The organism is Klebsiella sp. JN_Kp122 (genome assembly GCF_040062085.1).
GTDB classification, from domain to species: Bacteria; Pseudomonadota; Gammaproteobacteria; order Enterobacterales; family Enterobacteriaceae; genus Klebsiella; species Klebsiella aerogenes.
In genome coordinates, this window is record NZ_JBEAHW010000048.1 from 1 (window position 1) to 230,686 (window position 230,686).

The following is a 230,686-nucleotide window of genomic DNA, read 5'->3' on the forward strand; positions in this document are numbered from 1 at the left end:
GGCTGATTGCCCTGGCGGCGCTGCGCAACACCGAAACCCCGCGCCATATGCAGAATCTCACCACCCGCGAGAAGTTCTCCGAACTGGGGCGCGCGGTGACCCTTATCTACACCAACCGCAGCATTATGCTCTCCAGCATCGTGCGTATTATCAACACCCTGTCGCTGTTCGGCTTCGCGGTGGTCATGCCAATGATGTTCGTCGATGAGCTTGGCTTCACCACTTCCGAATGGCTGCAGGTGTGGGCGGCGTTCTTCTTCACCACCATCTTCTCCAACGTCTTCTGGGGGATTGTGGCGGAGAAACTGGGCTGGATGAAAGTGGTGCGCTGGTTCGGCTGCATCGGCATGGCGCTGTCGAGCCTGGCGTTTTACTACCTGCCGCAGCACTTCGGCCATAACTTCGCCATGGCGCTGGTGCCGGCGATTGCGCTGGGGATTTTCGTCGCGGCGTTCGTGCCGATGGCGGCGGTGTTCCCGGCGCTGGAGCCAGAGCATAAAGGGGCGGCGATTTCGGTCTACAACCTGTCGGCCGGGCTGTCGAACTTCCTCGCGCCGGCAATTGCGGTGGTGCTGCTGCCGCACTTCAGCACCATCGGCGTGGTGGTGGCCTATACCGCGCTCTATCTGCTGGCGTTTTGTCTGTGCCCGTTTATTCGCGTCGATCAGCCGGGCTTTGCCCGTAAGGCAAGCGGCGTCAGGGAAGGGGTAGAATATTCATAACGTTATCAGGGCGGGTATATCCCGCCCTGATGTTTTAACGCAGTAACATACAGTCCGGCGGCAGACGGCAGCGTAGCGCCTCGCCGAGGATTTCCATCCGGAAGGATTTGCCGCTCAGCGGTTCGCCATCCAGGTTGAAGGTCATTTCATGGGCGGCGGTGACTTCAAACCACGGCGATACGCCGTCGATCAGATTTGGCGAATTATCGGGATTAGCGAGGGTGCTAAACAGCGCAGGCAGCAACTCTTCGCCGGTAAAAATACGCAGATGCAGTAGCCCGTCGTTAATTAATGCTTCAGGACACAGCTGCTGACCGCCACCGGCCTGGCGGCCATTGCCGATGCCGATAACCAGCGCGTCGCCCTGCCAGTGAAAGTTCTCGCCGCGAATTTCGCAGCGGTCCGGCTTTAGGGTATCCATGCGGGTCAGACCGTGAATCAGATAGGAGACGCCGCCGAGCGCGGCTTTTAGTTTTTCCGGCGTTTCGGTGGTGATACGGGTACCAAAGCCGCCGGTGGCCATATTGATAAATCCGGCCTCGTTATTCACGCGAACCACATCAATAGGGACGTCGCGCCCGGCTATCGCCAGCTTCAGCGCGCTGGCTAAATCCTGCGGGATGCCGACGCTGGTGGCGAAATCATTGGCTGTGCCGAGGGGGAGTATTCCCAGCGCCATGTTGCTGCCGCGCTGGACCAGCGCGGTGGCGACTTCATTAATCGTGCCATCGCCGCCGCCGGCAATCACCGTCGCCACCCTGAGCGTTTCGGCTTCCTCGACAAAACGAATCGCATCGCCTTTCTCCCAGGTCACGCGGACGTGTATCTCGATACCTTCTTCGCGCAGGAGATTAACGGCTTCGCGCAGTTGGGGCTCATTCGCGCCTTTACCGTTGAGAATTAATAAGCTGGCTGGAAATTGGGTCATCCTTTATCGCCTCATTCTTAGTCGTCATCCTCAGTGTATCGCATGAATGGCGTCATGGAATAAGAAAGTCGGGAAAATGGGATGCATAAAAAATAAGCCCGCGTAAGGGAGATTACGCAGGCTAAGGAGGTGGTTCCTGGTACAGCTAGCATTTATGGGTTATGTTTTTCAGCGAAATGGATGATACCTGCTTCGAACGAAACGGTATGTGATCCGATTCTAATATCCATACATAATGAAAAAATAACGCCAATAAACTAATTTTTATGCGGATTGCGCGTCGACTCGCCGTTAAAATTACGCATCAGCAACCCATACTCCAGCGCCATATCCTCCGGCAGCGGCAGCCAGACGATATAACCGTCTCCCGGCGCGACAGGCATTGCTTCGCCTTTGGCGTTCTCCATATGTTCGAGCGTAAAGTTGACGTTACCTTGCGGAGTCATGACCTCCAGGCTGTCGCCGACCGAGAACTTATTTTTCACCGCCACTTCGGCCAGATGACCATGACGCTTGCCGGTGAATTCGCCGACAAACTGCTGGCGTTCGGAAACCGAATAGCCGTATTCATAATTCTGATAGTCGTCGTGGGTATGGCGGCGCAGGAAGCCTTCGGTATAGCCGCGGTGGGCCAGACCTTCCAGCGTCTCCAGCAGACTGGTGTCGAACGGTTTACCGGCGGCGGCGTCGTCGATCGCTTTACGGTACACCTGGGCGGTGCGCGCGCAGTAGTAGAAGGATTTGGTGCGGCCTTCAATCTTCAGCGAATGAACGCCCATCTGGGTTAGACGCTCAACGTGGGCAATAGCGCGCAGATCTTTGGAGTTCATGATGTAAGTGCCATGCTCATCCTCAAAGGCGGTCATATACTCGCCCGGACGTTTGGCTTCCTCAATCATAAATACCTGGTCGGTTGGCGCGCCGATACCGAGAGTCGGTTCAACGTTCTGCACCGGGATAGGTTCATGCTTGTGGACGATATTACCCACGTCATCTTCTTTGCCTTCCTGGACGTTGTACTCCCAGCGGCAGGCGTTGGTACAGGTGCCCTGGTTAGGGTCACGTTTATTGATATAGCCGGAGAGCAGGCAGCGGCCGGAGTAGGCCATGCACAGCGCGCCGTGGACGAAAATCTCGATTTCCATCTCCGGCACCTGGCTGCGAATTTCGGCGATCTCGTCCAGCGACAGTTCGCGGGAGAGGATCACGCGGGTCAACCCCATTTGCTGCCAGAATTTCACCGTCGCCCAGTTGACGGCGTTGGCCTGTACCGACAGGTGGATCGGCATATCAGGGAAGTTTTCCCGCACCAGCATGATTAAACCAGGATCGGACATAATCAGCGCGTCCGGGCCCATTTCCACTACCGGTTTGAGATCGCGAATGAACGTTTTCAGCTTGGCGTTATGCGGCGCGATGTTAACCACCACATAGAATTTTTTCCCCAGCTCATGGGCCTCATTGATGCCGAGCTGCAGGTTTTCGTGGTTGAATTCGTTGTTGCGTACGCGCAGTGAGTAACGCGGCTGGCCGGCGTAGACCGCATCGGCGCCATAAGCGAAAGCGTAACGCATATTTTTCAGCGTTCCCGCCGGGGAAAGAAGTTCCGGTTTAAACATGATTTTCTCGTTCTGATGACAGGTCAGACTCGCCGCACCAGGTACGGCGATTCGGGGGAGTGTCCCCACATTAAGGGCGGGCATTGTAGCGCTGTGGAAAGAGGGAGTAAACCTTCGCGCCTCTCTGCGCTAAGAGGCGCGATGTTCAAGCCATTCTACAGGCGTCGGCTTCCCAGCGATAGCCAACGCCGTAGACGGCGCGAATAAACGACTGCTCCGCGTCCAGCGATTCCAGCTTACGGCGCAGGTTTTTAATATGGCTGTCGATGGTACGGTCGGTAACTACGCGATAATCGTCGTACAGATGATTGAGCAGTTGTTCGCGGGAGAAGACTTTACCCGGCTCCTGCGACAGCGTTTTTAATAGCCGAAACTCGGCGGGAGTCAGGTCCAGCATTTTTTCGCGCCACGAGGCCTGGAAGCGGCTTTCGTCAACAATTAGCGGACTTTGCGCATCCAGAGCCTGCAGGTCGCGCTGTGGTTTACAGCGACGCAGGATCGTCTTCACACGGGCCACGACTTCACGCGGGCTGTACGGTTTGCAGATATAGTCATCGGCGCCGATTTCCAGCCCCAGCAGGCGATCGATCTCCTCGATTTTGGCAGTGACCATCACAATCGGTATCTCGGAAAATCGGCGGATTTCGCGGCACAGGGTCAGGCCGTCGGTGCCCGGCAGCATTAAATCGAGCAGGATCAAATGCGGGGGCGTCTGGCGGACGTAGGGCAGTACCTGATCGCCATGCGCAATGAGCGTTGGCGCATAGCTCGCAGCTTGCAAATAGTCGATCAACAACTGACCGAGTTTGGGCTCGTCTTCCACGATTAAAATGCGCGGCGTGTTTTCATCAATAGGTAATTCGCTCATACATCCCTCGATAAATCCTGTTCCAGAGGTAACTCTACTTTAATGCTAACCCCGCCAAAAGGCGAATGACCGGCGTTCAGGCTGCCGCCGTGGGCGGCGACGATATTCATACAGATTGCCAGCCCAAGACCGGATCCACCGCTGGCCCGGTTGCGTGAGCCCTCGGTGCGATAAAAACGCTCGCAGAGCCGCGCCAGCTGCTCGTCGCTAACGCCGGGGCCGCTATCGGCGAAATCGAGCGTCAACATGCGACCATTTTGTTTGGCGTCAATCTGCAGGCGGCCGCCGCTGTCGGTATAGCGTAGGCTGTTTTCCAGCAGGTTATTGAACAGCTGCATCAGACGATCGCGATCGCCGAAAACAATAGCGTTATCCGGCAGCGAGACGCCGATGGTCAAGCCGCGGCTGGCGAAACGTTCGCGGAACGCCCCTGCGGCGACCTCCAGCAGCGCAATTAAGTCCACCGACTCTTTCTGGTAGGCTAACGCGCCTTCATCGGACATCGACAACTGATGCAGATCGTCCACCAGCTTGGTAAGCGTGCCGACTTCCGCCTGCAGCGAAGAGATCGAATCCGGGGTGAATTTACGCACTCCGTCCTGAATAGCCTCCAGCTCGCCGCGCAGGACCGCTAGCGGCGTGCGGAGTTCATGCGAAATATCGGCCATTAAATCGCGGCGCATCTGTTGGTTACGCTCAAGCGTACTGGCAAGCTGGTTAAAATCCTGCGCCAGACGGCCCAGTTCATCCCCGCCGGTGACCGTGACGCGGGTGGAGAAATCGCCCGCCGCCAGCTTATGGGTGCCTTCCACCAGCCGTTTGACCGGCGCCAGCAGCCCGCGGGCCAGCGGGAAGGTGGCCAGCGCGGCGAGGAGGGTGGCAAGGGCGACAATCAGCCAACTGGTGCGTTTTTGCTGGCGGTCGAAATTAATATCCGTGTTGCGCGTGAGCCGCTCAACCGGCGAGGCGATCACCGCCCCGACGGTCACGCCGTCGACGACAATGTTACGGCGGGTACCGTCCTGCGGGACCGGCGCCCGCGGGCCTACCAGCACGCGCCCTTGTTGATCGACAACCCAAAATTGCGTGCGCCAGCCGTGCGGCGGCATATCGGGCCGCGGGCCAGGGCCGGGCATTGGCCCTGGCTCGCCATGCGGGCCCGGCCCACCCGGTGGACGTTCGTCGTTATCGCGCTCGAAGGTGCGCAGTAACTGGAAGATAAAACGATCGTTGTTGCGCAAAAATTTCCAGTCGCCGTGCTGCTCGTACTGTTCACTCAGCGCGTCGCCGAGCATCGTTAGTCGTTGTTCATTACCGCGTTTAATATAGTCGATAAAGCCGCGCTCAAAGCTGATGCGCACCGCCCAGTGCATGCTAATCAGCAGCACGATACAGGTGGCGAAAATAGCCAGGAACAGCTTACCGGTGATACCCGGGCGCCAAAGTTTCACGATTCACTCCTTTTGCGTCGGCGGATGACGGTGTTGCTGCCGACATCGTTCGGTACACGGGAAAAGATGAGCGCCGGGAGAGCGATAATCACCGCCATGCTCAGATAGGTGTAGAGGAAAATCTGCTGGACAGCTGGCGCATCGGCGCTGATATGCTGCTGGCCGTACATGCCGAGCAGTAGCCCGGCGATGGTCACGCCGATGCTCATCGAGAGTTGCATGACCATTGAGAGCAGGCTGTTACCGCTGCTGGCCAACTCATCAGGCAGGTCTTTTAGCGTCAGAGTGTTCATCGACGAGAAACGGCTGGAGTTAATCATGCCCTGCAGGAACAGCACCAGCGGCAGCAGCCAGTACCAGCCGGCCAGTGCGACGGCCATGAACAGTAAACTCACCAGCGCCAGGCCGAGCGTCGCGAAAACCAGCACGCGGCGATAGCCAAAGCGATTCACTACCTGCACCACGATGCGTTTCATCCCCATGCTGCCCAGCACCATGGGGATCATCATCAGCCCGGCGTGGAACGGCGAGAAGCCGAGGCCAATTTGCAGGAATACCGGGGTCATAAACGGTAACATCCCGCTGCCGATACGCCCGGCGAAGCTGCCGCCAAGACCGAGCGAGAAGGTTTTATTGCGAAACAGTTTGAGGCTGAACAATGCGTTAACGTTGTCACGGGCGTGCCACAAATAAAAAACTATCGCCATCAGGCCGCCGACGACCAGCACGGCGAGCAGCAGCGGCGAGATACCCAGCCCTTTTTTGCCGTCAAGCGCCAGCGTCAGGGCGGCCATTCCTGTCGCCAGCAGAATAAAACCAAGGATATCAAAGCGCCGGGTCTGCAGGGTGTAGTTCGGCATCAGGCATAATGTGGCGATAGCGCCGATGATGCCAACCGGGATGTTAATCAAGAAAATCCAGTGCCAGGAGGCATATTCGACCAGTACCCCGCCAAGCGCCGGGCCGAGCAGCGGTCCAACCTGGCCGGGCAGGGTGACGAAGGTCATCGCCGCCATATACTGATCGCGTGGAACGATTTTCATCACCGTTAGCCGCCCGACCGGCACCATCATCGCGCCGCCGACACCCTGCAGCACCCGGGACATCACTAACTGATCGAGAGTGCTGGCCTGGGCGCAGAACAGCGAACCGGCGGTAAACAACACAATGGCGCTGAAAAAGATATTGCGCACGCCAACCCGGTCCGCCAGCCAGCCGCTGGCCGGCAGCATGACCGCCACCGTAAGCACATACGAGACCACTACCATATGCATGTGCAGCGGGCTTTCCCCAAGGCTTTTGGCCATCGAGGGCAGAGCGGTGTTGACGATGGTGGTATCCAGCGACTGCATAAAGAAGCCGAAGGCCACAATCCATAACTGCCAGCGTACGCTGGCGGGCAGATCTGTCATCTTATTCGCTTACCGGTTGAGCAGGCTTGCGCGTAAAACGCAGCCGCAGACGATCAAAGAACAAATAGACCACCGGGGTGGTGTACAGCGTCAGCAACTGGCTCATGACCAGACCACCGACAATGGTGATCCCCAACGGCTGCCGCAGTTCGGACCCGTCGCCGCCCGATAGCACCAGCGGCAGCGCGCCGAATAGCGCCGCCAGGGTGGTCATCATGATCGGGCGAAAACGCAGCAAACAGGCCTGGAATATCGCTTCTTCCGGCGGAAGATTGCCGGTACGCTGCGCTTCAAGGGCGAAATCGACCATCATGATGGCGTTTTTCTTTACGATGCCAATTAATAGCATGATCCCTATCAGGGCGATTAGGCTGAATGGGGCGCCAAATAATTCCAGCGCCAGCAGCGCGCCAACCCCCGCTGACGGCAGGGTTGAGAGAATGGTTAACGGATGCACGTAGCTTTCGTAGAGGATCCCCAGCACGATATACACCGTGGCGATGGCGGCGATAATCAGGATCACCTGTGAGTTCATCGTCTGCTGGAATACCTGTGCGGTGCCGGCAAACGATCCTCGCACGCTCGACGGCACGCCAAGCTGGGTCATCGCCCGGTCAATGGCGTCGCTGGCTTCCGACAGCGATTTGCCGGTCGGCAGGTTGAAGGAGATGGTCGAGGCGGCCGATAGCCCCTGGTGGTTGACCGAAAGCGGTGCGTTCGCCGGTTGCCATTTGGCGAAGTATGACAGCGGGATGGGTTTACCGTCGTTACTAATGACAAACATTTGCTCCAGCGCGCTAACGTCCTGGGTATAAAGCGGATCGACTTCCATCACCACTTTGTACTGGTTCAAAGGTTGATAGATGGTCGAGATCTGCCGCTGGCCGAAAGCGTTGTTTAACAGGCTGTTGGCATCCTGCACGCTGACGCCCAGGCGTGACATGGTGTCGCGGTCGTAGACCAGATCCATCTCCGCTCCGTTATCTTGCTGATCCGAGTTAACGTCAGCCAGTTCCGGCAGTGCCGCTAGCGCCTTGCGGATTTTTGGCTCCCATTCACGCAGCGCCGACAGATCGTCCGATAACAGGGTGTACTGATAGCTGGCGTTCGACTGACGTCCGCCAACGCGGATATCCTGCACCGCCATCAGGAACAGATTAGCGCCGGGCTCTTTCGCCAGTTTTTTCCGCAGCCGGTCGATGATTTGCTGCGCCGTTTCGTGGCGTTGGTCGCGCGGTTTCAGGGTGATAAACATCATACCGCTATTCACCCGCGAGCCGCCGGTAAAACCGGTCACGTTATCGACCGCCGGATCCTCGCGGATGATCTTCATAAAGTCCTGCAGTTTGCCGCGCATCGCCTGGAACGAAATACTCTGATCCGCCTGAATGCCGCCCATCAGCACCCCGGTGTCCTGCTCCGGGAAGAAGGTTTTCGGAATGGCGATATACAGCCACACGCTGAGCGCCATCGTACCGAGCAGCACCAGGCCAGTCAGGCGACTATGCTTCAGCACCCATTTTAACGATTTGCCGTAGCCGCCCTGAATAGTGACCAGCAGGCGGCCAAAGCCACGCTTGCGCGTTGGTTCATGAGGTTTGCCGCTTTTCAGCAGCCAGCCGCACATCATTGGCGTCAGCGTGAGCGACACGGCGAGCGAAATACCGATCGCTACCGATAGCGTGACGGCGAACTCGCGCAGCAGACGACCCGGCAGGCCGCCCATCAGCAGCAGCGGTAAGAACACCGCCACCAGCGACAGGCTCATCGACAGCACGGTAAAGCCGACTTCACGGCTGCCCTGTAACGCGGCCTGCAGCGGTTTCATTCCCGCCTCAAGATGGCGGGAAATATTCTCCAGCACCACGATGGCGTCATCGACAACGAAACCGGTGGCGATGGTCAGCGCCATTAACGACAGATTATTGAGGCTGAAGCCGCACAAATACATCGCGGCAAAGGTACCGATTAACGATACCGGTACGGCGACGGCCGGGATAAGCGTTGCGCGCCCGGAGCGCAAAAACAGAAAGACCACCAGAATCACCAGTGCGACCGAAATCACCAGCGTTTGTTCGACCTCTTCCAGCGAAGCGCGGATGGTGGGCGAACGATCCTGCGCAATCTGTAAATCAATGGCGGCGGGGATGGTACGCTGTAGTTCCGGCAGGCGGGCGCGAATGCTATCAACCGTCTGAATGATGTTGGCTTCCGGCAGCTTGCGGATCATCAATAGGATCGCCGGTTTGGCGTTGGTCATCCCGGCGTTACGCACATCCTGCACTGAATCCGTCACTTTTGCCACGTCGCCAAGGCGTACCGCCGCGCCGTTATTGTAGTGGACGATCACCGGCAAATATTCCGCCGCGGTTTTCAATTCATCGTTGGTCTGCACCTGCCAGCGGTGGGTCTTATCTTCCAGCGCGCCCTGCGGGCGACGCACGTTGGCGTTATCAATGGCGCTGCGCACGGCGTCCAGTGAGACGCCCTGGTTAAATAGCGCCTGCGGGTTAAGGTCGACGCGCACCGCCGGCAGTGAGCTGCCGCCGACGTCGACATCGCCGACGCCGTCAATCTGCGCGATGGTTTGCGCCAGCTGGGTTGACGCGAAATCGTACAACTCGCCTTGCGAATAGGTATCCGAGGTGAGCGTCAGGATCATGATCGGCGCATCGGACGGGTTAGCTTTGCGATACGTGGGGCGGCTGGGCATCCCGCTCGGCAGCAGGCTTTGCGCGGCATTAATCGCCGCCTGCACGTCGCGGGCGGCGCCATTAATATCGCGATCGAAATTAAACTCCATGATGATGCGGGTACTGCCAAGCGAGCTCGACGAGGTCATTTCATTGACCCCGGCAATGCGCCCCAACGAGCGTTCCAGCGGTGTTGCCACCGACGAGGCCATGGTTTCGGGCGAGGCGCCGGGCAGCGAGGCGCTAATCATGATCACCGGGAAATCCACCTGCGGCAGCGGTGCGACCGGCAGCAGGCGGAATCCGAGGATCCCGCATAGGGTAATCGCCAGCGAGATAAGAATCGTCGCCACCGGCCGATAAATGAAGAGAGCGAAGAACTTCACTTACGCCTCCTCTTCACGACGCGGGAAGCGGCTCTTCATATACAGCGATAGCCGGTCGAACAGCAGATAAATCACCGGCGTGGTGAATAACGTCAGTACCTGGCTGAGCATCAGACCGCCAACCATACCAATCCCCAATGGGCGGCGTAACTCGGCGCCGACGCCGGTGCTGAGCATCAAGGGCAGCGCGCCGAGCAGGGCGGCGAGGGTGGTCATCAGAATCGGACGGAAGCGCAGCAGGCAGGCCTGATAAATGGCTTCGCGCGGCGGCATTCCCTGCTCGCGCTCGGCGGCGAGGGCAAAGTCAATCATCATGATGGCGTTTTTCTTCACGATACCAATCAGCAGAATGATGCCGATGATGGCAATCACATCCAGCTCGCTACCGGCCAGCCATAGCGCCAGCAGCGCCCCGACGCCAGCGGTCGGCAGGGTAGAAAGAATGGTGATGGGATGAATGAAGCTTTCGTACAGCACGCCGAGGACGATATACATGGCGACGACCGCCGCGACGACCAGCCAGACGGTGCTACCGAGCGCCGACTGGAACGCGAGCGAACTGCCCTGGAACTGGGTGCGGATGTCGCTTGGGAAATCCAGCGACTGCTCGGCTGACAAAATAGCCTCTACCGCTTCGCCGAGGGAGTAGTTATCCGGCACGTTGAATGAAATGGTGGTCACCGGGAACTGATCGAGATGGTTCACCGACAGCGGGGTAAAACGCTGCTCGATGCTGGCGATGGATTTCAGCGGCACGATACCGCCATCGCTGCTGGTGAGGCGGATATTATCCAGAGCCGCCAGCCCCGGCGTCGCCTGGGTGTCGTGCTCCAGTACCACGCGATATTGGTTGGCCTGGGTATAAATTGTCGAGATCAGCCTTTGGCCAAAGGCGTTATACAGCGCGTTATCGACATCCGCCATGGAAATACCCAGCCGGCTGGCGCTATCGCGATCGACTTTAATATAAGCCGCGAGCCCTTTATCCTGCCAGTCGCTGCTGACGTCGGCAAGCTGAGGTAAGGATTGCAGGCGCGACAGCAATTGCGGCACCCAGTTGCTCAGCGCATCAAGCGAGTTAGCCTGCAGGGTAAACTGATACTGAGTGCGACTGACGGTGGTATCGATAGTCAGATCCTGCGTTGGCTGGAGATAAAGCTCAATACCCGGTACGCTAGCCACCGATTGCTGCAGACGGCTGATGACCGTTTGCACGCGATCGTCGCGTTCATCCAGTGGTTTGAGGTTAATCTGCAGACGCGCGCTGTTCAGCGCCGGATTGGTGCCATCAACGCCGACGAACGACGTCAGGCTTTCAACCGCCGGATCTTTCAGAATCAGATCGGATATCTGCTGCTGGCGTTGCGCCATACTGGCGAACGACACCGACTGCGGGGCCTGTAACGTGCCCTGAATAATGCCGTTATCCTGGATTGGGAAGAAGCCTTTCGGGATAAAGACCCACAGCAGAATCGATAACGCCAGGGTGCTTAACGCCACGCTCAACGTTAGCCATGGGTGGTTTAGTACCCGGCTTAGCCAGCGGCCATAGACGGCAATCACCCGCTCGAAGAAACGCTCGCTGGCCCGCGAAAAGCGGTTTTGTTTGCGCAGCGATTCGTGGCTTAACATCCGCGCGCACATCATCGGCGTCAGGGTCAGCGAGACCACCGCCGAAATCAGAATCGCCACCGCCAGGGTAATGGCGAATTCACGGAACAATCGCCCAACGATATCACCCATAAACAGCAGCGGAATCAGTACGGCAATCAGCGAGAAGGTTAATGAAATAATCGTGAAGCCGATTTCCCCCGCGCCTTTCAGCGCGGCGGCAAGCGGTTTCTCACCTTTTTCAATGTAGCGGGAGATATTTTCAATAACCACGATGGCGTCATCGACCACGAAACCGGTGGCGATGGTCAATGCCATTAGCGTCAGGTTGTTAATCGAAAAATCGAGGAACACCATAACCGCGAAGGTGCCGACCAGCGACAGCGGCACGGCGACGCCGGGGATGATAGTCGCCGGGACATTGCGTAAGAAGAGATAAATGATCATCACCACCAGCGCGATGGCCAGCAGCAATTCGAACTGGGTATCGCTGACCGACGCGCGAATATTGGTGGTGCGGTCAGAAAGCACCTGTACCTTAACGGATTTAGGCAAGCTCTCGGTCAGTTGCGGTAGCATCTGGCGGATGCTGTCGGCAGTGGCGATGATGTTCGCTCCCGGCTGGCGTTGGACGTTCATCACGATCGCCCGCTGCTTATTGGCCCACGCCCCCAGCCAGGCGTTCTCGGCGCCCTGTTCGATGGTCGCGATATCGCCAAGACGGATCGGCGCGCCGTTCTGATAGGCGACAATCAGCCGACGGTAATCTTCCGCCGACTGCATCTGATCGTTGGCGGAAAGGGTGACCGCGCGGGCCGGGCCGTCAAGGCTACCTTTTGCTGAATTCACGTTGGCGCTGGTAATGGCGGTACGCACGGTTTCGCTGGTCAAACCTAACGCGGCGATCGCCTGGGCATTGAGCTTAACGCGCACCGCAGGACGTTGGCCGCCGGCCAGCGTCACCAGGCCGACCCCGGAAACCTGAGATATCTTCTGCGCTACCCGAGTTTCCACCATATCTTCAACCTGCGTCATCGGCATCGCGCTGGAGGTCACGGCCAGGGTCATGATCGGCGGATCCGCCGGGTTCACTTTGCTGTAAACCGGCGGGTTGGGTAAATCAGACGGCAGCAGGTTGGTCGCGGCGTTGATGGCCGCCTGCACTTCCTGTTCGGCGACATCCAGCGCCAGGGTCAGTTGGAACTGCAGAGTAATGACCGACGCGCCGCCCGAGCTTTGTGAGGACATCTGCTTAAGGCCGGACATCTGACCAAACTGGCGTTCCAGCGGTGCGGTAATCGATGACGTCACCACATCCGGGCTGGCGCCGGGGTAGAGCGTTACTACCTGAATGGTCGGGTAGTCAACTTCCGGCAGCGCGGAGACCGGCAGGAAGCGATAGCCGATGATACCGGCCAGCAGAATGGCGACCATCAATAGCGTTGTCGCCACCGGACGCATAATAAACAGTCGGGAAGGGCCGCCCGTACTGCTTGGGGGTAATACTTGCATCAGGCGCCCGCTCCGTTTTTACCACTCGGGCGGGTGGTAGGTTGTTCCTGCACGGCGCTGTGAGCTTCGACGACTTCGACCTTAGCGCCTTCCGTCAGGCGATCGATACCATCGGTCACCACCCGGTCGCCCGCTGACAGCCCGGCGTTAATCACCACTTTTTGGCTATCCTGAATACCCGGCGTGACCGTATGTTTACTGACTTTATTCTCATTGTTCAGCACCCACACGAAGTGCCCCTCGTTGCCCATTTGTAGCGCGGCGGTGGGGATCACTACTGCATCCTGCTCGGTATCCACCAGCATTCTGGCATTGACGAACTGATTCGGGAACAGCGCGTCATCGAGGTTATTAAAGCGCGCTTTAAGCTTAATGGTGCCGGTGGTGGCATCGATTTGGTTATCGAGGCTCAGCAGGCTGCCTGTACTGATCTTCTGTTTATTGGTTCGGTCCCAGGCCTCGACGCTCAGCGTTTTACCGGCTTTCTGCGCCTGTACCACGGTGGCGATATCGCTTTCCGGCAGGGTAAAGACCAAATCGATAGGGTGGGTTTGCGTGAGAACGACAATGCCGGTGGTGTCGCCACTGGAGATTTGGTTGCCGATGTCGACCTGTTTCAGGCCCACGCGGCCGTCAATCGGCGCGGTGATGCGGGTCCAGTCCAGCTGCAGTTGCGCACTGGCGACGGCGGCCTGATCGGCTTTAACCGTACCGGCGGATTCAACCACCAGCGACTGCTGGGTATCCAGCTCCTGACGGGAGATAAGATTGGTTTTCACCAGTTGTTGATAGCGAGCGAGATCGCGGCGCGCGTTAGCGAGGGTGGCGTTATCTTTGGCAAGCTGCCCCTGCGCCTGGGCCAGCGCGACCTTGAACTGGCTGGGATCGATTTGCGCCAGCAGATCGCCGGCTTTTACCTGCTGACCTTCCTGGAAATGGATACTCAGTAACTGGCCGTCAACCCGACTGCGCACGGTCACGGTGTTCGCCGCGGCGATAGTCCCCAGGCCAGTAAGGTAGCGGGGGACGGATTCGCTGGTGGCGGTTGCCGCCTGCACCGGGGCCAGCGTGGCCCCAAAACGCCCATGACGCGCCCCGGCAGGCGCCTTTGCTCCTTGCTGACTCGCGCCAGCAGCGCCTGCGGTTGTCTCTTCGGCGCGATCGTACCAGAACCAATAGGCGGCTCCCGCCGCCAAAATTACCGTCAGGACTATTCCCCAACGAAGTGTGTTACTGCTTTTCATTATTTTGCTATCTCATTCTGAAGCTTTCGCTGAATGATACTAGTTTAGTAACGGAACGCCCCGCAAAAATGGAGGAATTATGAAAAGCGCGTATGGAAAGGTCTGAATTGGCGGGCTTTCACGAGGAGGCTCGCAAAGCCGAACGCTGAAAAGAAATGTGTCAGAGGCGGCATGGTAACGTCAGCTTGATTTAGCGGAGGCTAAATACAGGAAAGCCCCTCCTGAGGAAGGGGCCTTAAATAAGGAAAGGGTTATGATGAATCTACTCATCATACTGATAGTGCTGTTACTGATAAGTTTCCCGACTTACTAACAGTGTATCAGGGGGAGGAGAAATCCTCCCTTACCCTTCATCCTGCAAGTTAGGACGAAAAAGCGGCAAAGTCAACTCAGGTTACCGGATGGCGCTCGCGTTTCAGGCGAAAACCACCTGCGCCCAGCGGGCAAGCCCGGCGGTAACGGAACCAAAATCATCGCCGCCGGCGATCGGTATCCCCGGCAGCTGTGCGGCCAGCGCCTTTTTAATTAACGGCGATCGCGCGCTACCGCCGGTAAGATAGATAACGTCCGGGGTTTCTTGACTGCTTTCCAGCGCTAACTTTACCTGCTCCATAATGCGAGCCAGCGGTTGATTGAGCGCCTCTTCCAGCCCCTGCTGGCTGATAGCGGTAGCCAGCTCATCGCTAATAAACGGCAGTTCGGCGTTGAAATCCGGCTGAGCGGAAAGGGCGATTTTGCTCTCTTCCGCGCTGCGTACCAGGCGATAGCTCAGACGCTGACGCCAGACTTTAAGCAGCAGTGCGACCTTGTCGGCATCGCGAGCGTCGCGCAGCAGGTCATTGAGCATACGTCCGTTGGCGGCGCTGTAAAAATCGCTCTGCGCCGGGACGTCGTTAATCGCCACCGCATTCCACCAGGGCAGTACCGGCAGCGCAATGCCTTTTTCCGTTTCACCGCCCATGCCGAGTAACGGCATCAGGCATTTGAAGGCCAGGGCGATATCCAAATCGTTACCGCCGATACGGCAGCCGCTGTGGCCCAGCAGGCTATCCTGACGGTTGGCTTTCTGCCGCCATTGCGGCCCCATCAACAGCAGTGAGCAGTCGGTGGTGCCGCCGCCAATATCGACGACCAGCACGCGTTTTTCATCATTGAGCGTGGCTTCAAAATCTAACCCCGCCGCAACGGGTTCAAACTGAAACACGACATCGTTGAATCCTGCTCGCGTCGCCGCGCGTTCGAGAATACCCTGTGCCTGAGCGTTAGCGTCATCGCCGCCAAGACCCTGGAAGTTAATTGGTCGACCAATAACAGCCTGGGTAATCTGTTCACTAAGCTGAGACTGCGCCTGCTGTTTAATATGTAGCATCATCGCGCAGACCAGATCTTCAAATAACGCGACCTGCTGGGGTTTAAGGCCATTGGCGCCAAGAAACGATTTTGGCGACTTAACGAAGTAGACCTCTTCCGGATCGTCAACGTATTGATGCAGTGAGGCGAGGCCGAACTGGACGCTGTTGCCCAGGACTTCGATATCTTCATCACGGTTATAATTAATGGCGCGTCGTAGTAGCGCCTGATTTTCTGCGCCGTCGGCCGGGACATTATGATGGCGGTATAGCCATTCGCTGACCGCTTCGCGCGTCGGGGCGCAAAGCATTGATGGCAGCAGCGGGCTACCGTTTTCCAGCGTTAAAAGCCGTGGCGCATTATCCTGCATGACGGCGACCGAACAGTTGGCGGTACCATAGTCAAAACCAATAAACATGACCTGAAAAATCCCCATGCCAGTGAAGAAGGGGGGCGACTTTAGCGGATTGCCGCCATGCCGACAACTGGAATTTAAAAGCAAGGCGCAGCAGGCTTAGAGCATCTATGCTTGTTGCGATTAATAAGGAGAGTGCATGACATTATTATCCTGGCGAGCGCCCTATGACTGGCAATGGATGTTCGCGTTTCTCAACGCGCGTGCGGTGGCGGGAATTGAAACCTTCCATGAAGATCAATATACCCGCAGCTTCAGTTTAGATGGGCATCGTGGGTTGATTACCGTTAAACCGGATGAACGCAGCCAGGGGTTCCAGGTTACGCTTTCTCATGGGCTGTTACCGGTAGCAGATCAGTGCCTGGCGCGTGTAGCGCAACTGTTTGATTTAGCATGCGATCCATTTGAGGTCACGCAAACCTTAGGCAAACTGGCGCAGCCGCGACCAGGACTTCGCTTGCCGGGGGCGCTGGATGCGTTTGAACAGGCGGTGCGTGCGATATTGGGGCAACTGGTGAGCGTAGCGATGGCGGCGAAGCTGACGGCGAAAGTGGCCGCGGTCTATGGGGAAGCGTTAAGCGAAGCGCCTGGTTATGTTATCTTTCCCGAACCGCAGAAACTGGCGCAAGCCGACCCTTTGGCGCTTAAGGCGTTAGGGATGCCGCTTCGCCGCGCGGAAGCGTTAATTCACCTTGGCAAAGCGGCATTGAGCGGAGAATTGCCGTTGACGGCGCCTGCTGATATGGCAACCGGCATGAAACAATTGCAGAGTCTGCCGGGCATCGGTCGCTGGACGGCGAATTACTATGCGCTGCGCGGTTGGCAGGCAAAAGATATTTTTCTGCCCGATGACTATCTGATTAAACAGCGTTTTCCCGGAATGACGCCTGCGCGCATCGCGCGCTATGCCAGCCGCTGGCAACCCTGGCGCTCCTATGCTTTGTTGCATATCTGGTACACCGAAGGCTGGGTGCCGGACGAGGAATAGGCGTACAGGGCGCATATCACTGGTATCGCCGCCCTGAAATCCCTATAATTGCCGCGTTTGACGGTCAACCGTCACCCTCCATCTACATCCAGGTTAATCAGGTCGCAAAAATTTATGACTGATACGTCTCATCAGTGCGTCATTGTAGGCATCGCCGGCGCATCGGCTTCGGGCAAAAGCCTTATCGCCAGCACACTTTATCGTGAATTACGTGAACAAGTTGGCGATGAGCATATTGGCGTTATTCCGGAAGACAGCTATTACAAAGATCAAAGCCATCTGTCGATGGAAGAGCGTGTAAAAACCAACTATGACCATCCAAGCTCAATGGATCATAGCTTGCTGTTCCAGCATTTACAGACGCTGAAAAGCGGCCAGCCAATTGAATTGCCCGTGTATAGCTACGTTGAACATACGCGTATGCCGGAAACTATTCATATTCAACCGAAGAAAGTGATCATTCTCGAAGGGATCCTGCTGTTGACGGATGCCAGACTGCGCAATGAATTAAACTTCTCTATTTTCGTCGATACCCCGCTGGATATCTGTCTGATGCGCCGCATCAAGCGTGATGTTAACGAGCGTGGCCGTTCCATGGACTCGGTGATGGCGCAGTATCAGAAGACGGTGCGGCCAATGTTCCTGCAATTTATTGAACCTTCCAAGCAATATGCTGACATCATTGTCCCGCGCGGCGGTAAAAACCGTATTGCCATCGATATTCTGAAGGCCAAAATCAGTCAGTTCTTTGAATAACACGTACTAATTGTGTAACGTGCAAAGAGAATCCCAATTGCCCTTATTCCCGGAAAGCGTAAGGGCTAGATGCCTTAAAGGAGAAAGCTCATGCGTCTGTGTGACCGAGATATAGAAGCCTGGTTGGATGAAGGGCGCCTGGCAATCAGCCCGCGCCCGCCGGTGGATCGAATTAACGGCGCCACCGTTGACGTTCGCTTAGGCAATAAATTCCGTACCTTCCGCGGTCATACGGCGCCGTTTATTGACCTGAGCGGCCCGAAGGCGGAAGTGAGCGCGGCGCTGGACCGGGTAATGAGCGAAGAGATCGTACTGCCGGAAGGCGAGGCTTTCTATCTTCATCCAGGAGAATTAGCGCTGGCTGTGACTTATGAGTCAGTAACGCTTCCGGCTGACCTCGTCGGCTGGCTTGATGGCCGTTCGTCACTGGCGCGCCTTGGGCTGATGGTACATGTCACTGCGCACCGTATTGATCCGGGTTGGTCTGGCTGCATCGTGCTGGAATTCTATAATTCCGGCAAGCTGCCGTTGGCGTTGCGCCCGGGAATGCCCATTGGCGCGCTGAGCTTTGAGCCGCTTTCGGGCCCGGCGGCGCGGCCATATAACCGCCGTGAAGATGCCAAATATCGCGACCAGCAGGGCGCGGTAGCGAGTCGAATCGACAAGGATTGATAAAGTTAGCGGCTTATCGAGGATGCCATGAGACGAATTCTGACCACGCTGATGATCTTGTTGACCGTCATTGTTGCGGGGCTCGCTGCGTTGGTGCTGCTGGTCAACCCTAATGACTTCCGCAACTATATGGTGCAGGAAGTGGCGGAGCGTAGCGGCTATCAACTGAAGCTTGACGGGCCGCTGCGTTGGCATGTTTGGCCGCAGCTGAGTATTCTCTCCGGTCGTATGGCGCTGACGGCGCCAGGCGCTTCCGAACCGGTGGTGCGTGCCGATAACATGCGGCTGGATGTTGCGCTGATGCCGCTACTTTCTCACCAACTGCAGGTGAAGCAGGTGATGTTGAAAGGCGCGGTCATTCAGCTTACCGCGAAAACGGAAGCGGTGCGTAACCAGAACGCGCCGGTGGTGCCACATGACAATACGTTGCCGCAGGCGCCGCAAGATCGCGGATGGTCCTACGATGTCCGTAAACTGCAGGTGGCCGATAGCGTCCTGTTCTTCCAGCATGAAAATGGCGAACAGGTCACCGTGCGCGATATACGCTTACAGATGGAGCAGGATGACAACCATCTGGCGACGGTAGATTTCTCCGGCAGGGTCAATCGCGATCAACGTGACTTAACGTTGTCCTTTACCGCCCAGGTTCAGGGCGGCGATTACCCTCACTCTTTGAAAGCGGATTTTTCGCAGCTTAACTGGCAGGTACGTGGGGCGGAGTTGCCGCCGGACGGCCTGAGCGGGCAGGGAAGTCTGCAAGCCAGCTGGATCGAAGAAGCGAAAAAACTCGATTTCAACAATCTCAATCTCACTGCTAATGGCAGCGCGATTACCGGCAGCGGTAGCGTTGTACTGGGGGAGAAACCTGACTGGGCGCTAAACCTGCAGGCGACCACCCTGAATCTGGATAGTTTGCTTGCGCAAAGCGCGACGGCCAATGAAGGGAATGTCGATCAGCGTGGACAAAGCCAGCCGAGGCAGCTACGCCCTGTGATTGCTGATAGCGATATTCAGCAGGATTATCATAGTTTGCTTGGCTTTAACGGCCAACTGGCGCTGTCGGCGGACCAGGTGCAGTGGCGTGGTATGCGATTCAGCCAGGTGAAGAGTGATATCACTAACCAGCAGGGGCTGCTGACGGTGAAACAGCTGGAGGGTAGTCTGGGAGAGGGACGTCTCTCGTTACCTGGGATGCTGGATGTCAGAGGCAACACTTCGCATGCCGCTTTCCAGCCACAACTGGATAATGTGGAAATCGGTACCATTTTGCAGGCGTTTAACTACCCGATTAACCTGACGGGGAAATTATCCCTGAAAGGTGATTTTTCGGGGCCGCGCATTGATGCAGAAGACTTCCGTCGCAACTGGCAGGGACAGGCACAGCTGCAGATGAAGGATACGCGTACCGAAGGGCTCAACTTCCAGCAGCTAGTACAGCAGGCTGTGGCGAGGAGCACTAATGTACAGGCGCAGGAAAACTTCGATAACGCGACCCAGCTTGACGCATTAAGCAGTGATTTGACCCTGAATAATGGCCAAATCACGCTTAACGGCTTGCAGGGACAGTCGGCAATGATGGCGTTGACCGGGCAAGGAAATCTGAGTCTGCAAGCAGAGGATTGCGACATGCATTTCAACGTGCGGGTGTTAGGCGGTTGGAAAGGCGAAAGCAAGCTTATTGATCGTCTCAAGCAGACGGCAATCCCGCTACGTATCTATGGCAAGTGGCAGTCGCTAAGCTATAGCCTACAGGTAGATCAGATCCTGCGTAAGCAGTTGCAGGACGAAGCCAGACAGCGTTTGAATGAGTGGGCGGAACGCAACAGTAATAGCCAGAACGGCAAAGATGTGAAGAAACTGCTTGATAAGCTGTAATCATTAAGCCGCCGCGAGCAACTCGCGGCGGCTTAACCCTCAACTTCATTCACACTTCATAATCTAATTCATCTTCTACTTCAACCGGCGGGATAATCTGTACTTTCTGCACCCTGTGGCTTTCCACTTCCAGAGTACGCAGCGTATAACCGCCGATTTTCACTTCTTCGCCAGCGGCAGGAATGTGCTGCAAATATTCCATCAATAATCCGGCTATTGTGTGATATTCACGTTTATCATCCAACGGCAGCGGAACGTACTGAACCAGATCTTCCAGCGGCATATGGCCGTTAGCAGTCCAGCTGCCATCGGCGTTTTTGTGAATGTCATGACGAGCATCGATCTCCTCGACTTCATTAGGCAGATTACCCGCAATGGTTTCCATAACATCGCTGATGGTTACCAGGCCTTCAACGGAGCCAAATTCGTCAACCACAAAAGCAAAGTGCGTCCGCGCCTGGCGAAACTGCTCCAGCGCCGGGAGCAACGGCAAGGTTTCCGGAAAAATAAGCGGTTGGCGTAGCAGAACGTGTAAATCCAGCGGCTCATTGCGTAATGACTGTTGTAGCAGGTCGATAACATGAACAACCCCCAACAGATCTTCGTTATCGTTGCCGCCGGTGACGACAATACGGGTATGCTGGTTTTTCTCCAGTAGCGCGCGAACTTCCTCTTCAGGCGCGCTTAAGTCGATGTGCTCAATATCATGACGTGAAGTCATAATGCTGCTGACGGTACGTTGATTCAGATTCAGTACGCGCTCAATCATTAAGCGTTCCTGCGGATTAAACAACGGACTTTCGCCCTGGTCGGCGACCATGGTTGCCGTCTCGGTATCAAGCTCAGCATTCTCTTTGCGCCCGCTTAGCAGATTCATCACCGCTTCAGTCGTCCGCTGTCGCATGGTCAGATTGGCCGAGAGGAAACGGCGGCGATTGAAGATGGCTAACTGGTTGAACGATTCGATCATCACCGAGAAACCGATGGCGGCATACAGATAGCCTTTCGGGATTGGGAAGCCAAATCCTTCGGCAATCAGGCTAAAACCGATCATCAGCAGGAAACTCAGGCACAGAATGACGATCGTGGGGTGGCTGTTGACAAAGCGTGTGAGAGCTTTGCTGGCCATCAGCATCAGCGTAATGGCAATAATGACCGCTGCCATCATCACCGCCAGGTGATCAACCATACCCACCGCGGTAATGACCGAATCCAGCGAGAAAATAGCATCAAGTACGACTATTTGCGCCACCACGCCCCAGAACTTCGCGCCTTTACGCTGGGTGGGGTTATTACTGTCTTTTCCTTCCAGCCGCTCATTAAGCTCAACGGTTGCTTTAAACAGCAGGAACAGTCCACCAAATAACATGATCAAATCGCGGGCGCTGAAGCTTAAGTCATGCCAGTTGAAGAGCGGTGTCGTGAGGGTGACTAACCAGGAAATTGACGCCAGCAGTACCAGACGCATCACCATTGCCAATAGCAGGCCGGTAACGCGAGCGCGATCGCGCTGTGCCGGGGGAAGCTTTTCAGCAAGGATCGCAATAAATACCAGGTTATCTATCCCCAGAACCAGTTCGATAACCACCAGTGTAATGAGACCAGCCCAGATCGAGGGATCGGCAATCCATTCCATAATCACTTAGAACCTTTACAACATAATCGTATGATCTATCGATCATGGATAAGCGCCAGGTAAAATGCAACGATTTATCGCGGCAATGCGCACCAGTCTGGCATATCAAACGAAAGCGGTAACGTAATTAACCACTGCTAAATATCGGGTGTTTAAGATCGATCTGGGCTGATTTGGAATTAATTAGAAATCCCTGTAATTACTGTGCGGTAATAGCAGGGATAAGGAGGGGTTATTAACAGCGGGTAAAGTCAAAATATTGCCGTATTTTTCACCAATATGTTATTAAGGGGAATATTCCTACTGAATTCCGTAGCTTGTCAGGACCTGCGTTTAATAAGACCCTTAAGATGGCTCAATGTTGCATAAAATCAGCAGTATCAGCGATGGTCAAGGGGTTAATCCACGAGTAATAAGGTTAGTTAGCGAAGTTTTTGTCCAAAGTTTAGACGATTTTACTGGTTGCTATCGCCAAATTGCTCGTTCGCACGGGATTTGACTTTTTCTGTAGTGGCTTACCACGGTGATTTTTAAGAAAGAAGGTGTTAAATCTGCAAAGTAAGTAGCTTATCGCCAGGAACGTTGGTCAATTATTATTGTTGAATAACAAGGTATTAAGCGTTGTTCTTGCTCTGTTTCTTCGAATGCCGATTGACCAGGACAAATACGTGAGAATTTTCTTAAAGCGACCTGTCAGCTAGCATTTTTTGCGTGTATTCTTGGACTAAGAGAGTAATTTAGGATTTTGGTTAAAGTCGTGCGCGACACGATACTGTACCATCACAAACAAATGCCAGTGACATCGACGTTCTGACAAAAATTCGAAAGTTTATAACCATATAGGTGGATGAAATAATGGTGAGTTTGAAAGCAATTATTCCGGTCGCAGGGTTAGGGATGCATATGTTGCCTGCAACCAAAGCGATACCGAAAGAGATGCTGCCGATCGTTGATAAGCCGATGGTTCAGTATATCGTCGATGAGATTGTCGCCGCCGGAATCAAAGAAATTGTGCTGGTCACTCATTCATCTAAGAATGCTGTGGAAAACCATTTTGATACCTCCTATGAGCTGGAAGCGCTACTCGAGCAGCGTGTTAAGCGTCAACTATTAGCCGAAGTTCAGGCGATTTGTCCACCAGGTGTAACGATAATGAACGTTCGTCAGGGCCAGCAACTGGGTCTGGGGCATTCTATCCTCTGCGCGCGCCCAGCCGTTGGCAATAATCCATTTGTTGTGGTGCTACCGGATATCATTCTTGATGGCGCAAGCGCCGATCCGCTGCGTTATAACCTGGCGGCAATGGTCGCGCGTTTCAATGAAACCGGGCGCAGCCAGGTTCTGGCCAAACGAATGCCTGGCGATCTCTCAGAATATTCCGTCATTCAAACCAAAGATGGCTTGAAAGTGGAAGGGGAGATTGGCCGTATTGTTGAATTTATTGAAAAACCAGATGAACCGCAAACACTCGACTCTGACCTGATGGCCGTAGGGCGTTATGTGCTGTCTGCTAATATCTGGGAAGAGCTTGAGCGTACTGAACCTGGCGCCTGGGGTCGTATTCAATTAACGGACGCTATTGCGGCACTGGCAAAGAAACAGTCTGTCGATGCCATGTTGATGACCGGTGAGAGCTACGACTGCGGCAAAAAAATGGGTTACATGCAGGCTTTTGTGAGTTACGGCTTACGTAACCATAAAGAAGGGACCAAATTCCGCGAGAGCATCAAGAAGCTGCTGGCGTAAAACTGAGCGCTTAATACGAGCGAGAGCTGGCGTGCAGATAACAGCAAGATGTTTGGTGTCGCGCCAGCGTAACAAGATCCAACTGAAATGAAACCGTGGTTATTAGTCATTCGGTGCAGTAAATGCAATGAGATTTTCATCTCAGTTGAATCTTATCAAGTCTGTGGATTTGATGGCTTATCGATGATTGGCGCGGCGTGAGCCGGAATAATGCTTAGCTGATAGTTGCTTAGTGTGAGCTTCCTTAACGTAATGTACGTAACAGAAGCTAGCGATGCGAAATAAAACTTGACTGAGATCATGTTTACCCATTAAACAACGGTGATACATGCTTAAAAACGTAATGTTAATGGATGAATATGCCCATAGCGAGATTATGGATAAGATACAGGGAAAAAGGGATGTATCGTCAGAGGATGAAGCGTAAATGAACTGGCAATTAGTCTCTTTTTTTGGCGATAGTACCGTGCTGCTGCCTAGCGCAGTGGTGCTGTTTGCGGTGCTGGCGCTGCGTAAAGCATCCCGGACGCTGGCCTGGCAATGGGCGTTGCTCTTTGGCATTACGGGTACTGTCGTGTGCATTTCAAAACTGGCATTTATGGGCTGGGGCATTGGCATACGGGAAATCGATTTTACCGGTTTCAGCGGACACACCGCGCTTTCTACCGCTTTTTGGCCAATCCTTTTATGGCTGTTAACCTCACGGGCGACTTTCTCCGTCCGCTGTAGTGCCGTATTCGTAGGTTATGCCCTTGCTGTCATGGTTGGTTATTCCCGTTTGATGATTCATGCACATTCGGTATCGGAAGTCGTGAGTGGATTTATCCTCGGAGCCTGCGGGAGTTTGATTTTTCTGCTGTTGCAATGGCGTGTGCATTCATCGCGTACTGCGCAGATCTCATGGGCAGGAGCGCTGAGCATGGTAATCATTCCCCTGGTGCTGTTAAACACTGGGGCCAAAGCGCCAACACAATCGCTGCTGGGGGAAGTTGCAACCATGATCGGCCCATTTGACAAACCGTTCACCAGAGCCGATCTGCATAAGCATATATATTAATCATGCAATTCGACAAAGCTGTACATTATCAGCCTGGGGTGATTGGTATGATAAAATGCCAGACTGCGGACAATTAAGGGATAATAGAATCGTGGCTTTCATAAAGATGAAACATAATGATGTTAACAGAATACTTGAACGCACGAACTATCATGATATTGCGGCTAGGATGATTCTTAAATCAAAACGGAATTTCGGAAATCAGAGTTATCTTTCTGGAACCCATAAACGAAGTGGGTAATGATGGCTATCATATTTTGTAGTTGACTGCTCTATAGTTGTTTTTTTGTATTAAACATGCGGATTATTTTATTTTATTTATAATCATGCAGTTACGTGACCATACTGTTGCGATGGTAATATCGTGCCGGATGGGGAAAGAATCCATCAAATAATCTTATTAACGGATGAAATCCTGCCGGGGAAAATGAAAAATATCATCTTAACAGGTCTGTGAGGTTAAATTTATACTGCCATTTGCAGGAAGAATCTCGTAAACTCGGGGCGGTAAAAATAATAGTTGTGGTTAATTAAGCAACAACAGGACGTAAAGAAAATTGCTGGATAAGAGGTACAGTGCGTTGGTAGCTGTTAAGCCAAGGGCGGTAGCGTATCCAGTTCCCCGGTCCTCCTCGTATTGAAAAGGCCTGAGTCAATCAGCCCTACGCCGAGCTGCGTCATCGACTTCTGATCATGTGCACATTATTGAGGCCGTGAAAGTAGCCTTGGCAACCAATATCGCTTACATTATGAATGCGTTAAGTTCACATCCGTTTACAGCAAACCGCTCGTACTTTGAGGATGTTGTCTATCGAGGCAATGGATCGCTGTTGTAAAAAAAAGGCTTGTCGAACTCATAAGCTCCTGATTCTTAAAAATCCCCATTGCCGTACCCACCTGGTGGGAAGGGACTCGTAAATGGAACTTGAACAATGATAAAAATTGCTCGTATCGCACTTGCTTTGGGTCTGATTGCATCAGTTAGCTCACAGGTATATGCAGCTGGATTGGTGCAAAATGATAATGAACTCCGTAACGATCTGGCATGGCTTTCCGATCGTGGGGTCATTCATCTCAGTCTTTCCACCTGGCCGCTCAGTCAGGAAGAAATCACCCGAGCGTTGAAAAAAGCAAAACCTTCATATTCCTCTGAACAAGTCGTACTGGCGCGCATCAATCAACGGCTTTCTAATCTAAAGGCGGATTTTCGCGTTAGCGGCTATACGTCGACTGACCAACCAGGTACGCCACAGGGCTTTGGCCAAAGCCAGCCGGCAGATAACTCGCTCTCTCTTGCTTTTAATAACAGCGGTGAGTGGTGGGATGTGCATTTGCAGGGCAATGTTGAAGGCGGCGAACGTATTAGCAACGGTTCACGTTTTAATGCCAATGGCGCATACGGCGCCGTCAAGTTCTGGAACCAGTGGTTATCATTTGGTCAGGTGCCGCAATGGTGGGGGCCTGGTTATGAAGGCAGCCTGATCCGCGGAGATGCAGCCAGACCGATGACCGGTTTTTTAATGCAGCGCGCTGAACAAGCTGCTCCGGAGACATGGTGGCTGCGCTGGATTGGGCCGTGGCAGTATCAAATTTCCGCCAGCCAGATGAACCAGTATACGGCTGTGCCGCATACCAAAATCATCGGTGGTCGTTTGACCTTCTCACCATTCCAGTCGCTGGAACTTGGCGCTTCACGCATAATGCAGTGGGGTGGGGAAGGGCGACCAGAATCGTTTAGCAGTTTCTGGGATGGGTTTACCGGACAGGATAATACCGGCACCGATAATGAACCGGGCAACCAGCTTGCAGGCTTCGACTTTAAATTTAAGCTTGAACCTACATTAGGGTGGCCCGTTAGCTTCTATGGCCAGATGATTGGTGAGGATGAAGCAGGTGGTTTACCTTCGGCAAATATGTACCTTGGCGGTATCGAAGGTCATCATGGCTGGGGGAAAAATGCGATTAACTGGTATGTGGAAGGCCATGATACCCGTTCCAATATGAATCGGACCAATTACAGCTATACCCACCACATTTATAAAGATGGTTATTATCAGCAAGGCTATCCTCTAGGCGATGCCATGGGAGGGGATGGGCAGCTGTTTGCAGGTAAAATCGAATTGGTTACGGAAGATAATCAGCGCTGGAGTACCCGTCTGGTGTATGCAAAGGTAAATCCGGAAAATCAGTCTATCAATAAAGCGTTTCCTAACTCAGATACGCTAAAAGGTATACAGTTGGGTTGGAGTGGCGATGTCTATAAATCTGTTAGATTGAATACTAATCTTTGGTACACGGATGCCGATAACAGCGATAGCGACGATGTTGGTGCCAGCGCAGGGATAGAGATTCCATTTAGTTTATAGGCTTGATGCTGAGAAGAGTGCAGAATCTATTGATTATTAACGACTAATCAATAAGTACTCATACAGCGAATCAGTAATTGACATAATTTGGTTTATTGATGATGTGACATTATGAAGAAAAAAATTGTTAGGGTTTCAGCAGTGGCGGTGGCAATCAGCTTTTTGACAGCTTGTACTATTGTTCCGGGTCAGGGGTTGAACAGCTTGCGCAAAAATGTAGTTGAACTTCCGGATAGCGATTACGATTTGGATAAATTGGTTAATGTATACCCAATGACCCCCGGTCTGGTTGAACAACTACGACCTGAAACAGTACTGGCACAATCGAACCCTCAATTAGATAATTTGCTTAAAAGCTATGAATATCATATCGGGGTTGGTGACGTATTGATGGTAACAGTTTGGGATCACCCTGAACTGACCACGCCAGCAGGCCAATATCGCAGTGCGAGTGATACTGGTAACTGGGTTAACTCCGATGGCACAATCTTCTATCCATATATTGGTAAGGTTCAGGTAGCTGGCAAAACTCTGGCCGAGGTACGACAAATCATTGCAAGTCGTTTAACTACCTATATTGAAAGTCCACAGGTTGATGTCAGCATTGCGGCATTTAGATCTCAGAAAGTATACGTTACTGGAGAGGTGACTACCTCTGGTAAGCAAGCAATAACGAACATACCATTAACTGTTATGGACGCAATTAATGCTGCTGGCGGCCTGTCCGCTGATGCAGATTGGCGAAATGTAGTACTTACCCATAATGGTAAAGATACTAAAATATCTTTATATGCGTTGATGCAGAAGGGAGACCTAACTCAAAACCATCTTTTATATCCCGGGGACATTCTGTTTGTACCACGTAATGATGATTTAAAAGTGTTTGTGATGGGTGAGGTTGGTAAGCAAAGTACACTGAAAATGGATCGCAGCGGCATGACATTAGCTGAGGCGATAGGAAATGCTGAAGGTATCTCTCAAGCGATGAGCGATGCAACAGGGATATTCGTTGTTCGCCAGTTGAAAGGGGATAAGCAAGGTAAAATTGCTAATATATATCAACTGAATGCGCAAGATGCTTCTGCAATGGTACTTGGTACGGAGTTTCAGTTACAACCGTATGATATTGTTTATGTAACAACTGCCCCATTGGTTCGTTGGAACAGGGTTGTATCTCAACTTGTACCGACCATTACGGGTGTACATGATATGACTGAAACCACTCGTTATATAAAAACTTGGCCATAAATATGTTTGATTCAATTTTAGTTGTGTGTACCGGTAACATTTGTCGTTCACCAATAGGTGAACGCTTTTTACGCAAATATTTAGTCGGTAAAAAAATTGACTCCGCTGGCACTGGTGCTTTGGTTAACCATGAAGCAGATTCCGCTGCAGTGAAGATTGCTTATCAACATGGCATTTCATTAGATGGGCACAAAGGCCAGCAATTTACCTCCGCTCTAGGACGCCAATATGATCTTATCTTAGTTATGGAAAAGTCACATATTGACCAAATTGGAAGAATTGCACCTGAAGCAAGAGGTAAAACGATGCTGTTTGGGCATTGGATAAATCAGAGAGAAATTCCCGATCCTTATCGGAAAAGTGATGAGGCGTTTGCATCTGTATATAAGTTAATTGAACAAGCCGGCCAGCACTGGGTTGATAAATTACGGGACAAATAATCAGGAAAACAGGCATGTCATCAGTAAAAACTAAACCAACTACCAAAGATGCAGATGAAATTGATTTAGGTCGACTGATCGGTGAGGTAATTGATCATCGGAAATTAATCATTTCAGTTGTTTCATTGTTTACACTGCTTTCTCTTGTTTATGCATTATTTGCAACCCCGGTATATCAGGCTGATGCGCTGATACAGGTTGAGCAAAAACAGGGGAACGCAATTCTAAGTAACCTGAGTCAAATTTTGCCGACAGGGCAAACGCAGTCAGCACCAGAAATAGCTCTCTTAAATTCAAGAATGATATTGGGTAAAACTGTAGATGATTTGAATTTACAAGCCATTGTTGAACAGGACTACTTCCCTATCTTAGGTAGAGGTTTTTCTAGATTACTTGGGGAGAAACCAGGGGTAATAACATTATCAAGATTATATATTACGAATAAAGATAATGATGAAACACCAAAATTTAAACTGAGAGTGGATGATGAGAAGAATTATACTATCATTGGCGATGAGTTTGAGTTGCGTGGTGAGGTCGGACAATTATTAAATGAACACGGGATTTCGGTAAAAGTAGAAAATATTAACGCTGAACCTGGCACTGTTTTTAATGTGGCATACGTAACACGTTTAAAAGCAATAACCACACTACAGAATCTGTTAAATGTATCCGATCAAGGTAAAGATACAGGCATATTAAACCTGTCGCTCACTGGCGATAACCCTGCGCTGATTAAAAATATTGTTGACAGTATAAGCAAAAATTATCTAGCTCAAAACATAGCACGGCAGGCGGCTCAAGATGCGAAAAGTTTAGATTTTTTATCCGAACAATTGCCAAAAGTACGCAGTGATTTAGATACTGCTGAAAACAAGTTAAATACGTATAGACGTAAAAATGACTCGGTAGATTTATCTCTGGAGGCAAAGTCAGTACTGGATCAGATCGTCAATGTAGATAATCAGTTAAATGAACTAACATTTCGTGAATCTGAAATATCACAGCTCTATACACAAGAACATCCAACATATAAGGCTCTGTTAGAAAAAAGAAAAACTTTACTTGATGAAAAAACAAAGCTAAATAAACGCGTAAGTGCAATGCCTGAAACTCAACAAGAAATACTTCGCTTAAGTAGAGATGTTGAGTCGGGTAGAGCGGTTTATATGCAATTGCTAAATCGCCAACAAGAGTTAAGTATCTCGAAATCGAGTGCAATCGGTAATGTCAGGATAATTGATGATGCAGTAACACAACCGATTCCGGTTAAACCTAAAAAAATGCTCATAGTATTGGCTGGTATACTATTTGGCGGTATGGCCTCGATCGGTATTGTATTTTTACGAGTATTCTTGCGTAAAGGAATTGAAAGTCCTGAACAGTTAGAGGAACTAGGGATAAATGTGTACGCAAGTATCCCAGTTTCAGAAGACTTCTCTAAAAGAACAAATAAAGCAGTAGGGCGGAAAAAGAACAACTCGGATGGAGAGTCTGGGTTACTGGCAATACAAAATCCTGCAGATCTAGCTATTGAAGCTATCCGTGGCCTGCGTACGAGTCTTCATTTTGCGATGATGGAAGCACGGAATAATGTATTAATGATTTCCGGAGCTAGCCCAAATGCAGGAAAAACGTTTGTAAGCTCAAATCTTGCGGCAATAGTTGCTCAGACAGGAAAAAAAGTACTATTTATAGATACTGATATGCGTAAAGGATATACACATAAAATATTTTCTGTTGGTAATGACAAAGGGCTTTCAGATTACTTGTCGGGAAAAAGTACGCTTGAGCAGTCGTTGAAGAAAATATCAGAAGCTGGATTTGACTATATTTCAAGGGGGATGGTACCACCTAACCCTGCCGAACTGTTGATGCACAAAAGATTTGGCGAGCTCATCTTATGGGCGAATAAAAATTACGATATTGTCATCCTTGATACGCCACCTATTTTAGCCGTAACGGATGCCGCTATAATTGGTAATTATGTAGGTACAACCCTCTTAATTGCACGTTTCGAATTGAATACTGCAAAAGAAATAGATGTTAGTGTTAGAAGATTCGAACAGAGTGGCGTATCTATTAAGGGATGTATATTGAATGGCGTGGTAAACAAAGCTAGTAGTTATTATAGCTATGGTTATAATCATTATGGATATTCTTACGGGAAGAAGGATTAATATAATCTCAATTTTTGTACGATGAATTTTTAGTCAAAATAAACTGTCTCTTTCTTTTATAATCCAAAGGAAGAGACAAGTTATAAGGTGCCATATAATTATCATGTCGATTGAACATATCTCAGGTAATCGAATTTATAATGCCAGTGTTTCTGTGGTGATTACATGCTTTAATGATTCGCCTGTTTTCACTCGTTGTCTTGAAAGTGTGCTTAATCAAACTGTTAAACCGCAAGAAATAATAGTAGTCGATGATTGCTCTAATGATTCTGAAAAAATAGAAGAAATAATCAATTCGTATAATGATAACACCATTATATACATTAGAAATGAGGTAAATAAGAATGGAGCATTTTCAAGAAACAGAGGGATGTCAATATCTACCTCGGATTATATTGCATTACTCGATGGTGATGATTACTGGAAAAAAAATCATATTAAACAAAATTTGATTTTTTTACAGAGTAAGAAAATAGATTTCACATATTCAGATGTCATAGAAATTCGGGCTAATGGTGAAGAAAAAATAAGGAAAGTTACCGACATAGCAACTTTAGAAAATAAGAATGACATTTTATTCTATTCACCACCACAAACAAACTCATTTTTCTTTAAAAAAACAGTCTATGATTTTGTAAAGTTTGATGAATCACTGAGGCGACATCAGGACTTTCAGTTTCTTATCACTGCTATAAACACACAAAATATAGAACTAGCGTATAATAACATTGCTACATCGTACTATTGTGAGTCACACAGACCAAGTGCTGCGAGAGTCGACTATGACTCTATCTTTCGGTTTTGGGACATACACTCTGAAAAGTTCACAAAGTTATTATTGAATCATTTTCTAAAGCAGCAATTACACAGTTGTATCGTAATTAAAAAAGGGGAAGGGATTATAGATTATCAAAAGAAATATGGTGTTTTAAATAACAATGACTTGCAAAATTCACTATATCTTAAATTAATCAATTTAATCGGTTGTACTAAAACTATATCTCGAATGGTTTTATATTTCTATTATCATCTGGTATATGGGAAACTAAGTTTCAATAAAAAGTTTGCATCTAAGCTTACGAATCAAATATGAAAGGTTAAAATGAAATTTTCGCTGATTGTCTGCACGTTAGGTCGTTTTGATGATATTGATGTGCTATTCGCATCATTTATAAAGCAGAAATATAAAGATTTTGAGGTTATTCTTGTTGATCAAAATGAAGATGGCTATCTGACGCCAATACTAAACAAGTATGAAGGAGCGTTTCCTCTTACTCATGTTAAAAGTCCTAAGGGATTGTCGATTGCACGAAATAATGGTATGAAATATGTTAACGGCGACATTGTGTGCTTTCCTGATGATGATTGCTATTACAGCGAAGATACCTTAGAAATAATAAAAAACTTTTTTATCGATAATCCAACTGTAAAAGGTGTTACTTCTGGGTATAAATCTAGCGATGGGCGTACTGGCCTGCACTCGCCTTGCAGAGCAAAGGAAATTACTAAAAACAATGTATGGAAATGTGCTATTTCATTTACTATTTTTGTGAGGAAAAGTGCTCTTAATTCTTTATCATATTATTTTGATGAGAGTTTAGGTGTAGGGGCAAATACCAAGTGGGGCGCTGGCGAAGAAACTGATTTCTTACTTAGGGTTATGATGAATAATAAGTTAGCCATGATCCCTGATGTTGGGATCTATCATCCAGTGAAAGAGGCATTCAGTGGAGGATATGATAAAAAAAGAGTGCAAAGTTATGCGCGGGGGATGGGGCGAGTATTAAGACTACGTAAATACAATAAAATATTAGTACTTGCTAGTTTTGCACTGACAACTCTTAAAATAATAAGAGGAATAGTTAAAAGAGATAAACAGATTATTCAGTTTTATAAAGATACGCTAGTCTATAGAGTTAAGGGGTATTTAGACTAATTCAAATGGTCAAGTGACTACTTTATCCGAGTTTTTAATATGCTAGAAGATAAAAATTATTACCACAATTCCTTTCAGAATAAATTATTTTACATATATAATTTAACCTTTTTATTTTTGGTTTTTTTTGGCGTTATGTTCAGCCCGCAAATATCATTTTGGGCATGTGTATTTTTACTGACAGGTGTTTTTTCTAGAGTAACATTTCTTCGGAAAACTATATTTATAATTGCAGTTTTTGCTATCTTGTATACGGCTGTTTCACGAGAGATAGGAGTTAGTAGGTTTGATGATTTGATTGGCACATATATGCCAATTTTGAATTCACAAAAAAAATATGGAACATTCGAAGCTTCAGGCTTGGGAATAGAAGTCGGTTTGGTAGTATATTTAAACACTTTAATGACATTTTTTAGTATTAATGATACTCGAATGTTATTATTTGTTTGCGTATGCTTCACGCTTTTCTTTTATACAGTATGGGTTTTCTTTTTTTATGAAAAAGAGTTCGACAGCAAGGAAAAGGGAATCGCGCTTGCTGTATTGTTGGCCTTTATACAGATAGGTCTACTAGCGCAAACTTTAAGGCAGGAAATGGCAACACCATTACTATTGATGGCCATTTTTTCGTGGGACAAACGTAGAATAGCAAGCCTCATAATATTAGGAGTTGCTGTCTTTATTCATAGTAGCTCATTAGTTCTTTTTCTTTTTTATATACTTTTCCCATCTCTTAGATTGTGGGGGAAGATAAGTATTTTTGTAGGTATGTTTATTTTTTCGTTTTGCATATCTGTGTTCCCTGGTTTAGTTATAAATTTCTTCAATGCCATTTACCTTCCATTTTTTGCAAAAAAAATACAGTATTATCTTAATACGAACAATTCAAGTATCATGGATGCGCTATCAGCAGGTAAGTTTTACTTAATTATTATATTCATAATGATAGCAAATAATCTTTTCCTAAAAAGAGAAGTTTTAAATTTTAATGAGTTTACAAAAAAAATATATGACTTCTGCTTGTGGGGAAGCATTTGTAACCTGACATTTGTCACTCTACCAAACGCCAGTCGGTTCTTCTTGGTTATACCTGGGTTCCTGATATATTATGTGTTTCTCCCCGTTAGTAAACGATATCCATTACAGTTCAAGTTTTTTATCATATTGTTTGCCTTGATTTCATTATTTGTTCCGCAACGATTATTTGGCGGCGGCACAGAAGGTTTTCAATTATGGAACGCCTATGATTGGATTGAATTAAATCCATTTTATTATATAACGGATGCATTAAATTAATACTAGCTTGTAGCAACAGCCATAGCGATATCGCACTGGAGAGATTATGCGTGCAGTAAATATTATTCTCTGTATATTTTTATTTATATCTAAATGCTATGCCGAATCTATGACCGTAGGTGTGGGTGTGCATCCCGTAACTTTTAATGGTACACCTGATAAACTAGTCGAACTATTAAAAGAATATAATATCGAATCTATACGAACGGATTATCCATGGCGTAATGTTGAAAAGGAAAAAAATAAATTTATTCCTGGAAACAAAAAGCTTGAGTCATTTATAAAAACAGCCTCAACGAATGGAATAAAACCTGTCCTTATATTAGACTACGGAAATCCCTTATATGAAAAAATGTCAGCATTTAACCCACAGGGGAAACCGACGTCTGATATAACCATCGACGCATTTGTAAGATATGCTGAGTGGACTACTGAACATTTTGGGAAAGAAGTTGGTGTATATGAAATTTGGAATGAATGGATTCAAGGGGCAGGGAAACTAAATAAAATAGAAGCTGTTGGGGAAGCATCAGCGCTAAATTATGCAAAATTGGTAGTCAGAACTTGTAATGCAATAAAAAAAATAGATAAGGATAAGAAAATAATAATTGGTTCAACTTCGGCCGCTAAACCATCAGAGATTAGGTGGTTGACTACGGTTTTAGCTCATGAAGGAGTATTGTCGTGTATAGATGGTATTTCACTTCATATATATGGATTTTCCGTTAATCAGAAACTTTCACCACAAAAAACTATTCTTCCTGTTATCGTATTACAAGATTATCTTAAGAAGAAATTTATGCTAAAAGAAGAACTACCATTTTATATAACTGAAATTGGAGTTCCTAGTGTTAGTGGTGCCTCCTATAATCAAATGGATATAGATAATTACTTTCGCTATATACTAGCTGAGTTCAGGAAATTGGATTATGTTAAAGGTATTTGGTGGTATGATTTTATAGACGATGGTAACGATAAAAAAAATAAAGAGCATAATTTTGGCATTTTGACTGATGAATTTAATGCGAAACCAATTGGTGATACAATTAAAGATATTAAATCCAAAGCTAATTAATGGTGCGTATTATTTATTTTTATTTACTTAATGGATTTAAGGAGACGTAATGGTTGCAAAAATATTGATAGACCCTAGATGGAAAAATGCAGGAGGAATTGGTACTTTCTATGAAGAGATCAATAAAATAAATAGATATGAGGAGTTTCCCTTTAAAGGAAATCCAGCATCTGCATTTGATACTCTCAACTTAAGTAAGGAGCTTTCTGCATTAAGAAACAGTGTCGTTTTTTTTCCTGGTTACATTCCACCCATAGCAAGTCGTGTTCCATATATTTTTACAATTCATGATTTAAACCACTTAGATCGTGAAGAGAATTCAAGTGTAGCCAAGAAAGTATTCTATAACACAGTAATAAAAAAAGGATGCAATAGTTCTGCATTTATTTTTACTGTATCAGATTTTTCACGAAGAAGAATTATAGAATGGTCAGGGGTAAATGAAAAGAAAGTGATCAATGTGGGAAATGGGGTATCTCAATCATTTACACCCGATGGTGAATTTTTAGATCTTGACTATGAATATTTCCTTTGTGTAAGTAATCGGAAAGCTCATAAAAATGAATTTGGAGTGATAAAATCGTTCTCTCTAGCTAATATAGATAGCAGAATAAAGCTAGTATTAACTGGTCGACCGACTGATGAACTCGAAACGCTGATCAATAGATTAGGAATTCAGGGGAGAATTATATTTACCGGATTTATCGACGCAAATGAATTACCTAAATTATATCGATCCGCTAAGGCATTAATTTTTCCATCCTTTTATGAAGGTTTCGGTTTGCCTGTAATAGAGGCTCAGGCTAGTGGCATACCAGTGATCACATCTAATAACACGTCATTAAGTGAAATATCTGGGGGAGCTTCAATTCTTGTTGAGCCAACAGAAATTAATGAAATTGTTGACGCCATAGAGCTAGTATGTGGAGACATTGAAGTCGTGAAACAAAAAATTAAATTAGGTCTCGAAAACGCTAAAAATTATAGTTGGACAAAAACAGCAAGTATTGTCGAACATTATATTAAAAAATTACTTTAGGTTATAATTGTATTTCAATATATCATTTTCGTGTGAATCATTTATTGTACTGTAAAAATCCGGGTGGGATTTTTATAGCTTTGTACAATGTAATATAATCATCATGTTATATAACAATAATGATTAAGGATTTCTGTTATGTCTGGAAAATATAATGTTGGAGTTGTAGCTGATTGGCTTGTTACTTACGCCGGTGCAGAGCGCGTTATTAAAGAGTTTATTGACCTATATCCAAATGCAGATTTATATTCAGTTGTTGATTTTCTTTCCGATGAATCCAGGTCTTTTTTTCATGAGAAAAAAGCGAAAACTACATTTATTCAGAATCTTCCATTTGCGAAAAGAAAATACCAAAAATATTTACCACTGATGCCATTGGCAATTGAGCAATTGGATTTGTCTTCACATGATTTAGTCCTGTCAAGCAGTCATGCAGTGGCAAAAGGGGTGTTAACCGGCCCAGATCAGCTTCATATTAGTTATGTCCATTCACCGATACGATATGCTTGGGATCTTCAGCATCAATATTTAGTCGAGGCTGGTTTAGATAAAGGTATGAAAGGCCTTATGGCAAAATGGATACTCCACAAAATGAGACTTTGGGATTATCGTACCGCAAATAGTGTTGATCACTTTATTGCAAATTCTAAATTTATAGCTCGTCGCATAAAGAAGGTGTACGGACGTGATGCTGATGTTATTTACCCTCCTGTAGATGTAGATCGTTTTTCCATTTGTGAAAATAAGGACGAGTATTATTTCACTGCATCCAGACTGGTTCCATATAAACGCATTGACCTTATCGTGGAAGCATTTAGCCAGATGCCAGATAAGAAACTTGTTGTGATTGGTGATGGGTCGGAAATGGCAAAAATAAAATCTAAAGCAAAAATGAACATAGAAATTCTTGGATATCAATCCAATGCGGTTATGGAAGAGTATATGCGTAAAGCAAAAGCTTTCGTTTTTGCAGCCGAAGAGGATTTTGGAATTACACCTGTAGAAGCACAGGCTTGTGGAACTCCAGTAATTGCCTTCGGTAAAGGTGGTGCACTTGAAACCGTCAGACCCCATGATGCTGAGCAGGCAACTGGAGTATTTTTCAACAAGCAAGACTTAAGTTCTGTCATTGATGCAGTCAGAAAATTTGAAAGTATCAGTAACTCCATTGAGCCGATAGCATGTCGAAATAATGCGTTACGATTTTCTAATGAAAGATTCAGAGACGAATTATCAAGTTATATAAATACTAAATGGTCTGCTTTTTATGATAATAGGAAAATCATATATTAATACTATTTAATGACTACTGGTGATGCTGGTGTACATACACTTCCCTACGCTAACCTGTTAATCAGAGTGAAAAGAATGATAACATTTCCACACAGAGCACGTGCGAACGCTAATGCATCTCTAATTTCGATGGTCCAACGGTTCTCAGATATACTTATTATTTTTATGGGATTGTATGCTATCTGCTACCTCCACAATATCCATTTCAATTATAATTATGTTTTGATTTTCTTAGCTGTATTAGTCATTTTCCAAATGATAGGGGGTATTACTGACTTTTATCGTTCATGGCGTGGAGTAAAAATATCAGCAGAATTAATTCTTATTTTAAAAAACTGGTCGCTTAGTTTATTCCTTACATTAGGATTGGTTTCATTCCTACCTGAACTTGGCATTACCAGTATAGTATTTATACAGTGGTATTTTCTTGTTATGGTTGGCTTTATTGTTTGCCGTTCCTCGATAAGACTGGGTTCCGGTATCCTAAGGAAATTAGGTTATAATACTCGAAATGTTGCTGTTGTAGGTACTTTACCTTCTGGCATTAATTTATTAAAAGGATTTATTGACGAACCATGGTTAGGATTCATTGTTAAAGGGGTATACGAAGATAGCATACCAGACGAGCTTGATGGAATTCCATATGGTGGGACACTTTCACAACTTATAAAAGACGCTCGCAACGGTAAATTAGATAGGATTTATATTGCTTTAAATATGAAAGACGAAGCAAAAATAAAAGAAGTTGTAGCTCAGTTAGCGGATACAACATGTTCTGTTCTTCTTATACCTGATTTGTTTACTTTTAATATACTTCAGTCAAGAACAGAAGAGATTAATGGGGTGCCGGTTGTTCCATTGTTTGATACACCACTCAATGGTATTAATATGGTATTTAAGCGCCTTGAGGATATAATTGTCGCATCAATTATATTAATTTTTATATCCCCTGTTCTTTTCGTAATCGCGATGGCGGTGAAGCTAACTTCACCAGGGCCGGTTATTTTCAGGCAAGTTCGGTATGGCATGGATGGTAAGCCGATAAAAGTATGGAAATTTAGGTCCATGACTGTAATGGAAAATGATGAGAAGGTGATTCAGGCAACTAAAAATGACGTGCGTATAACAAAAGTGGGTAAATTTCTCAGAAGTACATCTCTTGATGAGTTACCGCAGTTTTTTAATGTACTTTCAGGCCAAATGTCTGTAGTTGGTCCGCGACCGCATGCGGTTGCTCATAATGAGCAATATCGCAGCTTAATCAAGGGCTACATGCTGCGACATAAAGTTAAGCCAGGAATCACTGGATTGGCACAAATAAATGGCTGGCGTGGAGAAACAGATACTCTAGAAAAAATGGAAAAAAGGATTGAGTATGATCTTTTGTATATTCGTGGTTGGAGTATATGGTTGGATATTAAGATTATATTCATGACCTTCTTCAAAGGATTTATTAATAAGTCCGCATACTAATCTATGGCATGCATTCATTAGGAATGTTTTTACTACGAGGTGTTAACCAAACTGGAATGAACAAAATATCTAATCTTTTAAAAGAAAAATCATTTGGTAACATGATTTGGTTAATGTCAGATAGTATCCTCCGACTCGGGATGGGGTTTATTGTTAGCGTCTGGCTTGCCAGATACATGGGACCATCTGCATTTGGTGTATTTAATTACGCATATGCAATGATTGTCATTTATTCGGCTGTTGCTTCGCTTGGTATGAATGGGGTTGTTGTTAGAGAATTAATTAAGGGGAACGCTGATACTCGAACTATTCTAGGGACTTCATTTTTCTTGCAAGTAATGGGGAGTCTGTTATCAACTTCTTTAGTTGTGTTGACGGTATTAATGTTAAGGCCAAAGGATTATGATCTTTTGATTATACTTTTGTGTATGTTGCCTTCAGTGTTATTACGTTCATCAGATATTGTAAAGTATTGGTTTGAATCAATAATCTCATCTAAATATACTGTCTTGGCTCAGAATGTTGCATTCTTTATTAGCTCATTAATTAAGGTTTTAATTATAATATGTAAGGGCTCATATCTATTGATTGCAGCGACTGTATCAATTGAAGCTTTTATCGTTGCAATGCTATTGTTTTATTTCTATGTGTACAAAAAAAATGTATTAAATTGGAGAGTGAATTTCACAGAAGCCAAGCGATTATTGTCTATCAGTTGGCCATTGATTTTGTCTGGACTTGCATTAATGTTATATATGCGAATAGATCAGATTATGATTGGAAATATGATCGATGATGCTTCTGTTGGCATCTATTCTGTTGCCGTAAAAATGGTTGAGATTTGGTACTTCGTTCCAATTGCGATAGTATCCTCACTTTTCCCTAAGATAATAAAAGCTAAAGATGAGGACAATGAAGATAATTATAATAAAAAGCTTCAATTCTTATATGATTTACTGGTTGTTATTAGTGTTTGCATAGCAATTGTTGTGACTATATTTTCTGACTGGATTATAAGTTTTTGTTACGGGCCACATTATCATGAAGCTTCTTACTTGATAAAAATATATGCATGGGTTAGTGTTTTTTATTTCCTCAGCTCGGCAAGCGGCAGGTGGTATATAAATGAGGGGTTGCAGAAATATGCATTAAATAGAAATATTTTAGGCTTGGCTATTGCTATCGTACTAAATTACTTTCTTATTCCTAGCTACGGTGCTGCAGGATCTGTTTATGCTACTTTGATTGCTTATTCATGTGCTGGTTATTTTTTCGATTTCTTAAGTAAAAAAACACGCATTGCTTTTTATCAGAAATCGAAGTCTCTATGGGTTCCGGGTGCTTTATTGCGCATTAAGAAAAATTTTCAAGGATAATAATTATGAAACGTCAGGTTATTTTTTATGGAGCATTTGATCGCTATAATTATGGCGACAATTTGATGCCAATTTTGTTAAAGAAATATTTTGAAAAGTATCATCAAACCTTGGTTGAGGATATAGACTTTGTCTTTTCTTCTATCAAAAAATCTGATCTTAGTATATACAAGTGCATTCCCACTATTCCTATGTATGAATTACTGGAAGCCCCTGAAAATTCAACTGTTATTGTGGTGGGTGGTGAAGTTTTAGGCGCAACAGCTGGTATATTATTTACTCATGTACAAGACAATGCGTCTTTAAGGCAAGTTGTATTGTTAGTTAAAAGGTTGTCACCAAGACTACTTAATCGGATAGCGAAGATATTCTACAAGCCCGTATGGGATTATCCTTATGTTGTAAATAAAAGTAGTTATAAAAACCGAGTGAAGGTTGTGTATAATACAGTTGGCGGCAAACCTGATAAAACTCAATTCGAAGTTATTAAACAGGCTGACTATATTTCTTCCCGGGACGATAGAACTTATAATTATCTCAAGGATTGTGCATCCTCTCATTTAGTCCCCGACTCTGTATTAATGGCTTCCGGTGTCTTGGAACATGATTTTTTAATTTCAAATATCCGTTCAGAAATCAGAGAATTAACTTCCAATAACTATATAAGTGTCCAGGCTTGTCCTTATAAAGTTGGATTTACAGATGAGCAGTTGGCAGCTAAAATAGATGCCTTTATGGCAGTCGATAATACTAAAGTCATCCTTTTACCTATCGGTTACGCTAGTGGGCATGATGATGCGATATTCTTAAAAAATGTCAAGTCTCTATGTAAATCAGAGGTTTTGCTGCTTGATCAACTGAATGTCTGGGAAATTATGTTTATTATTTCTAGATCACAAGCATTCTTTGGCACAAGCTTGCATGGGGTTATTACCGCAATGTCTTTTGGAGTTGCTCATTTTTCACTTAATAGTGAAATTGAAAAATTAACTTCATTCCTGAATACATGGAGTGTTTATCCATTTAATCAACCAGTTGATGATGCTGATATATCTAATGCAGTAACTAAAGTTGAGAGTGAGCATTTGGAATCTCTTAAGGTTTCAGTTAGTAATGCTCAAGCTATAATATTTAAAAGTCTTAAAGATATTTCTTCAATTCTGTAATCATTTACTAATGTATAATAGTGCTGCGAGACTTTATGCCTAATAAAATCATATTTCTTATAGTATTATATAATAAAGTCGTTGAGGAGTCGACCACGGTAATAACTTTACTTGAGAGCGATATTACAAATGCAAAAATAATAATTCATAACAATGGGCCTGCAGAGGTTTTATTGTCCTCACACATTTTAAATGCTTTTAATGAAAAGCATATAAATGTAGAATTAGTTAATTGTGTGCAAAATAAACCCTTGAGCATTCTCTATAATCAATTTCTTTCTAGCAACCCAGATTATGACAAATATGTCTTGCTTGATGACGATTCAGTAATAACAAGAGAATATGTTGATCAACTTCATATGTCTGATTATGAGCTGCTCTTGCCAAGAATATCTTCAGTTCAGGATGGAACAATATACTATCCAATATTGAATGAGAGTGTTATTACTGGCGATAAGTTTCTTGCTACTAAAGGTCTTTTCTCTATTGGTTCAGGTCTTATTCTGACTAGTGGTTTTTTAGATAAATTTGTAAAAGTAAATTTTAAACCTTTTGATGAAAAGTTCGCATTATATGGTGTTGATTTTAGTCTTTTTAGACGAATGAATATATTATCAGAGCAAGGTGAGTTTTTTAAGGTCAAAACAGCAGGTGAAATAATTCATTCTTTATCAAGAACTGATGGGGTAGAGAGCAAATTTAGAAGGGAGGAACGGTTGATCGATTTTTCTTTAACAACCAGAAACTATCCATCGTATTATCAATGTTATATTTTTTTGAAACGTAGTATTAAAGAAATTCTATTCTTTAGGGTTAGGAATCTTTATGTCATGTATGATGCATTTCTTCATGGTTCACATCCTAGATGTCGTTAAAAATAATAGTCTACTGTACGGTCGTTAAATATAAATGTTTCATACAAAAATGTATGAACTCGAAGGCCCTTACAGCATAACATTTTGTATGGCGGTTATATTTATGTGATGTGGTTCTGATTAAACGACACATTAAGTGAATTATCAGTAAAACCATATGTTGAATTAGTGATTATGCATGTGTTGTAGAATTTTGAATTGGAACATAATGACCTGATTTATATAGGTCATTGTCTCCTCTTGATATCAATTTATTGATCTAACTTAGATAAAGTGAAGTAGCGTCCATGTTTTTGATGCATTGTTACTTGATACCGGCTCTTTTATACTATGCGCTTCACTAGGTTTGAGCTACCATAATCATTACTTTTAAACTGCGAAAATGTCGCAGTGACCACACCAGACAGGAGTATGTAATGTCCAAGCAACAGATCGGGGTTGTCGGTATGGCTGTGATGGGGCGTAACCTTGCGCTCAACATCGAAAGCCGTGGTTATACCGTCTCTGTTTTCAACCGCTCCCGTGACAAGACCGAAGAAGTCATTGCCCAGAATCCTGGCAAGAAACTGGTCCCGCATTATACCGTGCAGGAGTTTGTTGAATCCCTGGAAACTCCGCGCCGTATATTGTTAATGGTTAAAGCTGGCGCTGGCACAGACAGTGCAATTGACTCCCTAAAACCGTACCTGGACAAAGGCGACATCATTATTGATGGAGGTAATACCTTCTTCCAGGACACTATTCGTCGTAATCGTGAACTCTCCGCAGAAGGTTTTAACTTCATTGGTACCGGCGTTTCTGGTGGTGAAGAGGGCGCACTAAAAGGCCCATCAATCATGCCTGGTGGTCAGAAAGAAGCTTACGAACTTGTTGCACCAATTCTTGAGAAAATCGCTGCTCGTGCGGAAGATGGCGAACCTTGTGTTGCCTATATTGGCGCTGATGGTGCTGGCCACTATGTCAAGATGGTGCATAACGGCATTGAGTATGGCGATATGCAGCTTATTGCGGAAGCATACGCTTTACTAAAAGGTGGTCTGGCTCTTTCTAATGAAGAACTGGCAACAATCTTTACTGAGTGGAACGAAGGTGAGCTCAGCAGCTACCTGATTGATATCACCAAAGACATCTTCACTAAAAAAGATGAAGAAGGTAAATACCTTGTTGATGTGATTCTTGATGAAGCGGCCAACAAAGGTACAGGTAAATGGACCAGCCAGAGCTCACTCGACCTGGGCGAGCCTCTGTCCCTGATTACCGAGTCTGTTTTTGCGCGATACATCTCTTCACTTAAGGACCAGCGTGTTGCAGCGTCTAAAGTCTTGACAGGGCCAAAACCTCAACCGGCTGGTGACAAGACGGAGTTTGTAGAGAAAGTCCGTCGCGCTCTGTATCTGGGCAAAATCGTTTCTTATGCTCAAGGCTTCTCCCAACTACGTGCCGCATCTGATGAGTACAACTGGGACCTGAACTACGGAGAGATTGCCAAAATCTTCCGCGCTGGTTGCATCATCCGAGCCCAGTTCTTGCAGAAGATTACAGATGCTTATGAGCAGAATGCAAGCATCGCTAATCTGCTGTTGGCTCCATACTTCAAACATATTGCTGATGATTATCAGCAGGCACTGCGCGATGTTGTTGCTTATGCTGTGCAGAATGGTATTCCTGTACCCACATTCTCTGCTGCTATTGCTTATTACGACAGCTATCGTTCTGTGGTCTTGCCTGCTAACCTGATTCAAGCTCAGCGTGATTATTTTGGCGCTCATACTTATAAGCGTACTGATAAATCTGGTGTTTTCCATACTGAATGGATTGAATAATATATTCAGTAGCTATGTTTATAAACCCTGCTCTTTTGGCAGGGTTTTTTTGACAATAAAAATAGACTATGCCACTATACGGTCATAATTAATTCTAATGATGGCGATTATATGGTTTATATTAACGGTAGATTTCTTACCCAACCTATAACTGGTGTTCAGCGCTTTGCTTATGAACTATGCCTTCATCTATCTCGCATACGCAAAGATACTGTTCTCCTTGTACCTGCAATGTCACTTATTAAAAAAGATTATATTCTAACAGAATTAAACGTCATTGAATTAAAAGGAGGGAGCGGGCATTATTGGGAGCAAATTACTCTTTCTTTATTTCTGACAAAGAACAACAAAGCGTTGCTAGTTAATCTTTGCAATACAGGGCCTGCCTTTTATAAAAATCAAATAGTAACTCAGCATGACATTTCATATATACGCTTTCCTCATAGTTTTTCAAGAAGGTTCAGGTTTTTCTATTTGTTGTTAACTCCGCTTTTACTTAAAAACTCAAAGGCTATAATAACTGTTAGTGATTTTTCACGAAATGAAATATGCACTTATTATAAAATTGGAAAATCAAAAATATATGTTATTCCAAATGCTGTCGGTCATTTATTTTCGATGGTTAATAATTGTGAGCGTAACAGCGGTGAAGAGTACTATTTAACAGTGTCATCTGTTAATTATCATAAAAATTTGCATGGCTTAGTTAATGCGTTAGTGGAGAGTAATGTTGATATAAAATTAAAAATAATTGGAGGGAAGACGGCAGCATTTAAGAATGTCGATATATGCATTCATGATCCACGAATTATTTTTTTAGGAAGAGTAACAGATGAGGAGCTTGTTACATTATATCAAGGAGCAAAAGCATTTATATTTCCTTCCTTCTATGAAGGGTTTGGTATTCCCCCATTAGAGGCTCAATCTTGTGGTTGCCCTGTGATTTCTTCGGATCGTGCAGCCATGAAAGAAGTGCTAGATAAAAGTGTGTTCTATTTTAACCCTGAAGTTGCCTCCGAGATGATTAATGCCATCAGATTTGTAAATGAAGATAGAATTTTTCGCGAAAAGTTAATAGAAAAAGGAAATGAAAATATAAAAAGATTTTCATGGGCAGAGTCGGCTCGTAAACTTAATACGTTAATTGAAGATTTTTTTTAAATTTAAACCATTATTCAGTAATTGTTTTTCATGTGTGCTGTAGATGTGTAGCTTGTATCCGCATAACCCTCTCATTTCGATCAAAACCCCTCAGTTGCTAAGTGATTGTTAGCATTTCATCCACTTGATTTTATGATGTTTTTTTTTGTTTATTTTTATTTGCGTTTTGCATGTTTATTTTTTGTATCAGCATGTTGACGATATGTGATTTTTGATCTTCTCTTATAGAGCATGTAACAGATATGTGCACGATTTTCTATGGTTGTAGGGGTTAGGGCTAGTTGTAATTTATTTGAGGATATGATTATGGTTGCTCAATTTTTACTCACACAGAAAGAAGTCGCAGCAATACAATATGCCGTATTAGGGAAAAATGCATACACATCTCAAACGGCTTTTGATTCAGTTGCACAAGGTTTTCGCAATGGAACGTTAACTCAAGAACAGTATGTTAGTAATTTACTTACATCATCGGAGGGAAGCGCTTTATATGCTGGTAAAAGCGATCTCGACATTTTAAAATCTATATATACAGTTTTGTATGGTTCACCACCCGCAGACAATATACTTCAGAATAACTTACAAGATAATGGACTTAGTGGCGCGATTTATAGTGCCATCAGTAACTTACTTTTTTATAACAAATTTGATGCTTCGACATTGGCTTCACAGCATAGCCTTGACAACACTCTTAATGGTATGATGTTCGGTGATTACGGGACAAGCACCTGGAATACATGGAGTGTAGCCTTGAGCCAGCAAGAACAACTCATAGCTGCTTATATTTCTATTGCAGGGCGCTCTGTAGATATGAGTGGGTTGAGATACTGGACTAATAAGTTGACTCAACCAGGACAAACGTTTGATTCTGTACTTAAAGCGATTATTGCTGCTCCAGAGTTTCAAAATAAAGGTGCAAATTTATCAGGCGCTGATTTTATTAAGCATGTATATAATGGTGTTTTTGGTGTTCAACCTTCTGACGCTATAGTCACTCAATATTTATCATTAGGTGCCAATAAAACAGCTGTTATTCAGGCTATTATTAATGATCTACGTACTTCAAACTTAACAAATCCAACAGCAGTTACCAGTCAACATGCCTTTGAGTACGAAATTGGAACAGGTTTGCTTTATAAAACTGGCGCGATACTTACAGCTACAGCAGGCGGCGGAAATGCAACAGGTACAGTTAATACTAACACCAGCCACCAGTTAACTAATGCGGAAACTGCTGTCTTAAGCAATGTAATGCTCAGTGCAAATGCTGCTACGACCATTAATTTAAAATTTGCTGACCATTTGGCAGATCTCGAAATTGGTGGCGGTAGCGCGGCTACAGTTAACCTTTCCGACAATGGTGTGAACCCCGGTGTAAACATCACTGTTGACAACGGTAGTATTACTTTAAATGCCAGTTCTGGTGCTGATAAGGTGCTTTTGACTACTGATGCTGTTGTTGCCTCTGCGACTGGTCAGTTTAATCTTGGCACAGGCAATGATTCCCTGAAATGGTTAGGAAATGCGACTTCAGGAACTTTCAATACGGTAAGTACTTCAATTCGGGCAGACGGTGGGGCTGGTGTTGATACTATCTCAGCGAATTTGATCACCAAGAATGTTGTGATGACATCTAGCGGTCTTGGTGGGACAACGAAGACGGCAACTATTACCACTAACACTGCCCAGTTTACTAATTTTGAAAAACTTGATTTGGCTGGATATAAAGGTAAGGCAAATGTCAATTCCGGTTCAACGGCGGCAGATAATACTTTTGATTTCGGTATTTTAACTGGGAAAGCTGTATCGGAATCAAATGTCACAGGGGTTATCAATAATGTTGTACAACCAGCAACATCCACCATCGGCTCGCAAGGGTTTGTACTCTCCGGGCTTGCAAATCAGGTACACGTGATAAATGCTGCCGGTGGCAGCTCAGCGCAACTGGAAGTTACCGGTGATGCGACTGCTGCCAGCAGTGTTGATATCACTTTCCTCAAGGATGCAGTAACCAGTTTTGGTATTAACTTTACCGCAACCAGCAATACTGATGTAAACGCCGGTTCGCTTGCGTTGCATAGCAGCAGTACAACAGACATTTTAGGTAATGTTACTGGGCCACAGTTGACGACTTTAAATATCGCTTCTGGGGGCATTGGTAATTTTAGTAATACCTTGACTCTGGCTGATACCAATACCCAGGTCACAGGGATTAACGTTAGTGGAGATCATGTCCTGAATCTTAACGTTGGTTCAGGTTTTAGTAACATCCATAACGTCAATGCTGCAAGTAATACAGCTGGTCTGAATTTAGACTTGGGTGCCAGCGGTACTGGCGATGGCATTATTGTCCAATTGCTGAAAATTTTGCCATTGAGTGCCGTTACTATTGGCTTACTGGATACAGTGCTGGGTCTGGTAGGACTAGGGCTGAATAAAGGCTATCACATTGATGTTACGGGGACCTCTTCTAGTGATCATTTTGCTGTTCAGGGGAATACAGTTGTTGCTGGCGGTAACGGTGCCAACCAGTATGTCCTCAAATCCAGTACAGTAGATAAAGGTGTCACTGTTTCTGATTTTAACAGTGCAAAAGACACTATCATTGACAATGTTTCTGGCCTGACGATTAATAATGATACCTCTCATACTGCCGTTACTGATTATGGTTACCGTACTTCAGATCAGGTAGATGCATTGTTGGGTACACTGGTCGGCGGTGTGGTAGGTGGTGTTGCTGGTCTGTTGGCTAATATCCTTGGCCTACAAAATGGTTCTTTAACTCAAAAAGTTGGTGTGGCATCAGTTGTCTGGTCCGGACAATCAAACATTGCAGATTCCTACTTGATTATTGATAACAACAATAACCATAACCTGGATTCTTCAGACACAATCGTCTTCCTTTCTGGGCAGAACCATCAACAACTGGTTGATACTTTACATTACGCATAATAATGGCACCTATTTAGTAATTCATTATGTGCGTTAATATATTAAAAGCGGAAAGGGTAACCTTTCCGCTTTTATGTGATGAAGATCTAACTACTTTGCCTTAATTTACCTTGTTTATTATATGCCTTTAAACACTCGAATTCACATCGTTCAAATATTTTTTTTATGAGCTTGCTGTTATCCACTTTTGTTATCTATAGTTAAAGAAAAGTATCAGTCGCCGTTCGTGGTATGGGCAAGAGGACTCTCTCATGCCTGGTCGGGTGTGGGCGGCTCAAGGTGCGTATAGAGTAAGGATAAAAAGTGGAACATTTTATACCGCGAAATGAAATCGCAGATGTAATACGTACCCGCAGTAAAATATTCTGGACGGTCGGCGTTTTCACCGCATTTATCAACATATTGATGTTGGTGCCCTCAATTTACATGCTCCAGGTATATGACCGAGTGCTTCCTTCTGGCAATGAAATCACGCTCTTAATGCTGACGCTGATCATGCTAGGCATGTTTGGGATGATGGCCCTGTTAGAATATGCACGTAGTATGGTCGTTATACGCATCGGCGCTCAGTTGGATATGCGCTTAAATTCGCGTGTATACACCGCAGCTTATGAAGATAATCTTAAGAACAAATCAGCAGACGCCGGGAATATGTTAAATGACTTGACCAATATGCGGCAGTTTATGACCGGAAGCGCTCTTTTCGCTTTTTTCGATGCCCCATGGTTCCCGATATATCTACTGGTAATTTTCCTTTTCAATCCCTGGCTTGGCCTGTTTGCGTTAATTGGTTCGTTGATGTTGGTGGGATTAGCTATTGTCAACGAAATGGTGTCAAAAAAACCTTTGGCTGAAGCCAGCAGGCTGGCTTTGCAATCAGGCAGTCTGGCAAGTACAAATTTGCGTAATGCTGAGGTGATTGAAGCTCTTGGCATGCTACCTAACATAAAGTCCCGTTGGTATAATTTACATCAGAGATTTCTGAATAGTCAGCGTACTGCCAGTGAAAGCGCAACCCGAGTCGCTTCCGTGACAAAATTTGTGCGGCTTTCATTACAATCACTTGTTCTGGGATTGGGGGGGTGGTTGGCAATTGATGGCCATATCACGCCAGGTATGATGATTGCCGGTTCTATTCTTATGGGCAGAACCCTTGCACCGATTGAGCAGGTAATTAACGTTTGGAAAAGCTGGAGTTCAGCCAGACTTTCCTATCAGCGCCTGGTTAAATTACTTGACCAAAACCCACCTCGCGGCACCAATATGTCTTTACCTGCGCCGAAAGGGGAGTTATCCGTCGAGAATGTCTCCGCTACCCCCCCTGGGTCCCAAGGTGAAGCTGTGTTGCATAATGTTTCGTTTGCAATCCAGCCTGGAGATGTCCTTGGCGTTATTGGTCCGAGTGCCTCAGGGAAATCTACTCTTGCACGTCTAATGGTGGGAATTTGGCCAGTAGATGAAGGAATTGTTCGCCTGGATAGCGCTGATATCTATCAGTGGAACAAAGATGAGCTAGGCCCCTATATCGGATATTTACCGCAGGATATTGAATTATTTGCAGGAACAATTGCAGAAAATATCGCGCGCTTCAGTGACATTGACGCTGAAAAAGTGATTGATGCAGCCCGCCTGGCTGGCGTGCATGAACTGATTTTACATTTTCCACATGGGTATGACACTGTCATTGGAAATAGTGGCGCTGGATTGTCAGGTGGACAAAAGCAGCGTATCGGCCTTGCACGTGCTTTGTATGGCGATCCATCTTTGATTGTACTCGATGAACCCAACTCGAACCTCGATGATGCCGGCGAGTTAGCGCTGAATCAGGCAGTGTCTATTCTCAGGCAACGTAATAAAACGGTTGTTTTAATTACCCATCGTACTAATTTGCTGGCTATGACCACTAAGTTATTGTTGCTGGTTAATGGCAAGGTTAGTGCTTTTGGTCCAACTAATCAGGTATTGCAAGCTCTTACCAATGCCCAAAAATCACAGACAGCGCAACAACATGCAGCGCATGCGGTGAACAGCGATATGCATTAAGGCAATATTCCAAAATCACAAATTAACTAAAACGTGAACTTGCCGGCGGATATATCCGTCATAAGCAATCGAAGGAGTTGGTATGTCTGTACAGATCAATATGCCACAGGGAAATAATATCGAACAATCACAGACAGATGAACGCAGGTTTACTCGTCTGGGATGGTTGGTGATCGGCATTGGATTAGCGGGTTTTTTTCTATGGGCGAGCCTGGCACCATTGGATAAGGGAGTGGCATCCCCTGGATCAGTTACGGTCTCTGGTAATCGTAAAACTATTCAGTCTCCTGCGGGAGGAATAGTTAGAAACATAGCCGTGAAAGAGGGTGAAAAAGTTAAGGCCGGTGAGGTTTTAGTACAGATGAGTCAGGTTCAGGCTCAAGCTCAGGTCGATTCCTTACAAGATCAATATTACACAACGCTGGCAACGGCAGGCAGGTTATTAGCAGAAAGGGATAACCTCAGTGAGATTCGCTTTTCCCCTGTTTTTGACACACTCAAAGATAGTCCTCGTGTCGCAGAAATCATAGCCTTGCAAGTTCAGCTTTTTTCTTCTCGACAGCAAGCGCTGCGAAGTGAAATTGATGGTTTCAGGCAGTCCAGTGACGGTATTCGTTTTCAGCTAAAAGGATTGCAAGATTCTCGCATTAACAAACAAATTCAGTTGAGTAGCATCCGTGAACAAATGAGTAGCATGAAGCAACTGGCTGCGGAAGGATATTTACCGAGGAACCGTTACCTGGAAGCACAACGCCAGTTCGCAGAAATTAATAGCAGCATTGATGAAACAATAGGACGAATCGGTCAACTCCAGAAGCAGTTGCTTGAATCACAGCAGCGAATCGAACAACGGTATGCCGATTATCAACGTGAAGTCAGAACACAACTCGCACAAACTCAGATGGATGCCAATGATTTCAAGAATAAGCTGGATATGGCCAAATATGATCTTGGTAACACGTCCATCATTTCTCCTGTAGATGGCACGGTAGTAGGGCTAACTATTTTCACCCAAGGTGGTGTAGTGGGGGCCGGAGAGCATCTGATGGATATCGTCCCAAGCGAAGCATCACTGATCGTCGACTCTCGCCTCAAAGTTGAGATGATTGATAAAGTCTATAAAGGTCTACCTGTTGAGTTGATGTTTACCGCGTTTAATCAGAATAAAACGCCAAAAATACCCGGAACGGTGACGCTGGTATCTGCTGACCGTTTGGTTGATAAGGGGACCGGGGAACCCTTTTACCAGATGCAGGTGACGGTCACGCCAGAAGGGATCAAAATGCTACAAGGCGCTGATATTAAGCCTGGCATGCCAGTAGAAGTATTCGTTAAAACAGGGTCACGTTCATTGCTGAGCTATTTGTTCAAGCCAATTTTAGATCGCGCTCGTACATCATTGACTGAGGAATAATTTTGATTCAGGTTAAACGGCAGATTTATGGTCTGACCATAAGTGCATTGACACTTATGATTTCTGCACCTGTTTATTCGTTAGGAATTTTGGATGCATATTCTTTGGCACTTGAAAAAGATCCAACATTCCAGGCAGCAATTAAAGAAAAAGAGGCAGGGAATGAAACAGAGAACATTGGTCGTGCAGGGCTTTTGCCAAAAGTTTCACTGAATTATCAAAATGCCCCGCGTAACTGGCAAACGCAGCAATATCAGACAAGCGATTTTTTTGGCAATGTCAGTGATGTAACAAAACGGCAACAATACCGTAGCTATGCGGGATCGGTAACATTGACCCAATCCATTTTTGACTATGAAGCATATGCAAAATATAAGTCCGGTGTTGCGCAATCACTAATGGCGGATGAAAAATATCGTGGTAAATACCTGGATTTGGCTGTGAGAGTTATAACTGCCTATGTGGGAGTCGCGTACGCCAAGGACCAAATCGCATTGGCTGAAGCTCAAAAAGAGGCTTATAAAGAGCAACTAGCGTTAAATGATCGCTTAGTTAGCGCCGGAGAGGGGACGGTCACCGATGTTGCTGAAACTCAAGCTCGCTATAGCCTGGCTGAAGCCCAGCTTATTGAAGCCCGGGATGCGTTAGATTCTGCCCAACGTGACCTTGAAGTGATCATTGGCATCCCTCTGGAGCAGCTTGACGAACTGCAGACTCTTCGTGCCGGAAAGTTCCAGATCAGGCCATTACAACCGGCCAGATTTGAAGATTGGCAGCAGATTGCCATGGAGCGAAATCCGTTACTAATGTCATCCCGGCATGGCGTCGATGCCGCCAAATATGAGGTGGAGAGGAACCGGGCGGGTTTTATGCCGCAAGTTCAACTTTATGCCTCGCATTCAGAGAATGATTCCAGCAGCGATAACACGGTTAATCAGAAATACCGAACGGATAGCATTGGCGTGCAGGTCAGTATGCCGATCTATTCTGGCGGAGGTGTGGCTGCATCAACCCGCCAGGCAGCGGCTCGTTATGGTCAGGCAAAGTACGAGCTTGATGCGCAAGTTGGTAATGTTATTAATGATTTACGTAAGCAGTTTAATCTATGTATTAGTAGCCAGGCAAAGCTTCTTGCCTATGATTTTGCGGTTAAGTCAGCCACCACACAGGTGGAGGCAACACGTAAGAGTGTGCTGGCGGGGCAGCGCGTCAACGTTGATGTTTTGAATGCTGAGCAACAACTTTATGGTGCGCAACGGGATCTTGCAGAGGCGAAATATACCTACATCAAAGCGTGGATATCATTGCTCAGCGATTCCGGGACCTTGAATGAAAAAGACATCAGTAGGGCAGCATCATATTTTTCCAGGCCTGTAAACTAAAGGATAAGAATCTACTTTATTGATAATTTTTCTCTTTTTACTCGGCTAACTGATGGGTTAGTCGAGTATGTTGGTGGGGCATTATGTTGTATAAGTGATAGTCATTTTATTGGTATGGTTTTTTCTGGGTTTTCGTATTATTTTTCAGGCATGGAGTAAAGGAAAAGGACTAAATGTATTTTTCTATCATTTTTGGCAGTTGCAGTTATGTGTAATGCTAATATCTTGTTGATGTCCGCATACTTGTCATAATTTTTGTGTATTAGGGTAGTACTAATCTTAAGGTGTATAAGGATATTCGGCTGTATGAATACAAAGGAAAGTATCAAGTTAATTCTTCTTTATTATCATTTCCCACGATTGATACAGGTTCACCCTGATTTTGAATCAATCAGAATCCTCCAATTCCCGCGAAAGTAATACTAATCGATGCGGATGTCTGTTGCATAAGCAACTGTGTAGACAAATGAGAAAGTACTGATGGATTTGAGAAAAAGAAACGGAGAAAGTTGTATCTCCGTATTGACTTTTTATGATTCAAGTTTACCAAATGGGAACTGACTTGTTTGGTAAAAGACCTTGAATTTTATAGGATGAAATCAGTACCCGATTACTACAGGGTGCGCTAAAACAGTATAATGACGTCAGTTCACGGCGTAGGAGTTCTTATGTTCACACGTGGCCGAGTTCAAAGGAGAGACTGTTGGGGATAAGCTGCAATTTTGTCCAGTCTGATTGAGCCAGACAGAGATAACGTACCTGAGGGCCGATGCTCCAGGGCATAGGTTCTTTTGATCAATAGATAACTTTGTTTTTACTTGAGGATTTCAATATGTTGCTTCCTGTAATTATGGCTGGTGGAACGGGTAGCCGTCTATGGCCGATGTCTCGCGAGCTCTATCCGAAGCAGTTTTTGAGGCTCTATGGCCAGAATTCGATGTTACAGGAAACTATCACCCGCTTATCTGGACTTGATACCCAAGAGCCAATGGTTATCTGCAATGAGGAACACCGCTTTCTGGTTGCCGAGCAGTTAAGACAATTAGATAAACTATCCCATAATATCATGCTTGAACCAGTAGGGCGGAATACTGCGCCTGCAATAGCCCTTGCTGCGCTACAAGCGACAAAGAATGGGGACGACCCTCTGCTGCTGGTTCTTGCTGCTGACCATATCATCAATAATGTTCAGGTCTTCCACAATGCCATCCAGGTAGCTCAGAAGTATGCTGAAGTTGGCCACCTCGTGACATTTGGCATCGTACCGGGTTCAGCCGAAACTGGTTATGGCTATATTCAGCGTGGAGATGCTTTAGATGACTCCCAACAGACATCTTATAAAGTAGCTCGATTTGTTGAAAAACCAGATCGTGCCCGCGCTGAAACTTATCTTGCTTCTGGGGATTACTACTGGAACAGCGGGATGTTTATGTTCCGCGCTAAGAAATACCTTTCTGAGTTGGCTAAGTTTCGCCCAGACATTCTTGATTCTTGTAAACAAGCCATCGCTAGTGCGGATGACGGGAATGATTTTATCAGTATAGCTCATGATATTTTCAGCAATTGCCCTGATGAGTCTGTTGATTATGCCGTGATGGAAAAAACATCAGATGCTATTGTCGTGGGCCTGGATGCTGACTGGAATGACGTCGGCTCCTGGTCCGCTCTGTGGGATGTTAGCCCGAAAGATCAGCAGGGCAACGTTTTGACTGGGGACTCTTGGGTGCATAATAGTCAAAACTGTTACATTAATAGTGACGGTCAGTTGGTTGCAGCTATCGGTGTAGAGAATCTGGTTATTATCAGTACAAAAGATGCTGTACTGGTCATGGATAAAGACCGTGCTCAGGATGTAAAGAAAATTGTAGAGCATTTAAAACACAATCAACGTAGTGAATATAAACGCCATCGTGAAATTTATCGCCCATGGGGGCGTAGCGATGTCATCGTACAGACACCACGCTTTAATGTTAATCGGATTACTGTAAAGCCTGGGGGGGCTTTTTCTATGCAAATGCACCATCATCGTGCTGAACATTGGGTTATCCTTTCAGGTACTGGTCAGATCACAGTTAATGGTAAACAATTTTTACTAACGGAAAATCAATCTACCTTCATTCCCATTGGTGCTGAACATTGCCTTGAAAACCCAGGGAAAATTCCGTTAGAAGTTCTGGAGATTCAATCCGGAACTTACCTTGGTGAAGATGATATTATTCGAATTAAAGACCAGTATGGTCGCTGCTAACAATTACTAGGGACTTAAAAATGGCGCAGCTTAACTGCTTTAAAGCATATGATATTCGTGGCGAATTAGGCGATGAACTGAATGAAGATATTGCCTACCGTATCGGGCGTGCTTATGGTGAGTTTTTGAAACCAAAACGTATTGCTGTAGGTGGTGATGTCCGACTTACTAGTGAGTCTTTGAAGCTGGCATTGGCTAATGGCCTGATGGATGCCGGCACTGATGTACTTGATATTGGTCTGAGTGGTACCGAAGAAATCTACTTTGCCACCTTCCATCTTGGGATTGATGGTGGGATTGAAGTGACGGCCAGTCATAATCCAATGAATTACAATGGTATGAAATTGGTGCGTGATAATGCGAAGCCGATTAGTGGTGATACTGGGTTACGTGATATTCAGAGGCTTGCCGAAGAAAATAATTTCCCTCCTGTTGATATTAACCGCCGTGGGACATTGCATAAGATTACCATATTGCAGGAGTACGTCGATCACCTGATGAGCTACGTCGATCTGGCGAACTTCAATCGTCCGCTTAAGCTTGTAGTAAATTCAGGTAATGGTGCGGCAGGTCATGTAATCGATGAAATTGAAAAGCGTTTTATCGCCGCTGGAGCTCCCGTAACTTTTGTTAAAGTACACCATCATCCAGATGGCAACTTCCCTAATGGTATCCCTAATCCTCTTTTGCCTGAGTGTCGTCAGGATACCGCTGATGCGGTTCGTCTGAATAATGCAGATATCGGCATCGCATTTGATGGCGATTTTGACCGTTGCTTTATGTTTGATGATGAGTCCGAATTCATTGAAGGATACTACATTGTCGGTTTACTTGCCGAAGCATTTCTGCAGAAACAACCGGGTGCTAAAATCATTCACGATCCGCGGTTAACATGGAATACAGTCGATATTGTTACCGAGAATGGTGGGATACCAATTATGTCCAAAACAGGACATGCTTTTATTAAAGAGCGGATGCGCCAGGAAGATGCTATTTATGGTGGTGAGATGAGCGCACATCATTATTTCCGCGATTTTGCTTATTGCGATAGTGGCATGATCCCTTGGCTGCTTGTTGCTGAACTATTGTGCCTGAAAAATACTTCCCTGAAAGCGCTGGTGGCCGATCGTCAGGCTGCGTTTCCTGCGTCAGGTGAGATTAACCGTAAGCTGAAGAATGCTCCTGAAGCTATTGCGCTTATTCGCGAGCGATACGAACCTTCCGCAGCGCATGTTGATACTACGGATGGCATTAGCATTGAGTACCCCGATTGGCGTTTTAATCTCCGTAGCTCTAATACTGAACCTGTAGTGCGTCTGAATGTGGAATCGAAAGCCGATACCGTCTTGATGAACAGTAAAACGGAAGAAATCTTAGCTCTTCTGCGCTAGCGATTTATCAGGGACGTAACCATTAATGAGGCTTTCTATTTTTGGTTACGTCTTGACATGCCCTCTGACCGGAGAGTAAAACCGCAAGCAGTTTGATTAATAGTGTGGCCATTCGCTGCCCTCCCGCTAACTGAGTAAAGTGTGAACGAATGAAAATTACAATTTCTGGTATCGGCTATGTTGGTTTATCAAACGGCATCCTGATTGCGCAACACCACGAAGTGGTCGCGCTGGATATCGTACAGTCTAAAGTTGATCTGCTTAACCAGAAGGTATCTCCAATTGTCGATAAAGAAATTCAGGAATACCTGGCAGAAAAGACACTGAATTTCCGTGCGACGACTGACAAGCAGGATGCATACCGCGATGCTGACTATGTCATTATCGCGACACCAACTGACTACGATCCAAAAACTAACTACTTCAATACCTCAACTGTCGAAGCCGTCATTCGCGATGTGACTGAGATTAACCCTGATGCTGTGATGATCATAAAATCGACTATTCCGGTTGGTTTTACTCGTGATATCAAGGAACGACTCGGTATCGACAATGTGATTTTCTCTCCTGAATTTCTGCGTGAAGGTCGGGCGTTATATGACAATTTGCACCCGTCGCGTATTGTTATTGGTGAACGTTCTGAGCGAGCAGAGCGTTTTGCCAATCTTCTGAAAGAAGGGGCGATTAAACAGGATATCCCGACGCTGTTTACCGATTCGACTGAAGCCGAGGCTATCAAGTTGTTCGCCAACACCTATCTTGCGCTGCGTGTTGCCTATTTCAACGAACTTGATAGCTATGCAGAAAGCCAGGGGTTGAACAGCAAGCAAATTATTGAGGGGGTGTGCCTGGATCCGCGTATTGGCGATCACTACAACAACCCGTCATTCGGCTATGGTGGCTACTGTCTGCCGAAAGACACAAAACAGCTTTTGGCTAACTATGAATCCGTACCAAACAATATTATTGGTGCTATTGTCGATGCGAACCGTACTCGTAAAGATTTTATTGCGGACTCCATTCTTGCGCGCAAACCTAAAGTTGTTGGGGTTTATCGCCTGATAATGAAGAGTGGTTCAGATAACTTCCGCGCCTCTTCAATCCAAGGGATTATGAAGCGCATTAAAGCCAAGGGGATCCCGGTAATTATCTATGAACCGGTGATGCAAGAGGATGAGTTCTTCAATTCTCGTGTGGTCCGTGATCTCGATGCCTTCAAGCAAGAAGCCGATGTCATCATTTCCAACCGCATGGCGGAAGAATTATCTGATGTAACCGATAAGGTCTATACCCGCGATCTGTTCGGCAACGATTAGTTACCTCTTGTACTAAGGGCTGGCGGTGTTGTTGCCGCCAGTCTGATTGATTCCATCGTCAACAATTTGTTCACTGATTATATTCCGTTCAATTTTCTCTAAACATCCCGAGTCGTGCGATGTGTGCTGTAATTTTGCTCTAAACTCATTGTAGGTAATGTGGTGGTCAGATATGTTAAATCACACTCTTGTAAAGAGCTGCCGTCACTGAGATGTTGATGCCGAAAATAAGCGCTGTAAGGGTAAAGAAGCCTACAATGAGGGCTTTTTTTTGTTTTTGTTAACCCGTCCTGAATAGCGTTGACACGTTCCTGACTTAAATCCGGAGAACGTGATGATGACTGAGTTCAAACGCACCCAACGTGATTATCCTCTATCCTTTAAAATAGCTGTTGTAGAGCAAGTTGAAAAAGGTGAGATGACCTATAAACAAGCCCAGCAGCGGTATGGCATTCAGGGGCGCTCCACCGTTCTTGTCTGGCTGCGTAAATATGGGCGGCTTGACTGGAGCCCCGGACTTCCTGACCTGGTGAAGAGGAAACTGCCCGTGGCCCAGACGACTATCCCGCTTACACCCGAGCAAAGAATCAGGGAACTTGAAGAACAGCTTGAACTGGCAAACCAGAAAGCTGAGTTTTTTTAGTCGGTTATCAATGTTCTGAAAAATGATTACGGGGTAAGTGTCGTAAAAAAGCGGCCCGGCAAGTCCTCGCGCAAAGTTCGGCCCCAAAAATAACCATTACGCGTGCATGCCAGTTTCTGGGGCACAGCAGACAGGCGTGGTATCAGGACAATACAAGACACACAAAACGACAGGAACAACATGCTCATGTCATTGATTTTGTTTCCCGGGTCAGGTGTCGTCAGCCACGAATCGGTACACGTAAACTGCACTATCTGCTGAACACTCAGGTCGGTAAAAGGCTGAATATCGAACGGGACCGCCTGTTTTGCCTTCTGAGCGAACACCGGCTCCTGGTGCCAGTGAAACGGGCATATCACAAAACCACCAACAGCCATCATCGATTTCACCGGCATCCTAATCTGCTGAAACCCGGCCCTGAACAGGCTACCGCCCTTGAGCCAGAACAGGTCTGGGTCGCTGATATAACTTACCTTCCGCTGTGCAGCGGTACGGCTTATCTGAGTCTGGTCACTGATGCCTGCTCCAGAAAAATCGTGGGTTACCATGTTGGGGAAAACTTGCAGACAGAAAACGTGGTAAAAGCGTTCAGACAAGCACTGAGGGGGAGAAAAACGACAGGTCCGCTGGTCCATAACTCTGACAGAGGACTGCAAAACTGTTCGGTACTTTATCAGTCAGTCCATGAGAGAAATGGGATAACTTGTTCAATGACCGATGGTTATGACTGCTACCAGAATGCGCTGGCTGAGCGAGTAAACGGCATCCTGAAAAATGAATTTTTACTCTCGCGCCCTGCGGACCTGGCGCAGGTCCGGGAAATGGTAAAAGAATCCGTGTCAATTTATAACCATGAGCGGCCACACCTGGCCCTGAAATACAAAACGCCCGATGAAGTTCATCAGGCATTTACAGACGAAAAGCTGTCAACCTATATCAGGACTAGTCATGTACCAACTTCCCGACTGCGCGGCATGCATGGCGTTGTCTAAACTGAGTTTTACTCAACCACATGAAAAAAGGCAAAAAAACCGCAATCTGGATTGCGGTTCAGGAAGACAGATGTGAGCACTCAGACGTTGTAATACCCTTTGTACCACTTCACAAAATTCTTAATCCCGTTCTTAACAGACGTCTGCGGTTTAAAGCCCACAAGGTCATACAACGGCTTGGTGTCCGCGCTGGTTTCCAGTACATCGCCGGGCTGCATTGGCATCATATTCTTCTCGGCCTCCATTCCCATCGCTTCTTCCAGGGCGGTGATGTATTCCATCAACTCGACCGGCGAGCTGTTACCGATGTTGTAAATGCGGTAAGGGGCTGAACTGGTTGCTGGTGAGCCATTCTCTACCGTCCACTCAGCATCTGGCTGTGGGATAATATCCTGTACACGAATGATTGCTTCCACGATGTCATCGATATAGGTGAAGTCGCGCTTCATTTTGCCGTAGTTATAGACGTCAATACTTTTACCTTCCAGCATGGCTTTGGTGAATTTAAACAACGCCATATCCGGACGGCCCCATGGACCATACACAGTGAAAAAGCGTAATCCGGTGGTGGGAATGCCATACAGATGAGAATAGGTATGTGCCATCAGCTCGTTGGCTTTTTTTGTCGCGGCATACAGCGATACCGGATGATCGACCGAATCGTCGGTGGAGAAAGGCATTTTGCGGTTCAGTCCATACACCGAGCTGGAAGAGGCATACAGCAAATGCTGTACTTTGTTGTGCCGGCAGCCTTCCAGAATGTTCAGAAAACCGATTAGGTTAGCATCAGCATAGGCGTGAGGATTTTCTAACGAGTAACGAACACCGGCCTGTGCCGCCAGGTGGATCACACGTTCAAACTTCTCAGTGGCGAAAATTTGCGCCATTTCTTCTCGATCGGCAAGTTCGGTTTTATAGAAGGTGAACAGGGGAGACTGCAGTAGATCCAGACGAGACTGCTTAAGACTGACATCGTAGTAGTCATTCATGTTGTCGACACCAACAACCTTGTGACCTGCCTCCAGAAGGCGCTTGCTTACATGAAAACCGATAAATCCTGCGGCTCCAGTGACTAAAAACTTCATATTCATCCTCCGGGGGGCTTGTTACCCGCTATATATATTTGCTTATTTTACACTGGCTTGCCTCAGAGGTCATCTGCTTTACCGTTGCAAGATATGGGTAGATGACATGACGCACTGACCTGCCCCCAATTAGAAACGACCGTCAGTTAGTTATGTCGGTTTGTTTCTCTTCACATTTTCCATTTCACCACCGTGCAGCAAACTCTGATGGCGTCTGATAATTCAGTGCCGAATGTGGCCATCACTCGTTATAATCCTGCCGCCAGTCGTTAATGATTCTCCTGGCTTGAATGATATGCTGAGCTAGAGCTCATTCAGACACTCATCGCGAAATCGCCCGTTAAAGCTCTCAATAAATCCGTTCTGCGTTGGTTTACCCGGCCGGATTAACTGTCACTCAACACCACGTTCAAAGGCCCATTGATCCAGTGCGCGGCAAGTGAACTCCGGCCCCTGGTCCGTTCTTATCGTCGCCGGATAGCCTCGAAATAGTGCAATACTATCCATAATATGAGTGACCTGAACGCCTGAAATCCCGAATGCGATGATAATTGTCAGACACTCCTTCGTGAAGTCGACCACACAGGCCAGGCACTTGTTCCTGCGACCGGTGGCAGCGCGTACATGACGAAATCCATTGACCAGGTCAGGTTGGGCGCCGCCGGGCGGAGCAGCGGCAGATGCTCCGTTGCCAGGCCTTTACGACTCCGTCTGCGTTTTGCGCCCAGCCCGCAGAGATGATACAGGTGGTACACGCGCTTGTGATTAGCATGAAGGTCATCACGGCGCAGTAACTGCCAGATGCGGCGGTAGCCAAAACGCCTGCGCTCTAGTGCCAGTTCAGTGATGCGCCCTGATAAAAGCGCATTAGACGCCGGACGCTGTCCCACGTAGTGGCAGGTCGACAGAGACAAACCTGTAAGCCTGCAGGCACGACGTTGCGACAGACCGGTCGCATCACTCATAAACTTAACGGCTTCCCGCTTGTGGTCTGTCGTCCGTACTTTCGCCCAGAGCCACCTGAAGTGCCTCCTTACCAGGCATGGCTTCAGCAAGCAGATTCTTGAGTCTGGCGTTCTCTTCCTCAAGCGACTTCAGGCGCTTAACCTCGTGCTCCTCCATTCCGCCTTACTTCTTGCGCCAGGTGTAAAAGGTGGGGTCGGAAATGGCGTGCTTACGGCAGCGCTCACGGGCAGAAACCCCGGCTTCAGCCTCACACGGAGAGTACTAATGATCTGTTCGTCGGAAAAAGGCTTCTTCATGGGGATGTTCTCATGTGTCTTATGAAGACATTACTAACATCGGTGTGTATTAATCAACGGGGAGCAGGTCAGCACCACCTGCCATTCCGAGCTGTGTCCGGACCTGTTTGTGCATTTTAGTGCAAATAGTAATTATTATCATACATAAAATAACTTAGCATAATAATAATATCTGCTGTTTTTTATTGTGAATAGTATCAGTTAGGTCAGATTGTAAGCAACTCACGGGGCTGGCATATCAACGTATTATTGTATCTATTTATAAATTTTAAGGGTTAACGCACAGTTCTATTAATTATTGTTATGTTAATAGAAAAGTTGTTTTATTTTATCTTTTAATATCAATGTGTTGCGTATTTTTCTTTTAAAGGTTTAATTGCTGTATAAATAATGTTCGCTTCTTGTCTGAAGGATTAGTCACGCTTTTTCATTTTTATTCTTCATGAGCAGAGCTATAATGTGCCGGTATTTTATGTTCTTGCCATTGAATTATTGAAAAAACAAACTAACAAATCCGTGCTGGATTCAGTGTGATTCCTATTAACTAATGCGGAATACCTCAATAGGAAGAGGAGTTGAGAGTGGTCGATCTCAGGATAATTTCTTCTATATCAGTGCTTCACTGAGGTCGGGGGGGGCTGAGAGAGGGCTGTATCGTTTTAGGGATGAACGAAATCTATCCTTGCTAAAGACCTGCTTATGCATGACATAGTAAATGAGAAAGTCCTGATGGATTAAGTGATCTAAAACGGTGAAAATGGGCGGATAAATTCTGGTTATGCCAAGTGCCATGAGTTTGAGAACAAAGCTATGTTTACTGGCATAGCTCTGTTTTTACAGGATGGCTTACTTGGGTATGACATATGAACTTTAATCATAAACAAGTGGACGCCTGACGGTTGCTGTGCCGATTTTTAGCACTGATAGTCACAGTTAAGCATACAGTTCGGCAGCATTACGCATTTTGGTTGCGATAGCCAATGGCGGTAGCGTGTCTGCAGTTTACAATGTATTCTTTACTAACATTTAACTTATTGAAAAATGAGAGAGAGTATGAAGATCCTTGTCACCGGTGGCGCTGGGTTTATTGGTTCTGCCGTTGTTCGTCATATCATTGAGAATACTCAGAATGACGTTCGCGTTATGGACTGCCTGACTTACGCAGGTAATCTCGAGTCTCTGGCTTCTGTAGCCGACAACAGCCGTTATTCTTTCTCGCGTACGGATATCACCGACGCCCAGAGCGTGGCTCAACAGTTCAGTGAGTTTCAGCCTGATATTGTAATGCACCTGGCTGCCGAAAGCCATGTTGACCGCTCTATTGACGGTCCGGCCGCTTTTATCCAGACCAACCTGATTGGCACCTTTACCCTGCTGGAAGCGGCCCGTCACTACTGGTCCTCCCTCGATGAGACAGCAAAGCAGACCTTCCGCTTCCACCATATCTCCACGGATGAAGTCTATGGCGACCTCGACGGTACCGACGATCTCTTTACTGAAGAGACGTCTTACGCGCCAAGCAGCCCGTACTCGGCCTCTAAAGCCGGTAGCGACCATCTGGTTCGCGCCTGGAACCGTACCTACGGCCTGCCGGTCGTGGTGACCAACTGCTCCAACAACTATGGCCCGTACCACTTCCCGGAAAAACTGATCCCGCTGACCATTCTTAACGCCATCGCGGGTAAACCGCTGCCGGTGTATGGCAACGGTGAGCAGATCCGAGACTGGCTCTACGTCGAAGACCATGCCCGGGCGCTGTATAAGGTAGCGACTGAAGGCCGGAACGGTGAAACCTACAATATTGGCGGTCATAACGAGCGTAAAAATATCGATGTGGTCCGTACGATTTGCAGCATCCTGGACAAGGTGGTGGAGCAGAAGCCGGGCAATATCAGCCACTTTGCTGACCTGATCACCTTTGTGAAGGACCGTCCGGGTCATGACCTGCGCTATGCGATTGATGCTGCAAAAATTGAGCGTGACCTTGGCTGGGTACCGCAGGAGACCTTTGAAAGCGGGATCGAGAAAACCGTTCACTGGTATCTGAACAACACCACCTGGTGGCAGCGCGTGCTGGACGGCTCGTATGCCGGTGAACGTCTTGGCCTGAATAACTGAATAAGGATATAAACTCATGAAAGGTATTGTTCTGGCCGGCGGCTCCGGCACCCGTTTATATCCCATCACTCAGGGCGTGTCTAAACAGCTGCTGCCGATTTACGACAAGCCGATGATCTATTATCCAGTATCCGTTCTGATGCTGGCCGGGATCCGCGATATTCTGATCATTACCACCCCGGAAGATATGCCGGCATTCCAGCGTCTGCTGGGTGACGGTTCACAGTTCGGGGTGAACTTCAGTTACGCCATTCAGCCGTCCCCGGATGGTCTGGCGCAGGCCTTTATTATCGGTGAAGAGTTCATCGGTAACGACGCCTGTGCGTTGGTGCTGGGCGACAACATCTATTTCGGTCAGAGTTTTGGCCGGAAACTGGATGCGGCGGCCAGCAAAACGTCTGGTGCCACCGTGTTTGGCTATCAAGTACTCGACCCGGAACGTTTCGGCGTGGTGGAGTTCGATGAGCACTTCAGAGCGCTGTCGATTGAGGAAAAACCGCTGAAACCTAAATCTGACTGGGCGGTGACCGGCCTGTATTTCTACGACAACGACGTGGTGGAGATGGCGAAAGCCGTCAAACCGTCTGCGCGCGGTGAGTTGGAAATCACCACCCTGAACCAGATGTATCTGGAGCGCGGCGATCTGCAGGTGGAATTGCTGGGACGTGGTTTTGCCTGGCTGGATACAGGAACACATGACAGCCTGATTGAGGCCTCACAGTTCATTCATACCATCGAGAAACGTCAGGGGATGAAGGTTGCCTGTCTGGAAGAGATCGCTTTCCGTAACCAGTGGCTGTCTGCGGAAGGGGTGGCGGCGCAGGCCGAAAAGTTAAAGAAAACCGAATATGGCGCTTATCTGCAGCGTCTGCTCAGCGAACGCTAATGGCCTGCCGACCATTTACACAGAGTATTTAATCATGAAAATTTTACTGATTGGTAAGAACGGGCAGGTAGGCTGGGAGCTCCAACGTTCACTGTCTACCCTGGGAGAGGTAGTGGCGGTTGACTACTTCGATGCGGAATTGTGCGGTGACCTGACCAATCTCGAAGGTATTGCTCAGACCGTCCGCCAGGTGAAACCGGATGTGATTGTGAATGCAGCGGCGCATACCGCTGTTGATAAAGCGGAAAGCGAGCGCGAGCTGTCTGATCTGCTGAATGACCGGGGTGTGGCTGTGCTGGCAGAAGAGTCAGCGAAGCTGGGGGCTCTGATGGTACATTACTCCACCGACTACGTGTTCGACGGAGAGGGGAGTCACTATCGTCAGGAAGATGAGGCCACCGGGCCATTGAATGTCTACGGTGAAACCAAACGTGCCGGTGAGCTTGCGCTGCAGCAGGGTAACCCGCGTCATCTAATTTTCCGCACCAGCTGGGTGTACGCCACCCGCGGGGCGAACTTTGCCAAAACCATGCTGCGACTAGCGGGTGAGAAGGAGACGCTGTCAATCATTGACGATCAACATGGTGCACCTACCGGGGCAGAGCTGTTGGCAGACTGTACCGCCATCGCTATTCGTGAAGAACAGCTTAATAGGGCGGTGGCAGGTATTTACCACCTGGTGGCCAGCGGAGAAACCAACTGGTATGACTACGCACGCTTTGTATTTGATGTTGCTCGTACGCATGGCACAGCTCTGGCGGTGAAAGAAGTTAACGGTATCCCGACTACGGCCTACCCGACGCCGGCAAAACGTCCGCTGAACTCGCGTCTGTCGAATGAAAAGTTCCAGCGGGTGTTCGGTGTGACGTTACCGGACTGGCGCCAGGGTGTAGAACGGGTTGTGGTTGAAGTTTTAGGTAAATAGGTGAACAACTAGTATGAATATTATTAAAACAGACATTCCTGAGGTCCTGATTTTTGAACCCCGCGTGTTCGGTGATGCGCGCGGCTTTTTCTTTGAAAGCTTTAGCAGCAAGATGTTTGATGAGGCAGTGGGTCGTCATGTTGAGTTTGTACAGGACAACCATTCGCAGTCACAGAAAGGCGTGCTGCGCGGCCTGCACTATCAGTTGGCCCCACATGCTCAAGGCAAACTGGTACGCTGCACCGAAGGTGAAGTGTTCGATGTGGCAGTGGACGTGCGTCGTTCATCCCCGACTTTCGGTCAGTGGGTTGGCGTGGTGCTGAGCGCAGAGAACAAGCGTCAGCTGTGGATTCCGGAAGGATTTGCGCATGGCTTTATGGCCCTGAGTGAGACGGTACAGTTTGTCTATAAAGCAACCAACTACTATGCGCCACAGTCTGAGCGCAGTATTCTCTGGAATGACCCAGAAATTGGCATCAAATGGCCTGACATTGATGATATTCAGCTTTCTGCAAAAGATCTGAATGGATTATTATTGAGTGATGCTGAAGTATATAATTAATTCATGAATATAAACGATAAAATTGCGGTCCTGCTCTGCACCTACAATGGTGAGAAGTATTTAAAGGAGCAGATTGATTCGATAATTAATCAGACCTATAAGAATTGGGTTATTTATGTTTCAGATGATGGTTCCACGGATGGAACCATTGCTATTCTAGAGGAGTACCAGCGTAAGTTAGGAGAAGGCCGTCTACACATTACACATGGTCCTCGTAAAGGATTTGCCTGGAATTTTATCTCCTCTTTACAAAGTAACGGCTCTGACTGTAACTATTTTGCTTTTTGCGACCAGGATGATATTTGGTATGACGATAAGCTTGAGCGTGGTGTTCGATATCTTGCCAGCTTTAGTGAGTTTAATAAACCAGCGGTTTACTGTGGCCGTACACAACTAATAGATGGTGACGGCCATCCTATTGGTTTTTCTCCATTATTCGAATATACCCCCTCTTTTTGTAATGCCCTCGTGCAGAGCATCGCTGGTGGGAATACTATGATTCTGAATCATCAGGCACGGGAGTTGGTATCCCAAACTCCGTGTTATGATGAAATTATCTCGCATGACTGGTGGATCTATATTCTTGTTTCTGGTTGCAATGGTCATATATATTATGACCCGCATCCTGCTATTCTTTATCGCCAACATGGCCAAAATATCATTGGCTCTAATATTTCAATGACGGCAAGGCTTTTGCGCATCAGAAAGCTGATGGATGGTAAATTCAAAAACTGGAATCAAAAGAATATTGATCTGCTGATGAGCCTTAATGAATACTTAACTCCTGATAGTAAAATTAAGTTAGGAAATTTCATTAGATTACGAAGCGCATGCCTGGTCGATCGATTGCGTGTTTTTTGTTTACTAAAACCCTATCGTCAAACTACTCTAGGTAATATTGCGTTGTTTATGGCAGTCCTTTTAAAGAAGTTATAACGACGGCCACTTCTTTTCCCAGTACAGCATTAAAACAGCAAGAGGATACCAGTGAGTCATCTATCCTTAAAAAATACAGCATTATATAAAATGCTTGCCTCAATATGGCGTAATAAAAACCTTATATATCAAATGACCCGCCGAGATATCAGCGGGCGATATAAAGGTTCAGTGATGGGATTGTTTTGGTCGTTTATTAACCCAATATTTATGCTTGCAGTGTATACCATTGTTTTTTCGGTTGTTTTTAAAGCGAAATGGGGTGCTGGAGCCGTTAATGAACCAAAGACCCAGTTTGCAGTTATTCTTTTCGTGGGGATGATTACTCACGGATTCTTTGCTGAAACGCTGATGCGAGCTCCGGGCCTCATCATCCAGCATGCAAACTATGTTAAGAAAGTTGTGTTCCCTCTTGAAATTTTACCTGTTGTGACATTACTTTCAGTACTTTTCCATAGTTTTATTAGTTTCTGTGTGTTACTTATCGCGTTCATAACATTTAATGGTTTTCTTCATTGGACCATAATATTTGCACCTTTAGTGTTTTTGCCCCTGATTATTCTGACATTGGGACTGGCTTGGTTGCTATCATCTCTTGGCGTTTATATCAGAGACATCGGCCAATCAATCGGTATTATTATGACAGTGGTCATGTTTCTCTCGCCAGTATTTTACCCGTTATCAGCGCTTCCTAAATCATTCCAGCATATTGTTTTGCTGAATCCTCTTACCTTCATCATTGAGCAAGCACGAACAGTTATTATTTGGGGCGGGCTTCCTAATTTTGCTGGCTTGGCGGTATACACCCTCATTTCAGTTATCATAATGGTGCTGAGCTATATCTGGTTCCAGAAAACACGGAAGGGTTTTGCTGATGTCATCTAATGATTATGCAATTGAAGTAGATAATATTAGTAAATGCTATCAAGTTTATGACAATCCACTTCGACGTTTAAAAGATTTTATTGTACCTAAAATTGATCAGCGACTTGGTCGCGTTGCGCGCGTTTACCATGATGAGTTCTGGGCCCTCCAGGATATCTCCTTCAAATTGCCACGTGGTCAGACTATTGGCATTGTTGGGAAAAATGGTTCAGGAAAATCAACACTACTGCAAATCCTTGCTGGAACGTTGACGCCAACTTCTGGTGAGGTCAGGGTTAATGGACGGGTTGCTGCATTACTGGAGTTGGGGGCTGGTTTCAATAATGATTTTAGTGGCCGTGAAAACGTCTATCTTAATGCTTCGTTACTTGGTCTGACGAAGGCTGAGGTCGATAATCGACTGGATGACATTCTGGCTTTCGCAGATATTGGGCACTTTATTGATTCCCCGGTTCGCTCTTACTCGAGCGGGATGCTGGTAAGGCTGGCATTTGCAGTTCAGGCTCAGATTAACCCCGAAATATTAATTGTTGATGAAGCTTTGGCTGTGGGTGATGCAAAATTCCAGGCGAAATGCTTTGCTCGCCTGAAACAGTTAAAGGCCAATGGAACCTCTATATTGTTTGTGTCACATGCGACGGAACAGATTGTGACTCATTGTGATAGTGCAATATTGCTTAACGATGGCGAGTTAATGCTGCAGGATTCCCCAAGGGTTGTGGTGAATCACTATCTTGATCTGCTCTTTGGAAAGTCACCAAAAGAGAATGCGGAAAAAGCGTCACTTTCTGATTCCATTGATCAAGCAGCAAAAGGCGAACAAGAGCGTCTTGATCGTGAAATGGCCTCTGAGCAACAACCCCTGTCTGAGAATGCAACACCCGCCTGGCAATATGGCGATGCTGGTTTTGACCAACGAGCAAATTATAATAGTGCTGAGTATCGTTGGGGTGATCGTGCCGCTGAGATTGTTGACTATCATTTCGTTCAAAATGCTGAAGAGTACCCGACTATTTGCCGAAATGATCAACTTCTCCAGTTTAAATTTAGAATCAAATTCAACCAACTGATTATCAGGCCGATCTTTGGGTTTGCAATCAAAACCAAAGAAGGTGTGACTATTTATAATACCAATACTGAATATCAAGGTATTCAATTTGTCGATGATAACACATCAAAGGATGAGTATATTATTGCCATCGAATTCCCAGGAATACTGAGCCAAGGGGACTATTTTATTTCTGTAGGTATTGCAAGTAGCGATATTGAAGGCAATATCATACCTCATGACCGTCGTTATGATTCAATTCATTTAGCCGTAGAACCCACACCAGGATTTATTGGTCTGGTTGATCTTGGTGTTAAAATGAAGTGTTCATCAATTTAATTCAGTTGTTAAATAATTCAGCAAGCATAATCGGAATAAGAAAATACACCGTCCGATTTAAATTTTGCATAGGTCGAGTATATGTTTCATCTTGAAAAAAATGGTTATAAATTTCTGGCACAGCATGGAATTTGGTCCCGAGCCGATTACCAGGATATTTCATATAGTGATGGCGATTACGAAGAACAACGATTAGCCAAGATCATCGCATCTGCGAAAGATATATCCATATTTTCCTCTGAGCTACGTAATCAATGTATTGACTGGCAGACGCTTTATCATCTGAGTTCCCAGCGAGGCAATATTTTACGCCCGTTCCAGGATAAGCTGAGAGGTAAAGTACTGGAGATCGGCGCCGGGTGTGGCGCAATTACCCGTTTCCTTGGCGAAAATGGTGGGCAAATTCTTGCGCTTGAAGGCAGTCAGCGCCGAGCTGCGATTGCGTCCAGCCGTACCCGCGATCTGGATAATATTACGGTTCTCGCTGAACGTTTTGATGATTTTCAAACCGATGAAAAATTCGACGCTATCACCCTGATCGGCGTACTTGAATATGCCAGCATGTTCAGCTCAGCTGAGCATGCTGCAAATGCCATGCTTGAGAAAATCAGAGGTTTTTTAAAACCTGATGGTTTTCTTTTTATTGCTATTGAGAACCAACTTGGTCTCAAATACTTTGCTGGTGCGCCGGAAGATCATCTGGCAAAACCGATGTACGGTGTTGAAGGGCGATATAAGTCTGGCGAACCAGAGACTTATGGCAAAGTTGCCATCGAGCAACTGCTGAAAGGAAGTGGCTATCATGCCGTCGAGTTTATGGCGCCTTTCCCAGATTATAAAATGCCGACCTCGATCATCACTGAGCGTGGATGTAAACTTAGTGAGTTTGATGCAGGCGCTTTTGCCTGGCAAACCGTTGCCGCCGACCCACAATTGCCGGCTATGCTGAATTTTTCATTGACCGACGCCTGGCCGGTTATCTTTAGAAATAACCTTGGCATGGATCTGGCCAACTCGTTTTTGATTGCTGCAACCGTTGCTGATTATCCGGCAACTGATGCCAACATCTTAGCGTATCATTACAGTACACAACGAAAACCTGCATATGTTAAAGAGACTATTTTCTCTTCAGACAATGCTGCCGTAAATATTCATTATGAAAAACTTGCTGAGTCGACAGAAACCGAGCAGGGCAACTATATCTGTAGAATAGTAGATAAACCTGTCTACCATAATGGTTTTCCGTTCAGTTTTAAGTTCGTGACATTATTCACCTCACCTGAATGGCGTATAGCGCAGGTTGTTACTTTGCTACGTGAATACCTTGCGCATTTGCAGTTATTGCTTGCAGGCAAAGGACATTCAACTGACCTCCATCAGACCATTCCAGGTGAGTTTATTGATGCGTTGCCGCAGAATATCATTATAGATAACAGTGGGCAGCCTCATCTATTTGATTGTGAATGGGCAGCACCTAAGCCAATTGAGACAACGTATCTTTTATTCAGAACGCTCAATATCCTCTTACGGCAAAGTGCCCGGGTAATGCTACCGGCTGAAAATCCAGAAATAACCCGCCAGGAGTTTATTCTTCAGGTTATTAGGGAATGTGGTTTCACGCTTAATGAATCAGAACTGAATGCTTTTAATGAACAAGAAATTATTTTCCAGCAGCAAGTTACAGGCTTAAGTAAGTCATATCTTGACGTCTGGCACCCTGATGCACCCTTGAGTAGTGGAGCGTCCTCATTTTCCTCTGAAGGTCGTCTTTATTACCGCAATGGTGAGCAGGAATTTACCCAGTTGCAAAGCTCGTCTTTTAATCTCAAATTCGGTCAGACGGTCTCACATTCACTAGATGTATCGGTTAACCCAAATGAAAAGCACTATCTGAGACTGGATCCTTCGGAAACCAGCGGTTGGATATTGATTGAAAACCTGCAGGTGAAAGATCGAGAGGGTCATGTCCAGTGGTCCCTGAAAGATGGCACTGCCAGCTATGTGGATCTCTGTGAGGTATGCGCGTTAGAGCAGGGTGTGCTGTATTATTCCAACTCTAACGATCCGCAAATATTGATACCACAAGTGTTTATTGGTCAGCAGATAACGGTTAATGTTAGTCTCCAGATGGCCGCACCTGATGTTGTTGCTCAAGCCCTGGCGGAAAGAATCCGCAGTCATGCTCTAACCGAAAGTGAACTGAGTCAGTTACAGCAGGCTCAGCAAAAATTAACGGCAGAGTTGCTCGAGTTAAAAGCAAAAGTTGATTCACAGAACGCGCAGCTGGCCAACTATGTTGGGCATATTCAGGTTTTGAATAGTATCATCAATGATTTCAGAGAGTCCACTAGCTGGAAAGTCTCAAAACCTCTCCGTATTGCGGGTGGGGTGAATCTCAAGCTTAAAAAAGCGAATCGACTGATTACGGGACTGATTCAGAAGCATGGAATGAAAGCTGTCGCGCAGAAAGGTATGTATTATATTCGCCAGGAAGGGGTTTCTGGGATTATTGCTCGCCTGAAACAGCAGCGCAGTATCAGTGTATTGCAAGAAAACTTGAATCTTAATACCGTACCTGCCGCCTCGATTTCATACGATAACAAAACCGGTTATCAGCTGAAACCTGGTCGTTCAGGGTACTGCTATGTTGAACCTGCACGGCCTGTCGACCTCGCTGAGCGCATTGCAGCGATCGAAAGTAAGCCTTTCTTCTCTATTGTAATACCTGTTTATAATACCCCTTTGGATCTGCTCGACGGATTGTTGAAATCAATCACCTCGCAATGGTATCCGCATTGGGAATTAATTCTTGCCGATGATTGCAGCCCGGATCCTCAACTTCAGCAAGCATTAAAAAATATTTCACACCCGCAGATTAGAATTATCCATGCAGAATCTAATTTACGGATTTCAGGTGCGACTAATCTTGGTATCAAAGCAGCAAAAGGGGATTTCATCGTATTTGCTGACCATGACGACGAGCTTACGGTCGACTGCTTGTATGAAATGGCTCTGTGTATCGAGCAGCAGCAACCTGATTTCATTTACAGTGATGAAGATAAGCTTACCGAAGACGGGGACTATACCCAGCCGCACTTCAAACCCGATTGGTCACCTGACACCATGATGAGTACGATGTTTACTTGTCATGCGTCATGTGTGCGCCGCAGCCTGTTGGAAAAAACCGGTCTGTTACGTTCCGAATTTGATGGCTGCCAGGACTGGGACTTCGTTTTGCGAGTTGCTGAACATACTAACCGTATTAGCCATATTGATAAGATCCTTTATCACTGGCGAATCATTCCGGCTTCAGTAGCATCAGATATTGCTGCTAAGCCCTATGTTCTCGAAGCTTCGCGGCAAGTGCGAGTCGATGCGTTAAAACGCCGTGGATTACAAGGGACCGTCGAGCCTGTGACTGAGGTCCCAGGGTATTTCCGTGTCAATTATCATCTGACGGGTACCCCGCTGATTTCTATCATTATTCCTACCCGTGATAATGCGGAAGTTCTACGTCGTTGTATTGATTCCCTTATCGAGAAGACGAAATATGAGCATTATGAAGTTATCATCGTTGATAACGGTTCGGTGGCGGAAACCACGCTGGCTTACTTCTCCGAGCTAACGTCTGTTTCGCGTGTGAAGGTAATACATCATGATATCCCGTTTAACTTCTCAGAATTGAATAACATAGGGGTTGCGGCATCGTCAGGCGATATTCTACTGTTCCTTAACGATGATACTGAAGTGCTGATGGATGACTGGCTGGAGCGAATGGCGGGATATGCGCAACTTCCACATATTGGCGCCGTCGGTGCAAAATTGTTATATCCAGGCACTCAGCAAATTCAGCATGCTGGTGTGCTGAACCTGCAGTGTGGCCCGGTACATGCCTTCTTGCGCCATGATAGCAATAGCCCGGGTTACTTTATGCGTAACCTTCTGGAATATAACTGGCTGGCGGTAACCGGAGCCTGTCTGATGATCGAACGAGAAAAATATCAGAAGATTGGCGGATTTGATGAATCTTTCCCTATTGCTTATAACGACGTGGATTTATGTTTTACATTGTCCCAAAATGGCTTCTATAACGTCGTATGCCAGGCGGTAACACTTTATCACTACGAATCGATTAGCCGCGGTTTAGACCTCGTCGACCCTGTTAAACAAGAGCGTCTATTTAGTGAGTTACGTCGTTTGTATGAGAAGCATCCTAATTTCTATCAGTATGATCCTTTCTACAATGTCAATTTAGCTCCGAATGGAATTAACTTTGATTTAACAGCTTAAGTCGCTTCTGGATTTTAGATTTGGAGTAAAAGATGGACGAACTTTCGAAGGGCCAGCTTCTTTGTGAACCTAAACTGGCTAAAATGATTGATGTGGCTGAGGTTGTTTCATTCGATTTTTTTGATACGTTATATCTGCGCCCGCTTTCAGACCCGGAAGATGCATTCACCCTTTTAGGTGAAAAACTGAATATTGAGAACTTCAAGGCCAAACGCCAACAAGCACAGGCAGATGCTTTTGGCGTTATGGTTCGGGAAGGGCGTAAAGAAATAACCCTTGATAATATTTATAGTTGTTTCCCAGATTGTCAGTACACGAAAGACGCGCTGATGCAGGCAGAGTATGAGCTGGAACTACAGCTTATCGAGCCTAACTATGAGTTGTTCCCGCTGTTTGAGCAGTTGCTTGCAGCTGGCAAGCGCGTTGTTATCATCTCGGATATGTATTTTTCCGCGCGATTCTTCGATCAGGCTCTGGCAAAACAGCAAATTAATGGCGTGGCTGTTTTTTCATCCGCAGATGAAAATGCAACCAAGCGTGACAGCGGTGAGTTGTTCACTCTTGTCAGTGAAAAGTTAGGGGTACCACCAGCTAAGATTCTGCACATTGGTGATAGTGAAATTGGTGATTTTAAACGCCCGGCGGAGAAAGGGCTGATGAGTTACCACTATATTGCTAGTCGTTTTCGTGAGAAGAAGAAAAATGTCAGTCTGAGCACTTCATTGGCTGAAGGCTTGCTGCGCATGGAGGCCCGTGAGATAGATTATGGTTCGTATGAAGAGCTGGGCTTTTTAACCGGTGGGCCTGCCAGCGTTGGTTTTCTTGAGTGGATTAAAGCAAAATCACAAGCTGACGGTATCGATCATATTCTGTTTTTCGCTCGCGACGGTTATGTTCTGACCAATGTTGCGAAGCAGCAGATGCAGTCGGAGTTACCACCGTTTAATTATTTTTATGGTTCCCGTACCACCTTTACTCTGGCGGCAATCACAGACAGTAATTTCAGTGCTTATATTCCTTTTCTGATCTCTGGATGTGATGGGCTGGCCCCGTGTGAGGTACTTGAAAGGATTGGGGTGAAGGTTCCGGCGCGAGATATCATGAAAGCCTTTGGTCTCGGTGACGATATAGTGATAACCCCGGCAGTGCATGATAAATTGGTTGAGTTTTTGTACGCTTGGCGTTGGGAAATTTTAAAGGTGTGCCAGCGTAATCGTCGCGCGTTATTCCAGTATCTGAGACAAGTTGGAATCAAAAGCCACCAAAAAATTGCCGTAGTGGATGTCGGGTGGAGTGGTACGACCCAAGAAGCTTTCAGCCAGGCAATAAGTACATTTATGAAAGTGGATATTTATGGTTATTACTTCTGCCTCGCTGATACTCAGGAACGGTTACATCGACAAAATACGATGAATATGGCGGCACTTTTTGATAGTTCAAATAGTAGTCCTGATTTGGTTGGGAAGATATACAGTGCCAGAGTCGCGGTGGAATTTTTCTTTTCTGCACCTCATGCTTCTATTATCGGATTATTACCGGGAGAACCGGTAACTCCTATAGAAGATCCTGGACGCGGTGCGGATCAAAGTCTCTCCGAATCTGTAAACGCATTGTGTCGCGGTAGTGAGCATTTTGCTCAAGTTTTCTATCCCGCTCGTCAGCGCCTCGGTTTATCATTAAGTCCGCAAATGCTAGCAATGCCTATGATTGAGTTAGCGAGTACAGAAAACTGGGATAAGTATTCGTTAATAACCTGCCTTAAAAACTTTGATGCGTGGGGAAGTTCACGAAATAAGCAACTGGTTGCCACCGACTATTTGTGATTTCATGCGAAATGTTTTTGTATGATTAAAAAAGGTCATATTAAATAAATATACCCTATGGGCTGAGGGAGTCCCAGAAATATCATTAATATACTATGATGATGTTTCGATAAGCCCTTGCCATATCTGCGTACACCCTGTCGGGGTTGATCTCCGACAGGAGTCCCGGTGACTGCTGGATGACATCATGGCGCGGGTCATCAGATCCACTAACGACGCCGGATATATGGCAGCAAACCGCATCGAATCAGTACTTGCATTACCCGGGGCGTCCATATATGGCACAGTAAATTTGGCCACCTGATTAAAGGTGATATTCTCGCCTCAACACAAAACAGGTGACTTAATGAACAAGAAAACTAAGCGTACTATTATTCAATATCTGGTGAGAGATCTTAGATAGAAAATCCTGATTTTGTTTTGAGGCGACAAACAAAATCAGGAATACTGATGATGAGATTAATCAAGGTTTATCTGACAACTACTTTTTAGATAACGTCAGTTTAACCCTGCCTGAATCATCATTTATGCCGGCTACGCAGGTTCTTTACCACCTCCGTCAAATTCAGCCCCTGGTCCTGCAACAGCACCAGCAGGTGATACATCAGGTCTGACGCCTCATTCTTCAGTTCAAACTTGTCATTTACCGTCGCGGCCAGCGCGGTCTCCACGCCTTCTTCTCCCACTTTCTGCGCAATACGTTTGGTGCCGCTGGCATACAGTTTCGCAGTGTATGAGCTCTCCGGGTCGGCATGTTTGCGCTCGGCCAGCAGTTGTTCCAGTTGATAGAGGAACAACCACTGGTGTCCGGTCTCCCCAAAGCAGCTTGACGTCCCTTTGTGGCAGGTCGGGCCTGTCGGGTTGACCAATACTAGCAAGGTATCGTTATCGCAATCCGGGGTGATGCTGACCACATTAAGAAAGTTGCCGGAGGTTTCACCCTTTGTCCACAGGCGCTGTTTGGTGCGCGAGTAGAAGGTCACTTTGCCGCTTTCTTGCGTTTTCGCCAGCGCGTCCTCATTCATATATCCCAGCATTAACACTTCGCCAGATTCAGCGTGCTGTATGATGGCCGGCATCATGCCGTCGGTTTTTTGCCAATCCAGCTGTTCACTCAACATACCCTGATCTCCACGCCCTGGGCTGCCAGGAACGTTTTTAATTCGCCAATATTAATAATCTGTTTATGGAACACGGAAGCGGCGAGGGCGCCGTCGACGTTAGCGTCGCGGAAGGCCTCAAGGAAGTGCTCCATGGTTCCGGCGCCGCCGGAGGCAATCAACGGAACGTTACACACTTCACGGACCTTTCTGAGCTGTTCCAGATCATAACCGTTGCGCACACCGTCCTGGTTCATCATGTTGAGGACGATTTCTCCCGCTCCGCGCTTTTGTACTTCCTGCACCCAATCCAGCGTCTCCCATTGGGTGACGCGAGTCCGGCTTTCATCGCCGGTGTACTGATTAACGTGATATTTACCGGTTTGTTCATCAAACCAGGTATCGATACCTACCACGATGCACTGCACGCCAAAGCGACCGGCGAGGCGGGTAATTAACGTTGGATCCGCAAGCGCAGGCGAGTTAATTGAAATTTTATCTGCGCCGAAGGAGAGGATCTGCGCTGCGTCTTCCAGAGACTTAATCCCGCCCGCGACGCAGAATGGAATATCAATCACTTCCGCCACGCGCGAAACCCAACTTTTATCGACTACCCGGCCATCGCTGGAGGCGGTGATATCGTAGAACACCAGTTCATCCGCGCCTTCATCGGCATAGCGTTTTGCCAGCGGCACAATATCACCGATAATTTCGTGATTGCGGAACTGTACGCCTTTCACTACCTGGCCGTCGCGGACGTCAAGGCAGGGGATTATCCGTTTTGCCAGCATTGGATAGCCTCCGTTACGTTGAATTTACCTTCCAGCAGCGCGCGGCCGACGATCACGCCGCGAACGCCGGTTCCGCGCAGCGCGGCAATATCGTTGAGACCGCCGATCCCACCGGAAGACTGGAACGCCACCTGCGGATAACGTGCGCAGACTTCTTCATACAGTGAGACGTTGGAACCCGCGAGAGTGCCATCGCGGGAGATATCGGTACACAGCACATGTTGCAAGCCGACCGGCAGATAGCTCTCCACCAGCTCTTCCAGAGTGACGCCAGAGTTTTCCTGCCAGCCGCTCACCGCCACCTGTTTATTGCCATCGGCATCAATGCGTACGTCCAGCGCCAGTACCAGATGTTCGGGGCCAAAGCGTTTAAACCAGGCTTTGACCACCTCCGGCGATTTTACCGCCGTTGAACCGACCACCACGCGCGCCACGCCGGCGTCAAGCAGTGCGGCAACGTCTTCTTCTGTACGTACGCCGCCGCCGACCTGTACCGGTACCGTAACGCCGGCGACTAAGGCCTTAAGCAGCGGAATCTGGCGTTTTGCCGGATCTTTTGCTCCGGTCAGATCGACCAGGTGCAATACTTCCGCGCCCTGGTCTGCATAGGATTGCAGGCGTGGTAACGGATCGTTGCCATAGTCGCGTTGCTGGCCGTAGTCGCCCTGATGCAGGCGCACCACGGTACCGTCAATTAAATCTAAAGCTGGAATGATCATTACATCTCCAGGAAATTTTTCAGCAGCTGCGCACCGGCGCTACCTGAGCGCTCAGGGTGGAACTGTACGCCAAAGAAGTTATCTTTCTGCACCGCTGCGGTGAAGGCCTCGCCGTAGTTGCATTGCGCGATAGTGTACGGGTTGACCGGCATGGCGTAGCTATGGACGAAATAGAAATAAGCGCCTTCTTCAATGCCGCGGAACAGGCGATCGCCGGCTTTGGCATACACCCGGTTCCATCCCATATGCGGCAGCGGCAGTCCGTGATCGGTCATTTTCGGCACCTCTTCATCAATAATGCCCAGCAGCTCGACGCCGTTTGTCTCTTCGCTGCGGCTCCCGAGTAACTGCATGCCAAGACAGATCCCCAGCACCGGCTGGGTACAGGCTTTAATCAAGTCAATGAGTTCGCGTTCGCGCAGCTGATCCATCGCAGCCTGCGCGGTGCCGACGCCGGGCAGAAAAAGTTTATCGGCGCGTAGAACAACATCCGGCTCGCGGCTGACCACTGGCTCATAGCCGTGGCGGCTCACCGCAGATTTCACCGAGTTGAGGTTGGCGCACCCGGTATCGAGGATCACCACGTTCATCACAATACCCCTTTTGAAGATGGCAACGTGTCGCCCTGGACCCGAATGGCCTGGCGCAGCGTACGACCGAAGGCTTTGAACAGGCTCTCGACGCGGTGATGATCGTTTTTACCTTTGGTTTTCAGGTGCAGCGTCACCGCCATGGTATAGGAGAGCGAGCGGAAGAAGTGTTCGACCATCTCGGTGCTCAGGTCGCCAACGCGCTGATAGGTGAAGTCAGCTTTATATTCGAGGTGCGGACGGCCAGAGATATCCAGCGCGCAGCGCGCCAGGCACTCATCCATCGGCAGCACAAAGCCAAAGCGGTTAATGCCGCGCTTATCACCTAGCGCCAGCTTCAACGCTTCGCCTAACGCCAGGCCGGTATCTTCTACGGTGTGGTGATCGTCGATGTAAAGATCGCCGCCGACGTTAATTTCCAGGCGAAAGCCGCCGTGGGTGGCGATCTGATCGAGCATGTGATCGAAGAAACCAACGCCGGTGTGGATCTTACTGCCGCCTTCACGGTCCAGCCAGACTTTAACGTCAACCTGGGTCTCTTTGGTGATGCGCTCAACGTGAGCATAGCGGTCGCGACGGGTCAGCTGTTCGCAGATGGTCGGCCAGTTCAGCGTTTCACTGTTATAGCGCAGGCCGGTGATACCCATGTTATCCGCCAACTCGATATCGGTGGCGCGGTCGCCGATGACGTAACTGTGGGCTTTATCCATCACGCCGTCTTCCAGCCACGGCAATACCATCTGGGTCTTCGGCTTGCGGCAGTCACAGTTATCACCAGGCATGTGCGGGCAGATCAGGACGGATTCAAAGTTAACGCCCTGCGAGGAGAAGACCTGCATCATCAGGTTGTGCGGGCCGTCGAATTCCTCCTGCGGCAGGCTTTCGGTACCAAGGCCGTCCTGGTTGGTGATCATCACCAGCTTGTAACCTTCCTGCTGCAGCTTAAGCAGCGCCGGGATCACCTGCGGCTCGAAGGCCAGTTTTTCAAACCGGTCTACCTGAAAATCAACCGGCGGTTCAGAGATAAGCGTACCGTCACGGTCAATAAAGAGAAACTTCTGGGTCATACATTCTCCGCAGTCAAAGCGTCAATCACGCGCTGGCTCTCTGCACGGGTACCGATAGTGATACGCAAACAGCCGCTTAATGAGGGTTGTTTATTTTGGTCACGTAAGATAATGCCCTGATCCCACAAAGATTTAAACACCGCGCTGGAGGCGGTTATCCGCGCCAGCAGGTAGTTGGTCTCGGAATCGAACACCTGTTCGACGCAGGCGATCTCGCGCAGCGCATCGACCAGGTATGCGCGTTCATCCAGGATCTGCGCCACGCGTGCGCGCATAGCGGCAATGCCTGCCGGGCTTAATGCCTGGGCGGCGATATCGGCGACCGGCGTCGAGAGCGGATAAGGTGCGATGACTTTTAGCAGTACATTAATTACCTCTGCGTTAGCCAGCGTAAAACCGCAGCGCAACCCCGCCAGCGCAAAGGCTTTCGATAAGGTGCGCAGGATAACCAGGTGCGGGTATTCATTTAGCCAACCAGCGAGCGACGCCTGCGGGCAGAACTCAATATAGGCTTCATCCGCTACCACGATAGCTTTACCGCGCGTCATTTCCAGCAGGGCGCGGAAATCTTGCGGATTGATTATCTGCCCGGTTGGATTATTCGGGCTACAGACAAAGACCACTTTCACGCCGGTGAGATTCGCTTCGATACCCGGTAAATCGAGCTGCCAGTCGGCGAGCGTCGGCACCGTGCGGCACTCAACGCCGATAGTTTCGGCGCTGACGCTATACATACCGTAGGTAGGCGGGCAATAAAGGACCGCGTCCTCGCCGGGTTCGCAAAAAGCGCGGATCAATAACTCGATACCTTCGTCAGCCCCACGGCTCACCAGTACCTGCTCTGGTGTTACGCCAGCATAGTGCGCGTAGTTTTCGATAACCGCTTTCGGCTGCGGCTCCGGATAGCGGTTCAGCGTCTGTTCGGTTAGCTGGAATTCCACGGCGGTGGGGAATTCGTTGGCGTTCAACCACACGTCGCCTTTTCCCCCAAGACGGCGGGCGGATTGATACGGCGTCAGCGCGCGGATATTGGCGCGGGCTAAGTCTTCAATGCTCATGCTTGCTCCTTAAGGGCGGCTACGCGTAGCGTCACGGCGTTTTTGTGGGCAGTCAGCAGTTCGGCTGCGGCCAGGATCTCGATAGTTGGGGCGAGGGCGGCGAAGCCTTCACGCGTCAGCTCTTGTACGGTCATGCGCTTTTGGAAATCCGCCAGACCGAGGCTGGAACAGGTCGCGGTGTAGCCGTAGGTCGGCAGCACGTGGTTGGTGCCGGAGGCGTAATCACCTGCCGATTCTGGCGACCAGTCGCCGAGGAATACCGAACCAGCGCTGGTAATGCCGTCAACCAGTTCACGGGCGTTGCGGGTCTGGATAATCAGGTGCTCCGGTCCGTACTGATTTGAGATCTCTACACATTGCGCGAGATCGCGAGCGACAATAATACGGCTGGCGGAAAGCGCTTCACGTGCGGTTTCAGCACGCGGCAGGGCAGCCAACTGACGTTCAACCGCTGCGGCGACCCGGGAGCCCATGTCGGCGTCGGGGGTCAGCAGGATAACCTGGGAATCCGGGCCATGTTCCGCCTGGGAGAGTAAATCGGAGGCGACGAAATCTGGCGTTGCGCCGCCGTCGGCAATCACCAGAACCTCCGACGGGCCGGCAGGCATATCGATAGCCGCGCCGTCGAGGCGCTGGCTGACCTGGCGCTTGGCCTCGGTGACGAAGGCGTTGCCAGGGCCAAAGATTTTAGCGACTTTCGCCACCGATTCGGTGCCGAAGGCCATTGCCGCGATAGCCTGCGCGCCGCCGACGTTAAAGATATTACGCACGCCGCACAGCTGCGCCGCATAAAGAATTTCATCGGCAATCGGCGGCGGAGAGCACAGCACCACTTCCTGACAGCCGGCAATGCGCGCTGGCGTTGCCAGCATCAGCACCGTTGAAAACAGCGGCGCCGAGCCGCCCGGAATATATAAGCCGACAGAGGCGATAGGGCGGGTAAGCTGCTGGCAGCGTACGCCGGGCTGGGTTTCAACATCGACAACCTGCAACCGCTGCGCGTTGTGAAAGGTCTCGATATTGTTGACCGCTACCGCCATCGCTTGTTTGAGTTCGCCGCTGAGGCGCGCGCCGGCAGCGGCAATTTCTTCGTCAGATACTTTGAGCGCCGTGACGGTGGTTTTATCGAATTTGGCGCTATATTCGCGTAAAGCGGCATCGCCATTCTCTTTAACGTTAGCGAGGATCCCGGCTACCGTTTTGCTGATGCTCTCGGAAGCTGAAATCGCCGGGCGCATTAAGAGTTGTTGCTGTTGTGCGGCGCTGCAGCTATTCCAGTCGATAATGGTATTGAAGCTCATGGTCATTTCCCCTGTTTGTCCCGTATGCGGATAGCTGGATTACTCCATCATCTTCTCGATCGGCAGCACCAGGATGGAGCTGGCGCCCAGCGCTTTCAGTTTTTCCATGGTTTCCCAGAACAGGGTTTCGCTGCTGACCATGTGCATCGCTACCCGCTGTTTATCGCCCGCCAGCGGCAGAATAGTTGGTCGTTCGGCGCCCGGCAGCAGCGCCACCACTTCCTCCAGCCGTTCGGTCGGCGCGTGCATCATGATGTATTTCGATTCGCGGGCCTGGATAACCCCCTGAATGCGGGTCAGCAGACGGTCGATCAGCTGCTGTTTCGCCTCGTCCATCTCGCCGTCACGCTGGATCAGGCAGGCTTTGGAACGATAAATAACTTCAACTTCGCGCAGGCCGTTAGCTTCAAGGGTTGCGCCGGTAGAAACGAGATCGCAGATGGCGTCGGCAAGGCCAGCGCGCGGGGCGACTTCGACAGAACCGTTTAGCAGACAGGATTTAAAGGAGATACCTTTCTGATCGAGATAGCGTTTTAACAGGTGCGGGTAAGAGGTGGCGATGCGTTTGCCGTCCAGCGCCGCCGGGCCATTCCAGTTTTCATCCACCGGTGTCGCCAGCGACAGACGGCATCCGCCAAAATCGAGACGGCGCAGGGTGAAATAGCGCGGGTCTTCGCCCTGCGCGCGGCGGCTCAGCAGCTCTTCTTCCAGCACGTTCTCGCCGATAATGCCAAGGTCGACAACGCCGTCCATCACCAGCCCCGGAATATCGTCATCGCGAACGCGCAGAATATCGATCGGCATGTTTTCCGCAAGGGCGATCAGACGCTGGGTGTGCAGGTTGACTTTAATGCCGCAGCGGCCGAGCAGTTCGCGTGAATCTTCACTCAAACGGCCGGATTTCTGAATAGCTATGCGTAAACGGGTGTTGTCTAACATTGTTGTTTTCCTCTGAATACCTGTCTGAATCTGTCCGAATTCGGTCCAAAAAAAAGCCCCCGGAAGTGAATCTTCCGGGGGCTCTCTTTGCGTTCATGCACCACTGGAAGATCCAAACGTCTTCCAGCACACATCGCCTGAAAGACTAGTCAGGATGATGGTGATGATGGTGGTTTTTAAATTGAACGCTGTTCATAAAATTCTCTTTGAATGACTATGCATTTGATGTCTTTTAACCTAAACCAGTTCCGGCGCATAAAGCAAGCCCTTTTTTCCATCATTAATTCATTTCATATTCGTCGAACAAATTGTCAGGTCTCGCGGGCTAGCGTAGCCTAGTATCAGCACAGCGAATGAGTCAGGAGCCAGGGTATGAAAAAGGTCGCGATTGTCGGGTTAGGGTGGCTGGGCATGCCGCTTGCGTTGTCATTGCGCGCACGCGGGTGGCATGTCACCGGCAGTAAAACGACGCAGGACGGCGTGGAGGCGGCGCGGATGTGCGGTATTGAAGGATATCCGCTGCGTCTCGAACCCCAGCTGATCTGTGAGGCTGAGGATCTGGACGCGATGATGAACGTCGATGCGCTGGTTATCACGTTACCTGCGCGGCGCACGGGCCCCGGGGAAGATTTTTATCTACAGGCGGTGCAGGAGATTGTTGATACCGCGCTCTCGCGGCATATTCCACGCATTATTTTTACCAGTTCGACCTCGGTTTATGGCAATACCGAAGGGACGATGAAGGAAAATTCGCCGCGCAATCCACAAACCGCCAGCGGCAGGGTACTGAAAGAGCTGGAAGACTGGCTGCATGCGTTGCCGGGTACTTCGGTGGATATTCTGCGTCTCGCCGGGTTGGTTGGGCCATCGCGCCATCCGGGCCGTTTCTTTGCCGGTAAATCGGCCCCGGATGGCCAGCACGGGGTCAATCTGGTGCATCTGCAGGACGTTATTGCCGCGATTGAGCTATTGCTTCAGGCCCCGAAAGGCGGACACATCTATAATATATGTGCGCCGCAGCATCCGGCGCGCGGCGTCTTTTATCCGCAGATGGCCCGTGAACTTGGGCTGCCGTTACCGGTATTTACCGATAACCCGGAGGGGGGTAAAGGCAAAATCATTGATGGCAACCGGATATGCTATGAGCTTGGCTTTGAATACCAGTACCCCGATCCGCTGGTGATGCCAATGGAGTAATCGCCAGCAGACGATCGCGTACCGTAAGGGGGGGCGATGAAACCACTGCTGGATGTTCTCGTAATTCTTGATGCCTTAGAAAAAGAGGGGAGCTTTGCCGCGGCTTCGGCAAAGCTCTATAAAACCCCCTCGGCGCTGAGCTATACCATCCATAAATTAGAAAGCGATCTGAATATCCAACTGCTGGATCGCAGCGGTCATCGGGCGCGCTTTACTTGCACCGGGCAGATGCTGCTGGAGAAAGGACGTGAGCTACTCCATACCGCTCGCGAACTTGAGCTGCAGGCCATCAGGCTACATCAGGGCTGGGAAAATACCCTGACCATCAGTGTCGATATGACTTTTCCTTTCTCTCTTTTAACTTCACTGATGGAACAGTTTTATCAACAACGCAACGTGACCCGTTTGCAGTTCACTAGCGCTGGTGGTTGGGATGCTCTGGCGGCAGGCGAGGTCGACATGGTGCTGGGCGCGCTTAACGAGCCGCCAACGCTGGTGGGTTATGGTTTTAGTCTGCTTGGCGATGTGGATCTGTGTTTTGTGGTCGCGATTAATCATCCACTGGCGCAGGCTAAGGAACCGTTGAATTTGCGGGTGTTACAGCGATATCGGGCGATTATTTGCAATGCCGGGTTGCTGCAAAGCGAAAAGCAGGAGAGTGTGACGGTTTATGATATGAATAGCCTGCTGGAGCTGGTATGCGCCGGCCTGGGCTGGGCTTACCTGCCGCGCTACCTGGCTGAGGCCTGGCTGGAGAAGGGAAAATTGGTCGAGAAACGTATTAGCACACCTGTGCGGCTGCATCGGGCATGGATTGGCTGGAATGAAGACGTTTTTGGCCTTGCCGCGCAATGGTGGTTAGAAGCGATATTAGCAAATAGTGCTATTCGTCAGATCTACAATACTAAAATAGTATGAATATTAGGCGGTTAGAATTCTTAGCCTATTAATAAACCTTTCAACATCTTGTCATTAAGCCAGAAGTTGTTGCAAAATACGCAGCCTGAAAACCAGAGACTAGCCGACGCTTTTTTTAAAGTGTCGGTTATTTTTTTGGTCGAAAGACACATCATTCAATACCAAGAGGCCGGGCTTCGTACCGGATAGATATTTACTAAAAACCGACAGTCGTTGTCGCTGAGGAATAGAAAGAAATGGGGCAATTTTTTGCTTACGCGCTGGCCTTCGCCGTAAAAGGGGATAACTATGTCGCATAACGCTACTCCAAATACCTCTCGCGTGGAATTACGTAAAACCCTTACGTTAGTTCCGGTTGTAATGATGGGCCTGGCCTATATGCAGCCGATGACGCTGTTCGATACGTTTGGTATCGTCTCTGGTATGACCGACGGTCACGTGCCGACGGCCTACGCCTTTGCGTTAATCGCTATTCTTTTTACTGCGCTGAGCTACGGGAAGCTGGTACGCCGTTATCCTTCCGCGGGTTCCGCGTATACCTACGCCCAGAAATCCATTAGCCCGACCGTTGGCTTCATGGTGGGTTGGTCCTCTCTGCTCGACTACCTGTTCGCGCCGATGATCAACATCCTGTTGGCGAAAATCTACTTTGAAGCGCTGGTGCCTTCGATTCCATCGTGGGTGTTTGTTATCGCGCTGGTCGCGTTCATGACCGCCTTTAACCTGCGCAGCATCAAGTCCGTCGCCAACTTCAACACCGTTATCGTGGTGCTGCAGGTGGTACTGATTGCCGTGATCCTCGGCATGGTGGTCTATGGCGTATTTGAAGGCGAGGGCGCCGGTACACTGGCCAGCAGCCGTCCGTTCTGGTCCGGCGATGCGCACGTTATCCCGATGATTACCGGGGCGACGATACTCTGCTTCTCATTTACCGGCTTTGATGGCATCAGCAATCTGTCTGAAGAGACCAAAGATGCAGAACGCGTTATTCCGCGCGCTATCTTCCTGACTGCGCTGATTGGCGGCCTGATCTTCATTTTTGCCACCTACTTCCTGCAGCTGTACTTCCCGGATATCTCGCGCTTTAAGGATCCGGATGCCTCACAGCCTGAAATTATGCTGTATGTGGCGGGTAAAGCCTTCCAGGTAGGCGCGCTGATCTTCTCCACCATCACCGTGCTGGCTTCCGGTATGGCGGCGCATGCTGGCGTTGCGCGTCTGATGTACGTGATGGGCCGTGATGGCGTATTCCCGAAAAGCTTCTTCGGCTACGTGCATCCGACCTGGCGCACCCCGGCGATGAACATCATCCTGGTTGGCGCGATCGCGCTGCTGGCGATTAACTTTGACCTGGTGATGGCGACTGCGCTGATTAACTTCGGTGCGCTGGTGGCGTTCACCTTCGTTAACCTGTCGGTTATCTCGCAGTTCTGGATCCGCGAGAAACGCAACAAGACGCTGAAAGACCACTTCCAGTATCTGTTCCTGCCGATGTGCGGCGCCCTGACCGTTGGCGCGCTGTGGGTTAACCTGGAAGAGAGCTCGATGATCCTGGGTCTGATTTGGGCCGGTATCGGTCTGATTTACCTGGCGTGCGTAACCAAAAGCTTCCGCAACCCGGTACCGCAGTACGAAGACGTTGCGTAATCACGCTTTATGATAAGAAAAGCCGGAGGGAAACCTCCGGCTTTTTTGTGTCTGGCGTCCGCTGGTTTCCCCGCTGGCGGCTGTCGCTTTGCCGGGGGCACAGGGATGGCTTACTTCTCCTGTCGCATCACATTAAGCAGCGTATCCAACAGCCCTGGAAAGCGGGCATCCAAATCGTCGCGGCGAAGCGAAATTAAATTTTCCCGCCCCTGAGGACGTTGCCAGATCACGCCGCTGTCGCGCAGCACCCGCCAATGGTGAGTCATGGTGGATTTAGCGATATCTTCTTTGCGCAATGCGTTACAACTCTGCTCGCTGCCGTCGGAGAGCGTGCGAATGATTTCCAGCCGCAAGGGGTTGCCCAGGGCAAAAAGAACATTTTCGAGGCGAATTTGTTCACGTTCGGGGTGATTGGCGATCATAATATTCCTGTGTCGGCGGTTGTGCTGTTCACGCGAACAGCAACCCGTATCGGCGGCTGGCGGCTACTATACCCAAACTCCTTTTCTTGCGCCACGCGCGCCGTCGCAAGCTGACCGATAGCAGTGATAGTGAAAATAGTTCGAATATACTCGTACAGTTGTACTATTATAGATGCCGTAAACCTAACCGCGGCAGATTTAGCCGCTCATTGACAGTCAAAATGACTAAGGACGCATCATGCCCCGACCCATCCCCCTCGAACGTTATCGCAACATCGGTATCTCCGCGCATATCGATGCCGGCAAAACCACCACCACTGAGCGCATTCTGTTTTACACCGGGATGAGCCATAAGCTGGGTGAAGTACACGATGGCGCGGCAACTACCGACTGGATGGCGCAGGAGCAGGAGCGTGGGATTACCATTACTTCCGCAGCGGTAAGCTGCTTCTGGCCCGGGATGGACCGCAGCTTTGAGCCCCATCGTATCAATATCATTGATACCCCGGGGCACGTGGACTTTACCATCGAAGTAGAACGTTCGATGCGCGTGCTGGACGGCGCGGTGATGGTCTATGACTCGGTCGGCGGCGTGCAGCCGCAGTCGGAGACCGTCTGGCGGCAGGCCAACAAGTATCACGTCCCGCGGTTGGCTTTCGTTAACAAAATGGACCGCCCGGGCGCCGATTTCTTCCGCGTGGTGCAAATGATGATCGATCGCCTGAAGGCCAATCCGGTGCCGATTGTTATCCCCATTGGCGCTGAAGAGCATTTCACCGGCGTCATCGACCTGATAAAGATGCGGGCCATTCTGTGGGATGATGCAACGCAGGGGATGACGTTCAGCTATGCGCCTGTGCCTGATGACCTGCTGCCGACGGCTCAGGAGTGGCGGGAAAAAATGGTTTCGGCTGCGGCGGAAGCCAGTGATGAGCTGATGGATAAATATCTCGAAAGCGGTGAACTGAGCGAAGCGGAAATTGTGGCCGGTCTACGTAAACGCACGGTCGGCGGCGAAATCCAGCCGGTGCTCTGCGGCAGCGCCTTTAAAAATAAAGGCGTGCAGCGGATGCTCGATGCGGTCGTTGAGTTAATGCCGTCGCCGCTGGATATTCCGGCGATTCAGGGCATTGATGACAAGGGGCAACCGGCGGAGCGTCACCCGAGCGACGATGAGCCGCTGTCGGCGCTGGCGTTTAAACTCATGACCGATCCCTACGTCGGCCAGTTGACCTTTATTCGCGTCTATTCCGGGACGTTGAAAAAAGGCGATGCGGTCTTTAACCCGGTGAAGGGCAAGAAAGAACGTATCGGGCGCATCGTGCTGATGCATGCCAACGATCGCCACGAAGTCGACGAGCTGCATGCCGGTGATATTGCCGCCTGTGTTGGTCTAAAAGATGTCACGACGGGCGATACGCTGTGCGATCCGGATGCGGTCATCACTCTTGAGCGCATGGAGTTCCCGGAACCGGTCATTTCGCTGGCGATTGAACCGAAGACCAAGGCCGACCAGGAGAAAATGGGCATTGCGCTACAGCGGTTGGCTTCCGAGGATCCGTCGTTCCGCCTGCATACCGATGAAGAGTCCGGGCAGACGATTATCTCCGGGATGGGGGAGTTGCATCTGGAGATTATCGTCGACCGTATGAAACGCGAGTTCGGCGTTGAGGCGAATATTGGCCGTCCGCAGGTTACCTATCGGGAAACCATCCGTAAAACGGTGAAGGATGTGGAAGGCAAATTTGTGCGTCAGTCCGGCGGTAAGGGGCAGTATGGGCACGTCGTGCTGACCCTGGAACCCTTGGCGGCGGGGAGCGGCTTTGTGTTTGAAGATGCCACCAAAGGCGGGGTCGTACCGCGTGAATACATCCCTTCTGTGGAAAAAGGGCTGCGTGAAGCGATGGGCACCGGCGTGCTGGCGGGCTATCCGGTTGTCGACGTTAAAGCGACACTGACGTTTGGTTCGTATCATGACGTCGACTCCTCCGAAATGGCTTTCCGTATGGCGGCGATTTTCGGCTTTAAGGAAGGGGCGCGAAAAGCGGACCCGGTGATCCTGGAGCCGGTGATGCACGTCGAGGTGGAGACGCCGGAAGAGTACGCCGGCAATATTATGGGCGATCTCTCTTCCCGTCGCGGAATGGTGCAGGGGATGGAGGAGCGTTTCGGTAGCCAGATTATTCGTGCCGATGTGCCGCTGGCCGAAATGTTCGGTTATTCCACCACGCTGCGCTCGATGTCGCAGGGTCGCGCGACCTATAGCATGGAGTTCCATCATTACGCAGAAGCGCCGCGTAACGTGGCCGACGATATCATCGCCAGCCGCGCGAAAAGTTAAGTTAGTACTCCCGGGCTACGGTGACGGCCTGGCCCGGGTTAAACGATTTCCTGCGCATATTGCCACAGCGCTTTCAACAGGGCTTGTTTTTCACTATCGTCAGCATACTGTTGATACATCACCTGCAGTTCATCGGCATAGGCCTGCAAAAACTCTGGCGTAAAGACGTTACGGCGGTGCTCTAACCAGCGCTGCTGTTCGTTTTCATCAAGCGTACCGGGGAAGTTACGCGCGCGGTAGTTAAACAGCAGGCGTTCAATGCGTTTATCCGCAAACGTAATATCCAGCGCTGGCAGGTTACGCGGTTCGGTTTCCAGCACTATCTTCATCGCCGCGCGATCGGCATCGCTAAAGAATCCGTTGTACAGTTGGGCGTCAACATTATCCGATGGCACGAACGGTTCGGCTTCGGCATACAGGGCCACCACTTTCTCACGTACCTGCGGATTTGCGCGCAGCAGTTGGGCGTTCTCCAGGCAGCGCTGAGTATTGATACCTAAACGGTCGGCATCCTGCGGACGCAACGTATTGGCCTGAGCCAGCACCGGGCATTTGTTTAAATGCACCAGCTTAATTGGCGCTGCCGGTAAATAGCCGAGTTCGTCTCGCGGAGTATACAGGCGCTCGCGCAATGTATCGGCGTCGAGCTCCAACAACGGCGACATATCCCCCGCCAGGTCAACCATAATCACCGCATTGCGGTTATCCGGATGCCAGGCCAGCGGCGCGACCAGGCTAGTGTTGCCGCGGGCGGCGCCGAACATACCGGAAACGTGGACCAGTGGTTTCAACTGCGGCACGTCGATTAACGTCGCCAGCTTGCGTTTATTTCGATGACTGTACAGATAGTCAAACAGGCGCGGCTGATGGGTCTTCACCAGTTTCGCCATCGCAATAGTGGCGTACACATCGGCCATCGCATCGTGGGCATTGCTATGCTCTATGCCATTCGCGACGGTCAGATGCTCAAGGCGGAAGCTTGGCAGACCGTCTTCATTTTCCGGCCAGTTGATACCTTCCGGGCGCAGGGCATAGCAGGCGCGCATCACATCCAGCAGGTCCCAGCGCGAATTATCATGCTGCCAGCTCCAGGCGTACGGATCGTAAAAGTTGCGGTAAAAAATATTACGGCTGACTTCATCATCAAAGCGGACATTGTTGTAGCCGACGATACAGGTTTTCGGCACCGTGAACAGATCGTTGATGCGGCGGGCGAAAGCGGCCTCGTTGTCGCCTTTGGCCAGCGCTTCCTGTGGCGTAATTCCGGTAATCATCACCGCCTGTGGTTGCGGCAGGTAGTCGTCCGCAGGCTTGCAGTAGAAGACTTCCGGTTCGCCAATGACATTCAGATCGCTATCGGTACGGATGGCGGCGAACTGCGCCGGCCGGTCGAGCGAAGGGCTGGTACCGAAGGTTTCGTAGTCGTGGAATAAAAATCCAGGCTGATTGGCGCAGTCTTGCATAATCGATTCGTTATCCATGGTGTAAGGCATTCCGTATGGTAAACGATTTGTAGAGCCATCAGAAGGGTAACGGTCAGATGCATCTACTGTCATGTCATATTTTCTTGCAATTTAGCCCTGATCTCTCAGGCGAACTTCCGTAAAAAGGACGGCGAATCTGTAAATCTTGAGGATATGCCGTTGAAAGGCCGTTTTTTATTTGCTGTAACTTTGCTCGCTTCGAGCGTTTCCTGCGCATTTGCTGCCGCTGATTTGCCCGTCACCGTGACGCCGCCATCGATCCAGGCCGGTTCCTGGGTGCTGATGGACTACACTACCGGTCAAATCCTGACCGCCGGTAATGAACACCAACAGCGTAACCCCGCCAGCCTGACCAAACTGATGACCGGTTACGTTGTCGACCGCGCCATCGACAGCCATCGCATTACCTTTGATGATATGGTCACCGTCGGTAAGGATGCCTGGGCCAAGGGCAATCCGGTGTTTAACGGTTCTTCGCTGATGTTCCTTAAAGCGGGCGATCGGGTTAGCGTTCGCGATCTTAGCCGCGGGCTGATCGTCGATTCCGGTAATGACGCCTGCGTCGCGCTCGCTGACTATGTCGCTGGCGGCCAACCGCAATTTGTCGCGTTGATGAATAGCTACGTTGAAAAATTGCATTTGAAAGACACCCATTTTGAAACCGTCCACGGACTCGACGCGCCTGGCCAGCATAGCTCCGCCTATGATTTAGCGGTGTTGTCGCGGGCGATTATTCACGGCGAGCCGGATGTCTATCACATGTATAGCGAAAAAAGCCTGACGTGGAACGGTATCACCCAGCAGAACCGTAACGGTTTGCTGTGGGACAAAACCATGAATGTCGATGGCCTGAAAACCGGCCATACCTCAGGAGCGGGCTTCAATCTTATTGCCTCGGCGGTCGATGGCCAGCGTCGTTTGATTGCCGTGGTGATGGGGGCCGATAGTCCAAAAGGGCGAGAAGAGCAGGCGGCTAAACTGCTGCACTGGGGTCAACAGAACTTTGACACCGTGCAGGTGCTGCAAAAAGGTAAGCAGGTCGGCGTCGAACATATCTGGTATGGCGACAAAGAGCAGATCAAGCTCGGCACCGATCAGGACTTCTGGCTCGCGATCCCGAAATCAGAAGTTCCACGTATCAAAGCAAAATATGTGCTGGATACCAAGGATCTGGAAGCGCCGATCGCCGCTAACCAACGCGTGGGCGAAATCTCGCTTTACGATGGCGACAAAGTGGTCGGGCATTGGCCGCTGGTGACCCTGGAAAGCGTCGGCAAGGGTGGGATGTTTTCCCGCCTGAGCGATTATCTGCATCACGGCATTTAATCTTGTTACCCTCTGGCCCGCCGCACTCTGCGGCGGGCTTTATTCATTTCGCGCTTGTGGCGACTCTGTGAATCCGCGCACATACTGTTGTTCATCCGGCTGCTAAATTTGGTGTATATTTATACAGTATTTTATCAACACTGGAGGCGCTATGAACTACAGCATTCAATCTCTCGATGCCCGCAAGATTGCCGGGTTTCATATGGTTGGCCCCTGGGAGCAGACCGTAAAGCAGGGGTTTGAACAACTGGCGGCGTGGGTCAGTCACCACCAGGTGCCTGCGCAGGAGTGGGTCGCGGTTTATTATGATAATCCGCAGCAGGTACCGGCGGAAAAACTGCGTTGTGACACCGTTGTTACCGTGGCGGATGATTACGTCATCCCGCCGAATAGTGAAGGGGTCATCCTCACCGCAATTGCCGGCGGCGATTACGCCTGCGCCAGCGCGCGGGTCATTAATCATGATTTCTCCACGCCGTGGCTGCAGTTCTTTGACAGCCTGCTGCAGAGCAGAGAGTTCCAAATCGCGGATAAGCCCTGTTTTGAAATTTATCTTAACGATGGCAACCAGGATGGTCACTGGGATATTGAGATGTACGTGGCGGTGAACCGTATCGGCTCGTAAGTCGTTATCCCTTATCTTGACAAGGTTTTTTACATTAGCGCAGTGCGCTCATGAAAAAAGCGGCTACAATTGGCCTTTTCTGTTTGCCGGAGCAGGCCGTGCGCGCTGATAAATCACTTAAGCCATTTGAGATCCGTCTGTATCGTCATTACCGAATTGTGCACGGTATCCGCATCGCGCTGGCTTTTGTCCTGACCTTCCTGCTGGTGCGTCTGCTGGACGTGCCGGAGGGCACCTGGCCTCTGATCACCCTGGTGGTGGTGATGGGGCCTATCTCTTTCTGGGGCAATGTGGTGCCGCGGGCCTTCGAACGTATTGGCGGCACTATCCTCGGTTCGGTGCTGGGGCTGGTGGCGCTCAAACTCGAACTTATCTCACTGCCAATTATGGTGCTGTGGTGCGCGGTGGCGATGTTCCTCTGCGGCTGGCTGGCGCTCGGCAAACGGCCCTACCAGGCGTTGCTGATCGGCATTACGCTGGCAGTGGTGGTGGGCGCGCCGCCGGGCGATATGAACACCGCGTTGTGGCGAAGCGGCGATGTTATCTTTGGTTCACTGTTGGCGATGCTGTTTACCGGTATCTGGCCGCAGCGGGCGTTTTTGCACTGGCGCATCCAGATGGCGAATTATGTCACAACGTTTAATCGGCTGTATCAGGCCGGTTTTTCGCCGAATCTGGTTGAGCGCCCGCGGCTGGAAAAACATCTTCAGAAAGCGCTCAATGACGTGGTGAAAATGCGTGGGTTGATAACCCCGGCCAGCAAAGAAACGCATATTCAGAAAGCAATCTTCGAAGCCATCCAGACCGTCAGCCGTAATCTGGTATGCATGTTGGAACTGCAGATCAACGCTTACTGGGCCTCTCGCCAGGGCCATTTTGTGATGCTTAACGCCCAGACTTTGCGCGAAACCCAACAGATGACCCAGCAAACGTTGCTGACCATCGCCCATGCCTTGTATGAGGGAAACCCGCAGCCGGTACGCGCCAACACCGAGAAACTCAACGAGATTGTGGTCGAGTTGCGGCAGCTTATCAAAGAGCATCAGGACGATAATCTGTCGGAAACGCCGATTCACGGCTATGTTTGGCTGACCATTGAGCTGGCGCGCCAGCTTGAGCTGCTGTCGCACCTTATTTGCCGCGCGCTGCGCAAATAAAAGACAGATACGTGCGCGAAGTGAACAGGTTGCTTCGATTCAGCAGCATTTAGGGTTATGATAAACGCAAAGGAAAAAACATTGTCATCAGCGACTGCTAGCAGTTATGTTAGCCCTATACGGCAGTCGCTTTAGCGAATCCGAATCTCAAATATTAGGGGTGTAAAAATGGAAACAACTAAGCCTTCTTTCCAGGACGTTCTGGAGTTTGTTCGTCTGTTCCGTCGTAAGAACAAGCTGCAGCGTGAAATTCAGGACGTTGAGAAAAAGATCCGTGATAACCAGAAGCGTGTCCTGCTGCTGGACAACCTCAGCGACTACATCAAGCCGGGTATGAGCGTTGAAGCCATTCAGGGTATCATCGCCAGCATGAAAACCGATTATGAAGACCGCGTTGACGATTACATCATCAAAAACGCCGAGCTGTCGAAAGAGCGTCGCGACATCTCTAAAAAACTCAAAGTGATGGGTGAAGCCAAAGTCGGCGAATAAACCACTCATTAGTTCCGGCGGCATTGCTGGCCGCCGGGCTCCTCCATCTTCCTGCCGTTAAACCTCCGTATAAGCATCTCCCTTTAAGCCGACAGTTTGTTATACTGCCGCCGTGAACTTATTGATACCGGAAGGGTTTATCACATGCTGTCCCAGCTACAGGTACCGCCGCGATGATACTGATTACCGGCGGCGCGCGTAGCGGCAAAAGCCGTCACGCCGAATCTTTAATCCAATCCTTCGCGTCGGTGCTCTATATCGCCACTTCAGCCGCTATTGACGATGAAATGGCCGCACGCATTCAACATCACCGCAATAGCCGCCCGCCGCACTGGCGTACTGCAGAGCGCAGCCGTGATCTAACGCCACTCATTACCCCCGATAATGTACCCGATGAAGCCATTTTGCTTGAGTGCGTCACTACACTGGTCACCAATATTCTGTTCGCTGAAGGTGGGGAAACGGATCCTGATGAATGGGATTACGTTGCGCTGGAAAAGGCAGTCACGCAAGAAATCACTCAGCTGATTGCTGCCTGCCGCGCCTGCCCATCGCCGGTGCTGTTGGTTACCAATGAGGTGGGGCTGGGAATCGTGCCGGACAACCGGCTGGCGCGGCATTTTCGTGATATTGCCGGGCGCGTAAATCAGATGCTGGCCGCGGCTGCCGATGAGGTGTGGCTGGTTGTTTCAGGGATAGGAGTCAAAATCAAATGATTAAATCGTTCTTTGCCACGCTTTCTTTTATGAGCCGCTTGCCGGTTCCGGCCCGCTGGTCGCAGGGGCTGGAAATCGATCAATATGAGCGCGGGATTGTTACTTTTCCGCTGGTGGGGTTACTACTCGGCGCGATTGCCGGGCTGGTGATGCTGGCGCTTCATGCCTGGTGCGGCCTGCCGTTGGCCGCGCTGTTTGCCGTACTGGCGCTGGCGATGCTGACCGGCGGTTTTCATCTTGATGGCCTGGCGGATACCTGCGATGGGATCTTTTCCGCCCGTCGCCGCGAGCGGATGCTGGAGATCATGCGCGATAGCCGGCTCGGGACACACGGCGGGCTGGCGCTGATCTTTGTGCTGGTGGCGAAGGTATTTGTCATTAGCGAACTGACGCTGCGCGGTACCTCGATGCTGGCGGCGTTGGCTGCCGCCTGCGCTGTGGCGCGTGGGATGTCGGTGCTGCTAATGTATCGCCAGCGTTATGCCCGGGAGCAGGGGCTTGGTAACGTATTTATTGGCAAGGTGACTTTCCGCCAGACCGTCATTACCCTGGCGCTATCCTTGGCGCTGGCAACGCTGCTGCTGGGCCTGCATGGCCTGCTGGCTGCGGTTATAACGCTGCTGGTAGTATCGGCGCTTGGCCAGGCGCTGAAGCGCACGCTGGGCGGGCAGACCGGCGATACGCTTGGGGCGGCCATTGAACTGGGCGAAGTTATCTTTTTACTGGCGTTGCTATAGAGCACACAGCGCGCTGTCAGGAAGCATATGAATACAATAACTGAATGGTTAGCGGCCATCCCGCGACCGGACGAAAGCGCGATGTCGCGGGCTCGTGAGCATATTGACGGCTTGTTGAAACCTCCCGGCAGCCTGGGGCGTCTGGAAACGCTGGCGGTTCAGCTGGGAGGTATGCCGGGGCTACAGGGCGGGCTACATTTTGCACGCAAAACTATTGTGGTTATGTGCGCCGACCACGGCGTCTGGCATGAAGGTGTTACCGTCTCGCCACAAACGGTGACCGCTATCCAGGCGGCCAATATGACCCGTAAGAATACCGGCGTTTGCGTGCTGGCAGCGCAGGCCGGGGCTGATGTTCAGGTAGTTGACATCGGTATTGACGCCGAACCGATCCCTGGGCTGGTAAATATGAAAGTGGCGCGCGGCAGCGGCAATATTGCCTGTACCGCGGCGATGAGCCGGGAGCAGGCCGAAGCGCTGCTACTGGCAAGCATGCGCTACACCCGCCAGCTTGCGGACCAGGGCGTGCGTCTGTTCGGCGTGGGCGAGTTGGGAATGGCGAACACTACGCCTGCTGCGGCCGTGGTCAGCGTGCTGACCGGCCATGATGCCGGCGATGTTGTGGGCATCGGCGCAAACCTGCCGGTATCGCAACTGGCGCATAAGGCGGAAGTGGTACGCCGGGCGATAGCGGTCAATCAGCCGTCTGCGGGCGATGGCCTCGACGTGCTGGCAAAAGTGGGCGGTTTTGACTTGCTCGGGATGGCTGGGGTTATGCTGGGCGCCGCTTCCTGCGGATTGCCGGTGATACTCGATGGCTTTTTATCGTACGCTTCAGCACTGGCGGCCTGCCGGATCGCGCCACAGTTGCATCCGTACCTGATTCCGTCGCATCTGTCGGCGGAGAAGGGGGCACGTATTGCGCTGGAACACCTGCAGTTGCAACCTTATCTGGAGATGGGCATGCGCTTAGGCGAGGGCAGCGGCGCGGCGTTAGCCATGCATCTGGTCGAGGCGGCAGGGGCAATGTTCAACAATATGGGGACGCTGGCTGAGAGCAATATCGTGCTGCCGGAAACCCGTTAAGCGGCTTCGGGGCGCCGACCAGCCCCCCGAAACAGTGCTTATAGCGCCTGCTGCCACACGCTTTGCGGCAGCAGATAAACATCCGCTTTAGCCTGCATGCCGTCGGTAACAATATGACGAATGCCGCTGGCCATCACCGCAAGGGTGACATCAAACGCATTCAGGCTATCGCCAAAACCGGCGGTAAGGTTGAGCATTGAGCCATCGGCCATTAGATAGATTGTTTTCCCCGGCATCCGATAAGCGTTGATATAGGGCATAACCTCTTCATGCGGGAACTGGCGCAGGTGTTCGCAGTCAATCTCTTCCGCCACGTGGCCGACGTTGAGAATAAACACCCCATCTTTAGCGCTGTCCAGCGCCAGGCTGTTGACCACTTTTTTGCCGCCGGTGGCGGTAGCGACGACGTCGGCTGATGCGATGGCATCCTGTAAATCCACGACATGCCAGCCGTCATAAGCGGCCTGTAAACGGCGCGCGGGATCGATTTCCGCCACCATAACCTGGCCGCCGAAGGCTTTTGCCGCGGCGGCGACGCCTTGCCCGACCAGGCCGTAGCCGATCACCAGCACTTTTTTCTCATGTAGGGTCAGGTGAGTAGTCTGGAAGAATGTGTGCCAGGCCGTCAGGCCAACCATATGGCGGTTATGTAGCCCTTCTTTGACCGGCAGATCATCCCAGTTAAAGATAGGGTAGCCGGGGCGAATATCACCGAGGCGATTGACGCCGGAGCCGGTGGCTTCAAGGCCGGCGACGACATTGCCGAACTCGCCACGCTGGTGGAGCAGGGTGGTAATATCTGCACCCATTTCACAAAGGTGAGTTGGCCCCCAGGCGATGGCTTTTTCCCATGATTGTTGCCAGTCGGCATCACTCATATTGCGCCAGGCGCAGGCTTCCGCGCCGCGCTCCACCAGCCAGGAGACAACCTCATCCTGCACGGTGGTTGGATTGCAGGTGGTCAAAAAGACTTTCGCCCCTTTCTCAAGGAGCCCCTGCACCAGCGGGATCATTTTCATATCGAGATGCATACAGCAGGCCAGGCGCACTTCGCTGAGGTCAGGAAGGGCCGCCACCTGACGCAGGGTACGCGGCATATTCTGGCTGGCCCATGCCACTTCTTTCGTTAAATTTGTCTTATTATTCACCGTATTGTGACCTTTAATCCGTAGAGTGGGTTTAACCCCGGTGGGGAAGATGATTCTAACGCAGGGTGTAAAAATCACATAACCCACACTGCCCGGTAAAGTTGCAAATAATAGGCATCATAAATACATGGTTGTTAATGAATGGTTAAATAAAGACAATGAAACATCATTTATTCCTATGATGTGAGCGATTCGTTCGATGTTACGCGTTTTACAGCGCCCGCTATTTTCTCGCGCGCGTATTTTTCTTGGCCGTTTAAAACCTCATGCCTTACCCGTTGCTAAAAAGCATATTGTGCTGGGATCGATCGGTGCGGGAACCGGACTGGCGGTGACCAGTATGTTCAGCCACTGGCTGTTGGGTGAGGTAAATCTGTGGTTTATTGCGCCGATGGGGGCCTCGGCGGTATTGCTATTTGGCGTGCCCAGCAGCCCGCTTGCTCAGCCCTGGTCTATCGTTGGCGGCAACGTACTTTCGGCGCTGATCGGCGTCACCGTCGGACTACTGGTGCCGGATACGGCAATCGCCTGCGGCCTGGCGGCGGCGCTGGCGATCGCCGGGATGTACTTTTTGCGTTGTCTGCATCCACCTGGCGGCGCGGTGGCGCTTACGGCCATCCTTGGCGGCGCCGGCGTACACAGTGAAGGCTACCAGTTTGTGCTGACGCCGGTATTATTGAACTCCATGATGTTGGCGCTGCTGGCGATCGTCTTCAACAATCTGGTCGGGCGCCGCTATCCGCATCCGCTGGCGGCGGAAGAGGTGAAGCCGAATGTAGTGCCGATGGGGATTGCAGTCACTCGCGAAGATATTCACGCCGCGCTGATGGAAGGGCAGTTCCTTGATATCGGCGAGGACGATGTGCAGGAACTACTGGAGAATATCGAACAGCAGGCTCGGCTGCGTCTCGCCGCCAGCAAGTATGCCTGAAAACTCAGAAAATAAGGGGATCGTGCCGCTGCGGCCGATCTCCTTTTTCTCACTGCCGTCATCGGTGAATTAATATAATCCTTCCTGGCATAGCCCAAATTCTGCGTTTGTCCACCACCATCCTGCTATGTGATCGTTAGATTCGCGATCGCGATCGACAAAGCTCGCGCTTTTTTAGCGAAATCATGATGACGGTAACGAAATTAAAATTCCAAAATAAAATGATATGGATTTTTTAAACCTAAAGAGTATAACAATTTGTTAAATTATGCACCCGGGTGCAAAAAGAGTGGCCTGATTTTCGCTAGCGGAAAACGTCGCGATAGACGGCATCCCGCGACATTTTTTCATAAAAACAAAACGATAGAACGCTCATCCCTGACAGGACTAAAAAATGACCGATCATGTGATAACTGAAAGTCGTAAGTTGGCAAGTGACAAACGCATCAGGCTCATAACCCTGGTTTCCACCATTGGCGGGCTGTGCTTTGGTTATGACACCGGCGTGATTTCCGGCGCGCTGATATTTATGAAAAACGATCTCGGCCTAAGCTCGCTGCAGGAAGGTCTGGTGACCTCGTTTTTACTGTTTGGCGCTGCTATCGGTTCGGTGGCTGGCGGCTGGCTCTCTGACCGTCAGGGACGGCGGAAAAACATTCTTTGGGTGGCGATTATCTTTATCTTCGGTGCGCTGGGTACCGCTTGCGCCTGGGATATGTCGTCGATGATTATCGCGCGCTTTATTCTCGGGCTGGCGGTGGGCTGCGCCTCCGTAACGGTTCCAATCTATATTTCCGAGCTGGCGCGCCCCTCGCAGCGTGAACGGTTGGTGACGGTGAATGAGTTGATGATCGTTAGCGGTCAATTTCTGGCTTATTCGGTCAATGCCGCGATTGTGAACTTCTATCCCGATATGTCGCACAACTGGCGCCTGATGCTGGCGATCCCGGCGCTACCTGGGGCGCTATTGTGGATTGGCATGCTGATGATGCCGGAATCTCCGCGCTTCTTTATTCGCCAGGGGCGGGCCGACAAGGCGGTGGAAGTATTGAGAACGCTACGTCATCCGCAGGAGGTGGAAGCGGAAATCCGTGATATCGAACGGGTAAACCAGGTCGATTCCGTGCACGGAAGGTTCATTGACGAGGTCAAAAAGAAATGGGTGCTTCAATTGATATTGATTGGCCTGATGATCGTCCTGGCGACTCGAGTTACCGGGGTGAATACCATCATGTACTACGCACCGACGGTGCTGAAGGCGACCGGCCTTGGCGATGCCGCTGCGGTAACCGGCGCGGTCGCCAACGGCGTGGTCTCGATACTGGCGACACTGCTGGGCATGCTGTTAATCGGTAAACATTCCCGGCGCAAAATGTTCTTTACCGGGCAGATCGGTGTCACCCTCAGCCTGGTATCGATCGGCCTCTCGTTTAAGTTCTTTTTTCACCTTGAAACGATTGAAGGCGTTAGCAGCCTGCACGCGAACTTTGCCGGTGCCAGCTACATCATCCTTGGCTTAATGCTGATGTTCCTGATTTTTATGCAGGGCTGGATAGCGCCGGTCTTCTGGCTGATGCTGGCCGAAATTTATCCGCTACGGATGCGCGGCCTGGGGATGGGATTATCGGTCTTCGGCCTGTGGATCTTCGACTTCATCATCCAGTCGGTATTCCCGATTTTACTTAACCACTACGGCGGCGGCATGACCTTCGGCGTCTTTGCTGGCACCAATCTGATCATGTTGATGCTGTTGGTGAAATATCTGCCGGAAACCCGCGGATTAACCCTTGAGCAAATTGAGCAAAAATTCAGATTCTAAATTAGCGACATGGAGGAACATATGACTGTGAATATCGGTTTAATTGGATTGGGAATGATTGGGCGCGATCATCTACAGCGCTTCCGGACGGTGATTAAAAACGCCCGCGTCAGCGCCGTATGCGATATCAACCGCGAAGTTACCGATGGTATCGCCCGCGAATATGGTGCTACGGCATGGTATGACGCCGTAGAGATGATCCACTCCGATGAGGTCGATGCGGTCTTTATCTGCTCTATCGGCCCGGTTCATCAACAGCAAATCCTCGCGGCAATGAAGTTGGGGAAACCGGTGTTTTGCGAGAAACCGCTGACCCCAACCGCTGCAGAAGCGCAGGCGGTTATTGATGCCGAAGTCGCCCACGGCAAACGCCTGCTCCAGCTCGGCTTTATGCGTCGCTTTGACCCCGGTTATAACCAGCTAAAGGCCACGCTGGATAGCGGTGCGCTGGGCGAGGTTCTACTCATGCACTGCGCGCACCGAAACGCCTCAGTGCCGGAAAGCTACACCCTTGAGATGGCCATCAATGACTCGGCGACCCACGAAATCGACATTATTCGCTATCTGCTAAATGAAGATATCGTTTCGGTGCGTGTGGATAAACCACGCAAGAAAACCCGCCGCGCCTGTGCCCATTTGCAGGATCCGCTGATCGTGATTTTTGAAACTGCCTCCGGCGTGCGTATCGATGATGAACTGTTCGTGAACTGTGATTATGGCTATGACATCCGTTGTGAAGTGGTGGGGGAGAATGCGATTAGCGCATTGACCGAACAGTCGCTATGTACCACGCGTTCGGCACAGGGTTACGCCCGCGCCATTGCCAGAACTTGTATGGAGCGTTTTGCCACCGCCTATGACCGTGAAGTACAGCACTTTATCGACCGGGTCAGCGCGGGAGCCGCAATGAGTGGGCCTTCATCCTGGGACGGTTTTGTGGTGGCGAAAGTCTGCGATGCTGGCTTAGCGTCGCTACGCGATGGCCAAACCCACCGCGTTACGCTGCCGGAATGCCCGGCGTTGTATCGTTAATCAGCCAGCGGCGCGGAGAAAAACCATGTTAACCCTGAAGCAAGACGACATTTTTATTGGCTGTCGGGCGAATTCAAAACGCAAGGCGCTGCGTATTGCTGCCGATGCGCTACAGGCCAGCGGCTACGTGGGCGAAGGCTTTTTCGCCTCAATGGTTGAACGGGAAAAAATGCTATCAACCTGGCTGGGCGCCGGCGTGGCCATGCCCCACTGTGCGAAAGACGGCATCGACCAGGTCCTGCAAACCGGTTTTCAGCTGTTTCAATTCCCCGACGGCGTGGGCTGGGGCGAGGGGAAGGTGGCTTTTCTGGTGGTCGCCGTGGCGGCAAAAAATAACCAACATATCGATGTTATCGCCGATCTGGCGGATCTGCTCGACGATGAAGTCAAAACGACGCTACTGGCCGCTGCCGACAGCAAAGAAGCGTTTATGCAGGTCCTCGACGATACAAAATAAACAAGGATAGAAAATGAAACTGGCACTCTGTACCGATGTTCTTGCCGAGCTGAGTTTTGTGCAAATGCTCGATCGCGTGAAGCAATATGGCATTAGCGGTGTTGAAATGACCGCCGGCGGCTGGTCGCCCTGTCCGCATGTTGCCACCGATGAACTGCTGGCTTCCCCATCGAAGCTGGCGGCGTTCCGCGGCGAGCTGGAGAAGCGCGATATGCGAATCGTGGCGCTGAACTGCTCGGGTAACCCGCTGGCGCCGGGCGCATTAGGCGAGAAACACACCACCAGCAGCTATAAAACCCTGGAGCTGGCGGGCAAGCTGGGAGTCAAGAAAATCGTCATGATGAGCGGCCTGCCGGGTGGTTGTGCAGAAGATAAAATTCCCAACTGGATCACATCGACGGTCTCCTGGCCGGACTATATGCCGGGGGTTATCGACTACCAGTGGAATCAGGTGGCAATCCCCTGGTGGCAGAACTTCGCCCGCCATGCCGCCGAACACGGCGTGGAGCAAATTGCGCTAGAGGAGTTCCCGAGTCAGCTGGTTTATAACCCCTCCACGTTGCTGCGCCTGCGGCAGGCGGTGGGCGGTATTATTGGTATGAACCTCGATCCGTCCCATCTGATCGCCATGGGCGCAGACCCGATCGCCGCGGTGCGTAAGCTGGAAGGGGTGATCTATCATGTCCATGGCAAAGATGCGCGCATTGAGCGCGGGCTGGCTGAGGTTGATGGTCTGCTGGAATATAAGCCGGTAACCGACACCAAAAACCGCACCTGGAATTATGTTGCCGTCGGCTGCGGCCAGGATCTGCAGTGGTGGAAAACCTTTTTCTCGGGGCTGCGCATGACCGGTTACAACGGCGATGTTTCGCTGGAAATGGAAGATTTGACGATGAGTGTTGAGGCGGGTTTGCGGACCTCGATTGATGCGCTCAACGCCTCGCTGAGTCAGTAAGTACGGGTCGCGCCCTCTGTAGGGGGAGGGCGCGGCGCGTTTTTAGTTGAGTGGATTCTAACTTGCTGTATTTTACGGTCTATGGATGTCATTCATCAGGACCGTTGAATCGAGTATGTGCGCCACTAAACGACAGAAAGCGACCGCTAGCGATGTTGCCTTATTAGCTGGGGTTTCAAAATGGACGGTATCCCGTGCGTTTACCCCCGGGGCTTCTATTCAGCCCAATACCCGGGAGGCGGTGATGAAAGCGGCCAAAACGCTTGGCTATCGGCCCAATTTGTTGGCCCGCAGTCTGACGCAAAAGCGCACCCATATTATCGGCGTGGCGGTTGATGAACTGCGTAACCCCAATATGGTGCTGCTCCTCAATGAAGTGACCCGCCAACTGCAAAGCCGTGGCTACATGGCGCTGCTGATTAACGTTTCCGAACAACAAAATAACCGCATGGCGATGTCGCTGGCCTATCAACTGCAGGTCGACGGCATTCTGTTTATGGCAACAGTACTGACACCGGAGCTTATCGCCATTGCCACTGAAATCCATCGCGTACCGCTAGTGCAGATTGGCCGTAATACCGATCATCCCGATATCCAGGTTGTTAATATTGATGGCGCGGAAGCCGGAAGGGAGATCGGTGAACTGCTGCTGACGCAGGGGCACCGTTCGTTTGGTTATCTGAAAGGGCCGGATACCGCATCCCGCCATCTGAGGCGTAAAGAGGGCTACGAGATGGCTCTGGAGCAGGCCGGTTACGCGCTGAACTGTGAGTTAATTGCCGGGGAATATTTACGCCATCGGGGCTACGAAGCACTATGCGCCTATCTTGATGAGACGCCCGTTGCGCAGCGCGTAACCGCGCTGTTTTGTGAAAACGACATTCTGGCGATCGGCGCTCTGCAGGCGTTACGTGAACGCGGCGTGACCATGAGCATCGTCGGATTCGACAATATCGAAGAGGCATCGGCGCCGGAATGGCAGCTCACTACCTACGATCAGCGGCGCGAGCGGTTGGTGGAAGAGGGTCTGAACCGGCTTATTGATGGCGTTATTGGCGATCCGGAAAGCTGGCGACGCGGCGAGCTGGTGGTGCGCCAGTCTCATCGCCGCGGGTAAGACTCAGGGCAACTTGCATAGCTGTTCGGCCAGCGCCTGACGAAATCGCGAGGTAAGTTCCGCTGCGCCCGGTAGCTGTTCCGCGAGCGTAATCGTTTTGTCCGCGCGGTAGACCTTACCGCTGCCGAGCAGCGCCTCGATATCATTGGCCGCCTGATGCGCGGCCTGCAGATCGGCATCCAGTAATATCACGGCGTGAGCCAAGACGATGTGACCCTGGCTTTCGGCTACGGGCCGCCAGTATTGAGCGGTACCGGCAATCTTGCGCGCGTTTTCTCCCTCACCGCAGGCCAGATTATAGCGGCCGTCGCAAAAAGAACCGCTGACGGCCTGAAAATGGCTTTCGACGCCAAGAGTCGAAAGCGTGCGTTGCAATATTCCACATAACAACAGATAGATGGGTTCGGCGGCCTCGCCTAATGGCTGGATTACCGGCCAGGCAAGACTCAGGTTGAGGATCCCCGGTCCCTGCGGCACCAGCCCGCCTCCGGATCGACGCATCCACACCGGCCAGCCACGGGCGGCAAAAGATTCACTGACGGTGGCCAGATTGGCGAATTTCCGGTAACTGCCGGGAACCACGAACCCTTGCGGCGCCTGCCAGAGTTGAGCGACGGCTTCGCCGCGGCGCGCGCGCTCGAACAGAGGCTGTTCGGCAAGCGTGGGATCATCGCAACGGACAATCGGTAATCCGCCGGTATTGAAGCGGATGGGCAAACAGCCTGCGTTATGTGGTTCGCGCATAAAGCCTCCCTTTTTATGCCGGATGGCGGGTTTTCATCAACATCGCCGTAACGGCGGAGAGCAGGCAGCCGACCGTCAGATAAATCGCCACGCTATGCCATGACCCGCCAGAGAAGGTGACCAGCGCGGCGGCGATAAATGGCGTAAAACCTCCGCCGACCACGCTGGCCACCTGGTAGCCTACGCCTGCGCCGCTGTAACGATAGCTGGCGCCAAACATTTCGGTAAACATCGGCTGCTGTACGCAGACCACCATATCATGGGCGATGTTGGCCAGCATCAGGGCAAAAAACAGGATCCAGAACAGCGAGTGCTGCTCCAGCGCCATAAAGAAGGGGAAGCCGCTTAATGTTCCGATCAGCGCCCCGGTAATATAGATACGACGGCGGCCAAACCTATCCGCCAGCCACGCAAAGCAGGGAATGGTAATACAGCTAATACCGCCCACCAGCAACCCAATATTGAGGAACAGTTCACGCGGCAGGCCGAGATTTTGTGTCGAGTAGTTGAGGGCGAAGGCGGTCACGATGTACATCGTTAACAGTTCACACAGGCGCAGGGCGATGATCAATAAGAAGGCGCCGGGATGGCGCGCCAACGCTTCCAGTACCGGCAGGCGTTTTTTCACCGCGGCTGGCGTTTTCTGCAGCTGTTGTTCAAATTCTGCCGACTCGCTCATGCCGTTGCGGATCCACAATGCCCCCAGTACCAGCACTACGCTAAACAGGAATGGCAGGCGCCAGCCCCAGCTAAGGAACTGCTCATCGGTGGTGAAACTGCTGATAAGCGATACCAGCCCAGTAGAGAGTAACAGACCGACGCCATAACCCACCTGCACGCCGCTGCTATAGAACGCCTTTTTGTTTTTTGGCGCGCTTTCAACCGACAGCAATGCCGCGCCGCCCCATTCGCCGCCGACGGCGAAGCCCTGCACTGCGCGTAAAATAACCAACAAAACCGGCGCCCACCAGCCAATCTGGTTAAAGGAAGGCAGTAGGCCGATGCAGGCGGTGGCGATCCCCATCATCCACACGGTCATCATCAGCATGCGCTTACGGCCTAAACGGTCGCCGAAATGGCCGAAGATAATGCCGCCGAGCGGGCGGAAGAGGAAGCCGACGCCGAAGGTCGCGAAGGCTGCGAGCGTGCCCATCGCCGGGCCAATTTGTGGGAAAAATTCGCGGTTGAACACCAGTGCGGCGGTAATGCCGTACAACAGAAAATCGTACCAGTCGACGACGGCGCCGGCAAAGCTTCCCCATGCCGCACGACGAGCGCGATGAAGAGAAGCAACCCCCTTGCCGGAGTCGGGAGAAATAAGCGTTGAGTCCATGCCTGTCCTGTTTGTTGTTAACTTGTTATTATTTGAATGAGACGCTTTCTTATCTTTGCGCCGTTAGGAGATTACCGCGCATAAGCGCAGCTGAAAAGTTTTTTACCAGCATGAAAGACAATAAAGTAAAAAATGTCTAAATCGAACATTTAATTTCCACCACTGGCGTGGGTTAACTGTTGACCATAACTACTATTTTATTTTTGTGGTCCTACTGGGACAGCTTTTAAGAATTCACGTAAATGGTTTACAATTACTATCTCCAACGCTGGATATGGTGGGTGATATGCGTCTAATTTTTGCAGTTTTATTATATGTTTTGGTTTTACCCAATGCTTTCGCAGAAAAACTGCCTGCGCCAACAGGTAAACCCGTTTTAACCATTTCAGGAAAGATTACCAATACAAACGAAGGTGATACCGCCGTATTTGACATTGCCGCGCTAGAAAAATTGGGCAATGAGACAGTGATCACCACCACTCCGTGGTATTCAGGGAAAGTGCGCTTTGATGGTATTTCACTTAGCAAACTTATGGACTTAGTGGGCGCGCAAGGTAAGACGGCGAAGGTGATGGCCCTTAACGATTATACCACTGAGGTACCAGTGGAGGATTTTCATAAATTCCCGGTGATCCTGGCGCTGAAGATGAATGGTGAATATATGCGCATTCGTGACAAAGGGCCTCTTTTTATTGTTTATCCCTACGATAGTAGCGCGGAGTTACAGAACCAAATCTATTATTCCCGCTCGGCATGGCAGGTTTCAAAGATTATAATTGAGTAAGGCTCTGATCTTGAATCGAATACTCACTGCCATTATTTTGTCGCTTTTTATCGTCACCGGATACATTACCTATCTGGTGCATGAGCGGCAGAGTGAGCTGCAAAAATTAACCCGTTATACCGACTCGTGGTCTGTGTCTCAGATGGTCTCCGAATACATGCGTCTCGAGGCTCGTTTAAGTGCCCTGGCGCTGAACGTGAAGGGGACCGACCGCGATGAGGTACGCCTGCGCCTGGAAATAATGATGAGTCAGATCGAGCTGCTGCAACAGGGCGATCTTGGCCAGTTCATCAGAAAAAGCGAGCAGCGGCAGGCAACGGTGACCAGTCTGATTCAGATCCTCGATCAACTCGATCGGCAACTGGACACCATGACGCCTGAGCAGATGGTGACTCTGCTGCATACCATGAGTAAGTTAGATGGTCCGATGACCTCACTGGCCTCCATGACCCTGGCGCAGGACTTTGATGTCGTTAATCTTACGCACGATAAGATTCAGCATCTCTATTACATCTATTCGGTGATTTCAATCTTGCTGATTACGATGTGTATCACTCTTGGGCTATTGATGCTTCGGCAAAATAACAACTTGCGCCGCGCTCATGTGCGCATGAAATTGCTCGCGAATGATTTGCAGCTATCGAAAGAGAAACTGCAGGTACAGAACCGCCGGTTGCAATATGATGCTTATCACGATTCGTTAACAGGCATGCCTAATCGCCTCTCTTTCTGGCAGAGGCTACAGGAAGTCGTCAATCATGTGAAACCTTATCATGGTTGCGCAGTGGTTATGTTGTTCGACCTGGATAATTTTAAAGATGTTAACGATACCCTGGGGCATGATGCTGGTGACAAACTGCTGCAGGAGCTCGCCAGCCGCCTGTCGTTCTTCCGTAAAACATCAGAGACGCTGTACCGGCTTGGCGGCGACGAATTTGCCCTGGTATCGCAGGATCTGAGCGAAGAAATGGCGCTGGAGCGGGCGGATGTGATCCGCGAGAAAATCAGCCAGCCGTACCAGATCTACGATTCATTAATTAACATCGGGGCTTGCATTGGCATCGTAATCTCCGATGCTGAAAGCCGCACTGATTACTTATACAAATGTGCCGATCTGGCGTTGTATGAAGCGAAAAAATCCGGTGCGGGACATGTGGAGATTTTCCGTCCCGGCATGTTGCAACGTTTACAGGACAACAAATCCTTTGAGGACGATCTGCTGCATGCGCTGGAAAATGACCAGTTCAAGGTTTACTACCAGCCGATCGCCGACACGGTGTCGCGTGAAATTTATGGTTACGAAGCGCTGGTTCGCTGGTTTCATCCGCTGCGGGGCATGGTACCGCCTACGGAATTTATCCCGGTGGCGGAGAAAACCGGCCTGATTAACCAACTTGGCGAGTGGGTGCTGAAGACCGCCTGTGAGGAAGCGGCCCGCTGGGAGCAACCACTGAAAGTTTCGGTTAACGTCTCACCGATTCAACTTATCAATACCTCACTCACAGACACGGTGGTTGCGGTGCTAAAGAAGACGGGCCTCGACCCGCGGCGCCTTGATCTTGAGATTACGGAATCTGATGTATTTAACGAAAATACGCGCTCGCTGGAGATCCTCAGCCAGTTACGCGAGCAGGGGATTCAGATTTCGATTGACGATTTTGGCACCGGGTATTCGTCATTGTCACGGTTAAGTTATTTCCCCTTTGATAAGATCAAAATTGATCGCTCGTTTGTGGTCAATATACCTATGCAAAAAGATGACCTCGATATTGTGCGCCTGATCATCAGTATGGGGAAAAGCTTACATATGCGCATTGTCGCCGAAGGTGTTGAAACCGAGGAACAATTAACCTCGCTGCAACAATTGGGTTGCGATCTCGTTCAGGGCTATTTAATTGGCAAGCCGGGGCAGTTAAATAACAACTGAAACAAGATAATCCTCAGTCTTTAAACTGGCGCCGGTGAACTATCACTGGCGCTTTTTTATATTTTAAATAACGATAATCCGTAATGGGTATAAATAGTGGTAGGTAAAATAGATTCGAAAAAATAATACCTTAGCAATTGAAAGGGGTATATGATATGCAATATATCGTTCCATTCGCGGCGCTATTTCACGGCGCGGAAAGAGAGGCAAATCATGCAACGAATCATTATACCTACCCATTATGTTCAGACCCGTTCCACCCCCATGTGGACCAAAGAGACCGCGCCCGCGTCCATCTGGAAGCGCCATCTTGATGCCGGTACGCGACAGGGCGTCTACCCGCGTTTATCGGTGATGCAGGGCGCAATACGCTATTATGGTTATGCCGATGAAACGAGCCCAGACCCTGTTGAAACGATGACTATTGAAGCGGGGCAGTTTGGTGTCTTTCCTCCGGAAAAATGGCACTGCATTGAGGCATTAACTGACGATACTGTATTTAATGTCGATTTTTACGTCGACCCTAAAATTCTGATTGAGGGATAAGTTGAGTCTATGAACAGTGAAAATAAAGGTTACTCATTAGCGATAGTCAATAACAACAATAATGAAAAACGAGAGAAAACTTATCTCAAGCCGATGGCGCTTTATGTCCCTGATATCGCGGTTCAGGCAGTAGCGGAATTGCTTCACGATCTTTCAACCGATAACGCACAGGGCAAAGGGTTCAGCCTGATGGTGACGAACAATAATAACGGTGTATCGGTAGATAAAGATTTTGCTGCAATCGAGGCGCTTCAGGATCCACTGCATGCCGCTGATGCGGTGAAAGAGCTCATCAATATTGTGCGCGGTTATGAGTCTGACGAAGAGACTAACGTCTGCGGTTGGTAAAAATTCAGTCAGGCAGATATCGTCCGATATCTGCCTCTATCTCTGGTTTCAACTCATCGCTATCTGCTGCAGTAACCAGTCCCGCAAGGCGCTGATATCGGCGCGCTGGGCTAACTCTTGTGTCGCCACCAGATAATAGTTTGCTCCCGGTAAGAACATTTCAAATGGCGCCGTTAATACCCCGCGTTGCAACAGATCGCGCGCCAGCAGTTCGCTGGCAATCACCACGCCTTGTCCCGCCACCGCCGCCTGTAGCGCATGCGTCTCGTCGCTGAAGGTTAACCCTGCGTCGATATTCAGCTGCGGTGGTCCGTAGCGGCGTTGCCAGTTCTCCCAGCCCGGCGAATCTGCCGGAACGTGACGATGTTCAACGTGGAACAGGGTCGCGTGATGCAAATCCTCCAGCCGTGTAATACCCAGCGCGGGGCTGGCGACGACGATAAATCGGTCTTCATGTAGCAAGGTACAGTGCAGTTCGCGCTCCGGCGTTTCACGATAGCGAATCGCGACATCCACGCTGCGCTGGTTGAGATCCACCCGTTCGACGCTGGTATGTAGCCGCAGGTCAATGGCGGGGAATTTCGCTTTAAATGCTGCCAGTCTCGGTACCAGCCAGTGAGTCAGAAAGTTGGAAGTCGTGGTGACGGTGAGCGACGGCGGCTGGTGTGAGCGAACAATTTGCGCGGTAGCCACTTCCAGCGCGCTAAAGGCGCGCTGGGTTCCGACATAGAGAATTTCGCCGCTTTCGGTAAGGCTGACGCCAAGGGCATTGCGTTCACAGACCCGGCACTCCAGCACAGATTCCAGCAGCTTGATTTGATGACTTACTGCGGTAGCGCTCACCCCGAGCATATCGGCGGCGCGTTTAAAACTGCGGCAGCGGGCAACGGCATGAAAGGCGCGTAGCGCGCCCAGCGGGGGGAGACGGTTTTTTCTCATGGCTGAGTTTTTCTCATCTATGGCTGAAATCTATGCGTTTGTGTGGGTAATTATACAGGCGCTAGTCTACTGAAATGTGAAATAAGAGCTGAATTTAATTCATCATCGTTTGAGAATGTCAGGAGTGAAAAATGAGTATTTTCCTGCACCCGCGTGCTGCGGTAGCGACATCCGGTGCTGAACCGCGTGCGCAAGCTATCGCGCTAAGCAGCTTATTCGCGGCAGGCGCGCTGTTATTGAGCATTTCCGCCATCATCGGCGCTATCGCCAGTTTGGCGTTGCTATTGGCGCTGGCGGGAGCTTTTGCTGTTGGCTATGCAATCGGGCGTTGGCAGCCGTGGCCAGCGCATTATAGCGTGACAATATCGTGTTATGCCTTTGTGCTGTCCGCTATAGGTTGGTTGCTGGTTCTGGTGATATGGAATAGCGAACACGGTTGGCTGGAGCTCATTCCGGGAATCGTCTTTGGTGGATTAGGGCTGGGCATTGTCTGGCAAACCCATGCGGCAGAAAGAGGTTTTTTGGGGATGATGCCGAACATCCCGACGATAGCGAGTATCGTTTTTATTACCCTGGCGATTCTGCTAACCAATCACTATGCCGATTCAGGAAAGGGAGGCTTTGTCTACGCTCTGGCGGTGCTGGCGGATCTGGCGTTGCTGGGTGCGGTGCTGGTGAAAATCAGGCTGCAGGATGAGCACAGCATCAAATACGAATGATCGAACGCGTAGATAATTTCTGAATAGAGATAGATTGAAAGTATTGCGATAAGAAAGCAAAAAGCCTGCTCGTAAGCAGGCTTTTCTGAATCTGGCTCCTCTGACTGGACTCGAACCAGTGACATACGGATTAACAGTCCGCCGTTCTACCGACTGAACTACAGAGGAATCGTGTGAACGGGGCGCATGTTAGCGAGTGTGTTACGGGATGTCAAAGGAGAATACGTCTTTTGCGATCGTTCGCTGGTAAATTCAGCAGTAGCGGTGATTTTATTACTTTTTAAACGAAAATTTGAGCGAATTCAGAGGGATGAAAAGCTAAAGTTGTGGAAATAAAAAAGCCTGCTCGTAAGCAGGCTTTTTTGAATCTGGCTCCTCTGACTGGACTCGAACCAGTGACATACGGATTAACAGTCCGCCGTTCTACCGACTGAACTACAGAGGAATCGTGTGGAGTGGTATCTTAGCGGCGAAAAAATTTTTGTCAAACATCAATTCAACTGCAGCGTCACGCCTGCCGCATCTATCAACAATTTGTCGTATTTGCCGACAATTTACCAGGAAAAATACTTTGCAGGATTAGCATTTCTCAATCATCATTTGAAATGTTGTTTCAACTCTTCTCACTAAGGTCTCCCTTGAACGTCACTTCAGCAGTACGCCAGGCCGTAGCGCGCACGTCCTGGTTTAAAAAGCGCAAGAGCTATCGTGTGCTCTACTGGCGTGAAATCAGTCCCCTTGCCGTACCGATCCTGCTGGAAAACGCCTGCGTATTATTGATGGGCGTGCTGAGTACTTTCCTTGTAAGCTGGCTCGGCAAAGAAGCGATGGCCGGGGTGGGCCTGGCCGACAGCTTTAATATGGTCATCATGTCGTTCTTTGCCGCGATTGATCTTGGCACCACCGTGGTAGTGGCCTTCAGCCTCGGCAAGCGCGACAGAAAACGGGCGAGGGCGGCTGCGCGGCAATCGCTGGCGATCATGACCTTGTTCTCAATCGTGCTGGCGGCGGTTATTCACGCCTTTGGCCAGCAGATTATCGATATCGTTGCCGGCGACGCCACGGTTCAGGTTAAAGCGCTGGCCCTAACCTATCTCGAACTGACCGTGCTGAGCTATCCAGCGGCTGCCATTGCCTTAATTGGTAGCGGCGCGCTTCGCGGCGCGGGGACCACCAAAATACCGCTGTTGATTAACGGCGGGATGAATATTCTCAATATTATTATCAGCAGTATCCTGATTTACGGCATCTTCTCCTGGCCGGGGCTCGGCTTTGTCGGCGCCGGGTTGGGGCTGACTATTGCCCGCTATATTGGCGCGTTGGCAACCATTTGGGTATTGATGACAGGTTTTAACCCGGCGCTGCGTATTTCGCTGAAGAGTTACTTTAAGCCGTTTAACTTTGCCATTATCTGGGAGGTGATGGGTATTGGTATCCCGGCGAGCATCGAATCGGTACTGTTTAACGGCGGCAAGCTGCTGACGCAGATGTTTGTTGCCGGTATGGGGACCAACGTCATCGCCGGGAACTTTATTGCCTTCTCGGTGGCTTCGTTAATTAACCTGCCGGGTAACGCGCTGGGATCGGCTTCTACCATTATTACCGGTAAACGGCTGGGGAAAGGGCAGGTTGGTCAGGCGGAACGTCAGGCCTGGTTCGTGTTCTGGCTGTCGACTATTATTCTGACGCTTATTGCCTGGGGCACCGCGCCGTTCGCTGGCCTGATCGCTTCGTTCTACACCAGCGAAGAAGACGTAAAAGTGGTGGTTAAAGAGTTATTGTGGCTCAATGCCCTGTTTATGCCAATTTGGTCGCTCTCCTGGACCTTGCCCTGCGCCTTTAAAGGCGCGCGCGACGTGCGTTACACCATGTGGGTGTCGATGCTGGGTATGTGGGGCTGCCGGGTGGTAGCTGGCTATACGCTGGGGATTATGCTGGGCATGGGCGTCATCGGCGTCTGGCTGGGTATGGTGCTCGACTGGGCGGTGCGTGGCCTGTTGTTCTATCGCCGGATGATCACCGGGCGTTGGTTGTGGAAGTACCCGCGATTAAAGGCTCGGCTGGAAGAAAAGTCATGAATATACTGGATAAGTGTTACTTTTTAGACGAAGTGAAGAATAAATCGGCAAACGAACACCATTATAAAAAACATCTTTGACATGGCTGAGCGTGGTCGCTAATATTCGCCCCGTTCACACGATTCCTCTGTAGTTCAGTCGGTAGAACGGCGGACTGTTAATCCGTATGTCACTGGTTCGAGTCCAGTCAGAGGAGCCAAATTCAGTACTTCATGAAGTCACGCTTCGTGAAGTTATCAAAAAGCCTGATGATGCTAATGTATCATCAGGCTTTTTTGTTTTACTGGTCAGATGGGGTCAGCCTAAGGTATTGAGACAAACCACATAGTCAGGTTTGTCTCAGCAAGGGATTAGGGTTTTAGTAACCGGGTAACCAGCGCGGCAACTTTATCATTGTGGCTATGGGCGATATTAAAGCGCATATAGCGTAGCCCTTCTGCTTTTTGACAAAACAGCGTACCTGGCGCCAGAGCCAGACCCTGCGCTAATGCTCTTTCAGCCAGCGTTTCACTATCGATATGTTCAGGCAATTCAGCCCATAAAAACAACCCGTAAGAATGGACGACCGGGAAACGACAACCTGCTTCCTGAAGCCAGCTTTTTACCCGCGAGGAGACGTCACTCAAATTACCAATAAGCCGGCGCTGATGGCGATTATAGCTACCGTCACGGAAGAATTGATGTAATGTCTGCTCGGTAAATTCACAGGTGACGCCGCCAGTCTGCTGTTTTAGCTGTACTAATTTTTCAGCCAGCAATGGGTTCGTTGCAATATAGGCAACCCGCATATTGGCGCTCAGCAATTTTGAGAAGCCGGATATATAACTGGCATTAGTGAGCCCGGCAAGCGCCGACATTGGCTTGGTTGCCGGTTCCATCAGGTCATGATACAGGTCATCTTCAATGAGATGACAATCGTAGCGGTTTAATACGGTGATTAAAGCAAACATCTCTTCCAGACTATAACTTTGCCCGGTGGGGTTGTGCATTAGTCCGGAGGTGAGATAAGCCCTGGGCCGGGACTCTTTTAATAAGGTTTCAAGCTCATCAATATCAACCCCTGTATGGCCGCGAGGGATAAAGACAACATTGGCCTGATGCTGACTCAGACTGGCGCGAAAATTGAAATAGCAAGGGTCGTCAATCAGCACGGTATCGCCAGGTTTGATCAGAATACGGAACAGCATGTCGATGGCATTCATGGTGCTATTCGCCATAATAATCTGCTCAACCGGTACGCTAATTCCCGCCTCATTCATTTTCATCTGCAGTGTTTTTCTCAATGGAAGGTATCCTCGTGGATTACCGTACTCAGAAAATTTTAGCTGCGGTTTGCGGATAATTTGGCGTAGCGCTTTACGGAAAAACTCAGTATCCAACCACTCTTCAGGCAAAAAACCGCATCCAGGACGAAGAATATCGCTACTTTTTGCAAAAGCGTGTTTCAGTCTTGAATGCAGATCGGGGCTGACTAACGAAAGAGGCTTGTCGGCGTCAATCTCAGTCGTTTGCCGTGCATGGCTGACAAAATATCCTCTTCCCTGAATAGAGGTGATCAGTCCTCTGGCACGCAAACGTTCCAGTGCTTCCACAACGGTAAATTTACTGGTTTCAACCTGGTCGCAGAATTCCCTCAGGGAAGGTAAACGACTGCCTGGTAATAATTGGCCGCCGATGATTGCCGCGCTGATAAAATCAACAATCTGGGTGACTTTGGCAGTGCCATTCACCAGTTGTAGTTGGGATAAGCTAAAAATGGGGCTACCTCTGATACTTGCCTTGACTCTTCGAACTGTACCGGAGATTTTACCTGTAAGGAAAGCGAATATTTCGCTAAACATTCTATGAACAGTACTACTCTAACGCGATATATCTTTAGCCCATCAATTGTGGTTCTGAAGATGAGTGTATGACAGCGGCAAAAAATAACTTTTATTTATTATTTATCAAAAAGTTGGGAACGTCTTCCGCCCAGCTATTGTTACTACGGATGGTCTCTGCAATTGCCCTGTTTTCCCTGCTCGGGCAGGCCAATGTTTGGTTAGACACGGCCAGTAATGCCTTACTGGCTTTTGGTTATCGGTTTCTGTTGATATTGACCCCATTGACGCTAGGTCTGTTTGGTCAACGTGCATTAATAGTTACTCTGTCGGTGTCGCTGCTGGGAATAGTATTATTAGCACTAAATGTTGCAACGGGCGTCAATTGGCTGGCGGTGGTCCTCTTTAGCTATGGTGTCGCCGTGCTGGGTTATATCGTGAAGAATGATGCGGCCAGAACCCCGGCAGGAGCGGCTAATAATAAAATTATGCTTAATCTCGGCAGTCTGTGTGCCGGGTTATTATTACTCTATCCGCACTGGAGTCCATTATTATTTTATATTGTAATTGCTGCTTTATTGCTCGTTTGTTTACCAACCGCACGCCATTTTAGTTTATCAAGTGACCTGACGGCGCAGACGCTACTGACGAAGAACTTTGCCAAATCTGGAAAGTTGAAATGGGTATTAGCAGGGATTGTTACTGGGGTTAAATTATTTGCGGTATTCTCTATCCTGCCGCAGGAAATTCTGGTTCATCGACAGACTCTACCAGCCTGGTATGGCATGATGATCATCTTTAACAGCGCAATTGTTGCATTAATACAGATACCATTAATGGCGCTTATTAATCGCAGTGGCGATAAAGCAATGCTGATGTCGATAGTGATTATACTTCTTGGTTTGATCGTTTTGGCAGTACCTGGCATTTTCCATGTTTATACTTTTTGGGGAGCAGCGGTATGGCTAACAATACTATCAATTGCTGAATGTGCATTGAGTTATATTGACTATTGTGCAGCGCAAGAAAATTCTCTGTTAATAAAAGAGTTGTCCGTCAGTCTTGGCGCAGGATTAACGGTTCTGGTTATGCGTTATTTTCCGGTGGCGATTAACACAGAAGTGCTTTCTTTAATTTCTATTGTCGCGTTATTACTTTGGCTGTGGAAATATAAGTACTCATCAAATAAATTCTATAAGGAAAATATAGATGCCGTCAGTGATGTTTGTGAAAAGTGAAACTGAATTCACTTTCAGGGATGTGGTGAGCCTTTTAGAATGCAGGGAGAACATGAGGTTTGGTTGTAAAACTGGAAACTGTGGGTTGTGTCGAGTCAAGGTATTATCAGGGATGGAGAATATCACGGGCAAGACTTTAAAAGAGAAACGTTTATTCAAATTGCTTGGTATAGAAGATCAAACGGTGCGGCTGGCGTGCCAGTGCAAAATCAGGATGTCTCCTCGCGCGGCACAATTTCTTACTCACCGACAACCTCGCCATTGAGTGGTGTGGTCTTTGGCGAGCAAACGAAAATCGCAAGAATCATTGAGTCAATTTTTAATACCTGCACAGTGGAAGCCTTATCATGAATACGCCATGCTTTATTGTCGTTGGATATAATAACGTCAGAATTTATGATGTTGCTAAAATTCGCGTTGAGGCACAAAAATATTTTGACGCCAAAGTTGTATTAATTACTGAGAAAAAAACAGCAAGCGATGAGCAATTTGCTGATCTGGTGATTGAAACAACGCTTGAAGTTACACAACTCCCGGCCTCAGCGGATGTCGTTCATCAATATCTGGCAACCGAATCACTTTCTCCCATCGGTATTTTACCATTTTCCGATCGAGGTGTTCCTTTGGGGGCGCTGCTGGCGCAAAAGAACAGACTACCCGGCGCGCTGCCAGAACAAGCAAAAGCAGGGCTGGATAAGCAAATATTCCGTCAACTGGATACCAGGGCTTCATTCCATCCCGCCGGTTATCGGACGGTAACCAGCCAGCCGGTAACATCATTGAATGAACTTAAAGATCTGGTCGATTCGTTAGGCGGTAAGGCGTTTATCAAGCCAGCGAAGGAGGGCAATAGCCGCGGGTGCCAGGTGATTGAGTATATTGAGCAATGCGAGTCTATCTGGGCTTCACTGGCGCCTTATCGCGAAGCAGGGATCCTGGTGGAATCTCTTATCGAAAATGCGAAAGAATTTAGTTGGGATAGTGTGGCGGGTAAGCAGTGGATCACGGAAAAGCATACTACTGAAGGCCACTACCGTGCGGAGTATCAACAGGTGGTGCCTGCCTGTTTGACCCCGGCGGATGAAATACTGCTGCGTTCTGCAGGCGAACATATGCGTGAACTGGTGTCGTCGTCGAATGGCGCCTGGCATAACGAAATATTTTTACTTCCCGGCGCGACGGCCGCTGTTGAAACCAATATGCGCCCTGCCGGTATGCATATTTGGGATCTGGCGATGTTGAGCTTTGAAAATTTCAATCCATGGCTGCTGTGGCTATGTTGGGCTGCGGAGGGTAAATATACGGCTGAGCCGCTCAAACAGAACTATTACTCTGGTATCCGCATGCTTCGGGCCCGCGTATCAGGAACCTTGCAGGCATTACCAGATGTTGAGCAATTGGCATTGCAGGCGGGTATTACGCTTCATGAAGCCAGCTTTTCAGCCAAAATCGGCGACATCCTTAATGGCGAAATTAAGACGAATGCCGATTTTATTGGCCATATCATTTTGCGCGATAGTAGCCATGAGCAGTTACTCAATTCATTAGAGACGCTGGCGACGGCTATTGAGTCTGCCGCTGAAATTAGCTAAGCGCGTGGAGCACAAATGAAATCCTCTTTTATCTGCCACGATAAACGTAGTCTGAACTATTTGCTGTCGTTGTTCATATTCAGCCTCGGCAGCTTTATTATCAATCCTTACTATGCCATTTATGTGTCAGATAATTTAGGTTATGGCGTGGCATTTGCCGGTGTGTTGGTCTCAATTAAAGTCATTTCACAGCGCGTTTTCGCTTTATTTGGCGGCAGCATGGCTGATATTTTTCCTGCCGTTTATGCCGCCCTTGCCGGGGTGGGGGTGCGCGCGCTGTCGTTTGCGCTTCTGGATTTGAATGCGAATCATGAGATCCTGCTCGTTTCTGCGGTGATGAATGGTATTGGCGGGGCGCCGGTCGCTGATAGTCGAGCTCTCGGCTAGCCTGTTTAATCCAGCGTTATTCCCCGTTTTTGCCCTGCAATTTTTCTTTATGTATTTTTACTCTCATATTGAGTACCTGTTGCCAATATTTATCACCCACCAGTATAGCGAGTATTTTGTTAGCGTGGTTTTCTTCGTTAATACCTTGTTCGTTATTTTCGCACAGACGGTATTTAGCCGTATTTTTAATGAATTACGTGCCGGTATTGCATGGGGCGCGATGGCGCTATTTCACTGGTGGCGGCTGGCGGGTTATTTGCGGCCAACGCCATCAACAGCGTCATACTCGAGTACTTTAATTTTGCAGCTGTCTGGCTGGTGAATTCGGTAATCGCCGCAGCCCTGGGGGGCTTCTCATTGTATCGATATTATTTATCCCGAACGCTGGCTTATTCTCGCTAGATTTGCGGTATACCCGCTTTGCATGATGCCATACAAAGCGGGTGGGCGGATTAACGGAACGGCGGTTCGTTGAAGGTACGCAGCTTGCGGGAGTGCATATGGTCGCCCTCGGCGCGCAGCAGATCGATGGCGCGGATCCCTATCTGCAGATGCTCGGAAATTGCCCCTTCGTAGAAGCGGTTCGCTTGTCCCGGTAGCTTAATCTCGCCATGCAGCGGCTTATCGGAAACGCACAGCAGCGTGCCGTAAGGTACGCGGAAACGGTAGCCCTGCGCGGCGATGGTGGCGCTTTCCATATCGATGGCTACCGCCCGGCTAAGGTTAAAGCGCAGCGCCGAGGCGGAATAACGCAATTCCCAGTTGCGATCATCGGTGGTCACCACCGTACCGGTACGCAGACGTTGTTTGACCTCTTCCCCCGGCATGCCGCTAACCTGTTTAGTGGCGTCATACAGCGCGCGCTGCACTTCGGCGATACTCGGGATGGGAATATCCGGCGGCAGCACCGCATCCAGTACGTGGTCGTCACGTAAATAGGCATGCGCCAGTACATAGTCGCCTATCGACTGGCTCTCACGCAGACCGCCACAGTGACCAATCATCAGCCAGACGTCAGGGCGCAGCACCGCGAGATGATCGCAAATATTTTTGGCATTGGCCGGGCCGACGCCGATGTTGATCAATGTAATGCCCTGACCGTCGTTAGTGATCAGGTGCCAGGCCGGCATCTGGTGTTTTTTCCATGCCAGATCGGAAATCGCCTCTTCCGGTGCCTCCGTGTCGGCGGTGATCCAAATCCCGCCCGCACAGGAGAGGGCAATGTACGGGCTATCCGGATCGAGGATCTGGCTACAGCCCCAACTGACGAATTCATCGACGTAACGCGTGTAGTTGGTAAACAAGACATACGGCTGGAAGTGTTCAACCGGCGTGCCGGTGTAGTGCTTCAGGCGTGCCAGTGAAAAATCGACGCGGCGGGCGTCAAAATGCGACAGCGGATAATACTCGGTGGCGTGGAACAGACCATCGGCGGTTTCATCGCCAATTTGTGACAGTTCGGTGGTCGGAAAATAACGCGTTAATCCGGCGCTCATCGAGCGATCCAGCGTCAGCGCAGAGCCATCAATCACGTAAGGGAAGGGAATTTCGTGCTGCGAATTGCCGACGCTAATATGCGCGCTGTAATCCTGATACAGCAGAGTTAATTGTTCCAGCAGATAAGCGCGAAAGAGTTTTGGATTGGTAATGGTGGTGGTGTAGCAGCCTGCATGGGTGAATCGCCCCCAGGCTCGGGTTTTTAAGGCTTTGTGCTCGGCGCCATCCCACGAGACAGACAATTGAGGATAGACGAATAAGCCTTCAGCACGGGCTATTTCATCAGGAAGAATATTGTGGTGAATGTACTCGCCAATGGCCTTACGCAACGCGTTAACCGCTCTTTCATACTGCGCTTCCAACTGGGAAAGCGCCTGCTCCGGGGTCAGACTGACGGCCTTCTGGTTCATCATTCGCTCCTTGTTTCAGGTCTGCTGATACTGACGATAGTATGCTACAGCGTGAAAATGGCGAAGGAAAATTACTGTCCCGGATAAATATTCAAACTCGTTGATAATAAAAGCTTAGCCACCCAGGATCAGGCTGTCTGTGCCCAACGTTCGGCGCTAAAATTACTTGCGCTTATCACTCTTAATGTCGCCGCGCCGTTATTGTTGATGTAATAAAGCGCATTAGGGCCAGGCGTTAACTTGTCGCCTTCCTGCAGTCTGCATCGGCTTTCGATTTCAGCAATCACCACGAACTGACCGCTCTGTAGAACCACGCAAGTCGTTGCTGTAGAGGAATTTTTCCGTACTTTCTTTACCCACCACTCCATGTTTTCACCCAGGCTTGTTACACTCAGAATGATAATTGCCGTGTTATCGTTTTAAAGACAACTGAAACTACCCATTGGTTTAATTTACGTTTAGCTGACGTTGTTAAATCTTAACTCGGCGATGCAGCGGGACAGGCAAATAACACCTATGGCTTTGATGCGATTTAACAAGATTCTGAATCAATCTGGATTAAGGATAGTCTCGCTGGCGAAAAAAGCGCTGGTCGCCGCCGCTATTGTTGTGGTGGTGTTTTTCATCGGACGAATCTATGAATCGGAACGCGGCCCCGCGTTGCAGCGCTGGCATACCTGGTCTGGGGATGAGATGACCGCCGGTGAAATCGACCGCGCCAGCTTTGCCAGCTATCTCAAGCGGGAAGATGAAATATTTGCTGATTTGCGGCGTGAGGTCAGTGACCAGCTATCAGCCGCTGACAAAACGCCGCTAAATCGCTTTTATCGCGACAGCCTGGTCTACCCACAACGCTTTACGCCAGACTGGAATCGCTCCTTTATCCTACTGCCATCCGGCAAACCGCGTGGGGCGGTGGTGTTGCTGCATGGATTAACTGACTCTCCCTACAGCGTGCGCTATCTGGCGGAAGAGTATCAACGGCAAGGTTTTGTCGCGGTGGCGCCGCGCTTACCCGGCCACGGTACCGCGCCTGGCGCATTAACCCACGTTGATTGGCAACAGTGGCTGGCGACAACTCGCCTGGCGGTACGAGAAGCGACGCGACTTGCCGGTGGGGATGTGCCGCTGCATCTGGTGGGATATTCTAACGGCGGCGCGCTGGCGTTGAAGTATGCGCTTGATGAACTGACCGATAAATCGCTGGTCAGGCCGCAGCAGATTATTCTACTTTCGCCGATGATTGGCGTCACCGCTTTCGCCCGTTTCGCCGGGCTGGCTGGCCTGCCTTCGGTGTTTCCCGCCTTTGCGCGCGCGGCGTGGCTAAACGTCATTCCGGAGTTTAACCCTTATAAGTACAATTCATTTCCGGTAAAGGCAGCGCGCCAGTCGTGGCTGCTGACCCAGGCCTTACAAAAACAGATTATCCAGGCGGCGCAGAGCCAGCGGCTAACTTCTATCGCGCCGGTGTTAACCTTTCAGTCGGTGATTGATTCTACGGTCAGTACTCGGGCAGTGGTTGATTCGTTATACCGCTATTTGCCGGACAACGGCAGCGAACTGGTGATTTTCGATATTAATCAGGCGGCGAACCTGCGGGCGCTGTTTCGCCCGGCGACTTATTCGGCGGTGAATACCTTGTTACCTCCGGCGCCGCGTCCGTACTCCACGACGATCGTGACGAATGCGACTCAGCACACCCTCGATACCGTCGCGCGCCTGACGCTGGCGGGGCAAACCGCCGAGAGAACCCAGGCGCTGCATTTGTCCTGGCCGCAGGATATGTACTCGCTTTCGCATATCGCGGTGCCGTTCCCCATCACCGATTCGCTGTATGGCCGCGAGCCGACGGAGAAAAACCTTAGCGGTATTAGTCTTGGCACCATTTCGCTACGCGGCGAGACCGCAACGCTGAGCGTCGGTCTTGATACGTTAATGCGCGCCACCTCTAACCCGTTTTTCCCCTACCTGCTGCAGCGGATTAATCAGCGTCTACCGTTGGGCTCAGAACACCAGGATGTGCAATACCGTCCGCAGCGCAATACCGATGAGGGCGGCAGGGGCGACGAAGCGGAAAAGACGCACAAATCTTGAGCTGACGCCAAGGAAAATGCCGATGCCGGGTAGGTCGAAGGTCTGGATGAGCAGCCCCGCGGAGGCGTTAATCTGGCTGAGCGTCACTTTTCCCTGCTGCGCCAGCTCGGAGATAACCCCAAAATAGGCGGTACCGCCAGCCACACATTTCACCAGCGCGGGCAGAACGAAGTTTTCCGGGATATGTAGCCATTGCAGCAGCGGCATCAGCACGCGCTGCAGCATTTCGATGACGCCAGCCGCCTGCATCAGGCCGACGATGGTCAAAGATAAAATCAGCATCGGCACGGCGCCAAGCGCCAGGCGGATAGCGTCGGCGCCGGCGCTATTGATCACCGCAATCAGCCCGTGATTATTTTGTTCACTTTCCGGGAGCACTTCTGCCCGGCTGCTCTCGACAATGGATAACTTACGCCCGGTGGCGTACCAGCAGACCGCTGCGGCGCAGAGTCCACCGACAATAGAAATGGTGATTGCGGCCAGCCAGTGCAGGCCGAACGGCGTTAAGGGGTAGAAAACGTTGCCCTGGCCCATGGCGAACACCATCGCCAGGGTGGCGGCCATTTGTCGGTCGGAAACACCACGTTTATCCATAATCGCCAGCGTGGCGAGCGGGGCGGCAAAACTCACAAAATTTATCTGAATCAGCGCGAAGGCGCTCATGCCGGTCAACCCAAAGGGTTTTAGCAGCGGCGCCAGCCAGCGCACGATGATGTCGAGAATTCCGCGGACTTCGAGATATTTCATTATGATCAGCATGACGACCATAATGGGTAATAAGGTATAAAGCGCTACGTCGACGGAGGATTTCCCCGCTGACATAATGATGCCGATGACATCCATTTATCTATCACTGTATGCAGGTCAAATAGTTCGCGCCATCATAATCCCGAAGGGGCGAAATGAACAGCTAGCACAGGCAGGTAAGAACGGTGCCTTCACTGAAGTGATATTCGCCGCTGAACGGGCTACCTGCGGGAAAGGCGTCGCTGAGCGTTTTATTGAGGTGTAACGTGAAATGCTGTTTTGCTGGGTCGAGTGCGACTATGGCGGCGGCATCAAAATCAAACATCTGCTGTACGCGCGGATATAGTGCTTTGAACAGGCTCTCTTTGGCTGAGAAAGCCAGCAGCAGTGCCCACTCCATATCCAGCCCACAACAGGAAAGCAGCGTCTGTTCCGTTCTCGAGACAAACATATCGGCGCTTTCCAGCATGACCCCCGGTTGCAGATGCTCGATATCGACCCCGGGATACCGGCCGTTGGCTTCTGCGATAACCACCGCGATGGCGGTATCTTCGCTGTGCGAGACGCTTCCTCGCCAGCCTGCCGGCCAAACTGGCGCGCGATCGGCGGCGCTTAACACCGGCTCTAAGCAGCCGGCTTGTCGCAGTAAATAGTGCGCACAGTAGCGCCCGGCCAGATATTCGGCTTTACGTTTTACGACGGCGCCCGCAAGAGCAGAAGGGAACGGGACGGCGTATTGGTTGAAAAGTGCGTCCTGTAATTGTGTCCTGGCGAAATGTACCCGACAAAATTTTAACGCCGGGTCAGCGCGAAGATAGCCGCACTCGGCATGCTGAATAAAAGGTAAATCGCGGAAGGTGTCGGTAACGATAAACATGCAGGATCATCTGGTGAAACGAACGATGACGCTACCTTAACGCAAGTGATAATCAAAGCAGAAGGTGTATAAAGCAAATAAAAGCAAAAAGCCTGCTCGAAAGCAGGCTTTTCTAAATTTGGCTCCTCTGACTGGACTCGAACCAGTGACATACGGATTAACAGTCCGCCGTTCTACCGACTGAACTACAGAGGAATCGTGTGAACGGGGCGCATATTATCGATGACTTAGGGTGTTGTCAAAGGCTGAATCGCCATAAAGCGTTCGACTGCTGACAATTTCAACAATCAAAACCCTTTTAGAGTAAACGCCAGCGGAAATGCACCGAAATGGTGCATTTATACCCCTAATGGGGCATATCATGCGCTCATGGAAGCCAGCAGTATTATCACTAACCCTTATTTTACCGCGCCAGCAGGGCGGTGAGCGGCTACGTAAAACCTGGCAAGCATCTTGCAAAATCCCTGTAACTTAATGGCCAGTAGTGGCATTCCCTTACAGGAGGCAAAATGAACTTAAGACGACTGAAGTATTTTGTGAAAATCGTCGATATCGGCAGTCTGACCCAGGCCGCTGAAGTCTTGCATATCGCACAACCGGCGCTGAGTCAGCAGGTAGCGACCCTGGAAGGTGAACTGGAGCAGAAACTGCTGATCCGCACCAAACGAGGCGTTACGCCAACCGAAGCGGGGAAAATTCTCTATACCCACGCGCGAACCATTTTGCGTCAGTGTGAACAGGCGCATCTGGCGGTACATAATGTGGGCCAGACGCTGAGCGGGCAGGTGGCGATTGGCCTTGCACCGGGAACGGCTGCTTCGGCGATCACCATGCCGTTGCTGCAGACCGTGCGTAATGAGCTTCCCGAGGTCAACGTCTATCTGCAGGAATGTAGCGGCAGCGTTTTAAATGACAAGCTGCTTGGCGGCCAACTGGATATGGCGGTGTTGTACGAACGTTCGCCGGTAGCGGGAGTGGTCAGCCAGCCGTTGCTAAAAGAGGATTTGTATCTGGTCGGCACGCAAAACTGCCCGGGACAAAGCGTTGATCTCTCTGCGGTGGCGGAGATGAGTCTGTTTTTACCGCGTGACTATAGCGCTGTCTGTGCCAGGGTGACGGAAGCCTTTACCTTACGCCGCCTGTCGGCAAAAGTGATCGGCGAGATCGAATCCATCACTACATTAACTGCCGCTATCGCCAGTGGAATGGGCGTTACCGTACTGCCGGAATCGGCGGCGCGCTCGCTGTGTGCTACGGCAAATGGCTGGATGGCGCGCATCAGCACCCCGTCGATGAGCCTGTCGCTCTCACTGAATACCTCGGCGCGCGGCGGTTTATCTCCTCAGGCTCAGGCGGTCAAAGATATCCTGCTGTCGCTGGTCAGCCGTCCTTCGTTGGAGAATCGTGAATTACAGCTGGTCAGTTAGGTTATATTCTTTTAAGGAATAAGTTGCTGGTTTTTATTATTTGTTTGCCGGGTAAACAGACTTTAACAATAGACATCATGTTATGTCTGAAGACCTGGGGGAAAAGGTGAATTTCCAGCAACTAAAAATTATTCGCGAGGCGGCCCGTCGGGATTACAACCTGACGGAAGTCGCTAATATGCTGTACACCTCGCAATCTGGCGTCAGCCGCCATATTCGTGAGCTGGAAGAAGAGCTGGGGATAGAAATCTTTATCCGCCGCGGTAAGCGTCTTCTGGGGATGACCGAACCCGGTAAAGCGCTGCTTTCCATTGCCGAAAGGATCCTCAACGAGGCCAGCAATGTTCGCCGGCTGGCCGATCTTTTTACCAATGACGCTTCAGGCGTATTAACTATTGCCACCACGCATACTCAGGCGCGTTATAGCCTACCGCCGGTAATTAAAGCTTTTCGCGAACTTTTCCCCGAAGTGCGGTTGGAACTGGTGCAAGGGACGCCGCAGGAAATCGAGGCGTTGTTGCACAACGGCGGGGCGGATATTGGTATCGCCAGCGAGCGCTTAAGTAACGACCCGACGCTGGTGGCATTCCCCTGGTTTCGCTGGCACCACAGTCTGTTAGTGCCAAAAGATCATCCACTGATTGAGGTTACGCCGCTCACGCTCGAGGCTATTGCGCGCTGGCCGTTAATTACCTACCGTCAGGGGATCACCGGGCGCTCGCGTATTGATGAAGCTTTCACCCGTAAAGGGCTGATGCCGGATATCGTCCTCAGCGCCCAGGATTCGGATGTGATCAAAACTTACGTGGAGCTGGGCTTGGGCGTGGGGCTGGTGGCGGAGCAATCCGGCGATGCTCGCGAAGCGGATACCTTTACCCGGCTGGAAACACGCCATCTCTTTGATGCCAATACCGTTTGGTTGGGGCTCAAACGCGGTCAGTTACAACGTAACTACGTCTGGCGCTTCATTGAACTGTGCAATGCTGGACTATCGCTGGATGAGATTAAGCGCCAGGCGATGGAGCCGGAGGAAGTGGCGATCGATTATCAAATCTGAGTGCGGCCAGCGGGCAAGCGGGAGGCGACAAAGCAGCTATAATTCATTCACGTGAGTCGCGACTGAGGAAGGGAAAATGATGGTGCGGCATATGAAGTTGCTTTGCTCTCTGGTGATGATGTTGGCCAGCCACAGCGCATTGGCGGTAAGTTATCCGTTGCCGCCGGAAGGGAGTCGTCTGGTTGGCAGCCCGATGAAAATTAACGTGCCCGAGCGTAATACCCAACCGCTGGAAACCTTTGCCGCGCAGTACGGGCAGGGGCTGAGCAATATGCTGGAGGCTAACCCCGGCGTCGATGTCTATCTGCCCAAATCGGGAAGCTCGTTGATTATCCCACAGCAATTGATCCTGCCTGCTACTGTACGTAGCGGTATCGTGATAAACGTCGCCGAGATGCGGCTTTATTATTATCCGCCTGAGGGCACTACCGTCGAGGTGTTACCGATCGGTATCGGTCAGGCGGGGCGCGAGACGCCGCGTAATTGGGTGACGGCGGTGGAACGTAAGCAGGAAGGGCCTACCTGGGTGCCGACGGCGAATACCCGTCGCGAGTATGCCAAAGAAGGTAAAACCCTGCCGGCGATGGTGCCCGCCGGGCCAGATAATCCGATGGGGCTGTATGCTATCTATATTGGCAGGTTGTATGCCATTCATGGAACGAATGCCAATTTTGGCATTGGCCTGCGGGTGAGCCAAGGCTGTATTCGCCTGCGCAACGATGACATCAAATACCTGTTCGATAATGTGCCCGTTGGTACGCGAGTACAGATTATCGATCAGCCGGTAAAATACACGACTGAACCGGACGGTAGCCGCTGGCTGGAAGTGCATGAACCGTTATCGCGTAATCGCGCTGAATTTCAGTCAGACCGTAAAGTACCGCTGCCATATACCCCGGCAATCCGTGAGTTTGTACAGGGCGCGGGCGTGAATGTCGGGCGCGCGGATTCAGCGTTACAGAGGCGCTCCGGGATGCCGGTGAATATTAGTCGTTCAGCGGTAGAAAGCAGTTTTTAACTGGCGTGGATGTTAAAAAGCAAAAAGCCTGCTCGAAAGCAGGCTTTTTAAATTTGGCTCCTCTGACTGGACTCGAACCAGTGACATACGGATTAACAGTCCGCCGTTCTACCGACTGAACTACAGAGGAATCGTGTGAACGAGGCGCATAGTAATGGCCTCGCATTTTAGTGTCAACACTAAATTTAACCAGCTGATTCAATTGGCGATATTTAGTTCAAAGCGGGTTTTTAATGAACAACGCGCGCGTCGTCTTCATCCAGTAGATCGTTTTCCCGTAAACGCTGTAGCGGATCCTGACGATAGAACTGGCAGAACCGCTGCCATAGCGCCGGGAAGCGAGGAGCGAATAGCTCCGGTGCGCTAAAGAAATATTCTGAGAGCACCGCAAAGCACTCAGCCGGATCGGTTGCCGCATAGGCATCAATGCTGGCGGCGCTTTCGCCGACCAGATCGATTTCATCCTGAATGTTGTTCATCGCTGCATGCAGGTCGTGTTCCCAACCAGCGACTTCACGCAAGGGAATAAAAGGGACGCCGCTGGCGCGATCGCCGTTACGTGAATCCAGTTTATGCGCGACCTCGTGCACCACCAGGTTAAAACCTGAGGCATCGAAAGAGTCCTGAATATCTAACCAGTTAAGGATAATGGGACCCTGCTGCCAGCTTTGCCCGGATTGCACAACGCGTTGATTATGCACCAGGCCGATGTCATCTTCCCATTCGTCATCGACGACGAAGGGCGCTGGGTAGATCAGGACTTCATGGAAGCCATCTAACCACTCAAGGCCAAGCTCCAGCACCGGCAGACAAAAGAGTAGGGCGACACGCGCGCTATGTAATGGGGTTAACTCAAATCCCTGTAGCGGCACCAGACGCTTTTGCTGTAAAAAACGTGCTGCCATTTGGCACAGTTGCTGCTGTTCCTGATGAGTGAGGTTTGCTAAAACCGGAATGGCAACCGCTTGTTCCCACGGGATTTCGCCATTGCCTGTCTGTTCTTCTGCTTTCCACGGCCATTTAAACATCATATCGCTCGCAAAGTCGTCACTTGAACTCAATTTAAGGGACTGGAGCTATTAAAATGCCAAAGAACCTGGCATTATAGCAACCTCAACAGCGGAGAGATGCCGGAGCGGCTGAACGGACCGGTCTCGAAAACCGGAGTAGGGGCAACTCTACCGGGGGTTCAAATCCCCCTCTCTCCGCCACTATTCAATCACTTACGCTTATCCTTTTCAGTGATGCATATCCCGCTGAGACAATCCCTTTACAAAAAAGCATAGCGCTGAAGCAGACAAGGGCGCCAAAGAATCTTCTCATTTTCTGACTCAGACCAGGACTAAATTTCAGCGTTTCCGCTCTCGTGCGCTCGCGAGTATCCCTTCCGCTGCTGAAGTGCTATTGAGCCACTTCCTTGGCGAAATTTAAATGAATTCAGTGAATTGATGCCGACGTCGCGCGAGGCAGTATTGGCTGACCGTTAAAATAAAAAAGCCTGCGCGTGGCAGGCTTTGGTCATGAGGGGATCTTAGAACTGGTAGACCAGACCCAGCGCGACAACGTCATCGGTGGCGATGCCGTTTGCGCGGTAGAAGTAGTCATCTTCGTCCAGCAGGTTGATTTTGTAATCAACATAGGTGGACATGTTTTTGTTGAAGTAGTAAGTCATACCCACATCAACGTATTTAACCAGGTCTTTGTCGCCGCTGTTGTACAGGTCTTTACCTTTAGACTGCAGATATGCAACGGATGGGCGCAGCGGTAAACCGTAATCATCGAACTGATACTGGGCAACGACTTCGAAGTTCTGCGTCTTGTTGGCAATACCGCCGCCGAGATAGCTGGTGGATTTACCGAAGGAGGTCATGTTGCGGGTTTCCGCGTACATCGCTGCCAGGTAGATGTTGTTAGCATCGTATTTCGCGCCTACGGTCCAGGCATCGGCTTTATCGCCGCCGGCGTATGCGCTGCTGGCAGAGGCAGCCACCTGATTGTTGGTACGATCGGAAGAAGCATATGCCGCGCCGAAGCTGATGCCCATACCGAAATCGTAGGAAGTAGAGATACCGAAGCCGTCGCCATTTTCACGCGCCAGTTTACGATCGCCACCGTTATTGGTGCCTTCGCCAGAACCCGCGTTTTCGTTATTACCCTGATACTGCAGGGCAAAGTTCAGACCATCTACCAGGCCGAAGAAATCGCTGTTGCGGTAGGTCGCCACGCCGTTGGTACGGCCGAGCATGAAGACGTCAGTTTGGGTGTAGGTATCGCCGCCGAATTCCGGCAGCACATCGGTCCAGGCTTCAACATCATAAATAACGCCGTAGTTGCGGCCGTAGTCCAGTGAACCGTAATCAGCAAATTTCAGACCCGCGAAACCCAGACGAGTCCAGGAGTTAGCGCCTTCACCTTCAGTGGTGTTAGCCTGAATATTGTATTCCCACTGGCCGTAGCCGGTCAGCTGATCGTTGATCTGTGTTTCGCCTTTCAGGCCGAAACGTACGTAGGTTTGGTCGCCATCTTCAGAAGCATCGTCAGTGAAATAGTGCAGGCCGTCAACTTTTCCGTAGAGGTCCAGTTTATTGCCGTTTTTATTATAAATTTCCGCAGAGTGCGCCGCGCCTGCTGCTAATAACGCTGGCAGCATAATAGCCAATACTTTTCTTTTCATTATGTATTCCCTTTAATCATAATTAATATGAATTGTCTAATTCCCTGTGGAATGACAAATCGATACTAGCCGCTTAAGTTCATTTTTAATTAAATAAAAAATGTAATAAAAGTATATTAAAATATTTCAAAATATTTATTTTATATTCAATATATGTATTTTCTATTTTTTGGGTAATGAATATTTCCGTGGCTTATTAGTGACTTATTATGGTTGTTGATACTAAAGGTTTTTTAATTTTTTATGATAATGATATGTGTATTGTAAATGGCATAATAATATCATCGGTTATAAAGTGATAAGTCATCATTTGAAATAATTTTGTTTGATAACGAACATTGCTGAATTTCAGCAAATCGTCTTATTTAAAAGCATGAACACAGCCGTAATATATAGGGGAGTACCGCTCCTGCGTTCACGGATGTCCAAAAGCGCTCAGTACTACACTCATGCTTCCAGATAAGCATGATAATTGTATAATGTGATTTGCGTCACAAATGTGTGGTTGACGATGATGCGTTGTGGTTGATGTATGGAGAAGGATTTAATGGACACGAAAGCGAAACGGGGGCCCGTTGGAAAGCTGGCGTTATGGGCTTTTTACGCTTTTTGCGCTTACTTTGTGTGGGCGATGGTACGGTACTGGTGGATAGTGGGGCGGATTCAAAGTGTTCCCGGCGCCAGCATTGATGGTGAATGGGGATCAACGGCGGGCAAATGGATTGGCGCGCTGCTGGGTTTTTTGGTGCTGGGGGCAGTGGGGTTAATCCTTGGGGCGATAGCCTGGTACACGCGTCCCCCTATTCAGGTACATGAACAGCGCGATTAAAGTTGCTATGCTCGTGGCTAGTCCCAGGCATCAGGAAACGCTCATGTTATTAGCTGAATGGCAACAACGATTTGAAAACTGGTTAAATACGCATCATGCACAGGAAGATGCGGCGCATGACATTTCGCACTTTCGCCGCGTCTGGAGTACCGCGCAGCAACTGGTCGACGAGAGCGGCGCTGACGAGTTGGTTATCCTGACGGCCTGCTACTTTCACGATATTGTCAGCCTGGCTAAAAACCATCCTCAACGTCATCATTCTTCACGCATGGCGGCGCAGAAAACGCGGTCTATCCTGCAAAGCGCTTTCCCCGACTTTCCAGACGACCGTTATCCTGCTGTTATGCATGCCATTGAAGCGCATAGCTTTAGTGCGGCTATACTGCCACAAAGCGTAGAGGCAAAAATTGTCCAGGATGCAGATCGTCTGGAAGCTTTGGGCGCAATTGGCCTGGCCCGTGTCTTTGCCGTTTCAGGCGCGCTAAACACGATTTTGTTTGATGCTAACGACCCCTTTGCTGACCAGCGCGATCTTGATGACAAGAAATATGCTCTCGACCATTTCCAGAGCAAATTGCTCCGTCTGCCTGAGACCATGCAAACGGAGCAGGGAAGAGCCTTGGCGGTGCATAACGCCCAATTTCTGGTGCAATTTATGGCGAAGCTGAGCGCCGAACTGCGTGGCGACCCGTTGTCGTTGGATGAAGCGGTTTTACGCCGCTTTGCGCCAGCGGTTTAAATCCGTTGCGACTATTTGTGGTACTCTCTGCAAAAATTGTCCGTGCTGGTTGAGGTTATGCCGCAAAATTTATCCCAAGAAAACCTCCTGTCTTTACCGTCAGGGGAACACGCGCAGGCGTTGTTGCGCCAGTTGATGACGATATATGATGTCAAAACCCTGGTCGCACAGCTGGTCGCGGTTGGCGACCAGCACTGGAGCCCGGCGATACTCAAACGGGTGGCGACGGTGAGCCGTGCGGCAAGTAGATTGACTAACGCGGAGTGCGCTCATCTGGCGAGCCTGTTACCGGCCCCGCCGCGCCATCATCCGGACTATGCCTTTCGTTTTATCGATCTCTTCGCCGGCATCGGCGGCATTCGTCACGGCTTTGAAGCTATTGGTGGGCAGTGCGTATTTACCAGCGAGTGGAATAAACACGCCGTACGTACCTATAAAGCTAACTGGTATTGCGATCCGCAAGAGCACAGCTTTAACGCCGATATCCGCGAAATCACTCTCAGCCAGCGCGCCGATATCAGTGATGAAGAGGCGGCGAAGTCTATCCGTGAGGCGATCCCGCAACATGATGTACTGCTCGCGGGCTTCCCCTGTCAGCCTTTTTCGCTCGCGGGAGTATCCAAGAAAAATGCCATGGGGCGCGCTCATGGTTTTGCCTGTGAAACTCAGGGAACGCTGTTTTTTGATGTCGTTAGAATTATTGCCGCCCGCCGTCCGCCGATCTTCGTGCTGGAAAACGTCAAGAATCTGAAGAGCCACGATCAAGGAAGAACCTTCCGTATTATCATGCAGACGCTGGATGAACTAGGCTATGAGGTGGCGGATGCCGATCATGCGGGCGTCGATGATCCAAAAGTGATCGATGGGCGTCATTTCTTACCCCAACACCGTGAGCGTATCGTGCTGGTGGGTTTCCGTCGCGATTTACAATTGCATGAAGGATTTACGCTGCGCGATATCGCCAGCCTGTACCCGCCGCAGCGGCCGACCTTTGGCGAGTTATTGGATCCTACCGTCGATGCTAAATTCATCCTGACGCCGGTTTTATGGAAATATCTCTACCGTTACGCGCGTAAACACCAGGCGCGTGGCAACGGTTTTGGCTACGGTCTGGTCGACCCGACCAATCCAGGCAGCGTTGCGCGAACGCTTTCGGCGCGCTACTACAAAGATGGCGCTGAGATTCTGGTCGATCGCGGTTGGGATAAGCCATTGGGCGAAAAGCACTTTGACGATCCACAAAATCAACAGCGCCGCCCGCGGCGTTTAACGCCGCGTGAATGCGCACGGTTGATGGGGTTCGAAGCCCCGGGAGAATACCGTTTTCGTATTCCGGTTTCCGATACCCAGGCCTATCGCCAGTTCGGCAACTCGGTGATTGTTCCGGTGTTTGCCGCGGTAGCGAAGCTGCTGGTGCCGCGAATTTCCGAGGCGGTAAAGCGGCGCGTTGCAGGAGATAGCGATGGCGGACGTTCATGATAAGGCCACCCGTAGTAAAAATATGCGCGCTATTGCGACCCGCGATACGGCAATTGAGAAGCGGCTGGCGGCGCTGCTAACGCAGGCCGGATTCACTTTTCGCGTTCAGGAGGCATCGCTACCGGGGCGGCCTGATTTTCTGCTGTCTGACTACCGCTGCGTTATTTTCACCCATGGCTGCTTTTGGCATCATCATCACTGTTATCTGTTTAAAGTACCGGCGACCCGTACCGATTTCTGGCTGAAAAAAATTGGCGCTAACGTGCAGCGCGATCGCCGCGACCTGGTGATGTTGTTAGCACAAGGCTGGCGGGTGCTGATTGTCTGGGAGTGCGCGCTCCGCGGGCGGCAGAAATTAAGCGATGAGGCTTTATGCGATCGTATGGAGGAGTGGATCTGCGGCGGTGGAAATTGCGCGCAGATCGACACTCAGGGCATTGGTTTTATCGATCCGATTGACAAGGCGTAACGGTGGAGCGGGCAGGGAAGAGATATTTACCCAGCGTCACCAACACGACCGCGAAAATAATCACCGCCAGCGCCAGCCATTCGATAAATGAGAGACTTTCGCCGCCAAATCCGGTCCCCAGCAGCACGGCGACAACCGGATTGACATAGGCATAGCTGGTAGCAACCGCCGGCGTTACGTTACGTATCAGATACATATAGGCGTTGATGGCGATAAGCGAGCCAAAAATGGCCAGATACGCAACGGCAAATATTCCAGACCAGGAGGGCATTTGAGCGAGTTTTTCGCCTGAGAACCAGGATGCTGCGGAAAGCACCATCCCTGCCGCCAGCATTTCAATAGCACCCGCCATCATCCCGGTTGGTAATTCAATACGGGAACCGTAAACCGAGCCAAACGCCCAGCTCAGGGAACCAATCAGAATCAGCAATGCGCCCCAGGGATTGCCACTGAGGTTGCCGCCGCTATTGAGCATCACTATTCCCGCCAGACCGATCGCAATACCGAACCATTCCAGCTTGCGCGTAGCAATGCCAAAAAAACGGCTGAAGCAGAGCGTAAACAGCGGTACGGTGGCGACCATCACCGCTGCGATGCCTGATGGTACATGCTGATGTTCTGCAAGGGTGACGAAGCCATTGCCGACGGCAAGCAACAGGATGCCTATTAGGGCCGCATTAAGTAGCGGCCGGCGGGCCGGGAGTTTATGGCCGGTGGCCAGTAAATAGATAAGCAACACGCCGCCGGCAGAGAGAAAGCGGATCCCGGCCATCATCAACGGCGGCCAGCTGGCAACGCCAATAGCGATAGCAAAATAGGTTGAACCCCAAATGATATACAGCGCAAACAGCGCGCCGATAAGGGGTAACAGCTGACGGGTAGACATACTTCCTCGCGACGAAAAGAGATAGAAAGGGAACATATAGTTAACGTGAAAACTAACGTGCTGGCGAGCGCTTTCAATGTGCTTTTTTTGTTATATTTTTGTTGACTAATGACATCTCTGGGCGAGAGGGCACTTTTGCCTCATACTCTATGTTTCATAAACAGAAATTGAAGGAAGCACATTTTGGCGGGAAGTAGTCTTTTAACCTTATTGGACGATATTGCCACGCTGCTGGACGATATCTCCGTCATGGGAAAACTGGCGGCCAAGAAAACGGCTGGCGTACTGGGCGATGATCTTTCTCTCAATGCGCAGCAGGTCACAGGCGTAAGAGCTAACCGCGAGCTCCCGGTGGTATGGGGAGTGGCAAAAGGCTCGTTCCTGAATAAAGTGATTCTGGTGCCGCTGGCGTTACTCATCAGCGCCTTTATTCCCTGGGCCATTACGCCGCTATTGATGCTGGGCGGCGCATTTCTCTGCTTTGAAGGCTTTGAAAAAGTGCTGCATAACCTGCACGCGCGCAAGAATAAGGAGGATCCGAAATTGCGCCAGCAGCGGCTGGAAACGCTTGCAGCCCAGGATCCGCAGGCCTTTGAGCGCGATAAAGTAAAAGGGGCGATCCGTACCGACTTTATCTTATCAGCCGAAATCGTCGCGATTACCCTGGGTATTGTAGCTGATGCGCCATTGCTTAATCAGATCCTGATTTTATCCGGCATCGCCATTCTCGTGACCGTTGGGGTTTATGGCCTGGTGGGCGTCATTGTTAAGCTCGATGACATGGGATATTGGCTGGCGGAGAAGAAAAGCGCACTGACGCAGTGGGTTGGAAAAGCGCTCCTGGCCATCGCGCCGCGATTGATGAAAATTCTGACTTTCGTCGGTACCCTGGCGATGTTTCTGGTTGGCGGCGGTATCGTGGTTCACGGCGTAGCGCCGCTGCATCATTTCATCGAGAATTTTGCCCATGGGCTAAGCGGAATGCTGGCATCCACATTGCCTGTGGCCGCTAATCTGGTGCTAGGATTTATCATTGGCGCTATCGTCTTTGGCGTCGTTAAAGCTATCACCGCGTTACGCGGTAAAGCGAAATAAATCCCTGCGCCGGCTACGCAAAATGGGCCGGGGTCGTCTAAGGTGAAACAGTTTCTTCCTGATACCGGAGGCAAAAATGGTCTTGTTGGTCAGTGATGAAGTCAGACGAAAAAACGGCGGGCCGCGAATGGTCGTCACCGGCATTGCCGACGATATGGTCGAGTGCCGGTGGTATGACGGACAGGTCGTACAGCGTGAAGCCTTCCGTGAAGATGAGTTGGTCCGCGGCGAAGGGCAACATTCGCAGCATAATTAGATGTGCAGCGCCCGCTGGTGCGGGCGCTTTTAATATTGATTACGTTCGGACAAGGAGCGTTGATGTTGTTGGTTTCTTTGACCGTACTGCGAGTAAATAATGGATAAGCCGCTCTGGCCAAAAAAGTTTCATCGCCTCTTCAATCCGGGGCGAGTGGTCAATATCTGTTTCATCGTGGTGCTGTTCTTTTCAACGTTGCTCATCTGGCGAGAAATCCGCGTACTGGAAGAAGCCTACGTCGCCAACCAACGTAATAATCTTGAGAACGTGGCCCATGAAATGGATGGGCTGTTGCAATTTAATCTCAATCGTCTGCTCTTTTTTCGCAACAGCATGCAATCAGCACTGGAGAATCCGCTGGATTTCGCCATTCTGCGCCGGGCCGAACAGGAGTACATCAGTAAACGTCATGATCCCATCTGGTCAGTCGAGCTAAACAACCGGCGTACTCTGACGGTATACGGGGTTTCAGATTCTTTTGTCGACGCTGATGATCTGTTGTCGCGTAATAATCCTCAGGCCAGCAATGAACTGATGGCTACCCTTGAGCTGGGCTATCTTCTGCGTTTGACCAATAACAACAGAATTTTCAGCGAGCGTATGTCCTACGTTTCTCGCAGCGGGTTTTATACCACTACCGATGCCCCGCGCAGTTCCAGCCAGGTGCTGGCGCAGTTCTCGCGAGATACGGGGTCAGCATGGTTTATGCGGCAAACCCAGCGTGATAATCCAGGGCGAGGGATCCTCTGGCAAACGACTCAACAAGAAGACGGGTATACGCAACCGCAGGTGGTTACGGCCTCGATCCCTCTTGATTATGAGCACTACTGGCTGGGGGTGCTGGCGATGGATTTTTCCATCCGCGACCTGCAGAATTTTCTGGTCAGTGCGGTAAAAGGAGGGCAAATGGGCGAGTATCAACTGTATGACAAGCAGCTCAATTTGCTCGCCTCTTCGGCGCCGGATGATGTCCTGACGCCGCTCTCGCCAAAGGAACAAGAACAACTTCGTTATGCGTTGACCAATGATAACCATGGCGGCATACGTCAGTTAACTCGCTATATCAGTTGGGAAAAGATCCGCAACTTTGACGGCGTACTGTTGCATATTCATACTTTGAAGGAAGGAGTGCGTGGTGATTTCGGGACGATTTCCATCGCACTGACCCTGATGTGGTTAATGTTTACCCTCATGTTGATTGTGTCGTGGGGGGTTATTCGCCGTATGGTCATCAACATGAGCGTGTTGCAGGCGTCCCTTGAGTGGCAGGCCTGGCATGACGCATTAACGCGGCTGCTAAATCGCGGCGCTCTGTTTGAACGGGCGATCGCGGCGGCCCGAAGCTGCCGGCGGAATAATCAACCGATATCCGTCATACAGCTGGATCTGGATTATTTTAAAGGCATCAATGATAAACATGGTCACCAGGCAGGGGACCGTGTTTTGACGTTGGTTGGCAGTACTATTATGGGACAGATTCGCGAGCAGGATATTGCCGGACGCGTTGGTGGTGAAGAGTTCTGTATCGTTCTACCCAATACCCAACTGCCGCAAGCGCGTGCGATTGCTGAGCGTATTCGTCTGCGTATCCATAGCCGGGAGATATTGTTGCACAATAGCGTTAGTTTGCGGATCAGCGCCTCGCTGGGGATCAGTAGTAGCGAGACATCAGATGAGTTTAACTTTGAGGAGCTGCAGTCGATTGCCGATCATCGCCTGTATCTGGCAAAGCAGAATGGACGTAATCGGGTTTGTTCGGCTGGGTAGGGCCTGGTAATGTGAGGATGCTCACCTTTATTGCCGCGTTGTTGCTCTTCGGTATGGGAAAATTCTTAAAAAATGCATGGCGCAAGCATACCGTTCGTAAAAGAACGATAACAGGCAAGCCTTGTCGCGCCTGGGTTATTAAATAGGTTGTACATATAAGCCGCATTTCTCAATAATTCTCATCATGAATACTTCTTGTCATGCAAAATAATTGAGGATAATGTCTTCCATGCATCGGATTTCCCGGTGTAACGAATTTTCAAGTGCTTCTTGCATTAGCAAGTTTGATCCCGACTCCTGCGAGTCGGGATTTTTTTCACCTGAGCTTAGCGATTGGCTTCAGTAACGCTAAAGTCATGAATATCAAGCTCAAAGGCTTCGGCCAGCTCGCGCCATGTGTGTTCATCACGGCCATCGATACTGACATGATGCGGATCATCTTCACTACGATGTACTTCGCTTTCGCTAATCTCATTGATCGCCGCCAGCAGGGCATCGACATTAACGTCAATCCCGTCGGTATTCATCACACCGTGGTCTTTAGCGGATTTCATCATCACTACCTCGCTCGGCTCTGAAAGGGCCTCTTTAAGTATAGACGGTCTATAAAAACGCCAGTTGCGCTGGCTGAACGCTGCGTGAAGTCAGCTTTTGTTCTACACTGGCTCAAAACGAGAGGAGGCGAGTTATGCAGGTAAACGATCGTGTCACGGTAAAGACCGACGGTGGCCCACGTCGATCGGGGGTAGTACTGGCAATTGAGTCGTTTAGTGAAGGAACCATGTATCTTGTAGCGCTGGAAGATTACCCGCTGGGGATCTGGTTTTTCAATGAAGTGGGGCACCCGGACGGCATCTTTGTTGAGAAAGCAGAGTAGGCCCCCATTCAGAAACTGGCGGTAATCGCCGCCAGTTTGCCATCAGCGCATATTGACGTAAATGCCGGAAGTAATGTTTTCAGCCAACCGAACAATGTGGTAAATCACCTGTTTATTGTGTGTCTGGATTTTTTTCTTAATATTACCTTTATGTGACGAAACGGTTTTTGCTTTGATATTCATCTGCCTGGAAATATGTGAAGTAGCGTGGCCGGCCATCCACATTTGCAGCATATTCGATTCGGCCTGACTGAGCGATAGAGTGGGAATGCGGGTGCGTAATTGGTTTAGATTATTGGCGCTATCGGTCTGCAGATAATTACCCAGTATGTTATCAAGGTCTTTCGGCGTAAGGGATTTTGAGCTGATAAGTAAATTCTTGCGTACAAGTAAATAGTGATCAAAATGGATGTTGGCCAGCGACATAAAAATAACAAATAGAGTATCGGGGTAGGTGGTAATGATGTCGCGGATAAGTTGATTGCTCTCTTCGTGATGTATAAAACAGTCTTCGTTGAGAAACACAACCGCCGGACGCAGCGATTCGCAGCGCTCTTTCAAACTCTGTGCGCTACGCACCTCAATGATATCGCGCTTCTTTATTCCCCGGCTTGCCAGATATCCGGTTAAACCTAGCCGGGTATAGCTGCACAAATCCATGATAATCGTTGACATGACCCATCCTCAATCAACACGTAACGATAATTCATCTGGCCCAGGCCGTGTGATGAAGTCCATTTTTGTAACACCTGACTTTATGCGGAAAGCATTAGCCAAGCTAAACTATTCGCTAATAATACTCATAATTTGCCAGGAATATTCTCAAAGTAAAGCCATAGAAAAAGAATAAACAGACCCTGACAGTAATAATGCCCGGTGTCGCGGCATGTCGTCGCCAGAATTGTAATTTATTTTCGGATTATCCTTATGGAGGAGCAGCCTATTAAATTGGCGTTGGCTGTATTCTATTCAAAAAATGCATTTGTCATTCAGGTTTCATACAACTAATAATAATCGGTAAGAATAAATGCTGAGATTGACGGCGAAGCTAAGCAACGGGAGCATCGCGCAGGGGTGGCGGCCTTAACGCTTTAATGCCACAATACTTTTTTATCGGTTTGTGGGATGGATGATGAAAAAGATTGTTATGGCTGGCGCGCTGCTTACCCTGGCCGGATGCGTTCAGGTTGATACCTATGAGGCGGTGGTCAAAGCGCCGGCGCCGGCAGGGCTGGAAGGGTTCTGGCAATCGAAGGGACCGCAGAGCGCAATGGTAAGTCCTGAGGCGATTGCGACGTTTATCGTTACCAAAGACGGAGATACTCTCGATTGCCGTCAGTGGCAGCGGGTAATTGCTGAGCCGGGAAAATTAATGAACCGCGACAATCAGGTTTATAATGTGACCAGCAGCCTCGATATTTATCCTATTGAACGTACTGGAAACACGCTGGAATACGATCGAATGACGTTAACCCGTGTTGAACGCTTAACGCCGGAATGCGAGCAGGCCTGGAAAAAGAACCAGACGGCGAGTACGACCGCGCAGTAATCGATGTTGGCGGACCGGCTATAAAGCCAGCCCGCTGACCTCAAAGCACCTCTTCAATCACCCACACGCTTACGCTGCCTGCATTACAGGTGAATACGGCATTGCCCTCGTCATCAGTCTCAATAACCTCTTGTCGATTATTGAGAAAATCCTTCCAGCGTTTATTGGCATAATTCTCGCCAAGCGGTAACGTTTTCTCGCCATCGTCGCCGTTGGAGAGCACCACTACGCAGCCAGGATGTTCATCGGTGCCGCTGCGGCTGAAGGCGATACAGTTAGGATGATCGAACCACAGCGTTTGTACGCCGTGGGCGAAACGCTGACGCGCATCGATGAGTTCGTGAAGCTGCTCGATAACCGGCATCTCGATGGAGTATGTCTGGCCATCTCCGCCGGTATCTTCATAACTTGCGCCAAACAGGTCGGCGTAAAATACCGAGGGAACACCGTTTTCACGCAGTAAAATCAGCGCATAGGCTAATGGCTTAAACCAGGCCTCGACCGGCGCTTCCAGCGCCTGAAGCGGTTGGGTGTCATGATTTGTGACCAACGTGACCGCATGGAATGGGTCGGCTTCCACCAGCGTCCCGGTGAAGATTTGACTCATGTCGTAATCGCGGCCCTGACGCGAGGCTTCATGGAATTTCATCTGCAGCGGCGCATCAAACAGCATGGTATTACCGTCAACAAGGTCGATGTACTGCTGTAGCTTATCCACCTCGTGTGACCAGTATTCGGCAACAATAAATAGCGGTTTATCGGTGGCCCCCTGCACATGCTCAATCCACTCTTTATAAAACCATGCCGGAATATGTTTGACGGCATCCAGGCGGAAACCATCGCAGCCGGTCTGTTCAATGACCCAGCGGGCCCAATATTTTATCTCTTCGGTCACGGCATGGTTACGGAAATCGATATTTTCGCCCATGAGATAATCGAAGTTGCCCATTTCATCGTCGACCTGATCGTTCCAGCCATCGCCGGTGTAGTCATTAACAACTTTGAATACGCCATCTTCATCGGGATTTTCGATATGGTCGATACCGCTAAAACATTTATAGTCCCAGATAAATTGTGAATATTTGCCACCGCGGCCCGGAAAGGTATAGCGGGTCCAGGCTTCACATTCGATGATTTCTTCCGCGATTTGCGTGCGGTCCTGTTCATCAACGCGTTGTACGCGGATGCGTTCTTTCTCATCGGCGCCCATCTTGTGGTTTACGACGACATCAAGAAGTACGGCAATTTGATGTTCTTTTAGCGCATTAATCGCCGCTAACAGCTGAGCTTTATCGCCGTATTTGGTGGCAACCGATCCTTTCTGATCGAATTCACCGAGGTCGAAAAGATCGTAACTATCGTAGCCAACTGAATAACCGCCGGAAGCGCCCTTATAGGCGGGCGGCAACCAAATCATATTAATGCCAATTTCATTGAGATTTGGCGCAAGGGCTTCTACTTCCCGCCATAACTCGCCACCTTCCGGGTAATACCAGTGAAAACATTGCAACAACGTGGGATTTTTCATCTTCCATGCTCCTGGCGTCATCAAGCTGACCTTTGCAGTATGGGAGATAACTGGCAAATATGAATAATTTCGTTGCTTTTTCGCTATACCCTAAATGGCCGCATATATAATAAATTGGCATAAGATGTAGCGGATAGATGTTGGTAGGCTGCTGCTAAACGCCTTACACTACACGAAAATCTCATTATATTCGGGGTATCTATGAAATTAGCACTTCTGGGTCGTCAGGCGCTGATGGGCGCAATGGCCGTAGCATTGATGGCTGGTGTAAGCGTGAAAACCTTCGCCGCTGAAAATCTGCTTAATCAGGTCAAAGAGCGCGGCACGCTACGCGTTGGCCTGGAAGGTACATACCCGCCGTTTAGTTATCAAGGCGATGATGGCAAATTGACCGGTTTTGAAGTTGAGTTTGCCAATGAACTGGCGAAACACATCGGGGTGAAAGCAGACCTCAAACCCACCAAATGGGACGGCATGCTGGCTTCTCTTGATTCTAAACGTATTGATGTGGTGATTAACCAGGTCACTATTTCCGACCAGCGTAAGAAAAAATACGACTTCTCCACCCCTTATACTATTTCTGGTGTTCAGGCGCTGGTGAAAAAGGGTAACGAAGGCGTGATTAAAACCGCGGCGGACCTGAAAGGTAAAAAAGTCGGCGTTGGTCTGGGTACCAATTATGAAGAGTGGTTGCGCCAGAACGTACAGGGCGTTGATATCCGCACCTATGATGATGACCCGACAAAATATCAGGACCTGCGCGTAGGCCGTATTGACGCCATTTTGGTTGACCGTCTGGCAGCGTTGGATTTGGTCAAGAAAACGAACAACACTCTGGCTGTAACCGGTGAAGCATTCTCCCGTCAGGAGTCCGGGGTGGCGTTACGTAAAGGAAATGAAGATCTGCTGAAAGCGGTGGACACCGCTATTGCAGATATGCAGAAAGATGGCAGCCTGAAGGCGCTTTCAGAAAAATGGTTTGGTGCTGACGTCACTAAGTAACGTCTGAAGATGAAAAAAGGCGCTGATAACGGCGCCTTTTTTTATTTCGCCAGCAACTGCGTGCATAATAAGGATAACTGAGTCTGGAGGTGCCATGTCACTACAAAATTTAACGCGTTTTCCGCGCCTGGAGTTTATTGGCGCGCCGACGCCGCTGGAATATCTACCACGCCTGTCCGATCATCTCGGACGGGATATTTTTATAAAACGCGATGATGTCACCCCCATGGCGATGGGAGGAAATAAACTGCGTAAGCTGGAGTTCCTCGCCGCCGATGCGCTGCGCGAGGGCGCTGATACGCTGATCACCGCAGGGGCGATTCAATCGAACCATGTGCGCCAGACGGCAGCCGTGGCTGCGAAACTGGGGTTGCACTGCGTCGCGTTGTTGGAAAATCCGATAGGCACGCGTGCTGAAAATTATCTGACCAACGGTAATCGCCTGCTGCTGGATCTGTTCAATACTCAGGTTGAGATGTGTGATGCATTAACCGATCCCAACGCGCAGCTTGAAGAGCTGGCGACACGTATTGAAGCTCAGGGATACCGTCCATATGTCATTCCGGTCGGCGGATCTAACGCCCTTGGCGCGTTAGGTTATGTCGAAAGCGCACTGGAAATCGCCCAGCAATGTGAAGGCGCGGTGGAGATCTCTTCGGTAGTGGTTGCCTCCGGTAGCGCGGGTACTCATGCCGGGTTGGCGGTAGGCCTGGAACAGCTGATGCCAAATGCAGAATTAATAGGGGTGACCGTGTCACGTAGCGTTGCCGACCAGTTGCCTAAGGTGGTGACGCTGCAGCAGGCCGTTGCCAACAGTCTTGAGCTGCAGGCCAAAGCGGAGATTACCTTGTGGGATGATTATTTTGCTCCCGGATACGGTACGCCCAATGAAGAAGGCATGAAAGCGGTGAAACTGCTGGCGCAGCTGGAAGGTATCCTGCTGGATCCGGTTTATACCGGAAAGGCCATGGCCGGGCTGATTGACGGCATTAATCAGAACCGCTTTAAGGATGAGGGGCCGATTCTGTTTATCCATACCGGTGGCGCGCCCGCGCTGTTTGCTTATCATCCGCACGTCTAATGCAGAATAAATCGAATGCAAGAAAGTATCCAACTGGTCATTGACTCCGCGCCTTACCTGTTAAAGGGCGCAGTTTTTACGTTACAACTGAGCATCGGTGGTATGTTCTTCGGCCTGCTGCTGGGATTTATCCTCGCACTGATGCGCATGTCGTCAATCTGGCCGGTCAGATGGCTGGCGCGGATGTATATCTCTATTTTCCGCGGCACCCCGCTGATTGCCCAACTGTTCATGATCTATTACGGTTTGCCGCAGTTCGGCATTGAGCTGGATCCGATTCCGGCGGCGATGATTGGCCTGTCATTGAATACAGCGGCCTATGCGGCGGAAACGCTGCGCGCGGCGATTGCCTCTATAGACAAAGGGCAGTGGGAAGCCGCCGCCAGTATCGGCATGACGCCGTGGCAGACTTTGCGTCGGGCTATTTTACCGCAGGCTGCCCGCGTGGCGCTGCCGCCGCTCTCTAACAGCTTTATCAGCCTTGTCAAAGATACTTCGCTGGCGGCGACGATTCAGGTACCGGAACTGTTCCGCCAGGCACAGTTAATTACCTCACGTACGCTGGAAGTATTTACGATGTATCTGGCCGCCTCGCTGATCTATTGGGTGATGGCGACCGTACTATCCACCTTGCAGAATTATTTTGAAAATCAGCTGAATCGCCAGGAGCGTGATCCAAAATGAGTGCGATTGAAGTCAAAAAACTGGTGAAAAAATTCCACGGGCAGACCGTGCTGCACGGTATCGATCTCGAGGTTCAGGAAGGGGAGGTCGTGGCGATTATCGGCCCGAGCGGCTCTGGTAAAACCACGCTGTTGCGCAGCATTAACCTGCTTGAACACCCCGAAAGCGGTACCATTCGCGTAGGCGATGTGACTATCGATACTTCGCGTAGTATTGGCCAGCAAAAAGGGTTGATCCGCCGTCTGCGACAGCATGTTGGCTTTGTGTTCCAGAACTTCAATCTTTTCCCGCATCGTACGGTGCTGGAAAATATTATTGAAGGGCCGGTTATCGTCAAAGGCGAAGATAAGAACGAGGCCATTCCTCTGGCGCGTGAACTGCTGGCAAAGGTAGGGTTGTCGGGAAAAGAGAATAGCTATCCGCGTCGTTTATCCGGCGGGCAGCAGCAGCGTGTGGCGATTGCCCGCGCGTTAGCAATGCGCCCGGATGTTATTCTTTTTGATGAGCCAACTTCTGCATTGGATCCAGAGTTAGTGGGCGAGGTACTCAACACCATCCGTCAACTGGCGCAGGAAAAGCGCACCATGGTTATTGTCACCCATGAGATGAGTTTCGCTCGCGATGTCGCCGACCGCGCCATTTTCATGGATCAGGGGCGTATCGTCGAACAAGGTAAGGCCAGAGAGCTATTTGCTAACCCGCAGCAACCTCGTACGCGCCAGTTCCTCGAAAAATTTCTCATGCAGTAACACTTCTCTCTCATCGTGGTCCTCACAATTGGCTGGGGGCCGCGATCGGACAACCTGCCAATCACCGCCGTTGCTGGCGAGGCAGAACATATTTTCTTCCTTAGTTCGATAAATAATCGTCAGCGAAAATCGAATAATGCGATGGCTACGTTATTTTATACATATAAATAAGATTTATGTGTTAGTTTTATGTATTTATAATAATGATTATCAATCAGGGGTTATTTGGTAGGTTATGAGGGACATTGATTTTTTCAGCTGGCGGCGGGAAATGCTGCAACAATTCCAGTCAACTCATGATGGGGATTCGGTTTATAACCTTCTCCAACAGCAAACAGAAGAACTGGAATACGACTACTACGCACTCTGTGTGCGCCATCCGGTGCCTTTTACACGCCCGAAACTGACGTTGCAATCAACTTATCCTCAGGCCTGGATGTCACATTATCAGGCGGAGAATTATTTTGCTATTGATCCGGTATTACGCAGAGAAAATTTTCTTCGTGGACATCTACCATGGAATGACCAGCTTTTTTGCGAGACCCCAGAATTGTGGAATGGCGCGCGCGATCATGGTTTAAATAAAGGCGTGACGCAGTGTCTGACCTTGCCAAATCATGCGTTGGGCTTCTTATCGGTTTCTGCTAAAAATGCGCAGCCGGGTCCGTATCACGAGGACGAATTAGAGTTACGTCTAAGAACGCTGACCGAGCTTAGCCTGCTGGCGTTGCTGCGGCTGGAGGATGAAATGGTGATGCCGCCGGAGATGAAGTTTAGCCGGCGCGAGCTGGAGATCCTAAAATGGACCGCAGAAGGAAAGACCTCGGCAGAGGTGGCGATGATATTGTCTATTTCAGAAAATACGGTCAATTTTCATCAGAAGAATATGCAGCGGAAATTTAACGCCCCTAACAAAACGCAAATTGCCTGTTATGCCGTCGCAACAGGATTAATTTGAGCGAATCGCTCGTTCTGCGTGTCAGACGTGAAACCGGCTGTCAGCGATCGCTTTCAGCCGGTCCTTTCTTACTGACGGTAAGCTTGTTTAATTTGCTTAACGGTGCTGGAGAATACGGCAGCCTGAGCCTCATCTTCCATCTGCGCGATTTGCTTTTCCATTTTAATAATCACGCGGCCAGCATCTGCCTGACCCATAGCCTGAAGCATTAGCGTCAGCAGGGCTTTCAGGCAGGAGACTTCCTGCGCCAACTGTTGATTATTTTCTGCAGTGGAAAAATCTGGTGTGCTCATCGATATCCTCGTTTGCTATCAGCGCTGTCGCGCAATACTAAATGTTAAGGCGGCGCAGTATACCACAAGCGGTAGAAAAAAAAGGAGCGCGTGATTTGTGTTGCTGATGTTGCGCGCTGAGCGGTTAAATTTACTGAATAATATCTGTTCATCTAAGTGCTCATCGTTAATATTTTCCGCCGCTTTTGGCGGAAGTTAATTATTGTTACATCTTTCGAATCCTATTAATCCGCAACCCGTTCTGTTGCTTTTTTTGCGCCTTCTGTAGGGTGAATGTTAAAAAAGAAACATAATCCAACTATATGTTCTGTATAGGTTTCCACCTGGTGTGGAGACAAATTGCCATAAATGGGAGGGAAATCTTCTTCAGGACACTTTTTGGGCTTTTAAAGTTACGATAAAACCCGGTAATATATGGGAGATAAACTATCAGTAGCGTTATCCCTAATTCTGGAGATTATTCCTTTGATCAACGTACTTCTTGTTGATGACCACGAACTAGTGCGCGCAGGGATACGACGCATTCTGGAAGATATAAAAGGGATTAAAGTTGTCGGTGAGGCCTGCTGCGGCGAGGATGCCGTTAAGTGGTGCCGTGCGAATCCTGTGGACGTCGTCCTGATGGATATGAACATGCCTGGTATTGGGGGGCTTGAAGCGACGCGAAAAATCGCGCGCTCCATTGTCGATACCAAAGTGATCATGTTGACCGTGCATACTGAAAATCCGCTGCCTGCGAAGGTCATGCAGGCTGGCGCCGCCGGTTACTTAAGTAAAGGTGCTGCCCCGCAGGAAGTGGTAAATGCGATTCGTTGTGTTGCTTCGGGTCAACGTTATATCGCTTCCGATATCGCCCAACAGATGGCGCTCAGTCAGATTGAACCGGAAAAAACGGAATCACCGTTTGCCAGTTTGTCTGAACGTGAGTTGCAGATTATGCTGATGATCACTAAGGGCCAAAAGGTCAATGAGATCTCAGAACAGTTAAATCTGAGTCCCAAGACGGTGAATAGCTATCGTTATCGAATGTTCAGCAAATTAAACATTCATGGCGATGTGGAGCTAACTCACCTGGCAATTCGCCATGGCCTGTGCAATGCGGAGTCGTTAGCAAGTCAGTGAGTGATGTTTTTGACGCAAAAGCTTTCCTCAAGACGGTGACCAGCCAACCGGGCGTCTATCGTATGTATGATGCTGGTGGTACCGTCATTTATGTTGGCAAAGCAAAAGATCTGAAAAAGCGCCTTAGCAGCTATTTTCGCAGCAACCTGGCTTCGCGTAAAACCGAGGCTCTGGTGGCGTTGATCGCGCAAATTGACGTGACCGTTACCCATACCGAAACGGAAGCGCTGCTGCTTGAGCATAACTACATCAAGCTGTATCAACCGCGTTATAACGTGCTGCTGCGTGACGATAAATCCTATCCCTTTATTTTCCTCAGCGGCGATACCCATCCACGACTGGCGATGCACCGTGGCGCTAAACACGCCAAAGGCGAATATTTTGGCCCATTCCCTAACGGCTATGCCGTTCGCGAAACGCTCGCGCTGCTGCAAAAAATTTTCCCCATTCGCCAATGTGAAAATAGCGTCTACCGCAATCGCTCTCGTCCCTGTCTGCAATATCAAATTGGCCGTTGTTTAGGACCGTGCGTCGCCGGACTGGTAAGTGAAGAAGAGTACCAGCAGCAGGTAGAATACGTGCGGCTGTTTCTCGCCGGGAAAGACGATCAGGTATTGACGCAACTGATTGCCCGGATGGAAAAGGCCAGCCAGGCGCTTGAATTTGAAGAAGCCGCCCGCATCCGCGATCAGATCCAGGCGGTACGTCGGGTGACGGAGAAACAGTTCGTTTCCAATAATGGTGACGATCTGGATGTTATCGGCGTGGCTTTTGATGCCGGAATGGCCTGCGTGCATGTGCTGTTTATTCGCCAGGGTAAGGTTCTCGGTAGCCGCAGTTATTTCCCGAAAGTTCCGGGTGGCACTGAGTTGGGTGAGGTAGTGGAAACCTTTGTGGGGCAGTTCTATCTACAGGGCAGCCAGATGCGAACCTTACCGGGGGAAATTTTACTCGATTTCAACTTGAGCGATAAAACCCTGCTTGCGGATTCGTTGTCCGAGCTGGCCGGTCGTCGGGTGAATGTGCAGACTAAACCCCGCGGAGACCGCGCGCGTTATCTGAAGCTGGCGCGCACCAACGCCGCCGTTGCGCTTACTACCAAACTGTCGCAACAATCAACGGTCAGCCAACGTCTGCAGGCTCTGGCGACACTACTTAAGCTGCCGGCGGTGACGCGGATGGAGTGCTTTGATATCAGCCATACCATGGGGGAGCAAACCGTCGCATCCTGCGTGGTGTTCGATAGCAATGGTCCGCTACGGGCGGAATACCGTCGCTACAATATTACCGGTATTACCCCTGGTGATGATTACGCGGCCATGAATCAGGTATTACGACGCCGGTACGGTAAAGCAATTGAAGAGAATAAAATCCCGGACGTTATCCTGATAGACGGCGGTAAGGGCCAGCTTGGTCAGGCCAAAGCCGTGTTTGCCGAACTGGATGTGCCATGGGATAAAAATCATCCGCTACTGCTGGGGGTGGCGAAGGGGAGCGATCGTAAAGCCGGGTTGGAGACGTTATTCTTTGAGCCAGAAGGTGAGGGCTTTAGTCTGCCGCCGGATTCTCCTGCTCTGCATGTTATCCAGCACATTCGCGACGAATCCCACGATCACGCTATCTCTGGGCATCGTAAAAAACGGGCGAAGGTGAAAAGTACCAGTACACTTGAGACGATTGAAGGTGTTGGCCCGAAACGTCGACAGATGTTGTTGAAATATATGGGGGGTCTGCAGGGGTTGCAGAAAGCCAGCGTAGAGGAAATTGCACAAGTACCGGGTATATCTCACGGACTGGCAGAAAAGATCTACTACTCGTTGAAACATTAGGGGCTCTGTAGCACCATAGGGCTAATTAACACTTACAACATACAGTTACCCGTTACCATGCGATTTAATATTCCGACGTTGCTCACTCTGTTTCGCGTTATTCTGATACCGTTTTTTGTGCTGGCGTTCTATCTGCCTTTTAGCTGGGCGCCTTTTGTCTGTGCATTGATTTTCTTTGTTGCCGCTGTTACCGATTGGTTTGATGGCTATCTGGCGCGTCGCTGGAACCAGAGCACTCGTTTTGGCGCCTTCCTTGATCCGGTTGCCGATAAGGTGATGGTGGCTATTGCCATGGTGTTGGTCGCAGAACACTATCATACCTGGTGGGTGACTTTGCCGGCAGCGACAATGATCGCGCGTGAAATTATTATTTCTGCTCTGCGCGAGTGGATGGCTGAGCTGGGTAAACGCAGCAGCGTAGCCGTATCATGGATTGGTAAAGTGAAAACGACGGCCCAGATGGCGGCACTGGTCTGGATGCTGTGGCGGCCTAATGTGTGGGTGGAGTGGGCTGGTATCGTTCTGTTCATGGTTGCTGCGGTGTTGACGCTGTGGTCAATGTTACAATATTTGAACGCTGCGCGCGGCGATTTGCTTGAACAGTGATCGTTTCGACGCAAATTTCAGCAAACGACACGAAGTAGCGAAAAATACCGTTGACTCACCGCGTGAGATAAGTAGAATGCAACGCATCGAACGGCGGCACAGTCTTCCAGACGATAACAAAATCAAGTGATTAGCTAATCTACTTGATGATGCGGGAATAGCTCAGTTGGTAGAGCACGACCTTGCCAAGGTCGGGGTCGCGAGTTCGAGTCTCGTTTCCCGCTCCAAATTAAAAGCATCGGCAGTAGCGGGTGTTTAGGTATTAAAGGCGCGTTAGCAAAGCGGTTATGTAGCGGATTGCAAATCCGTCTAGTCCGGTTCGACTCCGGAACGCGCCTCCACTTTATATCCCGAGCCCGGATGGTGGAATCGGTAGACACAAGGGATTTAAAATCCCTCGGCGTTCGCGCTGTGTGGGTTCAAGTCCCACTCCGGGTACCATTGGGATAAAGTAGAATAATCAAAGCAATAAGCAGTGTCGTGAAACCACCTCCGGGTGGTTTTTTCATTTCCGAAGCGTCATTTCCTGACATCATTCCTAATATACTCCACCTGCAGAGATAGACTCTGAGTGCTATAAACGTTATTTGTCCTATGACAAAACCTGCGGTGCTTGCTACGCTTAACGGGATTTTCGAACCAGGCAACAGGAGTAGGGGAAATATGTTTACCGGATTGTGTGCTTTTCCGCTGACGCCGATGCGCAACAATGAAGTAGATAGTCGCGCGCTAATAAAAATCATCGAACGTCTGGTCTCGGCGCGAGTTGATTCGCTGGGCATTCTGGGCTCAACCGGCAGCTACGCCTATTTGAGCCGCGAGCAGCGCAAAATGGTGGTCCTGGCGGCAAAACAACATGCGCAAGGGGTCCCGATGATGGTCGGGATAGGCGCGATGGCGACGGATATGATTCTACGTCTTGCTGAGGATGCTCAGCAGGCGGGGGCGGATGCTGTGCTGCTACCGGTGCTGAACTACCAGCCTCTGACGGATGATGAGGTGTTTACACTGTTCCAGACGGTTAACCGCCATGTGTCGCTACCTATTTGTATCTATGATAACCCGCGCACCACCCACAGAGCCTTTTCTGATGCGCTTGTTGAGCGTATTGCTTCGTTATCCAATATCGCATCAATCAAGATCCCCGGTTTGCCGGCCGACCAGGCTGGCGTCAGAGTGGCGACGCTTCGTCAGCGATTGCCGCAGCGAGTGAGTATTGGCGTCAGCGGCGACGCTTTTGCCGCGGCAGGGTTAAACGGCGGCTGTAATCTGTGGTATTCCGTTTGCGCCGGTCTGTTCCCGCAAATTGCCCAAAATATTACCGCAGCAGCGTTAAGTGGCGAGCGGCAGCAGGCATCGGCACTAAGCGAACGGCTGGAGCCATTATGGGCATTGTTCAGACAGCACGGTAGTCTCAAAGTGATTGCCGCTGCCGCCTCTATTCTTGAACTAGCCGAAGTAGAGTGTTTACCGCGACCGTTGGCCCCGCTCTCCGCGGAGGCCATTAACGATGTCAAATCGGTCATGGATAAGCTGGATCTACGCTGAAGTTTACCGCCTTTCCCTTACCTATGTTTATCAGGTAATTCGCCAGCCATTTAAGGTAATATATCACTGGCGTTAATGTTAACGCTGTATTGATATTCTTTGGGTATGTGATGCCTTTATGGCAATGATAACTATATATGAGGGATCTTATGGCCACGTTGCTTGAAAGCTACGGGAACTGTTTTCGAAAATATGCCACTTTCCGCGGCCGATCCGCGCGCCAGGAATATGTGGTTTTTACCATTGCTAACTTTATATTGTCCGCGATCCTGGGATTGATCCCCGTCGTTGGCGGTATCTTCGGGTTAATTATTATCATTCCGGGGATCGCGGTTGCGGTGCGTCGTTTGCACGATCTCAACAAATCCGGCTGGTGGTTGCTGGCGCCCTACGGCATTATGCTGATCGGTCTGATTGGTATTGCCGCTACCGTCGAAGAGGGTAGAGCCGCAGTATGGGTATGGGTGATCGCTCTGGGCGGCCTGGCCGCGTTGGTAATGTCGATTTGGATGATTTTTACCCGTGGTACCGTTGGCAGCAACCGCTTTGGTGATGAACAGAACGATGACAACAGCGGCGGTAATACGATGGGCAAGAGTTCTGCCGCGGATGATGTCAGAGAGCGCCTGGCACAGGCTAAGAAAATGCTTGATGACGGCGTTATTAGCGCAAGTGAATACGAAGTGATGCGTGCTAATATCATTAAAGATATGTAACCGATCCGCCGCCGGGCTTGCCCGGCGTTAATAAATTCACCTGTGTGAGCGAGAGCGGGTGGTTTTCTCCTCCCATTTTCGCTACTGTAAGCGCCATTTTTCTACCATCATGAGCCTGTAATGAAAACCGGACCCCTGAACGAAAGTGAACTTGAGTGGCTGGATGAGATCCTGTCGAAATATGCCACCGAGGGCGCCATCCTTGATGTCTCCGAACTTGATGGTCTGTTAACGGCTATCTTATCCGGGCCGAGCGAAATCGAACCAGCGCAGTGGCTGCTTGCTATCTGGGGCGGGGCGGATAATGTACCGCGCTGGGCTAACGATCGCGAGCGCGACCGTTTCGTTAACCTGACGCTGCAGCATATGAGCGACATCGCTGAACGCCTGGCTGACTATCCGGAGCAGTTTGATCCGCTGTTTGGCACCCGCGAGTTTGAAGGCCAGGAACTGACCATTGTTGAAGAGTGGTGCTTCGGCTATATGCGTGGCGTTGCCCTCTGCGACTGGTCGACGTTACCTGCGGAACTGCAGCCACAGCTTGATGCCATTGCGCTGCACGGAACAGAAGAACGTTTCGAAGCGCTCGATACGCTGACCGCGGATGAATTTGTCGAAAGCGTTGATAGCATAAAGCCCGCCGCGCTGGCTTTATATAATTACTGGATGGAGAACGCTCAGCCGACGGCCGTGCAGCAACCGGTAAGAAATGAGACCAAGGTGGGGCGTAATGATCCTTGCCCCTGCGGTAGCGGCAAAAAGTATAAGCAGTGTTGTTTAGCTAAATAACAAAAGGGGCCAACCAGGCCCCTTTTGTTTACCCCACAGCGGGTAATAATCCTGCCACAATGCAGAATTGAATGGCCACTATCGCCACTCCACAGCCCAATACCAGCCAGAGCGCAATCGAGCCGCCCGGAACACGCCAGGTTGCCTGTGGGTGCAGTTTTCGGCTTTTCATTACTAATAATGATGGCAACATCAGCGCCAGTACGGCGAGCGCCACGCCGGCGTAGCCCAGCGCCATCACGAAACCTCGCGGATAGAACAGGGCGAAAGCCAGCGGCGGCAGGAAAGTGATGACGCCGCTCTGTATACGTCCGGCAGGGGTGTTTTTACGCTGGAACAAATCTGCCAGGTAATCAAACAAACCCAATGCGACGCCGAGGAAAGACGTCGCCAGAGCGAAGTCGGCGAACAGATGTACCGCCACCTCTACATGCGGCGAGGCGACAACGTCGCGGATTGCTGCCAGCAGGCCGTTCAGGCCGGAATTCTGCGCCAGCACGGCGGTAAAGGCCGGAGAGTCGATGCTGCCAAGCGTGGCGAGTTGCCAGAAAATATAGGCGACCAGTGGAATAAAGCTACCGATGATAAAGACGCGGCGCAGTTTACGAATATCGCCATTCAGATAGCTAACGATGCTGGGAATACTACCGTGAAAACCAAACGAGGTGAAAATCACCGGAATAGCGGACAGCGCCAGGCCTTGCTGTAACGGCAGAGTCAGGAGATTTATCTGGTGAATATGCGGCAGGAGCAGCACCAGCATCACCGCAAGGAAAATAATTTTGGCGCTAAATAAAAAGCGGTTAAACAGATCGACCAGAGAAGTCCCTATGCACACCACTGTGCCGCCAATGCCGGTAAAGAGCAATACGCCGGCAGAAGGCGGTAGGTTCCAGTTCAGCCACTGATTCAGACTGGAGGCCAGCAGCTCCCCAGCGCCGCTGATATAGGCCGCCGTAAGCGCATACATCAGAAAAAGCATACAGAAACCGGTGACCCATTGGCCGTAGCGGCCGAGATAGCGCGCCGCCAGTGAGCCTAACCCCATATCCGCAGGGACATGCTGATAGACTTCCAGCAGCAGCAGGGCGGTATAGCACATCAGCGCCCACAGCGAGATCAGTAATACCAGGGTGACGCCAAAACCGACTCCCGCCGAAGCGAGCGGCATCGCCAACATACCGGCGCCAATGGTGGTGCCGGCAACGATTAAAATACTACCCAGAGTGCGGTTCTTCACGCTTTTCTCTATCTATGAAGGAAGGAACGAATAATTATGTCGCGCAGAGTATGTGAAATGAGTGATTTCGTCAAATGATGGTTACAAGTGGTGTAATTATATCTTTACGTCTCTGGAGGGCAGAAAAGACTGCGTTGGCGCAAAGCCGCCAGGCGCATGCTGATATATGCTGCCTGCTTTACAGGAGGAGTTATGTCATCTATTCACGGTCATGAAGTATTACAGATGATGATCGCATCGGGCGAGTCGTACAGCGTTGCCAGTCTCGAAGCGGCCATTAAGAGGCAATTTGGCGAAGATGCTCGCTTTCACACCTGTTCGGCGCAGGATCTGGACGCGGCGCAGCTGGTGACGTTTTTGCAGCAGAAAGGTAAATTCATTGCGGTGGAAGAGGGTTTCAATACCAGCGAGAGTAAAATTTGCCGTCATTAAGCGCGCGGCGGCCAGGGCGGCCGCCGCTGTGGGAATTAGTTTTGCGTGTCGAGGGTTGCCAGTTCTTTATCGATAAAGTACAGGCCTTCACCGCTTTTACCGGCAAGGGTCAGTTTATCAATAACAGATTTGAATAATTTCTCTTCTTCATGCTGTTCTGCTACGTACCATTGCAGGAAATTAAAGGTCGGGTAATCCTGATTAGTCATCGCGGCATGCGCCAGTTCATTAATTTTTTGCGTAATTAACTGTTCATGTTCATAGGTCTGGCGGAACAGTTCATCAAGTGAAGCATATTCGGCAAACGGCGAGCTAATGGCGTTAATACGCGGCAGGCTGCCGGTATCGGTCAAATAGTCGAACAGGCGCTGCATGTGCGTCATTTCTTCCTGCGCGTGGCGGCGGAGAAAGGCGGCTGCACCTTCAAAGCTATGGTAGCTGCACCATGCGCTCATCTGCTGATAAAGCAAAGAAGAATAAAGCTCAAGATTCATTTGCTCATTAAGTTTTTCGATCATTTCTGCTTTCAGCATGGCGTCCACTCCGGAAATAAAGATTAAATCATAATGTGCCGTCACTATAATTTGTTAGTAATTTATTTGCAAAAAGTAAATTAAAAAATTAATTATTAAAAATGCAAATGGGAATAAAACGCATTGGCAATATAATAATAAATGAGAATGGTTTTAATTTGATATTTATTTCGTAAATTATCGCGTGAAGCGAAACGACGAATATTTAATGTTCTGAACCTGAAAGGGGAAAACTGGGCTGAGGGAGGCTCAAAATGTGACGCGCTAAGATTTTTGTAAAACAGCTTTTCATAAAGTTTGAAAACGCATTTATGAAGTAGTAGAGTCCTGTTAACGCTAACGAACTATCGGGCCGTGCCCGCAGAGCATTCAGGAGAGTGAAGCATGAAAATCGCACTGATGATGGAAAACAGCCAGGCCAGCAAAAATGCCATCATCCTCAACGAGTTAAACGCCGTTGCCGATGAAAAAGGCTTCCCGGTTTACAACGTAGGAATGAGCGATGAGCACGATCATCATCTCACCTATATCCATCTGGGAATCATGGCCAGCATCCTGCTGAATTCTAAAGCGGTCGATTTCGTGGTGACCGGTTGCGGCACTGGCCAGGGGGCGCTGATGTCATTGAATATCCATCCGGGAGTGGTCTGTGGTTATTGTATTGACCCTGCGGATGCCTTCCTGTTTGCCCAAATCAACAACGGTAACGCGTTGTCTCTGCCTTTTGCTAAAGGCTTTGGCTGGGGGGCGGAATTGAACGTGCGCTTTATTTTTGAGAAGGCGTTCACCGGCCGTAATGGGGAGGGGTATCCGCCGGAGCGTAAAGAGCCGCAGGTCCGCAATGCCGGGATCCTGAATAAAGTGAAAGCGGCGGTGGTGAAAGAAAATTATCTTGATACCTTACGAGCTATCGATCCGGAACTGGTAAAAACCGCCGTTACCGGGCCGCGGTTCCAGCAATGCTTCTTCGAAAACTGCCAGGATAAAGAAATCGAAGCTTTCGTACGCCAGATTATAGGCTAATAGGGCTTTTCAAACAGGCCTGCATCACTACGCGGGCCTGTTTGTTATGGTCGTGTTTTACTGGATACCGTGCTGCCGGCATCTCGCGTAAGATGTAGCGTATCAATCATCCCTACCAAACAAATCAGCGCAATAAAGACAAACGCCAAGCGGAAGCTAATTCCCGGTAGAGTCGTCAGATTCAACCACTCGCTCAACTGTTCACCGATGCGGATGCCGATGGCGCCGAGAGTGATACCGAGCCCAACCGCCAGCTGTGAAGCGGTGCTGAACAGCGTATTGGCATAACTCATCTGCGCGGAAGGAACGTCGGCAAAAGCGAGCGTACTGACGCCGGTAAATTGGATGGAACGGAACACCCCGCCAAGATAGAGGATCAACATTATCAGCCATACCGGCGTTTGCGGCGTTAACAGCGCGCAGGCAAGTAGCGAGGCGACATTCAGCGCACCGTTAATCAGCAATAAGCGGCGAAACCCCAACCAGCGGATGAGCGGCGTGGTTGCAGGCTTGATAGTGAGATTGCCGACAAAAACGGCCAGCACCAGCAGTCCAGAATGAAAAGGATCCATGCCGAAACCCACCTGGAATAGCAATGGAAGCAGGAATGGGACGGCGCTTATCGACGCGCGAAACAGTGAACCGCCGTACATGGTTACCCGGAATGTAGGAACCTGCAAAGCGTCCAACCGTACCATTGGCCAGGCGGCGCGGCGGAAATGGCGTAGAGCGAAAAACATACAGCCGATACCTGTCGCCATGAGCGCCAGCGTTTGCCAGCTCTGTGGCTGTCGGTCGCCGAGTCGTTCCATCGCTGCCACCAGGCTTATCATCGCCAGTGACGTCGTCAGAAAACCGGGTAGATCGAAGGGGCGGCGTTCTTCTTCACGGATATTGGGAATGATGCGTAGCGAGAGCGCCATCGCCAGTAGCCCGAGCGGCACGTTAATAAAAAAGATCCAGTGCCAGCTGGCGTAACTGGTAATGAAACCCCCGAGCGGCGGGCCGATTATCGGTGCGACCAATGCCGGCCAGGTCAGCGTGGCTATTGCCTTGATGAGCTGATCTTTGGGAGTGGTGCGCAATACCGCCAGGCGCCCGACGGGGACCATCAGCGCGCCGCCAACGCCCTGTAGAATGCGCATTGTCACAAAGCTTTCGATGTTGCGCGATAAACCGCAGAATACGGAGGCGAGGGTAAAAATGGCGAGGGCCAGAGTAAACACTTTCCGCGCGCCGAAGCGGTCGGCGATCCAGCCGCTGGCGGGGATCAGTACCGCGAGGGTGATCAGGTAGGCGCTGATGCCAATATTGAGCGCGACCGCCGCTACGCCAAAATCCTTCGCCATATCAGGCAGGGCGGTAGCGATGACCGTGCCATCGAGAAATTCCATAAAGAAAGCGCCAGCCACCAATAATGCCGGGGCGGAAAAAGCGCCTGTTTTTGGCGTAATTGTTGTTGTACCCATTGTGTCGTTGCCATAGCAAAATGAATAAGTATCTTTGCGGTACGTTTTCTTTTCGCCGCTCCCGCACATGTTTTTTTATCTGGTGCGATTTAGGTTACTATTACGCTCCTGAAAATAGGAGTAAAAAATGTCTCAACCTTTCACTGAACAAGATGAGTTGGTTTCCGATGTCGTCGCATGCCAGCTGGTCATCAAACAGATCCTTGATGTGATTGACGTTATCGCCCCGGTCGAAGTGCGCGAAAAAATGGCGACGCAGTTAAAAGCGATTGATTTTGCGAGTAACCCTGCTTCGGCGGATCCGGTGACGCTGCGCGCAGTACAAAAGGCAATTGCACTGATTGAACTGAAATTTACCCCGCAGGGTGAAGCGCACTAGCTCTAACTCTGAGAAGTTGATTGTCTGGCCGTTCCAGTCTGGAACGGCCAAATTCAGCTAGTGCTGTTGTGGCGAGATGAGATTAAGTAGTCGACGGTCTGTCTGCTCCATACCGAGCCCGGCTTTATCAGCAGTGCGTATTTCTTCAAGGACGGTTTGCAGTAACAGCCCATCTTGCTGCTGCTCTTTCTCCAGCAGGGTCAAAAAACGCCACGTCGTGTCATCGCGCTGCGCTTTTGCTTCCTGCGCCAGGCCGGACAGCATGCTGCTACGTTGCTGATACTCTTCGAGAGTTTTGGCAAACACTTCTTCAAGCGTTGTGCATTGCGGGGGATAGCTTTCGTCGGCTTTGACAATTGGCCAGGCGCCGGCCTTTTTCATATAGTCAAAAACCTGCATCATTAACGTCACGCTGGATTGCGCACGGGTGCGCAAGAAGGTTGCTGTGCCGTTGAGACGCTGCTGCGCGCACCATTCACCTAAATGTAGATAAACATTTGATGCGTGAAACTCAAGATTAATCTGGGTATTTAATTTCTGAACCATTCCTGGAACTGCCATAACAATATCCTTATTTATCCGCAAGGGAAGTATGACGCGCTACCATCGCCTCGCACAGGCGAGTTTTGCAAGCGCAACGCAATAGGCAGGAAATAAACACGGTGCAATCCATTTGCACGTGACTATTTATTTATATCTGCCGATACATCAAGAATACCCTTATGTGCCGAATAAGAAAACTCTCAACATGCGTTATTTACGATTTGTTACAACATCAGTTTTACTGCTTGTTTTAATTGTCTTTTTTGTGGATTTAAATCGTAATGCATTGAATTTAAATGGTTATATTTAAGGGGTCGTAGGGCTAGTAAATTTGTATTAATGAATTTGATTTAACGGTAAATTCATATATCGATCATAGCTTATTCATTATTCGAAAATAGCGAGAGGATAATGAACTTGTGATAGATCATCTTTTGTTGGAAGTGGAAGAATAACATATAAGCTGGCGGCAAATCGCAGGACAGAGTAGCCCGGGATGGCGTTAGCGAACCTACAAGGATAAGTCTGCTGGTGATATGGATTATTGTGCCACGCATAACGCTAATTGTCTGACAATTAGCGTTTTTTTTATGTCATTTTTTGCTGAATTTATGTACGCAACTACTGTAATTCTGCGGTGTGATGACGCTCTCGTATGGATAAATAATTTCCAGTTAAAACTATTTTAACAACGGCAATATTGATTGCGATTTTTCTAATGCCTTGTTTTAAGACCGATAAAAAATTTAAGTCCGATTTTCCCCTACAGAAAAGCGAATTAAAGCTGGAGTTTACCATGCACAAATTTACTAAAGCGCTGGCGGCCATTGGCCTCGCGGCGGTTATGTCACAATCAGCTATGGCTGAAAACCTCAAGCTCGGTTTCCTGGTGAAGCAACCGGAGGAGCCCTGGTTCCAGACCGAGTGGAAATTTGCTGATAAAGCCGGTAAGGATTTGGGCTTTGAGGTGATTAAAATCGCGGTGCCAGATGGTGAAAAGACGCTTAATGCGATCGACAGTCTCGCCGCCAGCGGCGCGAAGGGATTTGTCATCTGCACGCCGGACCCAAAACTGGGGTCGGCGATTGTTGCGAAGGCTCGCGGCTATGACATGAAAGTTATCACCGTTGACGATCAGTTTGTGAATGCCAAAGGTAAGCCGATGGAGAGCGTGCCGCTGGTCATGATGGCCGCCAGCGAAATCGGCGCTCGTCAGGGGCAGGAATTATATAAAGAGATGCAAAAACGCGGCTGGGATGTGAAAGATACCGGCGTGATGGCGATTACCGCCGATGAACTGGATACTGCCCGCCGCCGCACCACCGGCTCGATTGACGCGCTGAAAGCAGCGGGTTTCCCGGAAAAACAGATCTATCGTGTACCGACCAAATCTAACGACATTCCAGGAGCGTTCGATGCCGGTAACTCCATGTTGGTGCAGCATCCGCAGGTTAAGCATTGGTTAATCGTGGGTATGAACGATAACACCGTGCTGGGCGGCGTAAGGGCAACTGAAGGCCAGGGCTTTAAAGCGCCGGATGTTATCGGCATCGGTATTAACGGTGTCGACGCGGTGAACGAGCTTTCGAAAGCCCAGCCGACGGGGTTCTATGGATCTCTGCTGCCAAGCCCGGATATCCATGGCTATAAAACCAGTGAGATGCTCTACAACTGGGTGACCAAAGGCACCGAGCCGCCGAAATTTACCGCCGTGACTGACGTGGTGCTGATTACCCGCGACAACTTTAAACAAGAGTTGGCGAAGAAAGGGCTGTAAGGCCGGGTTCATTCTGCCTCCCGCTCTGGCGGGAGGTTATGCGTAGAAGAGCGGAGTCGTTATGCAACAATCTATCCCTTATCTCTCATTTCGCGGTATCACCATGACGTTCCCGGGCGTTAAAGCACTGTCTGACATCAGCTTTGACTGCTATCGCGGGCAGATCCACGCGTTGATGGGTGAAAACGGCGCCGGGAAGTCCACCCTCTTAAAAATTCTCAGCGGTAACTACATTCCAACTGCCGGGCATCTGCAAATTGATGGTCAGCAAATGGCATTTACGAATACTACCGCTGCGCTAAATGCTGGCGTAGCGATTATTTATCAGGAACTTCATCTGATCCCGGAAATGACCGTTGCCGAGAATATCTATCTTGGTCAGTTGCCGCATAAAGGCGGCATTGTGAATCGGTCTTTATTGAATTATGAAGCGCGGCTGCAGCTGGAACATCTGGGACTGGATATCGACCCGGAAACGCCGCTGAAGTATTTGTCGATCGGCCAGTGGCAGATGGTGGAGATCGCCAAGGCGCTGGCGCGTAACGCGAAGATTATTGCGTTTGATGAACCAACCAGCTCACTCTCTGCGCGCGAAATCGACAACCTTTTTCGCGTGATTCGCGAGCTGCGTGAAGAAGGGCGAGTGATTATTTACGTCTCGCACCGTATGGAGGAAATTTTCGCCCTCAGCGATGCCATTACCGTGTTTAAAGATGGCCGCTACGTGCGGACCTTTGACGACATGCGGCTGGTGGATCACGATGCCCTCGTGCAGGCGATGGTGGGGCGTAATCTTGGCGATATCTATGGCTGGAAAGCGCGTGAATATGGCAGCGAGCGGCTGCGACTGGATCAGGTTAAAGCGCCAGGTGTCAGAATGCCAATCAGTTTATCGGTACGCAGCGGTGAAATTGTCGGCCTGTTTGGTCTGGTCGGCGCCGGGCGCAGCGAACTAATGAAGGGGCTGTTTGGCGGCAGTAGAATTACCAGCGGTCAGGTCTATATTGATGGTCAGGCGATAAGTATTCGCAAACCGGCGCAGGCGATTCAGGCGGGCATGATGCTGTGTCCGGAGGATCGTAAAGCCGAGGGCATCATTCCGGTACATTCGGTGCGTGACAACATCAATATCAGCGCGCGGCGTAAGCATATTCATGCCGGCTGCCTGATTAACAATGCCTGGGAAGCGAGTAATGCCGAACAACATATCAAATCGCTCAATATCAAAACCCCGGGAGCTGAACAGTTAATTATGAATCTCTCCGGTGGTAATCAGCAAAAAGCCATTCTGGGCCGCTGGTTGTCGGAAGAGATGAAGGTGATTCTGCTTGATGAACCGACCCGCGGCATTGATGTCGGCGCAAAGCATGAAATCTACAACGTTATCTATGCGCTGGCCGCTTCTGGCGTGGCGGTTGTTTTTGCCTCCAGCGACCTGCCAGAGGTGCTCGGCGTCGCCGACCGCATCGTGGTGATGCGCGAAGGTGAAGTGGCCGGTGAATTGCTGCATGAAGATGCGAATGAACAGCAGGCGCTGAGCCTTGCGATGCCTAAAGTCAGCCAGGCCGTAGCCTGAGTAAGGAGTGAATGATGTCATCTGTAACTACGCCGAGCGCCGCACGATCCTCCTTCAGCTTCGGTCGAATCTGGGATCAGTTTGGTATGCTGGTGGTCTTCGCAGTGTTGTTCATCGCCTGTGTGATCTTTGTTCCCAACTTTGCCTCTTTCGTCAATATGAAAGGGCTGGGGCTGGCGATTTCCATGTCGGGAATGGTGGCCTGCGGCATGTTGTTCTGCCTGGCCTCCGGGGATTTTGATTTGTCAGTCGCTTCGGTCATTGCCTGCGCTGGTGTAACGACGGCGGTAGTGATTAACCTGACCGAAAGCTTATGGATTGGCATTGCCGCCGGGCTTTTGCTGGGTGCTGTCAGCGGGTTGGTAAATGGTTTTGTGATTGCGCGTTTGAAGATCAACGCGCTGATTACAACTCTGGCTACCATGCAAATCGTCCGTGGGCTGGCCTATATTATTTCCGATGGTAAAGCGGTTGGCATTGAGGATGAACGTTTCTTCACTCTGGGTTATGCCAACTGGTTGGGGCTGCCGGCGCCAATCTGGCTGACGGTTGCCTGCCTGATCGTCTTTGGACTGCTGCTGAATAAAACCACCTTTGGTCGCAACACGCTGGCCATAGGGGGCAATGAGGAGGCGGCGCGACTTGCAGGGGTGCCGGTTGTTCGTACCAAGATCATCATCTTTGTTCTTTCAGGTCTGGTATCGGCGGCGGCGGGGATTATCCTGGCTTCGCGCATGACCAGTGGCCAGCCTATGACCTCAATTGGTTATGAACTGATTGTGATCTCGGCATGTGTCCTGGGCGGCGTATCGCTAAAAGGCGGGATCGGTAAGATCTCTTATGTGGTGGCCGGGATCCTAATCCTGGGTACCGTGGAGAATGCGATGAACCTGCTGAATATTTCGCCATTCTCACAATATGTAGTCCGCGGGGTGATATTGCTGGCAGCGGTTATCTTCGACCGATACAAGCAAAAAGCGAAACGTGCGGTTTAATTGCGCGCAACTTTTAAGTCTACATCATAATGTGCCGCCGGCGCCCGCTGCGCTGGCGGTGACTATCAAAAATGGCGAGGCTGGTCACACTGTCTATACTTACATGGCTAACAATTAGTTAACAACCAGCGTAATGCTGGCCATGATAAGGAGGAACACAGGGTGGCTGACCAGATATCTGTACCGCCTGAGCTAACCGGAAACCACGCATTTTTTCTGGATCTTGACGGCACGCTTGCCGATATCAAACCTCATCCCGATCAGGTTGTTATCCCCGAAGACGTCCTTCAGATGTTGCGATTACTGGCACAGCGACAACATGATGCTGTGGCATTGATTTCAGGGCGCTCACTAACAGAGCTTGATGAACTAACCCGTCACTGGCGACTGCCGCTTGCCGGCGTCCACGGGGCTGAACGCCGCGATATCAATGGAAAAAGGCACGATGTATCACTGCCGCCGGCATTGAGCCGTGAGGTCGGCGAAGCATTAACTTCGGCGCTACAGGCGCTGCCTGGCAGTGAACTGGAGGATAAAGGCATCGCTTTTGCGCTGCATTACCGTCAGGCACCACAACACCAGAGCGCCATCCTGGCGCTGGCGCAGGATATCGTGCAGCGTTATCCGATTCTGGCCATTCAGCAAGGGAAGTGTGTCGTTGAGATCAAACCACGTGGCATTAACAAAGGTGAAGCAATCGCCGCATTTATGCGGGAAGCGCCTTTTGCGGGACGAAAGCCGGTATTTATCGGCGATGACCTGACTGATGAGGCGGGTTTTACTATGGTTAATCAATTAGGCGGAGTATCGATTAAAGTTGGACAAGGCGACACACAGGCGCGCTGGCGGCTGGCGAATGTTGCCGCCGTACATCAGTGGTTACGCCATGTTGTCGGCAATATGCAAAGCCTGGATGTATTCACTAACGGGAGGGATGACCATGAGTCGTTTAGTCGTAGTATCTAACCGTATTGCAACGCCAAATGATAAAAAGGCCAGCGCAGGCGGCCTGGCGGTGGGTATTTTAGGTGCGCTGAAAGCGAGCGGCGGCACGTGGTTTGGTTGGAGTGGGGAAATCGGTGATGATAGCCAGCCGTTGAAGAAGGTGAGTAAAGGGGATATTTCGTGGGCCTCATTCAACCTTAGCGAAGAAGATCACGAGCTCTACTACAATCAGTTTTCCAATGCGGTGCTATGGCCCGCATTTCACTATCGTCTCGACTTAGTCAATTTTCAGCGTCCGGCGTGGGAGGGGTATCTGCGGGTTAACGCCGCTGTGGCGCAAAAGCTGCTGCCGCTGCTAGCCGATGACGATATGGTATGGGTTCATGATTATCATCTGTTGCCATTTGCCAGCGAATTACGCAAAAACGGTGTGAAGAACCGCATTGGTTTCTTCTTACATATTCCGTTTCCAACGCCTGAAATATTCAATGCGTTGCCCCCGCATGCCGAACTACTTGAGCAGCTGTGTGATTATGACCTTTTGGGCTTTCAAACCGAAAACGACCGGCAGGCGTTTGTTGATTGCGTCGCCCAACAAACTACCTTGTGCGAAGTGGGTCACCAGCAATACCGTGCCTGGGGTAAGACGTTCCGTACTGCGGTCTATCCAATAAGCATCGAACCTCAGGAAGTCGCGCGCAGCGCCAGCGGGCCGCTGCCGCCGAAGCTGGCTCAGTTGAAAGCTGAACTGAAAGGGGTGAAGAATATTTTTTCCGTTGAGCGCCTGGATTACTCCAAGGGGCTGCCGGAGCGTTTTCAGGCTTACGAAGCGCTGCTGGAAAACTACCCCCAGCATCGTGGGAAAATTCGCTATACCCAGATAGCTCCCACTTCGCGGGGTGATGTACAGGCTTATCAGGATATCCGCCACCAACTGGAAACCGCCGCGGGACGCATCAACGGCCACTATGGTCAATTGGGGTGGACGCCGCTGTATTATCTGAATCAGCACTTCGATCGCAAACTGCTCATGAAGGTATTTCGTTATTCCGACGTGGGCCTGGTCACACCGCTACGCGACGGCATGAACCTCGTGGCCAAGGAGTTTGTCGCCGCGCAGGACCCTGAAAACCCTGGGGTGTTGGTGCTATCGCAGTTCGCTGGCGCGGCTAATGAACTGACTTCCGCGCTCATCGTCAACCCCTACGATCGCGATGAAGTGGCGGCGGCGCTGGATCGCGCGCTAACGATGCCGCTTGCCGAGCGAATTATTCGCCATGGCAAAATGCTCAAGGCGATCGAGAGTAATGATATTGATAACTGGCAGGCACAGTTCGTTGCCGATCTAAAGCGGGTAAAGTCGCCTGAAGATAGCTGCCAGCAGCCAACCGTAGTTACTCCCTCCGCGTAGTCAAAACGGCTGATGCTTCGGCATCAGCTTATTCCAGGGATACCAACAGCACATCGACTCCGCTGCTGCCGACGATATTCTTCGCTGAACAGGTAGCGCGGGAAAACAGGCTCTGGTTATGGTTGCCGCAGATGACCAGGTCGACGTGATGCTGAAGGCAAAAATCCTTCACGTGGTGGCAAAGTTCGCCGCTGGCGATGGTCATTTTGCTGATAGGGTAGTCCGCCTGGGAGGCGAGTTCATTAAGAAAACTACGGGTCTCCTCCTGCATTATCTCTCGCAAATTTTCCATCATCGGCGCGGCGAACTGATTATACATTTCCGGATCTGTCGCCAGCGTAATCAGGCTGACCTGCGCATTGGACGGACGTGCGATAGACACCGCTTTATTAACCAACATGCGGCTTTCCGGCGTTGGGGCGACGGCGACTAACAGATGAGAGTAGGGCATCTAGCCTCCTTGAGATACGCAACGGGACCTTTCTTCCTTCTTTACTCCTAATTCCATTTTTCCACAAGGGTTATTCGCGCGGTTAAAAACGCCTTTTTCTGATCGTGTGGTATCAGATTCTGGCAGCCGACTCGCAAAAATGATTCTCTCTTTTGCTTTAAAAGAAACGCTGTTTTATAAATCGGTGACGCATGTTGCCCGCCCCTTTGTTTTTTTGCCACTGAATGATTGGTACTGGCAAAAACGCAAAGGTAAGCCGGTTTTCATGATCTTACTGTAGCCATGTATCCGCAAAACTTCGGTATAGCCCGTGGTAAGACCGAAGTTATCTAATAAAAAGAGACAGGATTTACGGCGATGAAAACACGAAAAATCGGTTTGGCTAATTATCTCGCCTATGGTTCCGGCGATTTTCTCGGCGCGGGAACCACCGCGCTGACCGCAGCATGGCTACTCTATTTTTACACCACCTTCTGCGGGCTATCGCCCATTGAGGCGACGCTCATTTTCGCCACCGCGCGCGTGCTCGACGCGGTCGTCAGCCCGCTGATGGGCTTCTTAACCGATAACTTTGGCTCTACCTGGCTGGGTAAGCGGTTCGGCAGACGCAAATTTTTTATTTTGCTCGGTATTCCCTGCGTTTTTAGCTACTCAATGATGTGGGTAGGCGATATGGGGTTCTGGTACTACCTCGCAACTTATCTGCTGTTTGATATTGTCTATACCATGATTCTGGTGCCCTACGAGACGCTGGTGCCGGAGATGACCGATGATTTCAAACAGAAGACCAAATTTTCCGGCGCGCGCATTTCCATGGCGCAAATGTCGGCGATATTAGCCTCGTTTTTACCGGGGATCCTGCTCACCCAACTGGGTAAAGATAACGCCAGCTCATTTTTTTACGCGAGCCTGGTCTTTTCGGTCCTGTGCGCGCTAATGCTGACCTTCGTCTGGTTTTTCACCTGGGAACGTCCGCGGGAAGCGTGGTCTGAAGCAGCGTTACGCGCGGAAGAAGAAAAGCGCAACTTAACGCTCGCGCAGAGTCTTAATCGCCTGTTTATTGAGCTCAGCTCTACGCTGCGAATTAAAATCTTCCGCCAACATCTTGGTATGTATCTGGGCGGTTATATCGCTCAGGACGTGTTCAACGCCGTGTTTACCTATTACGTGGTCTTTGTGCTGATGCAGGACGCTTCTGTCGCCTCTAACTTACTCGGCACGATGGCTATCTTCCAGTTCATCGCGGTTATCGCCATGATCCCGCTCTGCATTCGCTTTGGCCCGGCGCCTTCATATCGCATGGTAGTGGTGCTGTTTGGTTTGAGCTCTCTCTCTTATGCGGTGCTCTATTACGCGGGGCTAAGCGACGTCTATTCATTATTACTGCTCATTTCCGCTATCGCGGGTCTGGGACGCGGCGGCATTAACTACGTGCCGTGGAATACTTACACCTATATTGCCGATGTCGACGAAGTCATTACCGGCCAGCGTCGGGAGGGCATTTTCGCCGGTATTATGACGCTGACCCGCAAAGCGTCGCAGGCGGGGGCGGTGATGCTGGTTGGCATTATCATGCAACTATCGGGCTTTGTCTCCGGGCAAAAAATTCAGCCGGCAGGCGTCAGTCATACCATTCTGTTGATCCTTAGCGTCGGTACGTTGGTGGTGCTGGCCTGCGGCTTCCTGGTCTCCCTGCGCTTTAAACTCAATCTGCATACGCACAGCGTGCTCCGCGCCGAGACGATGGTGATGCGTGATATCGGTTACGCACAGCCCGAGCAGACGACTGCCGAAAACCGCGCGGTGGTTGAGCTGCTGGCGGGGATGCCTTACGACTGCCTGTGGGGTAATAACAACATTGGCTACCTGAATCGCAATAAACCTGCCGCCCCGGCGCTGAATCAGGGCGGCACTTTGAATTCGACATATACCAGAGGTTAAGAACATGAAAGTTTGGCCGGTCAAACATAGCCCATTACTGCGTCAGCCTGAGCGCTTTATCGCTCGCAGTGAGCTGCAGGCATTGATCCGTAATGTGACGCAAAACCTGGTGAATATTAAGGATGACAACGGGCAGTTTTTACTTCGGCTGGACGATGGGCGAGTCATCGATACCAAAGGTTGGGCCGGTTGGGAGTGGACCCACGGCGTTGGGCTGTACGGCATCTACCAGTATTATCAACAAACCGGCGATACCGCGATGCGCGATATCATTGACGGCTGGTTCGCCGATCGCTTCGCCGAAGGTGCAACCACCAAAAACGTTAATACCATGGCGCCGTTTCTGACGCTGGCTTATCGCTATGAAGAGACCGGGCGCCAGGAGTATCTACCGTGGCTCGATGGCTGGGCCGAGTGGGCGATGCATGAGATGCCGCGCACCGAGCAGGGAGGCATGCAGCACATTACCCTGGCGGAAGAGAACCATCAGCAGATGTGGGATGACACGCTAATGATGACGGTGCTGCCGCTAGCCAAAATCGGTAAATTACTAAATCGTCCGCAATACATTGAAGAAGCAACCTATCAGTTCTTGCTGCATGTACAGAACCTGATGGACAAAGAGACAGGCCTGTGGTTCCACGGCTGGAATTACGACGGTCGGCACAACTTTGCGCGTGCGCGCTGGGCGCGAGGTAACAGCTGGCTCACTATCGTGATCCCTGACTTCCTTGAGCTGGTGGATTTGCCAGAGGGGAGTGCGGTGCGCCGCTATCTGCTACAGGTACTGAATGCGCAAATTGCCGCGTTAGCGAAATGTCAGGATGAGAGTGGGCTCTGGCATACCCTGCTCGACGATCCGCATTCCTATCTTGAAGCGTCGGCGACGGCGGGCTTCGCTTACGGCATCCTGAAAGCGATACGTAAGCGTTATGTCGGGGCGGAGTACACCGAGGTTGCCGAAAAGGCGATACGCGGGATTGTGCGAAATATTTCACCAGAGGGGGAACTGCTGCAAACCTCGTTTGGTACCGGGATGGGCTCCGATCTCGATTTTTACCGGCAAATTCCGCTCACCTCTATGCCGTACGGCCAGGCGATGGCGATTCTTTGTCTGACGGAGTATCTGCGCAAATATTTCTGATAGCGGCATAGATTCCCCGGCCGCGTTGCGCGTACCGGGGCGACTAATAAAACAAACCCGGCTTTCACCGGGTTTGTTTTTTACATCCGCTCTACGGTCTCAATACCCAGAGTATCGAGGCCCAACTTCAGCGTCTTCGCCGTGAGCAGCGCCAGTTTCAGGCGGCTATTACGGGCCTCTTCGCTTTCGGCGCTGAGGATCGGGCAGTGTTCGTAGAAACCAGAGAACAGACCGGCCAGATCGTACAGGTAGGCGCACATTACGTGCGGAGTACCTTCACGGGCGACGACGGCCAGCGTTTCTTCGAACTGCAGCAGGCGGGCAGCCAACTGCGCTTCGCGATCTTCACTAATAACTACCGGCGCGGCAGCCAGCGCGCTTTCGTCGATACCGGCTTTACGGAACACCGACAGCACACGGGTATAGGCATACTGCATGTAAGGCGCGGTATTACCTTCGAACGCCAGCATGTTGTCCCAGTCGAAAATGTAATCGGTAGTGCGGTTTTTCGACAGATCGGCATATTTCACCGCGCCGATACCCACCGCATTGGCCAGTTTTTCCAGCTCATCGGCCGGCATATCCGGGTTCTTCTCGGCCACCAGGCGGCGTGCGCGCTCCAGCGCTTCGTCCAGCAGATCGGCCAGTTTGACGGTACCGCCGGCGCGTGTTTTGAATGGTTTACCGTCTTTACCTAGCATCATGCCGAACATGTGATGTTCCAGCGGTACGGATTCCGGTACATAGCCGGCTTTACGGACGATAGTCCATGCCTGCATCAGATGCTGATGCTGACGAGAGTCGATGTAGTAGAGCACGCGGTCGGCATGCAGCGTTTCATAACGGTATTTTGCGCAGGCGATATCGGTAGTCGTGTAGAGGTAGCCGCCATCCTTTTTCTGGATGATGACGCCCATCGGTTCGCCTTCTTTGTTTTTGTATTCATCAAGGAAGACCACGGTCGCGCCTTCGCTCTCGACGGCCATGCCTTTTGCTTTCAGATCGGCAACGATCCCCGGCAGCATCGGGTTGTACAGGCTTTCACCCATCACATCATCGCGGGTCAGGGTGACATTCAGGCGATCGTAGGTGATCTGGTTTTGCGACATGGTGATGTCGACCAGTTTACGCCACATCTGCAGGAAGTACTCGTCGCCGCCCTGCAGCTTAACCACGTAGCTACGCGCGCGCTCGGCGAACGCTTCGTCTTCGTCATAGTGTTTTTTCGCTTCGCGGTAGAAACCTTCGAGGTCGGCCAGCGCCATTTCGCCGGCGTTTTCCTGCTGCTGCTTTTCCAGATAAGCGATCAGCATCCCGAACTGGGTACCCCAGTCACCGACGTGGTTGGCGCGGATAACGCGATGGCCGAGGAATTCCAGAGTACGTACCGAGGCATCGCCGATGATGGTTGAACGCAGATGGCCGACGTGCATCTCTTTCGCCACGTTCGGCGCGGAGTAGTCAACAACGATGGTCTGCGGCTGTGGTTTCGCCACGCCCAGGCGCTCGGACTGAAGCGCGAGATTGACGTTGTCCGCCAGGAAGGCTGGATCGAGGAAAATATTGATAAAGCCCGGTCCGGCGATTTCGACTTTATTGGCAATGCCGTTCAGATCGAGATGAGACAGTACCTGCTCTGCAAGTTGTCGCGGCGCCATGCCCAGTTTTTTGGCCACCGCCATCACGCCATTGGCCTGATAGTCGCCGAACTGAACTTTTGCTGACTGGCGGACCTGAGGTTCGCAATCGGCAGGCGCGCCTGCCGCGATCAGGGCCTGGCTGACTTTTTCTGAGAGAAGAGCCTGAATATTCACCGGAATACCTTACTTTTAAGGCGCGAGAACCCCTGTGGGGCGGCGCCGGAACATGGACAAATTAAGGCGGGAGTATACTGCATTTGCGCCCCGTCGTCAGCACCACACGTAAGTTGCCGGGCAGCACGCTTAATCAATAACCATTCGTTGTTTCGGCGCACGGATTGGCGGTTGGTCGGGGCGGTGAAACAGGATAAATTAGCCTTTTTAGCGATCACCGAGGCGCAAGATGGCGAACTGGCAGCAAATTGATGAACTGAATGATATTTCGGCGGATTTACCGCGTTTTAGCGATGCGCTGCAAGCGCTGGCCGAACGGTTGGGATTGGAGCTTGCGCCGCTGGACGCCGACCATATTTCGCTGCGTTGTCATCAAAATACGACGGCGGAGCGCTGGCGGCAGGGGCTGGAGCGTTGCGGCACGTTACTATCGGAAAATATCATTAATGGCCGCCCCATTTGCTTATTTAAGCTTGCCGATCCTATCTGTGTCGCCCACTGGCGTTTTACGGTTGTGGAGTTGCCCTGGCCGGGTGAAAAACGTTACCCGCACGAAGGCTGGGAACATATCGAAATCGTTCTGCCGGGTGACCCGGAAACCCTCAACGCTCGCGCCCTGGCCTTGCTTTCCGATGATGGACTCAGCCAGCCGGGGATTTTCGTGAAAACCAGTTCGCCGAAAGGGGAGCGTGAACGTTTGCCGAACCCGACGCTGGCGGTCACGGACGGCAAAGTGACCATTAAATTCCACCCCTGGTCGATCGAGCAAATCGTCGCCAGCGAGCGATCCGATACTTAACAGTGTGAAGCCGCGCGGCGTCTGCGGGGAAAAATCGTGACATGCTGTGTTGCCCGTGATGAAAATGGAGAAGGAATCGATGTTACTGGAAGTTTGCTGCTATAGCATGGAATGCGCGCTGGAGGCGCAGCGTTGCGGCGCCGATCGCATTGAACTTTGCGCCGCGCCGCAGGAGGGCGGGTTAACGCCGTCGTTGGGCGTGCTGCGTTCGGTGCGAAACAATATCTCGATTCCGGTTCATCCGATTATCCGTCCGCGCGGCGGCGATTTTTGTTACACCGACGGCGAGTTTGCCGCCATGCTGGATGATGTAGCGACGGTCAGAGATCTGGGTTTTGCTGGTCTGGTGATCGGCGTACTCGATGCTGACGGCCAGGTGGATATCCCCCGCATGCAAAAAATTATGGCGGCGGCGGGGCCGCTGGCGGTGACCTTCCACCGGGCCTTTGATATGTGCGCCGACCCGCGTCAGGCATGGCATTCGCTTGCTGAACTGGGGGTTGCGCGTATCCTCACTTCTGGACAACGGCCAACGGCGGAGCAAGGTCTTGCAAAAATTATGGAACTAATTGCGCTGGGCGATACTCCAATCATTATGGCCGGAGCGGGAGTGCGGGCTGCCAATCTGCAAAAGTTTCTGCAGGCAGGCCTCAAAGAGGTGCATAGCTCAGCGGGGCAGTGGTTGCCATCGCCGATGCGCTTTCGTAATCCGGGGTTATCGATGTCCACCGACGCAGATGCCGATGAATATTGCCGCTATGCCGTTAACGGCGAGGCGGTGGCGGAAATGAAACAAATTATTTCAGCCGCGCGGGATTAGCCCGCGAAGCTAACCGTTTTTTGCTGCACATCATGTCGCCCAATATGATGATTGCCCGTACCAGGCCCCTGCAATTTCAACAGGGGCCTTTTTTTATCCCGCGAGCGTCAGTAGTCGCTCGAGGTCAATTACGCTCTGGCCGCGGCTGCTTTTTTCGCCAGTGACTGCTGCGTCTCTGGTTTAGTGGCGACGATCACCGCGCGCAGCGGCGCGGGATAACCTTCCAGCGTTTTGCTGCTGTCATGTGGATCGAGGAAGTCGGCGAGTGATTCCGTCGTCATCCATTCGGTGCGGCGCTGCTCTTCGCTGGTGGTGACGCAGGTATCAACAATGCGCACATCGATGAATCCGCACTTCTCCAGCCACTGTTTTAGCGCGGCGGCGGAAGGAATGAAATAAACGTTACGCATTTGCGCGTAGCGGTCGCCGGGCACCAGCACGGTGTTCTCATCACCTTCAATGACCAGCGTCTCCAGTACCAGCTCGCCGCCGGGGGCTAACTGATCTTTGAGCTGCCACAGATGATCCAGCGGGGAACGGCGGTGATAGAGCACACCCATCGAAAAGACGGTATCAAAGGCTTCCAGCGCCGGCAGTTGTTCGATGCCTAGCGGCAGCAGGTGCGCGCGCTGATCGTTGCCGATGAGTTTGCGTACCGCTTCAAACTGGCATAAGAACAGCTGCGTTGGGTCGATACCGACCGCCAGATGCGCGCCGGCGCCAATCATCCGCCACATGTGATAACCACTGCCGCAGCCGACATCGAGGATAGTACGACCGGTGAGATCGGAAAGATGCGGCAGCACGCGTTCCCATTTCAGGTCGGAACGCCATTCGGTATCGATATTAATGCCATACAGCGAATAAGGGCCTTTACGCCACGGCATCAGGTTTCGCAGCAGATTCTCAATTCGCAGCTGGTGGCCTTCGCTGAGTGGCGTTTCGCTTTCCGCCGTGACGCTATGCAATAGATCGAGACGCCAGGGCGCCAGCTCGGGCAGAAACTCAACGGCGCGTTCCCATTCGCGAAACTTGCCGTGCAGCGCTTCGCGTTGCCAGGCCGCGACCTGAGCGGGCAGCGTTTCCAGCCAGTGGGAGAGCGGCCCTTTCGCGATCAACTGATAAAAATTACTGAAGTCGATCATGCCCGTTCCTCGGATTTAACCGCCACCAATGAACCAAAGTTAAAGCACTGGAACCACAGTTCGGCATGTTCAAACCCCGCCTGGCGCAGTCGCGCTTTGTGGGTTTCCACTGAATCCGTCAGCATGACGTTTTCCAGCATGCTGCGCTTCTGGCTGATTTCCAGTTCGCTATAGCCATTGGCGCGTTTGAAGTCATGGTGCATGTTAAACAGCAGTTCGCCGACGTTGGCATCTTCAAAGCTGAATTTTTCGGAAAGCACCAGCGCGCCGCCCGGATTGAGCCCTTGATAGACTTTATCCAGGATCGCCTGACGTTCGCTCGGCTCGAGGAACTGAATAGTGAAGTTCAGCACGACCATGGAGGCATTTTCAATGGCGATATGGCGAATATCGCCCTCAATAACCTCAACCGGCGTCGGCGCTTTATAGGCATCAATATGACGACGGCAGCGTTCTACCATCGCCGGGGAGTTATCAATGGCGATAATTTTGCATCCCGGATGCGCGATATTGCGACGCACGGAAAGCGTCGCGGCGCCGAGCGAGCAGCCAAGATCGTAAACCTGAGTGTTTGGCTGAACAAAACGCTCAGCCAGCATGCCGATCATCGAAATAATATTGGAGTAACCAGGAACGGAGCGCTGGATCATATCCGGGAAGACTTCGGCTACCCGTTCATCAAAGGTCCAGTCGCCGAGACTGGCGATCGGCGCGGAAAAAAGCGTGTCGCGGTGAGACATAACGTTAAACCCGAAAAAACGAAAACGGCGTATTGTGCGCTAACGCAGGGAGAAAACCAACTCCCAGGGCATATACCACAGGTTAGCCAGCACCATCAGCAACAGCGAGCACCAGGTGGCGCTCATTCCGGAACGCCGCCAGCGGAACAGGCGATGATGGAAACCGTACGAGTGCATCAGGCGTCCGGCAATCAGCAAAATACCGCAAACGTGCACCATCCAGGTTAGCGCGCCGTTCATTTCCATGAACAACAGCAGAATGAGCCCAATGGGGACGTATTCCACCGCATTGCCATGAACGCGAATAGCGACCTGTAGTTCACTAAAACCACCGTCGCCATAGCCGACGCGATACTGCATGCGCAGACGTACCACGTCGAAGGAAAACTTGATTAACAATAACGCACCCAAAACCGCATACAGCGCGCTGACCATACCCAAAACTCCCTTTAATTATGTCAGGTGGCTCCGACTATCATAGCAGGATATCAGAAAAGCGAGGATTGCTGCGGAATTGACGGCGCGGCGCCGACGCCCGGCAGCACCGCACGTAAATCTTCCCATAGCGTATCCACCAGTTCAGGCGCCTGGGCGATATCCGGGGTATGTAGAAACAGCCATGGCGTGGCTGACTGATGCCACTTTGTCAGCGTCTGTAACCAGACGCGAAATAATTCGCGATTCTGCGCCATATCGTCGCTGCCGATAAAACGCACCATCGGCTGCTCCGCGGTCATGACCGCGTGAACCGGAACTTTGGGTTTCTTTTTTTGCGCGTCAATCATCGCCGGGTTGCGCGCGACGGCGCTATGTACCGGGCGGCTATCGAGGATCACGCGGTTGGCGTTGCGCTGGTGCAAGCCACGATTAAGCTGTTGTTCAGCATCGCCTTTGGCGAAAAACTCAGGATGGCGAACTTCAACGCCGTAGGTGAAGTTTTTCGGTAGCGTATCGAGAAACTGCCACAGGGCAGGGAGGTCTCGTGGCCCGAAGGTGGCGGGCAACTGAAGCCAGTACTGGCCGATGCGCGATTCCAGCGGCGCCAGACGAGTAAAAAATTCGTGGCTTAAGTCGTCGCAGTCGCGCAGCGCCGCCTGATGCGAAATCGTGGCCGGGAATTTAAAACAGAACCGAAAATCATCGTGAGTTTGTTGATACCAGCGATCGACAATCTCGGCCTTTGGTAAGGCATACAGGGTGGTATTACCCTCCACGCAGTTAAAATGGCGGGCATACTCTTCAAGGCCGGTGATGCCAAGGCGCACCCATTTAGGGTGCGACCATTGCGGGAGCCCGATATAAATCATAAGGCGGTGAGAATGTCCTCAGTGCTGCGCACGCGGGCGATGCGCGGGAAGATATGGGTCATACTGCCCTGATGCTGTTCGGCGGAGGCGGCGCTGCATGCATCCTCGGCGATGACCAGACTGAACCCCAGTTCCCAGGCATTGCGGGCGGTGGATTCCACGCCGATATTGGTGGAGATACCGCAAAGAATAATGGTGTCGATACCGCGGCGGCGAAGCTGCAGTTCAAGATCGGTGCCGTAGAACGCGCCCCACTGGCGTTTCGTGACTTCGATATCGCTATCCTGTTTGCCGAGTGCCGGCGGATAGACCCACCAGTTTTCAGGTAATTTTACGGCGCCAGTCTGGGCATCTACCGGCTGTTTTAACGCTTCGGCGAAATCGGCGGACCAGCCCACTCGAACCATGATGACGGGCGAACCCTGTTGACGACATTTTTCAGCCAGCTTTGCCGCGCGCGTCACCACCTCGTCGGCGCGGTGCGGACCGCCGGCAAAAGGTAAAATGCCTTCTTGCAGGTCAATAATGACCAGCGCGGTCTTTTTCGCATTGAGTTCTAACATGGTATCCCCGTATCTTGTTCTCTTGTCAGGCCGCTACAATACCGTTGCTAATTCAGCTCAAGGGTAACAAATTTTGTTAATTTATGTGAGCACAAGCAATAAGCGCGCAGCAAAGCAGCGTACAAACTGCGTCGGGCTTATCGTCAGACAGAATTTCCAGTATAATAGCCGCCTTTTTTCATTCAGTAGTGACATTCAGCAAAGCTGCGACCTCGTCGCCTGCAAGGCAGGCAACATCCGCCTGCGGCTAAGTTAAGGGATATCTCATGCGTACAGAATATTGCGGACAGCTACGTCAGTCCCACGTGGGGCAGCAAGTGACCCTGTGTGGTTGGGTCAACCGTCGTCGTGATCTCGGTAGCCTTATCTTCATCGATATGCGCGACCGTGAAGGCATCGTGCAGGTGTTTTTCGATCCGGATCGTGCGGATGCATTAAAACTGGCTTCCGAACTGCGTAATGAGTTCTGCATCCAAATCACCGGCACCGTGCGCGCGCGTGAAGAGCGCAACGTTAACCGCGAGATGGCCACCGGCGAAATCGAAGTGCTGGCGTCTGACCTGACCATCATCAACCGCGCGGAAGCGCTGCCGCTGGACTCCAACCACGTCAACACCGAAGAAGCGCGCCTGAAATACCGCTATCTTGACCTGCGTCGTCCGGAAATGGCTCAGCGCCTGAAAACCCGCGCCAAAATCACCAGCTTCGTGCGCCGCTTCATGGACGATCACGGGTTCCTCGATATCGAAACCCCGATGCTGACCAAAGCTACGCCGGAAGGCGCGCGTGACTATCTGGTGCCGTCGCGCGTCCATAAAGGTAAATTCTACGCGCTGCCGCAGTCTCCGCAGCTGTTCAAACAGCTACTGATGATGTCCGGATTCGATCGTTACTATCAGATAGTCAAATGCTTCCGCGACGAAGACCTGCGTGCCGACCGTCAGCCTGAATTTACCCAGATTGATGTTGAAACTTCGTTCATGACCGCACCGCAGGTGCGTGAAGTGATGGAAGATCTGGTACGTAAGCTGTGGCAGGACGTGAAGGGCGTAGACCTCGGTCAATTCCCGGTGATGACCTTTGCCGAAGCGGAGCGTCGTTACGGTTCCGATAAACCGGACCTGCGTAACCCGATGGAACTGGTAGACGTAGCCGATCTGGTGAAAGCAGTAGAATTCGCCGTCTTCTCCGGCCCGGCTAACGACGCCAAAGGCCGCGTTGCTGCCTTACGCGTACCGGGCGGTGCGGCGCTGACCCGTAAACAGATTGATGAATACGGCAAATTCGTGCAGATCTACGGTGCGAAAGGGTTGGCCTATATTAAAGTGACCGAGCGTGCGAAGGGCCTTGAAGGCATCAATAGCCCGGTGGCGAAATTCCTCAACGCCGAAATCGTGGAAGCTATCCTTGAGCGCACCGGCGCGCAAGACGGCGACATGATCTTCTTCGGCGCTGACAACAAGAAAGTGGTTGCTGATGCCCTCGGCGCGCTGCGTCTGAAGCTGGGCAAAGACCTGAATCTCACCGACGAGAACAAATGGGCGCCGCTGTGGGTTATCGACTTCCCAATGTTCGAAGACGACGGTGAAGGCGGCCTGACCGCGATGCACCACCCGTTCACCTCGCCGAAAGATATGACCGCCGCTGAGCTGAAAGCCGCGCCGGAAGATGCTGTGGCTAACGCCTACGACATGGTCATCAATGGCTACGAAGTCGGTGGTGGTTCGGTGCGTATCCACAGCGGTGAAATGCAGCAAACCGTGTTTGGTATTCTGGGCATTAACGAACAAGAACAGCGTGAAAAATTCGGCTTCCTGCTGGATGCGCTGAAATACGGTACCCCGCCGCACGCCGGCCTGGCGTTTGGCCTCGATCGCCTGACCATGCTGCTGACCGGTACCGATAACATCCGTGACGTTATCGCCTTCCCGAAAACCACGGCTGCCGCGTGCCTGATGACCGAAGCGCCGAGCTTCGCGAATCCTGCCGCGTTAGGCGAACTGGGGATTCAGGTTGTGGCGAAAGAGGCAAAAGAGTCTCCGGAGAACAACTAAGATGTCATTCAAGCTGCCCGTCTCCGTTCTGGTGGTGATTTACGCCGAAGATACGAAGCGGGTGCTGATGTTGCAGCGACGCGACGATCCCGCTTTCTGGCAGTCGGTTACCGGCAGCCTGGAAGAGGGGGAAACCGCGTTGCAGGCCGCCGCGCGCGAAGTAAAGGAAGAGGTCGCCATTGATGTTGCTCGCGAGCAACTGGCCTTAATTGACTGTCAGCGTACGGTGGAGTTCGAGATATTTTCTCACTTACGTCATCGCTATGCGCCGGGCGTCGAGCGCAATACGGAATTCTGGTTCCGTCTTGCGCTGCCCCATGAGCGCCAGATTGTTTTCACTGAACATCTGGATTACCGCTGGGTTAGCGCGTCGGATGCCGCCGCGCTAACTAAATCGTGGAGCAACCGGCAGGCGATTGAAGAATTTGTAATTAACGCCGGGTAACTTCCCGCGGCGTTTGCCGCGGGAAGACGGCTTTTTTGGAGAGTTTTTTATGGCAGGTCATAGTAAATGGGCCAACACCAAACACCGCAAAGCGGCGCAAGATGCCAAGCGCGGTAAGATCTTTACTAAAATCATTCGCGAGCTGGTCACCGCTGCGCGTCTGGGCGGCGGCGATCCGGCATCCAACCCGCGTCTGCGCGCGGCGGTAGATAAAGCGCTGTCCAACAACATGACTCGCGACACCCTGAACCGCGCCATCGCGCGCGGCGTCGGCGGTGATGAAGACGCGAACATGGAAACCATCATTTATGAAGGTTACGGCCCGGGCGGCACCGCGGTAATGGTTGAATGTCTGAGCGACAACCGTAACCGTACCGTAGCCGAAGTGCGCCACGCCTTTACCAAAACCGGTGGTAACCTCGGAACCGACGGTTCTGTGGCCTATCTGTTCAGCAAAAAAGGCGTGATCTCCTTCGAGAAAGGCGACGAAGACACCATCATGGAAGCCGCGCTGGAAGCGGGTGCTGAAGACGTTGTCACCTATGATGACGGCGCCATTGACGTTTACACCGCCTGGGAAGAGATGGGCGCGGTACGTGATGCGCTGGAAGCCGCAGGCCTGAAAGCCGATGCTGCTGAAGTCTCAATGATCCCGTCGACTAAAGCGGATATGGATGCGGAAACCGCGCCGAAGCTGCTGCGTCTTATTGATATGCTGGAAGACTGCGACGACGTGCAGGAAGTGTATCATAACGGCGAAATCTCCGATGAGGTTGCCGCAACGCTGTGATGCCGGTAGCCGGTATTGCGGGTGAGTTATTACTGGAGGCGCGTGATGGCCATTATTCTCGGCATTGACCCGGGGTCACGCGTGACCGGTTATGGCGTGATTCGCCAGGTCGGACGGCAGTTGAGCTACCTTGGCAGCGGATGTATCCGCACCAAAGTAGACGATCTGCCGTCGCGGCTGAAGCTGATATACGCCGGCGTCACCGAAATTATTACCCAGTTCCAGCCCGACTATTTCGCTATCGAGCAGGTCTTTATGGCGAAAAATGCCGATTCGGCGTTGAAGCTTGGGCAGGCGCGCGGAGTGGCGATTGTCGCGGCGACGAACCAGGACCTGCCGGTTTTTGAGTACGCGGCTCGCCAGGTTAAGCAAACCGTCGTCGGTATCGGTAGCGCGGAAAAGAGCCAGGTACAGCATATGGTGCGTACCTTGTTGAAACTTCCGGCAAATCCGCAGGCGGATGCGGCGGATGCGCTGGCCATCGCCATCACCCATTGCCACCTCAGCCAGAACCTGGCTCAAATTAGCGAGACCCGGCTCAATCTGGCGCGAGGGCGGTTACGATAATCACAAATCAGGCTGGATATTCATCCAGCCTTTTTTTATGATAACGCATTAAACTTTCGGCCCTTTATTCAGGAGCGCTACGTGATAGGCAGACTCAGAGGCATCATTCTCGAAAAGCAACCCCCGCTGGTATTACTGGAAACCGGGGGCGTAGGTTATGAAGTCCATATGCCGATGACCTGCTTCTACGAGCTACCGGAAGCCGGCCAGGAAGCCATCGTCTTCACCCATTTTGTGGTACGCGAAGACGCGCAGCTGCTGTACGGTTTTAACAACAAGCAGGAACGCACCCTGTTTAAAGAGCTTATCAAAACCAACGGCGTCGGGCCGAAGCTGGCGCTGGCTATCCTTTCCGGCATGTCGGCGCAGCAGTTTGTGAACGCCGTTGAGCGTGAAGAAGTCGCCTCGCTGGTGAAACTGCCGGGTATCGGCAAGAAAACTGCCGAGCGTTTAATCGTCGAGATGAAAGATCGCTTCAAAGGCCTGCATGGCGACCTGTTTACTCCGGCCGCCGATCTGGTGCTGACCACGCCTGCCGGCCCAACTGCCGACGACGCGGAGCAAGAAGCGGTTGCCGCGCTGGTGGCGCTGGGCTATAAACCACAAGAGGCCAGCCGGATGGTGAGCAAAATCGCCCGTCCGGATGCTAACAGTGAAACGCTAATCCGCGAAGCGCTGCGCGCGGCGTTGTGAGGTAAGGGATGATTGAAGCAGATCGGCTGGTATCAGGCGACAGCATTGGTTTCGAAGAGGCCGCTGACCGCGCTATCCGCCCCAAATTGCTCGCAGAGTACGTCGGCCAGCCGCAGGTGCGTTCGCAGATGGAGATCTTTATCCAGGCGGCGAAACTGCGTGGCGATGCGCTCGATCACCTGTTAATTTTTGGCCCGCCAGGGTTGGGGAAAACCACGCTTGCCAATATCGTTGCCAACGAAATGGGCGTGAATCTGCGTACCACCTCCGGCCCGGTGCTGGAAAAGGCTGGCGACCTGGCGGCAATGCTGACCAACCTTGAGCCGCATGATGTCCTGTTTATTGATGAAATCCACCGCCTTTCACCGGTAGTGGAAGAGGTGCTGTATCCGGCGATGGAAGATTACCAGCTGGATATCATGATTGGCGAAGGCCCGGCCGCGCGCTCGATTAAAATCGATCTGCCGCCGTTTACCCTGATTGGCGCCACCACCCGCGCCGGCTCATTGACTTCGCCGCTGCGCGACCGCTTTGGTATCGTACAGCGCCTCGAGTTTTATCAGGTGCCGGACCTGCAGCACATTGTTGGCCGTAGCGCCCGTCATATGGGGCTGGAGATGAGCGAAGAAGGGGCGCTGGAAGTCGCCCGTCGCGCGCGCGGTACGCCGCGTATCGCCAACCGCCTGCTGCGCCGGGTGCGCGACTTTGCCGAAGTGCGTCACGATGGCACTATCTCCGCTGAGATCGCCGCTCAGGCGCTGGATATGCTCAACGTGGATGCCGAAGGGTTTGATTATATGGATCGCAAGCTGCTATTGGCGGTGATCGATAAATTCTTCGGTGGTCCGGTCGGCCTCGATAACCTCGCGGCGGCTATCGGCGAGGAGCGGGAAACCATTGAAGACGTGCTGGAGCCGTACTTAATTCAGCAGGGGTTCCTGCAGCGCACGCCGCGTGGCCGAATGGCGACGGTGCGCGCCTGGAATCACTTCGGTATTACCCCGCCGGAAATGCCCTGATGAAACCCGGTAGCTTTGCGCTACCGGGTAGCCTCTCAATCAACTCGCCGTTTTCTTCATCATACTCAGAACAAACAGCGCCGCTGCGCACAGCACAACCGAAGGCCCTGCTGGGGTATCGTAGAACGCCGAGAAGGTTAATCCCCCGGTTACCGCCAGCATACCCACGCCAACGGCTACCGCGGCCATCTGTTCCGGCGTGCGGGCAAAGCGGCGGGCGGTAGCGGCCGGGATTATCAACAGCGAAGTGATGATCAGCGCGCCGACGAATTTCATTGCCACGCCGATAGTCAATGCCGTCACCAGCATCAGCAGCAGCTTAACCCGCTGTAACTTCACGCCGTCAACAAACGCTAAATCAGGGCTGATGGTCATCGCCAGCAGGTTACGCCACTGCCAGAGCAATATCGCGACCACCACCACTACGCCTGATGCAATGGAGATTAAATCCTGTGGAGTAACGGCTAATAGATCGCCAAACAGATAGGCCATCAGGTCGACGCGCACGTTCGACATCAGGCTCACCACCACCAGACCGAGCGACAGCGCGCTGTGGGCCATAATACCCAGCAGGGTATCGACCGCCAGGTGAGGGCGTTTTTCCAGCCACACCAGGCCGCCCGCCAGCAGCAGCGTGACCACGATAACCGCATAAAACGGATTCACGTTGAGCAGCAGCCCAAACGCCACCCCAAGCAGCGAAGCATGCGCCAGCGTATCGCCAAAGTAGGACATTCTCCGCCAGACCACGAACGAACCCAGGGGGCCCGCCGCGCAGGCAAGCATCATGCCGGCTAGCCAGCCGGGTAACAGTAATTCAATCATTAGCGACCATTTCCCCGACGCAGTACAATCCGCCCCTGCAGGTCGTGGCGGTGATTATGTTGGTGACGATAAATGCCCAGCTGTTCCGCGCCGCGCGGGCCGAACATGGAGATAAATTCCGGGTGCATCGAGACCACTTCCGGAGTTCCGGAGCAGCAAATATGCTGGTTCAGGCACAGCACTTCATCGGTTTTGGCCATCACCAGGTGGAGATCGTGGGAAACCATTAAGACCGCGCAGTTCAGCTCCTGACGCAGTTGATTAATTAAATCATACAGCGCTACCTGCCCATTAACGTCGACGCCCTGGGTAGGTTCATCCAGCACCAGCAGTTGTGGCTGATTTAACAGGGCCCGCGCCAGCAACACGCGCTGGGTTTCGCCGCCGGAGAGTTTTTGCATTGGCGCATCGATAAGATGCCCGGCCTGCACGCGCTGCAGCGCCGGCATAATATCCTGCTTGCGCGTACCTGGACGCAGGCGCATAAAGCGGCTGACCGTCAGCGGCATGGTCGCATCAAGATGCAGTTTTTGTGGTACGTAGCCGATACGCAGATTTTTCTCGCGCTGGATAGCACCTTCGGTCGGCGTCACCAGGCCGAGCACTACGCGCACCAGCGTCGATTTCCCGGCGCCGTTCGGGCCAAGAAGCGTTAAAATTTTGCCTGGTTTTAGCGTTAGCGAAATATCAGACAACACGCGCCGCTGGCCGTAGACGACCGCGACTTTTTCCAGCGTTACAAGATTCGTCATGTCAAATTAGGGGTTGCACTAGCGATTGAATGTTATAATATCACATCACTTTCGCTCATTACGATGATTAGTCGCATTATGTTACATAAAAATACGCTTCTTTGCGCTGGACTTAGCGCCGCTTTTTTGTTCGCTCATGCCCCGGTAGCTAATGCCGCCGTCGTCGCTTCCATGAAACCCCTTGGCTTTATCGCTTCCGCTATCGCCGATGGCGTGACGGAGACTCAGGTGTTATTGCCTGACGGGGCTTCCGAGCATGATTATTCACTACGCCCGTCAGATGTAAAACGCTTACAGAACGCAGACTTAGTGGTATGGATTGGTCCAGAAATGGAAGCATTCATGGACAAGTCAACGCAAAGCATTGCGGAGCAGAAAAAGGTCACCATCGCCCAGTTGGATGGGGTGAAACCGTTGCTCATCAAAGGGACGGATGATGACGATGACGAACATGGTCACGAACATGCTAATGGCGAAAAAAGTGACGGCGATCACCATCACGGCATTTACAATATGCATCTGTGGCTCTCCCCAGAGATAGCGCGGCTCTCAGCGGTTGCAATCCACGATAAATTATTGGAACTTATGCCGCAGAGTCGAGCCAAACTTGACGCCAACCTGAAGGAATTTGAGGCAAAATTAGCCGCAACCGACAAACAGGTGAGTAACGAGCTGGCGCCGGTGAAAGGTAAGGGGTATTTCGTTTTTCATGATGCCTATGGCTACTACGAAAAACATTACGGTTTGACCTCATTGGGACATTTTACCGTCAACCCTGAAATCCAGCCTGGTGCGCAGCGTTTACACGAAATAAGAACACAGTTGGTTGAGCAAAAAGCGACTTGCGTTTTTGCTGAGCCACAATTCAGGCCAGCGGTCATCGAAGCTGTTGCCAGGGGGACCTCCGTGCGCATGGGAACCCTGGATCCACTTGGAATCGGAATTAAGCTGGGTAAAGACAGTTACCCTCAGTTCCTGAGCCAGTTGGGGCATCAGTATTCAAGCTGCCTGAAAGGAGATTAACGAGGAAGTGAATACGTGCAACAGATAGCCCGCGCTGTCACTCAGGCATTCAACAATCTGCCACGACCCCATCGCGTTATGCTGGGGTCGTTGAGCGTTCTAACGTTAGCGGTCGCCGTCTGGCGGCCCTACATCTACCACCCGGAATCAGCCCCGATAGTCAGAACGATTGAGCTGGAAAAAAGCGAAATCCGCTCTCTGCTGCCGGAAGCTTCCGAACCCATCGATCAGGCGCCGCAGGAAGAAGAAGCTATCCCGCAGGATGAGCTCGATGACAAATCCGATAGCGACTCCGGCGGCCATGAATATGTGGTTTCTACCGGCGATACGCTGAGCAGTATTCTTAATCAGTACGGTATTGATATGGGCGATATCGCTCAACTCTCCTCTGCTGATAAAGAGCTGCGTAATCTTAAAATTGGTCAACAGCTCTCCTGGACGCTAACCGCTGATGGCGATCTACAAAGCTTGACGTGGGAGATGTCGCGCCGTGAGACGCGTACTTATAACCGCGTCGCCAATGGTTTTAAAATGAGCAGCGAGCTGCAGAAAGGGGATTGGGTCAACAACGTCCTGAAAGGCACCGTTGGCGCCAGCTTCGTCTCCAGCGCCCGTGATGCTGGCCTTACCAGCTCGGAAATCAGCGCGGTCATCAAAGCGATGCAGTGGCAGATGGACTTCCGTAAGCTGAAAAAAGGCGATGAATTCTCGGTCCTGATGTCGCGTGAAATGCTTGATGGCAAGCGCGAGCAGAGCCAGCTGTTAGGCGTGCGTTTACGTTCCGATGGCAAAGACTATTACGCGATCCGCGCCGAAGATGGCAAATTCTACGATCGCAACGGTACGGGCCTGGCGAAGGGCTTCCTGCGCTTCCCGACCTCGCGTCAGTTCCGCGTGTCGTCTAACTTCAACCCGCGTCGCCTGAATCCAGTGACCGGGCGCGTCGCGCCGCATCGCGGCGTTGACTTCGCTATGCCGCAGGGCACGCCGGTGCTTTCCGTCGGCGATGGTGAAGTGGTAGTGGCGAAACGCAGCGGCGCGGCAGGCTACTATGTTGCCGTGCGTCATGGCCGAACCTATACCACCCGCTATATGCACCTGCGCAAGCTGCTGGTGAAACCGGGGCAGAAAGTGAAACGCGGCGATCGTATCGCGCTGTCGGGCAATACCGGGCGTTCTACTGGCCCGCACCTGCACTATGAAGTCTGGATTAACCAGCAGGCGGTTAACCCGCTGACGGCGAAACTGCCGCGTACCGAAGGCTTAACCGGTTCCGATCGTGCCGATTATCTGGCGCAGGCCAAAGAGGTTATCCCGCAACTGCGCTTTGATTAGCCTGAATAATCATTACAGAAAGCCGGCGCCCGTAATGCGCCGGCTTTTTCTTTTGTGCGATGAGTGACGTATCGCTAAACTAAGCCATTATCTTTATTGATTGAGCAGACCTTCTGCGGACCGGGCATGGAAACGAAAAAAAATAACATTGAGTTTATCCCCAAATTTGAGAAATCTTTTTTACTGCCGCGCTATTGGGGCGCGTGGTTAGGCGTTTTCGCCTTCGCCGGTATTGCGCTGACCCCTCCCTCTTTCCGCGATCCTATTCTCGGCAAACTGGGGCGTTTCGTTGGGCGTCTGGCAAAGAGCTCGCGCCGTCGGGCGCAGATTAACCTGTTGTACTGCTTCCCGGAAAAAAGTGAGCAAGAGCGTGAAGCGATCATTGATGCGATGTATATGTCGGCTCCGCAGGCGATGGTGATGATGGCCGAACTCGGCATGCGCGATCCGCAGCGCGTGATGTCCCGCGTTGACTGGCAGGGGAAAGAGATCATCGACGAGATGCGCCGCAATAATGAAAAGGTCATCTTTTTAGTGCCGCACGCCTGGGGCGTGGATATTCCGGCGATGCTGATGGCTTCGGGCGGGCAAAAAATGGCGGCGATGTTCCATAACCAGGGGAATCCGGTATTTGACTATGTCTGGAACACCGTGCGCCGTCGTTTCGGCGGGCGGATGCACGCGCGTAACGATGGTATCAAGCCATTTATTCAATCGGTTCGCCAGGGATACTGGGGCTATTATCTGCCCGACCAGGATCACGGCGCCGAGCATAGCGAATTTGTCGATTTCTTCGCGACTTATAAAGCGACTCTTCCGGCGATTGGTCGTTTGATGAAAGTCTGCCGCGCGCGTGTAGTGCCGCTGTTCCCGGTGTATGACGGTAAAACGCATCGCCTGACGGTGCTGGTGCGCCCGCCGATGGACGATCTGCTGGAAGCCGATGACACGACGATTGCGCGCCGTATGAACGAAGAGGTTGAGATTTTCGTCAGGCCGCATCCTGAGCAGTATACCTGGATCCTGAAACTGCTGAAGACGCGTAAGCCGGGCGAAACCGAGCCTTACAAGCGCAACGAACTGTTTCCGAAGAAGTAAGCTGTATGCTGCGCTGAGCAGGGCTACGGCGCCTGCATTCACCAGACCGTAGGCCGGATAAGGCGCAGCCGCCATCCGGCGCAAAAGCAGCTCCTTATCCGCGGATATTGCCCGGCGGCGCTGCGCTTGCGCGGGCCTACAAAACATTTCCGTATGCTACCATCGCCGGCATGTTGTGATGCCTGTATTTACCAGGATAACAAGCATAAAAAAGCCTCCGTAAGGAGGCTTTCCCATCACTGAAGGCGATTACTCAACGGTCAGGATACGGGTGGTGTTGGTGCTGCCGATGGTGCTCATCACGTCGCCCTGGGTGACGACCACCAGGTCGCCGGAGACCAGATAGCCTTTATCACGCAGCAGGTTAACCGCGTCGTGCGCGGCGGCAACGCCGTCGTTATGGCTGTCGAAATGAACCGGAGTCACGCCACGATAGAGCGCCGTCAGGTTCAGAGTACGCTCGTGACGGGAGAGGGCGAAAATTGGCAGTCCGGAGCTGATACGTGAAGTCATCAACGCGGTGCGGCCGGACTCGGTCATGGTGATAATCGCGGTAATACCTTTCAGGTGGTTGGCCGCATACATTGCCGACATGGCAATCGCTTCTTCGACATTGTCGAACTGGACGTCAAGACGGTGTTTGGAAACGTTGAGACTTGGGATCTTCTCCGCGCCCAGGCACACCCGCGCCATCGCGGCGACGGTTTCTGACGGATACTGGCCGGCAGCGGTTTCTGCGGAGAGCATCACGGCATCGGTACCGTCCAGTACGGCGTTCGCCACGTCCATGACTTCCGCGCGGGTCGGCATCGGATTGGTAATCATTGATTCCATCATCTGCGTGGCGGTGATGACCGAGCGATTAAGCTGGCGAGCGCGGCGGATCAGCGCCTTCTGGATACCCACCAATTCCGGATCGCCGATTTCCACACCGAGATCGCCGCGAGCTACCATCACCACATCGGAGGCGAGAATAACGTCGTCCATGGCGTCCTGGTCGCAGACCGCTTCCGCACGCTCGACTTTAGCGACGATTTTCGCATCGCAGCCAGCGTCACGGGCCAGACGGCGAGCGTAGTTCAGGTCTTCGCCGCAGCGCGGGAAGGAGACCGCCAGGTAATCAACGCCAATTTTTGCGGCGGTAACGATATCGGCTTTGTCTTTATCGGTTAACGCTTCTGCAGACAGCCCGCCGCCGAGTTTGTTGATACCTTTATTGTTAGATAGCGGGCCACCAACGGTAACTTCGGTGAAAACTTTCATCCCCTGTACTTCCAGGACCTTCAACTGCACGCGTCCATCGTCGAGCAGCAGGATATCGCCTGGAACGACGTCCGCCGGCAGGCCTTTATAGTCGATGCCGACTTTTTCTTTATCGCCTTCGCCTTTGCCCAGGTTGGCGTCGAGCAGGAATTTGTCGCCAATGTTGAGGAAAATTTTGCCTTCTTTGAAGGTAGAGACGCGGATTTTCGGCCCCTGCAGGTCGCCGAGAATCGCAACGTGACGGCCCAGTTTTGCTGCAATTTCACGGACTTTGTCTGCGCGGAGTTGGTGATCTTCCGGGGTACCGTGAGAGAAGTTCATGCGTACGACGTTAGCGCCCGCGGCGATAACTTTTTCGAGGTTGTTATCGCGGTCAGTTGCTGGGCCTAAGGTCGTTACGATTTTGGTTCTGCGAAGCCTTCTGGACATGTAATACTCCGTTGACTGAAACAACTTTGGTGTTGCGTGAACATGGATTCGGTAGCGCCAAATCCGCTAACGGGCGGAACTGCTACGCTGCCGGGACATAATTGGTCTCTGACTTATAATGACTATTATTGTTTATCACTACTAATGAGTAGTTCTTTATCAAAGCGCGATTCCTTCAGCGCTTCCTTGACCCTCTTCAAGTTATCTCTGAATTTTGCTCCACGGCGCAGGGTAAAGCCGGTCGCCAGCACATCAATCACCGTGAGCTGGGCCAGGCGCGACACCATCGGCATATAAATATCGGTGTCTTCCGGAACATCCAGGGTAATGGCCAGCGTCGACTCCCGCGCCAGCGGGGTCCCGGCCGAAGTGATGGCAATGACCATGGCATCGTTTTCACGCGCTAACTGCGCCAGTTCAACCAGGCTTTTGGTGCGTCCGGTATGTGAAATGATGACCACCACGTCATCATCGTTACAATTCATACAGCTCATGCGCTGCAGGACAATATCGTCGGAGTAGATGACCGGGACGTTAAAACGGAAAAATTTATTCATCGCGTCATGCGCGACGGCTGCTGAAGACCCCAGGCCGAAGAAGGAAATTTTCTTCGCCTGGGTAAGTAGATCCACTGCCCGGTTGACCGCGGACATATCCAGCGCATGATGTACCTGATCGAGGCTGGCCATCGCCGATTCGAAAATTTTCGCCGTATAGGATTCGACGCTGTCGTCTTCATCGACATTACGGTTAACATAGAGGGTACCGTGTGCCAGACTTTGCGCCAGGTGCAGTTTAAAATCGGGGAACCCCCGGGTTTCCAGGCTGCGGCAAAATCGGTTTACGGTCGGCTCGCTGACGCCGGCTTCCAGCGCGAGGGCCGCTATGCTTGAGTGAATGGCCTGCGCCGGTGTGGCAAGAATGACTTCCGCCACTTTGCGTTCAGATTTGCTAAGGTTTTCCAGTCGGGACTGGATTTTTTCCAGCATGTTCATTGTTTACAGGCGCTCATCAATGGAAACGATTTCATTAATGGGTGAAATCATCAGGCGTTTTAGCAAGAATATACCCCTCCGCAATCAGAAGCGGTGAGGAATGACGAGAAAAAATGTCGTTTTTTTTCATTACATGATCAGAGTCGTATTTTACTAACTGAAAACCAGACGAAACAACGAACATTCTTAGCCTGATGCCCAATTTGTCGGCGAACGCTTTTCCTCTATGTGCGGTAACGTCGGGAAAGCACCGCCAAGGGTTTCAGGAAATTCGTAAACACAGTACAGTGCAGCGTAAGAAAATTACAAATTTAGCCTGGCATAAGCACCAGACTATCAACTGAGGAGAATGACATGGCGGTAACGCAAACGGCCCAGGCATGCGATCTGGTCATTTTCGGCGCGAAAGGTGACCTCGCGCGCCGTAAACTGTTGCCTTCCCTGTATCAGCTTGAAAAAGCTGGCCAGATTAACCCTGAAACCCGCATCATCGGCGTCGGTCGCGCTGATTGGGATAAAGACGCTTATACCAAAGTTGTGCGTGAAGCGTTAGAAACCTTCATGAAAGAGAAAATCGACGAAGGTTTATGGGATACCCTGAGCGGTCGTCTAGACTTCTGTAATCTTGATGTCAACGATACCAGCGGTTTTACGCGTCTGGGCGATATGCTGGATCAGGAAAACCGCGTCACCATTAACTACTTCGCGATGCCGCCAAGCACGTTCGGCGCTATCTGCAAAGGCCTGGGCGAAGCGAAGCTGAATGCCAAGCCCGCGCGGGTGGTGATGGAAAAACCGCTCGGTACCTCACTGGAAACCTCCCGGGAAATTAATGACCAGGTGGGCGAGTATTTCGAAGAGTGCCAGGTTTACCGTATCGACCATTATTTGGGTAAAGAGACGGTACTGAACCTGCTGGCGCTGCGCTTTGCTAACTCCTTGTTTGTTAATAACTGGGACTGCCGCACTATTGATCACGTTGAAATCACCGTGGCGGAAGAAGTGGGTATTGAAGGCCGCTGGGGTTATTTCGATCAAGCCGGGCAGATGCGCGACATGATCCAGAACCATTTGCTGCAGATCCTGTGCATGATCGCCATGTCGCCGCCGTCGGATCTGACTGCCGACAGCATCCGCGATGAAAAAGTGAAAGTGCTGAAATCGCTGCGCCGTATCGATCGCTCGAACGTGCGTGAGAAAACCGTCCGCGGTCAGTACACCGCCGGGTTTGCGCAAGGTAAAAAAGTACCGGGCTATCTGGAAGAAGAGGGCGCTAACAAATCCAGCAACACGGAGACCTTCGTAGCCATTCGCGTGGATATCGATAACTGGCGTTGGGCTGGGGTGCCGTTCTACCTGCGTACCGGTAAACGCCTGCCGACGAAATGCTCCGAAGTGGTGGTGTACTTCAAAACTCCGGAATTGAATCTGTTCAAAGAGACCTGGCAGGAGCTGCCGCAGAATAAATTGACCATTCGTCTGCAGCCGGATGAAGGTGTGGATATTCAGGTGCTTAACAAAGTTCCAGGCCTCGATCACAAGCATAATCTGCAGATCACCAAGCTGGATCTGAGCTACTCCGAAACCTTCAATCAGACGCACTTAGCGGATGCCTATGAACGCCTGCTGCTGGAAACCATGCGCGGTATTCAGGCGTTGTTCGTGCGTCGCGATGAAGTGGAAGAAGCGTGGAAGTGGGTTGACTCCATTACCGGCGCATGGGCGGCCGACGGCGATGCGCCGAAGCCTTACCAGGCAGGTACCTGGGGACCGGTGGCGTCGGTGGCGATGATCACCCGCGATGGCCGTTCCTGGAACGAATTCGAGTAAGACTAGCGTTAATCCGGGAGAGTTATTTTACCGGTAACATGATCTGGCGCAGTCTGACGCATAATTTTTAATCTTTTAAGCCCCGGGAGGATTCACCCCCGGGGCTTTTTTTATTACACTGCCTGTAGACATTTTGCCCCTGAGCCCCAGTGGTGGTGCCATTTACACCATTATTCGTCGTCATCGCGCGGTGGCCGGACAGATAAATTTTGAGGAGCCTCTATGAATTCGACAATGTTACGGGTAACAAATCGCATTATCGAACGGTCACGCGAAACCCGCTCAGCCTACCTCGCACGAATTAATCAAGCCAAAAGCGATACCGTCCATCGTTCGCAGTTGGCCTGCGGTAACCTGGCGCACGGTTTTGCCGCCTGTCAGGCAGATGATAAAGCGTCGCTGAAGAGCATGTTGCGCAACAACATCGCTATTATCACCTCCTATAACGATATGTTGTCCGCTCACCAGCCTTATGAACATTATCCGGATATCATCCGTAAAGCCTTGCACTCCGCCAATGCGGTAGGGCAAGTGGCTGGTGGCGTGCCGGCAATGTGTGACGGCGTGACGCAGGGCCAGGATGGCATGGAGCTGTCGCTGCTGAGCCGCGAAGTGATTGCCATGTCTGCCGCCATCGGCCTGTCGCACAATATGTTCGACGGCGCGTTGTATCTTGGCGTATGCGATAAAATTGTTCCCGGACTGACCATGGCGGCGCTCTCCTTCGGCCATCTGCCGTCGGTGTTTATTCCGTCTGGTCCGATGGCCAGCGGCCTGCCGAACAAAGAAAAAGTGCGCATTCGTCAGCTGTACGCCGAAGGTAAAGTTGACCGTATGGCGCTGCTTGAATCCGAAGCCGCCTCTTATCATGCCCCGGGCACCTGTACCTTCTACGGTACCGCCAACACCAACCAGATGGTGGTTGAGTTTATGGGCATGCAGCTGCCAGGTTCCTCGTTTGTTCATCCGGACGCCCCGTTGCGCGAAGCGCTGACCAGCGCCGCCGCTCGTCAGGTGACGCGCATGACCGGCAACGGCAATGAGTGGATGCCGCTGGGTAAAATGATTGACGAAAAAGTGGTGGTCAACGGTATCGTTGCGCTGCTGGCGACCGGCGGCTCCACCAACCATACGATGCACCTGGTGGCGATGGCGCGCGCGGCGGGCATTATCATTAACTGGGATGATTTCTCCGATCTTTCTGATGTGGTGCCGCTGCTGGCGCGTCTGTATCCAAACGGTCCGGCGGACATTAACCACTTCCAGGCGGCAGGCGGGGTGCCGGTACTGGTGCGCGAGCTGCTGAAAGGCGGGTTGCTGCATGAAGATGTCAATACCGTCGCCGGCTTCGGCTTGTCGCGTTACACCATGGAACCCTGGCTGAATAACGGCGAGCTGGACTGGCGTGAAGGGGCGACCGCGCCGCTTGACGATCAGGTCATCGCTACCTTCGAGAAACCATTCTCCCGCCATGGCGGTACCAAAGTGCTGAGCGGTAACCTCGGTCGTGCGGTCATGAAGACCTCCGCGGTGCCGGTTGAGAACCAGATTATCGAAGCGCCAGCGGTCGTCTTTGAGAGCCAGCACGACGTACTGCCGGCGTTTGAAGCGGGGCTGCTGGATAAAGATTGCGTAGTCGTTGTACGCCATCAGGGGCCGAAAGCGAACGGCATGCCAGAATTACATAAACTTATGCCGCCACTTGGTGTATTATTGGACCGCCGTTTCAAAATTGCGCTGGTCACCGATGGCCGACTTTCCGGCGCATCAGGCAAGGTACCGTCAGCCATCCATGTTACTCCTGAAGCCTACGATGGCGGGCTGCTGGCGAAAGTGCGCGATGGCGACATGATTCGCGTTAACGGGCAGACCGGCGAGTTGACCCTGCTGGTAGATGAAGCTGAACTGGCCGCACGCCAGCCGCATATTCCTGACCTGAGCAGCTCGCGGGTCGGAACCGGCCGCGAGATGTTCGGCGCGCTGCGCGAGAAGCTCTCCGGAGCCGAGCAGGGCGCAACCTGCATTACTTTTTAAGACGATTCGATTTGTAGATCTGGCGAGAGAAAACTCTGATGAAAAACTGGAAAACAACTGCAGAAGCAATCCTGACTAACGGCCCGGTCGTACCGGTTATCGTGGTGAAAAAGCTGGAACACGCGGTGCCGATGGCGAAAGCGCTGGTTGCCGGTGGTGTACGCGTTCTGGAAGTTACGCTGCGCACCGAGTGCGCGCTGGAAGCTATCCGCGCTATCGCCAAAGAAGTGCCGGAGGCGATTGTCGGCGCCGGTACCGTGACCAACGTTGAGCAGCTGAAAGCCGTTACTGAAGCAGGCGCGCAGTTCGCTATCAGCCCGGGCCTGACCGAATCCCTGCTGAAAGCGGCGACCGGCGAAGGCACCATCCCGCTGATCCCGGGTATTAGCACCGTATCCGAGTTGATGCTGGGCATGCAGTATGGCCTGAAAGAGTTCAAATTCTTCCCGGCGGAAGCGAACGGCGGCGTGAAAGCGTTGCAGGCGATTGCCGGTCCATTCGGCCACATTCGTTTTTGCCCGACCGGCGGCATCTCTCCGGCGAATTACCGCGACTATCTGGCGCTGAACAGCGTGCTGTGCATCGGCGGCTCCTGGCTGGTTCCGGCCGACGCGCTGGAAAACGGCGACTACGATCGCATCACCAAACTGGCCCGCGAAGCGGTAGAAGGCGCGAAATAATTTCTGCGCCTGTAATGACAGAAGCCCGGCACGCGTGAGCGACCGGGCTTTTTTTATCCCTTCACGACAACCGCGGCGGCGGCGGTTTTGGCGCGGCTGATGGCTTCATCGACGTTGTCAGCAACCGCCAGGGTCACGCCCAGGCGACGCGCGCCGGCGATTTCCGGTTTACCGAACAGACGCAACTGCAGACCCGCGCCGACGGCGGCCTGTAGATTGCTAAAGGTCACGTTCTCACTGGTTAGCTGCGGTAAAATCACCGCCGATGCCGCCGGTCCATACTGGCGGATGGCGCCGATCGGCAGGCCGAGGAAGGCGCGAACGTGCAGGGCGAATTCCGAAAGATCCTGCGAGATCAGAGTGACCATACCGGTATCGTGCGGGCGAGGGGAGACTTCACTGAAGATCACCTCATCGCCGCAAACGAACAATTCAACGCCGAACAGTCCATATCCCCCCAGCGCCAGCACCACTTTGCGGGCGATCTCCTGCGCGCGTTGCAGCGCGAGATCGCTCATCTGCTGCGGCTGCCAGGATTCACGGTAGTCGCCATCTTCCTGACGATGGCCTACCGGGGCGCAAAAGTGGACGCCGTCGACGGCGCTGACGGTGAGCAGCGTAATTTCAAAATCAAAATTTACCACCCCTTCGACGATGACGCGTCCGGCGCCTGCGCGCCCGCCTTGTTGGGCGTATTGCCAGGCGGCGCTGAGCTGGTCAGCCGAGCGGATAAAGCTCTGGCCTTTACCGGAGGAGCTCATCACCGGCTTAACGATACAAGGCAAACCAACTTCGTCGACGGCAGCGCGGAACCCCTCTTCACTGTCGGCAAAACGATAGGCAGAGGTGGGTATTTGCAGCTCTTCGGCCGCGAGGCGGCGAATGCCTTCGCGATTCATGGTGAGTTTGGCGGCTCTCGCCGTCGGCACTACTTTTTGCCCGGCCTGCTCCAGTTCAACAAGCGTGTCGGTGGCAATGGCTTCGATCTCCGGCACGATATAATCCGGCTTTTCTAAGGCGATCAGTTCACGCAGCGCGTCGCCGTGCAGCATATTGATGACGTGCGAACGATGGGCCACCTGCATCGCCGGCGCATCGGGATAGCGGTCGACGGCGATGGTTTCAATACCCAACCGCTGGCACTCAATGGCGACTTCTTTTCCGAGCTCGCCGGAACCTAACAACATTACCTTCGTGGCCGCGGGGCGCAGCGCGGTGCCTAATAAAGTCATAACCTACTCTCAGCGTAAACAGAACATGGCGCGCATTATAAACGAAAACGTTTGCGTCTGTCTTTACACGCGTAAGTTGAGAACAGCGGCGAAATTTGATATACTGTATATAAATACAGTATAAAGAGGCTGCACAATGGCGGTTGAAATCAAATACGTCGTGATCCGTGAAGGTGAGGAAAAAATGTCTTTTGCCAGCAAAAAAGAGGCCGATGCTTACGACAAAATGCTCGATTTGGCAGAGGTGCTCAATGACTGGCTGGTCATGTGCCCGCTGGAATTGGATGAAGCTCAGCGTGACAATATGTCGATGTGGCTGGCCGAGCGCAAAGACGCCTTACACCACATTCTGAAGTCAGGGAAATTGCCGGAAGCAGAAGAGCATGCTGAGGCGGCGGCAGAAATGCCGGAGACTGCGCCTACAGAGGATGAAGCTCAGCCTGGTGCCGCCGAAGAAGGCGCCGCGAAAAAGCCGCGCAAAGCAAAGGCCGCCTGATAACCGGCGAAGCGGAAATTTTCGCATCTTTAGCCAGTCATAACATTTCCTGACGTCTTGTCGTTTAGGCTGATGGCATTGCATCTCGCGCTATGAGGAATGTTATGGCTAACTGGCTTAATCAACTCCAGTCCCTGCTGGGCCAGCAGGGCAATTCCGTCTCCGCTGAAAAATCTTCATCCGCTAAAAACCTGCTGCCCGGCGCCTTGGGCGGCCTTGCTGGCTTGTTGGTCGCCAGCAAATCATCGCGTAAGCTGCTGGCGAAATATGGCACCGGCGCGCTGCTGGTTGGCGGTGGCGCGGTGGCCGGCAGCGTGCTGTGGAATAAGTATCAGCAAAAAATGCGCGGCCAGCAGGCAGATATCGCGACACAGACATCAACAGCGTCTACCCAGGAACCGGTTGTGCTCGATGCGCGCAGCGAGCGGCTGATTACCGCGTTAGTCTTCGCCGCCAAAAGCGACGGTCATATTGACGAGCGTGAACGTCAGCATATAGAAGAGCAGTTGCGAGCGGCGAACATCGACGTGCAGGGCCGGGTGTTGATCGACAGGGTTTTAACCCAGCCGCTCGACCCGCAACGGCTGGCGCAAAGCGTGCGCGATGGGCAAGAAGCGCTGGAAATTTACTACCTCAGCTGCGCGGTAATTGATATCGACCATTTTATGGAGCGCAGCTACCTGGATGCGCTCGGTGACGCGCTTAAACTGCCTGAAGATGTCCGCGAAGAGATAGAACGCGATGTTCAGGCGCAAAAGCAGGCGCTTGATTCTTAAAAGAGAGCGTTCCGCTTGCATCGCTGGCCACTTTTGCCACCCTTATAGACACGACATCGTTCAGGGCGCACGATGCCCTGAGTGATTTTGTGATTCCATAATAAGACGCAGAAGAATAACGCATGCTACCGAAAGCTAAACGGATCCCCCACGCCATGACGCTACATGGCGACACTCGCATCGATAATTACTACTGGCTGCGCGATGACGAACGCGCGCGCCCGGAAGTGCTGGACTATCTCCATCAGGAAAATGACTACGGTAAAAAGGTGATGGACTCGCAAAGCAGCCTGCAGGAGCGGGTGCTGAAGGAAATCATCGATCGCATTCCGCAGCGGGAGGTCTCCGCTCCCTATAGCAAAAATGGCTACCGCTATCGCCAGGTTTATGAACCGGGCTGTGAATATGCGATCTACCAACGTCAGTCAGTGCTCAAAGAAGAGTGGGATGAATGGGAGATTTTGCTTGATGCCAACCAACGGGCGGCGAAAAGCGAATTTTACACCCTCGGCGGATTAGGCGTCGCGCCGAACAACCAACTGATGGCGGTGGCGGAAGATTACCTTTCACGACGTCAGTATGGCTTACGTTTTAAGGATCTGAGCAGCGGCGAATGGTCGGCGGAGATTCTGGAAAACGTCACGCCAGGATTCGCCTGGAGCAATGACTCTCGCTTCTTGTGGTACGTGCGCAAACACCCGACGACGCTGCTGCCGTATCAGGTCTGGCGACATGCCGTTGGTACCACCGCAGATAACGATGTACTGGTTTACGAAGAGAAAGACGACACGTTTTATGTCAGCGTGCATAAGACCACCTCCCAGCAGTTTGTGGTGATTTACCTTGCCAGCGCCACTACCAGCGAAGTGTTATTACTTAACCCGGAGCTTCCCGATGCGGAGCCGGTGTGTTTTTTGCCACGACGCAAGGATCATGAATATAGCCTCGATCATTATCAGCACGCGTTTTATCTGCGTTCTAATCGCGAGGGTAAAAACTTCGGGCTTTACCGCACCGTGCTCCGCGATGAAGACCAGTGGCAGACGCTGATCCCGGCGCGTCCTGATGTGATGCTCGAAGGTTTTACTCTATTCACCGACTGGCTGGTGGTCGAGGAGCGTCAGCGGGGATTGACCAGCCTGCGGCAGATCAACCGTAAAACGCGGGAAGTGGTTGGCATTGCCTTTGACGATCCCGCTTACGTCACCTGGCTTGCCTATAATCCCGAACCGGAAACGTCAAGGCTGCGCTACGGTTATTCATCGATGACCACCCCGGATACGCTATTTGAGCTGGATATGGATACCGGCGAGCGGCGGGTTATCAAGCAACAGGAAGTGCAGGGCTTTGACGCCGCCTGTTATCGCAGCGAACACCTGTGGGTGAAAGCGCGTGATGGCGTGGAGGTGCCGGTATCGCTGGTTTATCACCGCGAACACTTTCGCAAAGGGGCCAACCCGTTACTGGTGTACGGCTATGGCTCTTACGGCGCCAGCATGGACGCTGATTTTAGCGCCAGTCGTCTGAGCCTGCTGGATCGCGGCTTTGTCTTTGCAATAGCCCATATTCGCGGCGGCGGCGAACTTGGACAGCAGTGGTATGAAGACGGCAAATTCCTCAACAAGAAGAATACCTTTAACGATTATCTGGACGTCTGCGATGCGCTGCTGGCGCAGGGATATGGCGACCCTAAATTATGTTATGGCATGGGCGGCAGCGCCGGCGGCATGTTGATGGGCGTGGCGATTAACCAACGACCGGATTTGTTCCACGGCGTGGTAGCGCAGGTGCCGTTTGTTGACGTACTGACCACCATGCTCGACGAATCTATTCCGCTCACGACCGGTGAGTTTGAGGAGTGGGGGAATCCGCAGGACGAAACCTATTATCACTATATGAAGAGCTATAGCCCCTATGATGGCGTCTCAGCCCAGGCTTATCCGCATATGTTAGTGACCACCGGGCTGCATGATTCGCAGGTGCAATATTGGGAGCCCGCGAAGTGGGTGGCGAAGCTACGCGAGCTGAAAACCGACGACAATCTGCTGCTGTTATGTACCGATATGGATTCCGGACATGGCGGTAAGTCGGGACGGTTTAAAAGCTACGAGGGCGTGGCATTGGAGTACGCCTTTTTAATCGCCCTCGCGCAAGGGACTTTGCCCGGCAAGGTGGAAGTGTAGCGTTATTCGCCGAGATAGTGTTTGAGGGTCAGACGCAGTTCCGGGCTCATCCGGTCCAGGTTATTGAACAGCCAACGTAAATAACCTGGATCGTTTTCCGCCACTTCCGACACCGCTTTGCCGCGATATTTGCCGAAGGTAAAGGTAGTCAGCAGCGCCGGGCGGCCGGTTATGTCGGCCATTTCATCCGGCGACCAGCCGGAAACCTGCATGATATCCAACAGTAGGGCGGCGGTGATATAGCAGTCGTACAGCGCGCGGTGGTGATGCAAACCCGGCGGTGTGGCTACGCTCAGCTTGCGCGACTTATACAACCCCATATTGCTGTACTTAATCCCCGGCCACAGGCGGCGCGCCAGCTTCATAGTACAAATCCACTCGCCGTTCATTTCCGGTAATACCCGGCGATCAAAGCTGGCGTTATGGGCGACATACCATGGGCTGCCCTGGTAGTGCGGCACGATTTCTTCAATCCAGGGCTTATCGGCCACCATCTCTTCAGTGATGCGATGGATTGCCATTGCCTGCGGGCTGATTGGGCGGTCAGGGCGCACCAGATGACTCATGGGATTGGTTATCCGGCCGTCGATGATATCGACGGAGGCAATTTCAACAATGCCGCCCTGCAAACCGCAGGTTTCGGTATCGATTACGCGCAGCATGGCTTACTCCTCGCCAAAAACCCCAGCGTAATAGAATGTGCGGCGGTTGCCAATGGGGGGATCCTCAAGGAATGAGCAATCATTTCGCTTTCGGTTCATACGGCAGGCGGGAAAGTGACACGGATGCCAGACGGTGCGCGATCAATCGTTCACGAAACCAGTCGCGCAGGTGAGCCGGTTGCTCTCGCTCGACGAGATCGGCAACGACGGGCATATTGTAGCGTTCTTTAAAGGCGACGCCGGCCGCTGCGAGGTCAACGTTGACCTTGTCCATTTCATCTTGCGAAATTTTTGCCAGATTATTTGCCATCAGTACCTCCTTCATTACGGCGCAAAAGTTACTAAGCGTGACGCTGAAAGGCAAGTCCCGGATGCTTAGCTCGACTCTGCTATTATACAGGGTTATTCTCTGTCCAACATACATAACAAAAAGGAATGATGTTTATGCGAACCATCGCCGGACGCGCGCTAAGTGCCGCCGTATTTCTCAGCGCTATGTTAACCACCGCCAGCGTTTTTGCTCATGCTCATCTGCAACAACAAATCCCGGCGGCCGATTCGACGGTCTCCGTTTCGCCGCAGGTGCTCACGTTAACATTTAGTGAAGGCGTCGAGCTCTCCTTCAGCGGCGTGACCCTCAGCGGCCCGCAGAATAAACCTGTCGCTACCGGCAAACTGGCCCGCAGCGACGGTAATAAAGCGCAATTAACGCTGCCGCTGAATGAACCGCTGGCGGCGGGCGAGTACACCGTAGAGTGGCATGTGGTCTCCGTTGACGGCCATAAGACCAAAGGGCAATACCACTTCAGCGTGAAGTAATCCATGCTGTCGGGAGTGTATGTCGGCCTGCGGTTTGTCCACTTCATCTCATTGATGACGGCCTTCGGTTGCGCGCTGTACGGCGCATGGTGGGCGCCAGTCTCGCTGCGTCGCCTGTTGATGCAGCGCTTTTATCCACTGCTGCGCTACCTGCTAATGATTAGCGCTATTTCAGCTACCTTGATGCTGATGGCGCAGGGCGGGTTGATGGGCGATGGCTGGAATGATGTCTGGCAACCCACAATCTGGCGCGCTGTTATCGGGACGCAGTTTGGCGGCGTTTGGCTGTGGCAGGTGGTGCTGGCGTGGATTGCGCTGGCGGTCGCGTGGATCAAACCCCGTCGCCCGGCGCGTCTATTGTTACTGCTATTTTGCGCGCAGTTGTTGTTGATGGCTGGCGTGGGGCATGCGGCGATGCATGATGGTTGGGTTGGCGCATTACAGCGCACCAATCACGCGTTACATCTGTTTTGCGTCTCGGCATGGGCCGGCGGGCTGTTGCCATTTGTCTACTGCCTGCGACTGGCGCGCGGGCGCTGGCGTCAGGTAGCGATAACCGCCATGATGCGTTTTTCACACTATGGGCATCTGGCCGTGGCTGGCGCGATTGCCAGCGGGATTGGCAATACGCTGTTGATACAGGGACAGCTGATTGGCGACTCACCGTGGGGAACGGTGTTGTTGTTCAAATGTGCGCTGGTCGCCGGGATGGTAGCAATTGCGCTGGTGAACAGGTATGTTCTGGTACCGCGAATGTCAGGTAACGGCTCGTGGGCGGAACGAACTATTTTACGCACTACACAGCTGGAAATGGCGCTTGCCGCGCTGGCGATACTTGCCGTCAGCCTGTTCGCGACCTGGCAACCTAATTGAATTAACTGGCTAAATGATGAAAAAAATCGTTCTGACAATGTTATTACTGGCAAGCTCAGGCGCCGCGCTGGCGGCGCCGCAGGTGATTACCGTGAGCCGTTTTGAAGTGGGTAAGGACAACTGGGCGTTCACCCGTGAAGAAGTCATGTTAACCTGCCGCCCGGGTAATGCGCTGTACGCCATCAACCCGAGCACCCTGGTGCAGTATCCGCTGAATGATGTCGCCGAGCAGGAAGTGAAGGCCGGCAAGACCAGCGCTCAGCCGATTTCTGTCATCCAGGCCGACGACCCGCAGCATCCGGGACAAAAAATGAGCCTGGCGCCATTTATCGAACGTGCGCAAAAGCTCTGCTGATAATTACCTATATCACTTTGTTTTAAAGATAAAAAACCGCCGGCGTCCAGTAAGAAAACGCGGCGGTTTTTTGTTGGCGCAACGGATTTTGTCAGCAATTTTTCAACCGCTTTTGTCGCGGACTGGAAAACCTGTCACAGTCAACTATTCTTATAAGGCAAGGCGACTTAGCCTGCATTAATGCCAACTTTTAGCGCACGGCTCTCTCCCAAGAGCCATTTCCCTGGACCGAATACAGGAATCGTGTTCGGTCTCTTTTTATCTATTATTCAGCGAGTTATACACATCCATTGTTAATGCTCATACGGCTGAACGCTGAGCTTTTTCCCTTATATCACAACAAAGTTATTCTTAACATTCCCTTTACAAAAAAACGTGACAATATAATCAATAGCTCACGGTAACCAATACCGTATCACTGTACACGCCAGCAGGTTGATTGCTCTGTGAGGCGTTCACCCGAGCTTTGAAGTTTGTTAGCTGTGCGTTGCCATTTCCCACCAGGCTGACATCTGCTGTTGGCGTCCAGGCGCTACCGTCGGTTTTATAAAGCTGATATTGCAGGTAATAATTTGTCGAATTAATCGTTTGGCTCATTTGCCGCCAACTGCCGTTAAGGGCGTTGATGCTGGAAAGGTTAATGCTGTATGCCGCATTCTGCGTGCAGCGGATAGTTAACTGCCCGCTGACCTCGCTAAAAGCGGCTACCAGAGCCGCTGTGGAGAAGGCGACATCGGGCGCGTCATCAATATAGCAATAGTTAGTCACGTTCATAGTTATAAGAACTTGTGAAGTTAACGTGCCATCGTCCGGTACGCAGATCCCCAGCGCGCCTATCAGGCAATAGTGATATTTCCATTCAATGGTCAAGGTGTCGTTATAGGTTCCCGCAGGGATATTACTTCCTGCTATTGTCTGGAAATAAAGCGGAATGGTTCCGTCACTGGTATTAAATAAGCCTAATAGATCAATCAACGCGTTAATGGTCCAGGGGATTGCACCATCAATTTGATACGACGGGTTACAGCCGGCATCTTTACAAACTCGATAGGGGATCCAGGCGTTGTTAGCGCTGTTATAAAGTCGAGGGATTTTGCCACTTTTATTTGCCGAATCTTTGAGCGTTGCGGTAATGGTGCTGGTTGAAAAAAGCGATAGTATGTTGGTACAGCTAAAGCCTGCACCGGCGCTTACCCCTTGCGGAGTTGCCGCCACATCAAACGATCTCACTGAGCCAAAATTAGGCGAGCTAGGCTTAATCTTGCAATCTGCGTGTATCAAGCCGCTGTAGCCTGAAATAACGAGTAATGAACATAACCAAAGAATCGCTTTCAAAGTCATCTCCGTTCATTCTTAGCCACAGCTTAGTGGGCCGATACGTTGTGGCACCGGCGTAGATTCCGGCAGCGTGAATAAAGCCCGGCATTCGCCGTTAGCCGTGTGAATAACTAATTGGTTTTGCTGGTTTAGATGGGTAAACCACACCAGACCGTCATAACCGACCACGCCAGACTGCTGGCTGGTAAGTTCCTCAACGGCCGTTCCCAGCGGCAAAGGATGACCCGTTTTATCAACCAAAGTTATCGAGGCCGAACGCACGCGTGTAACCGGGAAATCAACCAGCGCACCGCTGGCTTCCCGCACCGCAATGCGTTTCTCGACGACTTTAGCCTCAACGTCGGTTGGCAGCGGCAGAGTGTCGAGGGTCACTTTGCCCGGATACCAGGCGGCGGCCCACGGGATCAGCAGGTGCCCGCTATCGTCGGTAGTGCCGACTTTTCGATTTTCATAATTGACCGCGACGTCCGGATAGCCGGCGGTCGAGACGACGATAAATGAATCGCTGATTCGTCGCGCGAAGAACAGGCTGCTATCCATCATTACCACCGAGCCTGCTGCTTCAAACCAGCCCTGATTATCATGCTGCGAACCGTAATAACCGCCGCTCAAGGTTGAAACATCATTCACCCAGGTCAGATCCGCCTGGCTGTAGCGATCTCCACTGATGGAGTGGGCTAAATTCCAGCCGAAACCGCCTTCCGCAGGGGCGGAACGATTGTAGGCGACGTTTTGCCCCCACTCGCCGGAGCTGGCGCGCTGGCTGCTTAACTGCAGTGAACCGAAACTGTCGAAGGGAATGGTTATCTGCATCATGCTGGAGTAGGTGTCTGCCTGCAAATCGCGGTTGATGCTCAGGTTAAAGCTGCTGTTCCGCCACAGGCTGCGGCTCCAGGAAAAGTTCATCAGCCGGGTGCGGCTGTTGTCCTGGGCCTGGATATCGAAATATCCGAGGCTAAATGCGCCAAGCACTTTTCCCCATGGGCTGAGACTTAATGTCGCCTGGTCTGACTGACGGCTGAGGGTTGTCGTTGAGCGATAGCTGGAGAGATTGGCGAAATTCTCGCTGCGTTGAATATGCTGATAGTTAATCCCCCAGATATTGCCGTAGTACGAATAGCCCGCGGAATACTGGTTGCCCTGCTTATCACCCTGGCTCGCACTGGCAGACAGGCTCAAGGTGCCAATCGTGCCAATAGTGATGTCGCTGCCGATACCGCCGTTGGTTAATCCTTGCCGGTCTTCAGTATGCGTTGACACCGTCAGCCAATTGGTCAAGCCATAGCGATAGATCGCGCTGACGGCGCCGGCACCGTAGTCGGCGTTTTTAGTGCCGTAATTATTACGCAACGCGCCGAGGGTAAAATCGAAATCGCTGAGTCCCTGGCGTAGCAGAGTGTTGGAGACATAAAAAGGCACGCTAGTGGAGACCTGGCGGCCAAGCGCATCGGTTGTGACGATAGTCGCTTCGCCGGCGCCGCTGATGTAGGGTACGTTGGTGAGAGTATAAGGGCCGCCGTTAATTTGCGTTGAGCTGGCTTTGTAGCCGTTGATAAAGAGATCGACACTGGAGGGGACCGCCGCGCTACCGGAAAGATTGAGCAAAGGGTAGGTGATCAGGTCAGGGCGTACCGCAAAGTTACGGCTGAGACGAATACCACCAACACGTACTGAACTACTCCAGGTTAAAGCATTACTTACCACATCCCCCGCCTGGTAGCTGAGCAGACTTTCCGGGTCGCTATATTTCCACAGCGAATCGTAGCGAATATAGCCTTGTTGGCTATCGTCGTGACGAGATGACCAGTTCTGTCTGATCACCGCATTGTTTGAAAACACCCCGGCTGGGCCGAAAAGGCGAAATTCCGTCGAGGTGCTGGTGGTTCGCTCGCCGCCAGAAGAAGCCAGGCTATAGGAATCGTAGTTAAACAACAGCCCAGGGGTACTGATCGCCTGCAGATACTCCTGCTCGCGACTATTACCAATATGCTGCTCCGGCAGCCAATTATCCGGAACGGTTAATTTCAGCATTTGCCCGGGCTGGTCGTAAACGACCTTGACCTCCGCTATCTCTCCTACGTCAACCAGCGTTTTGCCGTCGGGAACAGGGATCCACATCTGCTTGAGTACCGCAGCGGAGATCCAATAACGATCATTAATCACTTTCACCGGCACGGTACCCACAGGCGTGTTGCCGTTGACGGAAATACCGAGATACAGCACGTACTCCTGCTGTGTGCCTGGCGTGGCCGCAGGTGCGGGTAACGAATCATAGGTAGCCGCCCAGGCCGTTGCCGAAGCAATAGCCAGCAGACCACCGGTTCCGATGAGAAGCCTCATGGTTAACGCGCTGCCGGAATTTCCACCGCCTGACTATTATCAGTCAATTTCGCAAACAGGCGCATCCCGGATGCGTTCGCCGCGCGGCCTGATGTCGGGAAACAGACGCGACGTTTAGCCAGCACATACCCCAGTAAACCCTGAGTTTGTTCGACCTGCGGCTTTCCTGCTGATGTTGACCAGTAGACATTACTCAACCTGGCGTGTTGATTCCCGGCATTGTTAATACACAGATTCTGACCGCTAAGCGACCAGCTTAGCGCGGTTCGTATTGGTTCGACGCTGCTTTCCAGCTTCAACGGTTGCGCGCCTTGCCCGTAGATAAACAAAGGCAGTACATAGCGCATGCGCATATTCAGGCCGGCTGAACTCTTGTCAGTCTGTTTTGTCGGCTGCGCCGCGGGAATTTCATCAATCACGATTCGATATGATTTTTCCTGGCCGCTGGCGACCGGAGACACACGCATCAGGCGAATAAGTTGACGTTGTCCTGGCTGAACATTGGCGAACGGGGGGCTGGAGACCACATCGTTTTGATCGGCATAAAGATCTTTAGATTCTTTTTGATCCCAACCGAAAATGCGTAGTTGTAAATTTACCGCCGTCGCGCCGCGATTTTCCAGCCACAGTTCAGAGCCTTTATCGCTGGCGCTGATGGTTTGAAAAATAGGCCACACCAGCACCGAGCTGGCGCCCCAGGCGTTAAGACTTATTGATGAACCCAGCAAAACAACAATACAACGATGAATCATATTCAACCTGTCTTATTTTAATAGGTCAGCGTGACCGTAACGGTATCAGTGTATGAACCTTGCGCCGGGAAGCCATTCGTGGCAAAAAGGCGGCCATAAACCGTATAAGTTTGTGTCGTGTTGGGGAATGAGGCGACGCTGTAGGCTTGAGCGCCAGTCCCCCAAACGGTAGAGCGGTTAGCATCCTGAAAAAGCTGGTAAGCCAGCGTACTGCCGGTGGCGTTGGACATATAGCGTTGAGCCGCAGAGCCGCCGTTGACGCCATAGTCAAGCGCCAGCGAGATCGCCATCCCCGGCGTACACGCGACAACGATAGAGCCAGCGCCAGCGGAGCTGGCGACATCAACATTGCTATAAAGCGATGACATGGAGCCAAAATTTAAGGTGCCAAAATCAGCGCCAGGGGTCCCTGTTCCGTTGCCAAGCAGGCAGCCGGTCGTGATCTGCGCGGTCACTTTGAAGGTTTTCTGCGCACTGTCAGCCCAGACGGCTGTGGTCGAAAAAAAGAATATGAGTAGCCAAATTGTGCGCAACATGACATCCGTTTCTCCACAGCGTTACCAGGTTAATGTTGCAGTGACCACGTCCTGGTAGAAACCCTCAGCAGGGGCGGTTACGCCGCCTTGATCTGCCGGCAACACCCGGGCATAAATCGGGATTTCCTGAGCGCTACCCGTCCCCGTGATACCGATACCGGCACTGGTAAATTCAGCCTGACGGGTGCTATTTGAGTAAAGCCGGTAGGCAATTTGATCGCCGTCGGCGCTTTGCATTTGGCGCAGTCCGGTTGTCCCTACATGCTGACCGTTATTCAATGTCAGCGTTGCGGGAAGGTTATTGCTACAGATGATTGAGACCGCGCTGGCGCCGCCGCTGCCAATCAGATTGCTATCTATGGCGTTAACCAAATCGCTATAGGTGCCGAAATCAATGGTACCCCAGCTGTTTACCCCGCTTGCGCTGGAACCATTGGTGACGGTACAGCCCGAGCCGATAGTCAACTGCACCCCGACCTGACCCGTCAATGTACCTGTGGTTAGCCCTGCTGCAGCGACCCATGGCGCCTGAACGAGAAGCGCTGTTGTGATAAAGATACCAGGCAAAGTGCGCGAAAAAGTGTGGACGTTCATGGTGAACCTCTGGATTGAAAGCCGCTAAGTAAAACCCTGTTTTTGTGAAGATGAGATTAATCCCATTAATCAACATATAATCGCTGTCTGGAAAAATGCTTATTTTTTTATATTTGTCTGTTTTATTGTTATTAATGGTGTTTTGAGCTAGTTTCTTGTTTCTATATGGTTTTAACTTCTTGTTTATGATTGTTTTTCTGTGGTTTGTTCTGAATTTTATGAATAGCAGAAAGAAGGGCTTAGTATAATTTTTGCAATTGTCGTGTTAGCGCATATTTTTGGCGAAATGCCAGGGAAGAAGTTAGTAGGGGGGGAGAGTAAAAAAACAACAGAAAGAAGACACCTGCACGCAACCAGACCCATAGTGCAGGTGAAAGGTGGGTCTACATCGGAAGCCGCTAGTATACATATTTGTATGATAAATAAAATAAGGCAATGATGGAATGCTATACCATTAATGCGGTTTGCGTGTTGAGCGATGGAGTTATTCTGGGGTGATTAACGTTGGATAGAGTGAAGTTTCCAGATAGCTGACCAATACCCATATCTCGTCACTGAAAATAAACCACAGGGCACTGCCTAAAATAAGCAGGATAATCAGTAGCAGGAAAATTTCAGTTTTACTCATGGTGTCAATGGCCAACTTAAACCAATTATCAACAGGCCACGATATTAACCAAAGTATCTGCAAATGAAAACGCCGTTATTTAAAACGGCGAAATTTTTTCGTAATAAGAGATGAATATTTATTTTACGCGTAGCAGATTAGCCACCTGTACGGCCATATCATCCATTAACTGGAAACGGCGGCGATATTCGGCGCGTTTTTTGCTGGCGATACTTTCCAGCGATTTCCTTTCCAGCTTCAGCGGCAAGCGCCAGCGGTAACTATCGTTACGCACACCTTCAATTGATTGCCAGAACTCATCGTAGCTGGCATGGAAGTGCCGACCTTTGCTCAAACGATAGCGCAGAGCGCGGAATACGTGGCCATTATCGCTGACGGCGTAAATAGCCTGAATATTGCTTTGGCCGGCCAACAGCCAGATGAATTCCAGCAGCAGACGTTTGGGGAACAGGCCGTAGCAGGCGCGGGTCGCGTGTTTAATTGCGTCATGAGAGACATTGCGGCGCGGTCCCTGCAGGCCGCCGATGACCAGTTGCCACTCTCCTTGATGGTGAATCACGCTAAACGTAGCGCTGGCTAACAGTTGCTGCTGGCTATCGCGAAGCCAAAGAGTCGTTTCACCTTCTCGTTCGGCTTTGCCGGCTGACGAGGCAAAGAGCGTGAAGGCCGCATCATCTTTAGCGGACAGGGTCAGTAACGGTCGTTCTGACGGCGATATCATGGCCGTTGCCAATCGGTTCTCGCCCAGCGAGTCGACGTACTGATAGTGGCTAATGATAGCCTGGGAACGCTGACGGGCGTTAAGGTCGCGCACTAAATACTGGCGATGTACTTTACCTGGCAGCGTAGCCTGCGCCGCCAGCAGTTGGCGGAAATCACCACGCGCAGAAAGGGTGTCCAGCATCTCGCGGGTCGGCTGATAGAACAGTGCCGTACGCAGAAAAAATTTAAGCCGATAGTTGCGCTTTTGCCAGATAGGCGCGGGCGTGATACGCCCCATTACCAGATCGGCAATCAAATTTGAGCGTTGCTGAAGTGTGCATGATGAATGCAGGCTATTGTCCGTCACGATGTCATACCTCGTCATTATTTGAGCTTTATTTTAAGGATCTCATCGGACAACCTTAATGGCTCGCCAGACTATATTTGCGCCTTGTTTAACGTTGATTGACGTATGAATTTTCAACATCGCTTTCAGTCATATTTTGTATAATTAAGTGAGGGGGTGAAATATGTATCAGCGAGAAGATGGTTGCGCCTGGCGTAATATTTGGCTGGTGGGCGATCTACATGGTTGTTTTGATTTATTAATGTCTCAGTTGCGCAAGCTGAAATTTGACCCTGGGAAGGATCTTCTGATTTCCGTTGGCGATCTGATTGACCGTGGGCCGCAAAGCGTGGAATGTCTGGGTTTGCTTCGTTGCCAGTGGTTCAGAGCAGTGCGCGGTAATCATGAGCAGATGGCCCTGGATGCGCGGGCGAGCGGGGAGATGGCGCTGTGGACGATGAACGGTGGCGACTGGTATCAAACGGCCTCACAAGAACAGAAACGGTTGGCTGATTTGTTGTTTACTCGTTGCTGGAATTTGCCGCTGATCATTGAACTTCGCTGCCAGGATACCACCCACGTGATTGCCCATGCCGACTATCCAGCCAGCGTCTACCGTTGGCAGTTGCCCGTGGCAGAGCATCAGGTACTCTGGAGCCGCCAGCGTTTGACCGATCATCTGGCGGGGCGGCACGGTGAGATCGCCGGGGCCGATCACTTTTGGTTTGGCCATACGCCGCTTAAACATCGTTACGATAGTGATAACCAACACTACATTGATACCGGCGCGGTATTTGGCGGCGAGTTAACGCTGGTGCAACTGCAGTCGGCTGTTTAAAAGTCGCTATATTCCGTCGCTGGACGCCAGAAGCCGTCGATAAAATCTTCTACCGGGAAACAGCCGCCCTGGCGAATTCGCTGATCGTCCATCGCGACGAGGCATTGTCGCTCGCTATTGTAAACATCAACCACGATGTCTTCGCACCCGCCGTCCAGATAGCAAATGAATAATACTAAGGCGAACATCCAGCCCTCATAAGCGAATAAACATAAGGTAAGTGTAGGGGAAGTTAGCGCAGCGGGGGAGGGATATAAATAACCCGTCTCAGACGACGGGTTTATTTGAGTCAGGCAAGGCGCATGACCCAGGCATCGGATTGGCGATCGTAATGTTTACGGTAGAGTACAGAATGTTCGCCATTGAGAATGGCGGGAACGCTGGTCTCGGCATCCCAGGCGTCCAGTTGCATGCATAAGTCAGGATCGGATTTACAAGGAATGCTTAACGTTCGCTCACCCTGTGATTCGCCGTGCAGCTCGGCGTCGTCGATTTCAAACGCGCCGATTCGTACGTTAGTTTTACTCATCATTCACCCCGTTTGTCTGCTGAGTTGTGGTACGACCAGTTAGGCCGTCATTTTTCAGCGTAGACAACGGGGAGTAAATCGCCAGTCAAAAAGTGCGCTTTTTAGCGCGCGGTCACGACTTTCCGGCGAAGAGTTTGCCGTCGCGCACCAGTTCGCGGGGATAACTATTTTTCAGACGTGACCCTACGCGTTTAGCGAGCCCTAATGGCATTCCCTGGAAAGTGACGATGACATCGTCCTGCTGCGGCGGCGCTTCGGGATAGACATCGCGTCCACGGTACCACTCCTCCGCTTCCGTTAAGGTGAGCTCAAAAGGAGCCTCTGGCGTGGCCAGTGAGATCACCGCTTCATGTTGCCAGCGGTAGCCTTTGTTATGTGTTTCAGCGAGACGAATCCCAATGCGAGAAAAACGAACCCTGCCGATTAACGCTTCCAGTTCTTGCGGGAACAGCCAGATTTCTTTATCGCGTTGCCATAAACGAAGATGCTCTGGCCATTGCAGGCCAACAGCATTAGCGGCGGCGGCGACTGCGGCGGCTTCCCGCCCCTTCATCGGTGTGAAGGGGAACTTGCCTACTTTATAGCCAGGCGCAGGCAGCGGATCGATAGAGGCGGTTTTACGCAGGCGGGCAACGAAAAAACCTTCACAATCAAAAATCTGCGGGAATACGTGCAGGAAACCTTCGTCGGTGAGCGCTTCGCGAGCCTGCGGGAAGAGTGAATCCAGCGTCAGGACTTCAACCGCCTGCGGGTAGGTTTGCAGCAGCCAGTTAACCACTTCCTCGTTTTCTTCACGGTTCAGCGTACAGGTGGAGTAGACGAGGGTGCCGCCAGGACGCAGAGCATGAAAGGCGCTGTCAATGAGCTCACGTTGGGTGGCGGCAATCTCCTGATTACTTTCCGGCGACCAGTTTTTCAGCGCGTCGGGATCTTTACGCACCACTCCTTCGCCCGAGCAGGGGGCGTCAAGCAAAATGGCATCAAAGCATTCAGGCAGCGCGGCGCCGAAGACGCGCCCGTCGAAGTGGGTGAGGGCAACGTTATTAATGCCGCAGCGGCTGATATTGGCGTGCAGCACTTTCACCCGGCTGGCAGAAAATTCGTTGGCCAGGATCGCTCCGTGGTTGCCCATCCGGGCGGCTATCTGCGTGGTCTTGGAACCCGGCGCAGCGGCGACGTCCATCACTCGCTCGGGCATTTCACCATCGGCGAACAGCGCCGCCACCGGCAGCATCGAGCTCGCTTCCTGAATATAAAATAGTCCGCTCAGATGCTCGGCGGTGCTGCCCAGCGGTAGTACATCGTCATCATCACGCTCGATCCAGAAACCCTCGGCACACCACGGAACCGGCGTTAACTGCCAGCCGTAAGGGGCGACCAGTTGCAGAAAATCCGCGACCGTTATCTTCAACGTATTGACGCGAATGCTGCGGCGCAGCGGACGCTGGCAGGCGGCGATAAAGTCATCGAAAGAGAGATGCGTTGGCATAGCCGCACGCATTTGAGCGAGGAAGGGTTCCGGAAGATAGACAGCGTTTTGAGCCACGAGCAGCGCACCACAAGAAAAAAGGGTGCGCAGTTTATCATAAACGCCCCGGCGCGGGACACCGGGGCGTTTATGAGGCATTGGGAATTAATTAGGCAGTGCCGTTCCCCAATCGCGCCACTCTTTCGGCTCGCTTTCCAGCAGCAGGAAGTGTTTGCCATCCTGCGCTTTTGGCGCCAGTGGCGTTCCCGGCGGGGTGGCAAAGGCGATACCGCCGCGGATAAACTGGTTAAAGGTACCCGTCTTCACCACTCCGCCAATCAGGCCGAAGTCGAGGCTATAGCCGGAAGCCAGCCAGAACACCGAGTTATTGCGCACTAAGTACTGGTAACGCTTACTGATACGCAGCTTAACCATTACGCGGTCGGACATCGAGCCCAGCGTCAGCCCGGTCACGGTACCCACTTCCAGGCCGCGGAACAGCACCGGCGTACCAATATCAAGCGAACCGGCTTCCGGCACTTCGACGATAATACTCAGGCCGTCGATGTAGCGCGAATCGGTGATGGTGGTGTCCTGAATCTCGAAGTCGCGGCGCGGCGAACCACGGCCAGGTTCAACGTTGATATATGACTGGAAGATCGTGTCCAGATGTTCAACGCCGGCGGCAGAGATCTGCGGCGTAATCACCGAGAAGCGGGTACCGGCACGGGCAAAGGTGCCGACATATTCCGGATAAAGCACCGCTTTCGCCTGAACTTCATTTTTTGCCGTAATCAACTCCAGCGACTGGATCTGGCCGATGTCGATACCGAGGTAGCGAATCGGCATGCCCGCCGCCATTTTACCGGCATCGAAAGCGTGCAGCGTGATCTGGCCACCCACCGCGCGGGCGGCGGTTTCGGAGGCGTACAGGACACGCTTATTGTTCAAGCGCGCGTTGGCGCTGCTGCCGTTGAGGTTATCAAAGCTGATCGCGCCTTTCAGCGCGCGCGCCAGCGGCGACGCCTGCACGGTTAGCCCATTACCGTCGAGTTTTACCTTCGCGCCGCCTTCGGCCCAGAAGACGCTGTTATTGGTCAGCAGGTGGCGATATTCCGGTTTGATATGCAGATCGATATCGAAAGCATTACTACGAGGTTTCACCGAGATGATCTCACCGACGGCGAATTTGCGATACAACACCACGGAGCCTGCCTGCACATCGGGCAGCGTTTCCGCGGAAAGACTCAGCGTGGTGGTCGGGATTTCACTGAGGCTATTTTCCTGCGCTTTTTCCAGGTTGGCATACAGCGGATAGCGACTCTGCATTTCCCCTTTTTCGCCGGGGATGATGCGGATCCCGCCATCGACCCATTCGCTGGCGCTGGCGCCAAGCACCTGCACGCCATCAAGCCCAACTTTCACATCAAGGCGGCTGTTGACGACAAATTTGCTATCGCCGCGTACCAGATTGCGATACTCCGGCGCAATGGCGACCTGGAAAGTGACACCCTCTGCGGTTAGCTTGCGTTCCAGCACCTGGCCGACTTTAACGCCGTGCAGCATCAGCGGTTGGCCGGCGGAAACGCCATAGCTTTCCGGCGCCGATAAAGTAACGGTGGCGACGTTCGGTTCTTCCAGTAGCGCTTTATCGGCTGGCATCACCATAAAGTGATTGCGCGGCTCGCCGTCACCAGGGACCAGTTCAAAAGTATTGCCGGTGAGCAGGGCGCTAACGCTTGGGTTATCCAGTGAGATTTTCGGCTTCTTCATTTGAATCAGCGTCTTATCCCGAAGCAGGGTGACCACACTCGGGTCGACGGTCATCTCACCGGTAACTTTACCGCCGGGATTGAGATTGAGTTTGGTTAACTGTCCCACTTCCAGCCCCTGGTACATCAGCGGCGTAGAACCTGCTTTCAACCCATCGCCGTCGGGTAGCTCCAACGTCACCAGCACCCCGCGCTGGCTGTGCGCCAGATCTTCGTACAGATTGTACTCGTCGTTTTGCGCCGCCGCTTTGGAGTCGTCAGGCGAGTCAAAGGCGATGGCGCCGTTAACTAACGCGGAGAGGTTTTCCAGCTGGACTTTAGCGCCGCTCAGGCTGACGTCGGCTTTAATCCCGGATACGTTCCAGAACCGGCTGCCTTTTTTCACCAGATTGGTGAAGCGACGTTCGATTAATACATCAATCGTCACCCCCTGATTGTTGGCGTTGAGCGTGTAGTCATACACCCGGCCAACCGGGATTTTACGGAAATAGACCAGCGATCCGCTGTTCAGCGAACCGAGATCCGGCGCCTGCAGATGAATCATCAGTTCGCCGTTGTTGATACGGTATTTCGGCTGAGTATCCAGAGCGACGAAATGATCTTCCGGTTCGCCTTTGCCCGGCATCATACCGATATAGTTACCGCCGACCAGCGCATCCAGCCCGGAAACGCCGGCCAGAGAGGCTTTTGGCGTCACCAGCCAGAACTGGGTATCTTTGCGCAGCGCGTCTTTCATATCGCTCTTCACGCTGGCGGAAACTTCAATCTTGCTGAGGTCCTTACTCAAAGAGATATCCTGTACCGTACCAACCTCTACCCCTTGATAGCGGATAGGGGTACGTCCCGGAACAATCCCGTTTGCGGACTGGAAATCGATGGTAATCGTCGTTCCCCGACCTTCAAAGCTGGTCCAGATGAGCCATCCGGCAATCATCAGCGCGATGACCGGCAACAGCCAGAATGGCGAGATACGGCGTTTGGTTTTTATTTTGGCTTCAGTCGGCGAAGCGGGCGTTTCCTGACTCATGAGCGTCCCAAAGTAAGCGGCTGTCCAGCCATTCAACTGCAAGGATAGTTAAAATCACCGCGCCGCCGAAATAGACCGCCGCCGGCCCCATGGTAAAGGCCAGGAGCTGATCGCGGTTTATCAACGACATGGTTAATGAGATAACAAACAGATCCAACATCGACCAGCGGCCGATCCAGGTAATCAGCCGCAGCAGCAGGATACGCGTACGTAGCCCCTGTTCGCACTTGAATTGTATGCTGACCAGCAGGGTAAATAACACTATAACTTTGGTGAATGGTACCAAAATACTGGCGATGAACACTACGCCGGCGATTGCGATGTTGCTGTTGGCAAGTGAAATGATCCCCGAAAGAATCGTATCTTCCTGGCGCGCGCCATTGACGTAGATTATCGAAATCGGCAGCAGGTTGGCCGGCAGCAGGAAAACCAGCGACGCAATCAAAGCCGCCCAACTGCGCTGCAGGCTTTGCGGCCGGCGATGATGCAGCGAGGTATGGCACCGGCGGCAGCGGCCGCGGGAGTCGCGATAACCGGTATAGTGACAGCCGGTGCAAACCTGAAGATTGGTGTCGTAGCGCATGGCCGGTCGTTCGGGATAAAAACGCTCCCACAACTCTTCAACGTTCATGTGGATGAGCGTCAGGATGCTGAGTAGGGTCAGCGCGATAAAGGCGATCAGGCCGATGCCGGGCTGCAGGAAAGCATAGTCCTGGACCTTAATGGAGGCGACGCCGATACCGACCAGATAAATGTCCAGCATCACCCACTCTTTCAGTTTGCCGAGCATCAGCAGCACCGGACGTAGGTTCATCCCCAGCACGTTGCCAAGCCAAAGGTAGGCGATGGAGACCACCAGCAGGACGGGCGCAACCACCGCGCAGAAGAGCACCATCGCGGCGGTAATGGGATCGCCCTGGTTGGTCATCTGCCAGATCCCCTGCAGGACGTTGGCGTCAATACGCACGCCGAGCAGATGCAAACGCAGTAGCGGCTCGCTCCAGGCGAACGGCATCAGCAACATCATTGTAAATGCCATACTGGCGAGCCGGGAAAGGGACCAATCGCGGCCGTCGCGTACCTTCGCGTTGCACCGCGGACACCAGGCGCATTGATTTCTTTTCACAACCGGTATGCGGAACAACATGTCGCACTGCGTACAGCGCTGATAGTGCGCATGCGGCGTTGGCGAACTGACCGAATGAACGGTAATCTTCTTCGTCGGCGTGATTGAGGGTGTTTTTATCAGCATTTATTACGTTCGGGAATGAATGTATCCCACTATATTAACCCAGGAATGAATTCATCTTGAGCCCGAAGGCATTTAATGCTTATTTTAGTAGGCATCTGCAGATGAGATAGTAAGACAACTAAGTGATTAAAAAATGAACAAAACAGAATTCTACGCGGATCTGAACCGCGATTTTCAGGCGCTTATGGCAGGCGAAACCAGTTTTTTGGCAATGATCTCAAATACCAGCGCGTTACTGTTTGAACGTCTGGAAGAGGTCAACTGGGCCGGTTTTTATCTCCTGGAAGGCGATACGCTGGTGCTGGGGCCGTTCCAGGGTAAGCTGGCCTGTGTACGTATTCCGGTCGGCCGCGGCGTGTGCGGTTCCGCCGTGGCGCAGAACCGCGTCCAGCGCGTGGAAGATGTCCATGCGTTTGATGGCCATATCGCCTGTGACGCCGCCAGCAATTCGGAAATCGTCTTTCCGTTGCAGGTGAATAATCAGATTATCGGCGTACTGGATATCGATAGCACGGCGTATTCCCGCTTCACCGCAGAAGACGAACAGGGGCTTGCAGAGCTGGTCTCGCGCCTCGAAACGCTGATTGCGGCGACCGATTATCAAAAAATCTTTGCCCACGTCGCAGGATAATCAACGGATAACGTAGCATTTAGCGATGACGTCATTATAATGACGCCTGTTCATGCCTGCGGCTTGTTGGCTACGTCCGTTGTAATCAGGAAATTTCATGGAAAATCAACCTAAGTTGAATAGCAGTAAAGAAGTAATCGCGTTTCTGGCCGAACGTTTTCCTCAGTGTTTCAGCGCTGAAGGCGAAGCGCGCCCCCTGAAAATCGGTATTTTTCAGGATCTTGTAGAGCGAGTTGGCGGCGAGATGAATCTCAGCAAAACCCAACTGCGCGCTGCCTTACGTCTTTATACTTCGAGCTGGCGTTATCTGTACGGCGTGAAAGCGGGAGCGATTCGCGTCGATCTCGACGGCAACCCGTGCGGTGAACTGGAAGAGCAACACGTTGCTCACGCCCGTCAGCAGCTCGAAGAAGCCAAAGCTCGCGTTCAGGCGCAGCGCGCCAGCCAGCAGGCTAAAAAGCGCGAAGCCGCTGCCGCGGCAGGCCAGCAGGAAGAAGGTGCACGCCGCGAGCGTAAACCGCGTCCTCAGCCGCAGGCTCGCCGTAAAGAAGGTAGTGAACAGCGTAAGCCGCGTCCTGCAGCTGCCAAAGCACCGCGTGAAGAGCAACGTCTTACCCCGGTGTCTGACGTCTCTGTATTGAGCGTCGGTCAGGCTCTGAAGGTGAAAGCAGGCAACAACGCAATGGACGCCACCGTTGTGGAAATCACCAAAGATGGCGTTCGTGTACAGCTGACTTCTGGTATGTCAATGATTGTACGCGCAGAACACCTGGTGTTCTGAAACGGAGGCCGGGCCAGGCATGAACAAACTTTTTAAGCTCACCGCGCTTGCGGGCCTGCTAGCAATAGCAGGCCATGCCTTCGCCGTGGACGATATCACCCGAGTCGATCAAATTCCCGTGCTGAAAGAAGAGCCGCAGCACGCGACGGTGAGCGAGCGCGTTACCTCGCGCTTTACCCGCTCCCATTATCGGCAGTTTGATCTCGACAACGCCTTTTCGGCAAAGATTTTCGACCGCTATCTGAATCTGCTGGATTACAGCCATAACGTGCTGTTGGCCAGCGATGTTTCTAAGTTTGCGGCGCAAAAAAATAAAATTGGCGATGAACTGCGCAGCGGCAAACTGGACGTTTTCTACGACCTGTACAACCTCGCGCAGAAGCGTCGCTTTGAGCGTTACCAGTACGCCCTGAAGGTACTGGATCGTCCGATGAATTTTACCGGCAACGACAACTTCAACCTCGATCGCAGCAAGGCGCCGTGGCCGAAGGATGAAGCCGAGCTTAACGCGTTGTGGGACGCCAAGGTGAAGTTCGATGAACTGAGCCTGAAGCTGGCGGGTAAAGACGATAAAGAAATTCGTGAAACCCTGACCCGGCGTTATAAGTTTGCGATTCGTCGCCTGGCCCAAACCAACAGCGAAGACGTCTTCTCGCTGGCGATGACCGCTTTCGCCCGCGAAATCGACCCGCATACCAACTATCTCTCCCCGCGTAACACCGAACAGTTTAATACTGAAATGAGCTTGTCTCTGGAAGGTATTGGCGCGGTGCTGCAGATGGACGACGACTACACGGTGATCAATTCACTGGTTGCCGGCGGCCCGGCGGCGAAGAGCAAAGCGATTAGCGTTGGCGACCGTATCGTCGGCGTTGGTCAGCCGGGTAAGAGCATGGTTGATGTTATCGGCTGGCGGCTGGACGATGTTGTCGCGCTGATCAAAGGACCGAAGGGCAGTAAAGTTCGCCTGGAGGTTCTGCCAGCGGGCAAAGGGGCGAAAACCCGTATTGTTACTCTGACCCGCGAACGTATTCGTCTTGAAGATCGCGCGGTTAAGATGTCGGTCAAAACCGTCGGTAAAGAAAAAGTCGGCGTGCTGGATATCCCGGGTTTCTACGTTGGCCTGACTGATGATGTCAAAGTACAACTGCAGAAGCTGGAAAAACAGAACGTCAGCAGTATCGTCATCGATTTGCGCAGTAACGGCGGTGGGGCGCTGACGGAGGCGGTTTCGCTTTCTGGTCTGTTTATCCCATCCGGCCCGGTAGTACAGGTGCGTGATAACAACGGTAAGGTCCGCGAAGATAGCGATACCGACGGTGTGGTTTACTATAAAGGCCCGCTGGTGGTCTTAGTCGATCGCTTCAGCGCTTCAGCATCGGAAATTTTTGCTGCCGCGATGCAGGACTATGGCCGTGCGCTGATCGTCGGCGAGCAGACCTTCGGTAAAGGCACCGTTCAGCAGTATCGTTCGCTGAACCGTATCTACGATCAAATGCTGCGCCCGGAATGGCCGGCATTAGGTTCCGTGCAGTACACCATCCAGAAGTTCTACCGCATTAACGGCGGCAGCACTCAGCGTAAAGGGGTTACTCCGGACATCATGATGCCAACCGGTAAAGAAGATCGCGATACCGGCGAGCAGTATGAAGATAACGCGCTGCCGTGGGATAGCATCGATCCGGCGACCTACGTGAAGTCCGGCGATATGAAACCGTTCGAACCTGAACTGCTTAAGCGCCATGAAGACCGTATCGCAAAAGATCCGGAATTCCAGTACATCATGAAGGATATTGCGCGCTTTAACGCCATGAAAGATAAGCGCAATATCGTTTCTCTGAACTACGCGCAGCGTGAGAAAGAGAATGAAGAAGATGATGCGATTCGTCTGGCGCGGGTAAACGATCGCCTTAAGCGCGAAGGCAAGCCGCTTCTCAAAAAGATAGACGATCTGCCGAAGGATTATCAGGAGCCGGATCCGTATCTTGATGAAACCGTGCATATCGCGATTGACCTGGCGCAACAGGAAAAAGCGCAGCCTCCGGTAGAACCACCGGTTAGCAAATAACTCCTCAACGGGCACAAGTGATTGTGCCCGTTTCTTTTTCTGTCCTCATCCGGCTGTCGACTTTATTCAACAAAATTGTCAACACTCGCCTGGGGTGTCAGCGATATGCTACAAAATGTAAAGTTGTGTCTTTCTCGTGACTTAGCGGGGTCTGATCGTTGAAAATTAGCATCTGACCCATACGATATGGGGTATCGCATAGTGCGTTTTGTTAAATCGAGGTAAAAAGAATATTATGATGCGAATCGCGCTTTTCCTGCTGACTAACCTGGCAGTCATGGTGGTGTTTGGCCTGGTGCTTAGCCTGACGGGGATCCAGTCGAGCAGCATGACCGGCCTGCTGATCATGGCGCTGCTGTTTGGTTTTGGCGGCTCGATCGTTTCGCTGTTGATGTCGAAATGGATGGCGCTGAAGTCGGTTGGTGGGGAAGTTATCGAACAGCCGCGTAACGAAACTGAGCGTTGGTTGATGAACACCGTCGCACAGCAGGCGCAGCAGGCAGGCATCGCCATGCCGCAGGTGGCGATTTATCACGCCCCTGACATCAACGCCTTCGCCACCGGCGCGCGCCGCGACGCTTCTCTGGTCGCCGTGAGTACCGGTCTGCTGCAGAATATGAGCCGTGACGAAGCGGAAGCCGTTATCGCTCACGAAATCAGCCATATTGCTAATGGCGACATGGTCACCATGACGCTGATTCAGGGGGTGGTGAACACCTTCGTTATCTTTATTTCCCGCGTTATCGCGCAGATTGCGACCGGTTTCCTTGGCGGCAACCGTGAAGATGAAGGTGAAAGCAGTAACGGTAACCCGCTTATCTACTTTGCGGTCGCTACCGTACTGGAACTGGTATTCGGTATTCTCGCCAGCATCATCACCATGTGGTTCTCGCGCTATCGTGAATTCCATGCCGATGCAGGTTCCGCCAAACTGGTCGGTCGTGAGAAAATGATTGCTGCATTACAGCGTTTGAAAACCAGCTATGAACCGCAGGAAGCCAGCAGCATGATGGCGTTCTGTATCAACGGTAAAGCGAAATCGATGAGCGAATTGTTCATGACCCACCCGCCGTTGGACAAACGTATTGAAGCGCTGCGTAGCGGAGAATACCTGAAATAATCTGCCGTGCAGACGCTGAAAATAAAAATCCGCAGCTTTCCGGCTGCGGATTTTTTTTGGCCGCTCGTTATCAGGCGGCGCGCGGCTGAGTTACGCGTAGCCCGCTGATGGCGGCGGCAATGACCGCCAGGGAGCCGGCCAGCAGAAGCGCGGTGTGGGTGCCGCTATTGCCTGCCAGGTTAAACAGCAGGGCGACCAGCGCGGCGCCGCTACTTTGCCCCAGTAAGCGTGCGGTACCTAGCATACCGCTGGCGCCGCCGCTGCGATGGCCTGGCGCAGAGGAGACAATGGTATGGTTATTTGGCGACTGAAACAGTCCGAAACCTGCGCCGCACAACGCCATCCGCCAGATAATATCGAGATCGGAAGGTGAAGAGGGTAATAGCGCAAGGCCAAACAGGCCGCAGGCCATGATCAGCAGTCCCATTGCCCCCAACAGCCCGGCATGAACCTTCTCGATCAAATAACCCGCCAGAGGGGCCATCACCATGGTCGCCAACGGCCACGGCGTTAACAGTAACCCGGTCTCTACTTCGCTGCGTCCGATAACGGTTTGCAGGAAAAAGGGCAGGGAAACCATCGCCAGCATCTGCGCGCAAAAAGAGCAGATCGAGGTGCAGATAGAGAGCGAAAAGATTGGAATGCGCAGTAAATCAACCGGCAGCAGTGGGACCGGCATGCGCAACTGCCGACGAACAAAGAAGAAGCCGATAATCAGCATAGCAATGACCTCGGCCAATACCAGGTAACCAGATTGTCCCTGGGCAAAGCCGCCCAGCGCCGTGATGAGCAACCCGAAGGTAAGGGCGTTCATCATCGCGCTCGGCAGATCGAAACGGGTAATCTTGCTGGCGCTGCTGTTGGGCGGTAAAAAGCGCATGGCGAGGAAGATGGAAATAATCCCCAGCGGTACGTTGATTAAAAACAGCCATTGCCAGGAAGCAAGCGAGAGGATAGCGGCGGCAATGGTCGGCCCCGCGGCGGAGGAGACGGCAACGACGAAAGAGTTGATGCCCATTCCGCGACCTAGCTGCCTCTTAGGATAGATAAGGCGAATCAGCGCCGTGTTGACGCTCATCAGCGCCGCGCCGCCCAGCCCCTGGGCCACACGCGCCAGCGTTAACATCTCGAGACTTCGGGAGAGGGCGCAAATCAGCGAGGTGATGGTAAACACTACCAGACCAATTTTATAGATTCGTCGATAGCCAACCATATCGCCAAGAAACGAGAGTGGCAGCAGGGCGATGACGATAGCGATTTGATAGGCGTTGACTATCCAGATTGAAGATGCCGGCGAGGCATTCAGGTCGGTGGCGATAGTCGGCAGGGCGACGTTGGCGATAGCGCCGTCGAGTACGGCCATCGTCAGGCCTAATACAATCGTCAGAATGGCGCCGTAACGCTGCGGAACCGGCAGGCCATCCAAAAGTTTTTTTTCCATGTGAAGTTTAAGTCTTAGAGGAAACTATTTTCTGATTAATGATTTTAGCATTGATTATTCAACCATAAGTCGCAGATTTGTAACCAACTCGCAGAACAACGATTGCGACGGTCATAATGTGAATTTATAATAAAAAACAGTTCTGAATTTTATAAAACAGTTACGATGAGGTGAACAATGGCAGCTGCTGATATGGATAAACAGCCAGATTCTGTCTCTTCAGTATTAAAAGTTTTTGGCATCCTGCAGGCTTTGGGCGAAGAGCGTGAGATTGGTATCACCGAATTGTCACAGCGTGTGATGATGTCTAAAAGCACGGTGTATCGTTTTTTACAGACTATGAAGTCACTGGGCTATGTCGCACAGGAAGGCGAGTCTGAGAAATATTCTTTAACGTTGAAGTTGTTCGAGCTTGGCGCGCGGGCGTTGCAGAACGTTGACCTGATCCGCAGCGCGGATATCCAGATGCGTGAAATTTCTCGCCTGACCAAAGAGACGATTCACCTCGGCGCGCTGGATGAAGACAGCATCGTTTACATCCACAAAATTGATTCCATGTACAACCTGCGGATGTATTCGCGTATCGGCCGACGTAATCCGCTGTACAGCACCGCCATTGGCAAAGTGCTGCTGGCGTGGCGCGACCGGGCGGAAGTCGAGCAAATCATGGACGGCGTCGAGTACAAACGTAGCACCGAGCGAACCATTACTGATACCAGCGCGCTATTGAAAGTGCTGGACCAGGTGCGCGAGCAGGGCTATGGCGAAGACAATGAGGAGCAGGAAGAAGGATTACGCTGTATTGCGGTGCCGGTCTTCGATCGCTTCGGCGTGGTGATTGCCGGACTGAGTATCTCCTTCCCGACGCTGCGTTTCTCTGAAGAACGTTTGCACGAATATGTGGCGATGTTGCACGCTGCGGCGCGTAAGATTTCCGAGCAGATGGGTTATAACCGTTACCCGTTTTGACAGTGAATGATGAGCTACAGCGTAATACCTTACCCTGTAGCTCCTGTCATTTTAACCCTGGTCGATAACCTTCACGCTTTTGCGCAGAATAGGGCAGTTGGTAATACCGATAATACCGCTATCAGAATGAACATATTGTGCGGTGGTGATACCCTGCGCTGTCAGGTATTTGCATTGCAGTCCCAGCCCGCCAGCATTCTGATTGCTGCCAATTAACACGCCATAACCGCTTAATAATACGCCAATCCAGACGATTGCTAGTATGACAATAGAGCGAATGATCAATCGCATTGTTGCCTCGTTATTTGTATGATCCTGACGTTTATTCTGGCATGAACATTATTTGATACAAGTCTATGATTCCTAAACTCGCCTTTCGTATTACAGTTAGCCGCGGTTTAAGAAGGCCATGTTATCCTGGCCACATCTGATTATGGTACGGAGAGTGGAGTGAAAAAATTACGCTGGGTTTTGCTGATCGTTGTCATAGCGGGTTGTTTACTGCTGTGGACTCAGATGCTTAACGTAATGTGCGATCAGGATGTACAATTTTTCAGCGGCATTTGCGCTATTAACAAGTTCATCCCCTGGTAAGACATTTTTGTGCCGACGGATTTTCTTCTGCCGCGTGGGTGGTAGAATGAACGCCTTCTCTTTGAGGTGGTGAAATGAGTGAGTTACTGAATCCTGGGATTGTAAGTCTGGCGTCTCTGGCGCTTTCCGTTGTACTGCTGCTTGTAGGGCTGCTGCTGTGGTTCTTTGTGAATCGTGCCAGTTCACGTAGCAATGAGCAAATCGAACTGCTGCAGTCGCTGCTTGATCAACAAAAGCGGCAGAACGCGCTGCTGCGCCGTCTCTGTGAAGCCAATGCGCCGCACAAAGAAGAGGTTACTGAACCTACAGCGGATGAGAAGGAGAAAAACGACGACGATTTCATTCGTCTCGTTGCCGAACGTTAAGTTTGAAGAACAGGTGTGCACATCTCGTGCGCGCCTGCGAGTGTCATAAAAAGTTGCTATAACTTATTCTTATGTAATTCCCCATCTCACGGTTGGTCGTTACCGTTTAATGAATTAAACATCCACGCTCTATTTCACATTTTGAATAATCTTTTGAGCTAATCAAAAAAAGTAATAACGAAACGTTTCTATTGCCTGACGGCAATACTTTGTCATTAATATTTCATTATTAAGGGCTATTTTAGCGGATATTTGTGCTGTAACGAGTTAGGGGTTTAATTAACACTACTACGCGGCGAGTGAAGGCGATTTCCTCTTGTTCTTTAACGTTATTTGCGCATCATTATGCACATGATGCCGCAACGCCCCCTCAAATATGGCAGTTCGTATACGTACGTACCTGGACGAACAGAAGTTGTTGAGCTATGGTAAAAAAGTTGCATTTATCAGGCATACGTTATTGTGTGTTTGGTAACGATGCAAAGATAAGCCAGGCGCGGCAAAGACGCATAAATGTGCAGGCGATCAAATGATTTCCTGATAATTTGTGCGAACGATCGTGACACGTTTAAAAATGGCTTGCCATTATTTACGTTGTGTGTGATAACACGTTTCGGGTTAAACGAGGTACAGTTCTGTTTATGTGTGGCATTTTCAGTAAAGAAGTCCTGAGTAAACACGTTGTCGTTGAATACCGCTTCTCTGCCGAACCTTATATTAGTGCCTCATGCAGTTATGTGTCAGTTTTATCTATGTAAGCACCTGCGGGTGAAGAAAACAGTTTAAGGAATTTTGCAAATGGCAAAGATTAAAGGTCAAGTTAAGTGGTTCAACGAGTCTAAAGGTTTTGGCTTCATTACTCCGGCTGATGGCAGCAAAGACGTGTTCGTACACTTCTCTGCAATCCAGGGTAACGGCTTCAAAACTCTGGCTGAAGGCCAGAACGTTGAGTTCGAAATTCAGGACGGCCAGAAAGGTCCGGCTGCAGTTAACGTAACTGCTATCTGATTCAAGACCACTCATCTTGTAAGAAAGCCTCGCTATAGCGGGGCTTTTTAGCATCTGTTGCAAAGTATTTCCAATATTTCCCCTCCGACGCGCTTTGTTGCAAAACATCACCCTTATTAGCACTGTTTAGCAGTCTGTTTTGCCAATTTTCTGTTAAATCAGGTGGTTGCAAAATAATGCTGGAGCTACGGTGCAAAAGAATAAAAGTAAGTCCGCCACAAATTTTCTCCCTATCCGTTTTGGGTTGCTGTGTGTGGCGATTTTGGGATGTCTTGGATTTCTGCTGGCGAGGGTAGGTTGGCTGCAAATCGTCTCTCCGGATAATCTGGTTAAACAAGAGGATATGCGTTCGCTGCGCGAAGAACCCATCGACGTGATGCGCGGAACCATTAGCGATCGTGAAGGACGCCCGCTGGCGGTGAGCGTGCCGGTAAGCGCTATCTGGATAGATCCGCAGACCATGCTGGAAAAGGGCGGCGTCGGCTATGGTCCGCGCTGGCAGGCAATGGCGGAAGCGTTGCATATTGATCTTATTGACCTCTCTCATCGGGTGCAGTCACATCCGCATGCCCGATTCCTCTATCTCGCGCGTCAGGTTAATCCGGAACAGGCGGAGTGGATCGATAAATTACACCTGCCGGGCGTTTATCTGCGCGATGAATCACGCCGCTTCTATCCCGCCGGGCACGTCGCGGCGAACCTGCTGGGCTTTACCAACGTGGATAATCAGGGGATCGAGGGGGTTGAAAAAAGCTTTAACAAACAGCTCATGGGAACGCCGGGGCGTCGGCTGGTGCGTAAGGACCGCCATGGCCACGTGATCGAGAATATTACCGAGCAGGCCGCTGTGCCGGCGCATAACCTGCAGCTCAGTATCGACGAGCGCCTGCAGACGGTGACGGAAGATGCGTTAGATAATGCCGTGCGGTGGAATAAGGCGGAATCCGGCGCGGCGGTATTAATCAAGATTGATACCGGCGAAATCCTGTCGATGGCCAGCTACCCGGATTTTAACCCTAATAACCGCGACAGCGCCCAGTTGGATGATTTCCGTAATCGCGCTATCAGCGATACCTTTGAGCCGGGCTCAACGGTCAAACCGCTGGTGATTATGACCGCGTTACAGCAGGGTATCGTGCAGCCGGATAGCGTCGTCGATACCCATCCCTTTACCCTTGATGGTCATCGCATTCGCGATGTGGGTTATTATCCTGAGTTGACGCTCACCGGTATTTTGCAAAAATCGAGCGATACCGGGGTTTCGCACCTCTCACTGGCAATGCCGGTGCAACACTTGATCGACACTTATAAGGCCTTTGGCTTTGGCGACCCGACCGGGCTTGGCTTGACCGGTGAAAGCTCCGGGCTGATGCCGCATCGGCGCTATTGGGGCGAGTTGGATCGCGCTACCTTCGCCTTTGGCTATGGGCTGATGGTGACGCCGCTGCAGTTGGCGCATGTCTACGCGACGATCGGCGGCTACGGCATTGAACGCCCGCTGTCGATAACCCGTATCGATCCGCCGGTTATCGGTACGCGAGTTATGCCGCAGGAGATCGTGCATGAAGTGGAACATATGATGGAGAGCGTGGCGCTGCCGGGCGGGGGCGGGACGAAAGCGGCGGTACGCGATTATCGTATCGCGGTGAAAACCGGCACGGCGAAGAAAATTGGCCCCGACGGGAAATACATCGATAAATACGTCGCCTACACCGCCGGCGTGGCACCGGCCAGTCAGCCGAAGTTTGCGCTGGTGGTGGTGATAAACGACCCCAGCAACGGTAAATACTACGGCGGGGCGGTATCCGCGCCGGTGTTCAGCCAAATTATGGGCGATGTGTTGCGTCTGGAAAACGTGATGCCAGACGGTATGCCGCAAGGCTCTGAGAATCTTATCGTCATGCATAACCGCGAGGATTCGGTTCCCGCGCTGTAACAGTGGTCTGCGAGGGCGAATAGCGCTACACTTTCGCCCTTTCAGCGCCACCGGAGTTATCATGTCTTATACCTGTCCACTATGCCACGCGCCGCTTAGCCGCAGCGAAAATAGCTATATTTGCCCGCAGCGGCACCAGTTCGATCTGGCAAAGGAAGGGTATGTCAATTTACTGCCGGTGCAGTTCAAACGTTCGCGCGACCCGGGCGATAGCGCTGAGATGATGCAGGCGCGCCGCGCCTTCCTCGATGGCGGATATTATCAGCCGTTGCGTGAGGCGATTTGCAGCTATCTGCGGGCTTTCGCACCGGGCGAGTTGCTGGATATTGGCTGCGGAGAGGGATACTACACGCATGCTTTCGCCGCCATTGCCGCACGCAGTTTCGGCCTCGATGTCTCAAAATCGGCGATCCGCGCCGCCGCTAAACGTTACCCGCAGGTCGAATTCTGCGTTGCTTCCAGCCAACGGTTGCCTTTTGCCGATCGCTCTCTGGATGCGGTGGTGCGTATTTATGCGCCCTGTAACGCGGACGAATTAGCGCGTGTAGTGAAAGGCGGCGGTTGGGTGATTACCGCTACGCCGGGGCCGCGCCATTTGATGGAGCTGAAAGGGCTGATCTACGATGAAGTTCGTCTGCATGAACTGAACCGGGAAGCGATGCCGGGCTTTACGCTGCGTCATGAGCAGCAGTTAGCCTATCCGATGCAGTTGAGCGGCACGCAGGCGGAAGCGTTACTGCAGATGACGCCGTTTGCCTGGCGAGCGAAACCGGAGGTACGAGAATTACTGCGCCAGCAGGAGACCTTTGGCTGCCAGACCGATTTCATGATTCACTGCTGGCAGCGCGAGGCGTAAGGGCTACGGCGCGAAATGGCCCCACAGAATCTGCGCGCCGATACCTATTAGCACGATACCGCCGAGAATTTCGGCCCGTTTGCCGAGCAGCGGGCCGATAAAGCGGCCAACCATAATTCCCAGCGTTGACATGGTAAAGGTGGCGCAGCCGATAGCCAGCGCGGTGGCGATAATATTGACCTGCAGGAAAGCAAGCCCCACGCCAACGGCCATCGCGTCAAGACTGGTAGCGAATGCGGTGGTCACCAGCAACCAGAAGCCGTGGCGACGCGGCGCTTCACATTCATCATCATCACCGCCGCGAAAACCTTCAATCACCATGCGCCCGCCGAGAAACACCAGCAGCACGAAAGCGATCCAGTGGTTCCACTCCAGTACAAACTGGCTGGCCAACATGCCCAGCCCCCAGCCGACCAGCGGCGTCAGGGTTTCGATCGCGCCGAATATAAGACCGGTGCGCAGCGCTTCGGAGAATTTAGGTTTATGCAGGGTGGCGCCTTTACCGATAGAAGCGGCAAACGCGTCCATCGACATACCAAAGGCAAGAAGGATAGTGGCAGAAATATTCATGAGCGTGTCCTGACCGGGGAATATCCATATGACACATCGCTGCCCCCAGTAAACATACGCGGAGCCTGAGCATAACGTACAGCAGTGATGTATCTATGGTCTCGCCTGATTGAACGACCGCTCAACCCGTACGTGCCACGTTTTGCAACGAGTATGTTGACACGTACATTTTCCACCTGCGGAAAATCGGCTACTCCCCAACGACGGGCGCAACCTTAACATATTTTGAGAAGGTAAAACAATCACAGAAAAATAATATTAGCTACAATAAATGATAACGATTTTCATTTAAAATATTAAGTGAAGGATTGGTTAAATAATATAACGAGGGAAGGCGGGTAAATATAGCCATGGCTATATATTCCCACAGTAATGACTGGCGGAAATATAGCGCAGGCTATATCCGTAACTTATTGAATGGTAACGAGTAGTTTGTATATTTTTTCCAGATCGTCGATATTTCGTACGCGAATAAGCAGGCGCCGCTGCTCTAATTGCATCACCAGTACGCCATCTTCCGACAAATTCATCGCTTTAATCCGCGGATATTCAATCCACACGTTGGCAAAGAAAAAACCGCTCTTTTTAAACAGAATTCGCGGCGTACGGATCCAGAACAGATATAACCCCATTAATGCCAGCGCAGATAATAACCAGGTGGTGATTATTTCGCCGTGGCTGGCAATATTGTTGTAAATGAGAATCGCCGTCAGGCCGACGAAAATCATCCCGTCGACGCGTCCACGACGCAGCAGGGGGATTGACAGCAGGGTGGGGCCATTGCGGCGCGGCATGATGAATTGGTCGTAGATAGCGAAAGCCACCAGGGCGACGATAAACAGAATGAGCACCAGCTCCGTGATTGCCATTGATCCTCCAGCCAGCGTGGACCTGCATACAGGTACACGTTTTAACGCTAAAAAAAGCCGGGGACAAAGCTGCCCCCGGCCTACTACGTGACGATTATTGACCCAGCAGGCCGACCGCGTAGCCGGCAATACCGATGACGAAGAAGCCAACGATGATCCACAGCGGGTTGACTTTCTTACGCAGCAGCCACATACAAGCGAAGGTCAGCAGCAGCGGCACCAGTCCCGGCATCAGCTGGTCAAGGATGGTCTGCACGGTGGTCACGCGAGTCTGACCATCCTGACCGGTGATCGTGGAAACCACCAGCGGGATATTAACGTGCGTCCATTTGTTAACCAGGGCCCCCATGACAAACAGGCCGAGGATTGACGCCCCCTCGGTCAGTTTCTGCAGGAAGCCGCCGCCCATATCCTTAACGATGTCCACGCCTTTACGATAGCCGTATGCTACGCCGTAGTAGCGGGTCAGCAGACGCACGGCATTGAACAGGATGAAGAACAGTAGCGGACCAAGCAGGCTACCGCTCATCGCGATACCGGCGCCGAGCGCGGCGAATACCGGACGCACGGTACC

203 protein-coding genes, 9 tRNA genes, 4 pseudogenes, 1 riboswitch and 1 other annotated feature (1 of these 218 cut by a window edge) are annotated in these 230,686 nt (G+C 51.0%); of the genes and pseudogenes, 138 read left to right on the plus strand and 78 right to left on the minus strand.

Features of this window, described 5'->3' with window-relative positions; translation table 11 throughout:
- Positions 1–722 (plus strand): MFS transporter (locus tag ABLU78_RS22570; protein WP_348820667.1); only part of this gene is annotated, 722 nt, incomplete at its 5' end.
- 34 nt (positions 723–756) lie between these two features.
- Here ABLU78_RS22570 and yegS read toward each other — a convergent pair.
- The 9 genes from yegS to yegD form a co-directional block, all read right to left on the minus strand.
- Positions 757–1,650, minus strand: a complete 894-nt coding sequence (gene yegS, locus ABLU78_RS22575) for a lipid kinase YegS (RefSeq protein WP_015706070.1) — start codon at positions 1,648–1,650, stop codon at positions 757–759.
- A 257-nt stretch (positions 1,651–1,907) separates the two neighbouring features.
- Positions 1,908–3,269: a tRNA 5-hydroxyuridine modification protein YegQ gene (gene yegQ, locus ABLU78_RS22580; protein WP_032708727.1), complete on the minus strand. Its 1,362-nt coding sequence runs from the start codon at positions 3,267–3,269 to the stop codon at positions 1,908–1,910.
- Between the two features lie 145 nt (positions 3,270–3,414).
- The gene (gene baeR / locus ABLU78_RS22585) at positions 3,415–4,137 is read right to left on the minus strand and encodes a two-component system response regulator BaeR (RefSeq protein WP_015365781.1); all 723 of its coding nucleotides are present in this window, start codon (positions 4,135–4,137) and stop codon (positions 3,415–3,417) included.
- Positions 4,134–5,588: a two-component system sensor histidine kinase BaeS gene (gene baeS, locus ABLU78_RS22590; RefSeq protein ID WP_015706068.1), complete on the minus strand. Its 1,455-nt coding sequence runs from the start codon at positions 5,586–5,588 to the stop codon at positions 4,134–4,136. The genes baeR and baeS overlap by 4 nt, the downstream gene beginning before the upstream one ends.
- Positions 5,585–7,000 carry an MFS transporter gene (locus ABLU78_RS22595; RefSeq protein WP_048229056.1) on the minus strand — a complete coding sequence of 472 codons (1,416 nt, stop codon included), beginning with the start codon at positions 6,998–7,000 and terminating at the stop codon, positions 5,585–5,587. The genes baeS and ABLU78_RS22595 overlap by 4 nt, the downstream gene beginning before the upstream one ends.
- A 1-nt stretch (position 7,001) precedes the next feature.
- On the minus strand, positions 7,002–10,079 hold the full coding sequence (gene mdtC, locus ABLU78_RS22600; RefSeq protein WP_015365784.1) for a multidrug efflux RND transporter permease subunit MdtC: 3,078 nt from the start codon (positions 10,077–10,079) through the stop codon (positions 7,002–7,004).
- A complete protein-coding gene (locus tag ABLU78_RS22605; protein ID WP_048229054.1) occupies positions 10,080–13,202 on the minus strand; it encodes an MdtB/MuxB family multidrug efflux RND transporter permease subunit in 3,123 nt (1,040 codons plus the stop codon).
- Positions 13,202–14,446 (minus strand): MdtA/MuxA family multidrug efflux RND transporter periplasmic adaptor subunit, encoded by a 1,245-nt coding sequence (locus ABLU78_RS22610; protein ID WP_048229053.1) that lies wholly within the window; start codon positions 14,444–14,446, stop codon positions 13,202–13,204. The genes ABLU78_RS22605 and ABLU78_RS22610 overlap by 1 nt, the downstream gene beginning before the upstream one ends.
- A 415-nt stretch (positions 14,447–14,861) precedes the next feature.
- The gene (gene yegD, locus ABLU78_RS22615) at positions 14,862–16,214 is read right to left on the minus strand and encodes a molecular chaperone (RefSeq protein WP_048229323.1); all 1,353 of its coding nucleotides are present in this window, start codon (positions 16,212–16,214) and stop codon (positions 14,862–14,864) included.
- 136 nt (positions 16,215–16,350) lie between these two features.
- On the opposite strand from yegD, the gene alkA reads away from it, so the two are divergent.
- The 4 genes from alkA to asmA all read left to right on the plus strand — a co-directional run bounded on the left by alkA (position 16,351) and on the right by asmA (position 20,502).
- The gene (gene alkA / locus ABLU78_RS22620) at positions 16,351–17,199 is read left to right on the plus strand and encodes a DNA-3-methyladenine glycosylase 2 (RefSeq protein WP_142966389.1); all 849 of its coding nucleotides are present in this window, start codon (positions 16,351–16,353) and stop codon (positions 17,197–17,199) included.
- A gap of 114 nt (positions 17,200–17,313) precedes the next feature.
- Positions 17,314–17,955, plus strand: a complete 642-nt coding sequence (udk, locus tag ABLU78_RS22625; RefSeq protein WP_015365789.1) for a uridine kinase — start codon at positions 17,314–17,316, stop codon at positions 17,953–17,955.
- A 90-nt stretch (positions 17,956–18,045) separates the two neighbouring features.
- Positions 18,046–18,627 (plus strand): dCTP deaminase, encoded by a 582-nt coding sequence (dcd, locus tag ABLU78_RS22630; protein ID WP_015365790.1) that lies wholly within the window; start codon positions 18,046–18,048, stop codon positions 18,625–18,627.
- 27 nt (positions 18,628–18,654) lie between these two features.
- The gene (gene asmA / locus ABLU78_RS22635) at positions 18,655–20,502 is read left to right on the plus strand and encodes an outer membrane assembly protein AsmA (RefSeq protein WP_032712006.1); all 1,848 of its coding nucleotides are present in this window, start codon (positions 18,655–18,657) and stop codon (positions 20,500–20,502) included.
- A gap of 49 nt (positions 20,503–20,551) precedes the next feature.
- Here the strand turns inward: asmA and ABLU78_RS22640 are convergent, their stop codons facing one another.
- A complete protein-coding gene (locus ABLU78_RS22640) occupies positions 20,552–22,138 on the minus strand; it encodes a TerC family protein (RefSeq protein WP_015706061.1) in 1,587 nt (528 codons plus the stop codon).
- Positions 22,139–22,993: 855 nt separating this feature from the next.
- Here ABLU78_RS22640 and galF point away from each other — a divergent pair.
- The 26 genes and pseudogenes from galF to ABLU78_RS22770 all read left to right on the plus strand — a co-directional run.
- Positions 22,994–23,884, plus strand: coding sequence for a UTP--glucose-1-phosphate uridylyltransferase GalF (galF, locus tag ABLU78_RS22645; protein ID WP_048229048.1), 891 nt, complete (start codon positions 22,994–22,996; stop codon positions 23,882–23,884).
- Between the two features lie 427 nt (positions 23,885–24,311).
- A complete protein-coding gene (locus tag ABLU78_RS22650; protein WP_048229046.1) occupies positions 24,312–24,941 on the plus strand; it encodes a phosphatase PAP2 family protein in 630 nt (209 codons plus the stop codon).
- A gap of 932 nt (positions 24,942–25,873) precedes the next feature.
- Entirely contained in the window at positions 25,874–27,307 is a 1,434-nt protein-coding gene (locus ABLU78_RS22655; protein WP_116328546.1) for a capsule assembly Wzi family protein, read from the plus strand.
- Positions 27,308–27,418: 111 nt separating this feature from the next.
- Complete coding sequence (locus ABLU78_RS22660) at positions 27,419–28,555, plus strand: polysaccharide export protein (RefSeq protein WP_045389151.1); 1,137 nt, start codon at positions 27,419–27,421, stop codon at positions 28,553–28,555.
- A 2-nt stretch (positions 28,556–28,557) separates the two neighbouring features.
- Entirely contained in the window at positions 28,558–28,995 is a 438-nt protein-coding gene (locus ABLU78_RS22665) for a protein-tyrosine-phosphatase (protein WP_047036447.1), read from the plus strand.
- 14 nt (positions 28,996–29,009) lie between these two features.
- Positions 29,010–31,175 carry a polysaccharide biosynthesis tyrosine autokinase gene (locus tag ABLU78_RS22670; RefSeq protein WP_048229043.1) on the plus strand — a complete coding sequence of 722 codons (2,166 nt, stop codon included), beginning with the start codon at positions 29,010–29,012 and terminating at the stop codon, positions 31,173–31,175.
- A gap of 103 nt (positions 31,176–31,278) precedes the next feature.
- Positions 31,279–32,268 carry a glycosyltransferase family 2 protein gene (locus tag ABLU78_RS22675; protein WP_072060200.1) on the plus strand — a complete coding sequence of 330 codons (990 nt, stop codon included), beginning with the start codon at positions 31,279–31,281 and terminating at the stop codon, positions 32,266–32,268.
- A gap of 9 nt (positions 32,269–32,277) precedes the next feature.
- Complete coding sequence (locus tag ABLU78_RS22680; protein ID WP_053040962.1) at positions 32,278–33,111, plus strand: glycosyltransferase family 2 protein; 834 nt, start codon at positions 32,278–32,280, stop codon at positions 33,109–33,111.
- Positions 33,112–33,150: 39 nt separating this feature from the next.
- Positions 33,151–34,407, plus strand: a complete 1,257-nt coding sequence (locus ABLU78_RS22685; RefSeq protein ID WP_072060199.1) for an EpsG family protein — start codon at positions 33,151–33,153, stop codon at positions 34,405–34,407.
- Between the two features lie 46 nt (positions 34,408–34,453).
- Positions 34,454–35,482 carry a glycosyl hydrolase gene (locus ABLU78_RS22690; RefSeq protein WP_048229038.1) on the plus strand — a complete coding sequence of 343 codons (1,029 nt, stop codon included), beginning with the start codon at positions 34,454–34,456 and terminating at the stop codon, positions 35,480–35,482.
- A gap of 49 nt (positions 35,483–35,531) precedes the next feature.
- Positions 35,532–36,521 carry a glycosyltransferase family 1 protein gene (locus tag ABLU78_RS22695; protein ID WP_048229037.1) on the plus strand — a complete coding sequence of 330 codons (990 nt, stop codon included), beginning with the start codon at positions 35,532–35,534 and terminating at the stop codon, positions 36,519–36,521.
- A 138-nt stretch (positions 36,522–36,659) separates the two neighbouring features.
- Positions 36,660–37,814, plus strand: a complete 1,155-nt coding sequence (locus ABLU78_RS22700; RefSeq protein ID WP_048229035.1) for a glycosyltransferase family 4 protein — start codon at positions 36,660–36,662, stop codon at positions 37,812–37,814.
- Between the two features lie 75 nt (positions 37,815–37,889).
- Entirely contained in the window at positions 37,890–39,287 is a 1,398-nt protein-coding gene (gene wcaJ / locus ABLU78_RS22705; RefSeq protein WP_048229034.1) for an undecaprenyl-phosphate glucose phosphotransferase, read from the plus strand.
- Between the two features lie 56 nt (positions 39,288–39,343).
- Positions 39,344–40,663 carry a flippase gene (locus ABLU78_RS22710; protein ID WP_048229318.1) on the plus strand — a complete coding sequence of 440 codons (1,320 nt, stop codon included), beginning with the start codon at positions 39,344–39,346 and terminating at the stop codon, positions 40,661–40,663.
- A 5-nt stretch (positions 40,664–40,668) separates the two neighbouring features.
- Positions 40,669–41,829: a polysaccharide pyruvyl transferase family protein gene (locus ABLU78_RS22715; RefSeq protein ID WP_047036461.1), complete on the plus strand. Its 1,161-nt coding sequence runs from the start codon at positions 40,669–40,671 to the stop codon at positions 41,827–41,829.
- A gap of 35 nt (positions 41,830–41,864) precedes the next feature.
- Positions 41,865–42,704: a hypothetical protein gene (locus ABLU78_RS22720; RefSeq protein WP_048229031.1), complete on the plus strand. Its 840-nt coding sequence runs from the start codon at positions 41,865–41,867 to the stop codon at positions 42,702–42,704.
- A 416-nt stretch (positions 42,705–43,120) separates the two neighbouring features.
- Positions 43,121–44,527: an NADP-dependent phosphogluconate dehydrogenase gene (gndA, locus tag ABLU78_RS22725; RefSeq protein ID WP_047036464.1), complete on the plus strand. Its 1,407-nt coding sequence runs from the start codon at positions 43,121–43,123 to the stop codon at positions 44,525–44,527.
- A 111-nt stretch (positions 44,528–44,638) separates the two neighbouring features.
- Entirely contained in the window at positions 44,639–45,688 is a 1,050-nt protein-coding gene (locus ABLU78_RS22730; RefSeq protein ID WP_048229029.1) for a glycosyltransferase family 1 protein, read from the plus strand.
- Positions 45,689–45,994: 306 nt separating this feature from the next.
- Positions 45,995–48,640, plus strand: coding sequence for a DUF4214 domain-containing protein (locus tag ABLU78_RS22735; protein WP_048229028.1), 2,646 nt, complete (start codon positions 45,995–45,997; stop codon positions 48,638–48,640).
- Positions 48,641–48,943: 303 nt separating this feature from the next.
- Positions 48,944–50,683, plus strand: coding sequence for a type I secretion system permease/ATPase (locus ABLU78_RS22740; protein WP_045389191.1), 1,740 nt, complete (start codon positions 48,944–48,946; stop codon positions 50,681–50,683).
- Between the two features lie 82 nt (positions 50,684–50,765).
- Positions 50,766–52,097 (plus strand): HlyD family type I secretion periplasmic adaptor subunit, encoded by a 1,332-nt coding sequence (locus tag ABLU78_RS22745; protein WP_045389194.1) that lies wholly within the window; start codon positions 50,766–50,768, stop codon positions 52,095–52,097.
- 2 nt (positions 52,098–52,099) lie between these two features.
- Positions 52,100–53,479: a TolC family outer membrane protein gene (locus ABLU78_RS22750; RefSeq protein ID WP_045389197.1), complete on the plus strand. Its 1,380-nt coding sequence runs from the start codon at positions 52,100–52,102 to the stop codon at positions 53,477–53,479.
- A gap of 832 nt (positions 53,480–54,311) precedes the next feature.
- Positions 54,312–55,727 carry a mannose-1-phosphate guanylyltransferase/mannose-6-phosphate isomerase gene (locus tag ABLU78_RS22755; protein ID WP_048229026.1) on the plus strand — a complete coding sequence of 472 codons (1,416 nt, stop codon included), beginning with the start codon at positions 54,312–54,314 and terminating at the stop codon, positions 55,725–55,727.
- A 20-nt stretch (positions 55,728–55,747) separates the two neighbouring features.
- A complete protein-coding gene (gene rfbK, locus ABLU78_RS22760) occupies positions 55,748–57,118 on the plus strand; it encodes an O9 family phosphomannomutase RfbK (protein WP_045389206.1) in 1,371 nt (456 codons plus the stop codon).
- Between the two features lie 149 nt (positions 57,119–57,267).
- Entirely contained in the window at positions 57,268–58,434 is a 1,167-nt protein-coding gene (gene ugd / locus ABLU78_RS22765; protein WP_045389209.1) for a UDP-glucose 6-dehydrogenase, read from the plus strand.
- A 334-nt stretch (positions 58,435–58,768) separates the two neighbouring features.
- Positions 58,769–59,988 (plus strand): annotated as a pseudogene (locus ABLU78_RS22770) (IS3 family transposase); the annotation flags it as partial.
- 161 nt (positions 59,989–60,149) lie between these two features.
- Here the strand turns inward: ABLU78_RS22770 and ABLU78_RS22775 are convergent.
- Entirely contained in the window at positions 60,150–61,154 is a 1,005-nt protein-coding gene (locus ABLU78_RS22775; protein ID WP_048229021.1) for an NAD-dependent epimerase, read from the minus strand.
- A 184-nt stretch (positions 61,155–61,338) separates the two neighbouring features.
- A pseudogene (locus ABLU78_RS22780) lies at positions 61,339–62,416 on the minus strand (IS3 family transposase).
- Between the two features lie 1,053 nt (positions 62,417–63,469).
- On the opposite strand from ABLU78_RS22780, the gene rfbB reads away from it, so the two are divergent.
- The 9 genes from rfbB to ABLU78_RS22825 all read left to right on the plus strand — a co-directional run bounded on the left by rfbB (position 63,470) and on the right by ABLU78_RS22825 (position 76,228).
- Positions 63,470–64,534 carry a dTDP-glucose 4,6-dehydratase gene (gene rfbB / locus ABLU78_RS22785; protein ID WP_048229019.1) on the plus strand — a complete coding sequence of 355 codons (1,065 nt, stop codon included), beginning with the start codon at positions 63,470–63,472 and terminating at the stop codon, positions 64,532–64,534.
- 16 nt (positions 64,535–64,550) lie between these two features.
- Positions 64,551–65,420: a glucose-1-phosphate thymidylyltransferase RfbA gene (gene rfbA / locus ABLU78_RS22790; protein ID WP_045389221.1), complete on the plus strand. Its 870-nt coding sequence runs from the start codon at positions 64,551–64,553 to the stop codon at positions 65,418–65,420.
- Between the two features lie 34 nt (positions 65,421–65,454).
- A complete protein-coding gene (gene rfbD / locus ABLU78_RS22795; RefSeq protein ID WP_045389259.1) occupies positions 65,455–66,345 on the plus strand; it encodes a dTDP-4-dehydrorhamnose reductase in 891 nt (296 codons plus the stop codon).
- 13 nt (positions 66,346–66,358) lie between these two features.
- Complete coding sequence (gene rfbC, locus ABLU78_RS22800) at positions 66,359–66,907, plus strand: dTDP-4-dehydrorhamnose 3,5-epimerase (protein ID WP_045389224.1); 549 nt, start codon at positions 66,359–66,361, stop codon at positions 66,905–66,907.
- A 3-nt stretch (positions 66,908–66,910) separates the two neighbouring features.
- The gene (locus ABLU78_RS22805) at positions 66,911–67,843 is read left to right on the plus strand and encodes a glycosyltransferase family 2 protein (protein WP_045389227.1); all 933 of its coding nucleotides are present in this window, start codon (positions 66,911–66,913) and stop codon (positions 67,841–67,843) included.
- Between the two features lie 90 nt (positions 67,844–67,933).
- Entirely contained in the window at positions 67,934–68,728 is a 795-nt protein-coding gene (locus ABLU78_RS22810; RefSeq protein WP_074166511.1) for an ABC transporter permease, read from the plus strand.
- Positions 68,718–70,115 (plus strand): ABC transporter ATP-binding protein, encoded by a 1,398-nt coding sequence (locus tag ABLU78_RS22815; RefSeq protein WP_045389232.1) that lies wholly within the window; start codon positions 68,718–68,720, stop codon positions 70,113–70,115. Before ABLU78_RS22810 ends, ABLU78_RS22815 begins: the two co-directional genes overlap by 11 nt.
- A gap of 81 nt (positions 70,116–70,196) precedes the next feature.
- A complete protein-coding gene (locus ABLU78_RS22820; RefSeq protein WP_053040961.1) occupies positions 70,197–74,405 on the plus strand; it encodes a glycosyltransferase in 4,209 nt (1,402 codons plus the stop codon).
- 32 nt (positions 74,406–74,437) lie between these two features.
- Positions 74,438–76,228 (plus strand): HAD family hydrolase, encoded by a 1,791-nt coding sequence (locus ABLU78_RS22825; protein WP_045389235.1) that lies wholly within the window; start codon positions 74,438–74,440, stop codon positions 76,226–76,228.
- A 521-nt stretch (positions 76,229–76,749) separates the two neighbouring features.
- Here ABLU78_RS22825 and hisIE read toward each other — a convergent pair.
- From hisIE to hisL, 9 genes are all read right to left on the minus strand, one after another.
- A complete protein-coding gene (hisIE, locus tag ABLU78_RS22830; RefSeq protein WP_048229017.1) occupies positions 76,750–77,349 on the minus strand; it encodes a bifunctional phosphoribosyl-AMP cyclohydrolase/phosphoribosyl-ATP diphosphatase HisIE in 600 nt (199 codons plus the stop codon).
- On the minus strand, positions 77,343–78,119 hold the full coding sequence (gene hisF / locus ABLU78_RS22835) for an imidazole glycerol phosphate synthase subunit HisF (RefSeq protein ID WP_048229015.1): 777 nt from the start codon (positions 78,117–78,119) through the stop codon (positions 77,343–77,345). Before hisF ends, hisIE begins: the two co-directional genes overlap by 7 nt.
- Entirely contained in the window at positions 78,101–78,838 is a 738-nt protein-coding gene (hisA, locus tag ABLU78_RS22840) for a 1-(5-phosphoribosyl)-5-[(5-phosphoribosylamino)methylideneamino]imidazole-4-carboxamide isomerase (RefSeq protein WP_048229014.1), read from the minus strand. The genes hisF and hisA overlap by 19 nt, the downstream gene beginning before the upstream one ends.
- Entirely contained in the window at positions 78,838–79,428 is a 591-nt protein-coding gene (gene hisH, locus ABLU78_RS22845) for an imidazole glycerol phosphate synthase subunit HisH (protein ID WP_015365820.1), read from the minus strand. Before hisH ends, hisA begins: the two co-directional genes overlap by 1 nt.
- Positions 79,428–80,495 (minus strand): bifunctional histidinol-phosphatase/imidazoleglycerol-phosphate dehydratase HisB, encoded by a 1,068-nt coding sequence (hisB, locus tag ABLU78_RS22850; protein ID WP_047045727.1) that lies wholly within the window; start codon positions 80,493–80,495, stop codon positions 79,428–79,430. Before hisB ends, hisH begins: the two co-directional genes overlap by 1 nt.
- Positions 80,492–81,553, minus strand: a complete 1,062-nt coding sequence (gene hisC / locus ABLU78_RS22855; protein ID WP_015706029.1) for a histidinol-phosphate transaminase — start codon at positions 81,551–81,553, stop codon at positions 80,492–80,494. Before hisC ends, hisB begins: the two co-directional genes overlap by 4 nt.
- A complete protein-coding gene (hisD, locus tag ABLU78_RS22860) occupies positions 81,550–82,854 on the minus strand; it encodes a histidinol dehydrogenase (protein WP_048229011.1) in 1,305 nt (434 codons plus the stop codon). Before hisD ends, hisC begins: the two co-directional genes overlap by 4 nt.
- A gap of 39 nt (positions 82,855–82,893) precedes the next feature.
- A complete protein-coding gene (gene hisG / locus ABLU78_RS22865) occupies positions 82,894–83,793 on the minus strand; it encodes an ATP phosphoribosyltransferase (protein ID WP_015365824.1) in 900 nt (299 codons plus the stop codon).
- A gap of 47 nt (positions 83,794–83,840) precedes the next feature.
- Positions 83,841–83,963: a sequence feature (His leader region), on the minus strand.
- Positions 83,939–83,989: a his operon leader peptide gene (hisL, locus tag ABLU78_RS22870; protein WP_009654477.1), complete on the minus strand. Its 51-nt coding sequence runs from the start codon at positions 83,987–83,989 to the stop codon at positions 83,939–83,941. (Overlaps the previous feature by 25 nt.)
- Before the next feature lie 176 nt (positions 83,990–84,165).
- On the opposite strand from hisL, the gene ABLU78_RS22875 reads away from it, so the two are divergent.
- The 3 genes from ABLU78_RS22875 to plaP all read left to right on the plus strand — a co-directional run bounded on the left by ABLU78_RS22875 (position 84,166) and on the right by plaP (position 87,555).
- Positions 84,166–84,990, plus strand: a complete 825-nt coding sequence (locus ABLU78_RS22875; RefSeq protein WP_015365825.1) for an SDR family oxidoreductase — start codon at positions 84,166–84,168, stop codon at positions 84,988–84,990.
- 36 nt (positions 84,991–85,026) lie between these two features.
- The gene (locus ABLU78_RS22880) at positions 85,027–85,908 is read left to right on the plus strand and encodes a LysR substrate-binding domain-containing protein (RefSeq protein ID WP_048229006.1); all 882 of its coding nucleotides are present in this window, start codon (positions 85,027–85,029) and stop codon (positions 85,906–85,908) included.
- 288 nt (positions 85,909–86,196) lie between these two features.
- The gene (plaP, locus tag ABLU78_RS22885; protein ID WP_015365827.1) at positions 86,197–87,555 is read left to right on the plus strand and encodes a putrescine/proton symporter PlaP; all 1,359 of its coding nucleotides are present in this window, start codon (positions 86,197–86,199) and stop codon (positions 87,553–87,555) included.
- 110 nt (positions 87,556–87,665) lie between these two features.
- On the opposite strand, the gene ABLU78_RS22890 is transcribed toward plaP, so the two are convergent.
- Positions 87,666–87,977 (minus strand): helix-turn-helix domain-containing protein, encoded by a 312-nt coding sequence (locus tag ABLU78_RS22890; protein WP_015365828.1) that lies wholly within the window; start codon positions 87,975–87,977, stop codon positions 87,666–87,668.
- 238 nt (positions 87,978–88,215) lie between these two features.
- Here ABLU78_RS22890 and fusA point away from each other — a divergent pair, with 238 nt between their 5' ends.
- Positions 88,216–90,318: an elongation factor G gene (gene fusA / locus ABLU78_RS22895; RefSeq protein ID WP_048229005.1), complete on the plus strand. Its 2,103-nt coding sequence runs from the start codon at positions 88,216–88,218 to the stop codon at positions 90,316–90,318.
- 38 nt (positions 90,319–90,356) lie between these two features.
- Here the strand turns inward: fusA and sbcB are convergent, their stop codons facing one another.
- On the minus strand, positions 90,357–91,781 hold the full coding sequence (sbcB, locus tag ABLU78_RS22900) for an exodeoxyribonuclease I (RefSeq protein WP_048229317.1): 1,425 nt from the start codon (positions 91,779–91,781) through the stop codon (positions 90,357–90,359).
- A gap of 180 nt (positions 91,782–91,961) precedes the next feature.
- On the opposite strand from sbcB, the gene dacD reads away from it, so the two are divergent.
- The 7 genes from dacD to cobT all read left to right on the plus strand — a co-directional run bounded on the left by dacD (position 91,962) and on the right by cobT (position 97,941).
- Positions 91,962–93,128, plus strand: a complete 1,167-nt coding sequence (gene dacD, locus ABLU78_RS22905; RefSeq protein ID WP_015365831.1) for a serine-type D-Ala-D-Ala carboxypeptidase DacD — start codon at positions 91,962–91,964, stop codon at positions 93,126–93,128.
- Positions 93,129–93,279: 151 nt separating this feature from the next.
- The gene (gene sbmC / locus ABLU78_RS22910) at positions 93,280–93,753 is read left to right on the plus strand and encodes a DNA gyrase inhibitor SbmC (RefSeq protein ID WP_045389247.1); all 474 of its coding nucleotides are present in this window, start codon (positions 93,280–93,282) and stop codon (positions 93,751–93,753) included.
- Positions 93,754–93,851: 98 nt separating this feature from the next.
- Positions 93,852–94,910 (plus strand): FUSC family protein, encoded by a 1,059-nt coding sequence (locus ABLU78_RS22915; RefSeq protein WP_048229315.1) that lies wholly within the window; start codon positions 93,852–93,854, stop codon positions 94,908–94,910.
- Between the two features lie 168 nt (positions 94,911–95,078).
- Entirely contained in the window at positions 95,079–95,402 is a 324-nt protein-coding gene (locus ABLU78_RS22920) for a DUF496 family protein (protein WP_015365834.1), read from the plus strand.
- Positions 95,403–95,575: 173 nt separating this feature from the next.
- Positions 95,576–96,118, plus strand: coding sequence for a bifunctional adenosylcobinamide kinase/adenosylcobinamide-phosphate guanylyltransferase (gene cobU / locus ABLU78_RS22925; protein ID WP_048229004.1), 543 nt, complete (start codon positions 95,576–95,578; stop codon positions 96,116–96,118).
- Positions 96,115–96,855, plus strand: a complete 741-nt coding sequence (gene cobS, locus ABLU78_RS22930) for an adenosylcobinamide-GDP ribazoletransferase (RefSeq protein ID WP_048229001.1) — start codon at positions 96,115–96,117, stop codon at positions 96,853–96,855. The genes cobU and cobS overlap by 4 nt, the downstream gene beginning before the upstream one ends.
- Before the next feature lie 27 nt (positions 96,856–96,882).
- Positions 96,883–97,941, plus strand: a complete 1,059-nt coding sequence (gene cobT / locus ABLU78_RS22935) for a nicotinate-nucleotide--dimethylbenzimidazole phosphoribosyltransferase (protein WP_048228999.1) — start codon at positions 96,883–96,885, stop codon at positions 97,939–97,941.
- Between the two features lie 38 nt (positions 97,942–97,979).
- Here the strand turns inward: cobT and ABLU78_RS22940 are convergent, their stop codons facing one another.
- Complete coding sequence (locus tag ABLU78_RS22940) at positions 97,980–99,089, minus strand: adenosylhomocysteinase (protein ID WP_032708694.1); 1,110 nt, start codon at positions 99,087–99,089, stop codon at positions 97,980–97,982.
- Between the two features lie 199 nt (positions 99,090–99,288).
- Here ABLU78_RS22940 and ABLU78_RS22945 point away from each other — a divergent pair, with 199 nt between their 5' ends.
- The 6 genes from ABLU78_RS22945 (at position 99,289) to ABLU78_RS22970 (ending at position 105,400) form a co-directional block, all read left to right on the plus strand.
- A complete protein-coding gene (locus ABLU78_RS22945) occupies positions 99,289–100,020 on the plus strand; it encodes an HPP family protein (protein WP_045367145.1) in 732 nt (243 codons plus the stop codon).
- A 394-nt stretch (positions 100,021–100,414) separates the two neighbouring features.
- Positions 100,415–101,839, plus strand: a complete 1,425-nt coding sequence (locus tag ABLU78_RS22950) for a sugar porter family MFS transporter (protein ID WP_048228997.1) — start codon at positions 100,415–100,417, stop codon at positions 101,837–101,839.
- A gap of 21 nt (positions 101,840–101,860) precedes the next feature.
- Complete coding sequence (locus ABLU78_RS22955; RefSeq protein WP_047057513.1) at positions 101,861–102,871, plus strand: Gfo/Idh/MocA family oxidoreductase; 1,011 nt, start codon at positions 101,861–101,863, stop codon at positions 102,869–102,871.
- 25 nt (positions 102,872–102,896) lie between these two features.
- Positions 102,897–103,328: a PTS sugar transporter subunit IIA gene (locus ABLU78_RS22960; RefSeq protein WP_047057514.1), complete on the plus strand. Its 432-nt coding sequence runs from the start codon at positions 102,897–102,899 to the stop codon at positions 103,326–103,328.
- A gap of 13 nt (positions 103,329–103,341) precedes the next feature.
- The gene (locus ABLU78_RS22965; protein ID WP_048228995.1) at positions 103,342–104,283 is read left to right on the plus strand and encodes a sugar phosphate isomerase/epimerase; all 942 of its coding nucleotides are present in this window, start codon (positions 103,342–103,344) and stop codon (positions 104,281–104,283) included.
- Between the two features lie 115 nt (positions 104,284–104,398).
- Positions 104,399–105,400, plus strand: a complete 1,002-nt coding sequence (locus tag ABLU78_RS22970; protein WP_048228992.1) for a LacI family DNA-binding transcriptional regulator — start codon at positions 104,399–104,401, stop codon at positions 105,398–105,400.
- A 3-nt stretch (positions 105,401–105,403) separates the two neighbouring features.
- Here ABLU78_RS22970 and ABLU78_RS22975 read toward each other — a convergent pair whose 3' ends face one another.
- Both ABLU78_RS22975 and shiA read right to left on the minus strand, forming a co-directional pair.
- A complete protein-coding gene (locus ABLU78_RS22975; RefSeq protein ID WP_048228989.1) occupies positions 105,404–106,144 on the minus strand; it encodes a lipoate--protein ligase A in 741 nt (246 codons plus the stop codon).
- A 13-nt stretch (positions 106,145–106,157) separates the two neighbouring features.
- On the minus strand, positions 106,158–107,477 hold the full coding sequence (shiA, locus tag ABLU78_RS22980) for a shikimate transporter (protein WP_032711963.1): 1,320 nt from the start codon (positions 107,475–107,477) through the stop codon (positions 106,158–106,160).
- 286 nt (positions 107,478–107,763) lie between these two features.
- Between shiA and ABLU78_RS22985 the strand changes: the two genes are divergently transcribed.
- The 4 genes from ABLU78_RS22985 to ABLU78_RS23000 all read left to right on the plus strand — a co-directional run bounded on the left by ABLU78_RS22985 (position 107,764) and on the right by ABLU78_RS23000 (position 111,082).
- On the plus strand, positions 107,764–108,261 hold the full coding sequence (locus ABLU78_RS22985; protein ID WP_048229313.1) for a molybdopterin-dependent oxidoreductase: 498 nt from the start codon (positions 107,764–107,766) through the stop codon (positions 108,259–108,261).
- A gap of 10 nt (positions 108,262–108,271) precedes the next feature.
- Entirely contained in the window at positions 108,272–110,188 is a 1,917-nt protein-coding gene (locus ABLU78_RS22990; protein WP_015706014.1) for an EAL domain-containing protein, read from the plus strand.
- Between the two features lie 213 nt (positions 110,189–110,401).
- Positions 110,402–110,734 (plus strand): DUF1971 domain-containing protein, encoded by a 333-nt coding sequence (locus ABLU78_RS22995; protein WP_015706013.1) that lies wholly within the window; start codon positions 110,402–110,404, stop codon positions 110,732–110,734.
- 9 nt (positions 110,735–110,743) lie between these two features.
- Positions 110,744–111,082, plus strand: a complete 339-nt coding sequence (locus ABLU78_RS23000; protein ID WP_048228986.1) for a DUF1869 domain-containing protein — start codon at positions 110,744–110,746, stop codon at positions 111,080–111,082.
- A gap of 48 nt (positions 111,083–111,130) precedes the next feature.
- Here ABLU78_RS23000 and ABLU78_RS23005 read toward each other — a convergent pair whose 3' ends face one another.
- Positions 111,131–112,021 carry a LysR substrate-binding domain-containing protein gene (locus tag ABLU78_RS23005; protein ID WP_048228985.1) on the minus strand — a complete coding sequence of 297 codons (891 nt, stop codon included), beginning with the start codon at positions 112,019–112,021 and terminating at the stop codon, positions 111,131–111,133.
- A 131-nt stretch (positions 112,022–112,152) separates the two neighbouring features.
- On the opposite strand from ABLU78_RS23005, the gene ABLU78_RS23010 reads away from it, so the two are divergent.
- Positions 112,153–112,740 (plus strand): hypothetical protein, encoded by a 588-nt coding sequence (locus tag ABLU78_RS23010; RefSeq protein ID WP_048228983.1) that lies wholly within the window; start codon positions 112,153–112,155, stop codon positions 112,738–112,740.
- 92 nt (positions 112,741–112,832) lie between these two features.
- Here ABLU78_RS23010 and ABLU78_RS23015 read toward each other — a convergent pair.
- Both ABLU78_RS23015 and ABLU78_RS23020 read right to left on the minus strand, forming a co-directional pair.
- A tRNA-Asn gene (locus tag ABLU78_RS23015) sits at positions 112,833–112,908 on the minus strand.
- Positions 112,909–113,109: 201 nt separating this feature from the next.
- A tRNA-Asn gene (locus tag ABLU78_RS23020) sits at positions 113,110–113,185 on the minus strand.
- Between the two features lie 193 nt (positions 113,186–113,378).
- On the opposite strand from ABLU78_RS23020, the gene ABLU78_RS23025 reads away from it, so the two are divergent.
- Positions 113,379–114,818, plus strand: a complete 1,440-nt coding sequence (locus tag ABLU78_RS23025) for an EmmdR/YeeO family multidrug/toxin efflux MATE transporter (RefSeq protein ID WP_015365870.1) — start codon at positions 113,379–113,381, stop codon at positions 114,816–114,818.
- A gap of 123 nt (positions 114,819–114,941) precedes the next feature.
- Positions 114,942–115,017 (plus strand) — tRNA-Asn (locus tag ABLU78_RS23030).
- Between the two features lie 151 nt (positions 115,018–115,168).
- Here the strand turns inward: ABLU78_RS23030 and ABLU78_RS23035 are convergent.
- Positions 115,169–116,659, minus strand: coding sequence for a PLP-dependent aminotransferase family protein (locus ABLU78_RS23035; protein ID WP_223575817.1), 1,491 nt, complete (start codon positions 116,657–116,659; stop codon positions 115,169–115,171).
- Between the two features lie 68 nt (positions 116,660–116,727).
- Here ABLU78_RS23035 and ABLU78_RS23040 point away from each other — a divergent pair, with 68 nt between their 5' ends.
- The 4 genes from ABLU78_RS23040 to ABLU78_RS23055 all read left to right on the plus strand — a co-directional run bounded on the left by ABLU78_RS23040 (position 116,728) and on the right by ABLU78_RS23055 (position 119,855).
- On the plus strand, positions 116,728–117,876 hold the full coding sequence (locus tag ABLU78_RS23040; RefSeq protein WP_048228981.1) for a hypothetical protein: 1,149 nt from the start codon (positions 116,728–116,730) through the stop codon (positions 117,874–117,876).
- A gap of 52 nt (positions 117,877–117,928) precedes the next feature.
- Positions 117,929–118,141: a 2Fe-2S iron-sulfur cluster-binding protein gene (locus tag ABLU78_RS23045; RefSeq protein ID WP_224404375.1), complete on the plus strand. Its 213-nt coding sequence runs from the start codon at positions 117,929–117,931 to the stop codon at positions 118,139–118,141.
- An 82-nt stretch (positions 118,142–118,223) separates the two neighbouring features.
- Entirely contained in the window at positions 118,224–119,468 is a 1,245-nt protein-coding gene (locus tag ABLU78_RS23050; RefSeq protein ID WP_048228980.1) for a biotin carboxylase, read from the plus strand.
- A 15-nt stretch (positions 119,469–119,483) separates the two neighbouring features.
- On the plus strand, positions 119,484–119,855 hold the full coding sequence (locus ABLU78_RS23055) for an MFS transporter (protein ID WP_045389785.1): 372 nt from the start codon (positions 119,484–119,486) through the stop codon (positions 119,853–119,855).
- Between the two features lie 452 nt (positions 119,856–120,307).
- Here the strand turns inward: ABLU78_RS23055 and ABLU78_RS23060 are convergent, their stop codons facing one another.
- Both ABLU78_RS23060 and ABLU78_RS23065 read right to left on the minus strand, forming a co-directional pair.
- A complete protein-coding gene (locus tag ABLU78_RS23060) occupies positions 120,308–121,762 on the minus strand; it encodes an AMP nucleosidase (protein ID WP_048228978.1) in 1,455 nt (484 codons plus the stop codon).
- Positions 121,763–121,890: 128 nt separating this feature from the next.
- Positions 121,891–122,130, minus strand: a complete 240-nt coding sequence (locus ABLU78_RS23065; RefSeq protein WP_071647701.1) for a histidine kinase — start codon at positions 122,128–122,130, stop codon at positions 121,891–121,893.
- A gap of 157 nt (positions 122,131–122,287) precedes the next feature.
- Between ABLU78_RS23065 and ABLU78_RS23070 the strand changes: the two genes are divergently transcribed.
- Positions 122,288–123,856, plus strand: a complete 1,569-nt coding sequence (locus ABLU78_RS23070) for an alpha/beta hydrolase (protein WP_171824348.1) — start codon at positions 122,288–122,290, stop codon at positions 123,854–123,856.
- Here the strand turns inward: ABLU78_RS23070 and ABLU78_RS23075 are convergent.
- The 3 genes from ABLU78_RS23075 to ABLU78_RS23085 all read right to left on the minus strand — a co-directional run bounded on the left by ABLU78_RS23075 (position 123,767) and on the right by ABLU78_RS23085 (position 125,675).
- The gene (locus tag ABLU78_RS23075; RefSeq protein WP_020078391.1) at positions 123,767–124,699 is read right to left on the minus strand and encodes a nucleoside recognition domain-containing protein; all 933 of its coding nucleotides are present in this window, start codon (positions 124,697–124,699) and stop codon (positions 123,767–123,769) included. The genes ABLU78_RS23070 and ABLU78_RS23075 overlap by 90 nt on opposite strands.
- 67 nt (positions 124,700–124,766) lie before the next feature.
- Positions 124,767–125,480 (minus strand): 4'-phosphopantetheinyl transferase superfamily protein, encoded by a 714-nt coding sequence (locus ABLU78_RS23080; protein ID WP_048228975.1) that lies wholly within the window; start codon positions 125,478–125,480, stop codon positions 124,767–124,769.
- A 119-nt stretch (positions 125,481–125,599) separates the two neighbouring features.
- A tRNA-Asn gene (locus tag ABLU78_RS23085) sits at positions 125,600–125,675 on the minus strand.
- Positions 125,676–125,989: 314 nt separating this feature from the next.
- Between ABLU78_RS23085 and nac the strand changes: the two genes are divergently transcribed.
- The 3 genes from nac (at position 125,990) to ldtA (ending at position 128,982) form a co-directional block, all read left to right on the plus strand.
- A complete protein-coding gene (gene nac, locus ABLU78_RS23090) occupies positions 125,990–126,907 on the plus strand; it encodes a nitrogen assimilation transcriptional regulator NAC (RefSeq protein ID WP_015365883.1) in 918 nt (305 codons plus the stop codon).
- 106 nt (positions 126,908–127,013) lie between these two features.
- Positions 127,014–127,964: an HTH-type transcriptional regulator Cbl gene (gene cbl / locus ABLU78_RS23095; RefSeq protein WP_015705998.1), complete on the plus strand. Its 951-nt coding sequence runs from the start codon at positions 127,014–127,016 to the stop codon at positions 127,962–127,964.
- 76 nt (positions 127,965–128,040) lie between these two features.
- Complete coding sequence (ldtA, locus tag ABLU78_RS23100) at positions 128,041–128,982, plus strand: L,D-transpeptidase (protein WP_048228972.1); 942 nt, start codon at positions 128,041–128,043, stop codon at positions 128,980–128,982.
- A 54-nt stretch (positions 128,983–129,036) separates the two neighbouring features.
- Here the strand turns inward: ldtA and ABLU78_RS23105 are convergent.
- Both ABLU78_RS23105 and mtfA read right to left on the minus strand, forming a co-directional pair.
- A tRNA-Asn gene (locus ABLU78_RS23105) sits at positions 129,037–129,112 on the minus strand.
- Between the two features lie 100 nt (positions 129,113–129,212).
- Positions 129,213–130,013: a DgsA anti-repressor MtfA gene (gene mtfA, locus ABLU78_RS23110; protein WP_162866924.1), complete on the minus strand. Its 801-nt coding sequence runs from the start codon at positions 130,011–130,013 to the stop codon at positions 129,213–129,215.
- 90 nt (positions 130,014–130,103) lie between these two features.
- Here mtfA and ABLU78_RS23115 point away from each other — a divergent pair.
- A tRNA-Ser gene (locus tag ABLU78_RS23115) sits at positions 130,104–130,193 on the plus strand.
- A 320-nt stretch (positions 130,194–130,513) separates the two neighbouring features.
- Here the strand turns inward: ABLU78_RS23115 and ompC are convergent.
- Positions 130,514–131,656, minus strand: coding sequence for a porin OmpC (ompC, locus tag ABLU78_RS23120; RefSeq protein ID WP_015705989.1), 1,143 nt, complete (start codon positions 131,654–131,656; stop codon positions 130,514–130,516).
- Positions 131,657–132,203: 547 nt separating this feature from the next.
- Here ompC and drpB point away from each other — a divergent pair.
- Genes drpB through ABLU78_RS23140 form a run of 4 tightly spaced genes read left to right on the plus strand, consistent with a single transcriptional unit; the run spans position 132,204 to position 135,172 of the window.
- Positions 132,204–132,485, plus strand: a complete 282-nt coding sequence (gene drpB, locus ABLU78_RS23125) for a cell division protein DrpB (protein ID WP_015705988.1) — start codon at positions 132,204–132,206, stop codon at positions 132,483–132,485.
- Positions 132,486–132,528: 43 nt separating this feature from the next.
- A complete protein-coding gene (locus ABLU78_RS23130; RefSeq protein ID WP_045365610.1) occupies positions 132,529–133,224 on the plus strand; it encodes a phosphohydrolase in 696 nt (231 codons plus the stop codon).
- Positions 133,225–133,281: 57 nt separating this feature from the next.
- Complete coding sequence (locus ABLU78_RS23135; protein ID WP_048228970.1) at positions 133,282–134,703, plus strand: DNA cytosine methyltransferase; 1,422 nt, start codon at positions 133,282–133,284, stop codon at positions 134,701–134,703.
- Entirely contained in the window at positions 134,687–135,172 is a 486-nt protein-coding gene (locus ABLU78_RS23140; RefSeq protein ID WP_348820668.1) for a very short patch repair endonuclease, read from the plus strand. Before ABLU78_RS23135 ends, ABLU78_RS23140 begins: the two co-directional genes overlap by 17 nt.
- Here the strand turns inward: ABLU78_RS23140 and yedA are convergent.
- Positions 135,147–136,058, minus strand: a complete 912-nt coding sequence (gene yedA, locus ABLU78_RS23145) for a drug/metabolite exporter YedA (protein ID WP_015365893.1) — start codon at positions 136,056–136,058, stop codon at positions 135,147–135,149. The genes ABLU78_RS23140 and yedA overlap by 26 nt on opposite strands.
- A gap of 183 nt (positions 136,059–136,241) precedes the next feature.
- Here yedA and ABLU78_RS23150 point away from each other — a divergent pair, with 183 nt between their 5' ends.
- The 3 genes from ABLU78_RS23150 (at position 136,242) to dgcQ (ending at position 139,176) form a co-directional block, all read left to right on the plus strand.
- Positions 136,242–137,153 carry a DUF808 family protein gene (locus ABLU78_RS23150; protein ID WP_048228964.1) on the plus strand — a complete coding sequence of 304 codons (912 nt, stop codon included), beginning with the start codon at positions 136,242–136,244 and terminating at the stop codon, positions 137,151–137,153.
- Between the two features lie 76 nt (positions 137,154–137,229).
- Positions 137,230–137,409: a DUF2158 domain-containing protein gene (locus ABLU78_RS23155; RefSeq protein ID WP_015365895.1), complete on the plus strand. Its 180-nt coding sequence runs from the start codon at positions 137,230–137,232 to the stop codon at positions 137,407–137,409.
- A gap of 99 nt (positions 137,410–137,508) precedes the next feature.
- Positions 137,509–139,176 (plus strand): cellulose biosynthesis regulator diguanylate cyclase DgcQ, encoded by a 1,668-nt coding sequence (dgcQ, locus tag ABLU78_RS23160; RefSeq protein ID WP_015365896.1) that lies wholly within the window; start codon positions 137,509–137,511, stop codon positions 139,174–139,176.
- A gap of 326 nt (positions 139,177–139,502) precedes the next feature.
- On the opposite strand, the gene yodD is transcribed toward dgcQ, so the two are convergent.
- Positions 139,503–139,730 (minus strand): YodD family peroxide/acid resistance protein, encoded by a 228-nt coding sequence (gene yodD / locus ABLU78_RS23165; RefSeq protein WP_032705990.1) that lies wholly within the window; start codon positions 139,728–139,730, stop codon positions 139,503–139,505.
- 134 nt (positions 139,731–139,864) lie between these two features.
- On the opposite strand from yodD, the gene dsrB reads away from it, so the two are divergent.
- Complete coding sequence (dsrB, locus tag ABLU78_RS23170; protein WP_015365898.1) at positions 139,865–140,053, plus strand: protein DsrB; 189 nt, start codon at positions 139,865–139,867, stop codon at positions 140,051–140,053.
- 42 nt (positions 140,054–140,095) lie between these two features.
- Here dsrB and rcsA read toward each other — a convergent pair whose 3' ends face one another.
- A complete protein-coding gene (gene rcsA, locus ABLU78_RS23175) occupies positions 140,096–140,728 on the minus strand; it encodes a transcriptional regulator RcsA (RefSeq protein ID WP_015365899.1) in 633 nt (210 codons plus the stop codon).
- A gap of 454 nt (positions 140,729–141,182) precedes the next feature.
- Between rcsA and yedD the strand changes: the two genes are divergently transcribed.
- Entirely contained in the window at positions 141,183–141,602 is a 420-nt protein-coding gene (gene yedD, locus ABLU78_RS23180; RefSeq protein ID WP_026612265.1) for a lipoprotein YedD, read from the plus strand.
- Between the two features lie 40 nt (positions 141,603–141,642).
- Here yedD and amyA read toward each other — a convergent pair whose 3' ends face one another.
- Complete coding sequence (gene amyA / locus ABLU78_RS23185; RefSeq protein ID WP_015705982.1) at positions 141,643–143,130, minus strand: alpha-amylase; 1,488 nt, start codon at positions 143,128–143,130, stop codon at positions 141,643–141,645.
- A 201-nt stretch (positions 143,131–143,331) separates the two neighbouring features.
- Between amyA and tcyJ the strand changes: the two genes are divergently transcribed.
- From tcyJ to sdiA, 5 genes are all read left to right on the plus strand, one after another.
- Entirely contained in the window at positions 143,332–144,132 is an 801-nt protein-coding gene (gene tcyJ / locus ABLU78_RS23190) for a cystine ABC transporter substrate-binding protein (protein WP_015365902.1), read from the plus strand.
- Between the two features lie 94 nt (positions 144,133–144,226).
- Positions 144,227–145,213 (plus strand): D-cysteine desulfhydrase, encoded by a 987-nt coding sequence (gene dcyD / locus ABLU78_RS23195; protein ID WP_048228958.1) that lies wholly within the window; start codon positions 144,227–144,229, stop codon positions 145,211–145,213.
- Between the two features lie 15 nt (positions 145,214–145,228).
- Positions 145,229–145,897: a cystine ABC transporter permease gene (tcyL, locus tag ABLU78_RS23200; protein WP_015705981.1), complete on the plus strand. Its 669-nt coding sequence runs from the start codon at positions 145,229–145,231 to the stop codon at positions 145,895–145,897.
- Positions 145,894–146,646, plus strand: a complete 753-nt coding sequence (gene tcyN, locus ABLU78_RS23205) for an L-cystine ABC transporter ATP-binding protein TcyN (protein WP_048228956.1) — start codon at positions 145,894–145,896, stop codon at positions 146,644–146,646. The genes tcyL and tcyN overlap by 4 nt, the downstream gene beginning before the upstream one ends.
- A 235-nt stretch (positions 146,647–146,881) precedes the next feature.
- The gene (sdiA, locus tag ABLU78_RS23210; RefSeq protein WP_020078446.1) at positions 146,882–147,604 is read left to right on the plus strand and encodes a transcriptional regulator SdiA; all 723 of its coding nucleotides are present in this window, start codon (positions 146,882–146,884) and stop codon (positions 147,602–147,604) included.
- Positions 147,605–147,672: 68 nt separating this feature from the next.
- Here sdiA and ABLU78_RS23215 read toward each other — a convergent pair whose 3' ends face one another.
- Positions 147,673–147,897 carry a DUF2594 family protein gene (locus ABLU78_RS23215; protein ID WP_015365908.1) on the minus strand — a complete coding sequence of 75 codons (225 nt, stop codon included), beginning with the start codon at positions 147,895–147,897 and terminating at the stop codon, positions 147,673–147,675.
- Positions 147,898–148,362: 465 nt separating this feature from the next.
- Here ABLU78_RS23215 and uvrY point away from each other — a divergent pair, with 465 nt between their 5' ends.
- From uvrY to ABLU78_RS23260, 9 genes are all read left to right on the plus strand, one after another.
- Positions 148,363–149,019 (plus strand): UvrY/SirA/GacA family response regulator transcription factor, encoded by a 657-nt coding sequence (gene uvrY / locus ABLU78_RS23220; RefSeq protein ID WP_015705978.1) that lies wholly within the window; start codon positions 148,363–148,365, stop codon positions 149,017–149,019.
- The gene (gene uvrC, locus ABLU78_RS23225) at positions 149,016–150,848 is read left to right on the plus strand and encodes an excinuclease ABC subunit UvrC (RefSeq protein ID WP_015705977.1); all 1,833 of its coding nucleotides are present in this window, start codon (positions 149,016–149,018) and stop codon (positions 150,846–150,848) included. The genes uvrY and uvrC overlap by 4 nt, the downstream gene beginning before the upstream one ends.
- Before the next feature lie 57 nt (positions 150,849–150,905).
- Positions 150,906–151,454, plus strand: a complete 549-nt coding sequence (gene pgsA / locus ABLU78_RS23230) for a CDP-diacylglycerol--glycerol-3-phosphate 3-phosphatidyltransferase (RefSeq protein WP_015365912.1) — start codon at positions 150,906–150,908, stop codon at positions 151,452–151,454.
- A 151-nt stretch (positions 151,455–151,605) separates the two neighbouring features.
- Positions 151,606–151,681, plus strand: a tRNA-Gly gene (locus ABLU78_RS23235).
- A gap of 40 nt (positions 151,682–151,721) precedes the next feature.
- A tRNA-Cys gene (locus ABLU78_RS23240) sits at positions 151,722–151,795 on the plus strand.
- Positions 151,796–151,808: 13 nt separating this feature from the next.
- A tRNA-Leu gene (locus ABLU78_RS23245) sits at positions 151,809–151,895 on the plus strand.
- A gap of 222 nt (positions 151,896–152,117) precedes the next feature.
- Entirely contained in the window at positions 152,118–153,002 is an 885-nt protein-coding gene (locus ABLU78_RS23250; RefSeq protein ID WP_048228953.1) for a dihydrodipicolinate synthase family protein, read from the plus strand.
- A gap of 149 nt (positions 153,003–153,151) precedes the next feature.
- Entirely contained in the window at positions 153,152–153,718 is a 567-nt protein-coding gene (locus tag ABLU78_RS23255) for a DUF805 domain-containing protein (RefSeq protein WP_015705974.1), read from the plus strand.
- Positions 153,719–153,838: 120 nt separating this feature from the next.
- A complete protein-coding gene (locus tag ABLU78_RS23260; protein WP_015705973.1) occupies positions 153,839–154,507 on the plus strand; it encodes a YecA family protein in 669 nt (222 codons plus the stop codon).
- A 28-nt stretch (positions 154,508–154,535) separates the two neighbouring features.
- Here the strand turns inward: ABLU78_RS23260 and tyrP are convergent, their stop codons facing one another.
- The gene (gene tyrP / locus ABLU78_RS23265; RefSeq protein ID WP_048228950.1) at positions 154,536–155,747 is read right to left on the minus strand and encodes a tyrosine transporter TyrP; all 1,212 of its coding nucleotides are present in this window, start codon (positions 155,745–155,747) and stop codon (positions 154,536–154,538) included.
- 192 nt (positions 155,748–155,939) lie between these two features.
- Between tyrP and ABLU78_RS23270 the strand changes: the two genes are divergently transcribed.
- Positions 155,940–156,179 carry a YecH family metal-binding protein gene (locus tag ABLU78_RS23270; protein ID WP_015365959.1) on the plus strand — a complete coding sequence of 80 codons (240 nt, stop codon included), beginning with the start codon at positions 155,940–155,942 and terminating at the stop codon, positions 156,177–156,179.
- A 35-nt stretch (positions 156,180–156,214) separates the two neighbouring features.
- Here ABLU78_RS23270 and ftnA read toward each other — a convergent pair whose 3' ends face one another.
- Positions 156,215–156,712, minus strand: a complete 498-nt coding sequence (ftnA, locus tag ABLU78_RS23275) for a non-heme ferritin (protein WP_015365960.1) — start codon at positions 156,710–156,712, stop codon at positions 156,215–156,217.
- A 384-nt stretch (positions 156,713–157,096) separates the two neighbouring features.
- Between ftnA and ABLU78_RS23280 the strand changes: the two genes are divergently transcribed.
- Positions 157,097–157,735: an RpiB/LacA/LacB family sugar-phosphate isomerase gene (locus ABLU78_RS23280; RefSeq protein ID WP_048228948.1), complete on the plus strand. Its 639-nt coding sequence runs from the start codon at positions 157,097–157,099 to the stop codon at positions 157,733–157,735.
- A 44-nt stretch (positions 157,736–157,779) separates the two neighbouring features.
- Here ABLU78_RS23280 and ABLU78_RS23285 read toward each other — a convergent pair whose 3' ends face one another.
- The gene (locus ABLU78_RS23285; RefSeq protein WP_026612266.1) at positions 157,780–159,204 is read right to left on the minus strand and encodes an MFS transporter; all 1,425 of its coding nucleotides are present in this window, start codon (positions 159,202–159,204) and stop codon (positions 157,780–157,782) included.
- 127 nt (positions 159,205–159,331) lie between these two features.
- Between ABLU78_RS23285 and ABLU78_RS23290 the strand changes: the two genes are divergently transcribed.
- Positions 159,332–159,583, plus strand: coding sequence for a DUF2766 family protein (locus ABLU78_RS23290; protein ID WP_015365964.1), 252 nt, complete (start codon positions 159,332–159,334; stop codon positions 159,581–159,583).
- 57 nt (positions 159,584–159,640) lie between these two features.
- Here ABLU78_RS23290 and ABLU78_RS23295 read toward each other — a convergent pair whose 3' ends face one another.
- Positions 159,641–160,144 (minus strand): non-heme ferritin-like protein, encoded by a 504-nt coding sequence (locus tag ABLU78_RS23295; RefSeq protein ID WP_032711938.1) that lies wholly within the window; start codon positions 160,142–160,144, stop codon positions 159,641–159,643.
- 778 nt (positions 160,145–160,922) lie between these two features.
- On the opposite strand from ABLU78_RS23295, the gene ABLU78_RS23300 reads away from it, so the two are divergent.
- The 5 genes from ABLU78_RS23300 (at position 160,923) to otsA (ending at position 166,830) form a co-directional block, all read left to right on the plus strand.
- Entirely contained in the window at positions 160,923–161,903 is a 981-nt protein-coding gene (locus ABLU78_RS23300; RefSeq protein ID WP_015705967.1) for an arabinose ABC transporter substrate-binding protein, read from the plus strand.
- Between the two features lie 61 nt (positions 161,904–161,964).
- Positions 161,965–163,479 (plus strand): L-arabinose ABC transporter ATP-binding protein AraG, encoded by a 1,515-nt coding sequence (gene araG / locus ABLU78_RS23305; RefSeq protein WP_032711937.1) that lies wholly within the window; start codon positions 161,965–161,967, stop codon positions 163,477–163,479.
- A gap of 14 nt (positions 163,480–163,493) precedes the next feature.
- Entirely contained in the window at positions 163,494–164,474 is a 981-nt protein-coding gene (gene araH / locus ABLU78_RS23310; protein ID WP_048228944.1) for an L-arabinose ABC transporter permease AraH, read from the plus strand.
- A gap of 162 nt (positions 164,475–164,636) precedes the next feature.
- Positions 164,637–165,440: a trehalose-phosphatase gene (gene otsB, locus ABLU78_RS23315; RefSeq protein ID WP_015365971.1), complete on the plus strand. Its 804-nt coding sequence runs from the start codon at positions 164,637–164,639 to the stop codon at positions 165,438–165,440.
- Positions 165,415–166,830, plus strand: a complete 1,416-nt coding sequence (gene otsA, locus ABLU78_RS23320; RefSeq protein ID WP_015365972.1) for an alpha,alpha-trehalose-phosphate synthase — start codon at positions 165,415–165,417, stop codon at positions 166,828–166,830. Before otsB ends, otsA begins: the two co-directional genes overlap by 26 nt.
- A gap of 28 nt (positions 166,831–166,858) precedes the next feature.
- Here otsA and uspC read toward each other — a convergent pair whose 3' ends face one another.
- The gene (gene uspC, locus ABLU78_RS23325; protein ID WP_015365973.1) at positions 166,859–167,281 is read right to left on the minus strand and encodes a universal stress protein UspC; all 423 of its coding nucleotides are present in this window, start codon (positions 167,279–167,281) and stop codon (positions 166,859–166,861) included.
- A 357-nt stretch (positions 167,282–167,638) separates the two neighbouring features.
- Here uspC and ABLU78_RS23330 point away from each other — a divergent pair, with 357 nt between their 5' ends.
- Together ABLU78_RS23330 and ABLU78_RS23335 are read left to right on the plus strand one after the other, a co-directional pair.
- Complete coding sequence (locus tag ABLU78_RS23330) at positions 167,639–169,222, plus strand: MFS transporter (RefSeq protein WP_042893375.1); 1,584 nt, start codon at positions 167,639–167,641, stop codon at positions 169,220–169,222.
- Positions 169,223–169,226: 4 nt separating this feature from the next.
- Positions 169,227–170,366: a glycoside hydrolase family 105 protein gene (locus tag ABLU78_RS23335; protein ID WP_015365976.1), complete on the plus strand. Its 1,140-nt coding sequence runs from the start codon at positions 169,227–169,229 to the stop codon at positions 170,364–170,366.
- 80 nt (positions 170,367–170,446) lie between these two features.
- Here ABLU78_RS23335 and argS read toward each other — a convergent pair whose 3' ends face one another.
- Positions 170,447–172,180: an arginine--tRNA ligase gene (gene argS / locus ABLU78_RS23340; protein ID WP_015365977.1), complete on the minus strand. Its 1,734-nt coding sequence runs from the start codon at positions 172,178–172,180 to the stop codon at positions 170,447–170,449.
- 229 nt (positions 172,181–172,409) lie between these two features.
- Between argS and ABLU78_RS23345 the strand changes: the two genes are divergently transcribed.
- Both ABLU78_RS23345 and cutC read left to right on the plus strand, forming a co-directional pair.
- On the plus strand, positions 172,410–172,979 hold the full coding sequence (locus ABLU78_RS23345; protein ID WP_032714831.1) for a VOC family protein: 570 nt from the start codon (positions 172,410–172,412) through the stop codon (positions 172,977–172,979).
- A gap of 79 nt (positions 172,980–173,058) precedes the next feature.
- Complete coding sequence (gene cutC, locus ABLU78_RS23350; RefSeq protein ID WP_015365979.1) at positions 173,059–173,799, plus strand: copper homeostasis protein CutC; 741 nt, start codon at positions 173,059–173,061, stop codon at positions 173,797–173,799.
- 128 nt (positions 173,800–173,927) lie between these two features.
- Here the strand turns inward: cutC and cmoB are convergent, their stop codons facing one another.
- Genes cmoB through ABLU78_RS23375 form a run of 5 tightly spaced genes read right to left on the minus strand, consistent with a single transcriptional unit; the run spans position 173,928 to position 177,554 of the window.
- Positions 173,928–174,944 carry a tRNA 5-methoxyuridine(34)/uridine 5-oxyacetic acid(34) synthase CmoB gene (cmoB, locus tag ABLU78_RS23355; protein WP_015365980.1) on the minus strand — a complete coding sequence of 339 codons (1,017 nt, stop codon included), beginning with the start codon at positions 174,942–174,944 and terminating at the stop codon, positions 173,928–173,930.
- Positions 174,941–175,684: a carboxy-S-adenosyl-L-methionine synthase CmoA gene (gene cmoA, locus ABLU78_RS23360; protein WP_015365981.1), complete on the minus strand. Its 744-nt coding sequence runs from the start codon at positions 175,682–175,684 to the stop codon at positions 174,941–174,943. The genes cmoB and cmoA overlap by 4 nt, the downstream gene beginning before the upstream one ends.
- A gap of 39 nt (positions 175,685–175,723) precedes the next feature.
- Entirely contained in the window at positions 175,724–176,119 is a 396-nt protein-coding gene (locus tag ABLU78_RS23365) for an MAPEG family protein (protein ID WP_015365982.1), read from the minus strand.
- A 53-nt stretch (positions 176,120–176,172) separates the two neighbouring features.
- The gene (locus tag ABLU78_RS23370; RefSeq protein WP_020078456.1) at positions 176,173–176,991 is read right to left on the minus strand and encodes a DUF72 domain-containing protein; all 819 of its coding nucleotides are present in this window, start codon (positions 176,989–176,991) and stop codon (positions 176,173–176,175) included.
- A complete protein-coding gene (locus tag ABLU78_RS23375) occupies positions 176,988–177,554 on the minus strand; it encodes a hydrolase (protein WP_047077057.1) in 567 nt (188 codons plus the stop codon). Before ABLU78_RS23375 ends, ABLU78_RS23370 begins: the two co-directional genes overlap by 4 nt.
- A 266-nt stretch (positions 177,555–177,820) precedes the next feature.
- Between ABLU78_RS23375 and aspS the strand changes: the two genes are divergently transcribed.
- The 6 genes from aspS (at position 177,821) to ruvB (ending at position 183,122) form a co-directional block, all read left to right on the plus strand.
- Positions 177,821–179,608 (plus strand): aspartate--tRNA ligase, encoded by a 1,788-nt coding sequence (aspS, locus tag ABLU78_RS23380; RefSeq protein ID WP_032705959.1) that lies wholly within the window; start codon positions 177,821–177,823, stop codon positions 179,606–179,608.
- 1 nt (position 179,609) lies between these two features.
- Complete coding sequence (nudB, locus tag ABLU78_RS23385; RefSeq protein ID WP_015365986.1) at positions 179,610–180,053, plus strand: dihydroneopterin triphosphate diphosphatase; 444 nt, start codon at positions 179,610–179,612, stop codon at positions 180,051–180,053.
- A 49-nt stretch (positions 180,054–180,102) separates the two neighbouring features.
- Positions 180,103–180,843: a YebC/PmpR family DNA-binding transcriptional regulator gene (locus ABLU78_RS23390; protein WP_015365987.1), complete on the plus strand. Its 741-nt coding sequence runs from the start codon at positions 180,103–180,105 to the stop codon at positions 180,841–180,843.
- A gap of 45 nt (positions 180,844–180,888) precedes the next feature.
- On the plus strand, positions 180,889–181,410 hold the full coding sequence (ruvC, locus tag ABLU78_RS23395) for a crossover junction endodeoxyribonuclease RuvC (RefSeq protein WP_015365988.1): 522 nt from the start codon (positions 180,889–180,891) through the stop codon (positions 181,408–181,410).
- A gap of 81 nt (positions 181,411–181,491) precedes the next feature.
- Positions 181,492–182,103 carry a Holliday junction branch migration protein RuvA gene (gene ruvA / locus ABLU78_RS23400; protein ID WP_015365989.1) on the plus strand — a complete coding sequence of 204 codons (612 nt, stop codon included), beginning with the start codon at positions 181,492–181,494 and terminating at the stop codon, positions 182,101–182,103.
- Positions 182,104–182,111: 8 nt separating this feature from the next.
- Positions 182,112–183,122, plus strand: a complete 1,011-nt coding sequence (ruvB, locus tag ABLU78_RS23405; RefSeq protein ID WP_015365990.1) for a Holliday junction branch migration DNA helicase RuvB — start codon at positions 182,112–182,114, stop codon at positions 183,120–183,122.
- Between the two features lie 39 nt (positions 183,123–183,161).
- On the opposite strand, the gene znuB is transcribed toward ruvB, so the two are convergent.
- Positions 183,162–183,947: a zinc ABC transporter permease subunit ZnuB gene (znuB, locus tag ABLU78_RS23410; RefSeq protein ID WP_015365991.1), complete on the minus strand. Its 786-nt coding sequence runs from the start codon at positions 183,945–183,947 to the stop codon at positions 183,162–183,164.
- Entirely contained in the window at positions 183,947–184,699 is a 753-nt protein-coding gene (gene znuC, locus ABLU78_RS23415; RefSeq protein ID WP_015705955.1) for a zinc ABC transporter ATP-binding protein ZnuC, read from the minus strand. The genes znuB and znuC overlap by 1 nt, the downstream gene beginning before the upstream one ends.
- Before the next feature lie 78 nt (positions 184,700–184,777).
- On the opposite strand from znuC, the gene znuA reads away from it, so the two are divergent.
- The 3 genes from znuA (at position 184,778) to lpxM (ending at position 188,155) form a co-directional block, all read left to right on the plus strand.
- Positions 184,778–185,722, plus strand: a complete 945-nt coding sequence (gene znuA / locus ABLU78_RS23420; RefSeq protein ID WP_015705954.1) for a zinc ABC transporter substrate-binding protein ZnuA — start codon at positions 184,778–184,780, stop codon at positions 185,720–185,722.
- 15 nt (positions 185,723–185,737) lie between these two features.
- Positions 185,738–187,057, plus strand: coding sequence for a murein DD-endopeptidase MepM (gene mepM, locus ABLU78_RS23425; protein WP_032711932.1), 1,320 nt, complete (start codon positions 185,738–185,740; stop codon positions 187,055–187,057).
- A 126-nt stretch (positions 187,058–187,183) separates the two neighbouring features.
- Positions 187,184–188,155, plus strand: a complete 972-nt coding sequence (gene lpxM, locus ABLU78_RS23430; protein WP_045387535.1) for a lauroyl-Kdo(2)-lipid IV(A) myristoyltransferase — start codon at positions 187,184–187,186, stop codon at positions 188,153–188,155.
- Between the two features lie 249 nt (positions 188,156–188,404).
- Here the strand turns inward: lpxM and pyk are convergent, their stop codons facing one another.
- The gene (gene pyk, locus ABLU78_RS23435) at positions 188,405–189,847 is read right to left on the minus strand and encodes a pyruvate kinase (protein ID WP_015365996.1); all 1,443 of its coding nucleotides are present in this window, start codon (positions 189,845–189,847) and stop codon (positions 188,405–188,407) included.
- Positions 189,848–189,972: 125 nt separating this feature from the next.
- Positions 189,973–190,877, minus strand: a pseudogene (locus tag ABLU78_RS23440) (MurR/RpiR family transcriptional regulator).
- 319 nt (positions 190,878–191,196) lie between these two features.
- Between ABLU78_RS23440 and zwf the strand changes: the two are divergent.
- From zwf to ABLU78_RS23455, 3 genes are all read left to right on the plus strand, one after another.
- The gene (zwf, locus tag ABLU78_RS23445; protein WP_015365999.1) at positions 191,197–192,672 is read left to right on the plus strand and encodes a glucose-6-phosphate dehydrogenase; all 1,476 of its coding nucleotides are present in this window, start codon (positions 191,197–191,199) and stop codon (positions 192,670–192,672) included.
- A gap of 222 nt (positions 192,673–192,894) precedes the next feature.
- A complete protein-coding gene (edd, locus tag ABLU78_RS23450) occupies positions 192,895–194,706 on the plus strand; it encodes a phosphogluconate dehydratase (RefSeq protein WP_015366000.1) in 1,812 nt (603 codons plus the stop codon).
- Between the two features lie 38 nt (positions 194,707–194,744).
- Positions 194,745–195,386, plus strand: coding sequence for a bifunctional 4-hydroxy-2-oxoglutarate aldolase/2-dehydro-3-deoxy-phosphogluconate aldolase (locus ABLU78_RS23455; protein WP_015366001.1), 642 nt, complete (start codon positions 194,745–194,747; stop codon positions 195,384–195,386).
- Between the two features lie 53 nt (positions 195,387–195,439).
- Here ABLU78_RS23455 and purT read toward each other — a convergent pair whose 3' ends face one another.
- A complete protein-coding gene (gene purT, locus ABLU78_RS23460; RefSeq protein ID WP_045387532.1) occupies positions 195,440–196,618 on the minus strand; it encodes a formate-dependent phosphoribosylglycinamide formyltransferase in 1,179 nt (392 codons plus the stop codon).
- Between the two features lie 136 nt (positions 196,619–196,754).
- On the opposite strand from purT, the gene ABLU78_RS23465 reads away from it, so the two are divergent.
- From ABLU78_RS23465 to ptrB, 3 genes are all read left to right on the plus strand, one after another.
- A complete protein-coding gene (locus tag ABLU78_RS23465) occupies positions 196,755–197,114 on the plus strand; it encodes a YebG family protein (RefSeq protein WP_048228939.1) in 360 nt (119 codons plus the stop codon).
- 104 nt (positions 197,115–197,218) lie between these two features.
- Positions 197,219–197,890, plus strand: coding sequence for a DUF533 domain-containing protein (locus tag ABLU78_RS23470; protein ID WP_048228938.1), 672 nt, complete (start codon positions 197,219–197,221; stop codon positions 197,888–197,890).
- Between the two features lie 122 nt (positions 197,891–198,012).
- On the plus strand, positions 198,013–200,073 hold the full coding sequence (gene ptrB / locus ABLU78_RS23475; RefSeq protein ID WP_015705949.1) for an oligopeptidase B: 2,061 nt from the start codon (positions 198,013–198,015) through the stop codon (positions 200,071–200,073).
- 2 nt (positions 200,074–200,075) lie between these two features.
- Here ptrB and exoX read toward each other — a convergent pair whose 3' ends face one another.
- Complete coding sequence (gene exoX / locus ABLU78_RS23480) at positions 200,076–200,735, minus strand: exodeoxyribonuclease X (protein ID WP_015366006.1); 660 nt, start codon at positions 200,733–200,735, stop codon at positions 200,076–200,078.
- A gap of 79 nt (positions 200,736–200,814) precedes the next feature.
- Positions 200,815–201,045: a DNA polymerase III subunit theta gene (locus ABLU78_RS23485; protein WP_015366007.1), complete on the minus strand. Its 231-nt coding sequence runs from the start codon at positions 201,043–201,045 to the stop codon at positions 200,815–200,817.
- A 134-nt stretch (positions 201,046–201,179) separates the two neighbouring features.
- Here ABLU78_RS23485 and yobA point away from each other — a divergent pair, with 134 nt between their 5' ends.
- From yobA to ABLU78_RS23500, 3 genes are read left to right on the plus strand one after another with little or no spacing between them, the layout of a single operon-like run.
- Positions 201,180–201,554 (plus strand): CopC domain-containing protein YobA, encoded by a 375-nt coding sequence (yobA, locus tag ABLU78_RS23490; protein WP_048229309.1) that lies wholly within the window; start codon positions 201,180–201,182, stop codon positions 201,552–201,554.
- A 3-nt stretch (positions 201,555–201,557) separates the two neighbouring features.
- Entirely contained in the window at positions 201,558–202,427 is an 870-nt protein-coding gene (gene copD, locus ABLU78_RS23495; protein WP_042893412.1) for a copper homeostasis membrane protein CopD, read from the plus strand.
- 13 nt (positions 202,428–202,440) lie between these two features.
- A complete protein-coding gene (locus ABLU78_RS23500; RefSeq protein ID WP_015705946.1) occupies positions 202,441–202,782 on the plus strand; it encodes a YebY family protein in 342 nt (113 codons plus the stop codon).
- A gap of 387 nt (positions 202,783–203,169) precedes the next feature.
- On the opposite strand, the gene ABLU78_RS23505 is transcribed toward ABLU78_RS23500, so the two are convergent.
- The 7 genes from ABLU78_RS23505 to ABLU78_RS23535 form a co-directional block, all read right to left on the minus strand.
- Entirely contained in the window at positions 203,170–204,123 is a 954-nt protein-coding gene (locus tag ABLU78_RS23505; RefSeq protein ID WP_074166497.1) for a spore coat U domain-containing protein, read from the minus strand.
- Positions 204,124–204,135: 12 nt separating this feature from the next.
- Positions 204,136–206,460, minus strand: coding sequence for a fimbria/pilus outer membrane usher protein (locus ABLU78_RS23510; RefSeq protein ID WP_048228936.1), 2,325 nt, complete (start codon positions 206,458–206,460; stop codon positions 204,136–204,138).
- 2 nt (positions 206,461–206,462) lie between these two features.
- Entirely contained in the window at positions 206,463–207,212 is a 750-nt protein-coding gene (locus ABLU78_RS23515; RefSeq protein WP_045365658.1) for a molecular chaperone, read from the minus strand.
- A gap of 17 nt (positions 207,213–207,229) precedes the next feature.
- Positions 207,230–207,748, minus strand: a complete 519-nt coding sequence (locus ABLU78_RS23520) for a spore coat U domain-containing protein (RefSeq protein WP_048228934.1) — start codon at positions 207,746–207,748, stop codon at positions 207,230–207,232.
- 21 nt (positions 207,749–207,769) lie between these two features.
- On the minus strand, positions 207,770–208,237 hold the full coding sequence (locus ABLU78_RS23525) for a spore coat protein U domain-containing protein (RefSeq protein ID WP_020078466.1): 468 nt from the start codon (positions 208,235–208,237) through the stop codon (positions 207,770–207,772).
- Positions 208,238–208,826: 589 nt separating this feature from the next.
- Entirely contained in the window at positions 208,827–208,970 is a 144-nt protein-coding gene (locus ABLU78_RS23530) for an Ecr family regulatory small membrane protein (protein WP_015366016.1), read from the minus strand.
- A 118-nt stretch (positions 208,971–209,088) separates the two neighbouring features.
- Positions 209,089–210,057, minus strand: a complete 969-nt coding sequence (locus tag ABLU78_RS23535) for a VirK/YbjX family protein (RefSeq protein ID WP_162866925.1) — start codon at positions 210,055–210,057, stop codon at positions 209,089–209,091.
- Positions 210,058–210,202: 145 nt separating this feature from the next.
- Between ABLU78_RS23535 and pphA the strand changes: the two genes are divergently transcribed.
- A complete protein-coding gene (gene pphA, locus ABLU78_RS23540) occupies positions 210,203–210,856 on the plus strand; it encodes a protein-serine/threonine phosphatase (protein ID WP_048228929.1) in 654 nt (217 codons plus the stop codon).
- Here the strand turns inward: pphA and ABLU78_RS23545 are convergent.
- The 5 genes from ABLU78_RS23545 to yebS all read right to left on the minus strand — a co-directional run bounded on the left by ABLU78_RS23545 (position 210,853) and on the right by yebS (position 216,904).
- Positions 210,853–211,044 carry a YebW family protein gene (locus ABLU78_RS23545; protein ID WP_015366020.1) on the minus strand — a complete coding sequence of 64 codons (192 nt, stop codon included), beginning with the start codon at positions 211,042–211,044 and terminating at the stop codon, positions 210,853–210,855. The genes pphA and ABLU78_RS23545 overlap by 4 nt on opposite strands.
- 101 nt (positions 211,045–211,145) lie before the next feature.
- Positions 211,146–211,385, minus strand: a complete 240-nt coding sequence (locus tag ABLU78_RS23550; protein WP_015705939.1) for a YebV family protein — start codon at positions 211,383–211,385, stop codon at positions 211,146–211,148.
- A 112-nt stretch (positions 211,386–211,497) separates the two neighbouring features.
- Positions 211,498–212,931: a 16S rRNA (cytosine(1407)-C(5))-methyltransferase RsmF gene (gene rsmF, locus ABLU78_RS23555; protein ID WP_072057024.1), complete on the minus strand. Its 1,434-nt coding sequence runs from the start codon at positions 212,929–212,931 to the stop codon at positions 211,498–211,500.
- Positions 212,932–213,018: 87 nt separating this feature from the next.
- Entirely contained in the window at positions 213,019–215,652 is a 2,634-nt protein-coding gene (locus ABLU78_RS23560) for a PqiB family protein (RefSeq protein WP_015366023.1), read from the minus strand.
- The gene (gene yebS, locus ABLU78_RS23565; RefSeq protein WP_015705937.1) at positions 215,621–216,904 is read right to left on the minus strand and encodes a membrane integrity lipid transport subunit YebS; all 1,284 of its coding nucleotides are present in this window, start codon (positions 216,902–216,904) and stop codon (positions 215,621–215,623) included. Before yebS ends, ABLU78_RS23560 begins: the two co-directional genes overlap by 32 nt.
- A gap of 133 nt (positions 216,905–217,037) precedes the next feature.
- Between yebS and ABLU78_RS23570 the strand changes: the two are divergent.
- From ABLU78_RS23570 to htpX, 4 genes and pseudogenes are all read left to right on the plus strand, one after another.
- A pseudogene (locus ABLU78_RS23570) lies at positions 217,038–217,551 on the plus strand (GAF domain-containing protein).
- 81 nt (positions 217,552–217,632) lie between these two features.
- Positions 217,633–218,316: an RNA chaperone ProQ gene (proQ, locus tag ABLU78_RS23575; RefSeq protein WP_015366026.1), complete on the plus strand. Its 684-nt coding sequence runs from the start codon at positions 217,633–217,635 to the stop codon at positions 218,314–218,316.
- Positions 218,317–218,335: 19 nt separating this feature from the next.
- Positions 218,336–220,384, plus strand: coding sequence for a carboxy terminal-processing peptidase (prc, locus tag ABLU78_RS23580; RefSeq protein WP_032711925.1), 2,049 nt, complete (start codon positions 218,336–218,338; stop codon positions 220,382–220,384).
- A 235-nt stretch (positions 220,385–220,619) separates the two neighbouring features.
- On the plus strand, positions 220,620–221,504 hold the full coding sequence (gene htpX, locus ABLU78_RS23585; RefSeq protein WP_048228928.1) for a protease HtpX: 885 nt from the start codon (positions 220,620–220,622) through the stop codon (positions 221,502–221,504).
- Between the two features lie 70 nt (positions 221,505–221,574).
- Here htpX and ABLU78_RS23590 read toward each other — a convergent pair whose 3' ends face one another.
- Positions 221,575–222,945, minus strand: coding sequence for an MFS transporter (locus ABLU78_RS23590; RefSeq protein ID WP_015705935.1), 1,371 nt, complete (start codon positions 222,943–222,945; stop codon positions 221,575–221,577).
- A gap of 177 nt (positions 222,946–223,122) precedes the next feature.
- Here ABLU78_RS23590 and kdgR point away from each other — a divergent pair, with 177 nt between their 5' ends.
- On the plus strand, positions 223,123–223,914 hold the full coding sequence (kdgR, locus tag ABLU78_RS23595) for a DNA-binding transcriptional regulator KdgR (RefSeq protein ID WP_015366030.1): 792 nt from the start codon (positions 223,123–223,125) through the stop codon (positions 223,912–223,914).
- A 51-nt stretch (positions 223,915–223,965) separates the two neighbouring features.
- On the opposite strand, the gene ABLU78_RS23600 is transcribed toward kdgR, so the two are convergent.
- A complete protein-coding gene (locus ABLU78_RS23600) occupies positions 223,966–224,205 on the minus strand; it encodes a YobH family protein (protein ID WP_015705933.1) in 240 nt (79 codons plus the stop codon).
- 159 nt (positions 224,206–224,364) lie between these two features.
- Between ABLU78_RS23600 and mgrB the strand changes: the two genes are divergently transcribed.
- The 6 genes from mgrB to rlmA all read left to right on the plus strand — a co-directional run bounded on the left by mgrB (position 224,365) and on the right by rlmA (position 228,673).
- Positions 224,365–224,508 carry a PhoP/PhoQ regulator MgrB gene (gene mgrB, locus ABLU78_RS23605; protein WP_015366032.1) on the plus strand — a complete coding sequence of 48 codons (144 nt, stop codon included), beginning with the start codon at positions 224,365–224,367 and terminating at the stop codon, positions 224,506–224,508.
- Between the two features lie 74 nt (positions 224,509–224,582).
- Complete coding sequence (locus ABLU78_RS23610) at positions 224,583–224,873, plus strand: YebO family protein (protein WP_048228927.1); 291 nt, start codon at positions 224,583–224,585, stop codon at positions 224,871–224,873.
- Between the two features lie 641 nt (positions 224,874–225,514).
- A complete protein-coding gene (locus ABLU78_RS23615) occupies positions 225,515–225,631 on the plus strand; it encodes a DUF2627 domain-containing protein (protein WP_071530300.1) in 117 nt (38 codons plus the stop codon).
- A 40-nt stretch (positions 225,632–225,671) separates the two neighbouring features.
- Positions 225,672–225,881, plus strand: coding sequence for a transcription antiterminator/RNA stability regulator CspE (gene cspE / locus ABLU78_RS23620; RefSeq protein WP_001062678.1), 210 nt, complete (start codon positions 225,672–225,674; stop codon positions 225,879–225,881).
- 190 nt (positions 225,882–226,071) lie between these two features.
- Positions 226,072–227,817, plus strand: coding sequence for a peptidoglycan glycosyltransferase FtsI (gene ftsI, locus ABLU78_RS23625; protein WP_032711924.1), 1,746 nt, complete (start codon positions 226,072–226,074; stop codon positions 227,815–227,817).
- A gap of 61 nt (positions 227,818–227,878) precedes the next feature.
- Entirely contained in the window at positions 227,879–228,673 is a 795-nt protein-coding gene (gene rlmA / locus ABLU78_RS23630; protein WP_015705931.1) for a 23S rRNA (guanine(745)-N(1))-methyltransferase, read from the plus strand.
- 3 nt (positions 228,674–228,676) lie between these two features.
- On the opposite strand, the gene mntP is transcribed toward rlmA, so the two are convergent.
- The 3 genes from mntP to ABLU78_RS23645 all read right to left on the minus strand — a co-directional run.
- Positions 228,677–229,243 carry a manganese efflux pump MntP gene (mntP, locus tag ABLU78_RS23635; RefSeq protein WP_015366036.1) on the minus strand — a complete coding sequence of 189 codons (567 nt, stop codon included), beginning with the start codon at positions 229,241–229,243 and terminating at the stop codon, positions 228,677–228,679.
- A 107-nt stretch (positions 229,244–229,350) separates the two neighbouring features.
- A riboswitch (yybP-ykoY riboswitch) is annotated at positions 229,351–229,454 on the minus strand.
- A gap of 199 nt (positions 229,455–229,653) precedes the next feature.
- Entirely contained in the window at positions 229,654–230,112 is a 459-nt protein-coding gene (locus ABLU78_RS23640; RefSeq protein ID WP_047040812.1) for a DUF986 family protein, read from the minus strand.
- 94 nt (positions 230,113–230,206) lie between these two features.
- Positions 230,207–230,686 carry the 3' portion of a PTS mannose transporter subunit IID gene (locus ABLU78_RS23645; protein WP_015366038.1) on the minus strand. 372 nt of this gene lie beyond the right edge of the window, so 480 of the gene's 852 nt are visible here — the last part of the coding sequence; the start codon falls outside the window, past its right edge; the stop codon is at positions 230,207–230,209.

Coding starts and splice junctions, on each gene's coding strand:
- yegS (WP_015706070.1), bottom strand. CDS start 1,650: ATGACCCAATTTCCAGCCAGCTTATTAATTCTCAACGGTAAAGGCGCG.
- yegQ (WP_032708727.1), bottom strand. CDS start 3,269: ATGTTTAAACCGGAACTTCTTTCCCCGGCGGGAACGCTGAAAAATATG.
- baeR (WP_015365781.1), bottom strand. CDS start 4,137: ATGAGCGAATTACCTATTGATGAAAACACGCCGCGCATTTTAATCGTG.
- ABLU78_RS22595 (WP_048229056.1), bottom strand. CDS start 7,000: ATGACAGATCTGCCCGCCAGCGTACGCTGGCAGTTATGGATTGTGGCC.
- ABLU78_RS22605 (WP_048229054.1), bottom strand. CDS start 13,202: ATGCAAGTATTACCCCCAAGCAGTACGGGCGGCCCTTCCCGACTGTTT.
- ABLU78_RS22610 (WP_048229053.1), bottom strand. CDS start 14,446: ATGAAAAGCAGTAACACACTTCGTTGGGGAATAGTCCTGACGGTAATT.
- yegD (WP_048229323.1), bottom strand. CDS start 16,214: ATGTTTATTGGTTTTGACTATGGTACCGCCAACTGTTCGGTCGCCGTC.
- alkA (WP_142966389.1), top strand. CDS start 16,351: ATGACATTATTATCCTGGCGAGCGCCCTATGACTGGCAATGGATGTTC.
- udk (WP_015365789.1), top strand. CDS start 17,314: ATGACTGATACGTCTCATCAGTGCGTCATTGTAGGCATCGCCGGCGCA.
- dcd (WP_015365790.1), top strand. CDS start 18,046: ATGCGTCTGTGTGACCGAGATATAGAAGCCTGGTTGGATGAAGGGCGC.
- asmA (WP_032712006.1), top strand. CDS start 18,655: ATGAGACGAATTCTGACCACGCTGATGATCTTGTTGACCGTCATTGTT.
- ABLU78_RS22640 (WP_015706061.1), bottom strand. CDS start 22,138: ATGGAATGGATTGCCGATCCCTCGATCTGGGCTGGTCTCATTACACTG.
- galF (WP_048229048.1), top strand. CDS start 22,994: ATGGTGAGTTTGAAAGCAATTATTCCGGTCGCAGGGTTAGGGATGCAT.
- ABLU78_RS22650 (WP_048229046.1), top strand. CDS start 24,312: ATGAACTGGCAATTAGTCTCTTTTTTTGGCGATAGTACCGTGCTGCTG.
- ABLU78_RS22655 (WP_116328546.1), top strand. CDS start 25,874: ATGATAAAAATTGCTCGTATCGCACTTGCTTTGGGTCTGATTGCATCA.
- ABLU78_RS22660 (WP_045389151.1), top strand. CDS start 27,419: ATGAAGAAAAAAATTGTTAGGGTTTCAGCAGTGGCGGTGGCAATCAGC.
- ABLU78_RS22665 (WP_047036447.1), top strand. CDS start 28,558: ATGTTTGATTCAATTTTAGTTGTGTGTACCGGTAACATTTGTCGTTCA.
- ABLU78_RS22670 (WP_048229043.1), top strand. CDS start 29,010: ATGTCATCAGTAAAAACTAAACCAACTACCAAAGATGCAGATGAAATT.
- ABLU78_RS22675 (WP_072060200.1), top strand. CDS start 31,279: ATGTCGATTGAACATATCTCAGGTAATCGAATTTATAATGCCAGTGTT.
- ABLU78_RS22680 (WP_053040962.1), top strand. CDS start 32,278: ATGAAATTTTCGCTGATTGTCTGCACGTTAGGTCGTTTTGATGATATT.
- ABLU78_RS22685 (WP_072060199.1), top strand. CDS start 33,151: ATGCTAGAAGATAAAAATTATTACCACAATTCCTTTCAGAATAAATTA.
- ABLU78_RS22690 (WP_048229038.1), top strand. CDS start 34,454: ATGCGTGCAGTAAATATTATTCTCTGTATATTTTTATTTATATCTAAA.
- ABLU78_RS22695 (WP_048229037.1), top strand. CDS start 35,532: ATGGTTGCAAAAATATTGATAGACCCTAGATGGAAAAATGCAGGAGGA.
- ABLU78_RS22700 (WP_048229035.1), top strand. CDS start 36,660: ATGTCTGGAAAATATAATGTTGGAGTTGTAGCTGATTGGCTTGTTACT.
- wcaJ (WP_048229034.1), top strand. CDS start 37,890: ATGATAACATTTCCACACAGAGCACGTGCGAACGCTAATGCATCTCTA.
- ABLU78_RS22710 (WP_048229318.1), top strand. CDS start 39,344: ATGAACAAAATATCTAATCTTTTAAAAGAAAAATCATTTGGTAACATG.
- ABLU78_RS22715 (WP_047036461.1), top strand. CDS start 40,669: ATGAAACGTCAGGTTATTTTTTATGGAGCATTTGATCGCTATAATTAT.
- ABLU78_RS22720 (WP_048229031.1), top strand. CDS start 41,865: ATGCCTAATAAAATCATATTTCTTATAGTATTATATAATAAAGTCGTT.
- gndA (WP_047036464.1), top strand. CDS start 43,121: ATGTCCAAGCAACAGATCGGGGTTGTCGGTATGGCTGTGATGGGGCGT.
- ABLU78_RS22730 (WP_048229029.1), top strand. CDS start 44,639: ATGGTTTATATTAACGGTAGATTTCTTACCCAACCTATAACTGGTGTT.
- ABLU78_RS22735 (WP_048229028.1), top strand. CDS start 45,995: ATGGTTGCTCAATTTTTACTCACACAGAAAGAAGTCGCAGCAATACAA.
- ABLU78_RS22745 (WP_045389194.1), top strand. CDS start 50,766: ATGTCTGTACAGATCAATATGCCACAGGGAAATAATATCGAACAATCA.
- ABLU78_RS22755 (WP_048229026.1), top strand. CDS start 54,312: ATGTTGCTTCCTGTAATTATGGCTGGTGGAACGGGTAGCCGTCTATGG.
- rfbK (WP_045389206.1), top strand. CDS start 55,748: ATGGCGCAGCTTAACTGCTTTAAAGCATATGATATTCGTGGCGAATTA.
- ugd (WP_045389209.1), top strand. CDS start 57,268: ATGAAAATTACAATTTCTGGTATCGGCTATGTTGGTTTATCAAACGGC.
- ABLU78_RS22775 (WP_048229021.1), bottom strand. CDS start 61,154: ATGAAGTTTTTAGTCACTGGAGCCGCAGGATTTATCGGTTTTCATGTA.
- rfbB (WP_048229019.1), top strand. CDS start 63,470: ATGAAGATCCTTGTCACCGGTGGCGCTGGGTTTATTGGTTCTGCCGTT.
- rfbA (WP_045389221.1), top strand. CDS start 64,551: ATGAAAGGTATTGTTCTGGCCGGCGGCTCCGGCACCCGTTTATATCCC.
- rfbD (WP_045389259.1), top strand. CDS start 65,455: ATGAAAATTTTACTGATTGGTAAGAACGGGCAGGTAGGCTGGGAGCTC.
- rfbC (WP_045389224.1), top strand. CDS start 66,359: ATGAATATTATTAAAACAGACATTCCTGAGGTCCTGATTTTTGAACCC.
- ABLU78_RS22805 (WP_045389227.1), top strand. CDS start 66,911: ATGAATATAAACGATAAAATTGCGGTCCTGCTCTGCACCTACAATGGT.
- ABLU78_RS22810 (WP_074166511.1), top strand. CDS start 67,934: ATGCTTGCCTCAATATGGCGTAATAAAAACCTTATATATCAAATGACC.
- ABLU78_RS22815 (WP_045389232.1), top strand. CDS start 68,718: ATGTCATCTAATGATTATGCAATTGAAGTAGATAATATTAGTAAATGC.
- ABLU78_RS22820 (WP_053040961.1), top strand. CDS start 70,197: ATGTTTCATCTTGAAAAAAATGGTTATAAATTTCTGGCACAGCATGGA.
- ABLU78_RS22825 (WP_045389235.1), top strand. CDS start 74,438: ATGGACGAACTTTCGAAGGGCCAGCTTCTTTGTGAACCTAAACTGGCT.
- hisIE (WP_048229017.1), bottom strand. CDS start 77,349: ATGTTGAGTGAACAGCTGGATTGGCAAAAAACCGACGGCATGATGCCG.
- hisF (WP_048229015.1), bottom strand. CDS start 78,119: ATGCTGGCAAAACGGATAATCCCCTGCCTTGACGTCCGCGACGGCCAG.
- hisA (WP_048229014.1), bottom strand. CDS start 78,838: ATGATCATTCCAGCTTTAGATTTAATTGACGGTACCGTGGTGCGCCTG.
- hisH (WP_015365820.1), bottom strand. CDS start 79,428: ATGAACGTGGTGATCCTCGATACCGGGTGCGCCAACCTCAACTCGGTG.
- hisB (WP_047045727.1), bottom strand. CDS start 80,495: ATGACCCAGAAGTTTCTCTTTATTGACCGTGACGGTACGCTTATCTCT.
- hisC (WP_015706029.1), bottom strand. CDS start 81,553: ATGAGCATTGAAGACTTAGCCCGCGCCAATATCCGCGCGCTGACGCCG.
- hisD (WP_048229011.1), bottom strand. CDS start 82,854: ATGAGCTTCAATACCATTATCGACTGGAATAGCTGCAGCGCCGCACAA.
- hisG (WP_015365824.1), bottom strand. CDS start 83,793: ATGTTAGACAACACCCGTTTACGCATAGCTATTCAGAAATCCGGCCGT.
- ABLU78_RS22875 (WP_015365825.1), top strand. CDS start 84,166: ATGAAAAAGGTCGCGATTGTCGGGTTAGGGTGGCTGGGCATGCCGCTT.
- ABLU78_RS22880 (WP_048229006.1), top strand. CDS start 85,027: ATGAAACCACTGCTGGATGTTCTCGTAATTCTTGATGCCTTAGAAAAA.
- plaP (WP_015365827.1), top strand. CDS start 86,197: ATGTCGCATAACGCTACTCCAAATACCTCTCGCGTGGAATTACGTAAA.
- ABLU78_RS22890 (WP_015365828.1), bottom strand. CDS start 87,977: ATGATCGCCAATCACCCCGAACGTGAACAAATTCGCCTCGAAAATGTT.
- fusA (WP_048229005.1), top strand. CDS start 88,216: ATGCCCCGACCCATCCCCCTCGAACGTTATCGCAACATCGGTATCTCC.
- sbcB (WP_048229317.1), bottom strand. CDS start 91,781: ATGCAAGACTGCGCCAATCAGCCTGGATTTTTATTCCACGACTACGAA.
- sbmC (WP_045389247.1), top strand. CDS start 93,280: ATGAACTACAGCATTCAATCTCTCGATGCCCGCAAGATTGCCGGGTTT.
- ABLU78_RS22920 (WP_015365834.1), top strand. CDS start 95,079: ATGGAAACAACTAAGCCTTCTTTCCAGGACGTTCTGGAGTTTGTTCGT.
- cobU (WP_048229004.1), top strand. CDS start 95,576: ATGATACTGATTACCGGCGGCGCGCGTAGCGGCAAAAGCCGTCACGCC.
- cobS (WP_048229001.1), top strand. CDS start 96,115: ATGATTAAATCGTTCTTTGCCACGCTTTCTTTTATGAGCCGCTTGCCG.
- cobT (WP_048228999.1), top strand. CDS start 96,883: ATGAATACAATAACTGAATGGTTAGCGGCCATCCCGCGACCGGACGAA.
- ABLU78_RS22945 (WP_045367145.1), top strand. CDS start 99,289: ATGTTACGCGTTTTACAGCGCCCGCTATTTTCTCGCGCGCGTATTTTT.
- ABLU78_RS22950 (WP_048228997.1), top strand. CDS start 100,415: ATGACCGATCATGTGATAACTGAAAGTCGTAAGTTGGCAAGTGACAAA.
- ABLU78_RS22955 (WP_047057513.1), top strand. CDS start 101,861: ATGACTGTGAATATCGGTTTAATTGGATTGGGAATGATTGGGCGCGAT.
- ABLU78_RS22960 (WP_047057514.1), top strand. CDS start 102,897: ATGTTAACCCTGAAGCAAGACGACATTTTTATTGGCTGTCGGGCGAAT.
- ABLU78_RS22965 (WP_048228995.1), top strand. CDS start 103,342: ATGAAACTGGCACTCTGTACCGATGTTCTTGCCGAGCTGAGTTTTGTG.
- ABLU78_RS22970 (WP_048228992.1), top strand. CDS start 104,399: ATGTGCGCCACTAAACGACAGAAAGCGACCGCTAGCGATGTTGCCTTA.
- ABLU78_RS22975 (WP_048228989.1), bottom strand. CDS start 106,144: ATGCGCGAACCACATAACGCAGGCTGTTTGCCCATCCGCTTCAATACC.
- shiA (WP_032711963.1), bottom strand. CDS start 107,477: ATGGACTCAACGCTTATTTCTCCCGACTCCGGCAAGGGGGTTGCTTCT.
- ABLU78_RS22985 (WP_048229313.1), top strand. CDS start 107,764: ATGCGTCTAATTTTTGCAGTTTTATTATATGTTTTGGTTTTACCCAAT.
- ABLU78_RS22995 (WP_015706013.1), top strand. CDS start 110,402: ATGCAACGAATCATTATACCTACCCATTATGTTCAGACCCGTTCCACC.
- ABLU78_RS23000 (WP_048228986.1), top strand. CDS start 110,744: ATGAACAGTGAAAATAAAGGTTACTCATTAGCGATAGTCAATAACAAC.
- ABLU78_RS23005 (WP_048228985.1), bottom strand. CDS start 112,021: ATGAGAAAAAACCGTCTCCCCCCGCTGGGCGCGCTACGCGCCTTTCAT.
- ABLU78_RS23010 (WP_048228983.1), top strand. CDS start 112,153: ATGAGTATTTTCCTGCACCCGCGTGCTGCGGTAGCGACATCCGGTGCT.
- ABLU78_RS23035 (WP_223575817.1), bottom strand. CDS start 116,659: ATGTTTAGCGAAATATTCGCTTTCCTTACAGGTAAAATCTCCGGTACA.
- ABLU78_RS23040 (WP_048228981.1), top strand. CDS start 116,728: ATGACAGCGGCAAAAAATAACTTTTATTTATTATTTATCAAAAAGTTG.
- ABLU78_RS23045 (WP_224404375.1), top strand. CDS start 117,929: ATGAGGTTTGGTTGTAAAACTGGAAACTGTGGGTTGTGTCGAGTCAAG.
- ABLU78_RS23050 (WP_048228980.1), top strand. CDS start 118,224: ATGAATACGCCATGCTTTATTGTCGTTGGATATAATAACGTCAGAATT.
- ABLU78_RS23055 (WP_045389785.1), top strand. CDS start 119,484: ATGAAATCCTCTTTTATCTGCCACGATAAACGTAGTCTGAACTATTTG.
- ABLU78_RS23060 (WP_048228978.1), bottom strand. CDS start 121,762: ATGAACCAGAAGGCCGTCAGTCTGACCCCGGAGCAGGCGCTTTCCCAG.
- ABLU78_RS23065 (WP_071647701.1), bottom strand. CDS start 122,130: ATGGAGTGGTGGGTAAAGAAAGTACGGAAAAATTCCTCTACAGCAACG.
- ABLU78_RS23070 (WP_171824348.1), top strand. CDS start 122,288: ATGCGATTTAACAAGATTCTGAATCAATCTGGATTAAGGATAGTCTCG.
- ABLU78_RS23075 (WP_020078391.1), bottom strand. CDS start 124,699: ATGGATGTCATCGGCATCATTATGTCAGCGGGGAAATCCTCCGTCGAC.
- ABLU78_RS23080 (WP_048228975.1), bottom strand. CDS start 125,480: ATGTTTATCGTTACCGACACCTTCCGCGATTTACCTTTTATTCAGCAT.
- nac (WP_015365883.1), top strand. CDS start 125,990: ATGAACTTAAGACGACTGAAGTATTTTGTGAAAATCGTCGATATCGGC.
- ldtA (WP_048228972.1), top strand. CDS start 128,041: ATGATGGTGCGGCATATGAAGTTGCTTTGCTCTCTGGTGATGATGTTG.
- mtfA (WP_162866924.1), bottom strand. CDS start 130,013: ATGATGTTTAAATGGCCGTGGAAAGCAGAAGAACAGACAGGCAATGGC.
- ompC (WP_015705989.1), bottom strand. CDS start 131,656: ATGAAAAGAAAAGTATTGGCTATTATGCTGCCAGCGTTATTAGCAGCA.
- drpB (WP_015705988.1), top strand. CDS start 132,204: ATGGACACGAAAGCGAAACGGGGGCCCGTTGGAAAGCTGGCGTTATGG.
- ABLU78_RS23130 (WP_045365610.1), top strand. CDS start 132,529: ATGTTATTAGCTGAATGGCAACAACGATTTGAAAACTGGTTAAATACG.
- ABLU78_RS23135 (WP_048228970.1), top strand. CDS start 133,282: ATGCCGCAAAATTTATCCCAAGAAAACCTCCTGTCTTTACCGTCAGGG.
- ABLU78_RS23140 (WP_348820668.1), top strand. CDS start 134,687: ATGGCGGACGTTCATGATAAGGCCACCCGTAGTAAAAATATGCGCGCT.
- yedA (WP_015365893.1), bottom strand. CDS start 136,058: ATGTCTACCCGTCAGCTGTTACCCCTTATCGGCGCGCTGTTTGCGCTG.
- ABLU78_RS23155 (WP_015365895.1), top strand. CDS start 137,230: ATGGTCTTGTTGGTCAGTGATGAAGTCAGACGAAAAAACGGCGGGCCG.
- dgcQ (WP_015365896.1), top strand. CDS start 137,509: ATGGATAAGCCGCTCTGGCCAAAAAAGTTTCATCGCCTCTTCAATCCG.
- yodD (WP_032705990.1), bottom strand. CDS start 139,730: ATGAAATCCGCTAAAGACCACGGTGTGATGAATACCGACGGGATTGAC.
- dsrB (WP_015365898.1), top strand. CDS start 139,865: ATGCAGGTAAACGATCGTGTCACGGTAAAGACCGACGGTGGCCCACGT.
- rcsA (WP_015365899.1), bottom strand. CDS start 140,728: ATGTCAACGATTATCATGGATTTGTGCAGCTATACCCGGCTAGGTTTA.
- yedD (WP_026612265.1), top strand. CDS start 141,183: ATGATGAAAAAGATTGTTATGGCTGGCGCGCTGCTTACCCTGGCCGGA.
- amyA (WP_015705982.1), bottom strand. CDS start 143,130: ATGAAAAATCCCACGTTGTTGCAATGTTTTCACTGGTATTACCCGGAA.
- tcyJ (WP_015365902.1), top strand. CDS start 143,332: ATGAAATTAGCACTTCTGGGTCGTCAGGCGCTGATGGGCGCAATGGCC.
- dcyD (WP_048228958.1), top strand. CDS start 144,227: ATGTCACTACAAAATTTAACGCGTTTTCCGCGCCTGGAGTTTATTGGC.
- tcyL (WP_015705981.1), top strand. CDS start 145,229: ATGCAAGAAAGTATCCAACTGGTCATTGACTCCGCGCCTTACCTGTTA.
- tcyN (WP_048228956.1), top strand. CDS start 145,894: ATGAGTGCGATTGAAGTCAAAAAACTGGTGAAAAAATTCCACGGGCAG.
- sdiA (WP_020078446.1), top strand. CDS start 146,882: ATGAGGGACATTGATTTTTTCAGCTGGCGGCGGGAAATGCTGCAACAA.
- ABLU78_RS23215 (WP_015365908.1), bottom strand. CDS start 147,897: ATGAGCACACCAGATTTTTCCACTGCAGAAAATAATCAACAGTTGGCG.
- pgsA (WP_015365912.1), top strand. CDS start 150,906: ATGCGATTTAATATTCCGACGTTGCTCACTCTGTTTCGCGTTATTCTG.
- ABLU78_RS23250 (WP_048228953.1), top strand. CDS start 152,118: ATGTTTACCGGATTGTGTGCTTTTCCGCTGACGCCGATGCGCAACAAT.
- ABLU78_RS23255 (WP_015705974.1), top strand. CDS start 153,152: ATGGCCACGTTGCTTGAAAGCTACGGGAACTGTTTTCGAAAATATGCC.
- ABLU78_RS23260 (WP_015705973.1), top strand. CDS start 153,839: ATGAAAACCGGACCCCTGAACGAAAGTGAACTTGAGTGGCTGGATGAG.
- ABLU78_RS23270 (WP_015365959.1), top strand. CDS start 155,940: ATGTCATCTATTCACGGTCATGAAGTATTACAGATGATGATCGCATCG.
- ftnA (WP_015365960.1), bottom strand. CDS start 156,712: ATGCTGAAAGCAGAAATGATCGAAAAACTTAATGAGCAAATGAATCTT.
- ABLU78_RS23280 (WP_048228948.1), top strand. CDS start 157,097: ATGAAAATCGCACTGATGATGGAAAACAGCCAGGCCAGCAAAAATGCC.
- ABLU78_RS23285 (WP_026612266.1), bottom strand. CDS start 159,204: ATGGGTACAACAACAATTACGCCAAAAACAGGCGCTTTTTCCGCCCCG.
- ABLU78_RS23290 (WP_015365964.1), top strand. CDS start 159,332: ATGTCTCAACCTTTCACTGAACAAGATGAGTTGGTTTCCGATGTCGTC.
- ABLU78_RS23295 (WP_032711938.1), bottom strand. CDS start 160,144: ATGGCAGTTCCAGGAATGGTTCAGAAATTAAATACCCAGATTAATCTT.
- ABLU78_RS23300 (WP_015705967.1), top strand. CDS start 160,923: ATGCACAAATTTACTAAAGCGCTGGCGGCCATTGGCCTCGCGGCGGTT.
- araG (WP_032711937.1), top strand. CDS start 161,965: ATGCAACAATCTATCCCTTATCTCTCATTTCGCGGTATCACCATGACG.
- araH (WP_048228944.1), top strand. CDS start 163,494: ATGTCATCTGTAACTACGCCGAGCGCCGCACGATCCTCCTTCAGCTTC.
- otsA (WP_015365972.1), top strand. CDS start 165,415: ATGAGTCGTTTAGTCGTAGTATCTAACCGTATTGCAACGCCAAATGAT.
- uspC (WP_015365973.1), bottom strand. CDS start 167,281: ATGCCCTACTCTCATCTGTTAGTCGCCGTCGCCCCAACGCCGGAAAGC.
- ABLU78_RS23330 (WP_042893375.1), top strand. CDS start 167,639: ATGAAAACACGAAAAATCGGTTTGGCTAATTATCTCGCCTATGGTTCC.
- ABLU78_RS23335 (WP_015365976.1), top strand. CDS start 169,227: ATGAAAGTTTGGCCGGTCAAACATAGCCCATTACTGCGTCAGCCTGAG.
- ABLU78_RS23345 (WP_032714831.1), top strand. CDS start 172,410: ATGGCGAACTGGCAGCAAATTGATGAACTGAATGATATTTCGGCGGAT.
- cutC (WP_015365979.1), top strand. CDS start 173,059: ATGTTACTGGAAGTTTGCTGCTATAGCATGGAATGCGCGCTGGAGGCG.
- cmoB (WP_015365980.1), bottom strand. CDS start 174,944: ATGATCGACTTCAGTAATTTTTATCAGTTGATCGCGAAAGGGCCGCTC.
- cmoA (WP_015365981.1), bottom strand. CDS start 175,684: ATGTCTCACCGCGACACGCTTTTTTCCGCGCCGATCGCCAGTCTCGGC.
- ABLU78_RS23365 (WP_015365982.1), bottom strand. CDS start 176,119: ATGGTCAGCGCGCTGTATGCGGTTTTGGGTGCGTTATTGTTAATCAAG.
- ABLU78_RS23370 (WP_020078456.1), bottom strand. CDS start 176,991: ATGATTTATATCGGGCTCCCGCAATGGTCGCACCCTAAATGGGTGCGC.
- ABLU78_RS23375 (WP_047077057.1), bottom strand. CDS start 177,554: ATGTTAGAACTCAATGCGAAAAAGACCGCGCTGGTCATTATTGACCTG.
- aspS (WP_032705959.1), top strand. CDS start 177,821: ATGCGTACAGAATATTGCGGACAGCTACGTCAGTCCCACGTGGGGCAG.
- nudB (WP_015365986.1), top strand. CDS start 179,610: ATGTCATTCAAGCTGCCCGTCTCCGTTCTGGTGGTGATTTACGCCGAA.
- ABLU78_RS23390 (WP_015365987.1), top strand. CDS start 180,103: ATGGCAGGTCATAGTAAATGGGCCAACACCAAACACCGCAAAGCGGCG.
- ruvC (WP_015365988.1), top strand. CDS start 180,889: ATGGCCATTATTCTCGGCATTGACCCGGGGTCACGCGTGACCGGTTAT.
- ruvB (WP_015365990.1), top strand. CDS start 182,112: ATGATTGAAGCAGATCGGCTGGTATCAGGCGACAGCATTGGTTTCGAA.
- znuB (WP_015365991.1), bottom strand. CDS start 183,947: ATGATTGAATTACTGTTACCCGGCTGGCTAGCCGGCATGATGCTTGCC.
- znuC (WP_015705955.1), bottom strand. CDS start 184,699: ATGACGAATCTTGTAACGCTGGAAAAAGTCGCGGTCGTCTACGGCCAG.
- znuA (WP_015705954.1), top strand. CDS start 184,778: ATGTTACATAAAAATACGCTTCTTTGCGCTGGACTTAGCGCCGCTTTT.
- lpxM (WP_045387535.1), top strand. CDS start 187,184: ATGGAAACGAAAAAAAATAACATTGAGTTTATCCCCAAATTTGAGAAA.
- pyk (WP_015365996.1), bottom strand. CDS start 189,847: ATGTCCAGAAGGCTTCGCAGAACCAAAATCGTAACGACCTTAGGCCCA.
- zwf (WP_015365999.1), top strand. CDS start 191,197: ATGGCGGTAACGCAAACGGCCCAGGCATGCGATCTGGTCATTTTCGGC.
- edd (WP_015366000.1), top strand. CDS start 192,895: ATGAATTCGACAATGTTACGGGTAACAAATCGCATTATCGAACGGTCA.
- ABLU78_RS23455 (WP_015366001.1), top strand. CDS start 194,745: ATGAAAAACTGGAAAACAACTGCAGAAGCAATCCTGACTAACGGCCCG.
- purT (WP_045387532.1), bottom strand. CDS start 196,618: ATGACTTTATTAGGCACCGCGCTGCGCCCCGCGGCCACGAAGGTAATG.
- ABLU78_RS23465 (WP_048228939.1), top strand. CDS start 196,755: ATGGCGGTTGAAATCAAATACGTCGTGATCCGTGAAGGTGAGGAAAAA.
- ABLU78_RS23470 (WP_048228938.1), top strand. CDS start 197,219: ATGGCTAACTGGCTTAATCAACTCCAGTCCCTGCTGGGCCAGCAGGGC.
- ptrB (WP_015705949.1), top strand. CDS start 198,013: ATGCTACCGAAAGCTAAACGGATCCCCCACGCCATGACGCTACATGGC.
- exoX (WP_015366006.1), bottom strand. CDS start 200,735: ATGCTGCGCGTAATCGATACCGAAACCTGCGGTTTGCAGGGCGGCATT.
- ABLU78_RS23485 (WP_015366007.1), bottom strand. CDS start 201,045: ATGGCAAATAATCTGGCAAAAATTTCGCAAGATGAAATGGACAAGGTC.
- yobA (WP_048229309.1), top strand. CDS start 201,180: ATGCGAACCATCGCCGGACGCGCGCTAAGTGCCGCCGTATTTCTCAGC.
- copD (WP_042893412.1), top strand. CDS start 201,558: ATGCTGTCGGGAGTGTATGTCGGCCTGCGGTTTGTCCACTTCATCTCA.
- ABLU78_RS23500 (WP_015705946.1), top strand. CDS start 202,441: ATGATGAAAAAAATCGTTCTGACAATGTTATTACTGGCAAGCTCAGGC.
- ABLU78_RS23505 (WP_074166497.1), bottom strand. CDS start 204,123: ATGACTTTGAAAGCGATTCTTTGGTTATGTTCATTACTCGTTATTTCA.
- ABLU78_RS23510 (WP_048228936.1), bottom strand. CDS start 206,460: ATGAGGCTTCTCATCGGAACCGGTGGTCTGCTGGCTATTGCTTCGGCA.
- ABLU78_RS23515 (WP_045365658.1), bottom strand. CDS start 207,212: ATGATTCATCGTTGTATTGTTGTTTTGCTGGGTTCATCAATAAGTCTT.
- ABLU78_RS23520 (WP_048228934.1), bottom strand. CDS start 207,748: ATGTTGCGCACAATTTGGCTACTCATATTCTTTTTTTCGACCACAGCC.
- ABLU78_RS23530 (WP_015366016.1), bottom strand. CDS start 208,970: ATGAGTAAAACTGAAATTTTCCTGCTACTGATTATCCTGCTTATTTTA.
- ABLU78_RS23535 (WP_162866925.1), bottom strand. CDS start 210,057: ATGACGAGGTATGACATCGTGACGGACAATAGCCTGCATTCATCATGC.
- pphA (WP_048228929.1), top strand. CDS start 210,203: ATGTATCAGCGAGAAGATGGTTGCGCCTGGCGTAATATTTGGCTGGTG.
- ABLU78_RS23545 (WP_015366020.1), bottom strand. CDS start 211,044: ATGTTCGCCTTAGTATTATTCATTTGCTATCTGGACGGCGGGTGCGAA.
- ABLU78_RS23550 (WP_015705939.1), bottom strand. CDS start 211,385: ATGAGTAAAACTAACGTACGAATCGGCGCGTTTGAAATCGACGACGCC.
- ABLU78_RS23560 (WP_015366023.1), bottom strand. CDS start 215,652: ATGAGTCAGGAAACGCCCGCTTCGCCGACTGAAGCCAAAATAAAAACC.
- yebS (WP_015705937.1), bottom strand. CDS start 216,904: ATGCTGATAAAAACACCCTCAATCACGCCGACGAAGAAGATTACCGTT.
- proQ (WP_015366026.1), top strand. CDS start 217,633: ATGGAAAATCAACCTAAGTTGAATAGCAGTAAAGAAGTAATCGCGTTT.
- prc (WP_032711925.1), top strand. CDS start 218,336: ATGAACAAACTTTTTAAGCTCACCGCGCTTGCGGGCCTGCTAGCAATA.
- htpX (WP_048228928.1), top strand. CDS start 220,620: ATGATGCGAATCGCGCTTTTCCTGCTGACTAACCTGGCAGTCATGGTG.
- ABLU78_RS23590 (WP_015705935.1), bottom strand. CDS start 222,945: ATGGAAAAAAAACTTTTGGATGGCCTGCCGGTTCCGCAGCGTTACGGC.
- kdgR (WP_015366030.1), top strand. CDS start 223,123: ATGGCAGCTGCTGATATGGATAAACAGCCAGATTCTGTCTCTTCAGTA.
- ABLU78_RS23600 (WP_015705933.1), bottom strand. CDS start 224,205: ATGCGATTGATCATTCGCTCTATTGTCATACTAGCAATCGTCTGGATT.
- ABLU78_RS23610 (WP_048228927.1), top strand. CDS start 224,583: ATGAGTGAGTTACTGAATCCTGGGATTGTAAGTCTGGCGTCTCTGGCG.
- ABLU78_RS23615 (WP_071530300.1), top strand. CDS start 225,515: ATGTGTGGCATTTTCAGTAAAGAAGTCCTGAGTAAACACGTTGTCGTT.
- cspE (WP_001062678.1), top strand. CDS start 225,672: ATGGCAAAGATTAAAGGTCAAGTTAAGTGGTTCAACGAGTCTAAAGGT.
- rlmA (WP_015705931.1), top strand. CDS start 227,879: ATGTCTTATACCTGTCCACTATGCCACGCGCCGCTTAGCCGCAGCGAA.
- mntP (WP_015366036.1), bottom strand. CDS start 229,243: ATGAATATTTCTGCCACTATCCTTCTTGCCTTTGGTATGTCGATGGAC.
- ABLU78_RS23640 (WP_047040812.1), bottom strand. CDS start 230,112: ATGGCAATCACGGAGCTGGTGCTCATTCTGTTTATCGTCGCCCTGGTG.